The organism is Microbispora oryzae (genome assembly GCF_017896165.1).
GTDB lineage: Bacteria > Actinomycetota > Actinomycetes > Streptosporangiales > Streptosporangiaceae > Microbispora > Microbispora oryzae.
This window is the reverse complement of the sequence record NZ_JAFCNB010000013.1, coordinates 1-203,156: the sequence shown is the minus strand read 5'-3', so window position 1 is coordinate 203,156 and position 203,156 is coordinate 1. Positions and strand designations below refer to the sequence as shown.

Sequence of the window (203,156 nt, the reverse complement as noted above, 5' to 3'; positions counted from 1 at the left end):
TTACATTCCGAACCCGGAAGTTAAGCCTTCCAGCGCCGATGGTACTGCACTGGGGACGGTGTGGGAGAGTAGGACGCCGCCGGACAATTTTTGTGGGGGGCCACCCTGTTTGGGGTGGCCCTTCATGCTTTTCTGGGGTGATTTGCGCGAGGTGGCCCCTCGCGCTTTTTTCGTATGCGCCGGCGATCACGGGGATGGGCGGACGCCGTACCTCGTCGCGGAGCCCGTACGCTGAGGGACGTGGAATACCGAGCCGTCGAACAGGCGATCATGGCGCGTGGGGTCGAATGGGATTTCGACCCCACCCTCGATCGCATCATCGCGTTGATGGAGCTCCTTGGCGATCCCCAGAAGGCCTATCCGGTCGTCCACATCGCGGGGACCAACGGCAAGACGAGCACCGCCCGCATGGCCGAGGCCCTGCTGCGGGAGCGCAACCTCCGGGTGGGCCGATACACGAGCCCCCATCTCACCTCGATGCGGGAACGGATCTGCGTCGACGGTGAGCCTCTCTCCGAGGAACGGTTCGTCGAGGTCTACCAGGACATCGAGCCGTACCTGGAGATGACGGACGGCAAGATGGGCCGGCTCAGCTTCTTCGAGGTCCTCACCGCCATGGCGTACGCGGCCTTCGCCGACGCGCCCGTCGACATCGCGGTCATCGAGACCGGCATGGGGGGCACCTGGGACGCGACGAACGTCGCCGACGGCGCGGTCGCGGTCATCACGCCGATCTCCCTCGACCACACCGAGTACCTGGGCCCGGACGTCGCCACGATCGCAGGGGAGAAGGCCGGCATCATCAAGCCCGGCGCGACTGCCGTCCTCGCCCAGCAGCCGCTGGAGGCGGCCGAGGTGCTGATGCGGCGCGCCGGCGAGGTGGGGGCGGTCGTCGCCCGTGAAGGGCTCGAGTTCGGAGTGCTGCACCGCGAGCTCGCGCTGGGAGGCCAGCTGCTCCAGCTCAAGGGACTCAAGGGTGTCTACCAAGACGTCTTCCTGCCGCTCTACGGCGCCCACCAGGCCGGCAACGCGGCGGGGGCGCTCGCCGCGGTGGAGGCGCTGACGGCAGGGGACGAGCCGCTCGGCGAGGAGGTCGTGCGGCAGGCATTCGGACAGGTGACGAGCCCGGGACGGCTGGAGGTGGTCAGGAGCGGGCCGACGGTCGTGCTCGACGCGGCCCACAACCCCGCCGGCATGGAGGCGACGGCGGACGCGGTGACCGAGGCCTTCGGCTTCACTCGCTTGATCGCCGTCGTCGCGGTGATGGGCGACAAGGACGTCGACGCGATCCTCGAACTTCTGGAGCCGATCGTCGAGGAGATCGTGGTCACCCGCAACTCCTCGCCCCGCTCCATGCGCCCCGAGGAACTGGCCGCCCGTGCCGAGGCCGTCTTCGGCACCGACCGCGTCCACGTGAGCGACCGGCTCGATGACGCGATCGACGTGGCCGTGGGCCTGGCAGACCAGGGAGACGAGTTCGGGTCCGGGGTGCTCATCACCGGGTCGGTCGTGACCGTGGGCGACGCCCGCGTGCTGCTCGGGGCCGCGAAGTGAGCGGGGGCGTCATGTTCGAGGTGACCCCCGGCATGCGCCGGCTCGGCGCCAGCGTCCTGGCCATGGAGGCTGTCGTCGTCGCGCTGATCACTCCGGTCGCGATCCAGATCAACGACGTGGCGCCGGCGCTCGCGGTCACGGTCGGTCTCGGCTTGGCCGTGCTCTGCGTCGTGGTGACCGCGATGTTGAAGCGGCCGTCCGCCTACATAGCGGGCAGCGTGATCCAGTTACTGGCGATCGCGACCGGAGTGCTGGTCCCCGTGATGTACGTCCTTGGAGTGATCTTCGCCGCGCTTTGGGTGACGGCCATCTTCGTCGCTCGCCGTGTCGAAGGGGCGACTAAGCGCTAAAGTCGGCAACCATGGCCGTCCCTCCCGTTCCACAGACACGGGCCGCCGTGGCGTTCCGCGCCGTCCGGGTCCCCTTACTGCTCGATGTCGTCGTCGGGTTGCTCACCGCGGTGGCGCTGCCGCTCGCGGTCGTCGCCATCCCCAACACGATCTCCGTGGTCGCCGCGCTGCTGCCACCCGGAGTCCAGCCGGTGGAGATGATGCGCGCCCACGGGCTGGCGCTGCCCGCCATGCTGCTCACCGTCCCGCTGGCCGCCCTGGCCGTACGGAGGTTCCGGGCGGCGCCGATCCTGGTGGCCGGCCTGACCCTGCTCGCCCTGGCCGACGGGGCGGGCGGCTACGCCGACACGACGACGCTCGTCGGCGTGCTGCGGGTGCTGCACGGGGTCGGGGCGGGCATGCTCGTGCCGGCGACCCTGGTCGCGGTCGCCGAGCGGCCGAGCCGGAAGATCCTGGTGCCGCTGTGGGCCGGGATGCTTTCGGCGGGCCTGCTGGCCGCCCAGGCCCTCGCCCTGTGGCCGCTCGACGAGGCGAGCTCCTGGCGGCTCACCCTCCAGCCGTACCCGCTGCTCACCGGGGTCGCCCTGGCGCTCGCCGCCGTCTACCTCGTCCTGTGGCTGCTCACGGGTGACGGCACGGAGGACGGGGCCGGCGATCTCACCGACGCGGCCGCGCGCCGGGTGTCTCCCGCCGAGAGAGGGCGCCTGGGGCTGGCGGCGATTCCCGCCGCGGGCATCGCGGTTCTCGCCGTCGGCACCACGTTCGACTGGGCCCCGACGCTCGTGGTCGCGGCGGCCGCCGTCGCCGTGATCGCCATGGTCGGGCTCGGCGCGGTGGCCACCGCCGACGGTCCCGGCGGCCGTTCGATCGCCTTCACGAACGTCGCGGTCGGGCTCGTCGTCCTCCCTACGGCGGCGCAGACGACCTACGTGGAGCTCGGCGGGCTCGGCGGGCCGGGACTCAAGGGACTGTGGCTGCCCTTCCTGGTCGCGGCGGTGGTCGCGGTGGCGGCGGCGATCGTGGCGGGACTTGTGCCTGAGGCGCAGTGCCGCCGAATCACGCTCGCGGGCCTGGTGGCCATCGTCGCCGGGTTGTGCGCCATCCGGCTGCTCGTGCCCGAGCCGGACGGCGCGCCCCTGGTCGTGCCGTTCGCGTTGCTCGCGGCGGGCTCGGCGATCGCCCTGACGAGCGCGCTGCGCCTCGCCGGCGTGGGTTCCGCGCTCCTCGGCCTGTCGCTGTGCTTCCCCGCGGTGCTCGCGGGCTTCCTGCTCGGTACGGGTATCCAGGTCAACCGGCTGCAGGAGGCGACCCGCGCGGCGGACGCGGGCCGGCAGGCGGTGGTCGACGGGTTCATGGACGCGCTGCACCTGTGGGCGCTCGTCGGCGGCTTCGTCGTGGTGGGCATCATGGTGATCAGCTCGATCCTCGCCCGGAGGACAGCGGCGACGGCGGACGGGACGGTGCCGGTGGCCGGCCCGGCGCGTGATGGAGCGCACGACGGCCCTGTGGTCCCCGCGCCGACTCCCTCGCCCGAGGAGGAGGACGGCTCACCAGCCGATCACCGCCGCGACGCGTGAACGACGGTTCGGTCTCATCGGACCGGTAAGCTGCCGGTGCGTTGGAGCTCCCGAGTGTGGCCCGATCGACGGCACGGCGAGCACGACGCCATCCGATCAGACCACACCGCCTCACCATTACAAGGAGACGAATCGTGTCCGAGCGTACGCTTGTCCTGATCAAGCCTGACGGTGTCCGTCGTGGCCTCGTGGGGGACGTCATCGGCCGCATCGAGCGCAAGGGCCTCAAGATCGTGGCGATGGACCTGCGCACGCTCGACGCGGAGACCGCCAAGGCGCACTACGCGGAGCACTCCGAGCGGCCGTTCTTCGGCGAGCTGGTGGAGTTCATCACCTCCGGGCCCCTGGTGGCGCTGGTTCTTGAGGGACCCCGCGCCGTCGAGGCGTTCCGCGGCCTGGCCGGTCTCACCGACCCGGTGAAGTCGGCGCCCGGCACCATCCGCGGAGACCACGCCCTGGAGATCGGCGAGAACGTGGTGCACGGCTCGGACTCGCCGGAGTCCGCCGCCCGTGAGATCAAGATCTTTTTCCCGGACCGCTTCTAGCCCCGGCCCGCAACACGACAGACCCCGGTCCAAACCCGGGGTCTGTCGTGTTTTCCGAGGTGGTGACCGACCTCTGTCCGGGGAACCGGGAATTTTCCCGGGGCGTGGGAGCTCGATGTGCCCAGTCATGAGCACATGCCGTTACGATTCGAGTGCGATGCGTTATCCCGCCAACCCGCTCACCACCTGAAGGAAGGCTTCCTTCCGCATGGGCAGCAAGCTGACATTCCTGGGCCGTGACATGGCCGTTGACCTTGGCACGGCGAACACATTGGTCTACGTGCGAGGGCGCGGCATCGTGCTCAACGAGCCGTCCGTCGTCGCCATCAACGTCACGACAGGCAAGATCGTGGCAGTTGGAATAGAAGCGAAGCGGATGATCGGGCGGACGCCCGGCAACATCGTCGCGATCCGTCCCCTGAGGGACGGAGTGATCGCGGATTTCGATGTGACCGAGCGCATGCTGAGGTATTTCATCCAGAAAGTCCATAAGCGCCGGCACTTCGTCCGGCCTCGGATCATCGTGGCGGTGCCCAGCGGCATCACGGGCGTCGAGCAACGCGCGGTGAAGGAGGCGGGCTATCAGGCCGGAGCGCGGCGCGTCTACATCATCGAGGAGCCGATGGCCGCCGCGATCGGCGCCGGGCTTCCCGTCCACGAACCGACCGGCAACATGGTGGTCGACATCGGGGGCGGTACCACTGAGGTTGCGATCATCTCGATGGGCGGCATCGTGACAAGCCAGTCCATCCGAGTCGCCGGGGACGAACTCGACCAGGCGGTGATGGCCTTCGCCAAGAAGGAGTACTCCCTGATGCTCGGGGAGCGCACGGCGGAGGAAGTCAAGATCGCGATCGGTTCCGCGTGCGCCACGGGTGAGGACTTCCACGCGGAGGTCCGGGGCCGCGACCTCGTCAGCGGCCTGCCCAAGACCGTGGTGATCTCCGCCGAGGAGATCCGCAGGTCGATGGCCGAGCCGGTGAACGTCATCGTCGACGCGGTCAAGTCGACGCTGGACAAGTGCCCGCCGGAGTTGTCGGGCGACCTGATGGACCGGGGCATCGCCCTCACCGGCGGAGGGGCCCTGCTGCGCGGCATGGTGGACCGGCTGCGAGAGGAGACCGGCATGCCGGTGCATCTCGCGGACAACGCGCTCGACTCGGTGGCGCTGGGCTCAGGTAGATGCGTGGAGGACTTCGAGGCCCTCCAGCAGGTGCTCGTGCCGGAGCCCCGCAACTAAGGAGCGGTAATGAGAGACACCCGCCGCGCCCGTCTCGCACTCGGTCTCCTGGTAGCCGCCGCGTTGATCCTCATCACCGTGGACCACCGGTCCGCCGCCCTGCCGGTGATCGGCCCGATCCGCAGTGCCGCCGCCTCGTTCTTCGGCAAGGTCGAGAACGTGAGCGCGGGCATCACCGGGCCGATCACCGGGTTCGTCGGCATGGTCAAGGCGGCGCCTGGGGCCGAGCGCGCGGTCGCCGATCTCCGCAAGGAGAACGCGCGGCTGCGGGGCGAGCTGTCCGCGCAGCGCGTCGACCAGGGCCGCATGGGCAAGCTCGACAAGATGCTCGGGCTCGCGGGCCTCGGCCGTTACCGCGTGGTGCCCGCCCAGGTGGTGGCCCGGCGCTCCGTACCCGGCTTCGAGGACGCGGTGGAGATCGACGCGGGCACCGTCGACGGTGTGCGGCAGGACATGAGCGTGCTGACCGGCGAGGGGCTCGTCGGGAGGGTCGTCCAGGCAGGGCCGGACACCTCCACCGTGGCGCTCCTCACCGATCCCGCCCTGTCGGCGGGGGCGCGCCTGGAGGGCAGCAACGAGATCGGTGTGGTGAGCGGCCTCGGCGAGGAGGGCGGCGGCGAGAACCTGGTCAGGTTCCGCCTGCTCGACTCCTCGGCGCCGCTGGCCGTCGGCCGGCGGATCGTCTCCTTCGGCTCCCAGCAGAGCAAGCCGTACGTGCCCGGGGTGCCGATCGGCATCATCGAGCGGGTCGAGAGCGTCCCGGGGGAGCTCATCAAGACCGCCTACGCCCGGCCGTTCACCGACTTCTCGGCCATCGACGTGGTCGGGGTGATCGTGCAGGCGCCCAAGCGCGACCCGCGCGACTCCGTGCTGCCGCCGGTGCCGCGGCCGGCTCCCACGCCCATGCGGGCCAGAGGGCGTGACCAGCGGCAGAACGAGTGGTGGCTGGGCAGCCCGAGGGTCGAGGCCGGTCCGGGCGACCGTCGCGACGCTCGCGAGCGCGGCGACGCGCGCCGCCGGGCGGACGAGCCGCGTGATCAGACCGGTGAACCCGCCACCGAGGGACGGGAGACCGGCGGCGAGGCACGCGTGCGTCCCGGCCGGGCGGCCGGCGGCGCGGAGATGCCCGGTCGTGCCGCGCCGGCGGCTCGCCCGGCGGAGGAGCGTCCCGGCCGCCGGCCGGTAGCGCACGCCGCGGCGCCCGCTCCGGAGACGCGCGGGGCCGCCGCACGCGGCGCCTCCGGCCGGGCGGCAGCCGGTAACGCCGCGACGGGCCATGCCACGGGTCACGCCGCCGCCGGTCACGCTGGGGCCGGCCGTATCGCCCCGGACTCGCGAGCCGTCGCCGCACGGCCCGATGCCCCGCCGGCGCACCGGCCCCGCGAGCGCGACGGAGGGAACTGATCCGCATGCTCCGGAACCTGACCGCCGGGCTCCTGCTGCTGCTCGCGCTGGTGCTGCAGGTGAGTCTGCTGAACCGGTTGCTCGGCTCGTTCGCGCCTGACGTGGTGCTGCTGACGGTGGTCGCCCTCGCGGCGACGAGGGGGCCGGCGGCGGGAGCCGTGATCGGCTTCTGCGGCGGGCTCGCCTACGACATGCTGCCTCCCGCCAATCACACGCTGGGGCAGTACGCGCTGGTCATGTGCGCCCTGGGATATCTCGCGGGGCGGGCCGGCGAGCGGGCGCCCCTGGTCATCGTGGCGGTCTGCGCCGTGATCGCGCCGGGACTGGTCGAGGGAATCGGAGCGCTTCTCGGCAGCCCCGGACTCACCTGGCCTGTCATCAGGACCGTGTGGCTCCGGAGCGCCGTGTGCAATCTCGTGGCCGCCCCGGCGGTGTTCTGGGTGGTGAACGCCCTGAGCCGGCAGCGCAGGCGCGGCGGCGGAAACGAGCTCGTGACGAGCTGGAGACGGGGGACGGCATGACTCGGTTGCGGGCGCGGCTGTTGCTTTTGCAGGTGATGGTCATCGCGATGATCGTGGTGCTGGTGGTCCGGTTGTGGCAGGTGCAGGTGGTGCAGGGGGCCAAGTTCGTCACGGTGGCCACCGAGACGCGCACCCGGGAGGTCAGGGTGCCCGCCCTGCGCGGGATGATCCTCGACGCCACGGGCCGGCCGCTGGTCCGCAACCGCAGCACACTGGTGGTGTCGGTCGACCGGTCCCGGTTCGAGCGAATGCCGGACGGCGGCGACGCGGTGCTGCGGCGGCTCTCCGCGGTGCTGAAGATCCCGGTCGACAAGCTGAAGCAGAAGATCCGGGCCTGCGGTCCCGGCGTCACACGCCCGTGCTGGCCCGGATCGCCGTACACGCCCGTCCCGGTCGCGGACCGGGTGAGCAACCGGGCGGCGCTGCAGATCCTGGAGCGCCAGGAGGACTTCCCCGGCGTGACGGCCGAGTTGCAGGCGGTCCGCGAGTATCCGAACGGCAGGGACGCCGCCCAGGTGCTCGGCTACCTCCAGCCGGTCACGCAGAGTGAGCTGGAGAAGCGCGAGGGCCTCAAGGCCAGCTACTCCGGCGTCGACCTCGTCGGCCGGGACGGCCTGGAGGAGGTGTACGACTCCGCGTTGCGCGGCAGCCCCGGCCTGCGCCGGGTCCAGGTCGACCGGATGGGCAAGGTCGTCGCGGTGCAGCAGCAGACCACGCCGGCGCCCGGCGAGATCCTCGTCACCAGCATCGACGCCCGGGTGCAGGCGGTCGTGGAGAAGTCGCTGGCCCAGGCCATGGCGGAGGCCCCGCAGTCCGACGGCGCCGCCGCAGTGGTCCTCGACGTGAAGACCGGCCGGGTGGTCGCGATGGCCAGCAGGCCGACGTACGACCCCAAGGTCTGGACCGGCGGCATCACGGAGAAGGAATACCAGCGGCTGCTGTCGGAGAAGTCAGGGAAGCCGCTGATCTCGCGGGCGCTGAAGGGCGAATACGCGCCGGGATCCACCTTCAAGATCAGCTCCGCCTCCGCGATGATCGCGGATGGCGAGCCGCTGCACGGCACGTACCAGTGCCCCAGTTCCTACAACGTGGGCGGCCGGGCCTTCGGCAACGCCGGCGGCATGGCCCTGGGTTCGATCTCCCTGCACGAGGCGCTGGTGAAGTCGTGCGACACCGTCTTCTACCGGGCGGGCTACGAGGAGTGGCTGCGCGACGGCGGCAACACCCCGAAGACGAAGACCAAGGAGCCGATGGCCAACATGGCCCGCGCGTACGGATTCGGGCAGCCGACCGGCATCGACCTGCCCGGCGACTCGCCCGGCCGGATCCCCGACCGCACCTGGAAGCGGAACCTGTGGAACTCCACGAAGGACTCCATGTGCCGGCGGGCCAAGACCGGCTACCCCGAGCTGAAGGACGAGGCCCGCGCCGCGTTCTCCAAGCGCCTGGCGCACGAGAACTGCCTGGAGGGCTTCCTGTTCCACGCCTACGAGGCGGCGAACTTCTCCATCGGCCAGGGTGACGTGCTGGTCACGCCGTTGCAGCTGGCCCGGGCGTACGCCGCGCTCGTCGGCGACGGCAACGTGCGCAGCCCGCGTGTCGGATGGGCACTGGTCAAGCCCGACGGCACCCTCGTCAAGGAGATCCCGGTGCCGATCGTGAGCCACCTGCCGGTCAGCGACGAGACCCGCGACTACATCCGCAAGGCCCTCAGCGAGGTGCCGTCGGACGGCACGGCGGCCGGCGCGTTCCGCGGCTTCCCGATGAACGTGGTCAAGATCGGCGGCAAGACCGGTACGGCCGAGGTCTGGGGCAAGGGCGACACCTCCTGGTTCGCCTCGTTCGCGCCCGCGGACAAGCCCCGCCTGGTGACCGTGGTCATGGTGTCGCAGGGCGGCTTCGGCGCCGAGAGCGCGGCCCCCGCCGTACGGCGGATCTGGGAGGGCATCTACGGCATCGGCAAGAGTGAGAACAGCAAGCCGGTCAAGCCCGCGCTCCCGGACGGTCACCCGGCCGACCGGCTGCCGGTGATCCGGCAGGACGGGACTGTCCAGTAAGGGGGATCGGCCGTGTCTGACGCGATGCGGGTGGGGCGGCGGTCGTTCGCCAAGCGGGCGGTCGGCCCGGGAGCCGCCGTCTGGAGGATGGACGGGGTGCTGCTCGCCGCGGTGGTCGCGCTCAGCGTGATCGGGACGCTCCTGGTGTGGTCGTCGACCCGCACCTGGTCGTCGGCGGAACCCACCGGACTGGCGAAGAAGCACGTGCTCAACCTGTGCATCGGGCTCGCCCTCTACAGCGTGGTCGCGGTGTCCGACTACCGGTGGCTGCGGACCTACGCGCCGGTCCTGTACGGCGTCGCGATCCTGGGACTGCTGCTGGTCATCACGCCGATGGGGTCGACGATCAACGGCCACCACTCGTGGATCATGCTCGGCGGCGGCTTCGCCGTGCAGCCCGCCGAGCTGGCCAAGCCGGCGCTCGTGGTGATGATGGCCCGGCTGCTCGCCCGGCCGGCGGAGGGGAAGGACCGGCCGCGGCCCGTCGACATCCTGCTGTGCCTGGCCGTCTCCGGTGTGGCCGCGATCCTGGTCATGATGCAGCCCGACCTCGGCACCACGATGGTGCTCATGGCGATCACGGCCGGGGTCATCGTGTTCGCCGGGATCCGTAAGCGCTGGGTGCTGGCCGGGCTGGTGCTGGCCGCCCTCGCGGCCGCGGCCGTGTGGTCGCTCGGGCTGATGAAGCCCTACCAGGTGGCCCGGTTCACCGCGCTGATCGACCCGTCCAGTGATCCACGAGGGGTGGGTTACAACAGCACCCAGGCCCTGGTCGCGATCGGGTCGGGCGAGGTGTTCGGCAAGGGGCTGTTCCACGGAGGCCAGACGACCGGCCGGTTCGTGCCGGAGCAGCACACCGACTTCATCTTCACCGTGGCCGGCGAGGAGCTCGGTTTCGTGGGCACCGTCACCGTGGTCGCGCTGCTCGGTGTGGTTCTGCTGCGCGGTGTGCGGATCGCCCGGATGTGCGAGGACCGGTTCGCCGCCCTGGTCGCGGGGGGAATCGTCGCCTGGATGGCCTTCCAGACGCTCGTCAACGTCGGCATGACCATCGGCATCATGCCGATCACCGGTGTGCCGCTGCCCTTCGTCTCGTACGGAGGAACGGCGACGTTCGCCAACATGATCGCCGTCGGGGCGTTGCAGGCCATCCACCTGCGGCGGCCGTTCGCCTCCTGAGACTCGCCTCCCGAGACGCCCGCCGGGCGGGGCCGCCGCATGAGCGCGACTCGCATGGTCCCGGATCTTCGCTCTCACTGGCGCCCGCACGCGCAGGAGAACACGATGGGAACAGAATCGGTTCGGGGGCTGAACAGACCCTTACGGAGGAACGGTGACTCCGGACGACGAGACACGCGAGCGTGAGCATGCTCTTGAGCTGCTGAGGACCGCGTTCCCGGACTATCGGATCGTGTACGGCGGCGGCCGCTGGGCCGCCGCGGCGGCGGGCGACCCGCCGAAGGTATGGTTCGCCGAAACGCCGAGCAGCCTGTGTGGCCAGCTCTTCCTGGCTCAGCTCAGGAGCGGGGGAACGATCGTTCCCCTCCGCGGGAAGGAGAGCAACTCGCAGTGCGCGGGGTGACCGGATCGTGACGTTCAGGGCGCTAGCGTGCCGGTGTCACCCCATGGAGAGCCGATGACAATTCCCCCACGCGGCGGCGACCGATCCGCCATCCAGATCGCGGCGACCATCCGCGAGCGGACGCTGGCCGGACTGGGCGAGCCGCCCACGACGAGCGTGCTGCACCAGATCGCCGAGGAGATCCACGTCTGCTGCCCCCGGCTGTCGCGCTTCAAGTGCCTGCGGCTGGCCCAGGGGTGGACGGTCGAGGAGGCGATCGAGCGTTTCCACGCCATGTGCGACCGCGAGCAGATCAAGCGCAGGGGGCTGACGGAGCGGTCCTGGCGTGAGTGGGAGGCGGGGGCCCGGCCCGACCGCGACTACACCGACCTGCTGTGCCGGCTGTTCGAGACGGGTCCGGTGCAGCTCGGGTTCGCCCGCGACTACACGCCCGAGGAGGCGCGCCAGCCCAGGACGGCCACGCCTGACCTGATCACCAGGGCCGCCCGCGAGGCCAGCGAGCACGCCGAGCGGGTGGAGGCCAGCGAGATCGGCGACAGCGCCATCGAACGGCTGCGGACCCAGGTCATGTGGGTGTCGAGGCGGTACGTCTGGGAGGCGCCGCTGCCGTTGTTCGTCGAGATGCGGGCGTTGCAGGAGCAGACCCGCCGGGCGCTCGAACGGCGCATCCACCCGACGCAGGCCGGGGAGCTGTACTTCCTCACCGGCGCCCTGTGCGGGCTGATGGCGAACGCCAGCATGGACATGGGACGGCGGGTGCCCGCCGACACCCTGGCCCGGGCGGCCTGGACATACGGGCGGATCTCCGGGAACCAGCCCCTGATGGGCTGGGCCCGGGGCATGCAGGCGTCGGTCGCCCTGTGGGACAAGCGGTACGAGGACGCGGCCGGATACGCGGAGGACGGCCTGACCCACCTGAGGGCCGGTCAGGGCGCCGCCCGGCTGCACATGCTCCGCGCCCGCGCCGGGGCGATGCTCGGCTGGACCAGGCAGGCCGCGGACGAGATCTCCAAGGCCCTGGACGCGCGGGGATCGGGCTCGGGAGACGAGTTGCACGACGGGTTCGCCGGCGAGTTCGCCTTCCGGCAGGCCAAACAGGCGTACTACACGGCCGTCACCCACCTGCACCTCGGGCAGTCCGCGCAGGCCATCGAACAGGCCCGCGGCGCGCTCGCCCTGTACGCGGGAGAGGACCGGCAGAACCGGTCGTACGGCTGCGAGGCGATGGCCGGGGCGCATCTCGTCGTGGCGCATCTCATGGAGGACGACGTCGACGGCGCGGAGAAGGCCCTGGCCCCGCTGCTCGAACTGCCGCCGGAACGCAGGATCGACAGCCTCGCCGAGACCCTGCAGGCGACCCGTCCGTCGCTCACCGGTCCGATCGCGAACCGGCTCGAAGGCTTCTGCGCCGTCGGGCTGCCCGAGTCCGCGGCGCGGGCGCTGCCCGAAGGAGGCCGAGGATGACGGTGTCGATCGCGGCGGGCGTGCCCGCCGCCCTCGCCGAGGCCTGCCGCCAGGCCGGCCTGAGCAGCACCGGCGCGCGGCTGCTGCGCAGCGTCGCGAACGTGGTCTACCACCTGCCCACCGAGGGGGTCGTCGTGCGCCTCGCCGAGGCCACGACGCCCGGCAAGCTCGACCGTCTCGTCACCTCGCTCAAGGTCACCCGGTGGCTGCACGAGCAGGGCTTCCCGGTCATCCGGCCGCTCGACGTCCGCCAGCCGATCGCGGCCGAGGGCTGCCTGGCGACCTTCTGGTACTACGAGGAGGGCGGGCCGTCCGGCGGCGCCGAGCACGACCCCGCCCCGCTCGGCGTCCTGCTCCGCTGGCTGCACGCGCTGCCGTCCGTGCCCTTCGCGCTCCCGACGTACGACCCGTTCGGCGGGATCCGCCGGGCCGTCCACGCGAGCCTGGTGATCGGCGACGACGAGCGGACCTGGCTGCTGGACCGCTGCGCCGGCCTGGAGGAGACCTACTACGAGCGGCTCGACTTCGCCCTGCCGTACGGGCTGATCCACGGCGACGCGCACCGCGGCAACCTGATCCGCACGCCGGAGCGGCTGCTGCTGTGCGACTGGGACTCGGTCAGCGCGGGTCCGCGCGAGATCGACCTGGTGCCGACGCTGCAGGGGGTCAGGTTCGGGCTGTCGGAGGAGCAGCGGTCGGGGTTCGTCCGCGCCTACGGCGGTGACATCAGGCGGTGGCCGGGATATCCGGTGCTCAGGGACATCCGGGAGCTCCAGACCCTGACCGCCGTGCTGCGCAACGCCCACCGCGACCCGGCCGCCGAGGAGGAGCTGCGGCACCGCCTCGCCTCTCTGCGCGCCGGGGACGACCGGACCTGGCACCCCGTCTAGAGCCGATACCCTGGACCCATGTCTGCCGAGTCGTTGTTTCCCCGCCTGGAGCCGCTGCTGCCGAGGGTGCAGAAGCCGATCCAGTACGTCGGGGGTGAGCTGAACTCGACGGTCAAGGACTGGGACGAGGCGACGGTCCGGTGGGCTCTGATGTACCCGGACGCCTACGAGGTGGGCCTGCCCAACCAGGGCGTGCAGATCCTCTACGAGATCCTCAACGAGCTGCCGGAGACGCTGGCGGAGCGCACGTACGCCGTGTGGCCCGACCTCGAGGCGCTCATGCGGTCCGAGGGCGTCCCGCAGTTCACCGTCGACGCCCACCGGCCGGTGCGCGCCTTCGACGTCCTGGGGGTGTCGTTCGCCACCGAGCTCGGCTACACCAACCTGCTGACCGCGCTCGACCTGGCGGGGATCCCTCTGCCGGCCGCCGAGCGGACCGAGGACGACCCGATCGTGCTGGCCGGCGGCCACGCCGCGTTCAACCCCGAGCCCATCGCGGAGTTCCTCGACGCCGCCGTGCTCGGCGACGGCGAGCAGATCGCGATCGCGATCACCGAGGTCATCCGGGAGTGGAAGGACGAGGGGTCGCCGGGGGGCCGCGACGAGCTGCTCATGCGCCTCGCCGAGAGCGGCGGGGTGTACGTCCCGAAGTTCTACGACGTCGAGTATCACCCGGACGGCCGCATCAGGCGCGTCGTCCCCAACCGCGCGGGCGTGCCCTCGCGGGTGTTCAAGCACACGGTCATGGATCTGGACGAGTGGCCGTACCCGAAGAAGCCTCTGGTCCCGCTCGCGGAGACCGTCCACGAGCGGTTCAGCGTGGAGATCTTCCGGGGCTGCACCCGAGGCTGCCGCTTCTGCCAGGCCGGTATGATCACCCGCCCGGTGCGGGAGCGGTCGATCACCACGATCGGCGACATGGTCGAGGCGGGCATACGGGAGTCCGGCTTCAACGAGGTCGGCCTGCTGTCGCTGTCGAGCGCGGACCACTCCGAGATCGGTGACGTCACCAGGGGGCTGGCCGACCGTTACGAGGGCAGCCAGGTCGGGCTGTCGCTGCCGTCGACCCGGGTCGACGCGTTCAACATCGACCTGGCGAACGAGCTGTCACGCAACGGCCGCCGCTCGGGGCTCACGTTCGCTCCCGAGGGCGGGTCCGAGCGGATGCGCAAGGTGATCAACAAGATGGTCACCGAGGAAGATCTGATCCGCACCGTCACCACGGCCTACGGCCAGGGCTGGCGGCAGGTGAAGCTCTACTTCATGTGCGGGCTGCCCACCGAGGAGGACGTGGACGTCCTCGGCATCGCCGACCTGGCCATGAAGGTCGTCAAGGCGGGCCGCGAGGCGACCGGCTCCAGGGACGTCCGGTGCACGGTCTCGATCGGCGGATTCGTGCCCAAGCCGCACACGCCGTTCCAGTGGGCCGCCCAGTGCGACCACGAGACGGTCGACCGGCGGCTGCGCGAGCTGCGCGACGCCCTGCGCGGGGACAAGGAGTACGGCAGGGCGATCGGCTACCGCTACCACGACGGCAAGCCGTCCATTGTGGAGGGCCTGCTGTCGCGCGGCGACCGCCGCGTGAGCAAGGTCGTCCGGGCGGTGTGGGAGGACGGCGGCCGTTTCGACGGCTGGAGTGAGCACTTCTCCTACGAGCGCTGGATGGCGGCCGCCGAGCGCGCCCTCGCGGGCGAGCCGGTGGACGTCGACTGGTACACCACGCGCGAGCGTGACGAGCACGAGGTGCTCCCCTGGGACCACCTCGACGCCGGCCTCGACCGCGAGTGGCTCTGGCAGGACTGGCAGGACGCGCTGAACTCCGGCGAGGTCGAGGACTGCCGCTGGACGCCCTGCTACGACTGCGGCGTCTGCCCCACCATGGGCACGGAGATCCAGATCGGTCCCACCGGGAAGAAGCTGCTGCCCCTCACCGTCATCTGACCCGGGTACGGCCCGCCAACCTGGCTATCCTGTAAGACGATCGACCGAGATGTGGAAGGACGACGGAACCCTGAAGAAGCCCGTTCCCGAGGGGCCGGCGCCCGAGCCCGTGGCGCAGCGGCTGAGAGTGCGCTACGCCAAACGGGGGAGGCTGCGCTTCACCAGCCACCGCGACATCTCCCGCGCCGTCGAGAGGGCGGTGCGGCGAGCCGGGATCCCGGTGGCCTACAGCGCGGGCTTCAGCCCTCATCCGAAGATCTCCTACGCCGGCGCCGCCCCCACCGGGGTGGCGAGCGAGGCCGAGTACCTGGAGATCGGCGTCACCCGGCACTGTGACCCGAGCGAGGTCCTGGCCGAGCTCGACGCCTCGCTGCCGCCGGGCCTGGACGTTCTCGACGTGGTGGAGGCCAGGGCGGGGGGCCTGGCCGACCGGCTGGAGGGCTCGGTCTGGGAGATCCGGATTCCCGGGGCCGATCCGGCCGTGGCCGAGGCGGCGGTGAAGGAGTTCTGGACCGCCGATCGGGTCGAGGTCGAGCGCCTGACAAAGAAGGGTCTGCGGCGGTTCGACACCCGCCAGGCGGTCGCTTCGCTGTCACTGGTGGACGGTCCGCCAAGAACAGCAGGTCAGGAGCCCGGTCAGCCGTGTGTCATACTTCGTATGGTTGTTCGGCACGAAACACCTGCCGTACGACCCGACGACGTGCTCATGGGTCTGCGTCTCGTAGCCGGCTTCGCGCCGCCGTCACCCCCTGAGGTGACCAGGCTGGCGCAGGGGCCGCTGGACGCTACGACCGGTGAGCCCGCCGACCCGTTCGAACTCGATCGGGCCGGCGGAGACCGATAAGACTTGCCGCCGCGGCGCCGACAGGAGGCCCGGCGGACCGTGAGAGACGAGAGCCTCCGCGCGGCGCGGCGACGTGCCCGGAGGCTGACGGGAGAGCGCCCGCATGCTCGACAACGAGCTGACTGACGGGGCCGTGAGCCTTGGCAGTGATACGACAGACGAAAATCGCGACGACAGCGCCGGCGCGACCGCGTCCGGCCGGGCCGCCACGCAGCCGCGCCGCCGCGCGGCGAGCCGTCCCGCCGGGCCGCCGCCGGAGCCGGACGACTTGCCGCCGCCCGTGACCACGGTGGTGGCCGCCACCGCCGCCCCCCGGGTGACAGAGCCCGCCGAGACCAAGAAGGCGCCCAAGCGGGCCACCCGCCGCCGGGCGTCGGCCGCCGCCGAGGCCCAGCGGACGCCGGAGCCCGGCGCCGAGGCCGCCGCCACAGAAGTCGCCGCCACAGAGGCCGCCGCCCCCGCGCCCACCGCGCCGGAGAGCGTCGCCGGAACCGCCGGAGTCGAGACCGCCGGAGTCGAGACCGCCGCGGCCGAGACCGCCGCGGCCGAGACCGCCGCGCCGGAGGGCGCTGCGGCGGAGGTCCCCGCGGCCGAGCCGGTACGGCGCCGCCGTACCCGCAGGAAGGCCGAGGAGCCGGTCGCCGAGGCGGACCCGCAGCAGGCCCCGCCCCAGACGCAGGCTGAGGAGCAGGTGAGGCGCCGGGGCGGCCGCACCAGGAGAAGTGAGGCGACGCCGGAACGATCCAGGGCCATGAGCGCCGCGGAGGCTCAGGTGGCCGCGGCTCTGCAGCTCAACCGGCCGGGCGAGGAGGACCTCAACGAGCCCTCCGACTTCGAGCCGCTGAAGGAGCACCTCCTCGAGGACGTCGAGCCCTTGGACGAGGTGGAGGCGGAGGAGGCGTTCGAGGCGACCGTCGAGGACGACGACCGGGCGCGGTTGATCGCCGACCCGTTCGCCGCCGCCCGGCGGGCCGACGTCCCGTCCGTGACGTTCCAGGCCCCGGCGCTGTTCCAGCCGCTGTTCCAGGCGCCCGACCCGTTCGCGGTGCCGGCGGCTCGTCCCACCACGCCGGCGACCGGGCCGGTGACGGGGACGGAGGAGCCCGAGGAGGCCGAGGAGCCGGAGGAGATCGCTGAGGCGGCCGAGGAGGAGATCGACGGCGAGGGCGAGACCGGCCCGCGCCGACGGCGCCGCCGCCGGGGCGGTCGCGGTCGCGGTGCCCGGCTCAGGGACGCCGACGAGGCCGAGGGCGCCGAGGATTCCGAGTCCGAGGGCGAGGCCGAGGAGTCGCAGGCCGCGCAGGACGAGGACGAGGACCACGACCAGGACGGCGAGGAGGCCGAGGGCGGGCAGGGCACCTCACGCCGCCGGCGGCGCCGTCGCCGGCGCGGGGGCGAGGAGGTCGAGCCCACCGGAGACGAGCCGCCGAACACGGTGGTCCGCATCCGAGCGCCGCGGGCCACCCGCGCCACCTCGGTCGACGAGGTCCAGGGGGTGCGTGGTTCGACCCGGCTGGAGGCGAAGAAGCAGCGCCGCCGGGAAGGCCGCGAGCTCGGCCGCCGCCGTCCGCCGATCATCACCGAGTCGGAGTTCCTGGCCCGGCGCGAGTCGGTCGAGCGGGTGATGGTCGTCCGCCGCAGGGGCGGCCGCACCCAGATCGCCGTGCTCGAGGACGGGGTGCTGGTCGAGCACTACGTCGACCGCGAGTCCAGCCAGTCGTACGTCGGCAACGTCTACCTCGGCAAGGTGCAGAACGTGCTGCCCTCGATGGAGGCGGCGTTCGTCGACATCGGCAAGGGCCGCAACGCGGTGCTGTACGCCGGCGAGGTCAACTTCGACACCGCGGGCCTTGAGGGCCAGCCCAAGCGGATCGAGGCGGCGCTGAAGTCCGGCCAGTCGGTGCTCGTGCAGGTCACCAAGGACCCGATCGGCCACAAGGGCGCCCGGCTCACCTCGCAGATCAGCCTGCCCGGCCGTTATCTGGTCTACGTGCCGGACGGCTCGATGACGGGCATCTCCCGCAAGCTCCCGGACAAGGAGCGGTCGCGGCTCAAGCAGATTCTCCGCAAGGTCATGCCGGAGAACGCCGGTGTGATCGTGCGTACCGCGGCCGAGGGCGCCTCGGAGGAGGAGCTCGGCCGCGACGTCGCCCGGCTGTCGGCGCAGTGGGAGAACATCCAGCGCAAGGCCAAGTCGGCCAGCCCGCCGGAGCTGCTGTCGGGCGAGCCCGACCTGACCGTCCGGGTGGTCCGCGACGTCTTCAACGAGGACTTCACCTCGCTGGTCGTCGAGGGCGAGGACGTCTGGGTGACGGTGGACGAGTACGTCAGGTACGTCGCCCCGCACCTGGCCGAGCGCCTGTCCAAGTGGGACGACCCGACCGACCTGTTCGCCGCGTACCGGATCGACGAGCAGATCGCCAAGGCGATGGAGCGCAAGGTCTGGCTGCCGTCCGGCGGCTCGCTGGTGATCGACCGGACCGAGGCGATGACCGTCGTCGACGTGAACACCGGCAAGTTCACCGGCCAGGGCGGCAATCTCGAGGAGACCGTCACCCGCAACAACCTGGAGGCGGCCGAGGAGATCGTCCGCCAGCTCCGGCTGCGGGACATCGGCGGCATCATCGTGATCGACTTCATCGACATGGTGCTGGAGAGCAACCGCGACCTGGTGCTCCGGAGGTTGCTGGAGTGCCTGGCCCGCGACCGGACCAAGCACCAGGTGGCGGAGGTCACCTCGCTCGGCCTGGTCCAGATGACCCGCAAGCGGGTCGGCCAGGGCCTGCTGGAGGCGTTCTCCACGCCGTGCGAGTGCTGCCACGGGCGGGGGATCATCGTGTCCACCGAGCCGGTGGAGGGCAAGCCCGAGCCGCGCGGCACGCAGGGCAAGATGGCCATCGAGAAGTCGGTGGCCGATAAGCTCGGGACCGGTGAGACCTCGGTGGCGGCCTCGTCCCGTACGGGACGCGACAGCGTCACCGACGCCTTCGAGCCGGGTGAGGAGGAGGCGGCGCAGAGCGGTTCGCGCGGCCGCCGCCGGTCCCGCAGGAAGGCGGCCGACTAGGACTCGCTTCCGGTGGTCCGCCCGGTTCGACCTCGGTACCGTGAATCCGGTACCCTGGTCATCCGGTGCGCTCGGTGTCGGCGTGCCTGGCTACGCGCGCCTGCCCGGATCGCCGGTTATCTGATCGACAGCAGACTGGATGCGGGGCGCGCATCTCAGCATTGAGCCAGTAGAAGGGTTCCGCGGTGTACGCGATCGTTCGTTGCGGCGGCAGGCAGCAGAAGGTCTCCGTCGGGGACGTCCTCGAGGTGGACAAGGTCGCCGGAGAGGTTGGCTCCTCGGTGTCGCTGCCGGCGGTGCTCGTCGTCAACGACGGCGATGTCACCACCGACGCTGCCACGCTTGCCAAGTTCCAGGTGACCGCCGAGATCCTCGGCGAGACCAAGGGTCCGAAGATCCGGATCCTGAAGTACAAGAACAAGACCGGCTACAAGAAGCGCCAGGGCCACCGTCAGCGGTACACCCAGGTCAAGGTCACCGGCATCAACCCCGGACAGTAATTCCCGGGGGACGACCCCCGCTGACCCCGAAAGGGAGTGAACCATGGCACACAAGAAGGGCGCCTCGTCCACCCGGAACGGCCGTGACTCGAACGCGCAGCGCCTCGGCGTCAAGCGTTTCGGCGGCCAGCTGGTGAACGCCGGTGAGATCATCGTCCGCCAGCGCGGCACGCACTTCCACCCCGGCGACAACGTCGGCCGCGGCGGCGACGACACGCTGTTCGCGCTGACCGCCGGTCACGTGCAGTTCGGCACCAAGCGCGGTCGCCGCGCCGTGAGCATCGTCCCAGCCGCGGAGTAGTCCGCCCGGGACGACGACGTAGCGAGATGAGGCGGATCGAGCATTCGGTCCGCCTCATTCATTTTTGATCAGGAAGGGGGAGCGGCTGATGGCCGACTTCGTGGACCACGTCGTCCTGCACATCAAGGCGGGAGACGGGGGGAACGGCTGCGCCTCCATCCACCGCGAGAAGTTCAAGCCGCTCGGCGGCCCGGACGGCGGCAACGGGGGGCGCGGGGGCGACGTGACCCTGGAGGTCGACCCCAACACCGCGACCCTCCTCGACTACCACCACCGGCCGCACCGCCGGGCGGGCAACGGCAAGCAGGGCATGGGCTCGAACCGGGACGGCGCCAACGGCGAGGACATGGTGCTGCCCGTGCCCAACGGCACGGTGGTCAAGGACGCGGCGACCGGCGAGGTGCTGGTCGACCTGGTCGGCGCGGGCACCCGGTACGTCGCCGCCCAGGGCGGGTTCGGCGGGCTGGGCAACGCGGCCCTCGCCAACGCCAAACGCAAGGCCCCCGGGTTCGCGCTGCTGGGCGAGCCGGGCGACGAGGCCGAGATCGTGCTGGAGCTGAAGACCGTCGCCGACGTGGCGCTGGTCGGCTTCCCCAACGCCGGCAAGTCGTCGCTGATCGCGTCGCTGTCCGCGGCCCGGCCGAAGATCGCCGACTACCCGTTCACCACGTTGATCCCCAACCTGGGCGTCGTGACGGCGGGGGAGACCGTGTTCACCGTCGCCGACGTGCCCGGGCTCATTCCCGGCGCGTCGGAGGGCCGGGGGCTGGGGCACGAGTTCCTCCGGCACGTGGAACGTTGCTCGACGATCGTGCACGTCCTCGACTGCGCGACGATCGAGCCCGGTCGCGACCCGCTGACCGACTTCGAGGTGATCGAGGCCGAGCTCGCGGCGTACGGGTCGCTGCAGGACCGGCCCCGGCTGGTCGCGCTGAACAAGGTCGACGTGCCTGACGGCAGAGACCTGGCGGACATAGTGACGCCGATCCTCGAGGAGCGCGGGCTGCGGGTCTTCGAGATCTCCGCGGCGAGCCACGAGGGCCTGCGGCCCCTGGCGTACGCGATGGGCGAGATGGTGGCGCAGGCCCGCGCGCTGGCGCCGGTCGAGGAGCCGACGCGCCTGGTCATCAGGCCGAAGCAGCTCGGCGAGACCGGGTTCTCCGTCCGGCGGGTCGGCGAGGGCGTCTTCCAGGTGACGGGTGACAAGCCCGAGCGCTGGATCCGGCAGACCGACTTCGCCAACGACGAGGCGGTCGGCTACCTCGCGGACCGCCTGGAACGGCTCGGTGTCGAGGAGGCACTGGTGGAGGCCGGGGCGCAGCCGGGCGCCGAGGTGGTCATCGGGTCCATGGAGGGCGGCTACGTCTTCGACTGGCAGCCGTCGAAGGGCGAGGTCGCGGCGGCGCTGGGGCCCCGGGGCAGCGACAGAAGGCTCGGCTGACCGGCCGCGTACGGCCGGGGGAATCGTAGATCGGACGGGAGCGGCGTGTCAGGCAGGGACCGGATCCGTACGGCCGCGCGGCTGGTCGTCAAGGTGGGCTCGTCCTCCCTGACGACCTCGGCGGGGACGATCGACGTCGACCGGGTCGACGCGCTCGTCGACGTGCTGGCGGCGCGGCGGCGGGAGGGCACGCAGATCGTGCTCGTCTCGTCCGGCGCGATCGCGGCGGGGCTCGGGCCGCTCGGTTTACGGGACCGGCCGAAGGATTTGGCGACGCAGCAGGCCGCGGCCTCCGTCGGGCAGGGAGTGCTGGTCGCCCGCTACACCTCGTCCTTCGCCCGGTACGGCCTGCGGGTGGGCCAGGTGCTGCTCACCGCCGACGACATGATGCGCAGGTCGCACCACCGCAACGCCCGGCGGACCCTGGCCAGGCTCCTTGAGCTCGGCATCGTCCCGGTCGTGAACGAGAACGACACGGTGGCGACCGACGAGATCCGCTTCGGCGACAACGACAGGCTGGCGGCGCTGGTCGCCCACCTGACCCACGCCGACGGCATGGTGCTGCTGTCCGACGTGGACGCGCTGTACGACGGCGATCCGCGCAGGGACGGGGCGAGGCGGATCGCGGAGGTCCGCGGGCCGGAAGACCTGGAGGGCGTCGAGCTGGGCACGTCCGGCCGGGTCGGCACCGGCGGCATGGTCACCAAGGTGCAGGCCGCGCGCATCGCGACCGGCGCCGGCGTGCCCGTCGTGCTCACGGCCGCGGCGCACGCGGCCCAGGCGCTCGCCGGCGGAGACGTGGGCACCTATTTCAGCCCCGGGGGCCGTCACCCCGGCACCCGGCTGCTCTGGCTGGCCCACGCCACCACGGGCCGGGGACGGCTGCATCTCGACCCGGGCGCGGTCGAGGCCGTCGTCGGGCGGCGCAAGTCGCTGCTGCCGGCGGGCGTGGTCAAGGTCGAGGGCGAATTCTCCGCCGGCGACCCGGTCGACCTGGTCGGCCCCGGCGGTGTGCCGGTCGCTCGCGGGCTCGTCGCGTACGACGCCGCCGAGATCCCCGAACTGCTCGGGAGGTCCACCCGGGAGCTGGCGTCCACGCTGGGCCCGGAGTACGAGCGTGAGCTCGTCCACCGTGATGACATGGTCATACTTGAGGCAGGCGACAAGTGAACGGGAGCGCGAGGCAGATGTCCGAGGCTGAGGAGTTCATGCAGGTCGCGAGGGCGGCCAGGGACGCCGCGACGGCCCTGGCACCGCTGCCCCGCGCGCCCAAGGACCACGCGCTGCGCGCCGTGGCGGACGCGCTGGTGGCGGCGGCCGACGAGATCGTCGAGGCCAACGCGGGCGATGTCGAACGGGCGCGCGAGGCCGGCACGCCGGCCGGCATGATCGACCGGCTGCGGCTCGACCGGGAGCGGGTCGAGAAGATCGCCTCAGCGGTCCGCGAGGTCGCCGACCTGCCTGACCCGGTGGGCGAGGTCGTTCGCGGCAGCACCCTGCCGAACGGCCTGGAGCTGCGGCAGGTCCGGGTGCCGCTGGGCGTGGTGGGGATCATCTACGAGGGCCGTCCCAACGTGACCGTGGACGCGGCCGTCCTGTGCCTCAAGAGCGGCAACGCCGTCCTGCTGCGCGGGTCGTCCAGCGCGTACGCGTCGAACACGGCGCTGGTGCGGGTCATGCGGGAGGCGCTGGCCGGCACCGAGGTCCCGGCGGACGCGGTGCGGCTCGTGCCCGGCCGCGACCGCGACTCGGTCAAGCATCTGCTGCGGGCCCGCGGCCTGGTCGACGTGCTGATCCCGCGCGGCGGCGCCGGCCTCATCAACAGCGTGGTCGAGGAGTCGACGGTCCCGGTGATCGAGACGGGCGTCGGCAACTGCCACGTCTACGTGGACGCCGACGCCGACCTCGACATGGCGCTCACGATCCTGATGAACGCCAAGACGCAGCGTCCCTCGGTGTGCAACGCCGCCGAGACGCTCCTCGTGCACGCGGCGGTCGCCGACGAGTTCCTGCCGAGGGCGCTCGCGGCGCTCGCGGGCGCCGGGGTGACGGTGCACGGCGATGAGCGCACCCGGGCCTACAGCGCCGACGTGGTGCCGGCCGGCGAGGACGACTACACGCAGGAGTACGTGTCGCTCGACATCGCCGCCGCCGTGGTCGACTCGCTCGACGAGGCGGTCGCGCACATCAGGAAGTACGGCTCCGCCCACACCGACGCCATCGTCACCCGGTCGCAGCCGGCGGCGCGGAGGTTCACGGCCACCGTCGATTCGGCGGCGGTCGCGGTGAACGCCTCGACCCGGTTCACCGACGGCGGCGAGTTCGGCTTCGGGGCCGAGATCGGCATCTCCACCCAGAAGCTGCACGCCCGCGGGCCCATGGGGCTGCCGGAGCTGACATCCACCAAGTGGATCTACACCGGGGACGGGCACATCCGGCAGTGAGCCCGGCCCGTGGCCGGACGCGGAGGAGCGCGGGGAAACGCCGCCCGGCGCGCCTCCGGGAATTCGTCGGTGCGGCCCGCTAGGGTTGGCGCTCCTATGGCTGGACGTCTCGGGCGGGTCGGCCCCTACGCGCTGGTCGAGCGCCTGGGCCGAGGTGGCATGGGTGAGGTCTACCTCGGCGCCAGCCGCAAGGGGGACCAGGTCGCGGTCAAGATGCTGCGCGACCCGATCGAGGGCGACCCGGACGCGAGGCTCCGTCTGGAGCGGGAGGTCCGGGCGCTCCGCCGGGTGGAGAGCCCGTACGTGGCGGGGGTCCTGGACGCCGACCTCTCCGGAGACCGGCCCTACCTGGTGATGGAGTACATCGAGGGGGAGACACTCCTCGACGTCGTACGGCACGGCGGCCCGCTGCCCCAGGGCCGCCTCATCACGCTGGCGCAGGGACTGGCCGCCGCTCTGGCGATCATCCACGCGGGCGGAGTCGTCCACCGGGACCTCAAGCCGGCCAACGTGCTCGTGCGCGACGGGGAGCCGGTCCTGATCGACTTCGGGATCGCCCAGGTGCTCGACGCCACCCGGGTCACCGCGACCGGGACGTTCCTCGGCACCCCCGGATACTGCGCCCCCGAGCTGTTCGCCGGTGAGACGGTGGGGGAGCCCGCCGACGTTTACGGCTGGGCGGCCACGGTGGCGTTCGCGGCGACCGGACGCCCCACGTTCGGCGGGGGGACCGCGGAGTCGCAGATGTACGCGATCCTGAACGGCAAGGCCGACCTGGTCGGCGTGCCCGCCGCCCTGCTGCCGCTCCTGCGGGCCGCCCTCCACCGCGACCCGGCGCGCCGGCCGACCGCGGCGCTGCTCGCCGACCGGCTGGCGCGGCTCGCCCGTGCGGGGTCTGAGGGGCGCGGGGCCAGGCCGGGACCGGCGGCCCGGCGCGCGGCGCTGACCCGGCCGCGGGCCCGGCTCGCGGCGCCCGGGGCGGACGACCGGGCTCCGGCCGCCGTGGCGCCATCGGCGGTCGTGGCCACCGCCGCGGCCCCCGCTGTGACCCCCGCTGTGGCCTCGGGGGCCGCCGTGGCGATGGAGGCGCCCCCCGCGACCACGCAGGGGGACCGTGCCGCCGGCATACCGACCGGGAACGCGGCCCTGCTCGTGCTGGCGCTGCTGGCCGTGCCGTGCGTGGTCGTCTCCGTGATCTACCCGTTGGTGACGTTCGCCATCACGGCCGCGCTGTGCGTGCTGGCCCGGGCGTTGTGGGCCGGGCACTGGCTGGTGCGGAACCGGAAGTCGACCCGGACCCGCGGCTTACTCCGGCTGACGACCTTCCCGCTGACCCTGGCCGGCTCGCTGCTCACCGCCGCCGCCTGGCCCGGGCTGCCGGCCGCGGCCGCGGCCTTCGTCGCGCTCTGGCTCGCGGCCGGGACCCGCCTGGAGCCCGACTGGTGGTCCCAGGCGGTGCCCGTCACGGTGGCGGGAGTCGCCTTCGGCATCGTCAGCGGCGGCATCCTCGGCCGGGAGGTCGAACGGGCCGGTGCCGCGATGCCGGGCCTCCGCCGTGAGGGGCTGCGTGCTCTGGCCGTGCTGGGTGGGTTCGTCGCCCTGTGCGCCGCCGCCGTCCAGGTCGTCGCGCTGTTCGTCTGACCGCTACGCGGTGCCCGCGCTCGTGACCGCCGCTCGTGACAGCGGATGACGGCGGCGGGTTCGTGACGACGGGTTCGTGACGGCGCGCCGGTCGGCCGGCTAGTTCTCCCGGCGGGCGAACCGGTTGAAGATGCGTTCGCCGGCGTTGACGGCTCCTTCGGCAACGTCGCGGAGCACGCCGATGAACGGGTCCTGCGACTGGGCCCACGACTCCCGGTAGGAGTTGGCCGCCGCCTTGACCTCCTCGCTCACACTCGCGTTCGCGTCGTCCTCGCGCCGCGGGTAGTCGCCGGCCAGGATCGCGTTGTACGTGCCGGAGCGGCGCCACCGGTCCAGTTCGGCCACCCGGGTCACGGCGAAGGGGTGGGTCGTGCCCAGCATGTTGAGGACCTTGAGCAGGCCGTCGCGGACGTCGCCTGCGGTGTCGTACTCGCGGGCCTGGTCGAGGAACGCCTCGATGTTCATCTCATGCAGCCGGGAGCCGCCCGCCAGCTTCATCAGGGCCCGCAGCGCGGCGTCCGGGTCCTGGCCCGCGAGCAGGCCACCCCGGTCGGCGGACATCTCCGCCTTGCGCTGCCACTCCTCCAGAGCGGCGACGATCACTCTCAGGCCGATGTAGCCCAGCGGGATCCAGGCGACCCGGGTCGCGAGGCGGGTCAGGATGGCCAGCATCGTGCCGTACACGGCGTGACCGGACAGGATGTGTGACATCTCGTGGCCGATGACGAAGCGCAGCTCCTCGTCGTCCATGAGATCGAGCAGCCCTGTCGAGACCACGATGAACGGCTCGTCGAAGCCGATCGCCATGGCGTACGCCTTGGGATCCTGCTGCACGTAGATCTCCGGGATCCGGTGCAGGTCGAGGATGTAGGCGCTGTCGCGGCCCATGTCGTAGATCGAGCGGAACTGCGTGTCGGTGGTGCGGACCGCCGAGGCCAGGAACATCAGGCGCAGGCGACGCTCGCCGAACAGCCCAGACATCCGCTTCAGCACCGAGTCGAATCCGGTCAGCGAGCGCATCGCGACCAGCGCGGACCGGTCGGCCGGGTGTTCGTACGCGCGGGAGCTGATGCCTGTCAGCTGCACGCGATTGCGATCGGGAGTGGTCATGCTCCGCATGCTATGTCGCACGGGCAGGAGACGCGCGGCACCCGCGGAGGGGCCGGGCGAGCGGCGCGGTGAGGGCCCGGAGAGGGCCCCAAGGGGGTCAGGAGAGGGTCCGGTGGGGCCCCGCAAGGGGGTGGGCAGGGAGGCCCGAAGGCGACGCGGGACCCCTGTGATCCCCGGTCCGCTATGCAAGCTATGGTCCGTTTCATGAGGAATGGGGCCGCAACCAGGCGGCTGGGAATCATGGGCGGCACGTTCGACCCGATCCACCACGGGCACCTGGTGGCCGCGAGCGAGGTGGCACACCACTTCGATCTCGACGAGGTGGTCTTCGTCCCGACCGGTCAGCCCTGGCAGAAGGCCGACCAGGCGGTCTCGTCCAGCGAGGACCGTTACCTGATGACCGTGATCGCCACCGCGTCCAACCCGCGGTTCGCGGTGAGCCGGGTGGACATCGACCGGCCGGGCCCCACCTACACCATCGACACCCTGCGCGACATCGCGGCCTGCTACGGCCCCGGCACCGAGCTTTACTTCATCACCGGCGCGGACGCGCTGGCGCAGATTCTGAGCTGGCGCGACGTCGACGAGCTGTTCACGATCGCCCACTTCGTCGGCTGCACCAGGCCCGGGCACACCCTGCTGGATCCCGGGCTTCCGGCGGGCAAGGTGAGCCTGGTCGAGATCCCCGCGCTGTCGATCTCCTCGTCCGAGTGCCGGCACCGCGTGGCCGCCGGCGAGCCCATCTGGTATCTCGTCCCCGACGGCATCGTCCAGTACATCAACAAGCGCGGCCTCTACCGCGATCCTTCGGAGTGATCCCGCTTGTCGCCCCCCACCGACCGTGCGTGCTTCCCCGAGAGCCCGCCGGAGGCGGCGCGGCGGCGTCGGCCTCGATCACCTTTTAGCCGTGGCGGGGCGCGCCCGGAGACGCTCATGGCGATTTCTTCAGCCGGAGCCCCGCGCGCCTCTCTTTACCCGGAGTCGGCGTTCTGAGCTGGGAAGACGGGTTGCCCACCGGTGCCGGGCCGTCCTTGTTTCATCTCCGGGTTGTCATGCTTTGCGGCTGTATGGACGACATGTCAGTTTTGTGGTCGTTAGCGTGTCAGTGAGGTTCAGCGCCAGAAAGGCGCTCGTCCCGGAAGTTTGATCCGGCGCTCCGTACGCCCTGCATGGCCAGGGCATGACCATGATACGTACGGAGTGATCATGCTTAAGGTAGCTCTCGCCGCCGGTGCGATGGCGGCTTCGGCGCTGGTCGTCCCCGTGACGCTGGCGGCACAGCCCGCGCACGCGGCCCCGGTGGCCCAGTCCGTAATCGAAATGCCGGCCAAGCACTGCCCGCCCGGCGGATGCCACAAGAAGCACCACAAGCACCACTACAAGCACCACTACAAGCACCACAAGCACTACAAGCAGCGGGCGCAGCAGCAGCAACAGCAGCAGCAACAGGCGGGCCGTGCCCAGCAGCAGCAACAGCAGCAGCAGCAACAGGGCGCCGGAGGCCAGCAGCAGCAACAGCAGCAGCAGCAGGGTTAGGAGGCGTCAGCAACCTCGGCAGCGGTAACGCTGCAGCGCCGGATCAAACCCGGGAACATCGACAGCCCCACAAGGCCCGGCCTTGCGGGGCTTCGTCTGTCCGGCGCCGGTCCGCGGGCCGGATCCGCGAGACCGTGTCGCGGCAGGCGTCGTCCCAGCTCCGGGAGCCCGCGGCCGGTGGAATCACGTCGCCGTCCGCCACGTTGAAAAGAGCGCGCCGGGGCATAACACAGAATTGTCGGGCGTCTCGCTACAGTCGACACCGCGAAAGCCGCTTGTACGGCGCCCGCGAAGTGTGCACCCTGGAATCACCCGACAACGGAGGACAGAACCGAATCGTGACCGCATCCCAGAGATCGATCGAGCTCATCACGGTCGCCGCAGAGGCCGCCGCGGAGAAGCTGGCCGACGACATCATCGCGTACGACGTGAGCGAGCAGCTCGTCATCACCGACGCCTTCCTGCTCTGCTCCGCATCCAACGACCGCCAGGTTCGCGCGGTCGTCGACGAAATCGAGGAACGCCTGCGGGTCGAGGCCGACGCCAAGCCTGTGCGCCGCGAGGGCGAGCGGGAGGGCCGCTGGGTGCTCCTCGACTACCTCGACATCGTCGTCCACGTCCAGCACGAGGACGAACGCGGCTTCTACGCCCTTGAGCGGCTGTGGAAGGACTGCCCCTCGATCCCGCTGCCCGAGAGCGTCAAGCGCGTGGCCGCGCAGCGCGGGCACAAGGCGGATCAGTGACCCACGGCGACCGGGCGGCGCGATGAGCCGCCGCGTGGTCTGCCTGCGGCACGGGCAGACGCAGTGGAACGTGGAGAAGCGGTTCCAGGGTCACAGCGACATCGCGCTCGACGAGACGGGGGTCGCGCAGGCCACGCGGGCCGCGTCCCTGCTGGCCGCCCTGCGGCCGACGCTGATCGTGTCGTCGGACCTGCGCCGGGCCTACGACACCGCCGCCGCCCTCGGCCGGGTCGCCGGCCTCGACGTCTCCGTGGACAAGGACCTGCGTGAACGCGGCGGCGGCGAATGGGAGGGCCTGACCCAGGCGGAGATCAAGGCGGGCTGGCCGGTGCAGTACGACGCGTGGGAGGCCCCGGGCGGTGAGGACGTCACCGACGTCGCCGATCGGGTCCGGGACGCGGTCGTGCGGTGGGCGGGCCGTCTCGGCGACGGCGGACTGCTCGTCGTCGTCTCGCACGGCGCCGCGCTCCGGCTCGGCATCTGCCGGCTCCTCGGGCTGCCCCAGGAGCACTGGTCGGCCCTCGGCGGCCTCGGGAACTGCTCCTGGTCGGTACTGGAGGACGGCCGCCGAGGGTGGCGGCTCCTCGAACACAACGCGGGGACCCTTCCCGAGCCGGTCAGCAGCGACGACAGCCCGATGGTCACCGCCGGCGTCTGAGGCGGCGGCCGGTGGGGCCGGTCACCAGGCAGGTGACGATTAGGTAAACGGATGGGCGTCCTTGTATGCTCTCCGAGCGCCGCGCCGGGAGAACCCGGAGCGGTGGCAAGGGGCTATAGCGCAGCTGGTAGCGCACCTCCATGGCATGGAGGGGGTCTGGGGTTCGAGTCCCCATAGCTCCACCCGCGTCCGGGTCCGCGGCCCGGTCGGACGACATGATCGTCCAATCCTTCGCCGTCACATGATTCCCCCCGAGCTGGGCGTATTCGGCGTCCTCCGGGTAGTGAGGGGCCATGATGAAGACGCGGCCCGTGGGCGTGGAAGAGGAGTTCCTCGTCGTCGACCTGGAGACGCGGCGGTTGACGCCCCTGGCCCAGGCGATGCTGGACCGGCTGCCGGAGGAGGGCTTCGCCGCCGAGCTGCAGCGGTCTGTGGTGGAGACGAACAGCACGCCCAGAGAGGCGCTGGGCGACGTCAGGGACGAACTGGTGCGGCTGCGCCGGGCGCTGGTGTCGGCGGCTGAGCCGATCGGGGCGGGCGCGATCGCATCCGGGACGAGCCCGCTGACCGGAGTCGAGGGGCATGTGATCACCCCCGGCGAACGGTATGAGTACCTCTCGGACAGTTATCGGCTGCTCGCGCAGGAGCAGCTCGTCTGCGGCGCTCAGGTGCACGTCGAGATCGACGACCGCGACGTCGCCGTGCTGGCGGCCCAGCGGGTGGAGGCGTGGCTGCCGCCGCTGCTCGCACTGAGCGCCAGCTCGCCCTACTGGCTGGACGAGGACAGCGGCCACGCGAGCAGCCGGGCCCTCGGCTGGCAGCGCTGGCCGACGGCGGGGCCTATCGGCCCGTTCGTCAGTGCCGCCGACTACGACCGGACGGTCGAGGATCTGGTCGCCTCCGGCGTCATCGAGGACAGGGGCATGGTGTACTTCGACATCCGGCTCAGCGCCCACGTGCCCACTCTGGAACTTCGGGTCTGCGACTCCTGCCCTCTCGTGGACGACGTGGTGCTCCTGGCCGGGCTCTTCCGTGCCCTCATCGCCCGGGAGAGCGAGTCGGTCATGAGGGGTGAGGCGTCCCGCGCGGAGCGGCGGCCCGCACTGCTGCGCGCGGCCGGTTGGCGGGCCGCCCGGTCGGGCCTGGAGGGCGACCTGCTGTCCCCGATCGACAGCAGGCCGGTCCCGGCCCCGCGGCTGATCACCTGGCTGCTCGACGATCTGCGGCCCACTCTCGAGGCGCTGGGCGACTGGAGCGTGGTGTCGGAGCTGGCGGACGCGGCGCTGCGCCGCGGCAGCGCGGCCGCACGGCAGCGCGCGGCCGTCGCCCTCCACGGCAGGGCGGAGGACGCGGTCGACCTGTTGTTGAAGGAGACGCGGGCGGGGTAGCGGCTCGCGACCTGTGTGACAGGGCGACGGGCGGGGCCGATAGCCTACTGGCCATGTTCCCGACACTGGCCGTGTCCCCGCCCCCGCACGCCCGGTGATCGGCGCGTACTCGGGCTGGCTGATCGGAGCCGCCCTGCTGCTCGCGCTGGTCGCGGTGGTGACCGCCGTCCGCGACCGGCCGATGGGCCCGGTGCTGCTGGCCGGGCTCGCGGTTCTTGAGGTCGCGCTGCTGGTCCAGGCCGGCCTGGCCCTCGCGAAGATCGGCCAGGTGGGGGACAAGGCCACCTTCGTCGGCTATCTCCTCGGTGTCGTGGTCATACCACCCGCCGCCGTGTGGTGGGGCCGCGCCGAGCGTACGCGCTGGGGGCCCGGCGTCATCGCGGTCGCCGCGTTCACCGTCGCGGTCATGACCGGCCGGCTCCTGCAGATATGGAACGCGGGCGCGTGAGCGGCGATCCGGCGGTCCGGTCGGGGCCCGGCCGCGTGCTCGTGGCCGTCTACGGTGTGTTCGCGCTGGCCGCCACATCGCGGGCCGCCGTGCAGATCGCGACGAGGTTCGGCGAGGCGCCCCTGGCGTACGCGCTGTCGGCCGTCGCGGCCGTGGTCTACATCGTGCTCACCGTGGCGCTCGCCCGCGGAGCCCGCCGTGTCGCGATCGCCGCGTGCCTGATCGAGCTCGCCGGGGTGCTGATCGTGGGCACTCTCAGCCTCACGGACGCGACGGCCTTCCCTCATGCCACTGTGTGGTCCGGGTACGGGAGCGGCTACGGGTTCGTGCCGCTGGTGCTGCCGCTGCTCGGCCTCTTCTGGCTGCTGCGCCGCCGCCACTAGCCCGCTGCTCCGCCCGGCGATGGGCGGGGATCGTGGAGCCTGCGAACGCCGAGCGAGCTAGCCGGGAACAAAACCCCATCCTTCATCCTTTGCTACGATGCAATTCGTGGGATGACCCAATGAGCGTTTGAGGGGAGCTGTTCCGGCATGAGTGCCGTCGTGACGCACAGGAAGCCGAGCGGAGTGACGGCGTGGTTCATCGCGGCCGGGATCGCCCTGGCGGCGCTGAACCTGCGGACGGCGGTGACCAGCGTCGGCACGGTGCTCGACACGATCAGCGCCGGTCTCGGCATGTCCGGCGCGACCACGGGCTTCCTCACAACGCTGCCGGTGCTGTCCTTCGCGGCCTTCGGCGCGGTCACCCCGGCGCTGTCGAGGCGCCTGGGCGAACGGAGCCTGCTGCTCGCCGCGATCGCGTTGCTCGGCGTCGGCCAGGCGGCCCGCGCCCTCGTGGACGCGGCCGTGCCGTTCCTGCTGGCGAGCACCGTCGCGCTCGCCGGCGGCGCCATCGGCAACGTCGTCATCCCCGCGCTCATCAAGAGGCACTTCCCCCGCCGAGGCGGCGCCATGACGACCGTCTACTCGACCGCTCTGGCGGTCGGGACCATGGTGCCCGCCGCCGCGACCGTCCCCGTGCAGGAGGCCGCCGGAGGCAACTGGCACGTGGCACTGGGTGTCTGGGCGGCCCTCGCCGTCGTCGCCGCCATTCCGTGGCTTGCGCTGTCGCGCAGTGAGCCGGAGCGGCGTGACACCCCGGCCGCGCGAGCCACTCCCAGCCTGCTACGCAGCAGACTGGGCTGGGCCATGGCCGGCTACTTCGGCACGCAGTCGCTCATCGCGTACGTGATGTTCGGCTGGCTCCCGCTCATCCTGCGGGACAACGGCTACTCCGCGGGGCAGGCCGGGCTCGTCCTGGCCGTCTTCACCGGCCTCGGCATCCCGATCTCGATCGCCGTGCCCCCGCTGGCGACCCGCCGCCGGGACCAGCGGCCGCTGGTGATCGTGTTCGTCCTGCTGTACGCCGCCGGTTTCGCCGGCCTGCTCACCGGTCACGCGCTGTGGCCGGCCTCCATCGCCGTGGCCGTCGGGATGGGGTCCTTCCCGCTGGCGCTGTCGATGCTCGCGCTGCGCACCCGGTCGGCCGCGACGACCTCCGCGCTGTCGGCCTTCGGGCAGAGCACCGGATATCTCATCGCGGGCGCGGGCCCGATCACGTTCGGCCTGCTCCACCAGGTGAGCGGCGGCTGGGCGCTGCCGTTCGGCCTGCTGTTCGCCGCCGTCGCCGCGCAGGCGCTGGCCGGTTGGTACGCCGGCGCGGACCGGACGCTGGAAGACGAGGGCCGGCACGGCGAGCGGGCCGCCGAGCACGCGGGCCAGACCGGGAACACTGACGGGCACACTGACGGGCACACGGATACCGATGCGGGCGGCGTGCCTGTTGCGGGCGGCCGGGGCCACGCGTCGCGCGGAGTCCGCGACCTGGTCACCAGGCGGTCCCGGACCCCTGTCGTGGACGCGAGCCGGGAGGGCTCGGGCGACGCACACGCCGCCGCGCGGCCCCGGACGACCCGCCGCGCGGGACGCCACGGGAGCCGGCCGCGGGGCACCGCCCCCAGGAACTGACGCCGTCGCCGGCGGGCGCGACGCTCCCGGGTCAGGCTCCCGGCCGGCGTACGGGCCCGGGTTTAGCCCCTCCTCTGAGGGCAGGCTTCTCAAGACCACGAGAGGAGCCAGGAGAGGAGGAGGCATGAGCTCGATCGAACAGTCCATCGAGGTGAATGTCCCGATCCGTACGGCGTACAACCAGTGGACCCAGTTCGAGACCTTCCCGGAGTTCATGGAGGGCGTGGAGTCGGTCAAACAGCTCGACGACACCCGCACCGAATGGGTGGTGGAGATCGCCGGTGTCCGCCGTGAGTTCGAGGCGGAGATCACCGAGCAGCATCCGGACGAGCGGGTGGCCTGGCGGTCGCTCGACCCGCCCCGGCAGGCCGGGGTCGTCACCTTCCACCGGATCGGCGAGAACACGACCCGGGTCGCCCTCCAGATGGAGTACGACCCCGAGGGGTTCATGGAGAAGGCCGCCGACGCGCTGCGGATCGTGCAGCTGCGCGTCCGCGGCGATCTGGAGCGTTTCCGGGCGTTCATCGAGTCCAGGGGCGGCGAGACCGGAGCCTGGCGCGGTGAGGTCCCCGGGCCGCATCAGCACTCCGGCCGGGACCCGCACGAGTATCCGAGCCCTGATCCGGACGAGGACGCGTATGAGCGGACTCGCCGGCGAGAGGGCGGTTCCGGCACCGGCTACGACGTCGGTGAGCCGATGCCCCCGCGACCGGTGAACCCCGAATATCCGCGTGAGACGCCGCTGCCTCCGCCGGGCCCGGGTCCTGTTCCGCCGGCTCCCGGCACGGCCCCGGCTCCCGGGCCCGGCCCGGTGCCCCCGCGTGACACCCCCGGCCCGGTCATCTGACGCACCGGACGCCCAGCGGGAGTCCGAGCCGGTCTCCGGGCCGGACTCCCCGGAGCCCGTCGTGCTCCGGCGCCCCGTCCGCCGTGGGGCCGGGGCCTGAAATGGTGACAGCCCGAGGCGACCTGACCTCGCCTCGGGCTGTCCCGCTGCAAGACTAAGCCCTGGCGGTCGCGGCCCGCTCCCCGGCTCCCGGATTCGGCGGCGATCCGCCTCTGGCAGGTTCCCGCGCCTCGGGCGCGCCCCGCCGCGATCGGCCTCTGGATCTCCGGTCAAGAGATCAAATTGTTCACGTTATCACGATCATCCCAGGATTGATCGGTCTGCGTCTATACCTATTGACCTGGGAAAACATGAGTGGAATCGGCCGTGATTGAACAGTGATCACCACTCTATTGACACCATCACTTGTTATCGCAAACACTCAGGAAACCTGTCCGAAACACCAACAATCAGAGAACGGGACGACAATGGTCCAGCCGGGCGACAATCCCGCCGAGCGCCCCAAGGCGGCGGTAATGGAGGATGTCGCGGAACTGGCGGGAGTGTCGGCCATGACGGTGTCCCGCGTCTTGAACACCCCGGAGAAGGTGCGGCCTGAGACCAGGGCCCGTGTCCTTGCGGCGGTCCGCGAGCTCGACTACCGGCCCAACTCGGCCGCCCGTGTCCTGGTGACCGGGCGCTCGGGCGCCCTGGGCGTGGTGAGCTTCGACACGATCCTGTTCGGCCCGGCCTCCACCCTCTACGGAATCGAGCGGGCGGCGAGGGAGAACGGCTACCTCGTCAGCATCGCCAGCCTGCCCGCGCTCACCCGCAGGTCCATCGCGGAGGGCGTCGACAGACTGCGGTCGCAGTCGGTCGACGGCGTCATCGTCATCGCCCCGCACGAGTCGGCCGGGGAGGGACTGCGGCACCTGCCCGCCGGCCTTCCCGTCGTGGACGTCGGCGGCGCCAAGGACGTGCCGGTGCCGGTCGCGGCCGTGGACCAGCACGCCGGTGCGGTGCGCGCCACCCGCCACCTGCTGAGCCTGGGACACCGTACGGTCTGGCACCTCGCCGGGCCGCCGAACTGGGTCGAGTCCAGTGGCCGCCTGAAGGGCTGGCGGGAGGCGCTGGAGGCGGAGGGCCGCGAGGTGCCGGTGCCCATGGTGGGCGACTGGACCGCGCACTCCGGCTACGAGATCGGCAAGAGACTGGCGCGTGAGGACGGGATGACCGCCGTCTTCGCGGCCAACGACCACATGGCGATGGGACTGTTGCGCGCTCTGCGGGAGGTGGGGCGCCGGGTTCCCGAGGACGTGAGCGTCGTCGGATTCGACGACGTCCCGGAGGCGGCCTATTTCTGGCCGCCGCTGACGACGGTGCGGCAGAACTTCGGGGAGGTCGGAAGGCTCGCCTTCCAGCTGTTGCTCGACCGGATCGGGGGAGTGGAGGGAGACACCAGGAGACTGGTGGAGCCCGAACTCGTCGTGAGGGAGAGCACCGGCATGAGCTCATGACCGTTCCCGCCAAGCGGGCCGCGGCCCCGCCGGTGCGTTTCCGGCGGAACCGGCGGCCAGGCCGTACGGGGTCCCGCGCGTAACCCTCGCGGGGACCTCCGCCAGGTGCGGACGACCCTCACCGTGGGTGTGTCGTTCCTGGGTTCCCACCGGTGCGTGGTTATGGTTGCCGACGCCGTTCGCGGCTCGGCGTACCCCGGTGCGGACGTCCGGCGACGCGTGCGTCCTGACGGGCATTCTGGCAGGTAGAACGCGTGTGGAGCCGTTGGAGAAGGCTTGTCGGCGTGCCTCGGGAGGGGTTTCCGCGGGACGTTAACAAATGGTTTCGGCGTGATCGGACCGTAACCGGCACCCACCTTGACGGCAAGGTGTGTTAACGCTCACAGTCTTCCCAGGCCGACAGAGAGGAGCAGCCGGTGGGACCGAGCGCCGCGTGCCGTCCGCCCGTCGTGGCGGACCCGGCGAGCGTGACGCGTCCGACGGTCTCACGGATGTTCGACGGACACCGTAACGGAATCGCGGTTCCGGAGGTCCCGGCGGGGGACACCGGCTCCGATTCCGGCGGCCGGACCGGCCGCCGGCCGGCCGGGACGGCGAGCGAGCCCACGGTGGTGTTCGTGACCGACGACCAGATGGCGCCGGGCGTGCTGCGCGCGTTGGCGGAGGAAGGGGTGAGGGCCCCCGGGCAGATCGGCATCCTGGATTTCGACGACATCCCGGAGCTGGAGTTCTTCTCCCCTCTCACGACCATCACGCAGAACTTCGGGGCCGCGGGCACGCGCAGGATCGCCGTGCACCTGGAGCACACCGAGGCGGAGGGACCGCACGAGCGCGAGTGGCACAAGGTCTCCCCGCGACTCGTCGCCAGGGACAGTACGGCACCCCGGCGCTAGGTGTCCGTGGAAGTCATAGAAAGTTGACGCGGCCAGGCCGTGTTAGCGTTAACATCCAGAAAGGAATACCCCCCAGTGTTCAAGAGGATCTCGGCGCTGCTGATCACCGGCGCCACGGTGCTGGCCATGGCCGGGTGCAGCGGTGGCTCGGACGACACGGCCAACTCGGGCGGCGGCTCGGGTGACAAGAAGATCGTCATGGGCTTCGCCCAGGTCGGCGCGGAGAGCGGCTGGCGTACGGCCAACACCAAGTCGATCCAGGAGTCCGCCAAGGAGGCGGGCATCACGCTGAAGTTCTCCGACGCGCAGCAGAAGCAGGAGAACCAGATCAAGGCGATCCGGTCCTACATCCAGCAGAAGGTCGACGTCATCGCCTTCTCGCCGGTCGTCGAGTCGGGCTGGGACACCGTCCTGCAGGAGGCCAAGGCCGCCAAGATCCCGGTCGTGCTGACCGACCGCGCCGTGGACTCCAAGGACACCAGCCTCTACCGCACCTTCCTCGGCTCCGACTTCGTCGAGGAGGGCAAGAAGGCCGGTCAGTGGCTGGTCGACCAGTACAAGGACAGCAAGGACCCGGTCAACATCGTCCAGCTCGAGGGCACGACGGGCTCCGCCCCCGCCAACGACCGCAAGTCGGGCTTCGAGCAGGTCATCTCGGCCGACCCCAAGTTCAAGGTCATCGCCTCCCAGTCCGGCAACTTCACCCGTGCCGAGGGCAAGCAGGTGATGGAGGCCTTCCTCAAGTCCAACCCGAAGATCGACGTCCTCTGGGCGCACAACGACGACATGGGCCTGGGCGCCATCGAGGCGATCGAGGGCGCGGGCAAGGTCCCGGGCAAGGACATCAAGATCATCACTGCCGACGCCACCCATGACGGCATGCAGGCGCTCGCCGACGGAAAGATCAACTTCATCGTCGAGTGCAACCCGCTGATGGGCCCGCAGCTGATGGACCTCGCCAAGAAGGTCGTCGCGGGCGAGACGGTGCCGCAGCGCGTGGTGACCGACGAGACCACCTTCACGCAGGAGCAGGCCAAGGAGGTCCTGCCCAGCCGTAAGTACTGATCCCCGACCCGGGCCGTCCTCCCCAGCGCGGGGAGGGCGGCCCATCGGCTCGACGAGGAGGAGGGGGCGGCACATGGCCGAACCCGCGCCGGTCCTTCGGATGAGGGGGATCGGGAAAGAGTTCCCCGGCGTGAAGGCGCTGGACGGCGTCGACTTCCGGCTGCTGCCGGGAGAGGTCCACGCCCTGATGGGCGAGAACGGCGCCGGAAAATCGACACTGATCAAGGTCCTCACCGGGGTCTACGAGATCGATGCCGGCACGATCGAGCTGGGGGGCCGTCAGGTCGCCTTCGCCAGCCCGCTCGCCGCCCAGCACGCCGGCATCAGCACGGTGTACCAGGAGGTCAACCTCTGCACGAACCTGTCCGTCGCGGAGAACATCTTCATCGGCCGTGAGCCGCGCCGGTTCGGACGCATCCAGTGGGGTGAGATGCGGCGCCGGGCCGACGAACTGCTCGGCCGCCTTGAGATCGACATCGACGTCTCGGCGGCCCTGTCGTCGTACTCGCTCGCCATCCAGCAGATGGTGGCCATCGCCCGCGCCGTCGACATCGACGCGCAGGTCCTCATCCTGGACGAGCCGACCTCCAGCCTCGACGCCAGCGAGGTGGCCCAGCTGTTCCGGGTGATGCGCCAGCTGAAGGAGCAGGGCATCGCGATCCTGTTCGTCTCGCACTTCCTGGACCAGATTTACGAGATCGCCGACCGGATGACGATCCTGCGCAACGGCAAGCTCGTGGGGGAGCACCTCACCAGCGAGCTGAGCCAGGTGGAGCTGGTCGGCAAGATGATCGGCCGGGAGCTGGCCGAGCTGGAGCAGCTGGAGGGCCGCCCGCCCGCCCGCGAGGGCGCTCCGCTGGTCGAGGCGGTGGACCTGGGCCGCACCGGAGCCATCGAGCCGTTCACGCTGACCATCCACGAAGGCGAGGTCGTCGGCCTGGCGGGCCTGCTCGGCTCCGGCCGTACGGAGGCGGCACGGCTGCTGTTCGGCGCCGACCACGCGGGCTCCGGCAGCGTGAAGATCGGCGGCGAGCAGGTCGGTCTCCGCACTCCCCGGGCGGCGATCCGGAACAAGATCGCGTTCTGTTCGGAGAACCGGCGGGCCGAAGGGCTCATCCCCGAGCTCACCGTCCGGGAGAACATCATCCTCGCCCTGCAGGCCGCGCGTGGCTGGACCCGGCCGATCCCGCGCCGCAAGCAGGACGAACTGGTCGACAAGTACATCACCGCGCTGAACATCCGCCCCGCCAACCCCGATCAGCTCATCCGGAACCTGAGCGGTGGCAACCAGCAGAAGGTGATGCTGGCCCGCTGGCTGATCCTGGAGCCCCGCCTGCTCATCCTCGACGAGCCCACCCGTGGCATCGACGTGGGCGCCAAGGCGGAGATCCAGCGGCTCGTGGCGGAGCTGTCCGACGGAGGGATGGCCGTGCTGTTCATCTCCGCCGAACTGGAGGAGGTGCTGCGGCTCAGCCACAAGGTGGGCGTGCTGCGCGACCGCCGGCTCATCGCGGAGATCGACAACGACGAAGGGCTGACGACCGACGCCTTGACGGAGACCATCGCGAGCGGAGCCGCGACATGACCCCCAACCTCACCGCCTTCCTCAGGCATCGCCTGTTCTGGCCAGTCGCGATCCTGGTGGGGCTGCTCCTGCTCAACCTGATTTTCACGGACAACTTCTTCCACATCGAGATCAAGGACGGCCACCTCTACGGCAGCCTGATCGACATCTTCCGGTTCGGCGCGCCGCTGATGCTGGTGGCCATGGGCATGACCCTGGTCATCGCGACCAGCGGCATCGACCTGTCGGTGGGGTCGGTCGTGGCGATCTCCGGAGCGCTCGCCTGCCTGCAGATCAGCGAGCTGGGCGACCAGAACTCCACGGGAGGCGTGCTCCGGGCCGTCGGCGTCGCGCTCGTGCTCTCGCTGATCCTCGGCGCGTGGAACGGCCTGCTCGTCGCGGGCATCGGCATCCAGCCCATCATCGCGACCCTGATCCTCATGGTCGCCGGTCGCGGCCTGGCCCAGCTCATCACCGGCGGCCAGATCATCACGGTCAACAGCACGTCGTACAAGCTGATCGGCGGTGGCTACTGGCTCACGCTGCCGTTCGGCATCATCATCGTTGCCGTGGTCCTGCTGCTGACCGCGCTCCTCACCCGGCGTCTCGCCCTCGGCCTGCTCATCGAGTCGGTCGGCGGCAACGCGGAGGCGAGCCGGCTGGCCGGTATCGGGTCCCGCGCCGTGCTCATGACCGTCTACACGTTCTGCGCGCTGTGCGCGGGCATCGCCGGGCTGATGATCAGCTCGAACGTGTCGAGCGCCGACGGCAACAACGCCGGTCTGTGGATCGAGCTGGACGCGATCCTGGCCGTTGTGATCGGCGGCACGTCCCTGGCGGGCGGGCGGTTCTCGCTCAGCGGCACCATGCTGGGCGCGCTCATCATCCAGACGCTGACCACCACGATCTACTCGATCGGCGTGCCGCCGCAGACGACACTGCTGTTCAAGGCGCTCGTGGTGACCATCGTCTGCCTGCTGCAGTCCCCGGCCTTCCGCGCGAAGGTCTTCCACCGGCGTCGCCGCCCCACGGGCGCGCCTCCGGTGGCGGAAGAGAAGGTGAGCGTCACGGCATGACGACCGCGACCATCCCCGGCGTGGGCCGGGTCCCGCGCAAGTACGTCCCCGTCCTGGTCACGGCGGTACTGTTCCTCGTGATGTTCGCCGCGGGCGGCATCAGGTACGAGGACTTCGCGACCGGGCAGATCATCCTCAACGTCTTCATCGACAACGCGTTCCTGCTGGTCGTGGCCGTCGGCATGACCTTCGTGATCCTCACGGGCGGCATCGACCTGTCGGTCGGCTCCGTGGTGGCGCTGTCCACCATGGTCGCGGCGACGCTCCTGAAACACGGCTGGTCGCCCTGGCTCGTGATCCTGATCGTGCTGCTCATCGGGGCGGTGCTCGGGCTCGGCATGGGCGCGATCATCCACTACTTCGAGATCCAGCCGTTCATCGTGACGCTCGCGGGTATGTTCCTCGCTCGCGGGCTGTGCTTCACGATCGACACCGAGTCGATCTCCATCGACAACTCCACGTTCGTCGGCTTCGCGCAGACACGGATCGACCTCGGCGGGGAGATGTGGGTCTCGCCGAGCGTGCTGATCGCCGTCGCCGTGGTGCTGGTGGCGGCCTACATCCTCCACTACACGCGGTTCGGCCGGAACGTCTACGCGACCGGCGGCAGCGAGCAGTCCGCGCTGCTGATGGGCCTGCCGGTGGGACGGACGAAGATCGCGGTCTACACGATCAGCGGCTTCTGCTCGGCTCTGGGCGGAATGCTGCTGTCGTTCTACATGCTGTCGGGGTACGGCCTGCACGCCGTCGGCATGGAACTGGACGCCATCGCCGCCGTCGTCATCGGCGGCACGCTGCTGACCGGCGGCACCGGCTTCCTGCTCGGCACCGTGCTCGGCGTGCTCGTGCTGGGCCTGATCCAGACGATCATCAGCTTCGAAGGGACGCTCAGCTCTTGGTGGACGCGCATATTCATCGGATTGTTACTGTTCGTCTTCATCCTGCTGCAGCGCCTGTTCTCGGCCAGGTCACGCCAGTGAGGCTCTGACCTGCGACGCAGCGCTACGTTAAAGTTCTTGTGATGTTGTCCTTGACCATTGACATCCCCGTTGTTAGCGATAACATCCACAGGGCGAACTTAATGCGGATTTATTACATATGTAACCTATCAACCCTCAACCGGCAGGCGCATCCAGCTCTGCCGCGGCCCCCATCGCAAGGAGAAGTACATGAGGTTGGCACGAATCGGCGGTGTGGTGTCCGCCATCGCGCTCGCCGCGACCATGACGGCCTGTGGCTCCAGCCAGAAGTCCGTCGACGCCGAGGCCTCCTCCGCCTCCACGGCGGGTGGTAGCGCGGGCGCCCTGATCGGCGTGACCATGCCCACCAAGTCGTCGGAGCGGTGGATCCACGACGGCGACAACCTGAAGCAGCAGCTTGAGAAGCTGGGTTACAAGGTCGACCTCCAGTACGCGGAGAACGACATCCCGACCCAGGCCAACCAGATCGAGAACCAGATCACCAAGGGCGCCAAGCTCCTGATCATCGCCTCGATCGACGGCACGGCGATCACCTCGCAGCTGCAGGAGGCCGCCGACAGCAAGATCCCGGTCATCGCCTACGACCGGCTCATCCGTAACAGCCCTAACGTCGACTACTACGCGACCTTCGACAACGCCAAGGTCGGCGTCCAGCAGGCGACCTCGCTGCTGAAGGGCCTCGGCGTCGACAGCGGCAAGAAGGGCCCGTTCAACATCGAGCTGTTCGGCGGCTCGCCGGACGACAACAACGCGACCTTCTTCTGGAACGGCGCCATGACGGTGCTCCAGCCGAAGATCGACGACGGCACCCTGAAGGTCAAGAGCGGCCAGACCGACTTCAAGCAGGCCGCCATCCTCCGGTGGGACCCCGCCACGGCGCAGAAGCGCATGGAGGACATCATCACCAAGACCTACAGCGGTGGCGACAAGATCGACGGCGTCCTCTCGCCGTACGACGGTCTGTCGATCGGCATCCTGTCGGCGCTCAAGAGCTCCGGCTACGGCACCAAGGGCCAGCCCTACCCGATCGTGACGGGCCAGGACGCCGAGCTCGCGTCGGTCAAGTCGATCATCGCGGGTGAGCAGTACTCCACCATCTTCAAGGACACCCGGAATCTCGCCGAGCAGACCGTGAAGATGGCCGACGCGGTGCTGAAGGGCCAGAAGCCCGAGGTCAACAACGAGAAGGACTACAACAACGGCGTCAAGGTCGTCCCGTCGTACCTCCTCGACCCGGTGATCGTCGACAAGGACAACTACAAGGACGTCCTGATCGGCAGCAACTACTACACCGAGGACCAGCTCAAGTAAGGGATCAGGGCCCGGGGACGCGTCCCCGGGCCCCTCCCTGAGCGAGGGGCACATGACCGAGCACATCTTGCGGATGAGCGGGATCACCAAGACGTTCCCCGGCGTGAAGGCGCTGCAGGACGTCAACCTGTCCGTCCGGCGGGGCGAGATCCACGCGATCTGCGGCGAGAACGGCGCCGGCAAGTCGACGCTGATGAAGGTGCTGTCCGGGGTCTACCCGCACGGTGACTACGAGGGCGAGATCACCTTCGAGGGCCGGCGGTGCGAGTTCGGCGGCATCCGCGACAGCGAGCACGCGGGCATCGTCATCATCCACCAGGAGCTGGCGCTCAGCCCGCAGCTGTCGATCGCCGAGAACATCTTCCTCGGCAACGAGCGGGCCCGCCGCGGCGTGATCGACTGGAACCGGACCAACTACGAGGCCGCCGAGCTGATGAAGCGGGTCGGCCTGCGAGAGAACCCGACGACTCCCATCTCCGACATCGGCGTGGGCAAGCAGCAGCTCGTCGAGATCGCCAAGGCGCTGTCGAAGGAGGTCAAGCTCCTCATCCTCGACGAGCCGACCGCGGCGCTCAACGACGACGACTCCGCCCACCTGCTCGACCTGCTGCGCGGGCTGCGGGACGAGGGCATCACCTGTGTGATCATCTCACACAAGCTCAACGAAGTGATCGCCATCGCCGACGCCGTCACCATCATCCGCGACGGGCGGACGATCGAGACGCTGAACATGGCCACCGACGACGTGACCGAGGATCGCATCATCTCGGGCATGGTCGGCCGCGCGCTCGACAACCGCTTCCCGCCGCACGAGGGGACGATCGGCGAAGAGGCGTTCCGCATCGAGGACTGGACGGTCTACAGCCCCAGCCAGCCGGGCCGGAAGGTGGTCGACGGGGCCGGGCTCACCCTGCGCCGCGGGGAGATCGTGGGCCTCGCCGGGCTGATGGGCGCCGGGCGGACCGAGCTGGCGATGAGCGTCTTCGGCCGGACCTACGGGGTGAACATCTCCGGCAAGCTCTACAAGGACGGCAAGCCGATCGAGATCCGCAACGTGCAGGACGCGATCGGCCACGGCATCGCCTACGCCACCGAGGACCGCAAGAGATACGGCCTCAACCTCATCGAGGACATCAAGCGCAACATCAGCGCGGCCGGGCTCAAGGGCCTGTCCAAGCGGGGCTGGGTCAACGAGAACGAGGAATACCGCGTCGCGGAGCGTTTCCGCGCGGGCATGAACATCAAGGCCCCCGGGGTGACGAGCGTCGTCGGCAAGCTGAGCGGGGGCAACCAGCAGAAGGTCGTGCTCTCCAAGTGGATCCTGACCGAGCCTGACGTGCTCATCCTCGACGAGCCGACCAGAGGCATCGACGTCGGCGCCAAGTACGAGATCTACACGATCATCAACCGCTTGGCCGACCAGGGCAAGGCCGTACTGGTCATCTCTTCTGAGCTGCCCGAGCTGCTGGGCCTGTGCGACCGCATCTATACGCTCTCCGAGGGGCGCATCACAGGCGAGGTGCCCCGCGCGGAGGCCACGCAGGAACGCCTCATGTATCTCATGACCAAGGGACAGGAGTAGCTCGAATGAGCAGCATCACGCCCGCCGACGTCGCCGTCGGCGCCACGGGCGACGGGGGAGCGCCGCGGCAGCCGGGACGGGTGTCGCTCGGTGGACTGTCGGTCAACCTGCGCTCCAGTGGTATCTACATCGCCTTCGCGCTGATCATCGTGCTGTTCTCGGTGCTGACCGACGGCGCGTTGCTCCAGCCGCAGAACATCTCCAACATCATCGTCCAGAACTCGTACGTCCTGATCCTCGCGATCGGGATGATCCTGATCATCATCGCCGGGCACATCGACCTGTCCGTCGGCTCGGTGGTCGCGGTCACCGGAGGCCTCTCCGCCGTGCTCATGGTGAACATGGGCGTGGCCTGGCCGCTGGCTCTGCTGATCACGATCATCGCGGGCGCCCTGATCGGGGCCTGGCAGGGATACTGGATCGCCTACTTCGGGATTCCCGCGTTCATCGTGACGCTGGCCGGCATGCTGCTGTTCCGGGCGCTGACCCTGACGGTGCTGGGCAACCAGGGCATCGGGCCGTTCCCCGACCAGGTCCGCACGCTGGCCAACGGCTTCACCAACGGCTACTTCGGCAACGTGGGCCTCGGCCCGCTCGGCGGCGCCGATCTCTTCAGCCTGCTCATCGGCGTCGTCGCCATCGCCGGCATGGTCCTCGCCCAGTGGCGCGCCCGTGGAGCCCGCAAGGGCTACGGACAGGCGGTCGAGCCGATCGCGCTGTTCGTGCTCAAGATGGCGGCCGGCGCCGCGCTGATCCTCTTCGTCGTCGTGCAGCTCGCCCGGTTCAAGAACCTGCCGTGGGTGCTCGTGCTGCTGGCCGTGCTGGTGCTCGCGTACTCGCTGATGGCCAACCGCACGGTGTTCGGCCGGCAGATCTACGCGATCGGCGGCAACCTGCAGGCGGCCGTGATGTCCGGGGTGAAGGTCAAGTCGGTCGTCTTCTGGATCTTCGTTAACATGGGCGTCCTGTCGGCCATCGCCGGCATCATCTTCGCCGGTCGGCTCAACCAGGCGGGTCCCACCGCGGGCAACAGCTTCGAGCTGGACGCGATCGCGGCGGCCTTCATCGGCGGCGCGGCCGTCCAGGGTGGCGTCGGCAAGGTGGTCGGCGCGATCACCGGCGGTCTGATCATGGCGGTCATCAACAACGGCATGTCCCTGATCGGCTCGCCCAGTGAGCGGGTGATGCTCGTCAAGGGCGCCGTCCTGCTCGCGGCCGTGGCGTTCGACGTGTGGACCAAGCGCAGGACGGGCGCCTCCCGGTGACCGACCCGCTGACCGACTCCCACGTCGGCGGGGAACCGCTTCCCGGCCGCCGCCACCGGCGGCCGGGGGCCCTGCGCCGAAAGAGATGATGCCCATGCCCTCTCGAAATCCCTGGAGTGAAATGTGAGCGCTAACAGCGAGCGTTACGTCGTCGGCGTCGACTACGGCACGCTGTCTGGCCGGGCTGTCGTTGTGCGGGTGAGCGACGGCGCCGAGCTCGGCGCGGCCGTGCACGAGTACTCCCATCGGGTGATCGAGGATGCGCTCCCGGATTCGGGCGTCCGTCTCGGACCCGACTGGGCCCTGCAGTCGCCGCAGGACTGGGTCGACGTGCTCCGGCACGCGGTGCCGAAGGCGCTCGCCGCCGCGCAGGTGCCCGCCGCGCAGGTCATCGGCATCGGAACCGACTTCACGGCCTGTACGATCCTGCCCGCCACGGCTGACGGCACGCCGCTGTCGGAGATTCTGCCCGATCGCCCGCACGCCTGGCCCAAGCTCTGGAAGCACCACGCGGCCCAGCCGCACGCCGACCGCATCAACGCTCTCGCCGAGGAGCGGGGCGAGTCGTGGCTGCCGCGGTACGGCGGCAAGATCTCCTCCGAGTGGGCCTTCGCGAAGGGCCTGCAGGTGCTGGAGGAGGACCCCGACGTCTACGCCAGGGCCGACCGCTGGATCGAGGCGGCCGACTGGATCATCTGGCGGCTCTCCGGCGTGGAGACCAGGAACGTCTGCACCGCCGGTTACAAGGCCATCTACCAGGACGGGGGCTACCCGTCCGAGGACTTCCTGGCCGCGCTCAATCCCGCCTTCGCCGGGTTCACCGGCAAGCTCGGTCAGGAACTCGCCCCGCTCGGCGGCCTCGCCGGTCGGCTGACCGCGGAGGCCGCCGAGTGGACGGGCCTCCCCGAGGGCATCGCCGTCGCGGTCGGCAACGTCGACGCCCACGTGACCGCGGCCGCGGCCGACGCCGTCCGGCCGGGCCAGATGGTCGCCATCATGGGCACCTCCACCTGCCACGTCATGAACTCGGACCGGCTGGCCGAAGTCCCCGGCATGTGCGGGGTGGTGCGCGACGGCATCGTTCCCGGCCTGTGGGGCTACGAGGCCGGCCAGTCGGCCGTCGGCGACATCTTCGGCTGGTTCGTCGACACGTCCGTCCCCGCCTCGTACGCCGAGAAGGCGGCGGAGCGGGGCCTGAGCATCCACGACCTCCTCACCGAACTGGCCGCGGCGCAGAAGGTCGGGCAGCACGGGCTCGTCGCGCTTGACTGGCAGGGCGGCAACCGCTCGGTCCTCGTCGACCACAACCTGTCCGGCGTGATCGTGGGCCAGACGCTCGCCACCCGGCCCGAGGACGTCTACCGCGCCCTGATCGAGGCCACCGCCTTCGGGGCCCGGGTGATCGTGGAGACGTTCGAAGCCGCGGGCGTGCCGGTCGAGGAGTTCGTGGTCGCCGGCGGCCTGCTCAAGAACGCCTTCCTCATGCAGGTCTACGCCGACGTCCTGCGCCGTCCGCTGTCGGTCATCGGCTCGGACCAGGGCCCGGCCCTCGGCTCGGCGATCCACGCCGCCGTGGCCGCCGGCGCGTACTCGGACATCGCCGAGGCGGCCGCGGCCATGGGCAAGCGCGAGGCGGGGGTCTACACCCCGGACCCGGATCGGGCCGACGCGTACGACCGGCTGTACGCCGAGTACCGCCGGCTGCACGACCACTTCGCGGACGGTGCGCTGCTGCACCGGCTGCGGGCGATCAGGAACGAGGCAAGCGCATGATGAAGGAGGAGCGCGTGATCGAGGAGCTGCGGGAGACCGTCTGCCGCCTCCATGCCGAGCTGGTGCGATACAACCTTGTGGCCTGGACCGCGGGGAACGTCTCGGGCCGCGTGCCCGGCCGGGACCTGTTCGTCATCAAGCCCAGCGGGGTCTCGTACGACGATCTGACCCCTGAGTCGATCGTGGTGTGCGACCTGGACGGCGAACTGGTCGAGGGGTCGCTCGCGCCCTCCAGCGACACGGCGGCGCACGCCTACGTGTACCGGAACATGCCGGAGGTGAACGGCGTGGTGCACACGCACTCCACCTACGCCTCGGCATGGGCGGCCCGGGGCGAGGCGATTCCGTGTGTGCTCACCGCCATGGCCGACGAGTTCGGCGGTGAGATCCCCATCGGGCCGTTCGCGCTGATCGGGAACGACGACATCGGCAAGGGCATCGTGGAGACGCTGAACGGCCATCGCTCCCGTGCCGTGCTGATGCAGAACCACGGCGTCTTCACCATCGGGGAGTCGCCGAAGGCGGCGGTCAAGGCCGCCGTGATGTGCGAGGACGTCGCGCGCACCGTGCACGTCTCCCGGCAGCTCGGCGAGCCGCTGCCGATCGCGCAGGACGACATCGACCGCTTGTACGACCGCTACCAGAACGTTTACGGACAGAGGAGTTCCCGGTGAAGCTGTGGTTCCTGACGGGCAGCCAGGGTCTTTACGGCGAGGAGACGCTGCAGCAGGTCGCCGAGCAGTCCCGGGAGATCGCGACGCGGCTGGGCGAGCAGCTGCCGTTCGAGCTCGTCTGGCAGCCGGTGCTGACCGACGCGGCCGCGATCCGGCGGGTGTGCCTGGAGGCGAACGCCGATGACGAGTGCATCGGTGTGATCGCGTGGATGCACACCTTCTCGCCGGCGAAGATGTGGATCGCCGGGCTGGACGCGCTGCGCAAGCCGCTGCTCCACCTGCACACGCAGGCCAACCGGGAGCTGCCGTGGGCCAGCATCGACATGGACTTCATGAACCTGAACCAGGCGGCGCACGGCGACCGTGAGTTCGGGTACATCCAGGCCCGGCTCGGCGTGCCGCGCAAGACGGTCGCGGGGCACGTCAGCGACCCGGCGGTGGCGGCACGGGTGGCCACCTGGGCGCGGGCGGCGGCGGGCCGCGCCGAGGTGGGCTCGCTGCGGCTGGCCCGGTTCGGCGACAACATGCGCGACGTGGCCGTGACCGAGGGCGACAAGGTCGAGGCGCAGCTGCGGTTCGGGGTGTCGGTCAACACCTACGGCGTCAACGACCTGGTCGAGGCCGTGGACGCCGCCTCCGACGCCGACGTGTCGGCGCTCGTGAAGGAGTACGAGGACCTCTACGAGGTGGCCGCCGAGCTGCGGGCAGGCGGGGAGCGGCACGACTCGCTGCGCTACGCCGCCCGGATCGAGCTGGGCCTGCGGGGCTTCCTGGAGGCCGGCGGGTTCAAGGCGTTCACGACGAACTTCGAGGACCTCGGCGGCCTGCGCCAGCTCCCCGGGCTCGCCGTGCAGCGGCTGATGGCCGACGGCTACGGGTTCGGCGGCGAGGGCGACTGGAAGACCTCGGTGCTGCTCCGCACGTTGAAGGTGATGGCGGCGGGGCAGCCGGGCGGCACCTCGTTCATGGAGGACTACACCTATCACCTGACGCCGGGGGAGGAGGTCATCCTCGGCGCGCACATGCTGGAGGTCTGCCCGACCATCGCCGCCGGCGCGGTGTCGTGTGAGATCCACCCTCTGGGGATCGGCGGCCGCGAGGACCCGGTGCGGCTGGTGTTCGACGCGGCGCCCGGCCCGGCGGTCGTGGTGGGCCTGGCCGACATGGGTGAGCGGTTCCGGCTGGTGGCCAACGAGATCGACGTGGTCGCGCCGCTGGAGCCGCTGCCGAGCCTGCCCGTGGCCCGCGCGGTGTGGAAGCCCCGCCCGGACCTGCGGACGTCCGCCGAGTCGTGGCTCACCGCGGGCGCACCGCACCACACGGTGCTGTCGGCCGCCGTCGGGGCCGAGGAGCTCACCGACTTCGCCGACATGCTGGGGGTGGAACTGCTGATGATCGACGCCGACACCACGGCCCGGCAGTTCGCCAAGGAACTGCGCTGGAACCAGGCCTACTACCGGCTGGCCCAGGGCTTCTGATCCGCTACGCCGTGCGGCCCCTCCGTTCCCGTGACGGAGGGGCCGCGCACCGGTGCCGGACGCGCGTCCCGTTACCGCGTGCGCGTGGACTCCGATATGCTGTCTGACGTCGCAAGGGGCTATAGCGCAGCTGGTAGCGCACCTCCATGGCATGGAGGGGGTCTGGGGTTCGAGTCCCCATAGCTCCACTTCGGAATAGGAGACCTGTGGTCGGCGGCCTTGCCGCTTTCCCTGGTCTCCTTCGTCGTTTACACCGGGGGGGCGACCCCCCCGAGCCCCCCCGGTTCGGGAATAGGAGACCTGTGGTCGGCGGCCTTGCCGCTTCCCTGGTCTCCTTCGTCGTTTACACGGGGGCGACCCCCCGAACTCCCGTGTGCGAGGGGGCCGTCGCCCGCCTCGCGCGCGTGCCGGTGCCGCCGCCAGGGCCATCTACGGGGAAGTCGAATGGCCGTCGACGCCGTTTCGCTCACAGGCCACAACGAATGCGGCGGTCCCCTGCCGCTCACCACCCTTCCCGGCAAAAGACCGCCTGGCGACTCAGTATGGGAACCGCTGTGAGACGTGTCAAGGACAGCGTTTGCGAATCGTTTCGATGTAAATGCCGGCCTGGGGCCGGGTGCCGGGCCAGACACAGGACCGGCGCCGCGGGGCCGCTCGTGCGTATTCGCGGTCCTGTCGCCACGCGCACGTCCCGATGAAAGTTTCACCGCCGGGCGCTTCCCCGGAAGGCCGGTGCCGCCCAGCTCGGAGCGGATGAGCGGGTCGTTTCTCTGGTCGGCGTACCGGAACGGAGAGGCGCCGCTTGACAGTGACCTCATATGTCATATGAGCTTCGTCCACACCACGTCACAGGTCTGTCGCCGCGGAAGGAGCCCCTTTTGCCGCCAGAATGTTAGCGCTATCATGTTGTCGTCGTCCGCCCGTACGACACAGGGCCGCGGCATCGTCCGATCGCGTTAAGGCGAATCGGTTCGATGATTCCTGTGCCGTCAGGACGCCGGCGACTCCGCTCTGATTCGGGGGAGTCCTCCGATCCGGTGCCGGGCAGGCGCCGGTCAGACGCGTGGAAATCCCGTTCAGCCTTCCCGAGTCGATCCCTGCCGACAGGGAGACGTCCGTCTCCCGCGACTCCGTCGATGCGGTGTGGTTCGCGGCGGCGACCCGCCGGGCATCGAGCCGAGCCTCTGTTCCTGTTCTTTCACCAGCTGTCATCCACCACATGTGCTCTCACCCCCCAAGGAGTAGTCCCATGCGGCATTCGTCCGTTGCCTTATCGGGTCGTGCCGGCCGTAGGCGGCGTTCACGCTCACACGTCGCGGCATATCTGGTCGCGGCCCTGGCGACCGTGCTGGCCACGGCGCTGACGTGGGCCGCGCCGGCGTCGGCGGCGGCGTCGCCGCTGAAGAGCGCCGCGTCTGGCCGCTGTCTGGACGTGAAGGGCAACGTCGACACGCAGGGCACGGCGTTGCAGATCTGGGACTGCACCGGTCAGGCCAACCAGGCGTTCGAGTTCACCTCGGCCGGTGAGCTGCGGACGTTCAACGGCACCCGCTGCGTGGACGCCTACGGCGCGGGCACCTCGCCCGGCACCACGGTGATCATCTGGGGGTGCAACGGCCAGAACAACCAGAAGTGGCAGCAGAACTCGGACGGCTCGATCAGAGGTGTCCAGTCCGGCCTGTGCCTGGACGTGAACGGGGCGGGCACCGCCAACGGCACCGCGGTCATCCTGTGGACCTGCAACGGGCAGAACAACCAGAAGTGGAGCAGCGGCGGAAGCCAGCCGTCGTCGAGCCCCTCCGCGAGCCCGTCGGCGAGTCCGACGGTCACGCCGCCGCCCGGGTCGGGCCCGTGTGACATCTACGCCGCCGGCGGCACACCCTGCATCGCGGCGCACAGCACGACGCGGGCGCTGTTCAGCTCCTACAGCGGGAACCTCTACCAGGTGCGGCGTTCGTCGGACAACACGACCAGGAACATCGGCGTGCTGACCACGGGCGGCACCGCCAACGCCGCGACCCAGGACTCCTTCTGCGCCGGCACCTCCTGCGTCATCACCGTGCTGTACGACCAGTCCGGACACGGCAACGACCTGTGGTACCAGGGATCGAGCGTCGTTCCCGGCTCGCCGCAGAGCAAGCCCGCCACCGCCACCACCGAATCGCTCACCGTCGGCGGCAACAAGGCCTACTCCCTGTACATCAACCCCAGCAACAGCTACTGGCGCGACGGCCACACCACCGGCGTCCCCACCGGAACCGCGCCCGAGGGCATGTACATGGTCACCAGCGGCACCCACGTCAACAGCGGCTGCTGCTTCGACTACGGCAACAGCGAGACCACCCGCAAGGCCGACGCCGCAGGCGCGATGGACGCCATCAACTTCAGCAAGCAGTGCTGGTTCGGCGGCTGCTCCGGCTCCGGCCCCTGGGTGCAGGCCGACCTCGAATGGGGCCTGTTCCCCGGCGGCAGCCAGTCGTGGAACCCCAACCAGCGGGCGTTCACCAGCAAGTTCGTCACCGCGATGCTGAAGAACAACGGCACCACCCGCTTCGCCCTCAAGGGCGCCGACGCCCAGTCAGGCGGCATGACCACCCTGTGGGACGGCGCACTGCCCAACGGCTACAACCCGATGAAGAAGCAGGGCGCCATCATCTTGGGCAGCGGCGGCGACTGCTGCAAGCCCGACGGCGGCGCCAACCTCAGCGCCGGCACCTTCTACGAGGGCGCCATGGTCGCCGGCTATCCCTCCGACGCGACCGAGAACGCCGTCCAGGCGAACATCACCGCCGCCGGCTACCGCTGAGACCGGCCCGGCCGGACGGCGCCCCGCCGTCCGGCCGGATCCCGATCGGCGCCCGGCCTGTCAGCTGACCCCGGCCGGGCGCCGACCCGCGTCATCAGCCGTCGGGGGCCCCGTCCGGATGCCGACCAGCATGTTCCGGACGATGGAGGTGACGAACTCGTCGGTCAGCGGCGGCCGCCCGGTGACGAGGAGCTGGAAGTAGCAGGCGCCCCACAGCTGGCAGACGATGTCCTCCGAGTTGACGTCGGCCCTGAGCTGCCCCTTGCGCTTGGCCCGCTCAAGTGTGTCGATGAACCGCTGCGCCCGCGGAAGCGCGTAGCGCTCCCGGAGGGCTGTCGAGAGCTCCGGATCGATCTGGGCGTGGCCGATGAGCTCACGCAGGACCAGTCCCGCCCGCGTGTCACGCATCAGATGGACGAACGCTCTGAGCTGCGTCGTGAGGTCGGTGGCGACGTCGCCCGTGTCGGGATCGTCGAGCGTCGACGCCACCACGGTGAAATATCCGTCGAAGGCCAGCGCCCCCTTGGACGGCCACCACTTGTGCACGGTCACCCTGCTCGCGCCGGCGAGGGCGGCGACCTTCTCGACGGTGAAACCGGCCATCCCGGATTCCAGCAGTAGATCTCCGGCGGCCTGGAGGATCTCCTGCCGTACCTGATCCGCGGCACGGCGGCCCCGGCCCCTACGGCCCCTGGCGGATGGAGACGACATGTTCGCCCTCCGTGGCATATGGACACTATGTTCATAAGCTAGTATATATACATTCTGTTCATTTGTTGGCCAGGGGGAGGCCGATCATGAAAACGGAGGTCGCGCGGGTGGCGCCCGTGCGCTCGATCCACATGTGCTTCACGCTCGCGGTGGCGATGCTGTCGCTGCTGGTCCTGGCGATGCTCGGGGTGATCGCCGACCTCGGCGTACGGCACGGTGTCGTCTTCGGCGGCGTTCCCGTCGCCGGGTCCGCCGGGCCCGGGGGAGTGAGCGCGGCGCCCCTGATATCGCTCGTGTGGGTCGCCAACCGGTCGCCGCGCTCCGGCCATTGGGTGGAGTGGATCATCGTCGTCTGCGTCCTCCTGCTGGCGTCCGCGTCCACCTGGCTCGCATGGTGGTGGACGGGGCGGACGCTGCACCGCCTGGAACGGCAGCGGCGGTTCGCCGCCATGGCCTCACACGAGCTGAGAAGGCCTATCGCGGGCCTGCGCCTGTGCCTGGAGGAGGCGCTGCTCTACCCGGACGTCGACCGGCGAGACGCCATCACGGAGGCGCTGTCCCTGACCGGCAGGCTTGAGGCGATCACGAACGACGTGCTCCTGCTCGCCCGCATGGGCCACATCGGCGGCGTGGAATCGCGCGAACCCGTCGACCTGGGCGATCTCGTGACACGGGAGGCGTCCGCCGACGCGGGTGGGGTACCCGTGATGGTGAACGTGGACGCGGACGTGGTAGTACGGGCGTCGCGGATCCAGATGGTCCGGTTGGTGGCCAACCTGCTGAGCAACGCGCGGCGGCACGCCGACGCCGCCGTCACGGTCGGCGTGGGCAGGGACGGCGACCAGGCGGTCGTCACGGTTACCGACGACGGCCCCGGCATAGCGCCCGCCGACAGGGAACGCGTCTTCGAGCGCTTCACACGACTGGCGGACGGACGTCGACGTGATCACGGCGGAACGGGACTCGGCCTCGCCATCTGCCGGGACATCGTCCGTGCTCATGATGGAAGCCTGCGGATCGAGGACTCGCCGCGCGGCGCCCGATTCGTGCTCAGGATTCCGGCCGAGAAGACCCAGGTGATGGGGGCCGCCGAGGCGACCCGTACCGTCACGACTGTCACCACCGCTACGACCGCCACGACCGCCGAGGCCGCTGAGGTGACTGATGGGCTGGGGACCGCCGAAGGGGAGGCGGCTGAGGGCGCGAAGGTTCTTCCCCTGCCGTAGCGCCGCCATATCGGCCCGCTGCCGGGGCGCCCGTCAGCAGCCGCTCTTGGCGCACTGGCCCTCGACGAGGCCCGAAGGGCCGTCGGAGAGTGAGTCGTCGCCCGACTGCTGCCCCCCACCGTTCTGGCCACCGTTCTGGCCACCGGACGAGGTGCCGGATGAGTGCTTCGTACCGCTCGTCCCGGAGCGCCCGGAGTTCCCCGATCCGGTCGACGAGCCGCCGGAGGAGCCGTCCGTGCCGGAGGCGTTCGCGCCGGAGCCCCCGCCGTTCGCGCCGCCGGGATCTGGGTCGCCGCCGCCTGTGCTGCCGGTGCCGCCGGCGGCGCTCTCGCCGTCCTGCGGGCCCGTGCCGGAGGCGTCGCCGTTCTGCGATTCGCCGTCGTCCGTACCGGCGGCACCGGCTGCCGCGCCGGCGCTCTGGCTCGCGGCCGGGACGGTGGTGCCCGGGCCGGCTCCCCCCTGGTTTTTCGCGATCGCGAAGCCGGCGCCGCCGGCTACCACCACCGCCACGGCGGCGGAGGCGGCCAGCACCATGGTCCTGCGGCGGGCGGGGGAGCGGCCTGCGGCCCTCCGGCGGGTGCGAGGTTCGCCCCCGTCGCTGGAGAGGATCTCCTCTCGCGGGTGGTCGGCCCGGCTCGTCAGGGGGTGGAGGTCCCCTTGCATGTGAAACAACTCCCTGCGGTCGTTTTTGGAAAGCTCCTCGGCTTCCGCGGGTGGTTGACCACCTTATCGACAGAAGCAGACAAATCGCACACTGTTTGCCGAAAGGATCACCAATCGCCCAGCTTGAGAGGGTGTGACACCGTCATCGGGACCGGGTCGCCGGCTCGCGGCGGACGGCGTCGGCCCGCGACCTGACATCGTGCGGTACGCGGCGGCCGGGTCGTGCCCTTCCCCGTACGTTTACGGGTGATCGGGCCGTGTGACCAGCCCCGCGGCCGGGGTGCCGTCCGGCCGGTCCGCACGGTTACGCCCGTACTCCTGAGGTCCTGTACACTGGCGTCGCGCCGTTTGAAACGGGTGCACGGGGCTATAGCGCAGCTGGTAGCGCACCTCCATGGCATGGAGGGGGTCTGGGGTTCGAGTCCCCATAGCTCCACCAGTGGTTGATGCGATTCAAAGACCCGCCTGAACGGCGGGTCTTTGGTTTATACGGCACGCCCGGCTTCGGTCGGTTATGGCCGCGCGGTGTAGGAGTAACTCGTCCAGCGCTCTGCCATTCTGCCATTTCTGATCCGCACCATGCTCATGCCCTCGGCGAGCAGCACGTTCTCGCCCTTCACCAGCATCGAGATCTTCTCGCGGAACGCCACCATGTCGCTTTCGGCGATCATGGTGTCGACCTCCATGTGAAAGCCCGGCATCGAGGGAAGGTTTGTCTCCACGCTTGTCTTGATGGCTTCGGGGCCGCGCAGGTCCGGGTGCGCGTGATCCACATAGTCGGCGGCCAAAATCTCCAGGGCAATCCCGCTTTCGCCGGTGTTCCACATTTGCGCATAGCGTTCTACGAGTTGCTTGTTGTCCTTTGTGTTCATATAAGGCAACCGTAGTGGAGGCGGCTTTTGTCCGTCAATGAATCACGGTACGGGGATACGGGGGGTTCAGGCGCGGAGCCCTCGACTCCCCTTGGCCCGTGCTCCGGAACCCACGATATGGCGTCACAGGCCGAGCAGGGCCGTCAGATGGAGCAAGGGCAGCCTGTGCGCGACGGCGGGTGGCGCGGCCTGCGGCGGGGCCGCGGTGGGAGAAGGGGTGGCCTGCGGCGGCGTCGCGGCCGGCTGTGGGGTGGGCGCGACGATGACGACGTTCTGCGTGATGTTGCAGACGCGGCTTCCGCGGCACAGCGCGTTCTGGATGCTCGTCGCCCCCTCGGCCGTGTTGGTCGAGGTGTGCTGGTAGCCCCGGTTCCGCGTCGGGCTCCGCAGCGAGAGCACGTTGTGGTTGCGCCTGCCGTTGCCGGTGGTGCTGTTCTCCTCGCCCACCGGCGGATCGGTCCGCAGCCGGGCGGCGGCCCGTTCGGGCCGGCTCCGTTCGGTGCTGGCACCCGCCGGGGCCGGAGCCGCTCCCGCGAGGAGCATCGCCGACGCGGAGACCCCGATGAGGCAGAGAACGGCCGGACTCCACCCACCGGCCATGCTCCCGCTTATCCGAAATGTCATTCTTTGTGGCCCCCCGCCGAATCATGCGATTCCGGGCGGCGACTCTCCACCCGAATCACTGATCAGGATAATCGGGGCCGGGCCGCGACCCGCGCCACCGACGGCCGGGGCGCGGGTTATTGCCGGAGTATTGCCATTCCTGGCGGATAAGCCCGACGCTATGTGTCTTTTCCGGCAACCAGGGCAGATCAGTTCCTGCTATAGGTCCGCTGGTTCTGGTGGATCTGGCAGGAGCGCGGCCACTTGTGGCAGTGGGCGTTCTGGGTGTTCGTGCTTCCGTTGTTACCGGTGGAGACTTCCTGGATGCCGTCGATGAGGGTGGGGGTGTCGATGGCGAAGTTGTTCTGGTTGTGCCGGCCGTTCCCCGCGTAGAGGTTGACCGTGCCCGTGTTGCTGGAGAAGGCGCTCTTGCCGCCGCGGTGGCGGCTCTTCGGGTCGGCGTACGCCGGTGCCGACACCGCGGCCACCGAGATCAGCGTCACGAGCACAACCGGCGCGAGACGCCATGCCGCGGTCCCGATGCTGGCGAGTCGATTCTCCGCACGGCGACGGCACATTCCGGGTACACCTGCCTTGATATCTACAGCTTCCGCTGACTCCCCCTCAGGGGACATAACGACGTTGGTCTGAATACCCCGCATCCGGCTCGCCGCCCCGTCCGGAGCCATCAACAGCGCAGATGATTACCTGTCCTTTGTCCTGGTCCACGAGGTTCCCTGCCCCTTCTCCCGTCCACCCGCGTACGGTCGTGGCACATGAGCGGGGGCGCCGAGGGTAGAGCGCGAGGCATGAAACGGATACTGCAGCTCTTCGCCACCCGGTGGCTGTCCCGGACGCCGCTGGGCCTGGTCGTCCTGGGGATCGGATGGCTGATCATCCGGAAGAGGCGCGGCCGCCGTCCCGAACGCAGCCAGGATCTGCGCGTGCCCGGCCGCAGGTCGGACAATCCCTACGTCTGGAAGGGGCCGTCCCCACATGGACGCCCCTGAGGGGGCCTGACCTGGGGGTGGCGGCCCGGTCTACCCTCTCGTGACCATGCGGCGCCCGGCCCGCTCCGGCGAGGTGCGGAAGGTCTGCCGGTAGGCGAGCGGGGAGACGCCGACCGTCGCGTTGAGGTGCTGGCGGAGCGACACGGCGGAGCCGAAGCCCGCCTTGCGCGCGATCAGGTCGACGGGCTGGTCGGTCGTCTCCAGCAGCTGACGGGCGCGCTCCACACGCTGGCGGATCAGCCACCTGGCCGGGCTGAGGCCGGTCTCCTCCCTGAATTTGCGGGTGAAGGTCCGCACGCTCATCCTCGCGTGCGCGGCCAGCGCGTTCAGATCGACCGGCTCCTGCAGGTGCTCCTGCATCCAGGCGCGCGTGGGACCGGTCGTCGTGCCGGCCGGCTCCGGCAGGGGCCGTTCGATGTACTGGGCCTGGCCGCCGTCCCGGAAGGGCGGGGTCACGCAGCGCCGCGCGGTGGCGTTGGCCACCTCGCTGCCGTGGTCGCGCCGGATGACGTGCAGGCACAGGTCGATTCCCGCGGCCACCCCGGCCGAGGTGAGCACGTCGCCGTCGTCGACGAACAGCACGTCGGGGTCGAGCAGCACCCGGGGGAAGAGCGATCGGAAGGTTTCCGCGTTACGCCAGTGGGTGGTGGCCGGCCTGCCGTCGAGCAGCCCCGCCGCGGCGAGCACGAACGCGCCCGTGCAGATGGAGATCAGGCGGGACCGCCCGGCCGCGGCGCGTAGGGCGTCGCGCACGTCGGGGTCGAGCGTCCCGTCCCGGAAGGCCGATCCGCTGTGGATGCCCGTGACCACCACGCTGTCCGCGGTCGCGAGGACGCCGAGGTCGTGATCGGGCACGACCTGAAACCCGGCGCGGCCGCGTACCGGCCGCCCGCCGGGCGTGCAGGTCACCACCTCGTAGAGGGGCTCGCCGGTGCCGGTGGCCCAGAACACCTGACCCGGAATGCCGAGATCCATTGTGGAGAAGTCGTCCAGGACGAGTACGGCGACGCGATGCATGGCCGGATTCTTTCACATATTGGCTTTCCGGCCACTGTCGTTCTCGGCGATCAACCAGGACCATGAGGGCATGAAGATCGTGCATCGCGCCTGGATCGTGGCCGCCGTCGCCTTCGTGGCCATCATCGGAGCAGCCGGATTCCGCGCCACACCGGGCGTGCTCATCACTCCGCTGCAGGACGAGTTCGGCTGGTCGAGGGGCGCCATCTCCCTGGCCGTGTCGGTGAACCTTTTGTTCTACGGACTGTTCTCGCCGTTCGCCGCGGCGCTCATGGACCGCTTCGGCATGCGCAGGGTCGTGTCGTGCGCGCTGGTGCTGGTCGCGGTGGGCAGCGGGCTCACCGTTCTCATGACGGCCACGTGGCAGCTGGTCGCGCTGTGGGGGGTGCTCGTCGGGATCGGCACGGGCTCCATGGCGCTGGTGTTCGCCGCGACCCTGACCGACCGCTGGTTCGCCCGGCACCGGGGTCTGGTCACCGGGATCCTCACCGCGGGCGGGGCGACCGGGCAGCTCGTGTTCCTGCCGGTGCTCGCCCATCTGGCCGAGATGCAGGGCTGGCGCTACGCGGCGATCACCGTGTCGGCGGCGGCGCTGGTCGTGGTGCCGCTCGTGTGGTTCCTGCTGCGCGACACGCCGGAGGAGCTCGGCCTGACGGCGCTGGGCGCGACCGGCCCCGTCGTCCGCGCCCCCGCGTCCGGTGCGGCCGCGCGGGCGCTGCGGGTGCTGCGCCAGGCCGCCGGACGCCGGCCGTTCTGGTTCCTGGTCGCCGGGTTCGCCGTCTGCGGAGCGAGCACGAACGGCCTGGTCGGCACCCATTTCATCCCCGCCGCGCACGATCACGGCATGGGGGAGACCACGGCGGCCTCGCTCCTGGCCGTCATCGGCGTCTTCGACATCGCCGGGACGATCGCCTCCGGCTGGCTCAGCGACCGGGTCGACTCGCGCGTCCTGCTGACCGTCTACTACGCGCTGCGCGGCCTGTCGCTGCTGGTCCTGCCGCAGCTCTTCGCGGCCACCGCCCATCCGAGCATGCTCGTCTTCATCATCTTCTACGGGCTGGACTGGGTGGCCACCGTGCCGCCGACCGTCGCCCTGTGCCGCAAGATCTTCGGCGCGGACGGCGCCGTCGTCTTCGGGTGGGTGTTCGCCTCCCACCAGATCGGGGCCGCCATCGCGGCGACGGCGGCCGGCGTGATCCGCGACCGGCTGGGCAACTACGACGCCGCCTGGTACGGCGCCGGCGCGCTGTGCCTGGTCGCGGCGGTCCTGTCGTTCCGGGTGGTCGACCGTGCGGTCCGCACCCGGAAGGCTGCCATCCTGGTCGGGTGACCGAACGCGTGCTTCCCCTGGTCGTCCGCATCGAGCGCGCCTCGCCCCCCGGGCGCACCGACGCGCTGGAGGCGGCGGCGACGGCCGTCCTGCGCCTGCTGGATCAGCCCGAATGGGAGCGAGAGATCGCCGAGTGGCAGGACGGCCGGATCCGGAAGGTGGTCAGGCGGGCCCGGGGGGCCGAGTGGCGCCGGGTGCTCCAGTTGCCCGGCGTCACGGTAGCCGTGGGGACGGCCGAGGTGCGCGTGCACCCGCCGGTGCCGCTCGACGACTGGCCGAAGGACCTGTCGCGGCTCCAGGTGTCCGGCACCGAACTGTCGGATCCCGCGCCGCCTCCGGATCCCGTCCCGCCGGGCGTGGTGCTGTGGATCAACCCGCACCTGACCATGACGGCCGGCAAGGCGATGGCGCAGGCGGGACACGGCGCCCAGTTCGCGTGGTGGGGCGCGGGCGACGCGGACCGCGCCGCCTGGCGGGAAGGCGGCCTGCTCACGAGCGTGCGGACGGCCGACCCGGGCCGGTGGGCCGCGCTGGCCGCCTCAGGTCTCCCGGTGGTGCGGGACGCCGGATTCACCGAGATCGAACCGGGTTCTCCGACGGTGGTGGCCGACGCCCCCTGGCTGCGGAAGGGCGTTCCCGAAGTGTGATGGGGATCGCGCCCGAAATTCCGGGATATGCCGTACGCTCCCGATCGTGTCACCTGGGGACTATGGGACGAAAGCCGTTCCCACTTACATAGCGGCCGAGGCGGAGACGACACCGTTACCGAAGATCACGGTCCCCGCACCACCGCCACCGAGCTCCAACAAGGGTCTTGGCGATCTGCCCATGCGGGTGGTCTACCGCGCGGTCGTCGCCGGGGTCGCGGTGCTCGCCGTGGGCGGTGGCGCGGCCTTCGTCCTGCTCGGCCGGAGCGAGCCGGCCTCCCGCGCGGCGGTCGTCGCCTCCCCGCCCGGCGTGGCCGCGCAGGTGCCCGTCACCTCGGTCGTCCCGACCGGTGACGCGACGGTCTCGGCTCTCGCGGGGGCCGGCGCCACGGCCGCCGGAACCGCGGTCCCCACCGCCGGGTCATCGACGGACTCCTCGGCGGGAGCCCCCACCGCGGGGGCCTCCCCGGACGGAGTGACGGCGAGCCCGGAGATCTCGCCGTCCGCGGACGCCGACACGGCGATGGACGCGGCCCTGACCGACCCCCGGGTGCCCGCTCTCCCGGCGAACGACCGCAGGCTGCGGCTCTTCCACGGCAAGCCGTCGGCCTCACGGAGTCTGGTCAAGGACAAGCGGTCCGGGGTGGCCTTCCCGCGCTTCGCCAAGAGCTGGCAGCTGGCCAAGGCCAGCCCGTTCGCCTCCCGGCAGGTGCTGCCCAAGGTCAAGGGCTCGGCGTACCGGGGACTGCTGGTGTCGTGCCCCGTGCCGATCCCGGTGCAGGGCACCCTGCGCGACACGGCGTTCCTCGCGGCGCGGTGGACCCTCAATCACCACCCGTCCGGCGCGACCCTGACCTGGACGGCCTCGCAGCCGATCAAGGTCGGCAAGCGGAAGGGATGGGTGCTCGGCTACACCGTCCACTACACGCTCAAGGGCAGGAAGCACACGTCGGCGGCGGCGGTGGCGCTGGTCGAAGTGCCGGACAGGAAGCCGGCGCTGGTGTTTGTCACGATCCCCGACGGGCAGCGCAAGCAGTGGCGTGACATCAACAAGGTGATGTCGTCCCTCCACGTCCTCTGAGCCTCCCCGAGTTCGCCGGACGGCGGGCCCGGCGCTGAACAGCGCGCGGGCCGAGCAGTGATCAACGGATCAGGCGGCTGCTGCTAGCGTGCGGGCGGGGCCGGCGACGGCCGCGAGGGAAGGAGAGGGGACGGCGGTGAACGACTTCCACACGGCCTTCTGGACGGCGAAGAGGGCGATGTTCCAGGCCGCGGAGGCGGCCTACAACCGCCACGGGGTGCGTGCGGGCCAGCAGTTCATCCTGCGTTGTCTGTGGGACGAGGACGGCCTCACCCCCGGGGAGATCGCTCGCCGCCTGGAGCTGACGACCCCCACCGTCACCCGGGCCGCGACCCGGATGGAGGCCTCCGGGCTGCTGCGCCGCGAACCCCATCCCACCGACGCCCGGCTCGTCCTGCTGCGGCTGACCGAACGCGGCCAGGAGCTGGAGGAGGTGATCGCGCGAGAGGTGGAACGCCTCGGCGAGCGCGCGCTGCGCACCCTCGACGAGGCGGAGCGCGAGCAGCTCGTCCGCTTCCTCGGTGAGATCCGCCGCAACCTCACCTGATCTCACCGTTCCGCCCTGGAAGCCCCCGCCCGCCCCACGGGCCGCGGGGCCGGGGTCAGCGTTCGGCGAGGACGATCACGGAGTCGCCGGTGCCGAACGTGAGCGGGCGCGACCGGTCCGGGTTGAGGACCACGCCGAAGTTGGGCGCGCGGTCGATCTGGTCGGCGAGGCGGTACCCGACGGCCGTCTCACCCCGCCGCCTGGCCGACTCGACGACGGTCGAGAACGTGACCGGGGCGCCGGTGACGACATAGTCGGCGGCGCGCCTGGGATAGATCTCCGAGCCCCTGGAGTCGAAGAGATAGCCGAACACGTCGGCGAGGTGCGGGCTCTCGGCGAGCTGGGCGAGCAGCAGTCCGATGACCGTGTCGCTGATGACGATGTCGTCGGCCTCGGTGACCTCGGCGAGGGCCCGGTTGTTCTCGTCGTGCATCTCGCTCACGATCGAGTAGCGCTCGCCGAGCGTGTTCTGCATGTCGCGGAGCTGGAGCAGCGTCATCAGCGTGCGCGTGTCCGCGTGGCGGGGCTCGTACCTGTCGTCCGACAGCACGATGACGTGCTGGTAGACGCCGGCGCCCAGCGACTCCAGGGCGTACCTGTCCGTTGAGTCGCACTCCTTGACGTTGACCGTCAGGTTGAGGAGACCGCCGAGACCGGCGCCCGCGGCCGGGTGGTCGCTCGCGACGTCGAGCACGGAACCGGACGTCACGTAGCCGTCGAGGTAGCGGATGACCTGGGGGGCCCGGCCGTTCCAGCCGAGCAGCAGGGTGCGCGCGGGGGTGGGCGGCTGGTGCGCGGCCCGCACGATGTGGCGCTCGTCAACCTGGTCTCCGCCGGCGGCCAGGCGGATCAGGGAGTCGTCCTGCGCGATCACGATGATCTGGTCGGACGTTCCGATCACGGTGTCCGCGGACGGGTTGAGCACCACGCCTCCGGCCGTGCGCAGCCCGATGACGGTGGCCGTCGCGTACGCGCTGAGCGCCTGGCCGTACGTCAGGCCCGCGAGCGCGGGGTCGCGGCGCAGATAGATCTCGCCGCGGTCGAAGTCGAGCAGGTCCATGCAGACGACCGACATGCCGGACTGGCGGGACGACTGGACGATGAGCCGGGACGCGACGTCGTCGCTGTCGACCAGGTGGACGTCCGCGCCGCCGGCCAGCCGGGCGGCGGCCATGTTGCGGGAGGAGGAGAGGGCGGCCACGACCGGCGGATGGCTCCCGGCCCGCTTCGCCAGCGCGAGCAGGGTCTTGATGACGTGGGCGTCCGGGTCGTCCTCCTGGGGCGACAGCACGACGACGCCCCGCGCGGTGTCCAGGCTCATCAGGTCGAGGTCGGCCGGCTCCGTGGGGCGGCCGGTGCGGCAGACCAGCCGGGTCCTGCCGGTGTCGCCGACCCGGGCACGGATCGCCTCCTCCATGGCGGGCTTGTCCTTGTCCGCCATGATCGCGATCACGGACCTGGGCTGGCTGGCGTGCGCCTTGACGAGCTCGGAGACGATCGTGAAGATCTGCTCCGACCAGCCGAGGATCACGGTGTGGCCGCTCTCGATGATGCGGGAACGGCCCTTGCGGAGCTCCTCGATCTTGCCGCGCAACCCGGCGGACAGGACGCCGACGAGCGTGCTGACGATGAAGATGCCGCCGAGTGACGCGATCAGCATCAGGGTCAGGAACGGCGCGGTCCCGGTGTCGCTGGCGATCTTGCCGGGGCTGAGCGTGCGCATGAGCGTCATCCACAGCACGCCCGGCCATCCGTCGTGGCCGAAGACCTCGTCGGGGGTGAGCCACAGCGTGAGGCCGCTGACCACGAGGATCAGCGCCAGGGACACCACGGCCAGCCAACCGATGAGGGCGGTCGTGCCCTTGGCCATCGTGTTGTCAAACCAGTACCTCAGGTGCTGTTTGACCGTGGGTCTCGACACAGCGGTCCTCCGGGAGACAAAGTGATCAATGAGGAGACATATTAGGAGCCGTTAGGCTTCCGGATGTGACAGATCTGGTGCTCGCTTCCGCCTCGCCCGCCCGTCTCGGGGTGCTCCGGGCGGCCGGCCTCGATCCGAAGGTGATCGTCAGCGGCGTCGACGAGGACGCGATCTCGGCCGGCTCGCCGGAGGAGCTCTGCCTCGCGCTCGCCGAGGCCAAGGCGGCGGCCGTCTCCGCGAAGCTCGCGGACGCCCTCGTCATCGGCTGCGACTCCGTCCTGGAGCTCGACGGCGTCGCGTACGGCAAGCCGTCGTCGCCCGAGACGGCCGTAACCCGCTGGCGTTCGATGCGGGGAAGGACCGGGCGGCTGCTCACCGGGCACTGCGTGGTCGACGTGGCAGCCGGGCGCCAGGTGTCGCGGACCGCGGCGACCGTGGTCAGGTTCGGCACGCCGTCCGACGATGAGCTCGACGCGTACGTGGCCAGCGGGGAGCCGCTGCGGGTCGCCGGCGCCTTCACCCTGGACGGCCTGGGCGGCTGGTTCGTCGAGGGCATCGACGGCGACCACGGCAACGTGCTCGGCATCTCGCTGCCCCTGCTCCGCCGGTTGTTCGCCGATCTGGGCGTGTCCGTCACCGCGTTGTGGCGCTAATCTGCCCGCCATGAGCGGCATCGGACGGCGTGGCGTGGGCGGGCTCGCCGAGGGAATCGGCTTCTGTTTCAGGGGGTTCGGCTGGGTCGCGCGGCACCCCCGGTGGTGGTTGTTCGGGCTGCTCCCGGCGCTGGTGGCGACCGTGCTGTACGCGGTGGCGCTGGTGTGGCTGGGCACGCACGCCACGGACCTCGCCGCCCGGGTCACGCCGTTCGCGGACGGGTGGGGGTGGCGCGACGCGTTCCGCACCCTGGTCGGCATCATGATCTTCGTGATGGGCCTCGGCCTGGCGGTGCTGACGTTCACCGCCGTCACCCTGGCCATCGGCGAACCCTTCTACGAGAAGCTCTCCGAGAAGGTCGAGGAGGACCTCGGGGGCATTCCCGCCGGTGACGAGACGCCGTTCTGGCGGTCGTTCCTCCGGTCGCTGCGCGACAGCGTGGTGACGCTCCTCTACGTCCTGATGTTCGCGATCCCGCTGTTCGCGCTCGGGTTCGTCCCGGTGATCGGCCAGACGGTCGTGCCTGTCGTGGGGGCGCTGGTGTCCGGGTTCTTCCTCGCCGCCGAGCTCACCGCGCTCGCCCTGGAACGCCGGGCCCTGCGGCGCAGGCAGCGGTTCGCGCTGCTGCGTTCGAACATGGCCCTGACGCTCGGGTTCGGCGTCCCGTTCTTCCTGGCGTTCATGGTGCCGCTGCTCAGCGTGGTGGTCATGCCCGCGGCCGTTGCGGGCGCGGCGATGCTGGTGCGCGGGCGGCTGGCCCCGCCCGCCACGCAGCCGGCGTAGGCGATCCGTAGGCGCGATCCACAGAAGGCCGTTCATCCACAGCGGCGGCCGGACGGGGAAGCGGGTCCCGCGACTCGGGCGATGCTCTCCGCATGACGACACCCCGGCTCGCGCTCTCCTCCCCGGCGGACATCCTCGCCGCCGTTCCCTATCTCCTCGGCTTCCACCCCGACGACAGCCTGGTGGTGACCGGCTTCACGGGGTCCGCGCTGCGGCTCAGCTCCCGCTGCGATCTCCCTGTCGCCTCCGCCGACCTCCGCCGCCTGATCCCGGTGCTGCGGCGCTCAGGAGTGACACTGGTCATGCTCGTCGGATACGGACCGGGGCCGCTGGTGACGCCCGCCGTCGACGAGGCGACCCGGCTGCTGCGAGAGGCGGGATTCGACGTGGCCGAGGCCCTGCGTGCCGAGGGCGGCCGCTACTGGTCCTACTCCTGCTCGAACGCGGCCTGCTGCCCGGCCGAGGGCACGCCCTTCGACCCGGCCGTCAGCCAGGTGGCGGCGATCGCCGTGACCCACGGGCTGGTCGCGCTGCCCGACCGGCGCAGCCTGGCCCGGTCGGTCGAGCCGTCGGGCGGGGCGGCCATGCGGCTGGCGACCCGGGCGGTGGCGGGCGGCCTGCGGGCCCGGCTCGCGCGGGCGCGCCAGGCAGGTCCCGACGGTCCCGACGGTCCCGGCGGGCACGACCCGCTGGCCGCCGACCTCGTGGCGGAGGGGCTGGCCCGCGTCAGGGAGGCCGTGATCCGCTACGACTCGGGCGGGCGGCTGGCGGACGAGGAGGCGGCCCGGCTCGGCTTCGACCTCGCGCTGATCCGGATCCGCGACGAGGCCTGGACGCTCCTCGACGACCGGGACGTCCACGTCGCCCTCTGGCGCGACATGACCCGCCGGCTGGAGCCGCGATACGCCGCGCCGGCCGCGTCGCTGCTCGCCGCGGCGTCCTGGCAGCAGGGTGACTGCGCCCTGGCGGGGCTGGCGGTCGAACGGGCGCTCGCCGCCGATCCCGGCTACACGATGGCCCTCCTGCTCCGTCAGGCGCTGACCCACATGGTGCCGCCGGAGACGCTCCGCGACCGGATGCCGACGACCTGCGAACTCGACGATGAGATGGGCCCGCCGCGGGCCGCCTGGCTCGCGCCGCTGCGCGCGTGGCTGATCGAGGACCCCGTCGCGCGCACCGGCTGAGGGCCTCGGGAAAGGACGTGCGAGAAGTGACGGGAGAAGCGAGCGGGATTCTCGCCTGCTTTCGGGCCGCGCGGCCTCGAAGGATTTGGCTTTCCACATGCCGCGTCCACGTGGCTTGTGTCGGCATTTGGCGGTCTATGAGGGCGCGTCCTAAGAGGACATGTCTATGGGCGTGCGTTCTATGAGCCCGTGTCCAATGAGCCCGTGTTCTATGAGGCCGGATGGAATTGGCCGAGGAGACCTGTCGCGGGGGCGACCGGTCGCCCCCGCGCCTTCTCAGGAGTGCCCGCCGCTCTCGGCCCGGCGGCGCTCGTTGTAGGCGCGCATCCGCTGCGGGTAACCGGTCAACTGGACGTCGTAGACGGGAAGCGCGAGGTTTCTGGCCACTCTGCCGATCACCGCAGGAGATCCCACGCGGCGGCGGGTCCACTCTCCGTCGTGCGCGACCGCGACCGCCGTCGTGTCCGTGGCGAAGGTCTCCGGCTCCACATAGAACTCGACACCCCGCCGGGAACGGGCGAACTCGATGAGCGCCTCGATATCGGCGTCGGTCGCCTCGCGGTCGAACTTGGCCACACGGGACCCTCGGAGTCGTCTGATTCCATAGCGATCGCGCCATCTCATAGTGGTTATATACAGCCTCCGGCATCACGAATGTGTTAAGACCGAAGTCAGCGCATTTTTGGCCCTTTCCGAAGACCTCGTCCAGTCCCGCCCGGCGGGATGAGGCAGTCCTGTTGGGGGGGGGGGCCATCTCGGGGATCGGTCCGGGATGTCCCCTATGGATCGTGGCGCGTGTCAGGCTCAGGATGGAGGCAGACTCGAAGAAGCCGAGACGGCCGACGGAAGGCGATGCTCTGATGCCCGCGGCAGCGACACCTGCGTGGCAGGGGAGGACCCCCATGCCACATCCGCACCTGCGCGTGACCGACAAGGACCGCGAGCAGGTGGTCGAGCACGTCAAGGGGGCCTTCTCCGAGGGCAGGCTCGACAAGGCGGAGATGGACGAGCGGCTACACCTCGCCATGACCGCCCGCACCCACGCGGATCTCGTACCGATCATGAACGACCTGTACGGGTACCGCCCCGCCTACATTCCCCGTCCGCCGGCCTCCGGAGCCCGGACTCAGGGTTACGCCGCCCAGCCCTCGGAGAGCGGTGAGCGGCTCCTCGGGGCCGCCGCGCACCTGCTGCCGCTGTTGGGGTTTTTCCTGATCGGACCGTTGATCGTCCTGCTGACGGCCGGGCGCACCTCGCCCTCCGTGCGGGGGCAGGCCGTCGAGGCGCTCAACTTCCAGCTGACGATGCTGGGCGCCACGATCGTGTTGCCGTTCACCGTCATCGGCCTCGTGCTCGTGCCGTTCATCTGGATCGTGGGGTTCGTGCTGTGGGTCGTGGCGGGTGTGTCGGCCCTGGCCGGCAACGAGTTCCGCTATCCGCTGACGCTGCGCCCCGTGAAGTGAGCCTCCCGGCGCCGGGATCGCCGTCTCAGGGCATGAGCGCGCGTACGGCGCTCACGGTGTCGGCCTCCTCGGCGCGCTTGTCCGGCCGGTAGCGCAGGACCCGGGCGAACCGCAGCGCCATCCCGCCGGGATAGCGGCTCGACCGCTGCACGCCGTCGAAGGCGATCTCCACGACCAGTTCCGGCTTGAGGTGCACCACCCAGTCGTCCGCGGGCCCCTGGGCCAGGCGGAGGAACTGCTCGGTCTGCCAGGTCAGCAGTTCGTCGGTGAGGCCCTTGAACGTCTTGCCCAGCATCACGAAGGTGCCGGTCTCCGGATCGAGGGCGCCCAGGTGGAGGTTCGACAGCCAGCCGCGACGGCGGCCGCTTCCCCATTCGGCGGCCAGCACGACCAGGTCGAGGGTGTGCCGGGGCTTGACCTTGATCCAGCCCGCCCCCCGCCGGCCCGCCGCGTACGGCGTCAGCGGCGACTTCACCACCACGCCCTCGTGGCCCCGCCGTACGGCGTCGGCGAAGAACTCCTCGCCCTCCTCCGGCTCGGCCGTGACGATGCGCGGAGCCACCAGCCCGGCGGGCAGGGCGGTCCGCAGCGCGACGTGACGTTCGGCCGCCGGCAGGTCGAGCAGGTCGGCCCCGCCGACCCGCAGGGCGTCGAAGAAGAAGACGCTCAGCGGCACGCTCGCGCGCAGCGACGAGACGTCGGTCTTGCTCGCCACGCGTCCCGAGGTCACCTGGAACGGCTCAGGGCGGCCGTCCGGGCGCAGCGCGAGCACCTCGCCGTCGAGCACGAGGTCGTTCTCCGGCAACGCGAGAACGGCCTCGACCAGTTCGGGCACCTGGGCGGTGATGTCGTCGAGCGTGCGGGTGAAGACGGAGACGTCCTCGCCCTTGCGGTGCGCCTGCACCCGGACGCCGTCGAACTTCCACTCGACCGCGGCCGGGCCGCCGATCTTCTCCAGCGCGGCGGTGACGCTTGGGGCGCTCTGCGCGAGCATCGGCGCGACCGGGCGCCCCACCTCCAGATGGAAGTCCCGCAGCTCCCCGACGCCGCCCCGCAATGCGGCGGCGCCCACCGCGGGCAGCCAGCCGCGCAACGTGAGGGCCCGCCTGACCTCGGCGGACGGCACCTCGGCCGCCTTGGCGAGCGCCTCGATCATGACGCCGTCGAGGGCGCCCTGCCGCAGTTCGCCGGTCAGCAGCCGCACCAGGAACGACTGCTCCTGGCGGGTGACCGCGCCGAACAGCTCGGCGAGCAGATCTCTGCGGGCGGCCTGGGAGCCGGCGCCCGACTGACTCTTGATCCGGTCGAGCAGCGCGTCGATCTGGGTGAGGGTCGCGGTGGCGACCTGGCGCGGCTCCGGCAGGTCGCGGAGGCTGCGGAAGCCGACCCCGATCTGCCGCTGCGGAAGCTCGCCGGACAGGTAGGCGATGGCGATCTCGGCCTCGTCCGGCCCCACCCTGCCCAGCAGCTCGGCCAGGTGCCGAATCTTGGCGAGCCGCGCCGAGTCGGCGGCGACCGCCGCCGACGTGCGGGCAAGGTCGATCAGCAACACACCGTAATACTGCCTCACCGGAGCGGTGTTCGCCCACGCCGGGGGTGGGATGCCTTTCGTCAGTCGTAGTGGCGCATCCGCGGCCACAGCTCCGGCCAGGACAGGCGGGGGTCCCGGCAGACGATGACCGACCGGCCCTCCTCCTCGCCGATCACCCCCTGAACGGTCGCGGCGTGCGCGCACTGGCCGAAGACCCGGGACATGCCGGTAAGCGGGAACCCGACGGCCACGACCACGCGCGTCCCCTCCGGAGGCGGGCCCCACCACCACAGCTCGTTCTGGCTGCTGTAGATCCGCGGCAGCCCGAACTCGCCCGACCAGCGGTCGAGCGCTCCGGCTTCGCCGTAGTTGTCCGCCAGCACCACGGCGCCGGCGCGGTCCTGCGCGGGGAGAGCCCGGACGACGTTCGCGACCTGCTGCGCGATCCCCCGCATGCCGACGGCCTCGCGGGCGGTCTCGTTCACCGCCGGAACGGGCGTGCTCGCCAGCGACGACTCCGGGATCACGGGCAGAGCCAGCACGATGTTGATCACGGCGTTGAGGCCGAGCGCGCCGGCGAGCAGCGGGCGGCGGCGCCAGGCCGCCGCCGACACGCAGCCCGCGGCGAACAGGTAGAGCAGGAACGCCCCGGTGTAGTCGGGCCGGCCGCCGGAGAACAGGGTCGCGGCGCAGGCCACCGGGTAGGCGACGGCGAGTGGCCGCAGCCGCCGGTCGCGCCACAGCCGCCGCCAGCCCACCACGCCCACGACGGCCTGCGGAATGCCGATCAGCACCACCTGGAGGGGCACGAACGTGAGCCGGTTGCCGGTGCCGTCGTTCTCCCGCAGCGCGGTGGCCATCTGGAACTGCGGCCATCCGTGCGTCGCCTGGTAGTAGAGATTGGGGGAGGCGATCAGCAGGGCGAGGGCGGCGCCGATCCACAACCGCCGGTCGCGCAGCACCTCGCGCGGCCCGCAGAGCACGACGCCGACGCCGATGCCGCCCAGCAGCATCACGATGAGATCGCGATTGTAGGTGGCGACGCCGGCGAGCAGACCGACCCAGATCCACTGCCGTCCGTCGCCCTTGAGCGCGCGGATCACGAGCAGCGTGACCCCCGTCCACAGGACGAGGTCGGTCGTCAGGGTCAGCAGCGTGTGGCCGGCGACCAGGGTCAGCATGCCGGTGGCGGTGCCCGCCGCCGCGAGGATCTCCGCCCTGCGGTTCCCACCCAGCTCGCGGGTGATGATGGCGATCAGCAGGACGAGTACGCCGGCCGCCAGGGCGGGCACGACTCTGAGCGCGACGAGTGTGTCGCCGAAGACCGCCGTCGAGACCCGCGCGATCATCGGGGTCAGCGGCGGGGTGTCGAAGTATCCGAGCCGGGGATGCTCGCCCAGCAGGCGGAAGTAGAGCTCGTCGCGGTGGTAGCCGTACCAGGGGCTGTTGACGAGGAGCACGACCGTCGTGGCGAGGGCGATGGCGAGGACGGGAGTGCGCGAGATACGCGCGTCCGGACGGACCGCTGTCAGGGTGGTCACCGGGCAATGATGCTGTGCCGGCCCGCCCGGAGGGAAGGCGCGTGTCGAGATGCTTGTCAGGCGACGCCGAGAAGGTCGACCACGAAGATGAGCGTCTCGCCGGGCTTGATCGCGTTGCCCGCGCCCCGGTTGCCGTATCCGAGGTGCGGCGGAATGGTCAGGCGCCGGCGCCCGCCGACCTTCATGCCGGCGACGCCGCGGTCCCATCCGGCGATCACCCGGCCCCCGCCGAGCGGGAACTGGAAGGGCTGGCCGCGGTTCCATGACGCGTCGAACTCCTCGCCCGTCGAGAACGCGACGCCGACATAGTGGACGGTGACGTTCTGTCCCGGCTTGGCCTCGGGTCCGTCCCCCTCGACGAGGTCGACGATCTCCAGGTCCGCGGGTGCCGCGCCCTCTGGGAAGTCGATCTCGGGCTTCTCGAGTGCCACGTGGGTCTCCTCAATCGTGTGGTGCCGGAGGTTCCGGCAGTCGCCTGACTTTACCGGCGCGGCCCCCGCCGGAACGCCCTTCCCCGGAGTTCCGCGCGTTCCCGGGCGAGGGGACGGGGGCTCGCTGTGGTGTGCGGCGGTGTGCGCGCGGTCACCAGCTCTGGTGGAGCGGCATGCCCTCCGTGTATCCGGAGGAACTCTGCACCCCGACGACGGCCCGCTCGTGGAACTCCTCCAGGTCGTCGGCTCCCGCGTAGGTGCAGGAGGAGCGGAGCCCGGCCACGATGGCGTCGATCTGGTCCTCCACGCTGGGCCGCAGGGCGTCGAGATACATCCGCGAGGTCGAGATGCCCTCCTCGAACAGCGCCTTGCGCGCCCGCTCGAACGGGCTGTCCTCGGCGGTCCGCAGCCGCACGGCCCGCGCCGACGCCATGCCGAAGTTCTCCTTGTACTTCCGGCCGTCCGCCGCCGTGCGCGTGTCGCCCGGAGACTCGTACGTGCCCGCGAACCAGGAGCCGATCATCACATTGGAGGCGCCGGCGGCGAGCGCGAGCGCGACGTCGCGGGGATGGCGCACCCCGCCGTCCGCCCAGACGTGCCGGCCCAGACGGCGGGCCTCGGCGGCGCACTCGAGCACGGCGGAGAACTGCGGCCGGCCGACGCCGGTCATCATCCGGGTGGTGCACATCGCCCCCGGTCCGACGCCCACCTTCACGATGTCGGCGCCCGCCTCGACCAGGTCGCGCACCCCCTCGGCGGTGACCACGTTGCCCGCGGCCACGGGTACGGAGGGCCCGAGCGCCCGCACCGCCCGCAGGGCGCCGATCATCTTCTCCTGGTGGCCGTGGGCCGTGTCCACCACCAGCACGTCGGCCCCGGCGTCGAGCAGTTCCTTGGCCTTGGCCGACACGTCGCCGTTCACTCCGACCGCGGCGGCGATCCGCAGCCGGTTCCCGGCGTCGACCGCGGGCCGGTAGAGCGTCGAGCGCAGCGCGCCGGTCCTGGTCAGGATGCCCACGAGCCGGCCGTCCCCGTCGACGACGGGGGCGAGCCGGTGGCGCCCCTCGTGCAGCGCCTCGAACGCCGCCTGCGGGTCGATCCCCCGGGGCAGCGTCTGCGGGGAGGCCGTCATGACCTGGGAGAGCTGGGTGAACATGTCGACGCCCTGGCAGTCGGCCTCGGTGACGACGCCGACGGGGTGGTTCTCCCAGTCGACGACGATGACCGCGCCGTGCGCCCGCTTGGGCAGGAGGTTGAGCGCCTCGCCGACCGTGTCGTGCGGCGTCAGCGCGATCGCGGTGTCGTGGACCAGGTCGCGGCTCTTCACCCACTCGATGACGTCGGCGACCACGTCGATGGGGATGTCCTGGGGGATGACGGCGATGCCGCCCCGGCGGGCGACGGTCTCCGCCATGCGGCGGCCGGCCACCGCCGTCATGTTGGCGACCACGATGGGAATGGTCGTCCCGGTTCCGTCCCTGGAGGACAGGTCGACGGCCAGGCGCGATCCCACCGAGGAGCGGGACGGCACCATGAAGACGTCGCTGTACGTGAGATCGTAGGGCGGCGGCACATCGTTGAGGAATCGCACGTTTGTCCAGCCTACGCTGTGAGCGGTCATCGACGGCATTCCCGGCCGGGGGCGGGCCGAGACACGCCGGCGGATAGATTGAGCTTGCCCGGAAGGAGAACCCGTGATCATCGTTGACCGGCCCGAGGTGCTCGTCGTCGGTTATGCCGTACGGACCTCGGCCGCGGCCGAGGCGGACCCGGCCCTCGCCCGGTCGCCCGGTCTGTGGGCGCGTGCTGGAGCACCGGGCGCGTTCGCGCACGTTCCCGGCCGGGTCGACGAGAACCTCTACGCGGTGCTGACCGACTACGAGAGCGCCGGCCGGGGCGCGTACACCCAGATCGTGGGCACCGCTGTGCACACGGCCGCGCGGCTGCCCGAGGGCATGGTGGCGGTCCGGGTGCCGGGCGTCCCGGCGATGCTGTTCGAGGCGCGGGGGCCCATGCCGGACGCGTTGCGCGACGCCTGGCAGCAGGTGGGCAAGCACGTCGAGTCGGGGGCCGCCCCGGCCAGGGCGTTCACGACCGACCTGGAGATCCACCACCTCGGCGGCGTCGATCTCTACGTGGCCACGCTGCCGTCGTTCGGGGATCCGACCGGGCCGATCCCTGTGGTTCCGCCCATTCCGCCGGCTCAGCCCGCCTGATCGTTCTCCCGCGATGTGATCACGCCAGCAGTCCGGCCGCCCGCAGGGCCTCCGCCTCGTCGCCGGGCAGACCCCACGACGTGAGGTCGCGCAACCGCGTGGCGGGGGCGAGGTCGCCGCGCCCCGCGCCGACCAGACGCGGCGCGGGCGCCGGCTGGGTCATCCCGCCGACGTCGGCGAACGTCCCGCGCGCGCGGTTGTGCGGGTGGGCGGCCGCCTCGCGCGGCGACAGCACGGGGAACACGCAGGCGTCCGATCCCTCGAAGACCCGCTCCCACTCCGCCCGCGTCCGGGACCCGAACGCGGCGGCCAGCCGCTGCCGGATCGCCGGCCAGTTGGCGCGGTCGCCGCGGTCGGGCAGGCCGTCCAGGCCCATCAGGGAGACCATCTCGTCCCAGAAGCGGGGCTCCAGCGGCCCCACGGCGAGGAAGCCGCCGTCGGCGGTCTCGTACGTGTCGTACATCGGGGCCCCGGTGTCGAGCAGGTTCGTGCCGCGCGGACCCCAGGCTCCGCTCGCCGCCCCCGCGTAGAACATGGAGAACAGCAGCGCCGCGCCGTCGACCATGGCCGCGTCGACCACCCGGCCCCGGCCGGTCCGCTCCCGCTCCAGCAGCGCGAGCAGCACGCCGTACGCCAGCATCAGGCCGCCGCCCGCGAAGTCGCCGATGACGTTGATCGGGGGAGTGGGCTTCTCCCCGGCGCGGCCGAGCATCGACAGGACACCGGCGATCGCGATGTAGTCGATGTCGTGCCCCGCCGCGGCGGCGAGCGGGCCATCCTGCCCCCAGCCGGTCATCCGGCCGTAGACGAGCCGTTCGTTGACCGCGTGGAGGTCGGCGGGGCCGATGCCGAGCCGTTCCGCGACGCCTGGCCGGAACACCTCGATCACCACGTCGGCGCGCTCGGCGAGCCGCCTGAACGCGGCGGCGCCGTCGGGCGACTTGAGGTCGAGCCCGATCGTGCGCTTGCCCCGGTCCATGACGTCGTGGCGCGGTTCGTCCCGCACCGCGCCGACGCGGTCGACGCGGAGCACCTCGGCCCCGTGGTCGGCCAGCATCATCCCGGCGAACGGCCCCGGCGCGAGCCCCGCGAGCTCCAGCACCCGGAATCCCGTCAGCGGGCCCTTCGAGGACTCTTCCATCCGACCCTCCTCGGAGCGTCCTCCGTCGTACCGGGCCAGTAGAACATGCTTCGGTCGCGTGGCAGACTTCGCCCGTGACCGTCTCGGATCCCCCCTCCGCCACCTGGAAGGTCCTCGCCCTCCCCCCGCTCCCGGAAAGCGTCCTGCGCGGCCTGCTGGCCGGGCTCGGCGACCGGGTGGAGCTCTCGGTCCCGGCCCGGCACGATCGGCCGGCCCTGCTGGAGGCGCTGCCCGACGCGGAGATCGTCATCGGCGACTGGAGCGGCGCGCTGGCGCTCGACGCCGAGGCCGTACGGCACGCGCCGCGCCTGGCTTTCGTCCAGCAGCCGGGCGTGGGGGTGGAGGGACACGACCTGGAGGCGCTGAGGGCCGCGGGCGTGCCTCTCGCCAACGCGGCCGGGGTCAACACCCTCGCCGTGGCGGAGTGGTGCGTGGCCGCCGCGCTGGCCGTGCTGCGGCGTCTCGCTGAGGGCGACCGAGGGATGCGGGCGGGGGAGTGGCCGCAGCTCACCCTGTCCAGGAGGGAACTGGCCGGCGCGAGGGTGGGAATCGCCGGCTTCGGGCCGATCGGCGCGGCCTGCGCCCGGCTGTTCGGCGCGCTGGGGTGCCAGGTGTCCTACTGGTCGCGCTCCGCCAGGTCCGAGTCGTACGGCGCCGCCTACCTGGGCCTCGACGACCTGGTGGCGTCGAGCGACGTGCTGGTCCTGGTCGTGCCCCTGACGGCCGAGACCCGGGGCATGCTGGACGAGCGTCGCCTGGCCGCGATGCCGACCGGCTCGATCGTGGTGAACGCCGCGCGCGGCGGCCTCGTCGACCACGCCGCGCTGCTGACCGCCGTCGAGTCGGGCCACCTGGCTGGGGCGGCGCTCGACGTCTACGACCCCGAGCCGCCGGCGGCCGGCGACCCGATCCGCGCCTGTGACCGGATCCTGCTGTCCCCTCACGCCGCCGGGGCGACCTCGCAGGCCACGGGCAGGCTGATCGAGTGCGTGATCGGGAACCTCGGCGCGGCCGTCGCGGGGCGCCCGGTCGTGAACGTGGTCAACGGGGTGGACCCCCTCGTGATCCGAAGGTAAAACGGCAGGATACGATCGTCGCTGCCGATCCGGTTTCCCGAGATGTCACGCGTGAACTCGATAGTTTTCCCCCGTGTAACGTGTCTGGTCTGGTCAGCGATGTTCTCGAGGGTTAGCGTGCCTAGAGGCGATCTCTATGGTCCATGGGGGTGGTGTCATGCCAGAGCGCACGGCCAGTATGACCGCCCATAAAAAGGCTGTCGAGCAGATCAGGGAGTCGTACGCCGCCATCCCGGGGGACGCGACCCCCCGGCTGGGCAAGGCGACGACGAACCTGTTCCGTTTCCGCGCGCCGGCCAAGACGGCCACGCTGTCGGCCCGCGACCTCGACCAGGTGATCGAGGTCGACCCCGACACGATGACCGCAGAGGTCCAGGGCATGACCACGTATGAGAACCTGGTCGACGCCACGCTGCCGCACGGTCTGATGCCGTACGTGGTGCCCCAGCTGAAGACCATCACGCTGGGCGGCGCGGTCACCGGGCTCGGCATCGAGTCGAGCAGCTTCCGGGACGGCCTGCCGCACGAGTCGGTGGAGGAGCTGGAGATCCTCACGGGGGACGGCCGCGTCGTGGTGGCCCGCGCCGACAACGAGCACGCGGACCTGTTCCGGTCCTTCCCCAACTCCTACGGCACCCTCGGCTACGCCCTGCGCATCCGGATCAAGCTGGCCCGGGTCAAGCCGTTCGTCCGCCTGACGCACATCCGCTTCGCCGACGCCGACAAGTGCATGCTGGCGATGCAGGAGATCTGCGAGAGCCGCGAGCACGAGGGGGAGAAGGTCGACTTCGTCGACGGCGTGTTCTTCACGCCGGACGAGCTCTACATCACGGTCGGCACGTTCTGCGACCGGGCTCCCTACACCTCCGACTACACGGGCATGCGGATCTACTACCAGTCGATCCGCACCCGCGCGCGCGACTGGCTGACCATCCGCGACTACCTGTGGCGCTGGGACACCGACTGGTTCTGGTGCTCCCGCGCGTTCGGGGTGCAGCAGCCGCTGGTCCGTTCGCTCGTGCCGCGCCGCTACCTGCGCTCGGACGTCTATCGCAAGCTCGTCGGCCTCGACCAGAGGTACGGCGTGACCGCCCGCCTGGACCGCTGGCGCGGCAATCCCGCGCAGGAGTCGGTCATCCAGGACGTGGAGGTCCCCGTCGAGCGGGGGGCCGAGTTCCTCGACGTCTTCCACCGCGAGATCGGCATGGCGCCGGTCTGGATGTGCCCGCTGCGGGCGTCGGGACAGTGGCCGCTCTATCCCCTCGAGCCGGGGCGCCTGTACGTGAACTTCGGCTTCTGGGGCATGGTCCCCCTGCCCAGAGGGCAGCAGGACGGGTATCACAACCGGCTGATCGAGCAGGCGGTGCACGCCCTCGACGGCCACAAGTCGCTCTACTCGAGCTCGTTCTACGAACGCGACGAGTTCTGGCGGCTCTACAACGGGGATGCCTACTGGCCGGTCAAACGGTCGTACGACCCGGGCGGGCGCATGCTCGACCTGTACGACAAGTGCGTCCGCGGCAGGTAGGCGTCGCAGGTCGGAGAGGTACACATGACTCTTGCGCAGATCTTCGAAAAGATCGTCGGCCCTGACGCGGGCGTGGAGTTCGCCGCATACGACGGCAGCAAGGCCGGCTCGCTCGGGGCGGACATCCGGATCGAGGTGAAGTCGCCCGTCGCCGTGGCCTATCTGGCCCAGGCGCCCGGGGAGCTCGGCCTCGCCCGTGCCTACGTCTCCGGTCACCTCGACGTCCACGGCGACATGTACACCCTGCTCGACCGCATGTGGTCGCTGACGCTCAACGACCTGCCGCTGGGCGAGAAGGTCGCCGCGATCCGGTCGCTCGGCGCCAAGCCGCTGCTGATGCGGGTGCCGCTGCCGCCCCAGGAGATGCGGCGCAGCGCGCTGGCCCGGCTCGGCAGCCGCCATGCCAAGCAGCGCGACGCCGAGGCGATCCACCACCACTACGACGTCTCCAACAGGTTCTACGAGTGGGTGCTCGGCCCGTCCATGGCGTACACCTGCGCCGTGTTCCCGTCGGCGGACGCCAGTCTTGAGGACGCCCAGTTCACCAAGTTCGACCTGGTCGCCAGGAAGCTGGGTCTCGAGCCCGGCATGCGGCTGCTCGATGTCGGCTGCGGCTGGGGCGGCATGGTCATGCACGCCGCCAAGCACTACGGCGTCAAGGGCCTCGGCGTGACGCTCTCCCGGCAGCAGGCCGAGTGGGCGCAGAAGGCGATCGCCGAGGCGGGCCTGTCCGAGCTCGCCGAGGTCCGCTACACGGACTACCGCGACGTCGCCGAGACCGGGTTCGACCGGGTGAGCTCCATCGGCCTCACCGAGCACATCGGCAAGGACAACCTCCCGTCGTACTTCTCCTTCCTGTACGACAAGCTCAAGCCGGGCGGCCGCCTGCTCAACCACTGCATCACCCGTCCGACCGGCACGGAGAAGACGTTCAACAAGGGCGGCTTCATCAACCGGTACGTCTTCCCCGACGGGGAGCTGGAGTCGGTCGGCTACCTCGTCCGCCAGATGGAGGACATCGGCTACGAGATCCGCCACGAGGAGAACCTGCGCGAGCACTACGCGCTGACGCTGCGCGAATGGTGCGCGAACCTCGACGCCCACTGGGACGAGGCGGTCGCGGAGGTCGGCCAGGGCACCGCCCGCGTCTGGCGTCTCTACATGGCGGGCTGCGTCGTCGGCTTCGAGCGCAACAAGGTGCAGCTCCACCAGGTGCTCGGGGTCAAGCTCGACGAGGACTCCTCGGCGCGGGTCCCGCTGCGCCCCTCCCTCGACTGGCCCTGATCCCAGACCGGCCCTGACCCCAGGCCGACACCGGTCCGGCGCGTGAGCCGCCGGACCGGGTGGCCTGGGCCCCGGCGCGGGGCCCAGGGGAGAATGATTCAGCGCAGCTCGCGCTTGAGGATCTTGCCGGTGGCGGTCATCGGCAGGGTGTCGCGGAACTCGACGATCCGCGGGTACTTGAAGGCCGCCATCGCCTCCCTGCACCAGCCCACCAGCTCGTCCTCGGTGAGTGCGGCGCCGGGCTGCCGGATGACGTACGCCTTGATCTCCTCGCCGTGCGACTCGTGCGCCACCCCGACCACCGCCGCCAGGGAGACCGCCGGGTGGGTCATCAGGACCTCCTCGATCTCCCGCGGGTACACGTTGAAGCCCCCTCGGATGATCATGTCCTTGGCGCGGTCGACGATGAAGTAGTAGCCGTCCTCGTCGCGCCTGGCCAGGTCGCCCGTACGGAACCAGCCGTCCCTGACGACCTCGGCGGTGGCCTCGGGCCGGTTGTGGTAGCCCTTCATGATGTTGTGGCCGCGGACGGCGATCTCGCCGACCTCGCCCGCCGTGCCGACGGTGTTCCAGCCGGGGTCGACGAGGCGCATCTCCACCCCCCAGACGGGAGTGCCGATCGAACCCGGCTTGGCGGGCCGGCCGAGCTGGTTGAACGACGCAACCGGTGAGGTCTCCGACAGGCCGTAGCCCTCCAGGATGTCCACCCCGAACGCGGCGGAGAAGCCCTTCAGCACCTCGACGGGCAGGGCCGAGCCGCCGGACAGGGCCGTGGTGAGCGAGGAGGGCGGCTGGGCCGTCCCCGCGTTCACGGCGGAGAGCATCGCCCAGTACATGGTGGGCACCCCGGCGAACAGTGTGACCTCCTCCCGCCCCATCAGCCGCAGCGCCTCGACCGGCTCGAACCGCGGGGTGAGGACGAGGGTGGCCCGCCGGCGGAACCCGGCGTTCATCACCACGGTCTGCCCGAACGAGTGGAAGAGCGGCAGCGCGGCCAGGTAGACGTCGCGGTCCCGCCGGGGATGCATCTCGTCGGTGACCATGGCGTTCATCACCATGTTGGCGTGGCTGAGCTCCGCGCCCTTGGGCCGGCCGGTGGTGCCGCTCGTGTAGAGGATCACGGCGGTGTCGTCCGGCGCCGCCTGCACGGTCTCGAACGTGCCGGGCATGCCGTCGATCGCCGCCCAGAGGGTCTCGCCGAGCTCCGACTCCGTGGCGAGGGGGGTGGCGGGCAGCACGATGAAGTGCTCGGCCGCGGCGGCCTCCGCGAAGCCCGCCCGGCCGCGCTCGCCGAGCGGCAGCTCCGGCGTGCCCTCGAAGCAGAACAGCGCCTTCGCGCCGGAGTCGTCGAGATGGTAGGCGATCTCCCGGCCCATCAGCAGCACGTTGAGCGGCACGACCGTCGCGCCCGCCTTGAGGATGCCGAAGTAGACGAAGGGGAAGTACGGCAGGTTGGGGCAGGCGAGGGCCACCTTGTCCCCCCTGCCGATGCCGCGGGCGGCCAGGAGGTTGGCGACCTGGCTGGCGATCGTGTCCACGAACGCGTAGGACAGGCGGAGGTCGCCGAAGACGAGCGCCGTGCGGTCGGGATCCTCCCGCACGGTGTCCTCGAGCAGGACGGACAGGTTGAGCATTCGCGGCTCCAGGCGATTCGCATACCGACCGGTAGGTAGCACATTAACGGCTGTCGGCGCGGGCGCAATGGGCATGCTCGGCGAAGTGGTCGACGAAGATCTGATGCAGGAACCGGTACGAGTTCTCGCCGTCCGGCACCAGAAGACCGGCCGACGCCGCATAGCGGTAGAAATCAGTCATCCGGATGGGCAGCAGTCCTGCCGCGACCAGCACGAGAGGCGGCAGCCACCATCCCGTCAGCAGCATCCCGAAAATGACCCCCGAACCGGCGGCGACAAACGTGCCCAGGAGGACGCCGCCCACCGCGTCCGTGAACGGGCCCGTCCAACCCACGACGCCCAGCACCGCCGGCGGGAGGGACACGGCGGACATGAGGGCCGCCGCCGCCAGGACACCGCGGGCCGTCAACGTCATCGACCTGTCCGTCCGCGCCTCGTCCGCGTCCTCGTCGAAGTACGGCACCAGGACGGCGAGGACGCCCCCGGCCGCCGACGCGACGAAGGTCACGCTCCCCGACGCGGCGGCGGCGGTCCCGAAAGCTCCCGGGCTTGTCAGCAGCATGTCCCGGAGCTCGAACTCGCCGAACGCGACCGGGATCGCCGCGGCGAGGCCGGTCACCCAGACGCCGGCGCTCCTGGGCGGTTTCATGTATCCGGCGGCGACGGCCTCCGCCGACAGCGTGATCGACATGCTGGCCGGCAGCCAGCCCAGCGCCATCGCGGTGAGCGCGCCCGCTCCCCTGGAGAGGGAGACCGCCGTGACCAGCGCCGACGCGACGAACAGTGCGATGCTCAGTGGCGGGAGGACCGGAGAGAGCAGCCGGGGCGGGACCGTCCGCGCGTACCGGGACATCAGGTCGAAGGGGGAGGCGATCACCGTGGATCCCGACATCCTGGCCACCGTGGACAGCTGACCGAGCCATCGCACGACCCTCTCGGGGGCGTACCGCCCCATCTCCTGCCTCGGCCGCCGCAGAGCCTGCGCGACGAAGAGGTCCAGGATCCGTCTCCTGCGCGCGGCGGGGCCGGCGGGCTCCCGCGGATCCCCCAGGGCGGGATCGCCGGCCACGGACGCCAGGACGTGGAGCCAGAACGGGGAGTCGATGACGTCCCACAGAGAGTCGTCGGCGTCGAGGGCGCGGCGCAGGTCCGCGAAGCGGCTCCCCGACGCGGACAGATATGCGGTGACGTCCTCCCGGCCGAGTGGCAGGATCACGACCGCGCCGTTGAGGGCGAGGGCGGGCGCGGCCTCGTACTCCGCGCTCCGGCAGCTCACGGCGATCGTCAGGTCCCGGTGCAGGCCGTGCAGCTCGCCGATGAGGCGGGCCAGGTGACCCCGGGCCTCCTCCGGCACCTCGTCCAGCCCGTCGAGGAGGAGCGCGAGGTCGCCGGCGTCCAGCCATTCGCGGCCCACCCGGGCACCGAGGCCGTACCGCTCCTGCGCCTGGGCGAGCAGCCACTCGCGCAGGTCGTGGACGGTCTTCCGGCGGTCGAGGAACGGCAGCGGACCCCGCCTCCGCCCCCAGCCGCCGAGGTCGAGAAGCACGGGGATGGGCCCGTCCTTCTCGTCGAGCAGGGAGAGGGCGAGTTCGAGCAGCTGCGTCGTCTTGCCGGCCCCCGGCCGGCCCAGCAGCACCATGGAGCGGTCGAGGTCGTCGAACGACTTCCGGACGCTCGTGGTCACCGGGGCTGACGTGTCCAGACGCCTGACCCGGTTGCTCAGGATCGGCTCGACCGCCTCGGGGTGGTCCTCGAGGCGGACGTCCACCCGGAGGACGTCGCCCAGCTTGAGGTCCAGCCGCCGCGTGAGCTGCGCCCGCACGTTATCCGCCGCGCGCCGGCGTGTCTCGGGCCGGGTCCTGCCGTACGGCCGGTCGCGGGCCTGCCCGGCGGCGGGCTTCACGGCGTCGATCGCGAACCAGACGACGGCGAGGCCGAGAACGGCGACGCCAGGCCACGCCCAGCTCCGGTACGGCTCCAGTTCGGCGGGCAGCGTCCCGCCGGTGGCGACGTTGACGGCGACCGGCAGGAGGATCGCGCCGACGGCGGCGGTCAGCGCGGCCATCAGCCGCCCCTTGTGCATGTCACCACCCCTCGGCCGGCACCTGATCCGATTATCGGCTCTTGGTCCGTCCCTGACCGGCGTCTTGAAAGAACCGGTCATGTGCTGGACAGTGGGCGGCATGACCGTGGACGTGGATCTCGATCTGTCCCGGATCGCGTTCTGGGCGCTGCCCCCGGCGGAGCGGGACGAGGCGTTCCGGCGGCTGCGGCGGCTGGACCGCCCGGTCTTCGTTCCCGAGAACAAGGTCCCCTTCATCAGGCAGGGCGCCGGCTACTACGCGCTCGTCCGGCACGCGGACGTCACCGAGGCCAGCCGGAACGCGGCCGTCTTCAGCAGCGAGCCGACGGCCAACAGCATCTTCGACATGCCACGCTGGCTGGCCGTCTACTTCGGCTCGATGATCAACATGGACGACCCCAGGCACGCGCGGCTGCGGCGGATCGTGTCACGCGCATTCACCCCGCGCATCCTCGCCAAGATGGAGGAGGACCTCCAGCGGGCCGCCGAGGAGATCGTCACGCGGGTGATCGAGGAGGGGCCGGGCGACTTCGTCCCGCAGATCGCGGCACGGCTCCCCATTCGGGTCATCTGCGACATGATGGGCATTCCCCCGAAATTCCATGACGCGGTGCTCCGGCGTACGAACACCATCCTCGCCAACGCGGACAGCGAATACTCAGGGATCGAGGTCGACCTGTCCCGCCCCGAGGCGCCGATGAGCCGCTGGGCCACGGCCCGGGGCCTGGCCGCGCTGCTGCGGGCCGGGCGTGAGCTGAGCACTCTCGCCCGCCGGCTCGCGCGGGAACGCCGCCGCCGCCCGACGGGCGACCTGACCAGCCTGCTGATGAACGGCGACGAGCGGCTCACGTCCCAGGAGCTGGGCTCCTTCTTCATCCTGCTCGTCGTGGCCGGGAGCGAGACCACCCGCAACGCGATCTCCCACGGGCTGAAGCTGCTCACCGACAATCCCGGGCAGCGCGACCTGCTCACGGCCGACTTCGAGGGGAGGATCGCCGGGGCGGTGGAGGAGATCGTCCGCTTCTCCACTCCGGTGATCCAGTTCCGCCGGACCGTCACCCGCGACCACACGATGAACGGTCAGGACTACCGGGCCGGTGACAAGGTCCTGCTGTTCTACAACTCGGCCAACCGCGACGAGGCCGTCTTCCCCGACCCCGACGTCTTCGACATCACCCGCAGCCCCAACCCCCATGTCGGATTCGGGGGCCCGGGGCCGCACTACTGTCTCGGCGCCCACCTGGCCCGCCGTGAGATCACGGTCATGTTCCGCGAGCTCTTCACCCGGATGCCGGAGATCCGGGCGGAGGGGGAGCCGTCGTACCTGCTGTCGAACTTCATCAACGGCGTCAAGCACCTGCGCTACCGCTACTGAGGGGGGCGGGGCGGCCGTCCGGTTACCCGGCCGGGGACCGGCCCGCTGTGGCAGACTGAAAACCGAATGCCGTTCTGTAGAAACCGTCGAAGGGCCGGCCCATGACGCAGCCAGCGGGGCGCGCGCCCATCCGGTCCGCTGCCGACGTCGACCTGTCCGACTGGGACTTCTGGAGCCGCCCGCCGGACGACCGGGAACTGGCCTTCCGGCTGCTGCGCGATCTCGAGACCCCGGCGTTCTTCGCGGAGCCGGAGGTCCCCTTCGCGGCGAAGGGCCCCGGATATCACGCGCTCGTCCGGCACGCCGACATCCTGGAGGCCAGCCGTAACCCCGACGTCTTCTCCTCCGGCGACGGCGGGGCCACCAACATCCTGGACATGCCCGCGGAGTTCGCCGAGTACTTCGGCTCGATGATCAACATGGACGATCCCCGGCACGCGCGCCTGCGCCGGATCGTCTCCCGGGCCTTCACCCCGCGGATGATCAAGCAGTTCGAGGAGGACGTCGCGGTGGCCGCCGCGGCGATCGTCGACGACCTGCTGGCAGCGGGGCCCGGCTGCGACTTCGTCACCGAGGTGGCGGCCCGGCTGCCGCTCAAGGTGATCTGCGACATGATGGGCATCCCGGAGAGCGCCTACGGCTTCGTCTACGACAGGTCGAACGTCATCCTCGGCTCGTCCGACCCGGAGTACGTCAGCGACCGCGAGGACATCGCGCACACCGTGCTGACGGCGGGGATGGAACTCCAGGGGCTCGTCCGGGACCTCGCCGCCCTGCGCCTGGACCGTCCCACCGACGATCTCATCTCGTCGCTGGTCAACGCCAACATCGACGGCGAGCGGCTGACGACGCGGGAGCTCGGCTCGTTCTTCATCCTGCTCGTCGTCGCCGGCAACGAGACGACCCGCAACGCCATCTCGTACGGCCTGCGCCTGCTCACGCTCAACCCCGGTCAGAAGCGGCTGTGGCTGGAGGACGTCGACGGCCGGGCGGCGGGGGCGGTCGAGGAGATCGTCCGGCTCGCCTCGCCGGTCAACTACATGCGGCGCACGACGACCCGCGACCACGTCATGAACGGCCACCGGTTCAGGAAGGGCGAGAAGGTCGTCCTCTATTACTGGTCCGCCAACCGGGACGAGCGCGTCTTCGCCGACTCGCTCCGGTTCGACATCACCCGGGCTCCCAACCCTCACGTCGGATTCGGCGGTCCGGGCCCGCACTTCTGTCTCGGGGCACACCTGGCCCGCCGGGAGATCACCGTGATGTTCCGGGAACTGCTGCGGCGGGTGCCGCGGATCGAGGCGGGCGAGCCTGAGCCGCTGTTCTCCAGCTTCATCAACGGCACCAAGCGGATGACGTGCGCGTTCTGACCGCCGTTCAGCTCGCCTTCTTGATCGAGCGGAAGACCGCGGTGATGTCCGGGAGCAGGTCCTCCTTGAGGGCGGGCACGGCCATGTAGACGACGGAGGGCCGCTCGCCGCCCGCGTTCACCGCGGCGACCGCCACCGTGGTCTCCTCGTGGTCCGCCTCGACCTTGTAGGCGACCAGCAGCCCGGTGAGACCGCCCCGCGAGAGGCGCTGCTGCCCGATCTTGGTGGCCTTGTTGCCCTTGGGGAACAGCGACTGCCGCGCCTTGTACATGACGGCGCTGACGACCGGGCTGAGCTTGTCGGGAGCGGTGTAGGTGGAGGCCAGCGACTGCGGCAGCACTCCGGTCATGACCTGGGCGAACTCCCGCTTGCCGCGCGTGGTCATGCCCGCGGGGACGTACTGGCGGGTGGTGAAGCCGTAGGTCGGGGAGAACGCCTGGGGGTTCCGGTCGAGCTGCCAGGGACCCCCCAGGCGCGGCACCGAGACGTGGGCCGTCGGGTCCGCCAGGGCGCCGGTCACGGGGGAGGGGGTGCCCTTGAAGGCGGGCAGGCCCGCCGTCTGCGACTGGGGCTTGGCGGGCGCGGCCGACGAGGGGGGCTTGGCGACGGGCTGGGTGTCGTCGGCGGCGGCGTCGTCGGAGGCCAGCGGCCCGGCGACGAACGCCCACACCAGCGCGCCGACGAGGGCCAGGACGACGGTGCCCACGAGGGCGAAGAGCCAGATCGGGCGGCCCGGCTCGTCCTCGTACTCGTCGATGGCGCGGTAGTTCTCCCCGAAGACGGTGTTCCACAGCTCCTGCTGCCGGTGCGCGGGGGGCGTCTTCGGCCCGCTGATCTGCCCCGCCGTCACGAACGGCTTGTACGGGTCCTCGGCCTGGGACTGCGGGAACTGATGCGGCGCCTGCCCGGCCTGGGGCCCGTGGGCCTGGGTGTGTTCGGGCGCCGGTCCGCCGTGCTGCGGATACTGCTGAGCGGACTGCGGGGTGGACTGCTGCGCGAACTGCTGTGGGAACTGCTGGGTGGACTCCTGCGGGAACTGCTGTGGCGGCTGGGATTCCTCGGCGCGCGGAGCCTGGAACTGCTGGAACCGCTGGAACGGATCGTCCGCGGAAGGCGCGGGCTGGAACGCGTCCGGCTGGTGGGACTGCGACGCGTACGAGTGCGGAGGGAACGGGGCCCGCTGCGACGCCGCCTGCTCGGACGGGCCCGGCTGGAACGACTCCGGGGTGGTCCGCTGTGCCGGGGCCTGCTGTGCCGGGCTCTGCTGGTGGGCCGTCCGCTGGTGCGCGTTCTCCTGTGGCGGCGTCGCCTCGACGAAGGAGCGCACAGTCGGGGTGAAGGAGGCGGAAGGAGTGGCCGGCGTGAAGGCGGAGGGAGCGGGCGGGGGAGGAGGAGCCGGAGGGGGGCTTGGCGGGATTTCGGGCCACGCCGGGGGAACCTCCGGCCAGCCGGTGGCTCGCTGGGGCTCGCTGCGCTCCGAGGGCATGGTACCTCCCGAGATCATGCCCGGATTGGGGGTGCCTGGCATGCTCTCATGCGGCGTGGGGGGCGCCGCAGCGAAACCGGAGAATGCCCCGCGAAACTGCTCGCCCGTAGGATCGGTGGGTGGGTCCTGCATCGGCAGGTCCGCGGGCGGGAAACTGTTGGCCACGTGACGACAGTAATGTAATGGACATTATTGGTCACAACGGATCTGTCACCATCGCGTATCGTCACCTGACAAGTGTCCGTCAGCCAGGCGATATCACCCGCCGGGGCGTGCCGCGTCTGCGCTACGCTTGACTCGCGCGCCGCCATCCCGCTCCGTGGGCAGCCGTCTCGGGACCTGGGACCCGCTGGGATCTCGGTTCCGGCGACCTCGGGATTCCGGCGCCGAGAACGCGTGAGCGCGGGCTGTCCCCTTTCCGGAGCGGGGGCTTCGTCGTGGGCGGGCGCATCCGTTTGCCGTGTGAAAAGCCGCCGGGCGAGGAGTGGAAGTGGACGAGCCGGTTTACGACCCGCAGGCGCTGCAGGCCAAGTGGCTGCCGCGCTGGGAGGAGCTGAACAGCTTCGCGGCCGTCGAGGACCCCGCGGACACCAGGCCGCGCAAGTACATGCTCGACATGTTCCCCTACCCCTCCGGCGACCTCCACATGGGCCACGGCGAGGTCTTCGCGATCGGCGACGTGATCGCCCGGTACTGGTTCCAGAAGGGCGACAACGTCCTGCACCCCATCGGGTGGGACTCCTTCGGCCTGCCCGCGGAGAACGCCGCGATCAAGCGCAACGCCCACCCCGCCGAGTGGACCTACGCCAACATCGAGACCCAGGCCACCTCGTTCAAGCGGTACGGCGTGTCCTTCGACTGGTCGCGTCGTCTGCACACCAGCGACCCGGAGTACTACCGCTGGAACCAGTGGCTGTTCAACCGCTTCTTCGAGCGCGGCCTGGCCTACCGCAAGGGCGGCCTGGTCAACTGGTGCCCGCAGGACCAGACGGTGCTCGCCAACGAGCAGGTCGTCGACGGTCGGTGCGAGCGCTGCGGGGCCGAGATCGTGCGCCGCGAGCTGACCCAGTGGTACCTGAAGATCACCGACTACGCCGACCGGCTGATCGACGACATGGCCCAGCTCGAGGGCGGCTGGCCCGACCGCGTCCTCACCATGCAGCGCAACTGGATCGGCCGCTCGGCCGGCGCCGACGTCCAGTTCCGCATCGAGGGCCGTGACGAGCCCGTCACCGTCTACACCACCCGGCCCGACACCCTGTACGGCGCGACGTTCTTCGTGGTGGCCGCCGACGCGGATCTGGCCGAGGAGATCGTCTCGCCCGAGCAGCGGGAGGCCCTGGAGGTCTACCGGGCCGAGGTGGCCAAGCTCTCGGACATCGAGCGGCTGTCCACGGAGAAGGAGAAGACGGGCGTCTTCCTGGGCATCCACGCGATCAACCCGGTCAACGGGGAGCGCATCCCGGTCTGGGCGGCCGACTACGTGCTGTCCGACTACGGCCACGGCGCGATCATGGCGGTGCCCGCCCACGACCAGCGTGACCTCGACTTCGCCCGGAGGTTCGGGCTGCCGGTCAAGGTCGTCGTGGAGACCGGACTGGACGACCCGGCGGAGACCGGCGTCGCGACCACCGGCGAGGGGCGGATGGTCAACTCCGGCCCGCTGGACGGCCTGTCCAAGGCCGAGGCGATCGCCGCGATCATCGGGATCCTGGCGGAGCGCGGCACCGGCAGGCCCGCGGTCAACTTCCGGCTGCGCGACTGGCTGATCTCGCGCCAGCGGTTCTGGGGCACGCCGATTCCGATCATCCACTGTCCCGACTGCGGCGAGGTGCCGGTGCCGGACGAGCAGCTGCCGGTGACGCTGCCCGACCTGCGCGGCGCCGCCCTGCAGCCCCGGGGCGTGTCGCCGCTGGCGGGCGCGACCGAGTGGGTCAACGTGGCCTGCCCGAAGTGCGGCGGCCCGGCGCAGCGGGACACCGACACGATGGACACCTTCGTCGACTCGTCGTGGTACTTCCTGCGCTACTGCGACCCGCACTACACCGACGGGCCGTTCGACGTCGAGAAGGTCCGCAAGTGGGGGCCGATCGACCAGTACATCGGCGGATCCGAGCACGCCGTGCTCCACCTGCTCTACACCCGGTTCTTCACCAAGGTGCTCCACGACATGGGCATGGTGGACTTCACCGAACCGTTCGCGCGCCTGCTCAACCAGGGCCAGGTGATCAACCAGGGCAAGGCGATGTCCAAGACGCTGGGCAACGGCGTCGACCTCGGCCAGCAGATCGACGCGTACGGCGTGGACGCGGTGCGGCTGACGATGCTGTTCGCCGGGCCGCCGGAGGACGACATCGACTGGGCCGACATGTCGCCCGCCGCCTCGCAGAAGTTCCTCGCCCGCGCCTTCCGGGTCATGACCGAGGCCGGGGCGGCCTCGGCCCCAGGAGCGGACGTCTCGGCGGGAGACCAGGAGCTGCGCCGGGTCACCCATCGGACGATCGACGAGGTGACGAAGCTCGTCGAGGGCTACCGTTTCAACGTCGCGATCGCCCGGATGATGGAGCTCACCTCGGCCGCCCGCAAGGCGATCGACGGCGGCCCCGGCGCCGCCGACCCCGCCGTGCGCGAGGCCGCGGAGATCCTGGCGGTCATGCTGTCGCTGGTCACGCCGTACGTGGCGGAGGAGGGCTGGGAGCGGCTCGGCCACGCGCCGTCCGTCGCGAAGGCCGGTTGGCCGCAGGCCGACCCCGCGCTGCTGGTCCAGGAGTCGGTCACGGCCGTCGTCCAGGTGGCCGGTAAGGTCCGCGACCGGCTGGAGGTGGCCCCGGACATCTCCGAGGCCGACCTGCGGGCACTGGCCATCGCGTCGGACAAGGTCAGGCCCTATCTGGACGGTGAGCCCCGCAAGGTGATCGTGCGCGCGCCGAAGCTGGTCAACATCGTCCCCTGACGGGACGTTGACGCTTGGCGGGGCGGCCCGACAAAATTGCGCCGGAGCCACAAACCATCCATAGCGAAAGGCGTGCGGTCAGGGCATGCCGCGACCACCACCGCCCAGGCGGTGGCACTGAGGTGCGCGCCCGATCGCCTGGCTCACCGTCGGCGTGCCCTCGGCGTGGGAGGGACGTCTTGTCCAGACGCATTTTCGGCGGGCTCGCGACCGTCGCCGCCCTCGCGGCGACGGCGCTCGTCGTCACCGTGTCCCCGGCGCAGGCCGCCGGGACCGGAACGGGCTACCTGCACACCAGCGGCAACAAGATCGTGGACAGCACCGGCGCGACCGTGCGGCTGACCGGCATCAACTGGTTCGGGATGGAAACCGACAACAAGACCTTCCACGGGTTGTGGGCGAACAACCCGTGGAAGAGCCAGCTCGACCTCATGGCGAGCCTGGGCTACAACACCATCCGGGTGCCGTTCTCCGACGACGCACTGAAGCCGGGCGCGCAGGCGACGAGCATCAACACCTACTCCAACCCCGACCTGATCGGCCTGTCCCCGCTGCAGGTCCTCGACAAGGTCGTGGACTACGCGGGCCAGAAGGGCATGCGGATCATCCTGGACCGGCACCGCCCGACCAGTGCGGGGCAGACGGCCCTGTGGTACACCTCCGGCGTGCCGGAGTCGACGTGGCTGGCCAACTGGAGGTCGCTGGCCCAGCACTACGCCGGTAACGCCACCGTGATCGGCGCCGACCTGCACAACGAGCCGCACGCCGACGGCACCAACCCGCAGGCGACCGGCTCCTGCTGGGGCTGCGGCGATCAGGCCCGCGACTGGCGGCTGGCGGCCGAGCGGGCGGGCAACGCCATTCTCGCCGTCCAGCCGAACTGGCTGATCTTCGTCGAGGGCGTCAGCTGCCCGAGCGGCGGGCTGTCGAACGTCTGGGACAACGACACCAGCAACGACGAGGACTGCGGCTGGTGGGGCGGCAACCTCACCAAGGCCGGGCAGTACCCGGTGCGGCTCAACGTGGCCAACCGGCTCGTCTACTCGCCCCACGAGTACGCCACCTCGGTCTACCACCAGGCGTGGTTCGACGACCCGTCGTACCCGGCCAACATGCCGGCCATCTGGGACAAGTACTGGGGCTACCTGTACAAGCAGAACATCGCGCCGATCATGGTGGGCGAGTTCGGCACGACGCTGGCCAGCAACATCGACAAGGTCTGGCTCCAGGAGCTCATGAAGTACATGGGCAGCGGGGTGAACGGCATGTCGTTCACCTACTGGTCGTGGAACCCCAACTCGGGTGACACGGGCGGCATCCTGAAGGACGACTGGGCGACGGTCGACCAGGCCAAGCAGAGCATCCTCCAGCCCTACCTGATCCCGCCGTCCGGCGGCGGCTCCTCCCCGTCGGCGTCTCCGTCGGCGTCCCCCTCGGTTTCACCGTCGGCGTCTCCGTCGGCCTCGCCCTCGGCGTCTCCGTCGCCCTCGGTGTCGCCGTCGTCCGGCGGCGGCAGGTCCTGCACCGCCACCTACAAGATCGTCAGCTCGTATCCGGGTGGCTTCCAGGGTGAGGTGACGGTGGCCAACACCGGCGCCTCGGCGACGACAGGCTGGACGGTGAAGTGGGCCTTCACCGGAGGCCAGACCATCACCCAGCTCTGGAGCGGCACGCTGTCGGCCAGTGGCGCCAACGTCACGGTCACGAACGCCGGCTACAACGGCGCGCTCGGGGCCGGGGCCTCGACGACGTTCGGTTTCATGGGGAACTGGTCGGGCTCGAACGCGGTTCCCTCGCCGGTGACCTGCACGGCGAGCTGACCGGCTCCTCAGGCCCTGTTGATGGCGGCGCCGATCCTGGCCAGGATCTCCTCCAGGATCGGCGCCGACGTCGCGAAGTTGAGGCGGGCGAAGGTGCCGGCCCCGCCGTAGCGGGGGCCCGGGCTCAGCAAGACCCGGGCCTCCCGCAACAGGAACCCCGCGGCGTCGGGCACGCCGAAGTCGATCCAGGCGAGATAGGTGGCGTCGGGCGTGCGGTGCCCGGCGCCGGAGGGGAGACGTCCGGCGACGAGCCGCCGGTTGCGGTCGAGGACCCGCATCACCTCCGCCAGCCAGGGGTCGCCGTGCCGCCAGGCGGCGATCGTCGCGTCCACCGCGAGCACGCCCGGGGCGCCGTAGATGTGGGCGGGGCGCGCCGCCAGTGCCTCCCTGACGGGCCGCGCGCCGAGGTGGGCCACCGCGCAGCGCAGACCGCCCAGATTGAACGCCTTGCTCGCCGAGGTGAGGGTGACCGTGCGCTCCGGCAGGATCGTGGCGAAGGGGATGTGCCGGGCCGGGGCGTAGGTGAGGTCGGCGTGGATCTCGTCGGCGATCACGAGGCTGCCGTGCCGCTCCGCGTAATGGGCCAGCGACTCCAGCTCGGCCCGGGTGTAGGAACGGCCGGTCGGGTTGTGCGGGTTGACCAGGAGCAGCACCGCGGCCGGCTCAGCCGGGAGCGCGAAGGAGCCGTCGGCGGCGACGGGGATGGGCAGCAGGCGGCGGCCCATGCCGGCGATCGTCGCGAGGAACGGGTCGTACGCCGGCACATGCGTCGCCACGGCGTCGCCCGCGGACGTCGTGACGTCCAGCAGCACCTGCAGCGCCTGGTTGACGTCGGTGAACGCCCGGACATGAGCGGGGTCGGCCGGCCAGCCGTACCGCGCCTCCATGCGTGCGGCGAACGCCTCCGCGAGCGGAGGGCAGGTGGCGTCGTCGTCCCACGCGGGGTAGCCGAGGTCGGTGGCGACGCGCCGGGCCACGGCCTCCACGACCGCCTCCGGGAGGGGGAAGTCCATGTCGGCGACCCACGCCGGAATCACGCCGGGCCCGGCCTGGGCCCATTTGATTCCGTCACGAGACCGGGCGGCGTCGAGGGTGAGCGAGTCGAAATCCACCCAACTCACCCTATTGGGATTCTTTGTGCGGATCTTCGCCGCTCCGTGGTGCCGGGGCCGGCCACCACGGAGCGACACCGCTAAAGCTTGCGCAGAACGGCCGTGACCTTGCCGAGCACGGTCGCCTCGTCGCCCGGGATCGGCTCGTAGTTCGGGTTGTGCGGCACCAGCCACACGTGCCCGTCCTTGCGCTTGAAGGTCTTCACGGTGGCCTCGCCGTCGATCATCGCCGCCACGATGTCGCCGTTGTCGGCCACCGGCTGCTGACGCACCACGACCCAGTCGCCGTCCGCGATGGCGGCCTCGATCATGGAATCGCCGGACACCTGGAGCAGGAACAGGGTGCCCTCGCCCACGAGTTGTTTCGGCAGGGCGAACACGTCCTCGATGCTCTGCTCCGCGAGGATCGGGCCACCGGCGGCGATGCGGCCCACCAGCGGCACGTACGCCGCGGTCGGCCGGTTGAAGCCGGTCTCCTCCTCGGCGGCGTCGGGATCAACCCACAGCACCGGCTCGCCCGGCAGCCGGACCTCAAGCGCCCGCGGACGGTGCGGGTCCCTGCGCAGGTAGCCCTTGCGCTGCAAGGCCGTGAGCTGATGCGACACGCTCGATGTGCTGGTCAGCTGGACCGCTTCACCGATCTCCCGCATCGACGGCGGATAGCCGCGCTGCTGGACGGAGTCGCGGATGACTTCCAGGATCTTGCGCTGCCTGGGGGTGAGGCCAAGCGAGTCACGCCGGCGAACAGCAAGGTCGCCGGCGCCGTTCGCCTGCTCACTTCGGTCGCTCACGATGCCACCTCTCAATCCGTGTTCCAGATGTCGCTCAGAGCGACCGTACCTCGATCCAAGATCATCATCAAACAATTGTTCGATATTCTCGAAAATCGTCCGAGTCGAAGCCGACCTCATCGTACGGGAGTTCGATCGACATCGTGTTCGATTTTACGGATCTTCTTTGCGGGCGTGTAGTCCCAGCTCACAAGTGACGGAAATTGTCGGCGTACCGCAATTGAGATGCCCGTGCCGGGCGCGTATTCGCGCGCCGCGGGCTCTGTGTGTCCGACGGCGTGTCCGATGGTGTGTCCGGCGGTGTGTCCGGCGGCGCCCCCGATCCCACCCGGTCCGGCCCGATTCGGCATCGCGGTCCTGGGGCCGCCGAGGCCGGAGACACGCCGGGGCAACCAGCGACTTCGGCGGGCACGTGGGGTTCGACTTGCGTTCAAGGACCGGCCCTCCTACGGTTAGACCACAACATCTAGTAGTCACATCGGTGTAAGTTCCCTACACCTTGTGTTCCCGCTGTGCGTTTCCGGGAGGCGATGGCATGCACTGTCCGTTCTGTCGCCACCTTGACACGCGGGTCGTGGACAGCCGGTCGACCGAGGACGGCGCGGCCATCCGCCGCCGCCGCACCTGCCCCGCCTGCGGGCGCAGGTTCACCACGCAGGAGACCGTACTGCTCATGGTGAGCAAGCGCAGCGGGGTCACCGAGCCGTTCTCCCGGGAGAAGGTCATCGCCGGAGTACGACGCGCCTGCCAGGGACGCCCGGTCGGCGAAGACTCGCTGGCGCAGCTCGGCCAGAGGGTGGAGGAGACCATCCGGGCCACCGGCACCGCGGAGATCCCCGCGCACGAGGTGGGCGTGGCCGTGCTCGGCCCGCTGCGCGACCTCGACGAGGTGGCCTACCTGCGGTTCGCGTCCGTCTACCGCGGCTTCGAGACGCTGGCCGACTTCGAGGCGGAGATCGAGCAGCTCAGAGCCGCTCGGACCGTACCGGACGAGGGGTAGGACGCGCTCGCGCGGCGGCGCGGCACGATGTGGTTATGGGAGAGCGTGGTCCGATACAAGGGGCTCCACCGGGCCCTGGGAGGGGGAAGTCATGACGGAGACCGTGAGCGGCACCGTGCCGGGCGCCGGGGGGCGTGGCGGCAAGCGACCGCGCAGGGGCCTGAAGATCAAGCGGATCTTCACCACTCCCGGCGTCCATCCGTACGACGCGGTCCGCTGGGAGCGGCGCGACGTCGTGATGACGAACTGGCGGGACGGCTCGGTCAACTTCGAGCAGCACGGCGTGGAGTTCCCGGAGTCCTGGTCGGTCAACGCCGCCAACATCGTGACGACGAAGTATTTCCGGGGCGCCGTCGGCACGCCCCAGCGTGAGTCGAGTCTGCGGCAGCTCGTCGACCGTGTGGTGGGGGTCTACACGAAGACGGGTGTCGAGAACGGCTACTTCGCCTCCGACGAGGACGCCGAGATCTTCGACCACGAGCTCAAGCACGCCCTGATCCACCAGATCTTCAGCTTCAACTCCCCGGTGTGGTTCAACGTCGGCACGCTCTCCCCGCAGCAGGTGTCGGCCTGCTTCATCCTGGCCGTTGACGACACCATGGAGTCGATCCTCGACTGGTACAAGGAAGAGGGTGTGATCTTCAAGGGCGGCTCCGGCTCCGGCGTCAACCTCTCCCGCATCCGCTCCTCCAAGGAGCTGCTGTCCAGCGGTGGCACGGCCAGCGGCCCGGTTTCCTTCATGCGTGGCGCCGACGCGTCGGCGGGCACGATCAAGTCCGGCGGCGCGACCAGGCGCGCGGCCAAGATGGTCGTCCTCGACGTCGATCACCCCGACATCGAGGAGTTCATCGACGCGAAGGCGCGCGAGGAGGACAAGATCCGCGCTCTCCGCGACGCCGGGTTCGACATGGACCTCGGCGGCAAGGACATCGTGTCCGTGCAGTACCAGAACGCCAACAACTCGGTGCGCGTCTCGGACGAGTTCATGCGCGCGGTCGAGGCCGGCGAGAGGTTCGGGCTGCGGGCCCGGCTCAGCGGCGAGGTGATCGAGGAGGTCGACTCCCGCGCCCTGTTCCGCAAGATGGCCCAGGCCGCCTGGGAGTGCGCCGACCCCGGCCTGCAGTACGACGACACGATCAACGACTGGCACACCTGCCCGGAGACCGGGCGGATCACGGCGAGCAACCCGTGCTCGGAGTATCTCCACCTGGACAACTCCTCCTGCAACCTCGCCTCGATCAACCTGCTCAAGTTCCTGCGCGACGACGACACGTTCGACGTCGCCGACTTCGTGAAGCTGACCGAGCTGATCATCACCGCGATGGACATCTCGATCACCTTCGCCGACTTCCCGACCGAGAAGATCGCCGAGACGACCCGGGCGTACCGGCAGCTCGGCATCGGCTACGCCAACCTGGGCGCCCTGCTCATGGCGACCGGCCACGCGTACGACTCGGACGGCGGCCGGGCCATCGCCGCGGGCATCACGTCGCTGATGACGGCCGTCTCCTACCGCCGCTCGGCCGAGCTGGCCGGCATCGTCGGCCCCTACGACGGCTACCAGCGCAACGCCGAGCCGCACAAGCGGGTCATGCGCAAGCACGCCGCCGCCAACGACGACCTGCGCACGCTGGAGGAGATGGACCGCGCCCTCCACGCGGAGGCGACCCGGCAGTGGCAGGAGTGCCTGCGGCTGGGCGAGAAGAACGGCTACCGCAACGCCCAGGCCTCGCTGCTCGCCCCGACCGGCACCATCGGCCTGATGATGGACTGCGACACCACCGGCATCGAGCCCGACCTGGCGCTGGTCAAGTTCAAGAAGCTCGTCGGCGGTGGCTCCATGCAGATCGTCAACCAGACCATCCCGCGCGCCCTGCGCCGCCTCGGCTACGTCGAGGAGCAGGTCGAGGCGATCGTCGAGTACATCGCCGCGCACGGCCACATCGTCGACGCGCCGGGCCTGCGCCCCGAGCACTACGAGGTGTTCGACTGCGCCATGGGCGAGCGGGCGATCGCCCCGATGGGCCACGTCAGGATGATGGCGGCCGTGCAGCAGTTCCTGTCCGGCGCGATCTCCAAGACCGTGAACCTGCCCGAGACGGCCACGGTCGACGACATCGAGCAGGTCTACCTGGAGGGCTGGAAGCTCGGCCTCAAGGCGCTGGCCGTCTACCGCGACAACTGCAAGGTCGGCCAGCCCCTCTCGGTGGCCAAGAAGACCCCCGCCGAGGAGGAGCAGGCCGAGCCCGCCGTCAAGGTCGTCGAGGTGGCCCGGCCCACCCGCCGCCGGATGCCGGCCCAGCGGCCCAGCATCACCACTCGCTTCTCCGTCGGCGGGGCGAAGGGCTACATGACGGCCTCGTCCTACCCCGACGACGGCCTCGGCGAGGTCTTCCTGAAGATGTCCAAGCAGGGCTCCACCCTGGCGGGCGTCATGGACGCATTCTCCGTGGCCATCTCGATCGGCCTGCAGTACGGCGTGCCGCTGGACACCTACGTCCAGAAGTTCGTGAACATGCGGTTCGAGCCGGCCGGGATGACCGACGACCCGGACGTCCGGATGGCACAGTCCGTGATGGACTACATCTTCCGGCGCCTCGCGCTCGACTACCTGCCGTACGAGGAGCGGGCCGCGCTGGGCATCTTCTCCGCCCCCGAGCGGGCGGCCCAGCAGCGCGGCGAGGACCCGGCCGCCGTCCACGAGGTCGACACCGCGGCGCTCGCCCAGTCGGCTCCGATTGAGGAGAAGATCGGGGAGAAGGTCGAGGAGAGGCCGGAGCCGAAGCCGGTCCAGGTGCCGGAGCCGCGCCGGGTGGGCACGTCGCTGGAGAGCCACCAGGGTCGTACGGCCGACGCGCCGCTCTGCCTGACCTGCGGCACCAAGATGCGGCCCGCCGGCAGCTGCTACGTCTGCGAGGGCTGCGGCAGCACCAGCGGCTGCAGCTGATCCGGGCGGCGGAAGGCCCCGGGCGGAAGGCACGGGGCGGCCCCGCAAGGAGTCGTGTCCGAAACCCGCCAGGCCGGTGTCACCGCCAGCTGATGGAATAACGGACATGACGAGTCACAACGCAGATGCCACCTTCACGACGCGCCAGGCCGGGCGGGCCCGGGAGTTCCGCGATCTCCACGTCGCGGGCCGCCCGTTGCTCCTGCCCAACGCCTGGGACGCGGTGAGCGCCCGCATCGTGGAGGAGGCCGGCGCCCCGGCGGTCGCGACGACGAGCGCCGGGGTCGCCTGGAGCCTGGGCGTCCCCGACGGCGACCGTCTCGGCCGCGGCCCCGCCGTCGAGCTGATCGCCCGGGTCGCCGCCACCGTGGGCGTGCCCGTCACGGCGGACGTCGAGAGCGGCTTCGCCGACACGGCGGACGGCGTCGAGGAGACCATCGGGGCGGTCCTCGCCGCGGGGGCGGTGGGCGTGAACATCGAGGACGCCCACCACGGCGGCCCGGAGCCGCTGCGTCCCGTCCGCGACCAGGCGGACCGGATCGCCGCCGCCCGGCGGGCCGCTGACGCCGTCGGGATCCCGCTGTTCGTCAACGCGAGGACCGACACCTACCTGTTGTCCGTCGGCGACCCGGCCGGCCGGGTCGCGGAGACCCTGCGCCGCGCGGCCGCCTACCTGGCCGCCGGGGCCGACGGGATCTTCGTGCCCGGCCTGACCGATCTCGCCGTCCTGTCGTCCCTGGTCGAGGAACTGCAGGCGCCGCTGAACGTGCTGGCGGGGCCGGGGGCGCCCGGCGTCGCGGCGCTGGCCGGGGTGGGCGTGGCCCGGATCAGCCTCGGTTCGAGTGTGGCCGCGGCCGCCTACGCCGTCGCCCAGCGGGCCGCGCGCGAACTGTTCGCGGACGGCACCTACACGACGCTCGACGGAGCCCTCGGTTACGGCGAGATCAACGCCCTGTTCACCGGCCGCGACTGAGGCTCTTCCTCAGCCGGTCGGGCCCTCAGTCGGACTCGAAGGCGAGCCGGTCGGCCAGCCAGCGGTGAAACTTGATCGAGAAGCGCACCCAGTGGGCGATGATCGTCGTCAGGTGTTCCCTGGTCACGCCGGCGCCGATGTAGAGCTGGGCGTCGCCGATCAGCCGGATGACGCCGTTGTCCGGGGTGAACGCGTACACCTTGGGCCACATGGTGTCGGCGTTCCACTCGTTGAGCGCGGTCAGCAGCGTCGGCTTGTCGTCGACCGAGTAGTTCCGGTCGTAGAAGGTCCGCACGGTGAACAGGTCGCCCTCGGACCCGAACAGGAAGAAGATGGTGAGCTCGGCGGTGGAGATCGCCAGATCGCCCTCGGTGTCGAACGTGTGGTCGAGGCTCAGCTCGTCGAGGATCTCCACGATGAGTTCCTGGTCGGGCTGGACGACCGCAGGGGATGGCGTCACGCCTCCCATCCTGCACCATCGGGCTTCCCTTGAGGCGGCACTCGCGGCAGGGGAATTCCGCTGCCGCGGGGTCCTCGGGCCGGGCCTCAGGTGATCCGGGCGACCAGGCGGGTGATCTCCCCGGCGAGGGCGGCGTCGACTGGGGCGTGCCGGTTGAGCAGGCGGTACCACATCGCACCGAAGATCATGTCGACGAGTGTGCCGGGATCCACGCCGGCGGGCACGCCGCCGCCGCGCTCCAGCATCTCTTGCAGCGCCTCGCGCCGCGGCCCGATGAGTCCGGCGCGGAGCCGGGTCGCGAGGCCGGGATCGGACTGCGCCTCGGCCATCAGGCCCACGATCACCTGGCCCACCACGCCGTTCGTGAGGACGAAGGCGTCGGCGAGGAACTCCTCCAGGGTCTCCGGCGAGGGGTCGAGCTCGCGCGCCGCCAGGTCGGTCACCGCCTCCAGGAACACCTCGCCCTTCGTCTGCCACCAGCGATAGAGGGTCTGCCGTCCGGTGCCCGCCTCCTCGGCGATGCCCTTCAGTGTCACGTTGGCGTAGCCGTCGCGCTCGCACAGCCGCAGGGCGGCCTCGAGGATCGAACGCCGGGCCGTCTCACTGCGGGGTCTGCCAATCACGCCGTCACTTTACAGGACATCGTGTCTCGTATATATTTCGAGGCATGATGTCTCGTTATGAGGGGGATGCTCGATGAGCGAGCGTGTGGTAATCGTCGGCGGCACCTCGGGGATCGGCCTGGCGGCGGCCGGACTGCTGGCCAGGACCGGCCGGGAGGTGGTGATCGCCGGTCGTACCGCGGAGCGGATGGAGGCCGCGCTCAAGGAGATCGGCGAGGAGGCCACCGGAGCGGTGGTGGACGCCAGGGACGCCGCCGCGATGCGGGAGTTTCTCGCGCAGGCCGGGCCGGTCGACCACATGGTGATCACAGTGACCGGCCGGGGGCAGGCCGCCGGGCCGCTGGCCGGGCTGACGGCGCAGGCGTTGCGCCAGGCGGTGGAGGACAAGCTGATCGCCCAGCTGATGACAGCCCAGGCCGCGGCGGAGGTGCTGCGTCCGGGCGGTTCGATCACGTTCGTGACCGCGGCCTCGGCTGGGGCCGCCTTCCCCGGCGTCTCCGGGCTCGCCGCCGTGAACGGCGCGCTGGAGGCCGCCGTGCCCGGCCTCGCGGTCGAGCTGGCTCCCATCCGGGTCAACGCGGTCTCGCCGGGCGTCGTGGACACCGAGTGGTGGGAGTGGCTGGGCGACCAGCGGCGGGCGGCGCTCGACGGCCTGGCCTCCGCCGCGGCCGTCGGCCGTGTGGGCACCCCCGGCGACGTGGCCCAGGCCATCGGCTACGTGGTCGGCAACACCTTCGTCACGGGCACGGTCGTCCGTGTGGACGGGGGAGGGATCCTCAAGCCGGCACCGGCCGCCTAGCCTCGCCCGGCGGGACCAGCGGCTTCACGGCCGCTCGCCGCCGGCGACCTCGTCGGCCACTTCGCCGGCGAGGTCGCCGGAGGACCGGGCGTTGCCGGGGCGGCAGGGGATCCGCGCCGTCAACGTGAACCCGCCGTCCGAGGTCGCTCCCCTCTCCAGCCTTCCGTGCAGCAGCGTGATCCGTTCCTCGAGCCCCGCCAGGCCGTAACCCGAGGTGGGGAGCAGACGCTGGAGCGACAGCCGCGCCCGGCCCGTGTCCCTGCCGTTCACCACCGAGACGGTCACGACGCCGTCCTCGGTCTCGCAGACGACGTGCACCCGCGACCCGGGGGCGTGCTTCCTGACATTGCTCAGGCCCTCCTGCACCACCCGGTAGCACGCGTGGCCGACCTGGGTGGGAAGGCCGATGTCGGGCAGGTCGTAGCGGAGGCTGACCTGGGTGCCGGTGGCGGCCGCCTCCTCCACGAGGCGGGGGATCGCCCTCGCGCCCGCGGCCGCCCGGGGCTCGTCCTCGCGCCGGAGCACCGTGAGCAGGTCGCGCAGCTCGCCGAGGGCCTCCACGCCCTTGTCCTCGATGGTGGTGGCGAGCCTGTCCACTTCGGGATCCGCGTTGTCGTGGATGATCCCCGCGTTGAGGACCATCACGGTGACCGCGTGTGTCACGGTGTCGTGCAGCTCTCTCGCGATCTTCCGGCGCTCCCGGCAGGCGGCCAGTCGCTCCCGTTCCCGCATCCCCGCCCGCAACTCGAAGATCATCCCACGGTAGCCGCGCACCCACGTGCCGATCAGCGCGGGCAGGTAGATGAGCGTCAGCGCGCGAACCAGGCAGAGGTAGAGGAAGTTGTCCGTTCCGGGATCCACGTAGTCGACCGCTGTGGCGGCCGCGATCAGCGGGATGGACACCGCCTGCCAGTGCCGCACCTTGTTCTCCGCCGTCATCGAGTACGCGGCGAAGGCCATGGGCACGATCTGCCCGGTGACGACGGCGCAGACGACCGAGGCGATGATCATTGGTAGGGCGGTGCGCCGGCGGATCAGCAGAGTGCCGACGGTGATCACCTCGACGAGGACCTCGATCCAGTCCGGTATCGGCCCCCACAGCGAGAAGGACAGCTGCAGGAGCGTCGCCGGGACGGTGAAACTGAGGATCGCGATCGCCAGCAGCGCGTCGGCGATCGCCCGGCGGTGCGTCGCGGCGAATTCTGCCAGAGACGAAGGGACACCGGCGAGATGAAGAGTTGTCCGCACGAGAGGGCTCCTTCAGCGAGGTGACCCGATCGGCGCGGGTGAAGCGACTCTTGGGCCGCTCCTCCCAGTCCTCCCAAGAAGGTCACCCGCTGTCGGTTGAGCTACCCCGCCATCATCTACACGCGGAGCCCCCGGAGGGTAAGGCCCTGGTCTTCCTACGAGGATCCGTCCTGGGCGTGAAAGGGCCAGCCTCAGAACGGCTCGCCGGTCCGGCGGAGCACGTGTTCGGGGACCGGACGGGTCGTGTACGGGTCGGCGACGGGCGGCCCCCAGGCCCGCGTCAGGGGGAGGACCCCCGCCCACACGTCGTGCGGATCGGCCTGGTCACCCGGGTCGCCCCGCCGTATCTTGACCGAGGCCTCGTCGAGGGAGATCGCGAGGACCGTCGTGGCGGCCAGTTCCTTGCGGTTCGGCGGCCGGGCGTGCTCCCAGCGCCCCGGCGCGATGTGCTCGGTCAGCACGCGCAGGGCGGCCAGCTTCTCGTCGCCCTCCAGCGCCCGGGGCACGCCGTAGATCATCGCGCTGCGGTAGTTGACGCCGTGTTCGAAGACCGAACGGGCGAGCACCAGGCCGTCCACGTGGGTGACGGTGACGCAGGCGGTGGCGTCCCGGGTGAGGCTGCGGCCGGCCACCGAGCCGTGCAGGTAGACATGGCCGGAGTCGAAGCCGTAAACGGTGGGCACCACCATCGGGTCGCCGTCCACGACGACACCGAGGTGACAGACGAAGCCGGCGCGGAGCACCTCGAACAGCGCCTCGCGATCGGTGCGCCCCTGCTCGCGCAGCCGCCGGTGGCGGGTCCGGTCCGTCGCGGACAGCCCCGCGGGGCCGGCCGCGACGGCTTCGGCCGCCGATTCGGCGGAGGCTTCCGGCAGGTCGGTCACGGAGCGCCCTTCAACCAGCCGGAATCAGGCCGCGGAGGTCGGGCCGGAGGGACGGGGCCGGAAGCGGATGACGTTCCCGCCCGTGTACGCGCTCAGGTCCACGATCTTCCGGTCGCGCGCGGGACGCCGGCGCAGGGCCGTCCGGATATCCCTGACCTTGGCGAGTGACGGCACCACCTTGAGCATGTTCGTCCCCCCGGTCGTGATATTCCCGTTATCTATCGCTCGATAGATACACACAGAGTCATAAAACCACTGTAAAGGGGTCAGTACGGCAGGCGGCGGCCGGACGGGGTACGCAGGTCGAGGCCGTCGGAGCCGGACCGGCCGGTCGGGCGCGGTCTCGCGATCTTGATGCGTCTCATGGCCCTTCCTCCTTCCGCGATGTGCAGCAGACTATGCGCCGCGTCGCCTGCCGTCCTGTGGTTTTCCGTTTGCGGTCCGTTGACCCGGGGGCCGGGGTCAGACGCGGGTGCCGGGCCGTGAGTGGGTGGTGACCGCGATGCGGTTCCAGGCGTTGATCGTCGCGATCGCCACCACGAGCGCCGCCAGCTCCGCCTCGTCGTAGTGCTTGGCCGCCTCGTTCCAGATCTCGTCGGGAACCGGGTCCGGCCGGTCGGCCAGGCGGGTGGCGGCCTCGGTCAGCGCCAGCGCGGCGCGTTCGGCGTCGGTGTAGAAGGGGGCCTCCCGCCAGGCCGCGACCGACCACAGCCGCTCGTCGGTCTCGCCCGCCTTCTTCGCGTCGGCGCTGTGCATGTTGACGCAGTAGGCGCACCCGTTGATCTGGCTCGCCCGGAGCTTGACCAGATGGAGGGTGGGCTGCGGAAGGCCGCTGCCGTGCAGGAACCGCTCCAGCCCGGACATCGCCCGGTACGCCTCCGGAGCCACCTCGGAGACCGTCATCCTTGTCATCGCCGTACCTTTCTCGTATCGCTCCCCGCGACGCCGATGAGCCGGCGGACGCGGGTGAGCTTGTCGGGGTTCAAGACCATGTCGACGGCGGTGATCCGGCCGTCCGCGACGGTGAGCGCGATCACGCCCGCGAGGCGGCCGTCGCGGAAGCGCAGCAGCCCCGGCCCGCCGTTGACGGCGGCGGGCACCATCTCGAACGGGCCGAACCTGTGCCGGACGCCGAGCAACAGCCGGGCCACCCTGGCCGCCCCGAGGATGGGCCGCCGGCCGGCGGTGACCACCCCGCCCCCGTCGCTGCGCAGCACGACATCGGGGTCGAGCAGCGCGAGCAGGGCGCCGATGTCGTCGCCCAGGCAGGCGCGGGCGAAGGCGGTCACCACCCGGTGGTGCTCCGTCTCGTCCACGTCGAAGCGCGGCGCCCGGGCCGCGACGTGCGCCCTTGCCCTGGTGGCGAGCTGCCGGCAGGCCGCCGGGCTCCGCCCGACCGCCTCGCCGACCTCGGCGAACGTCAGCCCGAACACGTCGTGCAGCACGAACGCGGTCCGCTCGGCCGGGCTGAGGGTCTCAAGCACGACGAGCATGGCCATGCTCATCGACTCGTCCAGCGTGACGCGGTCGGCCGGGTCGGGCGTCGCGGTCGCGGCGTCCGTGAGGACCGGCTCGGGAAGCCACGGCCCCACGTACTCCTCCCGCCGGTGACGGGCCGAGCGGAGCACGTCGAGCGCCAGCCGCGAGACGGCGACCACCAGCCAGCCGGCCACGTCCCTGATCTCGGTGCCGGCCGACCTCGCCGCCTGGAGCCTCAGCCAGGCGTCCTGCACGACGTCCTCGGCCTCGTCCACGCTCCCGAGCAGCCCGTAGGCCACCCCCACGAGGCGTGGCCGCAGGGCGTGGAAACGCGCGGCCAGGCCGCTCGCGTCGTCGTCATGGTCGTTCACATGGAGAGGACGGGACACGGCTCCAGTCTGTGACATCGCGCGTGCCGGGTCTCCTGCCGGGTGGTGCGCCGGAGCCGCTTCGCCCGTATTCTCGATCACGGCGACGGGGTCGTCACCGTGCCCGGCACCGCCCGCACGCACACACGCCGTACGGCGTGGCATGGCGTGGAGGAGCCGGCACGACGCCCCGGCGGAGCGCGCGCAGGGCGTCCCGGCATGGCCGGGACGCGATTCGAGGGTGTCCGCACGACTCCGTCTCTGAGCGAGGACGCATGAAGAAGACCCTGGCTGTGCTCCTGCTGTGCGCCGCCGCGACACTCGCCGGCCCACCGGCCGGCGCGGCCGCGACCGTCGTGAACGGCGGTTTCGAGAGTGACCCCGGGACGGCCGCGCCCACGGGCTGGACCACCACCGGCGACGCGTCGGCCGACTTCACCGAGGCAGGCGGCCATTCCGGCGCCTATCGCCTGTCCCACTGGTCGACGCGGGCGTACCGCGTGGAGACCGGTCAGCGCCTCACCGGCCTGGCGAACGGCGCTTACACGCTGCGGGTCTGGGTCCGCGCAGGCGCGGCGAGCCAGAGCTGGGCCGCCCTGCGCGGCTGCGGGTCGCCGGACAAGGTGACCTACGCCCCCGTCTCGTCGTCGGGGTGGCTCAGGATCGCCGTCAGCACGACGGTGACGGGCGGAGCGTGCACCGTCGCGCTCGGCACGAACGCCGCCGCGGGCGGCTGGGCCAATTTCGACGACGTCACGTTCACGAGGGGGGCGGCCGGGCTCGCCGTCCGGGGCGCCGACACCTCCAGCCTGGCCAAGTCGGAGGCGTACGGGGGCAGGTATCGCACCTCCTCCGGCGTCGCCGGCGACGCCCTGGCCATCCTGAGCGCCGGCGGGGTCGACTACGTGCGGCTGAAGGTGTGGGTCAACCCGGCCGACGGCTTCAACACCAAGGCCCGCGTCCTCGACATGGCGAGGAGGGTCAAGGCCCTCGGCATGGGCCTGCTGATCGACTTCCACTACTCCGACACCTGGGCCGATCCCGGCAAGCAGACCAAGCCCGCGGCTTGGGCGGGCTACTCCTACGACGCCCTGAAGACGGCGGTCTACGACCACACCTACGACGTGCTCGCCGCGCTCAGAGCGCAGGGCACCACGGCCGACATGGTCCAGGTGGGCAACGAGATCAACGACGGCATGCTGTGGGAGGACGGCCGCAGTTCCAACTTCGCCAAGCTCGCCGGACTGCTCAAGGCGGGATACGCGGCGGTGAAGGCGGTGTCGCCGTCGACGAGGGTCGTGCTCCACCTGGCCGAGGGCGGGAACAACGCGCTGTTCCGCTGGTGGTTCGACAGCGCGGCGGCCAACGGGGTGCAGTACGACGTGATCGGGGTGTCCTACTACCCCTACTGGCACGGCGGCTTCGCGGCGTTCCAGGCGAATCTGGACGACATCGCGGCCCGATACGGCAAGCCCGTGCTCGTGGCGGAGACCGCCTATCCCTTCACCACCGGCAACGAGGACGGGCAACCGAACAACATCGGCTCGGCCGAGCCGGTCACCGGATATCCGGCGTCACCCGCGGGCCAGGCGGCGATGGTGCGCGACGTGATGAGCCTCGTCCAGGCGGTGCCGGACGGCCGCGGGCTCGGCGTCGTCTACTGGGAGCCGACCTGGACGGCCGTCTCCGGGAACGGCTGGGACCCGGCCGATCCGTCCTCCGGCGACGGTTGGGAGAACCAGGCGCTGTTCGACTTCGGGGACCGAGCTCTGCCCGCGCTGTCCGAATTCGGCCCGCGGTAACCAGCTCCGGCTGAGCCCGAATCCAGATATCCAACTATCCGGGGTGAACGGCTCCCGCGCGGGAGCCGTTCAGGGCTCGGCGACGGCCTGCCAATCCAGGCACGGGATCAGCGCGTGGTGATGGTAGATCACGCCGACGGCGGGCCGCGCCCAGCCGGGGCCGGGGCTGTCCGGATCGCCCGCCGTCACCGGTTCACCGAGGTCGCCGGCGGTCACGGGCTCGCCGCCCGGGCCGCAGACGCAGCCGGGGGAGCCCTCGTGGCCGATCACGTCGTCCAGCGGCATCACATGTACGAACCTGTCCATGCCACCTCTACCCATGGGGAGTACGAGGCCGTCACATTACCCGAAAGGGACACAAATCGGAATAACCGCCACAAAGGTGATCAATGTCCTGCAGTGTGGCGGCCATTTGCGGCCATTGACGTTTGTTGGGATGGACGGCAAACTAACTCCACACGTCTCGGATGAGCCAGGAGTCACGCAATGCCCTACCGCCCACCATTGGTCGCCCGCGAGTTCTTCGTCGCGGACCCTCCCGAGCTTCCCGTTCGGGCGGACGGGGAGCACGGCCTGTCCGCCGTCACCGGGGCGCAGGTGGTGGCCGCCGACGCCCAGAGCGTGACGCTCAAGGGCTCGACCTCGGCCGAGGAGACCCTCGTGGTCCAGCTCTCCGTCGCGGGGGAGGGCGTGATCAGGGTGCGGCTGTCCCATGACGCCGACGCGCGCACCCGCTCCGCGCGGGCGATCGGCATGGTGACCCCCGGCAGGTACGCGGGGGCGGTGGTCGAGGCCGGGCACAGCCGGGTGATCGTCGATGCCGGGTCGCTGCGCGCCGAGGTCCGGCTGAACCCGTGGAACCTGCGCTTCACCGACCGGGCCGGCCGGACCCTCGTGGAGCAGGACCCGGGCCGCGCCGACATCAGCGGACGCCTCCGCACGCTGCCGTTCGGACGGTCGTCGGTGGACGGTGTCCCGGTGGCGTACCACGAGACCTTCGTCGCCCCGGCCGACGAGTCGTTCGGCGGGTTCGGCGAGTCGTTCACCCCGGTGGACAAGCGCGGGCAGCGCCCGCTCATGTGGAACTTCGACGCGTTCGGCGCCGAGTCGCAGCGCGCGTACAAGAACGTGCCGTTCTATCTGTCCAGCCGCGGGTACGGCCTGCTGGTCGACAGCGGCGCGCCGGTCGAGTTCGACATGTGCCAGTCGACGCACAGCGCCGTGCAGATCGTCGTGCCGGACGACCTCATGGACTACTACGTCCTGGCCGGGCCGGCGCCCGCCGACGTCCTCGCCCGGTTCGACGGGCTGACCTGCCGCCCGGAGCTGCCGCCCAAGTGGGCGTTCGGCGCGTGGATCTCCTCGGGCTTCTTCCGCGACAGCCAGGAGCGCGTCCTGGAGCGCGCCCGGACGATCCGCGAGCGGGGCATCCCCTGCGACGTGCTCCACCTCGACACCTACTGGCAGACCGACGGACACTGGTCCGACATGCGGTGGGACGCCGAGAGCTTCCCCGACCCGGTGGGCATGCTGGCCACGCTGAAGGAGCAGGGCTTCCGCGTCTGCCTCTGGATGAACCCGTACATCTCGCACCGCAGCCCCGTCTTCGCCGAGGCGACCGAGCGCGGCTACTTCCTGAAGCGGCCCGACGGCGGGGTCTACGTGGCCGACTGCTGGCACGGCTCCCAGCCGAGCTGCGGCATCGTCGATTTCACCAACCCGGACGCCACGGCGTGGTTCCAGGGCCTGCTGCGCGAGCGGCTGCGCGAGGGCGCCGACCTCTTCAAGACCGACTTCGCCGAGGGCGTGCCCGCCGACGCGGTGGCCTCCAACGGCATGAGCGGGACAGACCTGCACAACGTGTACGCGTTGCTGTTCAACGACGCGGTCTCGGCGGTGACCCGCGAGGTCAACGGGCACGGCATGGTGTGGGCCCGCTCGTCCTACCTGGGCGGGCAGCGGCACGCGGCGCAGTGGAGCGGCGACTCGGACGCCGTCTTCCCCGCGATGGGCAGCACGATCCGGGGCGGGCTCTCACACGGCCTGTCCGGCATCCCGTTCTGGAGCCACGACGCGGGCGGGTTCTGCGGCACGCCGACTCCCGACCTCTTCGCCCGGTGGGCGCAGTTCGGCGCGTTGTCGCCGCTCGTCCGCTTCCACGGCACGACCAGCCGGGAGCCCTGGCGCTTCCCGCCGCACGCCGAGCAGGCCGCGAAGGCGGCGCTCCGGCTGCGCTACCGGCTCATGCCGTACATCTACTCCGCCGCGGTCACCGCGGCAGAGACAGGGGCGCCGATGATGCGCGCCCTGTGCGTCGACTTCCCGGACGACCCGGTTGCCTGGCGGGCGGACCTGCAGTACATGCTCGGCACCGACCTGCTCGTCGCGCCCGTGACCTCGGCCGACGGCACCCAGAAGGTCTACCTGCCCTCGGGGGTGTGGGTCGACTTCTGGACCGGGGAGGAACTGGGCGGCGGCCGGTACATCACGGTCTCGCCGCCCCTCGACCAGATCCCCCTGTTCGTACGGCACGGCGCGCTCATCCCGGTGACCGAACCGGGCGATACGGTGGCCGACGACCCCCGGATCACGCTGCTCGCCTTCGGTGTGCCCGAGGGCGAGAGCCGTACGACCATCAGGGATCTGGACGGGGACACCACGGTCACGGCGACGCGGGACGGCGACCGGCTGGTCGTCGCGTCCGAGGGTCCCAAGCGGATCGAGGGCGTCGACTTCACCGGCCCCGGCGTCCCGGTCGTCATCAACTAGGACCCACGTAACCCCCTGGAGAAAGACCATGTTCAGACCAGGCAGGAGCGCGGCGGCGGCGGTTCTGGCCGCGTCCGCGCTGGCCCTGTCCGCGTGCGGCGGCGGCTCGGCGGAGTCGTCCGGCGGCAGCGGCGGCGGCTCCGCGCAGGCCAAGACCCTCACGCTGTGGCACTACGAGGCTGCGAACGGCGCGATGGGCAAGGCGTGGGACCAGGCCATCAAGGAGTTCGAGGCGAGCCACCCGGGCGTCAAGGTGAAGTTCGAGGCGAAGGGCTTCGAGCAGATCCAGAAGACCGCGGGCATGGTCCTCAACTCCGACGAGGCGCCCGACGTCATGGAGTACAACAAGGGCAACGCGACGGCCGGCCTGCTGTCCAAGCAGGGCCTGCTGACCGACCTGAGCGCCGAGGCGACCAAGCGCGGCTGGGACAAGCTGCTCAGCACCTCGCTGCAGACCACCGCCAAGTATGACGAGCGGGGCATCATGGGCTCCGGCAAGTGGTACGGCGTGCCCAACTACGGCGAGTACGTGATGGTGTACTACAACAAGGACGCCTTCAAGAAGCAGGGCATCGAGGTGCCCACGACGTTCGACGAGTTCACCGCGGCGCTCGACAAGTTCGCCAAGAAGGGCATCACGCCGATCGCCACCGCGGGCGCGGAGTATCCGGCGCAGCAGATCTTCTACCAGCTCGCGCTGAGCAAGGCCAACCGTGCCTGGGTGGACAACTTCGAGCTCTACAAGGGCAAGGTCGACTTCCACGGACCTGAGTTCACCTACGCGGCGCAGACGCTCGCCGACTGGGTGAAGAAGGGCTACATCGGCAAGGACTCGGCCGGGCTCAAGGCCGAGGACATGGGGACGTCGTTCATCGCCGGCAAGTTCCCCATCATGATCTCCGGTAGCTGGTGGTACGGCCGGTTCCAGTCGGAGATCAAGGACTTCGACTGGGGATCGTTCCTCTTCCCCGGCAGCCAGCTGACCCCCGGGTCGAGCGGCAACATCTGGGTCGTCCCCGAGAAGGCCAAGAACAAGGATCTCGCCTACGACTTCATCGACATCACGATGAAGCAGGACATCCAGAACACGCTCGGCAACTCGGGCGGCGTCCCGGTCGCGGCCGACCCGGCGTCGATCCAGGACCCGAAGAGCAAGGAACTGATCGAGAACTTCAACAAGCTCACCACCTCGGACGGCCTGGCGTTCTACCCCGACTGGCCGGCCCCCGGCTACTACGACGTGCTCGTCGCCGGCGTCCAGGAACTGATCAACGGAACCAAGCAGCCGGCGCAGGTCCTCGACGAGATCGCCCAGCCGTACAACGACAACCTGGCCGACATCGGCAACTGACGTAGCCTCGGCGAACGTCGCGCGAATCCCGGCGGCGGGGGCGGCTCCGGCCTGCCCCCGCCGCGGGCAAAATCCGAAAGGTCTGTACTCATGGCGCCAATCCCGGCGCGGCCGGCCCGTTCCCGCGGCCGGGGCGGCTACTGGCTCTATCTGATTCCCAGCGGGCTGCTGTTCCTCGCGGTCATCGTCGTGCCGTTCCTCATGAACGTGGCGACCAGCTTCACCCGCTGGTCCGGGGTCGGCACCCCCACCTGGATCGGGTTCGCGAACTACACCAAGCTCTTCGGGGACGAGCGGTTCTGGACGTCCTTCGAGCACAACGTCGCGCTGATCGTCGCGATGGCCGTCGTGCCGACGATCGTCGGGCTCGTCCTCGCGGCCGCGCTGTTCGACTACATCGGCAAACGGTTCGGACCGCGCACGGCGTCGGCGCTGCGCGCCGCCTACTACCTGCCGCAGGTCCTGCCGATCGCGGTCGCGGGCGTGGTGTGGGGCTGGATGCTGCACCCCTCGTACGGCGCCGTCAACGAGATCTTCGGGCTGAAGGTCAACTGGCTGGGCGACCCCGACTACGCCCTGGCCACGGTCATGGCCGTCATGGTGTGGTTCCAGCTCGGCTACCCGGTTGTGATCTTCATGGCCGGGCTCCAGCGGGTCGACCCCGCGCTCTACGAGGCCGCCGAGATCGACGGCGCCAGCTGGTGGCGGCGGTTCTGGCACATCACCATCTCGCAGATCCGCCCCGAGATCTACGTCGTGCTGCTGACCTGCACCATCGCCGCCCTGAAGGTCTTCGGGCCGATCTTCGTGCTGACCCGTGGCGGCCCCGGCAGCGCCACGATGGTGCCGTCGTACTTCTCCTACCTGAACTTCTTCGAGAAGGTCAACGTCGGGTACGGCTCGGCCATCGCCACCGTGCTCGCCCTCATCATCGTCGTGGTGACCTTCCTCTTCCTCCGCGTCCAGGAGCGTGACTCGTGACCGCCGGCCGTGTCGTCAGCGCTCCCGCCGCCCGCGTGGGAGCCGCCCGGCCCCCGGCTCCCCGCTCTCCCGGCCGATGGGCCGTGCTGACCGCTCTCGTCGTGCTCGCGGTCGTCATGCTGTTCCCCTTCGTGATCGTCACGCTCAACGCGTTCAAGTCGCCCGCCGACTACTCCGCCGGCAGCCCGCTGAGCCTGCCGGCGCACCTCTACGTCCAGGGGATCGTCGACTTCTGGAACCGGGTCGACTTCGGGCAGAAGCTCTGGAACAGCTTCCTCATCAGCGGCTCGGTGGCCGTCGCCGCGGTCGTGCTGTCGGTGCTCAACGCGTACGCGCTGGGGATCGGCAAGGTGCGGGGCCGGCTGTGGGTCCTCGTGGTCTTCCTCGTGGGCAACACGCTGCCGCAGGAGGCGCTCGCCTATCCGCTCTACTACCTGTCCAAGCAGGCCGGCCTCTACGACACCAAGCTCTCCGTGATCCTGATCTTCACGGTCATCCAGGCCGCCTTCGGGACCTACCTGCTGTCGTCGGTGCTGGGGCAGTTCCCCCACGAGATCCTGGAGGCCGCCGCGCTCGACGGGGCCGGCAAATGGCGGGCGCTGTGGCGCATCGTCGTGCCGATCAGCCGGCCGACCCTGTCGGTGCTCCTCATCTTCTTCTTCATCTGGACCTGGAACGAGTTCTTCCTGCCGCTGATCTTCCTGATCTCGAACGACAACCAGACCGTGCCGGTCGCCATCGGCGTCCTGCAGGGGGAGAAGATGATGGACGCGACCATGTCCAGCGCCTCCGCGCTGCTCGGCATCGTGCCGGCCGTCGCCTTCTTCCTGATCTTCCAGCGCACGCTCACCCGTGGAGTCACGGTGGGCGCTGTGAAGTAACCGCATTTCTCCCCGCGCGTCACTACCTGACCTGGAGGCGCCATGTCCCCACGCCTGCCCATCGCGGCGGCGGCCGTCCTCGCCCTGGCCCTCGGCCTCGGCGTCGCGCCCGCCGCCGCGGCGGACGACCCACCGTTCCGCGACCCCTCGCTGCCACTGGCGCAGCGGGTCGACGACCTGCTCGGACGGCTCACGCTCGACGAGAAGGTCTCGATGCTGCACCAGTACTCGCCGGCCATCGACCGGCTCGGCATCAAGATGTTCAAGTCGGGCACCGAGGCGCTGCACGGCGTCGCGTGGTCGACGGACTACACCCAGAACGGCGCCGTGATCACGGCCAACGGCACCGTCTTCCCCCAGGCCGTCGGCCTGGCGAGCACCTGGGACACCGCCCTGATCAAGCGGGTCGGCTCCGCCGTCGGCGACGAGGCCCGCGGCTTCCACGCGCAGAACCCGACGGTGTGGGGCCTCAACCTGTGGGCCCCCGTGGTCAACCTGCTGCGCGACCCGCGCTGGGGACGCAACGAGGAGGGCTACTCCGAAGACCCGACGCTGACCGGCGCCATCTCCACGGCGTACGGCTCGGGCATCGAGGGCGGCGACCCCGACCACCTCAAGGCGGCCCCGACGCTCAAGCACTACCTCGCCAACAACAACGAGGTGCACCGCGACACCACGTCGTCGGAGCTGCCCCCTCGGGTGAAGCACGAGTACGACGAGGCGGCCTTCAAGCCGGCGATCTCCGCCGACGCGGCCACCGGCGTGATGGCGTCGTACAACCTCGTCAACGGCCGGCCCAACACCGTCAGCCCGGACCTGAACGAGGTGGTCCGCTCGTGGACCGCCCGTTCGCTGTTCAACGTCTCCGACGCCTGGGCGCCGAACAACCTGACCGCGTCCGAGGGCTACTACGCGACGCAGCCCGAGGCCGACGCCGCCCTGATCAAGGCGGGCATCGACAGCCTCACCGTGGACGACACCAACGGCGCGCCGACCGTCACCGCGGTCAAGGACGCCCTGGCCAAGGGCCTGCTCCAGGAGTCGGACGTGGACAACGCGGTCCGGCACCAGCTCGACCTGCGGTTCAGGCTCGGCGAGTTCGACCCCGACGGCGGGCCGTACGGGAAGATCACCAAGGATGTGATCAACAGCCCGGCCAACCAGAAGCTGGCCCGCGAGACCGCCGCCAAGGCGGTGGTCATGCTGAAGAACTCCGGTGGCGCGCTGCCGCTGAAGCCCGGCAAGAAGGTCGCCGTGGTCGGCCCGCTGGCCGACGTCCTCTACACCGACTGGTACTCGGGCAGCCTGCCGTACAAGGTGACCCCGCTCGACGGCATCCAGGAGCGGGCGGCCTCGGTGACCTCGTCCGAGGGCGTCGACCGCATCGCGCTGAAGGACGTCGCGACCGGCAGGTACATCAGCGCGCCCGCGGCCGGGGGAGACCTCAAGGAGAGCGCCACCGCGCTCGGCGACACCGAGAAGTTCGACGCGTTCGACTGGGGCCAGGGAGTCCTGGCGCTGCGCAGCGTGGCGAACGGCAAGTACGTCAGCCGGGCCAACTGGGCGACGCTCACCAACACCGCCGACCAGCCGTCCGGCTGGTTCGTGCAGGAGCAGTTCAAGCTGGAGCAGCAGGCCGACGGCACGTACCTGATCCACTACGCGGGCTACGAGACGGCCTACGACTGGTTCGGGCCCAACGCGTACGTCAAGGCGGCGGCCGACGGCACGCTCAGCCTGACGACGGCCGACGACGCCACCCACTACGCCAAGGAGGTCGTCAGCAGCGGCCTCGACGACGCCGTGGCGAAGGCCAAGAGCGCCGACGTCGCGGTCGTCGTGGTCGGCAGCATGCCGTTCATCAACGGCCGCGAGGACCACGACCGGACCGACATGAACCTCGCCGCCGGACAGGAGGCACTGGTCAAGGCCGTGCGGAAGGCCAACCCCAACACGGTCGTCGTGCTGGAGAACAGTTACCCGACGACGATCAACTGGGAGCAGGACAACGTCCCGGCCATCCTGTGGACCACCCACGCCGGCGCCGAGACCGGGCACGCCCTGGCCGACGTCCTCTACGGCGACGTCAACCCGGCGGGGCGGCTCACCCAGACCTGGTACCGGTCGGCCGCCGACGTGCCCGACATCCTCGACTACGACATCGTCAAGAAGGACCGGACGTACCTGTACTACAAGGGCTCCCCGCTCTACCCGTTCGGGTACGGCCTGTCGTACACGACGTTCGGCTACCAGGGCCTCAAGGCCACCCCGAAGGGCGACGGCTACGACGTGTCGGTGAAGGTGACCAACACCGGTTCCCGGGCCGGCGACGAGGTCGTCCAGCTCTACACCCACCAGCACAGCTCGCGGGTGAAGCAGCCGGTCAAGCAGCTGCGCGCCTTCCAGCGGGTGTCGCTCGCCCCCGGCCGGACGACGACCGTCACGTTCCACCTGAAGACCGCCGACCTGGCCCTCTGGGACGTCACCCGGAACAAGTGGACGGTCGAGACGGCCACCCACGACGTCATGGTGGGATCCTCCTCGGCCGCCATCCGGCAGCGGACCACGATCAACGTCAAGGGGGAGCGGATCCCGCACCGCGACCTGTCCGCCCCGACCCGCGCCGTCGACTTCGACGACTACTCCGGCGTCCACCTGGTGGACGAGACCAAGGTCCGGGGCGACGCCGTGGCCGGCACCGACGGAACCTGGATCGCGTTCAAGGACGTGGCCCTCGGCCACCCGGCCGGCGTCACGGCCGGGGTCGCCTCGACCGGCGGCGGGTCGATCCAGCTGCGGCTCGGCTCACCCACCGGCAGGCTGGTCTCCACGGTGCGGGTCCCGGCCACCGGAGGCGTCTACTCCTGGGCCACCGCGACCGGCGCGGTGGCCGGCGCGAACGGCGTCGGAGACCTGTACGTGGTCTTCAAGGGCGATCTGCGGCTGAAGGACCTGAAGCTGACGTCCTGACCTCGGCTCGCGGGGGGCGGAGGCCGGAGCCGGGCCTCCGCCCCCCGCGTCACGTCCGGATGGCGGGCGATTATGCCGAGCCTTCGATCACTATTTCGCTATTCTGCCCGACATGGCGGAATCGCTGGGGGAGCCGCTGGCCGCGCGTTACCATCTGCTGCGCCCACTCGGTTCGGGCGGCATGGGCACGGTGTGGCTCGCCAGAGACGCCCTGCTGGACCGGGACGTCGCCGTGAAGGAGCTGCGCGTTCCCGAGGGACTCGGGCCGCGCGAGAGCGCGGAGCCGGTCGCCCGGGTCATGCGCGAGGCCGAGGTGATGGCGCGGATCCGGCACCCGGGCATCGTCGCGATCCACGACGTGCTGTCCGTGGGCGGCAAGCCGTGGATCGTCATGGAGCTCCTGCACGGCCGCGACCTGGCCGCCGAGGTCGCCGCCCGCGGCCCGCTGCCGCCGCCCGTCGCCGCCCGTGTGGGCGCGGCGGTGCTTGAGGCGCTCACCGCGACGCACGGCAGGGGCGTGCAGCACCGGGACGTGAAACCGGGCAACGTGTTCCTGACCGTCGACGGCCGCGCCGTGCTGACCGACTTCGGCATCGCCCGCCCGGCCGACCGGACCGCGCTGACCGAGGCCGGGTTCCTCGTCGGCTCGCCCGGATATGTCGCTCCCGAACGGCTGGCCGGGGAGCCGGGCGGGCCCGCGGCCGACCTGTGGTCACTCGCCGCCACCCTCTACACCGCCGTCGAGGGCGTCCCGCCGTACCAGGGGACGCAGGCGGAGGTGATCAGGGCCACCCTGACGCAGGACGTCCGCCCCCCGCGGCTGGCCGGGCCGCTCGGCCCGCCGCTGCTGTGGATGCTGGCGCGCGACCCGGGCGAACGGCCGGACGCCGCGACGGCGCTCGGGCTCCTGCGCGAGGTCGCCGCCGGCGGCGCGCCCCTGGTCAGGCCGCCGTCGTCCGCCCCCGTCCGCCGGGCGCGGTGGCCGATCGCCGTCGCGGCCGTCGCGGTCGTGGCGGCGGCCGCCACGCTGTTCGTCGCCTTACGTCCCTCGGGGCAGGCTCCGCCGTCCCGCGCCGCGGCCGCCTCGCCCACCTTCACCCGCGCGGTGGACCTGTGCCGCGCCCTGTCGCCTGCCGAGGCCGGCCGGCTCCTCGGCCTGGCCGCGCCGCCTCGGGTGCGTCCGGGCCGGTGGCGGTGCCAGTGGACGGCCAAGGGCGCCGGGATCGACCTGACCGCGGAGACCGACTCCGACACCCCCGACCCCTGGTCGATGTCGGTCGCGTCCGCCCGCACGCTCTTCGACGGCTTGCGCAGGGAGTACGGCACCGCGCCGCGCGACACCGACTGGATCTGGTACGAGATCGGCGTCGACAGCCACAAACCGATCATCAAGTCGGGCGCCAGGGCGGCCGGCGGCGTGGCGGACGCGGCGTTCACCTCCGACGTGACCACCCCGGACGGGCGGGCCCAGGCGACCACGGTCTGCTTCCGGCTCGGCGATCTCATCGTCCGCGTCGACTTCGGAGACCTGGACGCCTCCTCGCCGGCGGAGCTGCGCGGACGCGCCGTGCGGGCGGCGGCCGCGGCCGCCGAGGGTCTGAGAGGACTGGCATAGCCGTGGAACCGCTGGCCGGCCGTTACCGGCTCGCCGAGCCGCTGGGAGAGGGCGGCGGCGGCACCGTCTGGCGAGCCGTCGACGAGCTCCTTCACCGGGAGGTGGCGGTCAAGCAGGTCAGGATCCCGGACGGGCTCGGCCCCGCGGAGATCGCGGAGTTCACCGGGCGGGCCGTCCACGAGGCCAGGACCGCCGGCCGGCTCAGCCATCCGTCGATCGTCATGGTCCACGACGTGGTCGACCACGGCGGCCGGCCGTGGATCGTGATGGACCTCGTGCCGGGCCGATCGCTGGACAAGGTGATCGCCGAGGACGGGCCGCTGCCCCCGCGGCGGGTCGCCGAGATCGGCCTGGTCGTCCTGGACGCTCTTGAGGCGGCGCACGCGCGCGGCATCCTGCATCGCGACGTCAAGCCGGCCAACGTGCTGATCGGCACCGACGGCCGCGCCATGCTGACCGACTTCGGCATCGCGGCGCCGCTCGGCCCGGCGGGCGCGGCCGGGCCGTACAGCTCGGCCGGATCTCCCGCCTACATGGCCCCGGAACGGTTCAGGGAGGAGCCCGACGGCCCGCCGTCCGACCTGTGGTCGCTCGGCGCGACCCTGTACACGGCGGTCGAGGGACGGCCGCCCTTCCAGCGGCCGATGGCGGCGGCACTGGTCGCGGCGGTGCTCATGCAGCCGCCCCCGCCCATGGCCAGGGCCACACCCGAGCTGGCCTGGCTCGTTCTCGCCCTGCTGGAGAAGGAGCCGCCGCGGCGGCCGCCCGCCCACGTCGTCCGCCGGGCCCTCATGGCGATGGCCGGCCCGGACGCGCCGTCCGTGTCGTCCACGCGTCCGGCTAGGCGCCGCCGGACCGGCCGGCTGGCGCTCGCCGCGGCCGCGGTCCTGGTCGTGGGCGTCGGAGCGGGCCTGGGAGCGTGGCGGCTCACCTCGGGAGGCGGCGGCCCCGGAGCCTTCGCCGCCGCGCCCGATCCCTGCCAGAGCCTCACCGACGCCCAGGTGCGCGGCCTGCTCGGCTCCGACGCGGAGGCGCGGCCGGTCGCGTCCGCCTGCACCTGGACGGAGCGGTCGAGCGGCAGCGACAGGACCCTCTCCGTGCGTTACCAGGTCTCCTCGGGTGGGGCGGGCGTCCGGACGGCGACGCTCGACTTCGCCGGGCGCCGTGCCGCGCGCGCGGCGGGCCCGGGACTCCGCGACGAGCAGGCCCTGGCCGACGAGGCGTTCGGGTGCGACCTGCCCGGCTCCTCTGAGGGAACCGCTGACGGGAGCACTGACGGGACCACTGACGGCGTCGGGGCGGCCGTGTGGTTCCGGCTCAGCAACCTCGTGGTGGAGATCACCTACCGCCACAGCGGTGCCGGCCCCGTCACCGAGGACGACCGGCGGACCGCCGACCGGGCGGCCCGGCTCGTCGGCGTCGGGCTCGGCTGATCCGTTTCCCCTTCCCAACCTCAGGAGATTGCCATGACCAGCGGTGACGACGGATCCACCGGGCCCGACGCCGAGACGGGGCGGCCCGAGGACCAAGGGGGAGCGGTGCCGCCCGGAACGCCCGCCGCGCAGCCGCAGCCATACCCGCAGCCGCCGTCACAGCCGGGGCCCTACCCGCAGCCCGGACCGGAGCCGGGGCAGTACCCACAGCCACAGCCGGGGCAGTACCCACAGCCACAGCCGGGGCAGTACCCACAGCCACAGCCGGGGCAGTACCCACAGCCACAGCCCGGGCAGTACCCACAGCCACAGCCCGGGCAGTACCCACAGCCACAGCCCGGGCAGTACCCGCAACCGGAGCAGGGGCCGCATCCGGTACACGGGACCCGGCCCTACCCGTCCCCGTATCCTGCGCCGTACCCGGGTCCGCACTCGGCGCCCTCCCAAGCGCCCTCCCAAGCGCCCTCCCAAGCGCCTTCTCCGGCGCCCTCTCCCGGGCAGCAGCCGGCTCCGTATCCCACGCCGCAGACCACCCCATATCCCGCACCGCAGCCGCCCGGTCCCCCGGGTGCTCCGAACACACCGGGCGTTCCGAACGCACCGGGCGCTTCCAGCCAACCGGGTGGTCCCAATCCACCGGGTTCCGGTCCGTATCCGCCGCCCTGGGGGCCACCGCCGACTGCGCCGTACGCGCAGTGGCCCCCCCACGGTCAGAGCGGCGGCTGGCCGGGCGCAGGCCCGTGGAGCGGCGAGGCGCCGGGTCTTACGCCGCCCGGTGCGACCCCTCCCGGTGTGACCCCGCGTGCCCCGGAGCTGTGGCAGATGCCGACCCAGCCCTCGCCGCGCCGCCGGGCCTGGGTGGCGCCGGTGGCGATCGTGGCGGCCGTCCTCCTGGTGGCCGCCGGGACCTTCACGTTCATGATGGTCCGCAGTGGCGGCACGAGCCCCCTGCCCACCCCGTCCGGCGCGGCCCGGGCGTCGGCCGCCGCCGCTGCGTCCGCCGCCACCCCCACGGCGGACGTCTGCGCCATGCTCGACCCGGTCCAGGCGGAGCGGCTGGTGCCGGGCGCGAAGATCAGTTCGTCCACGGACGACAACCGGAACGACTCGTTCGTCAGCTACATCAGGTGGGGCTGCGACTGGGTCAACCGGAGCATCTCCTACAAGGACGTCAACCGGAACCGGGAGATCACGGTCGACGTGTCGCGCTACTGGGCCCTGGGCACGACGACGGCGGAGGAGGCGGCGCGCATCCAGTTCAAGGGGGAGCTCAGTCAGTACAAATACACCGAGAAGGTCTCTAACAAGCAGCAGTACTACTCCAAGGCGAACGTCTTCACCGGCATCGGAGACGAGGCCGCGGCGCGGTACCAGTGGAAGCACGACGACCAGAACTGGTACTCGTTCGGCGAGGGCGTCGGCCGTGTGGGCGACGTGGTGTTCAAGGTGAAATACCAGGCAGGCCAGCAGAACAAGGAGGCCGACGTCTTCTCCACCGACACGACGCAGTCGATCACCGAGCAGAACGCGATCCGCGAGGTGAAGGGCCTGCTGGCACAGCTGGCGAAGTCGGTGGAGGCGTGGCGGGCCGGTCGTCCCCTGCCCTATCACGCCCGCCCCAAGCCGAGCCCGACGCCGTCGCCCTCGCTGACCAGGATCGCGCTACCGCAGGCGTGTGTGACTCTCAAGGCCCTCGCGGCGAAGCTGGTGCCCTCCACGGAGGGCGCTGCGGCGGCCAGCGTGGAGGGCGGGGCGAACGTCAAGCAGTGCCAGTGGTGGAACGACGCGTTGCCCCTGGGGCAGGGCAAGGTGAGGTTCCGCAACCTGAGAATCGCGATCCACACCTTCCGTGACGCGGACTCCGCCCGCTACTACCTGATCGACGAGCGCGCGAAGGCGAAGTCCACCCAGAAGAGCGGGATCGGCGGCCTCACCTGGGGGGCCGTGACGAAGCTGCCGGGGTACGGGCAGGACGCGTTCGGCCAGGCGATCAAGCAGAAGACGGACACGGCGCAGTCCAACCGGTACGAGATCTACGCACTCGACGGCACGACTGTGGTGTGGGTGCTGTACGCGGGGAGCGACCGTCCCGCCGGAACGGAGATCAACGACCCCGCTTCCGTGCTGATGAGCCCGGCGGAGGCGCTCCAGGGCGCGAAGTCGGTGACGCGGTCCCTGCTCCAGGCCCTGTGACCGCGTTCCCCGAACGGGCCCGCCGAGCGTGTCCCGCTGGTCCCTCTCAGCGCCCCTCTCAGCGGGTCCTCTCGGCGGCACTGCCGGGGGTCCCCCGACGCGCCCTCTGACCGGGGTGTCCGCGGCGGAAGCGCCGGGTATTTCCCCCCTCGACCACCAGTCGACGGGGGGAAACCATGGCCACCTGCGAGGTTTGCGGCAATGACTATGACATGAGCTTCGAGGTGCACAGCCAGGGGGCCGTGCACGTCTTCGACAGCTTCGAATGCGCGATCACCAAGATGGCGCCGGTGTGCGAACACTGCGGGTGCCGCATCGTGGGTCACGGCGCCGAGTACAACGGCCGGTGGTACTGCTGCGCCCACTGCGCGCGGGAGTCCGGGGCGAAGTCCATTGTCGACAGAGAGGTCTCGGCCGTCGGCGGGCGGTAGCCCAACGGCCGGTTCTCGGCTGCCAGGACTTCTCAGGGGTTCTCGGGCTCGAAGGCGACGAGGCGGATGACCAGATAGCCGTCGCCCTCCCGGACCGGAGGCAACGTGGTGCCCGGCACGGCGTGGAAAAGTTCGGGACGCTCGTGCCGGGTGACCACGTCGAACATCTCGCCGGGCAGGGCCATGCCGCGTTCCTCCGCCCGCTTGGCGGCGGTGTAGAAGCTCACACCCGTCCTCAGGTCGGCGGCGACCGTCTCGGCGGCCCAGGCGTCGGTCAGCCGGAGGACGGCCACCCTCGCCCGGGTGGGCGGCTCCGCCTGGGCCACCAGATAGTCCTCGATCTCCCAGATGAGTAGCTCGCTCAGGTAGCGCGAGGTGTCTTTCCACATGCCGACAAGAGTCTCTTGCCTGACTTGTGCGGGTATTGCAGGTGAATTGCCGCGAAGATTGGCGTTCACCGCGCTCATTGACCGGAGGTGAAGGGAACGAGGTCTTTTCGGGGTAACTTCGGCCCCCCACACTGACGACGTGACCGATTTTGAGGTTCTTGTCCTGGGCTCCGGTCCGGGCGGCCAGAAGGCCGCGATCGCGGCGGCCAAGCTTGAGCGGCGAGTGGCGATCGTCGAACGCCGCGACATGATCGGCGGAGTCTGCATCAACACGGGAACGATCCCCTCCAAGACCCTCCGCGAGGCCGTTCTCTACCTGACCGGGCTCAACCAGCGCGAGATGTACGGCCAGAGCTATCGGGTGAAGGACGACATCACCGTCGCCGACCTGGGCGTGCGGACGAGGCACGTGGTCGGCCGGGAGATCGACGTCATCCGCAGCCAGCTCGCCCGCAACAGGGTGACGGTGCTGACCGGCTCCGGCCGCTTCGTCGACCCGCACACCGTGGCGGTGGTGGACGAGCGGGGCGGGGAGACCAAGGTCACCGCCGACAAGATCATCATCGCCACCGGGACCCGGCCCGCGCGGCCGGAGAGCGTCGACTTCGACGGCCGGACGGTCATCGACTCCGACGGGATCCTGGAGATCGACCGCGTGCCGGACTCGATGGTGGTGGTCGGCGCCGGAGTGATCGGCATCGAGTACGCGTCGATGTTCGCCGCGCTGGGGACCAAGGTCACCGTCGTGGAGCGGCGCGACCGGATGCTGGACTTCTGCGATCTGGAAGTGGTCGAGGCGTTGAAGTACCAGTTGCGCGACCTGGCCGTGACCTTCCGCTTCGGGGAGACGGTCGCGGCCGTGGAACGGCACCCGCGGGGCGCCCTCACGATCCTGGAGAGCGGGAAGCGGATCCCGGCCGCGATGGTGATGTACTCCGCCGGCCGTCAGGGGATGACGGAGGAGCTGGCGCTCCCGGCGGCCGGGCTCGGCGCCGACGGCCGCGGCAGGATCGCCGTCGACGAGCACTTCCGCACGACGGTGCCGCACATCTACGCGGTGGGCGACGTCATCGGCTTCCCCTCGCTCGCCGCGACCTCGATGGAGCAGGGCAGACTGGCCGCCTATCACGCCTGCGACGAACCGGTCAGCGGCATGCACGGCCTGCAGCCGATCGGGATCTACACGATCCCGGAGATCAGCTTCATCGGGCGCACGGAGGACGAGCTCACCGAGGCACTCGTCCCGTTCGAGGTGGGCGTCTCCCGCTACCGCGAGCTGGCCCGCGGCCAGATCATCGGCGACACGTACGGCATGCTGAAGCTGCTGGTCTCGCCCGAGGACAGGTCGCTGCTCGGAGTCCACGTCTTCGGCACCGGGGCCACCGAGCTGATCCACATCGGTCAGGCCGTGATGGGCTGCGGCGGCACGGTCGACTACCTCGTCGACGCGGTCTTCAACTACCCCACCCTGGCCGAGTCGTACAAGGTGGCCGCGCTCGACGCGGTCAACAAACTCCGCCGCGTCGAGAGATTCAGCGACTGACGGCCGCGGCCGAGACGCTCTCCGCTCCGGCTTTGAGACAGCCTTCCCCTTAGTTAGTCTTGTAGCCAAACAAAGAAGGGATATACCGTCGCCGTGCGGCATGACGGGCCGGAGCGGAACGGGGCGGACACAATGTTCACATCGCACAACGAGCCGCAGCCGGCCGACTTCGCCGACGTGCGAGCGACCAACCTGGCTGTGGCGCTGCGCTTCGTCCGGGAGAACGCCCCGTGCTCCCGGGCCGACATCGCCGCCTCCACCGGGCTGAACAAGGCTACCGTCTCCAGTCTGGTCGCCGATCTCATCGAGCGGAGGCTGCTCCGTGAGACGGGTCTCACAGAGCACCGGGTGGGCCGCCCGGCCACCATGCTCGTCCTGGACGGCTCGCCGTTCGCGGCGGTCGGCATCGAGGTGAACGCCGACTACATCACCGCGGTGGCGATCGACCTCAAGGGCGAGGAACTGCTGAACTGGCGGCGCTCCTTCCCCGGCGGAGACTCCACCACGGGTCAGGCCGTCGCCGCGATCGCGGCCGTCGCCCGCCGCGCGGTGAGCCGGATGGCGAAGGAGGCCAGGCAGGTCCTCGGGCTCACCGTGGCCGTGCCGGGGCTGGTCGAGGTGGACGGTTCGGTCCGGCAGGCGGCCGATCTGGGCTGGCGCGACGCCGATCTGGGCGGCGACCTGACCAAGGCGCTGCGCGACCCCGGGTTCCCCGTGGTGGTCGACAACGACGCCAACCTCGCCGCGCTGGCCGAGCACCGGTTCGGTCCGCATCGCAACACCGCGAACCTCGTCTACGTGACCGGGGAGGCCCGCGTCGCGGCCGGGATCGTGCTGGACGGCCGGGTCAGGCGCGGCGCGCTCGGGTTCAGCGGGGAGATCGGCCATATCCCCGTCGACCCGGCGGGACCGCTCTGCCGCTGCGGGCGGCGCGGCTGCCTGGAGGCCGTCGCGGGGGTCGGCGCGATACTGCGGCGCACCGCGCCGGACGCCGCGTCGTCGGAGCTCGAGCTGGAGATCGACGAGGTGGTGCGCCGGGCGGGCGCCGGCGACCCGGAGATCCTCGCGCTGCTCGACCAGGCCGGGCGCGACCTCGGCCGCGGCCTGGCGGTGGTCGCCAACCTGCTCGACCCCGAGGTGATCATCCTGGGCGGCTACTACATCCCGCTCGCGCCGTGGCTGATCAGCCGGGCCGAGGAGGAGATGCGCCGCGGGATCGTCGCGCCCGGCGGCGGCGCCTGCCGGCTTGAGGCGTCGGCCCTGGGATACGGCGCCGCCGCGCTCGGAGCCGCGGCCACCGTGCTCGACCGGGTCGACTCCGGCCGGCTGCCCGCCCAGCCCTCCTGAGACCGAACTGGGTCTTGACCCGCCGGGGGAGAAAAGGCACTCTTCGGATTAGCCCGGATTAACACTCCGGAAACACCCCGTACGTCTGTCGAAGCGCTTCACCAACGATCCGGCGCTTCCCCGCAGCACCACTGGTCCCCTGAAGCGCCTCCTCGCCCGATCGGTGTCGTCGAAGCGCTTCGATGCGAAGGATGGGTCTCCCGATGAACGAACCGGCCGCCGGCCCGGAATTCCGGAACCCCGAGCTGCCCGTCGCCCGCCGGGTCGCCGACCTGCTGGGACGGCTGACGCAGGAGGAGAAGATCGGCCTGCTGCACCAGTACCAGGCGCCGGTCGAGCGGCTCGGGCTGCGGGCCTTCCGCACCGGCACCGAGGCCCTGCACGGCGTGGCGTGGCACGGCCCCGCGACCGTGTTCCCCCAGGCGCTGGGCCTGGCCACCACGTGGGATCCCGACCTGGTCCGGCGGGTGGGGGAGGCGGTGGGCGACGAGGTGACGGCCTTCCACCACAAGGACCCGGAGGCCGTCGGGCTCAACGTCTGGGCGCCGGTGGTCAATCCGCTGCGCGACCCGCGCTGGGGACGCAACGAGGAGGGGTATTCCGAGGATCCCTGGCTGACCGGGGTGATGGGCGCCGCCTACGCCCGGGGCCTGGCCGGCGACCACGACGTGCTCAGGACGGCCCCCACCCTGAAGCACTTCCTCGCCTACAACAACGAGACCGACCGGTGTGTCAGCTCGAGCAACGTGCCGCCCAGAGTGCTCCACGAGTACGAGCTCGCCCCCTTCCGCCCGGCGATCGAGTCGGGCGCCGCGGTGGCGGTCATGCCGTCGTACAACCTGGTGAACGGGCGGCCGGCGCACCTGTCGCCGCTGATCCGGTCGTGGCTGCGGCGCCTGAACGAGGACGTCCTCGTGGTGAGCGACGCCTACGCCCCCGGCAACCTGGTAGACCCGCAGGGATACCACGACGACCTGCCCGCCGCGTACGCGCACGCGATCAGGGCCGGGCTCGACAGCTTCACGCAGGACGACGACGACCCGAAGGCCACCCTCGCCCACATCAGGACGGCGCTCGACCGCGGGCTGCTCAGCGAGGCCGACGTCGACGCGGCCGTCCGGCACGTGCTCACCGTCCGGGTCCGGCTGGGCGAGTTCGACCCCGGCCGGCCCTACGACGGGATCACCCACGACGTCGTGAACAGCCCCGAGCACCGGTCGCTGGCCCGGGAGGCCGCCAGGCGGTCGATCACCCTGCTCAAGAACGACGGAATCCTGCCGCTGCGCGAGCCGGAGACGGTCGCGGTGATCGGCCCGCTGGCCGATGTCCTGTTCGAGGACTGGTACAGCGGCACGCTGCCGTACGCGGTCACGGCCCGCGCCGGGCTCGCCGAGCGTTGCGCGACGGTGTACTGCGAGGGCGTGGACCGGGTGGCGCTGCGCGTCGACGGCGGCTACCTGTCCGCGTCCGGCGACCCCGCGGGCGGTCCGCTGTGGATCGGTCAGGACCGGCACGGGTTCGACCTGCTCGACTGGGGCGGCGGCGCGTTCGCGCTCCGCGCCGCCGCGAACGGGCGGCACCTCGCGGTGGACGGCGACGGGCTCGTGGTGAACGATCAGCCGGGGCCGGCCGGCTGGGAGGTGCGCCAGACGTTCCGGATCGAGGAGCGGCCGAGGGGAGTGGCCCTGCGCAACATCTCCACGGGTCACTACGTCGCGCTGCGGGAGGGCGCCGTCCGCACGGCGGAGGACGCCGACGCGGCCGCCGTCTTCACGATCGAGGTGATCGAGCACGGCGCGGCGCGGGCCGCCGAGGTCGCCGCGGGAGCGGACGTCGCGATCGTCGTCGTGGGCGATCACCCGCTCGTGAACGGCCGGGAGACCGAGGACCGGACCGACCTGCGCCTCCCGGGCCGCCAGGAGGCACTGGTCCGCGCCGTCCACGAGGCCAACCCGTCGACCGTCCTCGTCGTCTCCAGCGGGTATCCGTACGCGGTGACCTGGGCGGACGAGCACCTGCCCGCCATCGTCTGGTCGGCGCACGGCGGTCAGGAGTACGGCAACGCGCTCGCCGCCGTGCTGTTCGGCGACGCCGATCCGGGCGGGCGCCTCACCCAGACCTGGTACCGCTCGGCCGCCCACCTGCCCGATCTCTTCGACTACGACATCATCGCGGCGGACGCCACCTACCTCTACTACCGCGGCAGGCCCCTCTACCCGTTCGGCCACGGCCTGAGCTACACCGGCTTCGCCTACCGCGATCTGTCGCTGTCCCACGACTCCCTCGACCCGGGCGAGGCCCTCACCGTCTCGGTGACCGTGACCAACACCGGCGGACGCGAGGGGGAGGAGGTGGTGCAGTTCTACACCCATCAGCGCAACTCCCGGGTCAAGCAGCCGCTGCGCCGCCTGCGGGCGTTCCGCAAGGTACGGCTGGCGCCCGGCGAGAGCCGTACGGTGTCGGCGACGGTGGTCGTGGCGGACCTGGCGTTCTGGGACGTCACGCGGGGCCGGTTCGTCATAGAGGAGGCCGCGCACACCCTCATGGCGGGCCGGTCGGCCGGCGACATCCGGCTGACCGCGCGGTTCCACGTGCGGGGGGAGCGGATCCCGCCGCGCGACCTGCTGGGCCGCCCGCTGGACGCCGCCGCCTTCGACGAGTACGACGGGGTGGTGCCGTGCGAGGCCGGAGCCGAGACCGGTGACGCGGTCCGGTCCGTCCAGCCGGGGGCCTGGATCGCGTTCCGCGACGCCGATCTCGGAGCGGATGACGCGGGTCCGGCGTCGTGCGCGCTCGCGGTGTCCAGCACCGAGGGTGGGGTGATCACGCTCCGGGCCGGCGATCCGCTGGCCGGAGAGGTGATCGGCACGGTGACCGTGCCGCCCACCCCGTCGAGGCACGTGTTCGTCGAGACCCGCGCCCGTGTAACGCCGGCACGCGGATCGCGGGATCTTTATGTGGTGTTCGAGAGTGAGGGGATCGCCGTGAGCACGCTGGAGTTCCGCCGGTGAGAACGGTGACGATCGCCGACGTGGCGAAACACGCCGGGGTCGCCGTCAGCACGGTCTCCTACGTCCTGAGCGGCAAGCGGGCGATCTCGGCGACCACCCGGCAACGGGTGCTGGAGAGCGTCAGGACCCTCGGCTACCACCCCAACGCGGGAGCCCGGGCCCTGGCCAGCAAGCGCGCCAACGTGATCGCGCTGGTGCTCCCGCTGCGGGCCGGGATGAATCTCCCCGTGCTCATGCAGTTCGCCACGTCGGTGGTGACGACCGCGCGGCAGTACGACCACGACGTCCTGCTCATGACGGCCGACGAGGGACCCGACGGGCTGCGCAGGGTGGCGGCGAGCGCCCTGGTCGACGGGCTTCTGCTGATGGACGTGGAGATCCACGACCCACGCGTGCCGCTGCTGCGCGAGCTGACCGAGCCGAGCGTCCTGATCGGCTTCCCCGCCGACCCTGAGGGGCTGACCTGCGTCGACCTCGACTTCGCCCGCGCCGGAGCGCTGTGCGTCGACCACCTGGTGGATCTGGGGCACCGGGAGATCGCGCTGCTCGGCGCCCCCCGCGTGGTCTACGAGCGCGGCACCGGCTTCGCCGAGCGCACCATGGCCGGCTTCGCCGACGAGATGCGGCGGCGCGGTCTCGTTCCCGACGCCCGGCCCTGCGAGGAGTCGTTCGACGAGGTCTACGAGGCGGTGAAACTGCTGCTCGAGGAGCGTCCCGGGGTGTCCGGGATCGTCGTGCACAACGAGAGCGCCGCCGGTCACGTGCTCGGCGCCCTGCGCATGCTGGGCAGGCGGGTGCCCGAGGACGTCTCCGTGGTGGCGATCTGCCCGGACGACGTCGCCGAGCGGGCCGGCCCGGCGCTGACGTCCGTGCTCATCCCGGCCGGTGACGTGGGAGACCAGGCCGTGCGGCTGCTCATGGCGAAGCTGGACGGCCAGCAGGTGCCACAGTCGACACTTCTCCAGCCGCGGCTGACGGTACGGGAGAGCACGCGGTGATCCGCCGGCCCGGGCCCTGACAAGCGTCCGACGAGTGTCCCGGCGGGCGCCCGGATCGGGTGGCCGGACGGGCCCTGGGCGCCCGCCCGGCTCATGCCGCTTTACCCGCGTCCTGCACGTTCATGTCGGAGGAACGGGATGCCGTGCCGTGATATGCAGTTTTGCTTCAACAGGGATTACCGGGGGCAGGAACGGCCGCAGGTAAGTTGGACACCGGGTCAATCGTAAAATTTCGAGGATTGGGCCCGATATGATCATTGCCCACCAATGGCCAGTGAGAACTCGCCTGGCACTGTTCACCGGCACGGCGGTCGCCGTGGTCTGCCTCCTGTTCTCGGCCGTCCTCATGCTCGCGATCCACCGGCTCACCATGCAGAGCCTGGTGCGGGAGGCGAGGGTGGCCGGGGAGTTCGTCGCGTCCGCGGTGGTCCGGGGTGAGGTGTCCAACCCGCTGCCCGCCGTGTCCGACGACCTCGTCCGTCCCGTCCAGGTGGTGAACGCGCAGGGCAAGGTCGTCGCGGCCAGCGGCGAGCTGCAGGGCCGGCCACCCATGGCCCGGTTCCTCCCCCAGGCCCCCAAGACACACGCCGACGGTGTGGTGTGCGACGACATGTTCGGGCACAACCGGTGCGCGGTCGTCGTCGCCCGGCAGGTCCCCAGGGCGGGCGGCGACTGGACGGTCTACAGCGCCGCGCCGGCCCTGCCCTTCTACGTCTACCCCGCCGTGCTCGCCCTCCTGGGCGGCGGGACGATCATCGCCACCGCCGCCGTCTCCCGGGGCGTGTACGGCAGTGTGCACTGCTCACTGCGGCCCGTCCGCGCCATCCGAGCGGAGCTGGACGAGATCCACAGCACCGACCTCGGCCGTCGCGTGCCGCTCCCCGAGGCCAGGGACGAACTCCGTGAGCTGGCTCTGAGTGTGAACTACACGCTCGACCGGCTGGAGGAGGCACTGGAGCAGCAGCGCCGGTTCACCTCGGACGCCTCTCATGAGCTCCGAAGTCCCATCACGGCCATCCGGGTGCAGATGGAGGCCGCGCTGCTGGCGCCCCAGGACGTCGACGTCGGCGGGCTCGCCCGGGAGGTGCTCGCGAGCATCAACAGGCTCCAGCGGATCGCCTCCGACCTGCAGACGCTCACCCGCCTGGACGCCGGGGCACCAGGGGTCCGCGAGCCGGTGGACGTGGCCGAGATCGTGGCGACCGAGCTGAAGGGCCGGCATCACACCCGGAAGATCGTCCAGTTCATGGAGCCGGGAGTGATCGTGCGGGGCGACCGGGCCCAGCTCGGCCGGCTGGTGGCCAACCTGCTCGACAACGCCGAACGGCACGCGTCCTCCACCGTGACCGTACGGGTCCGTTCGGTTCCGGTGGACCCGGGGTCCGCGGACCGGTTCGCCCGCGGCGCCGCGTGGGTGGAGATCCTCGACGACGGCGCCGGGATCTCCGCCCAGGACCGCGAGTTCGTGTTCGAGCGGTTCGCCCGGCTCGACACGGCGCGCAGCCGCGGCGCCGGGGGAGCGGGGCTGGGCCTGCCGATCGCCCGTCTCATCGCCGAGAGCCACGGGGGCACACTCACCGCCGCCGACCAAGCCGGGGGCGCCTGCTTCGTGCTGTGCCTGCCGCTCACGGCTTCGCCGTCGGGCCTGTCCGTGAACGGCCGGCAGCCGGCCCTCGCGGCGCGCCGTCAGTCCCGCTGAGCTCGGCGTCGCCGGGCCCTGTCTTCGGCCCTGTCGTCTTGGGCGCTTTCTTCCCGGGTGCTTTCGTTTCGGGGGCTGTGCCTTCCGGCGCTGTGGCTTCGGGTGCTGTGGTTTCCGGTGCTGTGGTCACGGCGCCCGTGCCCGGGGACCCGGCGGTGGCGGCGTCGGCGGACGGCCGCAGCGCGGCGATCACCGCGTCGGCCTCGCTCTCGGCGGCGAAGTCGTCGGCGGCCTCGGCCTCGCGCCGTTTGATGACCACCATGTGGTCGATGGAGACCCGTCCGGCGCCGACCACGGCGAGCAGCGCCGAGGCGGCCCCCAGCGCCACGATCAGCCGGATGTCGCCGCCGGTGAGGGGGAGACCGGTGTCGCCCGCGGTGAGGACGAACACCGCCAGCGCCTCGGCGAACAGCACCAGCCCGATCGCCGGTACGGCCAGGCCGGCGATGAGCATGACACCGCCGAGGAGTTCGATCAGCATGGTGACGGCGGCCCACAGATCCGGCAACGGAGCGTGGAGATCCGCGAACTGGGTGGCGGTCGCGGTGAGGCCAGCTTCGAGCTTGTGCCAGCCGTTGGCGAAGAAGATCCCGCCGACTCCCATACGGGCGGCCAGCGAGGCTAAATCGTGCAGGGCTCTCTTCACGGGTTCTCATTCTGCGTAGCGGGGGGGGCGCTTGCCCAGACACTCTCCCCGGAACCGGGGTCTTCATGCGCGGGGCCCGTCAGGCGGGCATCCGTTCGGGCTCCTCCATCGGGGGCGGCGCGGGACGGCGGGGGATCAGTACGGCCACCGCGAGCGCGGTGAGGGACAGCAGCACGACGCTGACCACGATGGCGGAGTGGAGCGCGGAGACGAAGGCGGCGCGGGCGGCGTCCATGAGCGCGGTCCCGGCCGTCCCGCCGGTCTCGCCGGCCACGTGGGCGGCCGACGCCAGCGACTGTCTCGCCTCGCCCATGAGGCGGTGGGGCACGCCGGCCACGGGTGCCAGCGCGGGCGCGTAGACCAGCGTCGTGATCGTGCCGAGCACGGCGATGCCCAGACCCGCGCCCAGCTCGTACGCCGTCTCCTCGATGGCGGCGGCGCCGCCGGCCTGCGACTCGGGGACGGACGCCATGATCGCGTCCGAGGCCGCGAGCAGCGCGACCTCGACGCCGAACCCGATGCCCACGAAGCAGGCGGTGAGCATGGCCCCGTGCCGCTCCACCCCCCAGGAGAGCACGGGGGTGAGGGACACCGCGGTCAGGGCGAGACCTCCGGCGACGCTGGCCCGCAGCCCGACCCGTCGCAGCAGGTGGGCGGCGGCGAGACCTCCGGCGACGGCGGCGACCATCAACGGAAGCATGCGGACGGCGGCCTGCAACGGCGTTAGCCCGAGCACGAGCTGGAGGTACTGCGCCAGCATCAGCTCGAGCCCGACCAGCGCGAAGATCGCCGTCAGGACGCAGCCGACGCCGGTGGCGAAACACCGCTGCCGGAACAGGCCGATGTCGAGCAGCGGGAACGCCAGCCGCCGCTGCCGCCGGACGAACCAGGCGAGCAGGGCGAGGCCGCCCGCGAAGACCGCCAGCGACAACCCACGGGCCGTCGAGTGGCCGTAGCCCGCCTCTTTCAGCCCGAAGGCCAGGGCGAGGATGCCGAAGGTCGACAGCGCGGCGCTGGGCGCGTCCCAGGGGCGGCCGGTGCGGCGCGGCGACGGGGGAAGGATCCGTACGGCGAGGGGGAGGGCGACCAGCAGCAGCGGCACGTTGATGAGGAAGACGGAGCCCCACCACAGGTGCTCGACGAGGACGCCGCCGATGAGGGGGCCGACGGCCGCCCCGGCCGCGGCGACCGCGCTCCACACGCCGAGCGCGATGGCCCGCTCCCGCCGGTCGGTGAACACCTGGCGGATGATCGAGAGCGTGGCCGGCATGATCATGGCTCCGCCCACGCCGAGGATGGCCCGTGCGGCGATCAGCACACCTGGGGACCAGGCGAACGCGGCCGCCAGCGACGCCAGCCCGAACACCACATAACCGGCGAGCACGAACGGCCGCCTGCCGTACCGGTCGCCCAGGGTGCCGAACGTCACCAGCAGGGGCGCCACGACCAGCGAGTAGACGTCGATGATCCACAGCAGCTGGACGGCGGAGGGTTCGAGCGCGGCGGTGAGTGCGGGGACGGCGATGTGCAGCACGGTCGCGTCGACCGCGATCAGCAGCAGACTGAAACAGAGCAGCACGAGAACAGACCACCGGTTCGCCCGGTGTTCGATCACGACGCCTCCAGCGCGGACGGCGCCGGACTCGGTCTCGACCCCTGTGACGATCATAGGCCGTTCACCGCTTCGGGGCCCGCTGGGACATGCGTGGCAGCTTAGGCCATGGGAAGCGGATCTCTCAGGACTTCCGGCGATGCGCGGAACATATCGCCAGAAGCGCCCCCGGCCGCCCCTCCCTCGGCCCGGCTCCGGGCCCGGGCGCGCGGGTCCACCCATTCGGCCATTCGGTGCGGTATAACCGGGGGCGAAGCGGGGAGGCGTCTGATGCGGGACTCCGACAGGGCACGGGCTGCGGGCCTTTTACGTCGGACGGCGGCACGTGATCTGTTCGAACAGGTCCGTTTCCGCTATTTCCGCCTTCCTCCATTCGCGCGACGTGCGATATTCGCCGTCCTGCTCGTCGCCACAATGGGAATGGCCGCCGCGCTCAACTGGCCGCTGGCGGCCACATTCGTCTACGTGGTCGTCGTCCTGGCGTTCGCGGCGCTCGCGCTGAGCTACCCCAGGGCCGCGGCGACGGTGCTGGTGCTCGCCGGATGGGCGGTCCTGCTGCCGGTCTTCCGGTGGGCGTTCGGCGGCGAGTCCGCCGCGCCGAGCCTGCTCATGGCCCTCGGCGTCCTGGTCGCCGGCGCGGCGCACCTGATCCGCTGGGTGCCCCCGTGGCTGACCACGCTGACGGCCCTCGTCCCGGCCGGGGTGGTTGCCGTGGCGCTGTCGTGGGCGTCGGAGCCGGCCTCCGTCTGGACCGCGTACGGCGTCGCCGCCGCGGTGCTCGCGTTCCGCTTCGTGCTGGCCCGGCGCGTCCGGCTGGAGGCGGCCGGGAGGGAGCCGGCCGCCGCGGAGACGCAGGTCCAGGAGCGGGCGAGAGCGGGCGGCCACCGGCAGCCCGGCGGCGAGGCGGGCACGCCCGCGCCCATCACCGTCGAAGAGGCGCTCGGCGAGCTGGAGTCGATGATCGGTCTGGAGCCGGTCAAGGAGCAGGTGCGGGCCATCGCGGCCTCCATCGAGGCGGCCCGGCTGCGTAAGGAGGCCGGCTTCGCCAACGAGCCGCCCATGCGGCATTTCGTCTTCGTCGGCCCGCCCGGCACCGGCAAGACGAGCGTCGCGCGGAGCCTGGCCAAGATCTTCTACGCGTTCGGGCTGCTGGAGACGCCGTTCGTGGTGGAGGCGCAGCGGGCCGACCTCGTGGGCGAATATCTGGGGGCCACGGCGATCAAGACGAACGAGCTGATCGACCGGGCGCTCGGCGGCGTGCTGTTCGTCGACGAGGCGTACGGTCTGATCAACTCCGGTGAGGGCCAGCCCGACCGGTTCGGCGCCGAGGCGGTGCAGACGCTGCTGAAGCGGGCCGAGGACGACCGCGACCGGCTGATCATCATCCTCGCCGGATACGAGCGCGAGATGGGCGTCTTCCTGTCGTCCAACCCCGGTCTGTCGAGCCGGTTCGCCAGCAGGGTCCGCTTCCCGAGTTACAGCGCGGCCGAGCTGCTGGAGATCACCGAGGCCCTGCAGGAGCGGCGGGGAGACCGGCTCGCCGCCGACGCACGTCCCGTGCTGCGCGGCCTGTACGAGGACGTCCGGCGCCGCGGGCTCGTCGACGAGCTGGGCAACGCGCGGTTCGCCCGCAGCCTCGCCGAGGCGGCGGCGCAGGCCAGGGACGTCCGGGTGGTCAGCGCGGGCGGCGCGCCGACAGGCGCCGACCTGGTGACGGTCACCCCGGAGGACGTGCTCAAGGCGTTCAACGAGATCACCGCGAGGTTCCGCGGCTACCAGGAGACGCCGACGCTCGACGAGGCGCTGGCCGATCTCGACCGCATGGCGGGCCTCGAACCGGTCAAGCGGCAGGTCCACGCGATCGCGGCCCAGCTCAAGGTCGCCCGGATGCGGCAGGAGCAGGGGCTCCCCGTGCAGTCCCAGATGCGGCACTTCGTGTTCGTCGGCCCGCCCGGCACCGGCAAGACGACGGTCGCCCGGATCCTCGGCCGGATCTTCTCCGCGCTCGGGCTGCTGGCGCGCCCCGACGTCGTCGAGGCGTCCCGCGCCGACCTCGTCGGCCAGCATCTCGGCGCCACCGCGATCAAGACGAACGAACTGGTCGACCGGGCGCTCGGCGGCGTGCTCTTCGTCGACGAGGCCTACAGCCTGGTCAACTCCGGCTACTCCGGCGGCGACGCGTTCGGCGCCGAGGCGGTGCAGACGCTGCTCAAGCGGGCCGAGGACGACCGCGACCGCCTGGTGATCATCCTGGCCGGCTACGAGGGCGAGATGGACGCGTTCCTGGCCACCAACCCGGGGCTGGCCTCGCGCTTCAACCAGAGGGTGGCCTTCCCCTCGTACACGCCGGTCGAGCTGGCCGGCATCGCCCGCCTGCTCGCGGCGGGCGGCGGCGACCGGTTCGACGCCTCCGCGTCGCGCGACCTGGCCGACGTGTTCGACTGGGTCTGCCGGGAGGGCCTGATCGACGGGCTGGGCAACGGCCGCTTCGCCCGCTCCCTGTACGAAAGGGCGGCGCTGCGCCGCGACGTCCGTCTCGCCGCCCAGGGCACGGCGAACGCCGTCGAACTGACCACGATCACCAGTGAGGACGTCCGCACAGCAGTGGACGAATTGTCCTGACGTTGACCTGATACCACCATCTCCGCGAGCGTGTCCCGATGGCCGCTCCGATCACGTCATGCTACTAATCGAACGCGAAGAGTAGTCGCGCCGGATCGGAGAAGCACGTGAGAGCACGATGGCCGATTGCCCTGGCCGCCCTGATCGCCGTGTGGGCCGCGGGCGGCTGCGGTCTCTCCTCGGCCCCGGGCGGCCGCGACGACGCCGCGGCCGCGTCGCCCGTCCGCCCGTACGACATCAACCCGGTCCCCAGGGACAAGGTGCGGGACGGCGGCACGCTGCACTGGGGTCTCGGCGACTTCCCCACGCAGTGGAACCAGAACCACATCGACGGTGACGTCGCCGACGTGAAGACGGTCATGGACGCCCTCATGCCGCACCCCTTCCGGTCCGACGAGCGGGGACGGGTCTCCATCGACACCGACTACGTCACCAACGCCCGCGTGACCGCCACCTCTCCGCACCAGGTGATCACCTACTCCATCAACCCCCGGGCCCGCTGGTCCGACGGCAAGCCCATCACGTGGATGGACTTCGCCGCCCAGTGGAAGGCCCTGAGCGGCCACGACCGGGCCTACCGGGTCGACGCGACGATCGCGTACGAGAACATCATGAGCGTCGGCCGTGGGGCGACCGACCATGAGGCGGTCGTCACCCTCGCCCAGCCGTACAACGAGTGGCAGGGGCTGTTCAGCCCCCTTTATCCCGCCTCCACGAACGGCACGCCCGACGCGTTCAACGCGAACTGGGTCAACAAGATCCCGGTGACCGCGGGGCCGTTCCGGCTGGAGAAGCTGGACGGGAAGACGAAGAGCGTCACCGTGACCCGCAACGACTCCTGGTGGGGCAACCGCCCCAAGCTGGACCGGATCGTCTTCCGGGCCGTGCCGCCCGACGGCATGGTCCGTGCCTTCACCAAGGGCGAGGTGGACGTCTTCGACGTGGGGCCGTCCGCCGACGACTACAACCGCGTGCGCGACGCGTGGGACGCCGTCGTCCGCCAGGCCGCGGGCACCGAATACCGCCAGATTACCCTGAACGGCGAGAGCGGCGCCCTCGCCGACCCGCGCGTCAGGCAGGCGGTCGCGATGGCGCTCGACCGGCAGGCGCTGATCCGGCTGGACCTCAAGGGCCTCGGCTGGCCGGTCGTCCCGCTCGACAACCACTTCCTGATGAACAGCCAGCACGGCTACCGCTCCAACGCCGGCGCCCTCGGGACCTACAACCCCGCCCGCGCCGGGCAGTTGCTCGACCAGGCCGGCTGGAAGACGGCGGGCAAGACCCGGGAGAAGGGCGGCAAGCCCCTGGCGCTGCGTTTCGTCATCCCGTCCGGGATGGCGGCGAGCGACACGGAGGCCGGCGTCGCCCGGCTGATGCTGCAGAAGATAGGCATCCGCGTCGACGTCAAGGCCGTGCCGTTCGACGACTTCTTCAGCAAGTACCTCCTCGCCGGCGACTTCGACATGACCGCCTTCGCCTACCCGAGCGGGCCCTACCCGGTGTCGAACGCCTTCGACGTCTACGTCAACGGGGAGAACACCAAGGGCGACGACATGCGGTGGTATTCCAACCTCGGACGCCTCGGCAGCAAGCAGATCGACCAGGCCATGTACCGGGCGGGCAGTTCGCTCGACCTCGCGCAGGTCTCCGACCTCGTCAACGCCGCCGACCGGTTGCTGTGGGAGAAGACCGGCGTGCTGCCGCTCTACCAGTGCCCGCAGACCGTCGCCGTGCGCTCCACGCTCGCCAACGTCGGCGCCAACGGCTTCTACGACCTGAAGTACGAGGACATCGGGTTCGCCGCCTGAACCAGCCGGAATCCGAGCAGGTCGCCCGGCCGCGTCTGGGCCACGACGGGAACGTCGGCCGCGGCGACCACCGCGATCACCGGGTAGCCGCCCGTGGGCGGGTGGTCGGCCAGGAACACGATCGGCTGGCCCTCGGGCGGCACCTGCACCGCGCCGAGCGGCATGCCCTCGCTCGGCAGTTCGCCGCCGACACGCCGCGCCAGCGGCGCCCCGCGCAGCCGCGCGCCGATCCGGTTGCTCGCCGGGGTGACCTCGTACGGCCCGGCGCAGAGGATCTCCAGCGCCTCCCGCACGAACCAGTCGTCGCGCGGGCCGGGCAGGACGCGCACCACGGGCGGCCGGGGCGGCCGCCGCCGCGGGACGTGGTCCACCCGGATGGCGGCGGGCGCGGCCGTTCCCACCGGCAGCACGGTGCCGGCCTCCAGCCGGGGCGGGCCGAGCCCCGACAGCGAGTCGGTCGACCTGCTGCCCAGCACCCGTTCCACCCGGACACCGCCGCGGACCGCCACGTAGGTGCGCAGGCCCTCGCGTGGCGTCCCCACCCGGAGCACCGCCTCCGGCGGAACCCACACGGGGGCGTCCATCCCGGCGGGCCGCCCGCTCACCTCGACCGGGCACGGCGCGCCCGTCAGCGCCACCCAGCCGCCCCCGCGGAAGCGCAGCGCCGCGCCGCCGAACGTGAGCTCCACGCCCGCCGCGTCGTCGCGATTGCCCACCAGGCGGTTGGCCAGCCGGAGGCTGGGGGCGTCCGCCGCGCCGGAACGCGGCACCCCGAGATGGGCGAACCCCGGCCGCCCGAGGTCCTGGATCGTGGCGTACGGCCCCGGCGCCAGCACCTCGATCACGCCCGGAACCTGACCCTCGTCCCTGGCGGCAGCAGCGCCGGGGGATCGGCGGCGGCGTCCCACACCCGCGTGTCCGTACGGCCGAGCAACCGCCACCCGCCCGGCGACGCGGACGGGTAGATCGCCGAGTACGGGCCCGCGACGGCCACCGACCCCGGCGGCAACGAGGTGCGCGGGACGTCGAGCCGGGGCACGTGCAGCGCCGGATCCAGCCCGACGAGGTAGGCGAACCCCGGGGCGAAGCCCAGCCACCCCACGACGAGGTCGGAGCCGGTGTGCCGGGCGACCACCTCGTCGACCGACAGGCCGGTCAGCTCCGCCACCGCCGCCAGGTCGTCGCCGTCGTAAGTGACGGGGATCTCCACGACGCCGTCCGCCCCCGCCGGGGGCCGGGTCGTCGCCGCCGCCTCCAGCAGGGCGGCCAGGCGCGCCGACAGACGCGACCGGTCCACGCCCGGCGCGACCACCAGGACCGTCCGCGGGCCGGGGACGACGTCCTCCACTCCGTCCGGCCGGTCGGCCAGCAGCAGCGCGTGCAGCCGGTGAGAGGCGTCCAGGGAGCCGGTCTCCACCAGCAGCGCGTGCTCTCCCGCGTTCAGGACGGAGGGCCGCCGCGCCGTCATACGGCCCTCTCCCCGTCCGTCTCCCGGTCCCTCTCACCGGCCGTCACGCGAACGCCTCCACGGCGACGCCGGCGTCGATCAGCGCCTTGCGTACCGCCGCCGCGATCCGCACGGCGTCCGGGGTGTCCCCGTGGACGCACACCGACCGGGCCCCCACCGGTACCTCGGAGCCGTCCAAGGCGATCACGACGCCGTCCCGCGCCATCCGCACCGCGCGCTCCGCCACCACGTCGGGATCGTGGAGCACCGCCCCCGGCTGCCGCCGCGACACCAGCGCCCCCGCCGGCGTGTACGCGCGGTCGGCGAAGCACTCGGCCACCACCGGAACGCCGTGCCGCGCCGCGGCGTCCCGCAGGGCCGACCCGGGCAGCGTGAGCACCGGCAGGGGCGTCCCGCCGCCCGACACCGGCGCGTAGTCGGCCACGGCCGCGGCCACCGCCTCCGCCTGGGCCGCGTCGCGGCACACCCGGTTGTAGAGCGCTCCGTGCGGCTTCACGTACGCGACCCGTCCGCCCATCGCCCGCGCCACGCCGTCCACGGCCGCGATCTGGTAGAGGATGTCGGAGCAGAGCTCCTCCGCGTCGATCTCCATCTCGCGCCGGCCGAACCCGGCCAGGTCGAGATAGGACACCTGGGCGCCGATCACCACGCCGCGGTCGACCGCCGCCGCGCACGTGCGCCGGATGATGAGCGGGTCGCCCGCGTGGAAGCCGCAGGCCACGTTGGCGCTGGTCACCAGGTCGAGCAGCGCGGTGTCGTCGCCGAGCCGCCAGATCCCGAAGCCCTCACCCAGATCCGCGTTCAGATCGATGACCAAGGTCTCTCCTCTGCGGTCGCCTCGCTCGCGCGGCCGCGGTCACCTCAATACTGCCGCACGTTCAGCCGGCGGGCTCATCGGGAATGTCGGCGATGTCGTCGAGCGCGGCGGCCAGTTCGTCGGGATGGTCGCCGATCCGCTCGGCGATCTCGATCAGCACGTGCAGCACGTCGTGCCGGTCGTGGCCGAGATCGATCAGCCGTTCGGCCGCCTCCCACAGCTGCGGGGGGTCGCCGGCCCACAGGCGGCCGGCGATCTCCTCGTGCCAGGCCAGATGTTCCTCCAGGTCCGGCCGGCCCAGCTCGTCCGCGTGGTCGATCTCCAGCAGGATCCGCCGGTCGGCGTCGTCGGCGGGGTTCAGCAGGTCGAGGTTGGTCGCGCCGGCCATGCCCTGCAGGAAGGGGAAGGCGAACGCCCGCCGGGCCAGCGCGGACAGGTCGCCGTCGGGGAGCAGCCGCCGCACGAGGGAGCGGTCCAGGCCGAACGTCGCCGGATCCCGGTAGGCCTTGGTGAAGCCGGCCGTCGCCTCCCACACCGCGTCGAGGGTCGCCCGGACGCCCTCCTCGGGCAGCCCGATCCGGGGCCCCGCGAACCGTACCCACGCCGACAGCACGTGGGGCATGGCGTCCTGATCGGCGGGCGACAGCAGGACCTTGCGGGGCAGCCAGTCGAGCAGGAAGGTCTCGCACTTCGTCGGGCTGACCCGCATCGGCCGCCCGAAGTCCTGGTCGCAGCCGTAGTCGATGATGTGGTCGGCGCAGCGCGAGGCCGCGGACGGATCGGACAGGTTCTCCGCCGCGTCCGAGGCCAGGAACTCGGCGGCCAGCATCGCCCGGCGGTCCCGGCTGTAGGGCGCCTCGGTGTGCGCGGGCGCGGGGCGCATCCGCCCGGGCGGGAGCGCCTTGAGCCTCGCGCGGGCGAAGGCGTGATAGGCGCTGTAGCCGTCGCTCACGAGCCGGGGACCCTTGCGGCGGCGCGTGGCGGCCTGGGTCACCTTCATCGCGAACTCGAGCAGCGCCCTCGCCTGCTGCGGCTCGATCTCCTCGAAGCGCAGCAGGCGGTTGCCCGCGGCCTCCAGCCTCGCCTGGTCGAGCAGCTTGTCCACCTGGGACGACACCCAGGCGTCCCGCGCCATGCCGCCCATGTTGTAGTCGACGACGACCACCAGGGCGTGGGTGTCCTCACCGTTGTAGGCGAACGTGCAGAGGACCGTGTCCTGGTCGCCGTACACGTCACGGGAGACGTAGCAGCCGGCGGGCTTCACCGCGCCGACGCGGTCGGCCCACCCGGGCCTGGCCACGTCGGACTCCATGAGCGCCAGCGCGGCGCCCTCGGCCTTGGCGGCCTGCCGGGCCGTGCCGAGGTAGGCGATCGAGATCAGCAGGGTCAGCGCGGCCGGGGTGCCCGCCTTGGCCGCGTAGTCGACCAGCCCCTCGCCGAGGATCTGCTCGACGTCTCCGCCGTGCGGGCGCCTGCCCCACCAGGCGCCGAGCATGTCCGACACCATGAGCTCGGCGTCGAGCGGACTGCGTACGGCCAGCAGCTCACGGGCCGCCAGCAGCATCTCCGCGAACACGTCGTCGGGCGGCCTGGTGCCCCTGGGCGCTCGCCGGTGCCGACGGCTCACGTGATCTCGCTTCGCTCGCTCACAGTCACCACCTTCTCGCATTCCCGACGCGAACAACATCGGGAACGCGGGCCGGTGACTTCCCCGTTATGTGCGGGACCGACGATCTCACACGCGGGACGGCGGCGCCGAGTTGACCACGCCGAGCAGACGTTCGCGGGCGAGCCGCTCGGCGATCTCAGGTGTGACGGTGAGCCCGAGGTGCGCCCCGCACACCCAGGCGTCCGACACACAGCGGTCGACGACGATGAGGGGGACGGACAGGAACTCCGCGGCCAGCCGGGCCGTCACGAGTTCCACCAGTTCACGTAGCTCCGGCTCCGGTGAGGGGCCGCCACTGATGCGCGGTGCGAGTACGGGCATGGACGCATTCCTCGCTGAATGGGGACCTGCCGCCCCTTATTCCACATCTTTCCGCCGGACTGTCAACCCTCCAGGGGCCCGCATGCCAAGCTGGTGCACATGCACATCCAGCTCGCCCAGCGACCGGAGGCCGACGAACTGCTCGGCCGCAGTCCGCTCGCCCTGATGATGGGCATGCTGCTCGACCAGCAGATTCCGCTGGAACGGGCCTTCGCGGGGCCGTTCACCATCGCGGCCAGGCTCGGCCACGACCTGGACGCGCACGAGATCGCCTCCTATGATCCTGCCGAGTTCGCGGCCCTTCTGTCGGCGAAGCCCGCCGTGCACAGGTTCCCGGGAGCGATGGCGGCCCGCATCCAGCGGCTCGCGGCCTACCTCGTCGAACATTACGGCGGCTCGGCGGAGAAGGTGTGGGAAGATGTCGGCGACGGTGCCGAGCTGCTGCGCCGGCTGGTGGGGTTGCCCGGCTTCGGCACGCAGAAGGCGCAGATCTTCCTCGCTCTGCTCGGCAAGCAGGCCGGCGTCCGACCGCAGGGATGGCGCGAGGCGGCGGGGCCGTACGGCGAGGAGGGAGTGCACCGGTCGGTGGCCGACGTCGTGGACTCCGCCAGCCTGGAGCTGGTCCGCGCGACCAAGCAGGAGGCGAAGCGGGCGGCCAAGAAGTAGGCCGGATCTTCCTGCGCGAGGCGCCGGTCTTTTGACAGGATGCGTTGACCGCATGCCGGGCGGGGCTTCCGTCCGCGCATGCCGATCACCCATGATGTAGGGCAGATCTGCGCTACCAATCACAGTTATGGAGATGTGCCTCGTGGGAGACCCTGGCACGCGACGGAGGTGCCGACCATGAGCGCCGAAACCTCCGTGCCCCGGCCCCGGGAGTCCGGTTTGGACATCTCAGACTCCGACCTCTTCAGAGGCTTGATGTCGGAGGCTCCTTTCGCCTTCGCATTTTTCGATCCGGACGGCCGGTTCGTCCGGGTCAACTCCACGTTCACCGAGCTGACGGGCCATCCCGTCGAGCGCCACATCGAGCGGCTGCCCGCCCAGATCCTGTCCGCCGACCTGACCACGATCATCGATTCGGCGCTGCGGCGCGTCACCGACGAGGGGCTGCCGGTCACCGACCAGCGGGTCCGGATCCGCGCCGAGAACGGCGACACGCGCCACTGGGTCGTGTCGTTCTTCCCGATCCACGGCCAGGAAGGCCCGCTCGGGGCCGCGATGTTCGGCGTCGACCTGACCGAGCGTCAGAACGGCGAGGACGACCTCCAGCGCAGCGAGGAGCGCTACCGCTCACTCGTCGAGTCGCAGCAGCAGCTCGTCTGGATCACCTCGCCCACGGGCACCGTGCTGGAGGACGCCCCGCAGTGGCGTGCGATCACCGGTCAGGGGCTGGAGGAGTACCTCGCCCACGGCTGGCTCGACGCCGTCCACCCCGACGACCGTCCCGGGGCGGAGGAGGCGTGGCGTGAGGCGCTGCGCGGGCGGACCATGTTCGAGTGGAGCTACCGGGTGCGCACCCGGGCCAGCGGCTACCGGCACTTCGAGGTGCGGGCCGTCCCGATCATCCGGCACGGCCGCGTGGTGGAGTGGGTCGGCGCCAACACCGACGTCACCCCGCAGCGCGAGGCCGAGGAGATGCGCGGCCGGCTGACCGACCAGCTCGGCGCCGCCGCCCTGCGCACGGCGCGTCTCCAGGGCGCGACGGCGATACTGGCCGAGGCGCTCACGGTCGAGCAGGTGGTGCAGGTCATCATCGACGTCGGCCGCACCGCCCTGGCGGCCGACCACTCCGCGGTGGCCCTGCTCGACCCCGACCGGGGCAACCTGAAGGTCATCAACAGCGGCGGCATCCCCGACGCGCCCGGCGACGACATCGAGCTGACCCACTCCAACGTGATGACCCTCGCGGTGAACAGCCGGCGACCGGTCTTCGCGGGCTCGACCGACGTCCTGCGCAACCAGCTCATGGACGCCGGGGCCGAAGAGGAGCAGATCAACGAGTTCCTCGCGCGCACCGACGAGCGGGCCTGGGTCGGGCTGCCGCTCCTCGCGGCCGGCCGCGCCCTCGGCGCGCTCAGGTTCTCCTTCACCCGCCCGCAGAAGATCTCCCAGGAGGACGGCGTCTTCCTGGAGGCCCTGGCCGGCCAGTGCGCGCTCGCTGTGGAGCGGGCCACCCTGTTCGAGCGCGAGCACCGCACCGCCGAGACCCTGCAGCGCAGCCTGCTGCCCGACCGGCTCCCGGTGGTCCGCGGACTGGTGCTGGCCCAGCGGTTCCGCTCGGGCTCACGCCACGTCCAGGTCGGCGGCGACTGGTACGACGCGTTCGTGCTGCAGGACGGCCGGGTCGCGGCCGTGGTCGGCGACGTCATGGGCAAGGGCGTCAAGGCGGCGGCGGGGATGGGCCGCATCCGCAACGCGATGCGCGCTCTCGCGCTGACCAACCCGCCGCCCGCGGCGGTCCTGACCGGCCTCGACCGGGTGTTCGAGGCGACCGAGGAGGAAGAGCAGGTCACGACCCTGGCGTACATGGTCGTCGAGCCCGCGACCGGCGAGGGGACGCTCGCGCTGGCCGGGCACCCGCCACCGCTGCTGGTCTCCCCGCAGGGAGTCGGCCTGCTCCACGAGACGGAGCCGGGCACGCCGCTCGGCTGGGCGACCAGCCGCAAGCAGTTCCGGTTCTGCGTGCCGCCGGGGCACACCGCGGTGCTCTACTCGGACGGCCTGGTGGAGAACCGGAAGCGGGGCCTGGACGCCGGGCTTCGGGAGCTTTCGTCCGTTGTGGCCGAGGCTCCCCCGGAAGTTGTAAGCAGCCCGCATATGCTGCTTGATTTCCTGGTGGAGCGGATGTTGTCTGGGTATGAGCAGGATGATGACGTAACGGTCCTGGCGGTGCACGTGCCACCCACCACGAAGAGTGACTGAATGAAACAGTCATAACGGTTGCTTTCGGGTATCGGTGACCCTCTTCCGTACGCACTAGTGTCTCGGTCGGCCTAGGGTGGAGGAACAACCGGCGGGACGCGGCCGAATCACGTGCCGTGGCGTGCCACAATGGCATGTCGCGGTCCGCGCGACCTCACCACCGGAAAAGAAGAAGCACACCTGGGTCCATTCTCGCCATGCGTTCGTTCGAGAGGTGTTCGTGTCGCCTGCAAGTTCGACTCGCTCGAAGCCGTCGGAGCTGAACGAGCCAGTGATCCAGCAGCTCCTCGAGCGCGGGCGCTCGCAGGGTTTCCTCGAGTCCGAGGATGTCCGCAAAGCCTTCGAGGAAGCGGACATCCCGTTGTCGCACGCCGCTGGATTCCTGCGCAGCCTCAGCAAGGAGGGCGTGACCGTCGTGGTCACCGCGGCGGACTCCGCGGCGCCCAAGCGGTCACGAGGTCAAGCCAAGCGCCGCACCACCGCGCCCGTCAAGAAGTCAACCAAATCCGCCGCGGCCAAGGAGACTCAGCCGGAGACCGTCACCGCAGTGGTGACGGACTCGGCGCCTCCTGCCAAACCCGCGGCGAAGAAGGCCCCGGCCAAGCCCGCAGCGGCGAAGCCGGGTCCGGCCTCCAAGCCGGCGGCCAAGCCCGCCCCGGCGAAGAAGGCCGTGCCCGCCGGAGACAAGCCGGCCGCTCCGGCGAACGGTCCGGAGCTCAAGGCCCCCAAGGCCGACCCGAAGCCCAAGTCCGACGTCGTCGACGACGAGGAGGACATCGACCTCGACGGTGAGGTCGACATCGAGGACTTCGACATCGAGGTCGAGGACGTCGAGATCGAGGCCGAGGCGGAGACCGAGACCGAGGCCGACGCGGAGACCGAGGGCGAAGCCGAGGGCGAGGAGCCCAAGGGTGAGGCCGTCGTCCAGTCCGAGGACGAGGTGCTGATCCTCACCGACGACGATGACGACGCTCCCGTGGCCCAGGTCGCGGCGGCCGGCGCCACCGCCGACCCGGTCAAGGACTACCTCAAGCAGATCGGCAAGGTCCCCCTGCTCAACGCCGAGCAGGAGGTCGAGCTGGCCAAGCGGATCGAGGCCGGGCTGTTCGCCGAGGAGCAACTCGCCAGCGACGGCGAGAGCCTCCCGGTCGACGTCCGCGCCGAGCTGGAGTGGATCGCCGAGGACGGCCGCCGCGCCAAGAACCACCTGCTTGAGGCCAACCTCCGGCTGGTCGTGTCGCTGGCCAAGCGTTACACCGGCCGCGGGATGCTGTTCCTGGACCTGATCCAGGAGGGCAACCTGGGTCTCATCCGGGCGGTGGAGAAGTTCGACTACACCAAGGGCTACAAGTTCTCCACGTACGCCACCTGGTGGATCCGGCAGGCGATCACCCGGGCCATGGCCGACCAGGCGCGGACCATCCGCATCCCGGTCCACATGGTCGAAGTGATCAACAAGCTGGCCCGGGTCCAGCGGCAGATGCTGCAGGATCTCGGCCGGGAGCCCACGCCGGAGGAGCTGGCCCGCGAGCTGGACATGACGCCTGAGAAGGTGATCGAGGTCCAGAAGTACGGCCGCGAGCCGATCTCCCTCCACACTCCGCTCGGCGAGGAGGGTGACAGCGAGTTCGGTGACCTCATCGAGGACTCCGAGGCCATCGTCCCGGCCGACGCCGTCAGCTTCACGCTGCTGCAGGAGCAGCTGCACTCCGTGCTCGACACCCTGTCGGAGCGGGAGGCGGGCGTGGTGTCGATGCGCTTCGGCCTGACCGACGGCCAGCCGAAGACGCTCGACGAGATCGGCAAGGTCTACGGCGTGACCCGGGAACGGATCCGCCAGATCGAGTCGAAGACCATGTCGAAGCTCCGTCACCCGTCTCGTTCGCAGGTGCTGCGCGACTACCTCGACTGAGGCGGAACGGACGCCGCGGGGGGCGGGAAGGGCCCCACGCGGCGTGATCTAGGGCGCACACTTAACAAGGCTGTAACTTCGTGGTAGCGCGCCACGAACCTCGACACTCCTAGGCTCCCGCCTCATGGGAGTGATCGAAGTGGATCGGGCGCGCGCTCGGGGGCCACGAATGATCCCAGACCGCCCTTGGGCGGACGTCATCCTCGACCAGGCGGTCGACGCCGCCTGCCGGGGTGACCTGGTCGCGGGAGCGACCGCGCTGGCGGCGAGCAGGAGCGATCCGGAACGCCGGTCGCTGCGGGTGGAGGCGCTGGCACGCGCCGTCCTCGGAGACAGTCGCTCCGTGGAGGCCCTCGTCGTCGCCGACCAGCACAATCCAGACCTGTGGCTGTGGCTGGGCCGGGCCCGGCTGGAGGAGGCCTGGCAGTTGAAGCCCGACATCCGGGCGAGGGCGGTCCAGGCCGACCGATTACAGATCTTCCACGCCGCCATGGACCGCGCCCGGCAGCCGCTGCTGACCGCCGCGGCCCTCGCGCCGGGCGACCCGGTGCCGTGGGAGTGCATGATGTGGCTGGCTCTCGGGCTCGACCGGCCCAGGGCCGACAAGGACTCCGTCTGGTATGAATGCACCCGCCGCTGGCCCTCGCTCTATCCGGCGGCCCACGCCCGCATGGTCACGCTGTCGCCCGACTGGGGTGGCACCGCGCACGAGATGCTCGCCTTCGTCCGAGCCCTCGCCTCCCGCGCCCCCGAGGGCAGCCCGATCCCCGCGCTGGTGCCGCTCGCTCACTTCGAGCACACCGCGGCCGGCCGGACGCCGATGTCCCGCAGCGGCTGGTTCAGCTTCGACGCGCAGCGGGAGATCGTCGCCGCCGCCGGGAGGTGGTCCGACCGAGGAGCGGGCGCGGCCCATCCCCGGTCGATCGAGGCGCACAACGCGTTCGGCGCGGCCTTCTACCTGGCCGACCTCCGCCGGCCGGCGCGCGGCCATCTGGCCAGGACGGAGGGCCGTTTCAGCCGGCTGCCCTGGTCGCATCTGGGCGATCCCGGCCAGCACTACCGGCGGGCCTGTTCCCGTCTCAAGCTCGCCGCGGGCTGAGGCGGCCGATCTGGCTGTGGCGGTCCTTCAGGGTTTGTGCCTTCGTCTCCGTCTTCCGGATCTCCGCGGGTCAGGCGGTCACGATCACGTCGAGTGTCCACGGACGGCCTCGCCGGCCGGTCAGCTCCACCCGGTGCCCCAGATCGGTCAGCACGGCCGCGAGATCCCGCGGTGTCTCCGGTCTTTCCGGGCTCTCGACGAGAGAGCGGGCCACCGCGCCCCGGGTCGCCTTCGCCATGTGGCTGACCACGGTCCGGGTCCCGCCGGACTCGCGCAGCACCCGTACGCTCACGGACCGCTCGCCCGGCTGCCACGCGGCGGCGTAGGTGGCCGAGCGCAGATCCACCACCAGCCCCTTCGACTGATCGAGGACGGCGGCGATCGAGGGGCGCCAGAACGCGGCCAGGCCGCCCATGGGCGGCAGCCGTACGCCCATCGAGAGCCGGTACGGCGGCACGCGGTCGGCGGGCCGCAGCAGCCCCCACAGTCCCGAGAAGATCACCAGCCGACGGTCGGCTCTCCGCCGGGCCTCGGGGGCCAAGGTGCCCAGGCCAAGGTTGTCGTACAGGACGCCGGTATAGAGCCGCGCAGCAGGCAGCGTGCGCGCGGTGAGCAGGCCGCGGTTGCGCTCGATCTCCTCGGCCTGGCCCTCCGTCAGCCCGAGCACGCCCCGGGCTTCGGAGGTGTGGCAGAGCGCCACGAGCGCGTCGAGGACCTTGTCCCGGTTGGAGTTCAGCTCCGGAAAGCTGAGCCGGCGGACCCGGGAGGTTCCCCGTTCGGCCTTCCCCTCGGACGGCGGCAGCAGGATGAGCACGTCAGAGAGCGTAGCGGGGCATCAGACCGGGCCGCCGGGACGGGGCGCGACATCGCGTCCCGCCCGCACCGCCCAGAGTGGCCGTCGCGCGGGGGACGTGAGGTATGACGACGGCGCGCCGAGGTGATCGCTCACCCGGCACGCCGTCCTATGGTCAGCGTTCGTCCTCAGGGGCGGACGCGGGGGATTCACTGAGTCGGGCCGACTCGTCCTGGATCTCAGCACCTTTGTCGCGCAGCACAGTCACGTGCTGACGCCCGTGGTGGGCGCAGAACAGCAACTCCCCACCCACGGGCAGGGTCGCGCGGATGTAGGCCTGAGCACCGCACCGGTCGCACCGGTCCAGGGCCGTCAGCGGCTTGATGGGGGCGAGAGCTCCAGTCACGTATCGCCTTTCGGGTCGCCCCACGGATTGTGGGGACGTTGGCGCAGTCACTTGGGACAACATCTAACCGGATGGCGACCTTCCCAACCATGGCGGGAGTACGCCGAGAGCGGAATGACCCGGGGGGTGACGCGGATCACGGGGCTTTGACCATTCACACAGCTGCGCCTGGCAAGCTTGTACGCGTACAAACGGGAGTAGCGATAAGCTGCGTACGCGTGTTCGATTGATAAGTGGGAGTTCGGTGTGACGGCGGTTCGCGCGGAGACGGGATACACGGCCCGCCATCTCTCGGTGCTGGAAGGCCTTGAAGCCGTCCGTAAGCGCCCAGGGATGTACATCGGCTCCACCGACACCCGCGGGCTCATGCACTGCCTGTGGGAGATCGTGGACAACGCGGTCGACGAGGCCCTCGCCGGTTACTGCTCCCGCATCGAGGTCGAACTGCACGCCGACGGATCGATCGAGGTCCGTGACGACGGCCGCGGCATCCCGGTGGACGTCGAGCCCAAGAGCGGCCTCGCCGGCGTCGAGCTCGTGTACACGAAGCTGCACGCGGGCGGCAAGTTCGGCGGCGGCTCCTACGGCGCCTCAGGCGGCCTCCACGGCGTCGGCGCGTCCGTGGTCAACGCGCTCTCCGCCCGGGTGGACGTCGAGGTCGACCGGGACGGCCGGGTCCACCAGATCAGCTTCAGACGCGGTGTCCCCGGGGCCTTCGACGGCGACGGGCCCACCGCCAAGTTCCGCAAGAGATCGGGCCTGCGCGACGGCGGCGCGGCCGCCCCGGGGGTGACCGGCACCCGGGTCCGCTTCTGGGCGGACCGGCAGATCTTCCTGCCGGAGGCCGAGGTCTCCCTCGACGAGATCCACGTGCGGCTGCGTCAGACGGCGTTCCTGGTGCCCGGCCTCACGCTGGTCGTCCGCGACAGCCGGGTTGAGGAGCCGATCGAGGAGACGTTCCGGTTCGACGGCGGCATCAGCGAGTTCACCGAGTTCCTGGCCAGGGACGAGGCCGTCTGCGACGTGCTCAGGCTCCAGGGCGAGGGGCACTTCCACGAGACCGTCCCGGTGCTCGACGACCTGGGGCACATGACCCCCACGGAGATCGAGCGCGAGCTGACGGCCGACATCGCCGTGCGGTGGGGCAAGGGCTACGAGACGACGGTCCGCTCGTTCGTCAACGTCATCGCCACCCCCAAGGGCGGCACCCACGTCGCGGGTTTCGAGCGGGCGCTGGTGCGCGTGCTGAACGAGCTGCTCAGGGAGACCCGGCTGCTCAAGAACGGCGACGAGCCGGTCACCAAGGAGGACATCCTCGAGGGGCTGACGGCCGTGGTCACCGTGCGGGTGCCCGAGCCGCAGTTCGAGGGCCAGACCAAGGAGGTCCTCGGCACCTCGGCGGCGAGCCGCATCGTCGCCCACGTCGTGACGCGGGAGCTCAAGGCGCTGTTCGCCACCCCCAAGCGGGGCCAGAAGCAGCAGCTCCGAGCCGTCCTGGAGAAGATCGCGGCGGCGGCCAAGGCCCGCATCGCCGCCCGCGAGCACCGCGACAACCAGCGGCGCAAGTCGGCCCTGGAGAGCTCGGCGCTCCCCGCCAAGCTGGTCGACTGCCGTAGTGACGGAGTGGACCGCAGCGAGCTGTTCATCGTGGAGGGAGACTCCGCGCTCGGCACCGCGAAGCTGGCCCGCGATTCGGAGTTCCAGGCCCTGCTGCCGATCCGGGGCAAGATCCTCAACGTGCAGAAGGCGTCCGTCGCGGACATGCTCAAGAACACCGAGTGCGCCGCGATCATCCAGGTGGTCGGCGCGGGCTCCGGCCGCTCGTTCGACATCGAGGCCGCCCGCTACGGCAAGATCATCTTGATGGCCGACGCCGACGTCGACGGCGCCCACATCCGTTGTCTGCTGCTCACCCTGTTCCACCGGTACATGAAGCCGATGGTCGAAGCCGGCCGGGTGTTCGCCGCGGTGCCCCCGCTGCACCGGATAGAGGTCACCAACCCGGGCCGGGGACAGGACAAGTACGTCTACACCTACTCCGACGCCGAGCTCCACAAAGTCCTCGGCAACCTGGAGCGCCGCGGCAAGCGCTGGAAGGAGCCGGTGCAGCGCTACAAGGGTCTCGGCGAGATGGACGCCGACCAGCTCGCGGAGACGACGATGGACCCCCGCCACCGCGTGCTGCGCCGGGTCAGGATCGAGGACGTCGAGTCGGCCGAGCGGATCTTCGATCTCCTGATGGGCAGTGAGGTCGGCCCCCGGCGGGAGTTCATCGTGGGCAGCGCCGCCGAGGTCGACCGCGACGCCATCGACGCCTGAGACGCTCTGAGAGGGCTGAGGCCCTGAGGAGCCTGAGACGCCTGACGACTGAGCCGTCACCCCGGGCGGGCGCCTCAGTCCTCAGGCGTCGGCGTGTGCGCGCCGGGAATGAGCAGCCGGCGCGGGCCCGGCCCTTCGGCGCCCAGCCGGTCGTAGCCGTTCGCGAGGGCGCACCGGTCGAGCGACAGGCAGCCGCAGCCGATGCAGTCCGTCAGATGGTCGCGCAGCCGCTCCAGCTGCCTGATGCGGTCGTCGAGGTCCTCGCGCCACCCCTGGGAGACCCTGGCCCAGTCGTCCCGGGTGGGGGTCCGCCCCTCGGGCAGCAGGGCGAGCGCGTCCCTGATGCGCGCCAGCGGGATGCCCACCCGCTGCGACACCCGGATGAAGGCCACCCGCCGCAGCACGTCCCGGCCGTACCTGCGCTGGTTGCCCGCCGTACGCCGGCTGGCGATCAGGCCCTGCTGCTCGTAGAAGCGGAGGGCGGAGTGCGGCACGCCGCTGCGCCGGGCCAGCTCGCCGACCGTGAGCTCGCGCGCCGCACGAGACGGCGCGGTGCGGGGCTCCTCGGTTTGGGCCTGTTCGGTGCGGGCCTGTTCGGTTCGGTGTTGCTCGGTGAGAGAGGGTTCGGCCCGGGACGGCTCGGTCACGCCTTCAGGCTAGCCGACCTCAACCAATGTCGAGGTTTCGCCGCCGGTCGCGTCGGCGACCTCGCGGAGGCGCCCGGTGCCGCCGGGCCGGTGGTCAGCCGGACTCCAGCTCGAGCGTGCTCACCCGGGAGCGGGCCTCGGCTATCGCCTGGCGGTAGCGCTCGTCCCAGTTCGGGTCGTCGTCCGGGATCGCCCGGACCGTCTGCTTGGTGAGCTCGACGGGACCGCCGCGGCCGGGGAGCACCCTGCGCACCACGACCAGCGTCCAGCCGTTCTCCATGACCGTGTCGACCTCCCACCGGGGCGGGGCGGCCGGAGTCCGGCCGCCCCCGCGGGCTCCGCGGAGGAGCACGACGAGCAGGTAGACGAGCGCACCGACCACGATCAGGGTCGCGGGCAGGATGAGCACGCGCATCTGTGCCGCTCCCTCACTTGGTGGGCAGGGCGACGCCTCCGGTGTTGCCCGGGGCGTAGACGGTGATGCCCTGCGGCAGCGCCTTGAGCTTCTCGATCTCGGCGCAGGTGGGGCACCGGTTGTAGCCGTCCTGGCGGGCCTTGTTGGCGTCGGCCTCGGCCCGCGCCTGGGCCACCTTCGCCTGCGCCTCGGTCACCTGGGCGAACGCCGCCTGCGCCCGGTCGACGGCCTTCTGCACGTCGGTCGGCAGGGTCACCCGCGACAGGTTGAAGTGGATGCCGGTCAGGAACTCCGCGCCGAGCGTCGACTTGAGATCCTCCGCGAGGCTGACGTTGACCGCGTTCTGGATCTTGGCGATGTTCGCGTTGTTGCCCTGCTGCTGGAGCCCGGCCTGCTGGTTTGACGAGTTCTGCACCAGGGCGCAGGAGGAGACCAGTTCCGCGCAGCGGAAGCTGTTGACCTGGGACCGCAGGTCGTTGTCGATGACCGGGCGGATGATCTGGTCGAGGAAGGCGGACCAGCCCTCGTCCCCGTCCCAGGGGTAGTAGCTGCCGCCGGCCGCGCTGCGGAACTTGCGGGTGCCGAACTTGTCGTCGAACGACCGGAGCGTCGTGGGGTCGAGGTTGAGACCGAAGTAGAGGGTGCCCTCGATGCCCATGTTGACGCCGTCGCTGCTCGGGACCGTGACCACGTCGACGCCCGACCGCTCGCCGCCACCCGCCTGAGACGTGATCGTGTAGAACCGCTGCTGGGCGGGATAGCGGTGGACCTGCGACCACCAGCCGATCCAGGTGACGCTGGAGCCCGGGTCGATGATCTGGCGGATGCGGTTGTCGTCCAGGAGGCCGCCGTTCCTGATCACGGCCACCTCGCCGCCCCCGGTCCGCTCGAATCCGTTCAGCAGCCCTTTGACGGTCGGGAAGGCGGCGAGGATGAGCACGATCACCACGAGGACGGAGACCGTCCGGAACACGCGGGGTCCGCCGGAGGCGGTGTTCGGGGTACGGGTCGGCATATGGAGGCTCCTCGGGGGGCGGGCCGGGCCGGCGCGGGGTGGCCGGAAACTCGGTGGATCTTCGGCAGGAGAACGTATCGGCACCGGCCCGCGGTTCCGCGGATGCGCCGCTTGCCGGCCGCCTGTCCGGCGGCCGGCGCGGCCGTCACATCTCGACGGGATTGAGCTTTCCGGTCCGGACGTCGTAGATCGCGCCACCCACGTTGAGGCCCGCCGGGAGATAGGGGCTCGCCTTGATCCGGGTCAGGTCGTGCCTGAGGGCCTCCCGCTGGTCCGGGACGGTCTTGAAGTCGAGGCTCCGGGTGTCCACCCCGTAGTCGGACTGGATGAGGTCGTGGACCTCCGTGTCGGTGGACTTGGACATCCGGCAGTCGGTGTGCGGCATGACCAGCACCCGGTCCACGCCGAGCAGATAGACGGCGAGGACCAGGGTGCGCAGCACGTCGTCGGTCACCCGGGCACCCGCGTTGCGCAGGATCTTGGCGTCGCCGGCGGTCAGCCCCAGCAGCCCCAGAGGATCCACGCGGGAGTCCATGCAGGTCACCACCGCGAGCCCTTTCAGTGCGCGGCCGGTGAGGTCGGAGTGGGAGAAGTCGCTCGCGTACTTCTCGTTCGCGGCCAGCAGATCATCGAATGCACCTGACATGACATAGATGCTGCCCTATGCCAGATTCCACGCCCAGCCCGGGTGCCCCATGCGGTGAATAGGAGGCGCCGGATGGGCAGTACGGGAAACCTGTGGACCCGACGTCGACACCTGTATAGGGTTTTCGCCGGTGTCGCCATTTGACAGAGGAGGACGCATGGCCGGGATCGCGCGGATGCATTCGGTGGTGCTGGACTGCCCGGACCCCCGGGCGCTCAGCGAGTTCTACGCCGCCCTGGTCGGCTGGGAGACCGTCGAGGCGGACGACGAGTGGGTCGCGATCGCGGACGAGCGCGGGATCGAGCTCGCCTTCCAGCGTGTGGAGGACTTCCGGCCGCCCGTCTGGCCCGGCCAGGCCCACCCGCAGCAGTTCCACATCGACGTCCAGGTCGACGACTTCGCCAAGGCGGAGGCCGCGGTGACAGAGCTGGGCGCGGTGAAGCACGAGCACCAGCCCGGCGAGGAGAGCGGCTTCATCGTGTTCCTCGACCCCGTCGGCCACCCCTTCTGCCTGTGCCTGAGCGGCGGCGAGTGACCGACCGGCGCGCGGCCGTCGTGCATGGCGCGCACGCCTGATCGCGGGGGCGCCGCAGGTGGGACGCCCCCGCGGACGGCTCAGGAGGCCGGTTCGCCGCCTCCCGCGTCGTCGGCGAGACCCGCCGCTCCGGCCTCCTCGTCTGAAGGTCCGGAAGCACCGGAAGAACCGAGATCTGTCCCGAGGGCGCCGCCGATCGCCGCGACCGCGTGGACGAGCCGCACGCCCGATCCGTCGCGGCGGCCGAGCTCGTCGGGGAGCGGCACCGGCTTGCCGATCGCGGATACGGCCTTCGCCGGGGCGGGGCCCGCCCAGGCCAGCAGCAGGACGTCCTCGCCCTTCAGGAACCGCTGCGCCCGCACGCCCGCGGTCGCCCGGCCCTTCGGCGGGAAGTCGGCGTAGTCGGAGATCTTGCCGGCGCCCATCTGGGTGCCGGGGAGCGCGGTCGAGGAGCCCGCGACGGTGACGACCCGCGCCTCCCGCTCGGGGTCCACCGCGCCGAACCAGACGACCCGGGCGTCCGGTTCCAGGCGGATCCCGGCCATGCCGCCCGCGGGACGGCCCTGGGGCCGGACGGACGAGGCGGAGAACCGCAGCAGCTGGGCGTCCGTGGTGATGAAGACCAGGTCGTGATCGGCGGAGGACAGCTCGACGGCGCCCACGACGACGTCGCCGTCGCGCAGGCCGATGACTTCGAACTCGTCCCGGTTCACCGGGTATTCGGGGACGACCCGCTTGACGACGCCCGCGGCGGTGCCGAGGGCGAGCCCGGGCCCGTCGGGGTCGAGTGAGCCGAGCCCGACGACCTTCTCGTCCGTCTCCAGCGAGACGTACTCGGAGACGGGATGGCCCCCGGCGAGCGACGGCGGGTTGGCGGAGGGCGGCAGGGCGGGCAGGTCGAGCACGGAGACCCGGATCATGCGGCCCTTCGAAGTCACCACCCCGACCTCGCCCCGCACGGTTGAGCGGACCACCGACACCAGGACGTCGTGGACGGCCCGGTCGCCCTCTCCGGAGATCGGCGCGGCGTCCGTCGTGCGCGCCAGCAGCCCGGTGGACGACAGCAGCACCAGGCAGGGGTCGTCCGCCACCTCCAGCGGCACGACCGCCGCCCTGGCGGCGTCCGACGACTCCAGCAGCACGGTGCGGCGCGGCGTGCCATACGTCTTCGCGATCTCGGCCAGCTCGGCGGAGACCACCTTCCGCACCCGCTCGTCCGACGCGAGGATGGCGGTCAGCTCGGCGATGTCGGCCTGCAGCGACTCCTTCTCGCGGTCGAGCTCCAGCTTGTCGTAGCGGGTGAGGCGGCGCAGGGGCGTGTCGAGGATGTAGACGGCCTGGGTCTCGCTGAGCGCGAAGACCTCCATCAGGCGGGCGCGGGCCGCGGCCGAGTCGTCCGAGGAACGGATGACCTGGATGACCTCGTCGATGTTGAGCAGCGCGACGATGAGGCCGTCCACGAGGTGGAGCCGCTCCTCGCGTCTGCGCAGCCGGTACGCCGACCGCCTCCGCACGACGTCGAGCCGGTGGTCGACGTAGACGGACAGCAGCTCGCGCAGGCCCAGAGTGCGCGGCTGGCCGTCGACCAGCGCCACGTTGTTGATGCCGAAGGTCTCCTCCATCGGCGTCAGCCGGTAGAGCTCCTCCAGCACGGCCTCCGGGTTGAAGCCGTTCTTGATCTCGATGACCAGGCGCAGGCCCTTGTGGCGGTCGGTCAGGTCCTTCAGGTCGGAGATGCCGGTGAGCTTCTTGGCGGTCACCATCTCTCTGATCTTGGTGACGACGCGCTCCGGGCCGACGTTGAAGGGCAGCTCGGTGACGACGATGCCCTTGCGCCGGGGCGTGACGTCCTCGATCGTCGCCCTGGCCCGCATCTTGAAGGTGCCCCGGCCGGTCTCGTACGCGTCCCTGACGCCGGCCAGGCCGATGATCGTGCCGCCGGTGGGCAGGTCGGGGCCGGGGATGAAGCGCATCAGCTCGTCGAGAGTGGCGTCGGGCCTCTTGATCAGGTGCCGGGCCGCCGCGACGACCTCGCCGAGGTTGTGCGGGGCCATGTTGGTGGCCATGCCGACCGCGATGCCCGAGGCGCCGTTCACCAGCAGGTTGGGGAACGCCGACGGCATGACCGAGGGCTCGGTCTCCTGGCCGTCGTAGTTGGGCTTGAAGTCGACCGTCTCCTCGTCGATCGACTGGACCATGAGCATGGCGGCCGGGGCGAGGCGGGCCTCGGTGTACCGCATGGCCGCCGGGGAGTCGTCCGGGGACCCGAAGTTGCCGTGCCCGTCGACCAGCGGGAGCCGCATGGAGAACGGCTGGGCGAGCCGCACCAGCGCGTCGTAGATCGCGGTGTCGCCGTGGGGGTGCAGCTTGCCCATCACCTCCCCGACGACCCGCGAGGACTTGACGTGACCGCGGTCGGGGCGCAGGCCCATCTCGCTCATGGAGTAGAGGATGCGGCGCTGGACGGGCTTGAGACCGTCGCGGGCGTCCGGCAGCGCCCGCTGGTAGATCACCGAATAGGCGTACTCGAGGTAGCTCGCCCTCATCTCCGCGGAGACGTCGATGTCGACGATCCGTTCCTCGAAATCCTCCGGCGGTGGTGTCGTCGTGCGTCGGGCCATCTGAATTTCCTGCGTCTCGAGGAGTCGGGTCCCGGCCGCCCGGCCGGGGAGGGGGTGGACATCGAACATTCTGCCGAGAGCCGCCCCCAAAGGCGACTCACCACCCTACTGCCGGGGCCGCCCGCCCGGTCCCGGCTTCCCCGGTCCAGGCGGGCCCGGAGATGGCCGGCCGGGGCCGGAGGTGGCTCAGCCGCGAGGGCCGGCTCCCGGCCAGGGGCCCGGCGTCGAGCCCTCGTCGGCGTCTCCCGGCACGTTCAGCCGCTCGTCGTAGACGCGGAAGCCCCTGGCACGATAGTTCGGCAGCGCGGCCGGGCCGTCCAGCGAGCAGGTGTGCACCCAGACCCGCCGGGTGGGGGCGAGCCCGGGCACGCGCCGGGCGATGTCCCAGGCGCGCGACGCGGCCGTCTCCAGCAGGTGACCGCCCAGCCCCCGGCCGATCGCGTAGGGCAGCAGCCCGAAGCTCGCGATCTCCACCTGGCCGTCCCCGTCGGCCACGAGCTCGGCGTACCCGGCGGGAGTGCCGCGGAGCCAGGCCACCCAGGTCTCCGTGCCGGGCCGGTCGAGCCAGTCCATCCATCGCCGCCACGTCCAGGGCAGCCGTTCCGTCCACTGCCAGTCGCCGCCCACGGCGGTGTAGAGGAACCGGCCGAACTCCGGGCTCGGCACCTCCGCCCGAGAGATCTCCACGGGCTCCTGCGGGGGCCGGGCGGGCCGCAGATCGGCGGGGTCGGTCTGTTCGAGATACCACGTGGTGACGTCCATAGCGGGACATATCCAACCATCTCCCTTGGCTCGCCCTCCGCTCCGTGGGACGTCGTACGGGAGGGCGGACCCGGGAGACGGGCGGAAACGGTCGCCAGGACCTGGTACGAATGACCGCGTGAGCGAAGAACAGACGCTGCGGGACGAGGCCGAGGCGCGCCTGCGGGCGCTCGCGGGGGAGGGGGCGCGCCTCAGGGACGACCAGTGGACCGCGATCAAAGCCCTGGTCATGGACCGGAGGCGCGCACTCGTGGTGCAGCGCACCGGCTGGGGCAAGTCCGCCGTCTACTTCGTCGCCACCGCGCTGCTGCGCGAGCTGGGCGAGGGGCCGACGGTCATCGTGTCGCCGCTGCTCGCGCTCATGCGCAACCAGATCGCCGCGGCCGAGCGGGCCGGGATCCACGCCCAGACGATCAACTCGGCCAACCCGGAGGAGTGGGAGAAGGTCTACGGGCAGGTCGCCGAGGGCACGGTCGACGTGCTGCTGGTGAGCCCGGAGCGGCTGAACAACCCGGAGTTCCGCGACCAGGTTCTGCCCGAGCTGGCCGAGAGCGCCGGCCTCCTGGTGATCGACGAGGCCCACTGCATCTCCGACTGGGGCCACGACTTCCGGCCCGACTACCGCCGGCTGCGGACGCTGCTCGCCGAGCTGCCTTCCGGCATCCCGGTGCTGGCCACGACCGCGACCGCCAACGCCCGGGTCACCAGGGACGTGGCCGAGCAGCTCGCCACCGTGCAGGAGTGGGACGAGCTCGCGGGCGGCGAGGTCCTGGTCCTGCGGGGGCCGCTGGAGCGCGCGAGCCTCCACCTGTCCGTCGTGCGGCACACCTCAGCCGGGCAGCGGCTCGCCTGGCTGGCCGCCGCGCTGCACGACCTGCCGGGATCGGGCATCGTCTACACCCTGACCGTGGCCGCGGCCCAGGAGGTCGCCGCCTACCTGCGGGAGCAGGGCCACGCCGTCGCCGCCTACACCGGGCAGACCGAGCCGGCCGAGCGGCTCGCAGCCGAGGACGACCTGCTCGCCAACCGGATCAAGGCCCTCGTGGCCACCTCCGCCCTCGGCATGGGGTTCGACAAGCCCGACCTGGGCTTCGTCGTCCACATCGGGGCGCCCGCCTCGCCCGTGGCGTACTACCAGCAGGTCGGCCGCGCCGGGCGCGGCGTCGAGCGGGCCGAGGTGATCCTCCTGCCCGGCGCCGAGGACCGGGAGATCTGGGCCTACTTCGCCTCGCTGGCCTTCCCGCCCGAGCCGGTGGTCCGGGCGACGCTTGAGGCGCTGTCGCAGGAGGGCACGCTGTCCACCGCGGCCCTGGAGACGCGGGTCGACCTGAGCCGCGGCCGCCTGGAGATGATGCTCAAGGTCCTCGACGTGGACGGGGCCGTCCGGCGGGTGAAGGGCGGCTGGGAGGCGACGGGAGAGCCGTGGGCGTACGACGCCGAGCGTTACGCCCGGGTGATCGCCGAGCGCCGGGCCGAGCAGGAGGCCATGCTTGGCTATATCGCCACCACCGGCTGCCGTGAGGAGTTCATCCGCCGCCACCTCGACGACGACGGGGCCGGGCCGTGCGGCCGCTGCGACAACTGCACCGGATCCCACCGCGCCGCCGACGTCCCCGACGAGGCCGCGGAGGCCGCGCGTGAGCGGCTGGCGCGGCCGGGAGTGGACATCGACCCCCGCCGCCAGTGGCCGACCGGCCTGCCCGACCTCAAGGGCCGGATCAAGCCCGAGCTGTGCGCGGAGACCGGCCGCGCGCTCGGCCGGCTGACCGACATCGGCTGGGGTACCCGGCTGCGCGAGCTGCTGGCCGCGCCCGACGCCCCGGTGCCGGACGACGTGTTCGCCGCCGTGGTCGAGGTGCTGAGGTCGTGGCGGTGGGACAGCCGCCCGGTCGCCGTGGTGAGCGTGCCGTCGGCCACTCATCCGATCCTCGTCGGCTCACTCACCGAGCGTCTCGCGCGGGTGGGCCGTCTCCAGCACCTGGGCGAGCTGGGTTACCGGAGCGGCGCGCCCGCCCGCCGGCACAACAGCGCCCAGCGGGTTACGGCGGTGCGGGCCACGCTCGCCATGCCGAAGGAGCTGGCCGCCGCGGTCGCCGCGGCGGGCGGCCCGATTCTGCTGGTCGACGACCGGGTGGAGACGGGCTGGACGCTGACTCTCGCCGCAGCCCAGATCCGGCACGCCGGGGCCCCCGCCGTCCTTCCGCTGGCGCTGGCCACCACCTCATGACGTGCTACGGCGGTACCGGAAGCCGGTAGGAAAGGGACAGGGCCCGGGATCAGAGGCGGGGCCGCGCCCCGAGGTTGGCGATGCACCTGGCGGCGAGGGCGTTGCCCGCGGCCAGAGACTCGGCCGGCGGCTTGCCCGCCAGCCAGGGCGGCAGGAAGCCCGCGGTGAAGGCGTCGCCGGCGCCGGTGCCGTCGACCACCCGGTCCACGATCTCGCCCGGGGCCCGGACGGGCTCGGGGCGGTTGTTCGTGTACCAGAGCGCGCCCTCGGCGTTGAGCTTGATCACGACCTGCGGGAACCAGGCGGTCAGCACCTTGGCCGCGGCGGCCGGGTCGTCGCGGCCGGTCAGCACCTTGGCCTGGTCGGCGTTGGCGAAAAGCAGCTTGGCTCCGTGGGTCCACTCCAGGAACGGCTCGGCCCCGGTCCGGTCCAGCGGCGCGGAGGAGGCGCAGTCGACCGAGATCGACATGCCGGCCCTGCGGGCGAGGTCGAGCGCGGCGAGCCCCGCGTCCCGCGATCCCTCGTTGATCAGGGTGTAGCCCGACATGTGCAGATGGCTGCCCGACGCGAACAGGTCGCGCGGCAGGTCTTCGGGCGAGAGCGCCGCGTTGGCGCCGGGGTCGGAGAGCATGGTCCGCTCGCCCTTGTGGGTGACGAGGACGACGCAGGTGCCGGTGGGCCGCTCCGGGTCCATCACGAGCCGGGCGTCGACGCCGTAGCCCATGAGTTCCATGTCGCGGTTGCGGCCAGTGATGTCGGCGCCGCGGCGCCCGATGAAGGCGACCTCGGAGCCCTCGACCGCCAGCCATGAGGCGATGTTGGCGCCGGAGCCACCGCCGTGCATGGTCACCACGGCCGGCGTGTCGCTCGCCCTCGCCAGAGGGAACCGGGCGCGGGCGACCGCGTCTGTCATGAGATCGCCCACCACGACGACCCGCGTCATGATGTCACCACCTTGCCAACTGCTCGTGGAGACGAGCCGGACCCTGGGGCGGCGTCGTCTCCCTGCCGTGAGGCTGACGCCCAGAAACCTAACAGCTTCCGGCCTTGTCGTGGGGCGGAGAGCGGACACCGGGGCATGTCGATGCACAAGCGTTGTTCAAAACCCCGCTCCGAACTGGCCGATCCGTTATGGCCGCCGCCCGCCGCGATCCGACCGGAATCGGTCAGGAGTGGCTCTTGGCGTTGTCGAGATCACCTCGCATATCTCCCAATGCGCTCCAAGCCGGGCATTAGTCTCGGGACCGTGCAGCCTCGGTACCCCGCTCACTGGGAGGCGGACGTCGTGCTGTCGGACGGGGGCACGGCCCACCTGCGCCCGATCAGGCCGGACGACGCCGATCTCCTCCAGTCCTTCTACTCCCGCCTGTCCGAGGAGTCGATCTACTTCCGGTTCTTCGGCCCGCACCCGCGCCTGAGTGACCGCGAGATCACCTGGTTCACCAACGTCGACTACGTCGACCGGGTGGCGTTCATCGCCACGATCGCGGCGAAGATGGTGGCCGTCGTCCGCTACGACCGGATCGCGGCCGGAGACCAGGCCGAGGTGGCGTTTCTGGTGGAGGACGCCCACCAGGGCAGGGGGATGGCCTCGGTCCTGCTCGAACACCTGCGGGCCGCCGCCAGGGAGCGGGGCATCAGGACCTTCATCGCCGACGTGCTCCCCGGAAACCACCGGATGACCGGGGTGCTGCGGCAGGCCGGTTACACGGCGCAGAGCCAGTTCGAGGACGGCGTGGTCCGGATGACCCTCGACCTGTCCACCACCGACACGGCCCAGGAGGTCCGGCTCGCGCGCGAACACCGGGCGGAGGCCCGCTCCATCGCGCGGCTGCTGACGCCGGAGTCGGTCGCGGTGATCGGCGCCAGCCGCGAGCCGGGCGGCATCGGGCAGACCGTGCTGCGCAACCTGCTCGCGGCCGACTTCACCGGCCCCGTCTACCCCGTCCACCGGCACGTACGGGCGGTGGCGGGGGTGCGGGCCTACCGCAGCGTCTCGGCGATCGACGGCGTGGTCGACCTGGCGGTGCTGGCGGTGCCGGCCGAGGGTGTGCTCGAACTGGTCGAGGAGTGCGCCCAGAAGGGCGTGAAGGGCCTCGTCGTCGTGTCGTCAGGTTTCGGGGAGACGGGACCCGAGGGCCGGGCCCGTCAGGACGAGCTCGTCCGCATCGCCCGCGCGTACGGTATGCGCGTGGTGGGCCCCAACTGCCTCGGCATCGCCAACACCGACCCCGCCGTACGGCTGAACGCGACTCTGGCCGCGACCCTGCCGGGCCGGGGCAGGGTCGGCTTCTTCAGCCAGTCGGGCGCGCTGGGCACGGCCCTGATGCAGCGGGTGGCGCAGCGGGGGATGGGCATCTCGACCTTCGTCTCGGCCGGCAACCGGGCCGACGTGTCCGGCAACGACCTGCTGCAGTACTGGGAGGAGGACCCGGCGACCGACGTGATCCTTCTCTACCTGGAGTCGCTGGGAAACCCGAGGAAGTTCGCCCGGCTGGCCCGGCGCATCTCGCGCGGCAAGCCGATCGTCGTGGTCAAGAGCCGCGGGATGCCCGGCGGGCACGCGGCCCCCGTGCTCGGCCTGTCCGACGCCGCGCTGGGCTCGCTGTTCGCCCAGGCCGGGGTGATCAGGGTGGACGACCTGACCCAGCTGTTCGACGTCGCGCAACTCCTCGCCCATCAGCCGCTGCCCGCGGGACCGCGGGTGGGCGTGGTCGGCAACTCGGACGCCCTCGCGCTGCTGGCCGTCGAGGCGTGCGTGGGAGCGGGCCTCGACCCCGTCCCGCCCGTCAACCTCGGTGCACGGGCCGGGGCCGCAGAGTTCGGGGCGGCACTCGCGGGCGTCCTGCCCGAGGTGGACGCGGCGGTCGTCGTCTACATGCCGCCGATCCCCGGCGGGTCGGAGGAGGTGGCCGCCGAACTGCTGCGGGTGGCACGCGACTCCGGTAAACCGGTGCTCGCCACCTTCCAGGGCGAGCTCGGCATGCCGTCCTCCCTCCGGGTCGACGGCGGGGAGGGCTCCCCCGGCCGGGGGTCGATCCCGTCGTACCCCGCCGCGGAGGAGGCGGTGCGGGCGCTCGCCCACGTCGTCAGGTACGCGCGATGGCGGGCCGAGCCGGCCGGCGTGGTGCCGCACGTCGGCGGCGTCGACGTCAAGGCGGCGGGCCGGATCGTCGCCGAGGCCCTCGCCGGGCCGGGCGAGGCCGAGCACGAGGCCGGTCGGGAAGCCGGTCGGGAGGACGGGCAGGAGGGCTGGCGGGAGGCCGACGCCGCGCGGCTGCTGGCCTGCTTCGGGGTGGACGTGTGGGCCGCAGAGACCGTGGGGTCGCCCGAGGAGGCCGTCGGCGCCGCCGAGCGGCTGGGCTGGCCGGTCGCGATCAAGTCGGCCGACCCCGCCGACGTCCGCCGCGCCGGGACCGTACGGCTCGGCCTCACCGAGCCGGCCGGGCTCCGGCGGGCGTTCGGCGACCTGGCCGCGCTCCTCGGGCCGGACGCGCGGCTGGCGGTGCAGCGGATGGCGCCGCAGCCGTCGGTGCCGGTCGTCGTCACGGCCGTCCAGGACAGGCACGCGGGCGGGGTGGTGTCGTTCGGGCTGGGTGAGGTCACCGCCCGGCTGCTCGGCGACCGGGCCTACCGCATCGCGCCGCTGACCGCGGAGGACGCGGCGAGCCAGGTGCGCTCCGTCCGCGCCGCCCCGCTGCTCTTCGGCGAGTACGGCTATCGCCCCGTGGACGTCGAGGCGCTGGAGGACCTCCTGGTGCGGATCGGGCTGCTGGCCGACGCGCTGCCCGAGGTCGTACGGCTGGAGCTCGACCCGGTGCTGGCGGGCCGTGACGGGGTGATCGTGCTGGGCGCCCGGGCCTTCGTCCGCCCGGCGGAGGGGCTCCGGCCCGACGCCGGCCCCCGGCGCCTGGGTTGACCTCACGTCGGGAAGCCGGAAAACCCGTACACGTTGGGGTGTGAAACCGGTGTCCCTTACAGGGCAGGATGGACCTATGAGGGATACCCGAGTGTCCGCGGCGGGTCTGCGCGAAGCGATCGACCGCAGCGGCTACTACCCGGACCTGGTCGCCGACGCCGTCGACTCCGCGCTCGGCAGCGAGCAGGTCGGCGCGTACGTCGTGCACCACGAGGCAACGTTCGACCCGGCGATGGAGGTGCGCAGGCACGTCACGGTCCTGGTGCTGTCACCCACCCGGCTGCTGGTGTGCCACACCGACGAGCACCCTCCGGCGGAGGGGATGCCGGCGTCGCACGCCTCCACCACCACGGAGGCCGTGCGCCTCAGCCGCATTCAGTCCGTCGCCGTCACCCGCGTCGTCCCCGATCCCGCGTCGTACGTCCCGGGCGTTCCCCCGACCGAGGTCACGCTCACGATCGGCTGGGGCGCGATCTCTCATGTCGATCTCGAACCCGCGACCTGCGGCGACGACAACTGCGACGCCGACCACGGCTACACCGGCGCGATCACCGCCGACGACCTGTCCCTGCGGGTGAGCGAGGCCGCCGACGGACCGGAGGCGGTCGGCCACGTCCTCGCCTTCGCCAAGGCGCTCTCCGAGGCCACCGCGCGCGCCGCCGCGCGCTGAGGCGGACCCCCGGCCCGGCATCCGAAGGGAGGCGACGTGCCCGAGCCCGACGTCGCGGCTCCGGAGGGCGCGGCGGTCACGCCGTACGTGCCCGCGTACGGCACCGCCTCCCTCGCGGAGCTGCCGGGGTCGCTGCTCGCCGCCCTCGGACTGCCGGGCACCGGCACCCTGGGGCTGGAGCCCGTCCGGAAAGTGTGTTTGTTCCTCGTCGACGGCCTCGGGGCCGAGCTGCTGGCCGCGCATCCCGAGGCCGCGCCCTTCCTGTCGTCGCGGCCACGCCGCACGCTCACGGCCGGCTTTCCGTCGTCGACCCCGACGAGCCTCGCCACGCTCGGCACCGGCAGCCCGCCGGGGGAGCACGGCATGGTGGGCATCCAGATGGCCGTTCCCGGGGAGGGGCGGCTGCTCAACTGTCTGCGCTGGACGGCACCGGGACCGGCCGTCGACCCGGAGACGTGGCAGCCGGCCCCGACCGTCTTCCAGCGCCTGGCGGCCCTCGGCGCCGATCCGGTGTACGTCGCGCCCGCGATGTTCGACGGCACCGGGCTGACCCGCGCCGTCTACCGGGGAGTGCGCTACCGGGCGGCCGAGACGCCCGCCGAGCGGGTGGAGGCCGTCCGGCGCTCGATGCGCGAGAGCGCCTACGTGACCGTCTACTACGGTGACGTCGACCGGATGGGCCACCTGAAGGGCTGGGGCTCCCCCGAGTGGCTCGACCAGGTGGCCGTGGCCGACCGCATGGCCGAGCGGATCGCCGAGGCGCTGCCGCCCGGTTCGGCCCTCTACGTGACGGCCGACCACGGCATGATCAACGTGGGTGACAGGGTCGACGTCGACCACCGGCCCGACCTGCGGGAGGGCGTGCTCATGATCGGCGGCGACGCCCGCGCGCGGCACCTCTACACCCGGCCGGGGGCGGCGCCCGACGTCGCCGCCGTCTGGCGGGAGGCCCTCGCGGGACGCGCCTGGGTGGTGACCCGCGAGGAGGCGGCCGGCGCCGGCTGGTTCGGCCCCCGGGTCCGCCCCGAGTGGCTCGCCCGGATCGGCGACGTCATGGCCGTGCCGTACGGCGACTGCGCGATCGTGGCGTCGGAGACCGAGCCGGTGGAGGCGTCCCTGGTCGGCAACCACGGGTCACTCACGCCGGCCGAGCAGAACGTCCCCCTCGTGGAGATCAGGAGCTGACGCGCGGATCCGGCTCCGGACGCGGCGTCCGTGGCGGCCGCCCGGCACAATGGGCGGGTGTCCAGCACCGGAGGTGGAGCCCGATGAGCCCGTTGATCACGCCGGAGAGCCTCGCCGAGCTCGGCGACGTCACGATCCTCGACGTGCGGTGGCGGCTGGCCGGTCCGCCCGGCGTCGAGTCGTACCGTGAGGGACACATCCCGGGCGCGGTCTTCTGCGACCTCGACACCGATCTGGCCGCCCCGCCCGGCCCCGCGGGGCGGCACCCGCTGCCCTCCCCGGAGAGCTTCCAGGAGGCGATGCGCCGCCTGGGCGTGTCGGGGTCGCGGCCGGTGGTCGTCTACGACGACGCCGACTCCACCGCCGCCGCCCGCGCCTGGTGGACGCTGCGTTACTTCGGGCACCCCGGCGTACGAGTGCTCGACGGCGGCCTGCGCGCGTGGCTGCGGGCAGGGCTGCCCGTGTCGGAGGAGACGGAGGCCGTGCCGCCGGGTGACTTCACGGCCGAGCCCGGCGGCATGCCGGTCCTCGACGCCGACCAGGCCGCCGAGCTGGCCGTCTCCGGCGTGCTGCTCGACGCGCGGGCCGCCGAGCGATACCGGGGGGAGACGGAGCCGGTCGATCCGGTCGCCGGTCACATCCCGGGTGCCGTGAGCGCGCCCACCGGGCAGAACGTGGAGCCCGGCGGACGGTTCCACCGCGGCGAGTTCCTCCGGGAGCGGTTCAACACGCTGGGCGTCGTCGAGGGCGTCCCGGTCGGGGCCTACTGCGGCTCGGGCGTGACCGCGGCCCACGAGGTGCTCGCGCTGGCGGTCGCCGGCTTCCCCGCCGCCCTGTACGTCGGATCGTGGTCCAACTGGGTCGCCGACCCCGCCCGGCCGGTGGCGACCGGCTGACCGCCGCGCAGCCGCACCCCGCCGTCCCCGAAGCAGACCAGACCGGACGCCCCGGGCGCGCCGGCGGCCGCGTCGGCGAGGGCCCGGGCCGCGGGAATCCCGGCGGCCAGCAGGCCGTGCAGGGCGGTCATGAGGGCGAGGGCCTCGTCGTCGCGCAGCGGGGCCACGCCCGCGATCACGCAGGCCGCGCCGCGGTCGAGGAAGGCCCCGGCCAGCCCGAGCGCGATCCCGTCGGCGGGCGCGTGCGCCATCCCGGCGTCGCAGGCGGACAGCACGACCAGCCGGGGGACGCGGGCCGCGCGCAGCAGCTCGTAGGCCATCAGCGGGCCGTCGTCGAGCGCGATCTGCGAGAGCATCGGGCTGCGCGGGGAGAACATCCCGTGCGCGGCCACGTGCAGCACGCCGGCCCACTCAAGCGCCGCGAGCACCTCGTCGCGGGTGGCGGGGACGCGCCGGGCGCCGGGATGGGCCGCCACGACCCGATCCGCCTCGGCCGCCGCGTGCGCCGGCCCAGGACCGGCGACGGCCGCGACCGCCTCCCGCGCGCCGCCCGGAGGGGTCGGCGAGGCCCACGCGGCGCCGGGCGCGACCGACACCGGCCGTCCGGCGAGCGAGGGGAGGAGCGGCCAGGGCAGCGTGCACAGGGCGCCCGTGGGCACGATCGTGACGGGGCCGGGCAGCGGGCCGAGAGGGCTGAGAAGCCGCCGGTCCAGCTCGGTCAGCTCGCTCGCCAGTTCGCCGGGTGCCCCGGCCCCGGCGGGCCGGGCCTCGCGCAGGTTCCGCCGCCGCAGGCCATATCTGACGCGTACGGTCGCCTCGGCCGCCGCCGCGTACGACCCCAGCCGCCGCAGGACGCACTCACCCCGCCCGGCGACGACCGCGTACAGGTCGTCACCGCGGCGGATCAGCTCGACGAGCGTGCCCGCGTGCGCGCGGGCGACGGCCGGGCCCGGCGGTGGCGTGCCGCGGACCGCCGACCGCCACCTTCCCGCCCAGTCGAGCACCGCCGGTGCGTCGCCGGTCTCCAGCGCCACCTCCAGGCCGAAGGCCGCCAGCTCCTCGGCAGGGCGGGCCGTCGCGGCCGGAGCCGGCCCCGCTTCCGCCGGTTTGGCGCCGATTCCCGCTCCGGGCTGCGGGCCGATTCCCGCGCGTGCCGCCGCCAGGGCCCCGGCGAGGTCGCCGTCGAGCCGCAGGCGCATCGCCCGGGCGTGCCACCGGACCGCCCGGGCATCGTCATCGGCGGACGGCCCGGCGCCGTCGTGGCACGGGACATTGTGGCTGGGGACATTGTGGCTGGGGACATTGTGGCTGGGGACATTGTGGCTGGGGACATTGTGGCTGGGGACGCTGTGGCCGGGGACGTCACCGCTCGGCTCGTCGTGATCCGCGGACAGCGCGTCGAGCCAGGCCCGGGCCCGGTCGAGGTGCCCGAGCCGTACGGCGGTCTCGGCGGCCGTGCGGAGCAGCGCGGCCCGCTCGACCTGACGGCCGTGCGCGTGGAGCTCGGCGGCGCAGGCCAGCAGCCCGGCGAGCGTGTCGTCGCCTGGGGGTGACCCGGCGCGATCGGCGGCGGCGAGACGCGCCCGGAGGATCACCTCGGTCGCCAGAGCGGCGTCCTCGGGCCTGCCCTGGGCGGTGAGCTCGGCCCGCGCGGTCTCCGCGGACGGCAGCGCCGCGGCGGCGTCGCCGGCCAGCAGCCGGGCGCGGGAGAGCAGGAGCCGCGCGCCCGGCACGGCCGCCAGGGCGCCCGCGGCGACCAGATCGCCGACGGCCTGTTCGAGCAGGGTCCTGGCCTCGCCGGGCAGACGTGCCGCCAGCAGCGCCTCAGCGAAGTCGGTGCGCATCGCGGCCAGTCGTTCCGGGTAGCCGAACAGGGCGCGTTCGGCCGCCAGGTAGCGGCCGAAGGCGGCGGCGACGTCCCCGCGCCGGGCGGCGACGAACGGCAGGTTGCCCTCGGCGAGCATGGCGAGGTGATCGAGACGCGCCGACCGGGCGATCGACGCGCAGGCCGCGAGGTCGGCCTCCGCCGCGCCGAACTCCTCCAGGTAGGTGTGGGCCACGCCGCGGTTCAGCAGGCCGCCCGCGTGGAACGCGGGGTCCTCGCCGAGGGCCGCGACGGCCCGGTCGCAGCATGTCACGGCGTCCCGGAACCGGCCCAGCAGGATGAGCGCGACCGACCGCTGGATGTCGAGGCGGGCCAGGTCGGCCCCGGCCAGATCGCGTTCGGCGAGGTCGGCCAGCCGCAGCCCGCCCGCGGGGTCGCCGAGCTGTGCCCGTACCGAGACGAGCGACATCCACGCCTGCGCCGCGCGGCCGGGGAGCCGCGCGGCCGTGGCGGCCGACTCCGTCAGCCGTCGCGCGGCGAGATCGAGGTCGCCGAGCTCACGGGCGGCGAGCGCCGACGCCCGCAGCGCGACCGACACGGCCTCCGCGCCGCCGGGCACGCCGCGCGTCCGGGCCAGGACCTCGCGCGCCTCGTCGAGCGCACGCCCGGGGTCCACGCTGGCCAGCGGTACGGCCGACTCGGCTCGGGCGACCAGTGCGCCGAGCCGGGGATCCGTCCGGGAGTGTCGGCGCGGACCGGTCGGGGTCATGCCCCGACGTGCGCCCAGCGGGTGAACACCGGCGGCTCGCCCGGGCGATGGCACACCACGCTGACCCATCCGGCGGGCAGACCGGCGACGGCGAAGTGGCCGCCCCCGGTGAGGGCGCGGACCTTCGCGATGTGGGGAGTGCGGACCTCCACCCGGGCGTCCGGCCCCGGGGGCGGGGACACCTGCCCGGCCACCTCCAGCCGTCCGCCGGTGACGGTGATCTCGACGTCGATGGTCAGGCCCGCCGCCGTGAAGCGGCGGAGCCGGAGCTCGTCCGGCCCGCCGCCGTCCCGATCGCCGCCCTCGTCGCGGCCCTCGTCGGGACCGGTGTCGGTGCCGGGCGCCCCCGAGCGGGCGCCGGAGGGCGCGGGGACCTCCACAGGCGGGGCGGCGATCCCGCCGGGCAGGTGGAGCGCGAAGGCGGCCCGTGCCGCCGCCGACACCCGGGCTGGCACCGGGTCGGATCCGGCTCCCAGGCGCAGCGCCGCCAGCAGGTACTCGTCCCTCATGACGCCTCCTCGGCGCCGGTGTCCTCGGCGAGGAGGGCGCGCAGCCGCGACACGCAGCGCGCGCGGGTGGGGCCGACGCTGCCCACCGGCAGGTCCAGCCGGACGGCGATCTGGGCGTACCTGGCGTCGGGATGGAGCGCCCAGAGGCGCAGCAGCGATCGGCAGGGCTCGCCGAGCAGGTCGACCCGCCGCCACACGTGCCTGCCGAAGTCGGCGTCCACCACGGCCGCCGCGGGGTCGGGCACGGCCGTCTCGGGGACCTCCCCGGACGGGGAGACGACCTCACCGCGGGCCCGGCGGGCCAGGCGGACGGCCTCGTGCCTGGTGGTCGTGACCAGCCACGCGCCGATCCGGTCGGGATCACGGATGGAGTCGAGGCTCTCGACAAGCCGGAGCCAGGCGCCCTGGACGGCGTCGGCCGCGTCGGACGAGCTCAGCCCGAGGGCGCGGGCGACCGCCCACATCCGCCCCTCGAACCGGGCGACGAGATCCTCCCAGGCGTCCTGGTCGAGGTGGTGCGGCGAGATGTCAGGCGAGATGTCGTCAGTCATGTGACCGTTTGCGATCGATGGGAGACAGCCGGTCATCCGAAACCTTAGCCGTCCACGCCGACGACCACGCCGAGATCCGGAATTTGCCTCCCCTCGTGCAGCAGCCGAGCCACCGCGGCGCCGGGTGGCATGCCGCGGCAGAGGCGGGCGAGGGCGCCGGACACCGCGGCGGCGGCGAACGAGGTGCCGCTCCACGTCGCGTAGCCGTGGAAACCGCCCCGATCGAGGAAGCAGCTCGTGAGATCGACGCTCTGCGCGCAGGCGTCCACCCACGGCCCGTACGCCGAGAACGGCGCCCGGACCTGGCCGTCCAGCCCGGCGACGGCGACGACGCCCGCCAGCGCCGCGGGCCAGAACGGGCGGGACGAGGCGGTGTTGCCCGCGCAGGCGACCACGGCGGGGAAGGCCGCCAGCGCCTCGGCGAGCCCGATCGGGGGCAGGTCGTCGAACGTGAACCCGCCGAAACTGAGGTTGAGGATGCCGACCCGCTCGGACCTGAGCCGCGCGAGGGCGCGCAGCAGCGCGGCCTCGTCGCCCACGCCGTGGCTGTCGAGGAACCGCACCGGCCGCAGCCGGACGCCGGGGGCGGCCCGCACGATCAGCCCGGCCACGAACGTGCCGTGCCCGGCCTGCTCGTCGAGCCGGCCGTCCCCGTCCGCGTCGGCGACCTCCGCCGTCTCCCCGGCGTACCAGCGGCGGAGCCAGGGGTGCGGGGCGAGTCCCGTGTCGAGCACGGCGACCGTCACGTCGCCCGGCTCACCCGGCTCGTACGGCACCGCCTCGGCGGGCGCGGGGACGCCGCCCGGCCCGCCCCACAGCAGGGGCTGACCCACGAACACGTGGTTGGGAGAGGCGGCGTGCCCCTGGGCGCGCAGATCGGCCGTGAGGTCGAGAACGTCCACGCCGGGCGACAGCCGGACGAGGTGGAGATCTTCGATCGGATCGGCGGACAGCGCCCACCGGGCAACGGCCCCGGGGGCCGAGGTGAGCAACTCGCCCGGCCGGATGAGGGCGGGCCGTCCCGGAACGGGTTCGACCACTCGGCTGCGCATGGGCATCCCTCCGTCGACTTCTCGCGGACGGTTTCTTTCCCAATCCGGAGGGTTACCAAGCCCTAATCGGTATGACCCCCCTCTGGTGCCGGGCCGCGACGGACGGTAGTCTCTCCTACAGTCATCCAATCGTGATCATCCCAAGTATGAGGTCGTTGGGGAAGGCGCACCTCATGCGAATTGGGAGGTCCGGTGGCTGCTGCTCGTGGCGTCCTGTACGTCCACTCGGCTCAGCCTGCGCTGTGCCCGCATATCGAGTGGGCCGTCGCAGGCGTTCTTGGCGTACCCGTCGATCTGACGTGGACCGCCCAGCCCGCCGCGCCCGGGACCCTGCGGGCCCAGGCGGAGTGGGAGGGCCGTCCGGGAACGGCGGCGGCGGTCGCGTCCTCACTCATGGGCTGGCAGCGCATCCGCTTCGAGATAACCGAGGACGCGTCGCCCGGCGTGGACGGCTCGCGGCACGCCTACACTCCGACCCTGGGGGCGTTCACCGCCGTCGCCGGGGCGAACGGGGACATCATGATCCCCGAGGATCGGCTACGGAACGTGATGCTGATGGCCGCGCAGGGCCGGGTCGTCCTGGAGGACGAGCTCGACCGCCTGCTCGGCAAGCAGTGGGACGAGGAGCTGGACTCGTTCCGGTACGCCGGGGAGGGCGCACCGGTCCGCTGGCTGCACGCCGCCGTCTGAGCCGTCCCCGCCCGGCCCGGCCGCCGGCGCGCTGACAGACCGAAGCGCCGGCCCTCCGCTGGAGGACCGGCGCTTCGTGGTGCCTGCGCCCGTGATTATGGGGCCCGTGGTTACGGGGGCCGGCGACGTCAGAGGGGGATGTTGCCGTGCGCGCCCCGCGCGGGGGTGGCGTGGGCGAGCACCCGGGCGATGGCGCCCCGCGTCTTGGCGGGCTCGATGATCTCGTCGATGACGCCGATGTCCATGGCGCGGGCCAGGCCGCCCGTCGCCTTCTCATGCTCGGCGGCGAGCCGCGCCTCGAGCGCCGGCCGCTCCTCGTCGGAGGCGGCCGCGAGGTCGCGCCGCTTGAGCACCCGCACCGCGGCGACCGGCCCCATGACGCCGATCTCGGCCGTCGGCCAGGCGAACACGCGGGTCGCGCCGAGCGCGCGGGAGTTCATCGCGACGTAGGCGCCGCCGTACGCCTTGCGGGTGACCAGGGTGACGCGCGGCACCGACGCCTCGGCGAAGGCGTGCAGCAGCTTGGCGCCCCGGCGCACCACGCCGTCGTGCTCCTGGCCCACGCCGGGCAGGTAGCCGGGGACGTCGACCAGCACGATCAACGGAACCCCGAAGGCATCACACATGCGGACGAAGCGGGCGGCCTTCTCGGCCGAGGTGGAGTCGAGGCATCCGCCCAGCCGCAGCGGGTTGTTCGCGATCACTCCCACGGTACGGCCACCGAGGCGGCCGAGAGTGGTGACGATGTTCGGGGCCCACTTGGGGTGGAGCTCCAGGCCGGGCTCGTCGAGCAGCCCGTTCACCAGAGGATGGACGTCGTACGCGCGGCGGACGTTGTCGGGCAGCAGGCCGCTGAAGTCGGCGTCGTCGACCTCGCGCATCCGGCCCTGGTGGCCGAGCAGCACCGCCATCTGGCGGGCCTTGACCAGGGCCTCGCTCTCGCTCTTGGCCACCACGTGGACGACGCCGCTGCGCTTGCTGTGCGGTTCCGGGCCGCCCAGCGAGGCCATGTCGATCTGCTCGCCGGTGACGCTGCGGACGACGTCGGGCCCGGTGACGAAGATGCGCCCCTCGTCGGAGAGGATCACCAGGTCGGTCAGCGCCGGCCCGTACGCGGCCCCGCCGGCGGCAGCGCCGACCACCACGGAGATCTGCGGGACCACCCCGGACGCCTTGGTCATGGCGGCGAACACCCGGCCCACCGCGTGCAGCGACTCCACGCCCTCGGAGATGCGGGCGCCCCCGGAGTGCCAGACACCGATGATCGGGACGCGCTCGCGCACCGCGACGTCGTACGCGTGCACGATGTGCTCGCAGCCCGCGCTGCCCATCGCGCCGCCCTGCACCCGGGCGTCGCTGCAGAAGGCCACCACGGGCACGCCCTCGATCCGGCCGGTGACGGCGAGCACGCCGCTGCGGTCGTCGGGGGAGGAGACGGGCCGGACCGATCCCTCGTCGAGCAGGTCGCTCAGCCGACGCACGGGATCACGAGGGTCCGCGGCGTGTTCCGCGGCCGCGGCCACCCCGTTGTCCGGCACGGTCATCCGAGGCTCCCTTGTCAAACAGTGGTGAAGGCCACGGCCACGTTGTGGCCGCCGAACCCAAACGAGTTGTTGACCGCGGCGAGCTGACCCTCGGGCAGCGGCCGGGGGGAGTCGCGAACGATCTCCACCTCGATGCCGTCGTCGAGGTCGTCCAGATTGATCGTGGGCGGGATGATCCGGTGGGCGAGAGCCTTGATCGTGAACACGCTCTCGACGCCTCCCGCCCCGCCCAGGAGGTGGCCCGTCATCGATTTGGTGGCGGTGACCAGCGGATGCGACCCGATCACCTTGCTGATCGCGATCGTCTCCAGCACGTCGCCCGCCGGGGTGGACGTGGCGTGGGCGTTGACGTGGCGGATGTCGTCGCCGGTCAGGCTCGCGTCCTCCAGGGCGTCGCGCATGGCGGCCATGACGCCCGCCCCGCTCTGCTCCGGGAGCGTGATGTGGTGCGCGTCGGCCGAGTAGCCGACGCCGCCCGCCACGGCGTAGATCCGCGCGCCACGGGCCCGCGCGTGCTCCTCCGACTCCAGCACGATGACGCCCGAGCCCTCGCCGAGCACGAAGCCGTCCCGGCCGCGGTCGAAGGGGCGCGAGGCCCGCTCCGGCTCGTCGTTGCGGGTCGACATCGCGCGCGAGGCCGCGAACGAGGCGATGTTGAGCGGGTGGATGGCGGCCTCGGTGCCGCCGGCGACGACCACGTCGGCCCGGCCGGAGCGGATCATCTCGATCGCGTAGCCGACCGCCTCGGCGCCGGTGGCACACGCGCTCGCCACGGCGTGCGCGCCCGCCCGGGCGCCGAGCTCGATGCTGATCCAGCCGGCCGCTCCGTTCGGCATGAGCATGGGCACGGTGAACGGCGACAGCCGTGTCCAGCCCTTCTCCTTGAACGTGTCGTACGCGTTGAGGATCGTGGTGATGCCGCCGATGCCGCTGCCGACGACGACGCCGAGCCGCTCCGGCTCCACCTCGGGGGAACCGGCGTCCCGCCAGGCCTCCCGCGCCGCGATCAGCGCGAACTGCTCGGCGCGGTCGAGCCGCCTCGCCTCGGGCTTGGGGAGCACCTCGTTCGGGTCGACGGCCGCGAGTCCGGCGAACTTCACCGGAACGGAGTCGACCCAGTCCCCGGTGAGCGTCCGGATGCCCGACCGCCCGTCGAGGAGCGCCGACCAGGTCGAGGCGACGTCTCCACCGAGAGGCGTCGTCGCGCCGAGCCCGGTGACGACGACACGTACCCGGTCCTTACTCACTTGTCTCGCACTCCTCTTGATCGCCGGGAGCGCTCCCGCCCCCGGACGTGGGCCGCGTCGGGCGGCCGCCGCCGTCTCTCGTCGTGGCGCCGGGCCCGGATGGGGCCTAGGCCTGGATGAAGTTGATGACGTCCTTGACGGTCTTCAGGTGCTTGAGCTGGTCGTCGGGGATCTCGACGCCGAACTCGTCCTGGGCCGCGACAGCGATCTCGACCATGGACAGGGAGTCGATGTCGAGGTCGTCGACGAAGCTCTTCTCAGGGGAGACCTCCGCGGCCGGAATGCCGGTGATCTCGTTGATGATCTTGCCGAGGCCCGCGAGGATCTCCTGCTCGGTCAGTGCCATGTCGCGACTACTCCTTGATTACGTGTTTCCGGTGTTCTGCGTTTCCTGCCATGTACGGCGGGCCGTACAAGTCTCAGGGGATCTCGATGACCTGGGAGGCGTAGGTCAGCCCGGCGCCGAAGCCCAGCAGCAGGGCGAGATCGCCGGAGGCCACCTCGCCACGCTCGATCATGCGGGAGAGCGCGAGCGGGATCGACGCGGCCGAGGTGTTCCCCGAGAGCACGATGTCCCTGGCGATCACCGCCTGATCCGCACCGAGCTTACGCGCTATGGCCTCCACGATACGCAGGTTCGCCTGGTGGGGGACGAAGGCGCCGAGCTCGGCCGGGTCGACGCCCGCGCGCTCGCACGCCAGGAGGGCCACGGGGTGGAGCGCGGTGGTGGCCCAGCGGAAGACGGTCTGCCCCTCCTGCTGGAGGAACGACCTGCGGTCCTTGATGGTGATGGCCTCCGCCTTGTCGCCGGCGCTGCCCCAGGCGACCGGTCCGACGCGGGGGACCTCGGAGGGGCCGACGACGGCCGCGCCGGCGCCGTCCGCGAAGATGACGGCGGTCGCGCGGTCGTCCCAGTCGACCCACTGGCTCAGCTTCTCGCTGCCGACGACCAGCACGTTCGTGGCCGAACCGGCGCGGATGGCGTCGCTGGCGGCCGACAGGCCGTAGCAGAACCCGGCGCACGCGGCGTTCACGTCGAAGGCGCCGGGCGCCTCGATGCCGAGCCGGTGGGCGACCCGTCCGGCCGCGTTGGGGATCTGCGCCTCAAGGGTGCAGGTGGCCACGATGACCAGGTCGATGTCGTCCGCGGACAGGCCGCTCGCGGCCAGCGCCTTGCCGCCGGCCTGGACGGCGAGGTCGATCTCGGACTCCTGCGGCCCGGCGACGCGCCGCTCCTTGATGCCGACCCGGCTCTGGATCCATTCGTCGTTGGTGTCGATCCGGGCGGCGAGATCGTGGTTGGTCACGACCTCGGCGGGCTGGTAGCCGCCGAACGCGAGCACCCTCGCGCCGGGGGCGCCTTGACTGAGCCTCACTTGACTACCTCTCGGGCCGCGTCCAGGTTTTCGGGAGTCTTCATGGCCACGGTCGTCACACCGGGCAGGGTCCGCTTGGCCAGGCCGGTCAGCGTACCGCCGGGGAGAAGCTCGATCATGGCGGTCACGCGGCGCTCGGCCATCGTGGCCATGCAGGCGTCCCAACGCACGGGGTTGGCGACCTGGCCGACCAGCCGGGTCAGGAACTCGGCGCCGGTCGCGACCGCCGCTCCGTCCGCGTTGGACAACAAAGTGATCTTGGGGTCGGCCGGGACCAGGGCCGCGGCCTCCCGGCCCAGGTGATCCACCGCTGGCGCCATGTGCACCGTGTGGAAGGCGCCGGCGACCGACAGAGGACGAAGCCGCGCCTTCGCGGGCGGCTCGGCGGTGAACGCCGCCAGCCGGTCGAGCATGCCGCCCGCCACGATCTGGCCCGCGCCGTTGATGTTGGCCGGAGTCAGCCCGTGCTTGTCGATGGCGTCGAGCACCTCGTTCTCGTCGCCGCCGAGGACGGCGACCATCCCGGTCTCCGCCATGCCCGCGGCGGCGGCCATGGCCCGCCCGCGTTCGCGGACGAGCGCGAGGGACTGCTCGGGGGTGAGGACTCCGGCGACGACCGCGGCGACCAGCTCGCCGACGCTGTGTCCCGCCACGATGTCCGGACGGACGTCCAGCACCTCGTACGACGCGAGGGCGGCGGCCACCAGCAGCGGCTGGGCGACCGCGGTGTCCCTGATCGCCTCGGCGTCGGCCTCGGTGCCGTACTCGATCAGGTCCAGCTCGACGATCTCCGACCAGGCCGCCATGCGGTCCCGGAACACCGGGATGTCGAGCCACGGAGTGAGGAAGCCTGGAGCCTGGGCACCTTGGCCAGGAGCGACGATGACGAGCACGTATCAACCCTGCCCTGTAGAGGTTCACCACACTGATGGAGATCCGAACGAAGTTTGTGGTCCGTCCTTTGTGGGGCTCCTACAGTTTCGATATCCGGGCGATTAAGCGCCCCGCTCACGCCCCGGCCGGCGTCCCGGCAGGTGGGCCGTGGGCGGGCCGTCTACGGGGAGGACAGACGGCCCAGGATGAGGCCCACCTGGAGGGTGAAGGCCGACCGTCCCTCGGTCGGCTGGTACCCGGTCAGCTCGGTGATCTTCTTCAGGCGGTATCGCACGGTGTTGGGGTGCACGAACAGCAGGCGGGCGGTGGCCTCCAGCGACGTCCCCTGCTCCAGGTAGGTCGCCAGGGTGTCGAGGAGAGGCGTGCCGGCGATCGGGCGGTAGACGTTCTCCACGAGCTGGGCGCGGGCGTCCTCGTCGCCGTCGAGGGCGCGTTCGGCCAGCAGTTCCTCGGCCAGGACGGGCCGGGGGGCGTCGGGCCAGCCCGCGGCGGCGCGCAGCCCGGCGATGGCGGCCCGGGCCGAGCTGGCCGCCGCGTGCAGATCGGGCACCTCGGGTCCGATCACGATGGGGCCGGGCCCGAAGCGTGGCACCACGATCCGGGCCGCGTCCTTCACGCTGCCCGCCCCGCCCACGATGACGATGAGCCGGTCGCCCTGCACACCGGCGAGCAGTTCGTGTCCCACGCGCCGGCCCTTGTCGCGCAGGCCGTCGATGATGCTCTGCGGGTCGTCGTCGGGCGTGTGGCCGGCGAAGACCACGACGGGCGCCGACGTCCATCCGAGCGCCGCCGCCCATGAGTGCAGCCCGTCGTCGACCTGCCCTCTGACCAGCGCGTCGACGATGAGCGCCTCCAGCCGGGCGTCCCAGGATCCGCGCGCCTCCGCCTCCCGCGCGTACACCTGGGCGGCGGCGAAGGCGACGTCGCGGGTGTAGCGCAGCATGGCGTGGCGCAGCGGCTCCGCGCCGCCCGGTGCGGCCAGCTCGTCGACCTGTGCCTCCACGACCTCGACCACGATGCGCACCAGGTCGACGGTCTGCTGGAGGGAGACGCTGCGCTTGAGCTCACGCGGGGCCGTTCCGAAGAACTCGATGCTCGGCGTCGGCCGGCCCTCGCCGGCGTGGCCGAACCACTCCACGAACGCGGCGATGCCGGCCTGCGCCACCAGCCCGACCCAGGACCGGTCCTCCGCCGACAGCGCGCGATACCAGGAGAGCTGCTCCTCCATGCGGGACATGGCCGCCGTGCCGAGGCTGCCCATTGCCCGGTCCAGCCGTCGTGCCGTGTCCTCCCGGATCCTGTCGCTCATCGGCTCTCCCTGGTCGGCCGTACGAACGACGTCCGCGCCGTGCCCGTTCGCCTCGATCTGCTCGCCCCGTGCGCTCACGCCCTCTAGAGTGCCAGGTCATCGAGCCGGACGCGCCACGCGCGCGCGTCAGGAGCCGATGCGGTGCAGGACGATGATGTCCTCCTGGTCGAACTTCAGCTCGTAGCCCTCGGTGAGGTAGCTGTCGACGACCCCGCGGAGGTCGCCGTTGACGGAGGCCACGATCCACGGCGTGCCGCGCTTCTGGTAGTCCCACCACAGCACGGTGTCGTGTCCGGACAGCCTCGCCCCGAAGTCGTCGGTCGCCTCCACCACGGTGCCGGCCGGCACCATGCTGAGGGCGAGGGCCCGCGTCGCCGCGCGCTGGTCGGGATGGTAGAAGTCGGGCGTCATGAGCTGGTCGAACGGCCGGTACGGCACCGTGGTGATCGCGACGGCGGCGACGGCTCCGGCGTAGGCGAGCTTCAGCCCGTGGCCGCGCCGCAGCAGCCCGCGCCGCTCCAGGAAGCGGATCAGGCGGGCGGCGCCGTCCACCCCCGCGAGCAGCAGGATCACCACGACGAAGGCGTCGTAGTGCCACCCGGTCGACCACCAGTTGTCGGAGTCGGCGAGCAGCCTCTCCATGATCAGGGGAAGCGCGGCCAGCACCAGCGGCGACAGCAGGCAGAGGAACAGGGCCGGCCACAGCAGCAGCCCCCACGTGTTCCACTTCGAGTGGTCGTCGAAGAGCATGACGACCGCCTGCTGCGGGTGCGTGACCAGCTTCCACAGGATCTGCGGCAGGTCGGGGCCGAGCTTGGAGTAGCGCATGTAGTACTCGGGCTTGCCGCCGGCCAGCGGGATCACCAGCTTGCGGACCACCTCCAGCACGGTCAGCCCGGCGAGTGCCAGGCCCGCGCCGAGCTCGCGCCGGCCGGTGAAGAAGAGCCAGGCGCCCAGGCCCGCCACCATGAGGCCCATGTCCTCCTTGGTGAGCAGCAGGCCCGCCACCGCGAGCACACCGGGGAGCCGCCGCCCGGCGTGCAGCCGTTCGATCGCGATCGCGCTGAGCAGCGGCACGAACGCCACCTCGTGGAACTCCACGTTGGTCGCCTGCGCGATCGGCCAGGAGATGGCGTACGCGAGGGCGACGAGGTAGGCGTGAGGGGTCCCGAGCACGCGGCGGGTGAAGTTCCACACGAACGGGATGGCCAGGGCGAACAGCACGGCCTGCGCCACGAGCAGGGTCTGCGGCCCGTCGTGCAGCCAGTAGAACGGGGCGAGCGTCGCCAGGATCGGCGAGAAGTGGTCGGCCAGCTGGTTGTAGTCCATCCCGAAGCCGCCCGTTACGCCGCGCAGCGGCACGAGAGGCAGGGAGAACCGGGACCATCCGCGCACCGCCTGGTCGAAGATGACCAGGTCGTAACTGCTGAACTGGTAGTGGGCGAAGCGCAGCAGGGAGACCGCGCAGTAGAGGACCGTGGCCAGCGCGCACATCACGCCGAGCGCCAGCGCGTGCGGGCCCGGCAGCCGCCGTCGCGGTGTGGTGCCGGGCGGGACCGGGTCGCTCCCGGTGACCGCCGTGCGCGTCGTGTCGTGCGTCTCCGTCTCCGGCGGGGGAGCCTGCGCGCCGGCGGCGGGCGTCTCCGCCTCGGCCTCCGGCGACTCGGTTTCTGCGGCGGACGTCCCGGCGTGCGGAACGGTCTCGGCGGCTCCCCTCGCGGGCCCCTCGGGCGTCGCGGTCCCCCTGATCACATCCATGAGGGTACGTCGTGATGTCGGAAACGTTCTACGCCGCCACGCCGTGTGCCGGAGGCCGCCGCGAGAAGGCGCTGGTCGGCCCCGAATCGGTCGTGCGGGGTGATGAAACTTCCATCCCGCGGGTGGGCCGCCGTCACAGGACCGCGACCGCGGTGATGAGGCCGATCACGAAGTGGGTCACGGCGAGCAGGATGGCCGCGGGCTGCAGTGAGGGCTCGTGGGCCAGGTCGCGTACCGAGATTCCGGCGATCTTGTCGAAGGCGACCATGCCGAGCGTCTGCACGGCGATGCCGACCAGGCCGAAGACCAGCGTCGCGAGCAGCCCTTCGGCCAGCGCGCCGCCCGACGACCAGATGGAGGCCGCGACGACGAGGCCCACTCCGGCGAGGCTGGAGGCGGCGAGCACGGTCGCGTTGGGGTTGCGGTCCGTGCGGATGACGGCGCTGAGCCGCCCGGGCGTGGCGAGGTCGACGACGTAGAACCCGGCGACCAGGAGCAGCACGCCGAGGATCGCGTACGCCAGGATCGCGAGGGCGCCGTGCCCGAGCACATCGGGGAGCGATGCGGATGCGGTGTTCATGGGGGGATTCGCTTTCAGCCGTGGATGCGATGGGGGACGAAGGACGAGGTGTCGTCGGTGATGAGGCCCGAGGTCTCCCGGATGCCGAGCCCGGCGGCCTCGTCCGCGACCATCCAGGCGCCGAGCACGGGCCGCCAGCCGTCGAAGTCGGGCAGCGGCTCGAAGCGCTGGAACACGAAGCCCTCCGCGCCGTAGCCGCCCTCGGTCTCGACCTCGACCCCGGGCGCGACGACGCGCATGGACGCGCCCTCCCTGCCGAGCAGCGGCTTGCGCACATAGCCGGTGGTGCCCGCGAGCTCGCGGGGGCCGTCGAGGTAGGCGGGCAGCAGGTTGGGGTGCCCCGGGTACAGCTCCCACAGGATCGCCAGCAGGGCCTTGTTCGACAGCAGCATCTTCCACGGCGGCTCGATCCAGGTCATCGAGGCCCGCTGGGCCAGGGCGTGCGGCGCGAACGGCTCGGCGGCGATCCACTCCCATGGGTAGAGCTTGCACACGGTCCGCATCACGCGGTGCTCGATGTCGACGAACCGGCGGTTGAGCGCGTCCCAGCCGATGTCCTCCATCGCCACCGCGACCGTCTTCAGCCCGGCCTGTTCCGCGGTCTCCTGGAGGTATCCGACGGTCATCGCCTCCTCGCCCGTCTCGTCAGCGTTGGTCCAGGCGAAGTGCACCGGGCCGGTCTGCAGCGTCAGCGACCTCCACCGGTCGATGAGCCGCTCGTGCACCGAGTTCCACTGGTCGTCGTCCGGGAAGACGTCGCGCAGCCAGAACCACTGCACGATCGAGCTCTCGACCAGGCTCGTGGGGGTGTCGGCGTTGTACTCCAGCAGCTTGGCCGGGCCCGTGCCGTCGTACCGCAGGTCGAAGCGGCCGAACAGGTGCGGGTCGCGCCGCCGCCACGACTCCGCGACGGCCGCGTGCCACTGCGGAGGGATGGCGAGGTCGGCGAAGCGATTGCGCGTCACGATGTGGTCGGCCGCCGCCAGGCACATCCGGTGGAGCTCCTCCACCTGATCCTCCAGGCCGAGGACCTCGTCGAGCGTGAAGACGTAGTGGACGCCCTCGTCCCAGTACGGCCGGTCGAGGCCCTCGGGATGGGCGGAACGGTGGTACGCGAGCCCCTGCGACTCGACGATGCCGGCCCAGCCGTCCCTGGGCGGCGAGGTCTCCCTCCGCACTGTCAGCCGCCCCCGCCGGAGTGGAAGCCGAACCCGCCGCGCTGCACGACGCGGCCCGACCTCGTCGTGATCTCGGCGTCCGGCGGCCGCACGGTGGTGCCGCCCCCCACCCGGAGGCCGGTGCGGGTGCCGCCGTAGTACCAGCGGTACGCGCCGTGCGAGCCGTGGTAGACGTGGCTGTCGTCGTCGCAGTAGTCGTCGTCGACCACGGGGTAGGTCCCGTCGGGCTGCGGGGTGGACATGTCCACGCAGTCGGCGCCGACCTCTTCGTAGTCGCCGTACCTGTCCTGGGCCGCGCAGAAGGCCACGACCAGCGCCGACAGCACGCCGATCGTGCCCAGCTTGATCGCGGTGGAGGACTTGATCCCGGGCGGAGGGGCCGGGGACGGCGGCCGCTGTATGGGCGGCAGGCGCCGTACCGGGTGCGGTCCCGGAGGGGCCGGGGGCGGGGGGAGCGGGGCGTCGTCCGGTGCCGGGCGAGGGCGTGGCGGCGGTCCCGCGGCGGCGGGTGACCGCATCGGCCGGGTCCGATCCGGGTCGACGGCCCCGTCCGCGTCCTGCCCCGTCCCGCCCGGTTCTGCCTGGCCCGGCTCGGTCTCACCTGATTCGGCCTCGCCTGGTTCGGTCTGGCCCGATTCGGCCGGTGCGGGTCCGGGGGTGGCCGGTTCGCGCGGTGCCGGTACAGACTGTGCCGGTACAGACTGTGCCGGTTCGGACGAGGCCGGTTCGGGCGGTTGCGAGCCGGTCGGCGGTGGAGGTTCGGTCGGAGGCTCGGGGCGCTCCTCGGAGTGTGCCAATCGGGCTCCTGCTGTCGAGTCGGGACACGATACCGCCGGTTGGTGTCAACGGGACAGATGCGGGCGAGGTTCCCGGAAAAGGGCCGCCCGGCGGCGCGACTCTCCAGGCGACGTGCGGGGTAACGTGCGGATGTGGATCCGGTCGAGGCACTCAAGAGGATCGCCTTCCTGCTGGAGCGGGCCGGTGAGCCCACCTATCGCGTGCGCGCGTTCCGCGGGGCCGCGGCCACCGTCGCCGACCTGCCTCACGACGAGCTCGTACGGCTCGCGCGCACCGGCGGCCTGACCGACCTGAAGGGGATCGGGAAGGTGACGGCCCTGGCCGTGACCGAGGCGCTGAACGGCGAGGTGCCGACCTACCTCAGGAGGCTGGAGGACACCAAGGACGTCGACCTCGGCGACGCGGCGGGCGCGCTGCGCGCGGCGCTCCGGGGCGACCTGCACAGCCACTCGGACTGGTCGGACGGCGGCTCGCCCATCGAGGAGATGGCCGAGGCGGCGCGGGGGCTCGGGCACGAGTACCTCGCGCTCACCGACCACTCGCCGCGGCTGACCGTCGCGGGCGGCCTGTCCGCCGACCGGCTGCGCCGCCAGCTCGACGTGGTCGCCGAGCTCAACGAATCGTACGGCGGCTCCTTCCGGATCCTGACCGGGATCGAGGTGGACATCAACGCGGACGGCTCCCTCGACCAGGAGCCCGAGCTGCTCGAACGGCTCGACGTGGTGGTCGCGAGCGTCCACTCCCAGCTCCGGATGGACCCCGAGGACATGACGCGGCGGATGGTGACGGCCGTCGCCGACCCGCACGTCGACGTGCTCGGCCACTGCACGGGCCGGATCGTCAGATCGGGCGGGCGCCGGGGCGGGCTGCGGCCGGAGTCGCGTTTCGACCCGGAGATCGTCTTCGAGGCGTGCCGCCGGTTCGGCGTGGCCGTGGAGATCAACTCGCGGCCCGACCGGCTGGATCCGCCGAAGCGGCTGCTGCGGCTGGCGTACGAGATGGGGTGCCGGTTCGCCGTCGACTCCGACGCCCACGCCCCGGGCCAGCTCGACTGGCAGCGTTTCGGCTGCGAGCGTGCGGCGCTGTGCGGCATCGGGCCGGACCGGATCCTCAACACCCTGCCCTGGGGGGCTTGGGGTGATGGTCCTGTGGCGTCCGAGTGAGGTGTGTTACACCGGTTTCGCGGGGGTTGTCGGCGTAGTTTCGAATCATGGAACGCCGAGACGTGCTCGTGCAGGAGCTCAGGTCCGGCGGAAGTCTGTCCGCGCGCGAGCTCGCGTCGCGGCTCGGAGTCAGCAGGAGCACCGTCGTCCGCGACGTCGCGAAGCTGAGGGAGGCCGGAGTCCCCATCCGGATCGCCCCTGGCGGCTACTCCATCCCCGGTCCGGAGGCGGTGCGGCAGGCCGTCGACCGGGCGCTGCTGCGCCGTGAGGTGCTCAGGATCGAATATGTCAACGGCAAGGGCGTGCCGACGTCCAGGGAGGTCGAGCCGAGCATCTGCCTCGGCGGCCGGGGCGGCCACTGGTATCTGGTGGCCTGGTGCCGGCTGCGGGAGGACGTGCGGGTCTTCCGGCTCGACCGGATCTCGTCGGCGGTGCCGACCGGCGAACGGTTCCCCGAGCCCGGCCGTGACCGCCTCTCCCGGCTCGCCGAGGCCGTCGGCTGACCTCGGTAATCGAACGCTTCAGCGAAAATGTCGGAGGCGTGGCCTACCGTCTCGCCTGTGAACCGAACCGACCGGCTCTACGCGATCGTCGAAGACCTGCGCGCGATCTCCCCGCGGTGCAGGTCCGCCCGCGAGCTCGCCCAGCGTTTCGAGGTGAGCCCGCGGACCATCGAGCGGGACATCTGCGCGCTCCAGGAGGCGGGCGTGCCGATCTACGCCGAGATCGGCCGCAGGGGCGGCTACGCACTCGATCGGAGCATGTCGCTGCCCCCGCTCAACTTCACCCCGGCGGAGGCCGTGGCCGTCGCGATCGCGCTCAGCCGCGGAGACCAGCCGTTCGCCGCCGACGCGCGCAGCGCGCTGCGCAAGCTGGTCGCCGCGATGCCCAGGTCCGAGCTGGAACGGGCGCGGGAGCTCGCCGGCCGGGTCCAGATCCTCGGCGTGGACGAGCCGGAGCAGAAGCGTCCCGGCCCGGTCGACCGGGTCATCGAGGAGGCGCTGCTCAAGGGCGTCGCCCTGCGGATCGGGTACGTCGACGCGCAGGGCACGGCGACGAGCCGGCAGGTCGAGCCTGGCGCGTTCGTGGGCGGCCGGACCGGCTCGTGGTATCTCGTCGGGTGGTGCCGGCTCCGGGACGCCACCCGGGTCTTCCGGCTCGACCGGATCACGGACGCGGTGCTGACCGGGGAGCGGGTGCCGAGGCGCCCGATGGAGACGTTCGACCCCGACATGCCCGACGTAATCGCGCGTACGCCCGTGCTGGGCTGACCGCGGCGGAACCGCCGGAGTCCCCGGGCCGCTGGGATCACCGGGCCGCTGGGATCACCGGGCCGCTGGGATCACCAGGGGGATCACCAGAGGGAGGCGGCGGTAACGCAGGGGAAACGCTGAAACGCGGGAAACACCGACACAGGGGTGTCGCCGGGGACCGGGAGGCTGAACGTGGGAGGAGGCCGAGACGTCGCTGATGTCACGAGACCCAACGAGACCTCAGGTGACATCACGAGACGTCACGGCATCTTCTTCGCGGTCGTCGCGACGGCGGGAGAGGCCGATCCCGCCGGAGCGTTCTCAGGTCGTCCGGCGCCCACCGGGAGCCCGTCTCCCGTGCTTCCCCTCCGGCGCCTTCCTCCGGGCTCTTCCCCCTCGGGCCGTGAGGGCGCCGGACGGCCCTTCCCCACACCGTGGACGGCCCTTCCCCGCTCCCGGGGCCGCGGCGGCCGTGGGAGCGGGGCCTGGCCGGGCCCGGTGCGGTGCGGGCCCGGCCAGGGTCACCCGGTCAGGCGACCGTGCACGACGAGCCGTTGAGCGTGAAGGCCGCCGGCTTTCCGTTGGTGCCGTTCCAGTTGGCGAGGAAGCCGAAGTCCGCGCTTCCGCCGTTCGCCGCGATGGTGTCGTTCCACGACGCGTTGGTCACCGTGACGGACGAGCCGCTCTGGCTTGGGGTGCCGTTCCAGAGTTGGGTGACGGTCTGGCCGTTGGGGAACGTCCAGCCGAGTGTCCAGCCCTTGACCGCCGTGGTGCCGTTGTTGACGATCCTCACGCTGCCCTGGAAGCCGCCCGGCCACTGGCCGGTGACCGAGTACGTCACCGTGCAGGCGCCGCCGGGGTTCGGCGGGCCGGACGGCGACACGCTGGGCGACGGCGACGCGCTCGGGGAGACGCTGGGCGACGCGCTGGGAGAGACGCTCGGGGACGCGCTGGGCGACGCGCTCGGGGAGACGCTCGGAGACGGGCTCACCGAGGGGGACGGCGAGGTGGTCGGGCCGGTGCGCTTCGGGATCACGATCGTGGTGATCGAGTTGGCCGGGAAGGTGCCGGTGAAGCCGTAGGGCCCCACCGACAGGCCGGTGACCTGCTGGATCGCGCCCAGGTTCGCGGCGCTGTACCGGTAGACCTGAGGCGCCGGGCCGCCGCCGGGATTGCTGCTGATCGCGACGTCGCTCGTGAGGTCGTCGCCGGTCTTGTTGACCACGACGAGCGTGAGCGCCTCGTCGGAGCTCCGCTGGGCGCCGTAGACCGCCAGCTTGCTCTGGTCGGCGCTGGCGCTGCTGACGGCGACGTCCCCGAACTTCCCGCCCTGCCCGTCGTAGTTCAGGAACATGCGGAAGGCGTACGCCCCGGGGTCGGCCGGCTTCGGCGGACTCCAGAGGGTGGCCAGGTCGAGCCCCTCGCGGCCGAAGATGCCGAGCACGTCGGCCTGCGCGAGCGCGCCGTTCATGCTGTCGAGCGCGCCGTAGTTGTACTCGGTGATCGCGGTCTTGGTGCCGGGGTAGTTCGCGTTGACCAGGTTCTTCATGCGGGGGATCTGCATGACGACCTGGTTGATCCAGCTCTCGTCCGTGTACGTCGGGTCCCAGAGCTGCCGGGTCGAGCGCAGACGGAGGGCCTGGAGGTTCGCGTCACCGGCGGAGCCGAAGGGGACGCCCGTCTGAGCCGGGTAGGCGTGGTTGTCGAAGTAGTCGAGGAGGCGCACCCCGTGGCTGTCCTCGTACGCCTTCATCTCCTTGAGATACCAGGCGGCGAAGTCCATGCCACCGTGGGCCGCCTTGTCCGGCGGGTTGCTCCAGCATCCCGTCTTGTTGCAGGTCTGCTCGTCGAGGCCGGAGTAGATGAGCGAGTTGAAGCCCCAGCCGGTCGGGCCGAGGGTCTTGGCGCCGGGGTCGACCTGCTTGAGGGCGGAGGCGATGGCGTACGACTTGTCGCGCATCTCGTCGTAGCCCGGGCCCTCCGGATGCACGTCCCGGTGGGTCGAATACCAGATGTCCGCCTCGTTGTCGAGGTTGTAGTACTTCACGCCGCCGTTGGCGGCCTTGCCGTACTTGCCGGTCAGGTAGGTGACCCAGTCCTTCACGTAGTCGGCCCCGGCCGCGATGCTCGTGTCCTTGGGGTCGACGCCGGTGATCTCGGTCCCGTCCGCCTTCTTGCCGTTGCCGCAGTCGGGCCGCCACTGGTCGGTCTGCTGCTGCGCGCCGTACTTGGTGACGCTGTAACCGCACGCCGCGCTGTCCTTGGCGATCCAGCCGATCATCGGAAGCGTCATGATCGTCTGGGCGCCGATGCGCTTGTTCTGCTCGATGAACAGGTCGGCCGAGGAGCCGTCGGGCAGTTGCGCGCCGGTGGCGGACTTCTGCGCGAGATTCTCGAAGAACCAGTCGGCGCCCGCGTTGCTGGTGTCGTTGCGGAAGTTGTAGCGGCTCGTGGCGTTGCCGCCCCAGCGGCGCAACGGAATGCCCAGCTCCTTGAGCAGGGGCTCGCCGACGTCCTCCAGGCCGTAGTAGTTCATCCCGTAGATGTCGGGGCTGATGGCATGGCGTCCGGCGGCGACGTCGATCGTCAGCGCGGGGCCGGCGGTGGCCGCCTGGGCGGGCAGGTGGACCAGGCCCGTCCCGGCGACCACCACCCCGGCCGCGACCGCCAGCAGTGTCCTCGTGTGGCGCACGTGGCTTCCCTCCGATGCGTGGTCATCCACATGTGTGGATGGACTCCCGCAATCTGGACGCCACGGATGTAGCAGGTCAAAGCGATCACGGTTTGGCCACGGAAACACCACGTCGCCGGTGAAGTTTTCAGACCGGCGCGGTTCGTGGCCGGAGGGGCATATGACGACGCCGGCCGGCCGGGATGACCCCGGCCGGCCGGCGGACGAAACGACGGGACGACCCCTAGACACCCATCGACTGGGTGTCGTTGGTCTCCGGGGTCGGCTGGGCCGACACCTCGGTGACGCCGTTCTTGAGGTGGTAGCGGGCCACGGCCTCCTGCAGCACCTCGGACTTGAGCTCCCCGCGCTTCACGAGCTGGGTGAGCACCGCCAGGGTGATCGAGGCCGCGTCCACGTGGAAGTGGCGGCGCAGCGCCGAACGGGTGTCCGACAGGCCGAACCCGTCGGTGCCGAGCGACGCCCAGTCGCCGGGCACCCACTGCGCGATCTGGTCGGGAACCGCCCGCATGTAGTCGCTGACGCCCACGAACGGCCCGGGCACGCCGGTCAGTTTCGTGGTGACGTACGGCACGCGCTGCTCGGCGTCGGGGTTGAGCAGGTTGTGCTCCTCGGCGGCCAGGGCGTCCCGGCGCAGCTCCGACCAGGAGGTGGCCGACCAGACGGCGGCCGACACGCCCCAGTCCTCACTGAGCATCCGCTGCGCCTCCAGCGCCCACGGGGCGGCGACGCCGGATACCAGGACGTTGGCCTTCGGCCCCGTGCCGGTCGCGGGCGCGTACAGGTAGAGGCCCTTGAGGATGCCCTGGACGTCGACGTCCGCGGGCTCCGCGGGCTGGGCGTACGGCTCGTTGTAGACGGTCAGGTAGTAGAAGACGTCCTCGGGCTGCTCCCCGAACATCCTCCGCAGGCCGTCCTTGACGATGTGGGCGATCTCGAACGCCCAGGCGGGGTCGTACGAGACGGCCGCCGGGTTGGTCGAGGCGATCAGCGGGGTGTGGCCGTCCTCGTGCTGGAGGCCCTCGCCGTTCAGCGTGGTGCGGCCGGCCGTCGCGCCGAGCAGGAAGCCCCGGCCCATCTGGTCGCCCAGCTGCCACATCTGGTCGGCGGTCCGCTGGAACCCGAACATCGAGTAGAAGATGTAGACCGGGATCATGTGCTCGCCGTGGGTGGCGTACGAGCTGCCCGCGGCGATGACCGAGCCCATCGAACCGGACTCGCTGATGCCCTCGTGCAGGATCTGACCCTCGGTCGACTCCTTGTACGACAGCAGCAGGTCGCGGTCGACGGCCTCGTACGTCTGGCCGTGCGGCGAGTAGATCTTCGCCGTCGGGAACATGGCGTCGACGCCGAAGGTGCGCGCCTCGTCCGGGATGATCGGCACGAACCGGGCGCCGATCTCCTTGTCGCGGACGAGGTCCTTGAGCAGGCGGACGAAGGCCATGGTCGTGGCCACGTTCTGCTTGCCCGAGCCCTTGCGCAGGCCGGCGTACACGGGGTCACCGGGGAGCTTGAGCGGCTTGGCGCGGACCACCCGCTTGGGCAGGTAGCCGCCGAGCGCCGCCCGGCGCTCCTTCATGTAGTTGACCTCGTCGTTGTCCTCGCCGGGGTGGAAGTACGGCGGGAGGTCGGCTTCGAGATCCTTGTCCGGGATGGGAAGGTAGAGCCGGTCGCGGAACTCCTTGAGCTCGGCCTTGCTCATCTTCTTCATCTGGTGGGTCGCGTTGCGGGCCTCGAAGTCCTTGCCCAGCGTCCAGCCCTTGATGGTCTGCGCGAGGATCACGGTCGGCTGGCCGACGTGCTCACGCGCCGCCTTGAACGCGGCGTACACCTTGCGGTAGTCGTGACCGCCGCGCGACAGCTTGCGGATGTCGTCGTCGGTCATGTGCTCGACCATCTTCCGCAGGCGGGGATCGCCGCCGAAGAAGTTCTCGCGGATGTAGCCACCGGACTCGACCGAGTAGGTCTGGAACTGGCCGTCGGGCGTCGTGTTCATCTGGTTGACCAGCACGCCGTCCACGTCGGCGGCGAGCAGCGGGTCCCAGTCGCGGCCCCAGACCACCTTGATGACGTTCCACCCGGCGCCGCGGAAGTACGACTCCAGCTCCTGGATGATCTTGCCGTTGCCGCGCACCGGGCCGTCGAGCCGCTGCAGGTTGCAGTTGATGACGAAGGTGAGGTTGTCGAGCTCCTCACGGGCGGCCACGCCGATGGCGCCGAGCGACTCGGGCTCGTCCATCTCGCCGTCGCCCAGGAAGCACCACACGTGGCTGCGGCTGGTGTCCTTGATCTTGCGGCTCAGCAGGTAGCGGTTGAACCGCGCCTGGTAGATCGCGCCGATCGGGCCCAGGCCCATCGAGACGGTGGGGAACTCCCAGAAGTCCGGCATGAGCCGGGGGTGGGGATAGGAGGGCAGACCCTTGATCCCGTGGGACAGCTCCTGCCGGAACGCGTCCAGCTGGGGGGCCGACAGGCGGCCCTCGAGGAACGCGCGGGCGTAGATGCCGGGGGCGGCGTGTCCCTGGATGAAGATCTGGTCGCCCGACTCCCCGTGGTCCTTGCCGCGGAAGAAATGGTTGAAGCCGACCTCGTACAGGGAGGCCGCGGACGCGTAGGTGGCGATGTGCCCGCCCACGTTGGTGCGCGCGTTGGCCCTGGTGACCATCACGGCCGCGTTCCAGCGGATGTACGCCCGGATGCGGCGCTCGACGTACTCGTCGCCGGGGAACCACGGCTCCCGCTCCGGCGGGATGGTGTTGATGTAGTCGGTGCTGCGCAGGCCGGGCACACCCACCTGGTGCTCGCGAGCACGTTCGAGCAGCCGGAGCATCAGGTAGCGGGCGCGGGTGCGGCCCTCGGTCTTGATGACGTTGTCGAGCGATTCGAGCCACTCACGGGTCTCGCTCGGATCGACATCAGGCAACTGGCTGGGTAGGCCATCGCTGATGATCGAAAAACGCTGGCGTCCGGAAGCCACTGGGTCTCGCCTTCCGAGATTGGACTGGGTCACGTCTGGTCTGTACGTCTGTCGGCTGCTGGGATGCGTCCCGAGGGGATCGCGGCGGCTTGGTCGGTTTCCATCCTGTCTCGTCCCTCTGGAATCTGCATCTCTACTGTCCGGTAACCGTGGCGTCCCTGCTGGCAGCAGGGTGCACATGGCCTAGACCACCGATGGTAGGACGATTTTTCCTCATCGCCCACTCCCGGTGGATTTTGGGGGGTCGCGCGTCCCCCGGATTCGGGCTCGCGCGCGTTCGGAACGTCTTTACCCGGACCCAACGCGACCTACGCGAGAGGCCACGACCCTATCCCCCTGAAGAGGGATCTCACACCCCGCCCCCGCGCGATGCGGGCGGGGCCGTCCGGCACGAGGCTGAGGCCGCGGCCGAAGAGCCGCCATCCGGCATCGATCCCAGGAGGCTCGTCATGAGACGCAGCGTCATCCTGGCCGTCGTCTGCCTCCTCGTCTCCGGCGAGGGGTGCACCGCGGCCTCCCCCGAGGCGCCGGGAGGGGTGGTCTCACGGCCGCCGACGGCCGCCGCTGCGGCGTCCGGTGCCGGGGAGGTGATGGCGGTCATGCGGGACATCGCCCGCTGTGTCCGCTCGCACGGCGCCCCCGGCTTCCCCGACCCGATCATGGATCCGCGCAGCAATTACCCGGCCTTCCCCGACGACGCGCCACGGATCCCGGACGGGGCGCGGACCGCCTGCGCGCCCGTGGCCCGCCGCCTCCCCCCGGAGGCCACGGTCACGCATCCGCCGTCGCCCGGCCACATGGCCGGGCTGCGCGCGTTCGCCCGGTGCATGCGCGACCACGGCGTGGGCGACTTCCCCGATCCCGACGCGGCCGGGGCGTTCCCGATGCCCAGAAGGATCCTCGCCCTCGGCAAGGGCGGCCTGGAGCCGCTCGTGCGGCCGTGCCGCGAGCTGTTCCCGGAAGGCGGCCTGGACGTCGCCCCGCCTGAGGGCGGGTCGTGACCGGCGCCGGCTCCACCCGGGCGGCTGTGGCGGGCGTGGTCGTGCTCGCGCTCGCGGGCGGCGGCTGGTTCGCGGCCGTGCGATCCGGGGTCGTGGGATCCGGGAGCGTGCGATCTGGGACTCCCGATGCGCCCGCGGCCGCCGCGGCGGCGATCCCGACCGGCGTCGCCGTGGTCGAGCGCGTGGACGTCACCCAGAGTGAGCAGGTCAACGGCACGCTGACGTATCGGGGAGCGTTCACCGTGCAGGGCGGGAGCGGGCGGCTGACCCGCCTGCCGCCGGTCGGGTCGGTGGTCCGCAGGGGCGCAGCGGTGTACGAGGCCGACGGCAGGAAGGCCATCCTCCTGTACGGCTCCCGCCCGGCCTGGCGGCCGCTGACCCTCGGCATGACGAACGGCCCGGACGTCCGCCAGCTCGAACGCAATCTGAGGGCGCTCGGCTACACCGGCTTCACCGTCGACGCGCACTTCGACCTCGGGACCTACTACGCCGTCCGCCGCTGGCAGCGCCGCCTGCGGGTTCCGGCGACGGGCGCGATCACACCGGAGCAGGTGGTCTTCCTGCCCGGTCCGCTGCGGGTGACCGGCTACGACCGCGATCTGGGGGCCGCGCTCGGCGGGCCGGTCCTGCACGGCACCGGTGTGGTCCCGGTCGTGTCCGTCCAGCTCGACCCCACCATGGTCCCCACGCTGCGTAAGGGCGGCCGGGTCACGGTGACGCTCCCCGACGGGCGCGCGCGCCGGGGCCGGGTGACAGAGGTGAGCGACGTCGCCGTGCCCGTGGAGCAGCCGGACCAGCAGCGGCAGTCGTACGTCCCGGTCACGATCGGCCTCTCGGGCCGGCCGCCGCGGGTGCTCGACCAGGCCCTGGTCCAGGTGACGATCACCACAGGCCGCCGCAGGGGCGTGCTCGCGGTGCCCATCGTCGCGCTCCTGGCCCGGCCGGGCGGCGCGTTCGCGGTCGAGACGATCGCGGAGGACGGCCGAAGGGCCGTCGTACCGGTCGAGACCGGCATGTTCGACGAGATCGCCGGCGTGGTCGAGGTGACCGGCGTCGCCGAGGGCACCCGCGTGGAGGTGCCGCAGCAATGAGCACGCCGGAAGGGGTCCTCGTGCTCGACGAGGTCCGCAGGACCTACCCGGGAGACCCGCCCGTCGAGCCGGTGCGCGGGGTCTCCCTGGTGGTGAGGGAGGGCGAGATGCTGGCGGTCCTCGGGCCGTCCGGTTCGGGCAAGTCGACCCTTCTCCATCTGATGGCCGCGCTCGACCGGCCCACCTCCGGGTCGGTCCGGCTCGCCGGGCACGCCGTCGAACGGGTGCCCGACCGCCGCCTCGCCGGGCTGCGCGCCCATCACGTGGGGGTGGTTTTCCAGCAGTTCTTCCTGCTCGACGCCGTCACCGCGCTGGAGAACGTCGCGACGGGCCTGCTCTACCGAGGGGTGCCCGCACGCAGGCGGCGTCTGCTCGCGGGGGAGGCGCTCGAGCGGGTCGGGCTCGCCCACCGGACCGGCCACCGGGCCGCCAGGCTCTCGGGCGGCGAACGGCAGCGGGTCGCCATCGCACGGGCGCTGGTGGGCCGGCCGTCGATCCTTTTCGCCGACGAGCCCACCGGCAACCTCGACTCGGCCACCGGCGCCGAGATCGTCGCGCTGCTGCGCGAGCTCAACGGCCAGGGGACGACGCTCGTCGTCGTGACGCACGACGCCGGGGTGGCCGCCGCGTGCGGCCGCGGGATCGAGCTCCGCGACGGAGTGGTGATCGGCCGCCCGCGGCCCGGCGTGCCGTACGGAACGGAGAGGGGAGAGGCCACATGAGATCCGAAGGACCCGCCGGGGCGCCGCTGCCGCGGATGCGAGCCGCCGACCTGCTGACGACCGGCACACTCGGCGTCCGGCGCCGCCGTGCTCGCGCCGTGCTGTCGGCCCTCGGCATCTCGATCGGCATCGCCGCGATCGTGGCCGTGCTCGGCGTGACGAGCTCGAGCCAGTCGGCGCTCCTCGCCCAGATCGACCGTCTCGGCACCAACCTCCTCACCGTCGTCAACGGACGGGACCTCGGCGGCGGGGAGGCCAGGCTGCCCGTGGAGGCCACCGCGATGATCCGCCGGATGGCGGGAGTGCTCCACGTCGCCCCGACCACCCAGCTGGCGGACCGGTCCGTCTACCGCAACGTGCTCGTTCCCGTGGGCCAGACGGGCGGCCTCGCCGTCCGGGCCTGCGACCCGGCCCTGCTCGCCACCCTCGACGGGCGGGTGCGCCGGGGGAGGTTCCTCGACACCGCGACCGCCCGCTATCCGGTCACTGTGCTCGGTTATGAGGCGGCCCGGACGCTCGGGATCACCGGGACCGGGCCCGACGTCCGCGTCTGGCTCGGCCGTCACTGGTTCACGGTCGCCGGGATCCTCGACCCGTTCCCGCTGGCTCCCGAGATCGACCGTTCGGCGCTGGTCGGATTCCCTGTGGCCGCCCGGCTGCTCGGGTACGACGGACACCCGAGCCGGCTGTACGTCAGAGCCGACCAGGACCGGGTCGGCCAGGTGTCCGGACTGCTCGCGATGACCACGAACCCGGCCCATCCCGAGGAGGCCGACGTGCACCGGCCGTCCGACGCGCTGACGGCACGCCTCGCCGTGTCGCGGTCGGGCGCCGCCCTGTTCCTGGGACTGGGCGCCGTGGCCCTGCTGGTCGGCGGGATCGGCGTCGGCAACATCATGGTGATCTCGGTGCTGGAACGGCGTGGGGAGATCGGCCTGCGCCGGGCGCTCGGCGCTGCGCGGCGACACGTCGCCGCGCAGTTCCTGACCGAGTCGCTCGTGCTGGCCGCGATCGGGGGAACGGCAGGGCTGGCAGCCGGATGCCTGGTCACCACGGTGGTCTCCCGGGCCAGGGGGTGGGAGGTGCTGATCCCCGCCGAGGCCGTGTGGGGCGGCCCGGTCACGGCGCTGGCGGTCGGGGCGGTCGCCGGCCTCTACCCCGCGCTCCGGGCCGCCGCGCTCGCCCCCACCGACGCGCTCCGGACGGCCTGACGGCGGCCGGATCCGGCCCGCTCAGCCGTCGAGAGCCTCGTCGAGGGGGACGAGCCCCTGCTGCAGGCCGAAGATGGCCGCCTGGGTCCGGTCGGACAGGCCGAGCTTGGCGAGGATGCTCGACACGTGGGTCTTGACCGTCTCCCGCCCCATCCGGAGCGCCCGGGAGATCTCGGAGTTCGACCGCCCCCTGGCCAGCTCGGCCAGCACCTCCCGCTCGCGCGGAGTGAGCAGGTCGAGCGGTCTGCGGGGGTCACCCCGGCGGACCCGTTCGACCAGCAGGGCGGCGACGCCCGGCTCCAGCACGCTCCCGCCCACGGCCGCCGCCCGCACCGCCTCCACCACACGGTCGACCGCCGTCGTCTTCGGCAGGTAGGACAGCGCCCCCAGCCGCACCGCCCGCACGACCCGGTCGTCGTCGAGGAACGAGGTCAGCACGATCACGGCGGGGCGGCCGGCCTCCGGCGCGTCGTTCAGCCTCCGCAGCACGGCCAGCCCGTCGAGGCCGGGCATGACCATGTCGAGAAGCACGACGTCGGGCCGCAGCACGGGGATCACGGCCAGCGCCCGTTCCCCGCTCGCGCAGTCGCCGACCACCTCGACGCCGTCCTCCTGATCGAGCACGAAACGCAGGCCGTGCCGTACGACCTCGTGATCGTCGACGATCAGCACGCGGATCACGACGCCTCCCCGGCCGGCTCGCGCACGGGGATGCGCGCCGACACGCAGGTGCCCCTGCCGGGCTCGCTGACCAGCTCGAACACCCCGCCGAGCTCTCCGACCCGCTCGCGCATCAGCGCCAGCCCCATGCCGTGCCTCGCCGCCGCCGACTCCGGGCCGAACCCCCTGCCGTCGTCGCGGATCTCCACCGCCACCGTGTCTCCTGTGTCTCCCGTGTCTCCGGTTTCGCCCGTGTCTCCCGTCGTACGGCGCAGCACGACCTTCACCCGGCTCGGCTCGGCGTGCTTGACGGCATTGGCCAGGGCCTCCTGCACCAGCCGGAGCACGGCGTGTTCGATCGCCGCGGGCAGGGCCATCTCCTCCAGCGACGCCTCCACCCGGATGCCGAGCCTGATCTCGTAGGCGTGGCACAGCTCGTCGAGCGCGGGCACCAGCCCGGCGTCCTCCAGAGCGACCGGGCGCAGCTCAAGGAGGAGCGCCTGCATCTCGCGCATCGCCCGGGCGGCCGTACGCTCCATCGCCTCGGCGTCCGAACGCAGGACAGCGGGGGCGGCCCGGCGCATGCCCGCGGCGAGCAGGCGGAGGGAGAACAGATCCTGCGAGATCGAGTCGTGCAGCTCCCTGGCGATCCGCGCCCGCTCGGCGTGCCGGGCCTCCGCCTCGGCCGACAGGCGCTCGGCGGCCACCGCGTCACTCAGGCGCTCCGTCATGAGATTGAACGACTCCTCCAGACGGCCCACCTCGTCACCGTTCGTCACCGGCACCCTCGGCCGGAAGTCGCCCTGGGAGACGGCACCGGCCGCCACGGCCAGCCGCTGCACCCTGCCGATCAGCCGGCGCGTGCTCAGCAGGCCGAACAGCAGCCCGACCGGCAGGACCAGGCTGAGCGCGAGCGCTCCCGGCACGACCATGGGCAGGACGGCGCCGGGGGAGAAGGCGTCGCCGAAGTCCGGCGGGGCCTGGACGTAGAGGTAGCCCGCCGTGGACAGGGACGCCTTGTCGTCGCTCCCCTGGCCGCCGTCGTCAGGAACGCCGGTCGGAACGCCGGTGGAGCGCTGCGCGAGCACCGGGCTGGTCCACCAGACGGCCTTTCCGGCGGCCGTGACGCCCGTCCCGCCGCCGGTCGGCGGGGAGGGCCGGATCGTCGAACCCCGCGGATAGGTCCCCGCCGAGCTCACCACGACCTCGCCCTCGCCGTCGGTCAGGACCTCGATGGGCTGATCGGTCACCACGCCGTTCGCATGGGTGATGGCGACGCCGCCGGCATAGCCGGGAGGAGTGCTGGCCAGCGCGATCTCACGGCGCGCCGCGCCGGCGGCGGCGACCAGCAACTCGCGGCCGGACGAACCCGGGGAGGCCTCGCCGATCTTGGTGAGCGTCAGGCTGAGGACCTTCGCGTCCCTGCTCGCCTGATCCTGCAGCCGGGTCTGGAGATCGGAGCCGCTCAGCAGCGACGGCACGTACACGCCGAGGAGGACGCCCTCGACCACCAATACGGCTCCCGCGGTGACGATCGCGTACGAGCCCGCCATGCGCCTTCGAAGCCCCATTCGCGCAGCGTAACGTTCTGGTATGGATTGTCCCTCCCTCTGTGGAGGGAGGGGTTTCCCCCCTTTCCAGCGGGCGATAGGCGTACCAGGCTCTGGAGAGAGGGGAGGGACCGAGATGCGTGCAGCGGTGGGCGACCGGCTGGTGGTGCACGGCGCCATCGTCGGAGAGCACGACAGGTGCGGCGAGATCATCGAAGTGCGCGGGCCCGAGGGCGAGCCGCCGTTCATGGTCCGCTTCGAAGACGGGCACGAGGGACTGGTCTTCCCGGGGCCGGACGCGGTGGTCATCCCAGCCCGCAGCGGATCGGCGTCGGCCAGCGGCTCGTAATATCACTGTGTGAAATCGACGGAGATCAGAGTGCGTACCGGCTCCAGCGAGCGGGTCTACGACATCACCGGGGAATGCGCCGACTTCGCCCGTGAATGCGGCGGTGACGGGCTGTTGCACGTGTTCGTGCCGCACGCCACGGCCGGCATAGCACTGATGGAACTCGGCTCCGGTAGTGACGACGATCTGCTGGCGGCCCTGGGCGACCTGCTCCCGGCGGACGACAGGTGGGCGCATGCGCACGGCTCCCGAGGGCATGGCAGGTCACATGTCATGCCCGCGTTCGTGCCGCCGTACGCCACCGTCCCCGTCCTTGGCGGGAGACTCGCTCTCGGAACCTGGCAGTCGGTCGCCTTGATCGATCTCAACGTGGACAACCCCGATAGGCGTGTCCGTCTGTCGTTTTTGTCCGACTAGTAGATAACGGTGCGGGTCACGCTCCGTGGCGACCGTTGACGACGATGGGTCACAGCGTGTGGACTGTGCCGAAGCATGGCTCTCAGGAGCCGGACAACCGCAGACATGGGCGGGGTCACCCCAACCAGGAGGGATGAACGTGAGCGCGACCGCGGGTCAGGCGCAAGGTGAGCGCGGCCTGGCCGAAAGACTCGGCCTCAAAACCGGTCAGGTGGTGCAGGAGGTCGGCTGGGACGAGGACTGCGACGAGAGCCTGCGTCAGTCCATCGAGCAGCTGACCGGCAACGAGATGGTGGACGAGGACTACGACGACGTCGTCGACGTGGTGCTCCTCTGGTGGCGCGACGGGGACGGGGACCTGTTCGACGCTCTCAGCGACGCGATGACCGCTCTTGCCGACGGTGGTCAGATCTGGCTGCTGACGCCGAAGGCCGGTCGTGACGGCCACGTCGAGCCGAGCGACATCGGCGAGGACGCGACGACCGCCGGGCTCTCCCAGACGAGCAGCGTGAGCGCCGCCAGAGACTGGTCGGGCACCAGGCTCGTCGCTCCCAAGGCCCGACGCTGACTGTTCGCCCTGCCGTACGGTTCGGGCCGTACGGCAGGATGGTGAGCGGGACCACGGGGGAGGGCTGCGCATGGCGGTAGAGGTCGGCGGGCGCGCACCGGACTTCGAGCTCCGCGACCAGCACGGAGTCCCGGTCAGGCTGTCCGGGCACCGCGGGGACAAGGTTGTGCTCGTCTTCTATCCGCTGGCGTTCAGCCCCGTGTGTCACGGCGAGCTCGCGGCGCTCCGCGACGAGCTCGCGCCGTCCCTGCCGCCGGACGTGCGGCTGCTCACGGTGTCGGTGGATTCGATGTTCGTGCAGCGGGCCTGGGCCGAGCAGGAGAGGTTCGGCTTCCCGATGCTGGCGGACTTCTGGCCCCATGGTGAGGTCGCCAGGGCGTACGGTGTGTTCGACGAGCGGATGGGCCAGGCCCACAGGGGGACGTTCGTCATAGACCCGGAGGGCGTCGTCCGCTGGAAGGTCGTCAATCCCGTCGGCTCCGCGCGGGACGTGGGCGAGTACCGTAAGGCGTTGGCGGACCTCTGACCGTTTGATTGCCCGTTTCCGGGCATGGTGATATTCAGCCGTTCCCGTCCCGCTCTGCCTTTTTGGAGGCCACATGCCCTGCTACCGGTGCGGGGCCCGGCAGACCGACCCCGTACGCGGGGCGAGCCCCTGGAAGCGTGCCGTGCGCCACGAGGCGCAGGTGCTGGTCTGCCCGGACTGTCAGCGCGAGCACGATCTCGACCTCGACACATGCGCCACGTGCGGTTCGATCGCGCTCATCTGCCGTCTCGGGGAGGTCGAGTGCCGCTCCTGCGGTCACGTCCACTCGGCCGGGTCCGGGCCGGACGAGACACCGGTCGCGGCGGGCTCGCTCATCGCCGCCGGCCCGCCGGGTTCGTCCGCTGCGTCGGCCCGATCCACTTCATCGAGCCAGTCCAGCTCGTCCGCTCCGTCGGCCGCGTCGGCTCCGTCGGCTCCGTCGGCCTCGTCCGGCCTCGCGGCTGAGGTGGAGGCCGCCCTCTCCCGCGTCCTCGGTCGCCCGTGACGGCGCACTCCGGCTACGTCGTCGGCCTGGACGTGGGCGGGACCTCCATGAAGGGCGGCCTGGTCACCCGGACGGGCCGGGCCGTCTCCCTGGAGGGGCGGCCCACCGGCCGCGAACACGGGCCTGACGCGGTCGTGGCCGCCGTCCGGGCGTACGTCGACGAGCTCGCCGCACTGGGAGCCGAACGCTTCGGCGCCGCGCCCGCCGGGGTGGGCCTCGCCGTGCCGGGGATCGTGACCGCCACCACGGCTACCTACTCGGCCAACATCGGCTGGCGTGACGTGCCGGCCGAGGAGTTCGTCCCGCCCGGCGTCCCGGCCCGGCTCGGGCATGACGTCCGCACCGGCGGGCTAGCCGAGAGCGTCCTCGGCGCGGGGCGGGACGCCGGTGACTTCCTCTTCCTCTCCATCGGCACCGGCATCGCGGGCGCCGTGGTCATCGCCCGCGAGCCGTACGGCGGGTCCGGCGGCTGGGGCGGGGAGATCGGCCACGCCGCCGTCTGGCCGTCGGGGGAGCCGTGCGCCTGCGGGCAGATCGGCTGCCTGGAGACCTACGCCTCGGCATCGTCGATAGCCCGGCGCTATGAGGCGAGGTCGGGACGTGCCGCGACGGCGAAGGACGTCGTGTCACTCGCCGGCGCGGGCGACCAGGTGGCGGCAGCGGTCTACGACGAGGCGATCGAGGCCCTGGCGGTGGCCCTCGCGTCGTACACACTGATCATGGACCCGTCGCTGATCGTGCTGGGTGGCGGCCTGTCGGAGGCGGGACCGGCCCTGTTCGACCCACTCGGCAAGCGCCTGGCCGCCCGGCTGGCCTTCCGGGAGGCGCCGCCGCTGCGCGCCGCGGCCCTGGGCGTCCAGGCCGGTATGCTTGGCGCGGCACTGCTCGGATGGCAGGCGGCAGGCGTGTACGACGCGGGACGCGACTGGTCGCTCGATGTGCTCAGAGGCGGTGCCGTGTCATAGGGTGTAGTCCCGTCCGGGCGGTTAGCTCAGCGGTAGAGCACTCGCCTTACAAGCGAGGGGTCACTGGTTCGAACCCAGTACCGCCCACCAGGTGAAACGGCGTGTTGTCGATCTTGTTTTCGCGGACCGAGTGACTATCTGAGTGACTACGCCTCGAAGAGGCTGTCCATCTTCTCAGCGCCCTGCATGAGCACAGGGCGGATCTGCTTGCGATAGACGGTCTCGGTGACCACGGTGTTCCGATGGCCGACGAGACGGGAGATGTCCTCGATCGGAACGCCGGAGTCCGACAGCAGCGAGACGAAGCTGTGCCGCATCTCGCGTGGAGACCAGTCCTTGCCAGGGAGATCGGCGTCATCGAGGATCTTGCGGAAGTCGCGTCGTACGTTGTGCGCGGTGAGTGCTGTGCCGTTCTTGGTGCGGAAGACGAGATCGAACTCGGTTGAGGCCTGCTTGTCGGCCAGGGCGTGAAGAGCGTCGACGCAGAGCCGGGGCAGCTTGAGGAATCGGCGGGACTTGACGGTCTTGGTGTCGCCCTTCTGCCGGACCGAGCGCCAGACGTGGATGGCGAACTCCTCGTGGCCCCAGCCGGCCTCGGCGACAGGCAACCACGCCTGCCGCTTCTCGTCGTAGGCGACGACGTGTGACCAGGTGAGCGCGCGAAGCTCCTCGGTCCGAGCGCCGATCAGCAGCGAGAGCACGATGTACGCACGCATGCGCGGTGTGGCCTTGGCCGTCTCGTCGAGGATGGCCTGAGCCTGCGCCAGGGTGAGCGCCTTGGAGGGACGACCGGCGCGCCCTTCGGGGATCTCGCAGAGATCGACGACGTTCCGTTTCACCTTGTCGCGGCGCATGGCGCTCTTGACGGCGCGGTTCAGGATGCCGTGAATCAGCTTGAGCGAGCGTGTGCTGAGTTCTCCTTCTTGCCGGCCAGCCAGGAGTCCACGTCCTCCACGGACAGGTCACGCAGCTTGCGCGCGCCGAGTGCCGGGAGGACGTGGGTCTCCGCGAACGTGGTGTACATCCGGACCGTGCTGAGGGACCGTCCACCCAGGCCGTGAGCGAGCCAGTAGGTGACAGCGTCGCTCACGGTGTAGTTGGTCGGGGCGATGGCCAGCCCGTCTTCATGGTCACGGATGATCTCTTTGAGCTTGGCCTTGGCTTCGGTCTTGGTCTTGCCGCTGGCCTTCTTCACGATGCGCTTCCCCGCAGGGGAGTAGCCCAGGGTCACCGAGGCGATCCAGCGTTGCCGCTGTTCGTCCCAGTGCAGGCCGCCGTCTCCTTTGCTGCGTCGGACGGTCATGATGCCTTCCTTGCCTCCTTTTCGAGCAGACGGATGTAGTCGTCGATGGCCGAGGCCGGGATGAGCCGGGTACGGCCCTGGCGGACGGAGCGGAGCCGCCCCGAGCGGATGAGTTCGTAGATGACGCTGCGGCTGAGACTGAGCAGGCGCATCGCGTCGGGGATGCGGTAGAGCCGCCGATCGGCGGATGGGGGTGGGGTCATCCGCCCTCGCGCTCTGCCCTGATGGCGCGGGCGGTCTGGACACTCTGACGGATGTGCTCGGCCATGATCGCCTCACCGGGCGTGTGGCCGATCCCGGCCAGGCGCCAGTGGCCGAGGACGAGCGTGGTCGCGTCGCCGAGGGCGGGCAGCCCGTGGCGTTCGCGTGCTTCGGCGGCTCGGTGCTGGGCGCGAGCGCCGCGCAGGTCGCCGAGCTTGAGGGAGTAGGCGCGGCTCTTGCTGGAGAAGTGACCCCGGAAGCCGAGCATGTGCGCCCATGGCCGCAGGCGCAGGGCGGCGAACTCCGGGCGTCCGCCGAGGTCCCAGCAGGTGCGGATCATGCGCCGGGCGTGGTCTGTGACCGGCAGTGCGTCCAGGTGGAGCCCGGGTTTGAGGCCGGTTCCGTGGCAGCGCCCGCAGGTAGCGGTCAGGGCGAGCCGCCCACGACCGCCGCAGGCCGGGCACGACACGCGGTGATCGACGGTGCCGGAGGCTTCCGCACCCTTGGTGGCGTACTTGGCGATGTAGCCGGCCACCGCTCGTTCGCTGACTCCTTCCGCTTTCTCGTCGAGGAGGATGGGCCGGATGTCGAGCTGGTCGCCCCAGGTCAGCTCCCACTGTCCGAGGTCGCTTTCGGGTGAGGAGAGACGGACACGGGCGACCGCAGGTGGGACCGCCCGTACGAGCAGGTCGTGATCGGCCCATGCGGGAGGGGGTTCAAGGGCTCCTGCTGGGCCGTCGAGACGAATGACCGCGTGGAAGTGGACCAGGCCGCGCCGCTGATACTCGGCAACCTTGGCGAACGAGACGCGCACCTCCTTGCCGAAGGCACGGCGGCTCATTCCCATCTGTGCGGCCAGCTCTAGCCGCATGGCCAGGGTGAAGCGGTGCCACAACGCGCCCGCGTGTGCCTGCCAGAGGACGGCCCCGATGTAGTCGTAGCAGTCCGGGCAGATGGGCTGTCCGAGCCGGTCATCTCGTGGTTCGTGCCGGGCATGACAGCCGACCGGCCGCCCGTGCTCGCACACCTTGTCACGCCTCCGGGGACGGCAGGCACGTCCGTCCCGGTGGGAGTGGACCGGGCCGAAGGACGGCGCGGTCAGCGTGACGAAGGCCCGCGGATGGGAGTTGACCGTCTCCGGGACGCCCTTGCCGCCCGATAGGCCAGCGCGGATCAGGTGGAAGGTGTCGGCCCGGTAGACCTCCGAGCAGGCCGGGCACACCGAGGCGCGCCGGTTGCCGCAGGCGATGAGCAGGCGACCGCCCGGCTCGTCGGCTGTGGTGTAGCTGTGCAGGACCTCGCCGGTGCCCGCGTCCACGATGGCCGACTCGCCGGCCAGGTGGATCGGGTGAGAACAGCCGCCTGTCGCGGCCACCATCGAGCGCCACCGGTCATAGCCGGGTTGCGTTGATGACCCGAACGAGGTCGGTCATCCAATCGTGTTCGTCGTTCGCGCTCATGATCGGTACCTCCCTCCTGTGGTAGGACTACTTGTAGTACATGTTGACGTGCGTTGCTGGTGCTCGTCAACCTGTAGTACAAGTTGTGTTGGAAGAAGTGGGAGGGAACGCATGGAGACCGAGGACAAGGACCCGCGCTGGCGCGTCATCGCCACCGACCTACGCGCCGCCATCCTCGATGGCCGTTATCCGCCCGGCGGTGCGCTGCCAAGCGAGCCGGAGCTGGTCGGGAAGTACGAGGTCTCCCGCCCCACGGTCCGCAAAGCCATCGACACTCTCGTCTCCGAGGGCCTGGCCTACGTCATGCGCGGACGAGGCTCGTTCGTGCGCCCCATGCCCGAGCGGCGCACCATCGTCATCACGGACCGGAGCCGACCGGACCTGGCCGCGCCCGGCAACCATCCCGACGTTCAGGAGTTCGGCTGGGACCTAGCCATGAAGGACGTCGAGCCCGAGGCCCCGCTGTTCACCGACGAGAAGATCAGCGCCAACCGAGACATCGCCATCATGCTCGGCGTCCGGCCCGGACACCCGGTAATCCATCGCCGCAGCATGTGGCACCGCGGCCATACCGCCCGCATTCACGGCGCGTCAGCCCGGCTGGAGATCAACTCCTACACGAACGCCGACATGCTTCCCGAGTGGGACGACCCGAAGCGCTACCACCAGTACCGCAAGCGCCCGGGCTTCTTCTACCAGTCGCTCATCCGTGAGCATGGCCCGGTCAGGTGGATGACCCTGACGACGGCGCGCATTGCGTACGAGGATGAACGGGCGCTGCTGGGGCTGGACTACGCCGAGGCGCTGCTGATCATCCGGCGTACGATGGCCCACGCAAACGGCCGCCCTATCGAGGTCACCGAGGTCAAAGCCCCTGCCAACCGCTACGAGATCGGCTATCACACCGAGCTCGCCGACGACCCCGATGCCGACCTCACGCCGCAGGAACTCAGCGATAACGGCATCGACCTCGTGATCTAGAAGCTGCCGTCTGGGTGGCTCAGAGTTTCTTTACTGGTTTAAAGGCGGCCCGCTCCGCGGCCGAGCAATGATCGAAACCTGTGGATCTGCCGGGAAGGGTGTACCTTCCCGAATCATCTGATCATGGTTTCGAGATAAGGCCGACGCGCCAACGTCGGTCGGGAAGGCACACCCGTGCCGCTTACCGTA

At 71.3% G+C, this 203,156-nt stretch carries 174 protein-coding genes, 4 tRNA genes, 1 rRNA gene and 1 pseudogene; 113 read left to right on the top strand and 67 right to left on the bottom strand.

Annotated features, from left to right (window positions below; all coding sequences use genetic code 11):
• From rrf to JOL79_RS23090, 22 genes are all read left to right on the top strand, one after another.
• Nucleotides 1–85, top strand: a 5S ribosomal RNA gene (gene rrf, locus JOL79_RS23195); the annotation flags it as partial.
• Between the two features lie 185 nt (nucleotides 86–270).
• Nucleotides 271–1,554 (top strand): bifunctional folylpolyglutamate synthase/dihydrofolate synthase, encoded by a 1,284-nt coding sequence (locus JOL79_RS23190; RefSeq protein WP_210158004.1) that lies wholly within the window; start codon nucleotides 271–273, stop codon nucleotides 1,552–1,554.
• Nucleotides 1,555–1,565: 11 nt separating this feature from the next.
• Nucleotides 1,566–1,904: a DUF4233 domain-containing protein gene (locus JOL79_RS23185; protein WP_210157986.1), complete on the top strand. Its 339-nt coding sequence runs from the start codon at nucleotides 1,566–1,568 to the stop codon at nucleotides 1,902–1,904.
• A gap of 11 nt (nucleotides 1,905–1,915) precedes the next feature.
• Nucleotides 1,916–3,481, top strand: coding sequence for a hypothetical protein (locus tag JOL79_RS23180; RefSeq protein WP_210157985.1), 1,566 nt, complete (start codon nucleotides 1,916–1,918; stop codon nucleotides 3,479–3,481).
• A 134-nt stretch (nucleotides 3,482–3,615) separates the two neighbouring features.
• Nucleotides 3,616–4,026 (top strand): nucleoside-diphosphate kinase, encoded by a 411-nt coding sequence (ndk, locus tag JOL79_RS23175; RefSeq protein ID WP_210157984.1) that lies wholly within the window; start codon nucleotides 3,616–3,618, stop codon nucleotides 4,024–4,026.
• A gap of 208 nt (nucleotides 4,027–4,234) precedes the next feature.
• Nucleotides 4,235–5,266 (top strand): rod shape-determining protein, encoded by a 1,032-nt coding sequence (locus tag JOL79_RS23170; RefSeq protein WP_210157983.1) that lies wholly within the window; start codon nucleotides 4,235–4,237, stop codon nucleotides 5,264–5,266.
• A gap of 9 nt (nucleotides 5,267–5,275) precedes the next feature.
• The gene (gene mreC, locus JOL79_RS23165) at nucleotides 5,276–6,670 is read left to right on the top strand and encodes a rod shape-determining protein MreC (protein WP_210157982.1); all 1,395 of its coding nucleotides are present in this window, start codon (nucleotides 5,276–5,278) and stop codon (nucleotides 6,668–6,670) included.
• Nucleotides 6,671–6,675: 5 nt separating this feature from the next.
• Nucleotides 6,676–7,191: a rod shape-determining protein MreD gene (gene mreD, locus JOL79_RS23160; RefSeq protein ID WP_210157981.1), complete on the top strand. Its 516-nt coding sequence runs from the start codon at nucleotides 6,676–6,678 to the stop codon at nucleotides 7,189–7,191.
• The gene (gene mrdA / locus JOL79_RS23155; protein ID WP_210157980.1) at nucleotides 7,188–9,248 is read left to right on the top strand and encodes a penicillin-binding protein 2; all 2,061 of its coding nucleotides are present in this window, start codon (nucleotides 7,188–7,190) and stop codon (nucleotides 9,246–9,248) included. Before mreD ends, mrdA begins: the two co-directional genes overlap by 4 nt.
• Before the next feature lie 12 nt (nucleotides 9,249–9,260).
• The gene (gene rodA, locus JOL79_RS23150) at nucleotides 9,261–10,427 is read left to right on the top strand and encodes a rod shape-determining protein RodA (protein WP_307848680.1); all 1,167 of its coding nucleotides are present in this window, start codon (nucleotides 9,261–9,263) and stop codon (nucleotides 10,425–10,427) included.
• Between the two features lie 154 nt (nucleotides 10,428–10,581).
• Nucleotides 10,582–10,830, top strand: coding sequence for a hypothetical protein (locus tag JOL79_RS23145; RefSeq protein ID WP_210157979.1), 249 nt, complete (start codon nucleotides 10,582–10,584; stop codon nucleotides 10,828–10,830).
• Between the two features lie 54 nt (nucleotides 10,831–10,884).
• On the top strand, nucleotides 10,885–12,294 hold the full coding sequence (locus tag JOL79_RS23140; RefSeq protein ID WP_210157978.1) for an NsdA family TPR-like regulatory protein: 1,410 nt from the start codon (nucleotides 10,885–10,887) through the stop codon (nucleotides 12,292–12,294).
• The gene (locus JOL79_RS23135; RefSeq protein WP_210157977.1) at nucleotides 12,291–13,184 is read left to right on the top strand and encodes a phosphotransferase family protein; all 894 of its coding nucleotides are present in this window, start codon (nucleotides 12,291–12,293) and stop codon (nucleotides 13,182–13,184) included. Before JOL79_RS23140 ends, JOL79_RS23135 begins: the two co-directional genes overlap by 4 nt.
• Before the next feature lie 18 nt (nucleotides 13,185–13,202).
• On the top strand, nucleotides 13,203–15,125 hold the full coding sequence (locus JOL79_RS23130) for a TIGR03960 family B12-binding radical SAM protein (protein WP_210157976.1): 1,923 nt from the start codon (nucleotides 13,203–13,205) through the stop codon (nucleotides 15,123–15,125).
• A gap of 49 nt (nucleotides 15,126–15,174) precedes the next feature.
• A complete protein-coding gene (locus JOL79_RS23125) occupies nucleotides 15,175–15,969 on the top strand; it encodes a TIGR03936 family radical SAM-associated protein (RefSeq protein ID WP_210157975.1) in 795 nt (264 codons plus the stop codon).
• Nucleotides 15,970–16,072: 103 nt separating this feature from the next.
• Nucleotides 16,073–19,033: an Rne/Rng family ribonuclease gene (locus JOL79_RS23120; protein ID WP_210157974.1), complete on the top strand. Its 2,961-nt coding sequence runs from the start codon at nucleotides 16,073–16,075 to the stop codon at nucleotides 19,031–19,033.
• A 185-nt stretch (nucleotides 19,034–19,218) separates the two neighbouring features.
• Nucleotides 19,219–19,533 carry a 50S ribosomal protein L21 gene (gene rplU, locus JOL79_RS23115; RefSeq protein WP_210157973.1) on the top strand — a complete coding sequence of 105 codons (315 nt, stop codon included), beginning with the start codon at nucleotides 19,219–19,221 and terminating at the stop codon, nucleotides 19,531–19,533.
• Between the two features lie 43 nt (nucleotides 19,534–19,576).
• Complete coding sequence (gene rpmA, locus JOL79_RS23110; protein ID WP_210157972.1) at nucleotides 19,577–19,834, top strand: 50S ribosomal protein L27; 258 nt, start codon at nucleotides 19,577–19,579, stop codon at nucleotides 19,832–19,834.
• Nucleotides 19,835–19,922: 88 nt separating this feature from the next.
• Nucleotides 19,923–21,275 carry a GTPase ObgE gene (gene obgE, locus JOL79_RS23105; RefSeq protein ID WP_210157971.1) on the top strand — a complete coding sequence of 451 codons (1,353 nt, stop codon included), beginning with the start codon at nucleotides 19,923–19,925 and terminating at the stop codon, nucleotides 21,273–21,275.
• Nucleotides 21,276–21,320: 45 nt separating this feature from the next.
• Entirely contained in the window at nucleotides 21,321–22,445 is a 1,125-nt protein-coding gene (gene proB, locus JOL79_RS23100; RefSeq protein ID WP_210157970.1) for a glutamate 5-kinase, read from the top strand.
• A 17-nt stretch (nucleotides 22,446–22,462) separates the two neighbouring features.
• Complete coding sequence (locus JOL79_RS23095) at nucleotides 22,463–23,719, top strand: glutamate-5-semialdehyde dehydrogenase (protein WP_210157969.1); 1,257 nt, start codon at nucleotides 22,463–22,465, stop codon at nucleotides 23,717–23,719.
• A gap of 96 nt (nucleotides 23,720–23,815) precedes the next feature.
• Entirely contained in the window at nucleotides 23,816–25,360 is a 1,545-nt protein-coding gene (locus JOL79_RS23090) for a serine/threonine-protein kinase (protein ID WP_210157968.1), read from the top strand.
• Nucleotides 25,361–25,459: 99 nt separating this feature from the next.
• Here the strand turns inward: JOL79_RS23090 and JOL79_RS23085 are convergent, their stop codons facing one another.
• Nucleotides 25,460–26,470 (bottom strand): M48 family metallopeptidase, encoded by a 1,011-nt coding sequence (locus JOL79_RS23085; protein ID WP_210157967.1) that lies wholly within the window; start codon nucleotides 26,468–26,470, stop codon nucleotides 25,460–25,462.
• Between the two features lie 204 nt (nucleotides 26,471–26,674).
• On the opposite strand from JOL79_RS23085, the gene nadD reads away from it, so the two are divergent.
• The 24 genes from nadD to JOL79_RS22965 all read left to right on the top strand — a co-directional run bounded on the left by nadD (nucleotide 26,675) and on the right by JOL79_RS22965 (nucleotide 52,059).
• The gene (gene nadD / locus JOL79_RS23080; RefSeq protein WP_230985285.1) at nucleotides 26,675–27,286 is read left to right on the top strand and encodes a nicotinate-nucleotide adenylyltransferase; all 612 of its coding nucleotides are present in this window, start codon (nucleotides 26,675–26,677) and stop codon (nucleotides 27,284–27,286) included.
• Between the two features lie 390 nt (nucleotides 27,287–27,676).
• Nucleotides 27,677–28,006 carry a hypothetical protein gene (locus JOL79_RS23075; RefSeq protein WP_210157965.1) on the top strand — a complete coding sequence of 110 codons (330 nt, stop codon included), beginning with the start codon at nucleotides 27,677–27,679 and terminating at the stop codon, nucleotides 28,004–28,006.
• Nucleotides 28,007–28,344: 338 nt separating this feature from the next.
• Nucleotides 28,345–28,749, top strand: coding sequence for a ribosome silencing factor (gene rsfS, locus JOL79_RS23070; protein WP_210157964.1), 405 nt, complete (start codon nucleotides 28,345–28,347; stop codon nucleotides 28,747–28,749).
• 22 nt (nucleotides 28,750–28,771) lie between these two features.
• Complete coding sequence (locus JOL79_RS23065) at nucleotides 28,772–29,407, top strand: histidine phosphatase family protein (RefSeq protein ID WP_210157963.1); 636 nt, start codon at nucleotides 28,772–28,774, stop codon at nucleotides 29,405–29,407.
• A gap of 109 nt (nucleotides 29,408–29,516) precedes the next feature.
• Nucleotides 29,517–29,589 (top strand) — tRNA-Ala (locus tag JOL79_RS23060).
• A gap of 111 nt (nucleotides 29,590–29,700) precedes the next feature.
• Nucleotides 29,701–30,795 (top strand): carboxylate-amine ligase, encoded by a 1,095-nt coding sequence (locus tag JOL79_RS23055; protein WP_230985284.1) that lies wholly within the window; start codon nucleotides 29,701–29,703, stop codon nucleotides 30,793–30,795.
• A 94-nt stretch (nucleotides 30,796–30,889) separates the two neighbouring features.
• Complete coding sequence (locus JOL79_RS23050; RefSeq protein WP_210157962.1) at nucleotides 30,890–31,243, top strand: hypothetical protein; 354 nt, start codon at nucleotides 30,890–30,892, stop codon at nucleotides 31,241–31,243.
• A complete protein-coding gene (locus JOL79_RS23045) occupies nucleotides 31,225–31,626 on the top strand; it encodes a hypothetical protein (protein ID WP_210157961.1) in 402 nt (133 codons plus the stop codon). Before JOL79_RS23050 ends, JOL79_RS23045 begins: the two co-directional genes overlap by 19 nt.
• Before the next feature lie 147 nt (nucleotides 31,627–31,773).
• Entirely contained in the window at nucleotides 31,774–33,249 is a 1,476-nt protein-coding gene (locus tag JOL79_RS23040; protein WP_210157960.1) for a CynX/NimT family MFS transporter, read from the top strand.
• A gap of 124 nt (nucleotides 33,250–33,373) precedes the next feature.
• Nucleotides 33,374–34,096 carry an SRPBCC family protein gene (locus JOL79_RS23035; RefSeq protein WP_210157959.1) on the top strand — a complete coding sequence of 241 codons (723 nt, stop codon included), beginning with the start codon at nucleotides 33,374–33,376 and terminating at the stop codon, nucleotides 34,094–34,096.
• A 515-nt stretch (nucleotides 34,097–34,611) separates the two neighbouring features.
• Entirely contained in the window at nucleotides 34,612–35,592 is a 981-nt protein-coding gene (locus tag JOL79_RS23030) for a LacI family DNA-binding transcriptional regulator (RefSeq protein WP_230985283.1), read from the top strand.
• Nucleotides 35,593–36,083: 491 nt separating this feature from the next.
• The gene (locus JOL79_RS23025; RefSeq protein ID WP_210157957.1) at nucleotides 36,084–36,485 is read left to right on the top strand and encodes a substrate-binding domain-containing protein; all 402 of its coding nucleotides are present in this window, start codon (nucleotides 36,084–36,086) and stop codon (nucleotides 36,483–36,485) included.
• 75 nt (nucleotides 36,486–36,560) lie between these two features.
• Complete coding sequence (locus JOL79_RS23020) at nucleotides 36,561–37,550, top strand: ABC transporter substrate-binding protein (protein ID WP_210157956.1); 990 nt, start codon at nucleotides 36,561–36,563, stop codon at nucleotides 37,548–37,550.
• A gap of 73 nt (nucleotides 37,551–37,623) precedes the next feature.
• Nucleotides 37,624–39,135, top strand: coding sequence for a sugar ABC transporter ATP-binding protein (locus tag JOL79_RS23015; RefSeq protein WP_210157955.1), 1,512 nt, complete (start codon nucleotides 37,624–37,626; stop codon nucleotides 39,133–39,135).
• Nucleotides 39,132–40,190 (top strand): ABC transporter permease, encoded by a 1,059-nt coding sequence (locus tag JOL79_RS23010; RefSeq protein WP_210157954.1) that lies wholly within the window; start codon nucleotides 39,132–39,134, stop codon nucleotides 40,188–40,190. The genes JOL79_RS23015 and JOL79_RS23010 overlap by 4 nt, the downstream gene beginning before the upstream one ends.
• Complete coding sequence (gene yjfF, locus JOL79_RS23005) at nucleotides 40,187–41,170, top strand: galactofuranose ABC transporter, permease protein YjfF (RefSeq protein WP_210157953.1); 984 nt, start codon at nucleotides 40,187–40,189, stop codon at nucleotides 41,168–41,170. Before JOL79_RS23010 ends, yjfF begins: the two co-directional genes overlap by 4 nt.
• Before the next feature lie 189 nt (nucleotides 41,171–41,359).
• Nucleotides 41,360–42,481: a multiple monosaccharide ABC transporter substrate-binding protein gene (gene chvE, locus JOL79_RS23000; RefSeq protein WP_230985282.1), complete on the top strand. Its 1,122-nt coding sequence runs from the start codon at nucleotides 41,360–41,362 to the stop codon at nucleotides 42,479–42,481.
• Nucleotides 42,482–42,533: 52 nt separating this feature from the next.
• Nucleotides 42,534–44,063, top strand: coding sequence for a multiple monosaccharide ABC transporter ATP-binding protein (gene mmsA, locus JOL79_RS22995; protein ID WP_210157952.1), 1,530 nt, complete (start codon nucleotides 42,534–42,536; stop codon nucleotides 44,061–44,063).
• A gap of 5 nt (nucleotides 44,064–44,068) precedes the next feature.
• On the top strand, nucleotides 44,069–45,328 hold the full coding sequence (mmsB, locus tag JOL79_RS22990) for a multiple monosaccharide ABC transporter permease (RefSeq protein ID WP_210157951.1): 1,260 nt from the start codon (nucleotides 44,069–44,071) through the stop codon (nucleotides 45,326–45,328).
• Nucleotides 45,329–45,451: 123 nt separating this feature from the next.
• Nucleotides 45,452–47,101: a ribulokinase gene (gene araB, locus JOL79_RS22985; protein ID WP_210157950.1), complete on the top strand. Its 1,650-nt coding sequence runs from the start codon at nucleotides 45,452–45,454 to the stop codon at nucleotides 47,099–47,101.
• On the top strand, nucleotides 47,098–47,775 hold the full coding sequence (locus JOL79_RS22980; RefSeq protein ID WP_210157949.1) for an L-ribulose-5-phosphate 4-epimerase: 678 nt from the start codon (nucleotides 47,098–47,100) through the stop codon (nucleotides 47,773–47,775). The genes araB and JOL79_RS22980 overlap by 4 nt, the downstream gene beginning before the upstream one ends.
• Nucleotides 47,772–49,253: an L-arabinose isomerase gene (gene araA, locus JOL79_RS22975; protein ID WP_210157948.1), complete on the top strand. Its 1,482-nt coding sequence runs from the start codon at nucleotides 47,772–47,774 to the stop codon at nucleotides 49,251–49,253. Before JOL79_RS22980 ends, araA begins: the two co-directional genes overlap by 4 nt.
• 115 nt (nucleotides 49,254–49,368) lie before the next feature.
• Nucleotides 49,369–49,441 (top strand) — tRNA-Ala (locus tag JOL79_RS22970).
• A 1,061-nt stretch (nucleotides 49,442–50,502) separates the two neighbouring features.
• Entirely contained in the window at nucleotides 50,503–52,059 is a 1,557-nt protein-coding gene (locus JOL79_RS22965) for an arabinofuranosidase catalytic domain-containing protein (RefSeq protein WP_210157947.1), read from the top strand.
• A gap of 60 nt (nucleotides 52,060–52,119) precedes the next feature.
• Here the strand turns inward: JOL79_RS22965 and JOL79_RS22960 are convergent, their stop codons facing one another.
• Complete coding sequence (locus tag JOL79_RS22960) at nucleotides 52,120–52,770, bottom strand: TetR/AcrR family transcriptional regulator (protein ID WP_210157946.1); 651 nt, start codon at nucleotides 52,768–52,770, stop codon at nucleotides 52,120–52,122.
• 86 nt (nucleotides 52,771–52,856) lie between these two features.
• On the opposite strand from JOL79_RS22960, the gene JOL79_RS22955 reads away from it, so the two are divergent.
• Entirely contained in the window at nucleotides 52,857–53,996 is a 1,140-nt protein-coding gene (locus JOL79_RS22955; protein WP_210157945.1) for a sensor histidine kinase, read from the top strand.
• A 33-nt stretch (nucleotides 53,997–54,029) separates the two neighbouring features.
• On the opposite strand, the gene JOL79_RS22950 is transcribed toward JOL79_RS22955, so the two are convergent.
• Nucleotides 54,030–54,659, bottom strand: a complete 630-nt coding sequence (locus JOL79_RS22950) for a hypothetical protein (protein ID WP_210157944.1) — start codon at nucleotides 54,657–54,659, stop codon at nucleotides 54,030–54,032.
• 363 nt (nucleotides 54,660–55,022) lie between these two features.
• Between JOL79_RS22950 and JOL79_RS22945 the strand changes: the two genes are divergently transcribed.
• Nucleotides 55,023–55,098, top strand: a tRNA-Ala gene (locus JOL79_RS22945).
• A gap of 73 nt (nucleotides 55,099–55,171) precedes the next feature.
• Here the strand turns inward: JOL79_RS22945 and JOL79_RS22940 are convergent.
• From JOL79_RS22940 to JOL79_RS22930, 3 genes are all read right to left on the bottom strand, one after another.
• Nucleotides 55,172–55,531 carry an ester cyclase gene (locus tag JOL79_RS22940; protein WP_210157943.1) on the bottom strand — a complete coding sequence of 120 codons (360 nt, stop codon included), beginning with the start codon at nucleotides 55,529–55,531 and terminating at the stop codon, nucleotides 55,172–55,174.
• A gap of 123 nt (nucleotides 55,532–55,654) precedes the next feature.
• Entirely contained in the window at nucleotides 55,655–56,131 is a 477-nt protein-coding gene (locus JOL79_RS22935) for a hypothetical protein (protein WP_210157942.1), read from the bottom strand.
• A gap of 212 nt (nucleotides 56,132–56,343) precedes the next feature.
• The gene (locus tag JOL79_RS22930) at nucleotides 56,344–56,637 is read right to left on the bottom strand and encodes a hypothetical protein (RefSeq protein WP_210157941.1); all 294 of its coding nucleotides are present in this window, start codon (nucleotides 56,635–56,637) and stop codon (nucleotides 56,344–56,346) included.
• A gap of 306 nt (nucleotides 56,638–56,943) precedes the next feature.
• On the opposite strand from JOL79_RS22930, the gene JOL79_RS22925 reads away from it, so the two are divergent.
• Entirely contained in the window at nucleotides 56,944–57,144 is a 201-nt protein-coding gene (locus JOL79_RS22925; RefSeq protein WP_210157940.1) for a DUF6203 family protein, read from the top strand.
• Nucleotides 57,145–57,174: 30 nt separating this feature from the next.
• Here the strand turns inward: JOL79_RS22925 and JOL79_RS22920 are convergent, their stop codons facing one another.
• Nucleotides 57,175–58,161, bottom strand: a complete 987-nt coding sequence (locus JOL79_RS22920) for a GlxA family transcriptional regulator (protein ID WP_210157939.1) — start codon at nucleotides 58,159–58,161, stop codon at nucleotides 57,175–57,177.
• A gap of 70 nt (nucleotides 58,162–58,231) precedes the next feature.
• Between JOL79_RS22920 and JOL79_RS22915 the strand changes: the two genes are divergently transcribed.
• The 4 genes from JOL79_RS22915 (at nucleotide 58,232) to JOL79_RS22900 (ending at nucleotide 61,766) form a co-directional block, all read left to right on the top strand.
• Complete coding sequence (locus tag JOL79_RS22915) at nucleotides 58,232–59,491, top strand: MFS transporter (RefSeq protein WP_210157938.1); 1,260 nt, start codon at nucleotides 58,232–58,234, stop codon at nucleotides 59,489–59,491.
• Nucleotides 59,488–60,138, top strand: a complete 651-nt coding sequence (locus tag JOL79_RS22910; protein ID WP_210157937.1) for a peptidyl-tRNA hydrolase — start codon at nucleotides 59,488–59,490, stop codon at nucleotides 60,136–60,138. Before JOL79_RS22915 ends, JOL79_RS22910 begins: the two co-directional genes overlap by 4 nt.
• A 181-nt stretch (nucleotides 60,139–60,319) precedes the next feature.
• Complete coding sequence (locus tag JOL79_RS22905) at nucleotides 60,320–61,219, top strand: hypothetical protein (RefSeq protein WP_210157936.1); 900 nt, start codon at nucleotides 60,320–60,322, stop codon at nucleotides 61,217–61,219.
• Nucleotides 61,220–61,355: 136 nt separating this feature from the next.
• Nucleotides 61,356–61,766 carry a MarR family winged helix-turn-helix transcriptional regulator gene (locus JOL79_RS22900; RefSeq protein ID WP_307848679.1) on the top strand — a complete coding sequence of 137 codons (411 nt, stop codon included), beginning with the start codon at nucleotides 61,356–61,358 and terminating at the stop codon, nucleotides 61,764–61,766.
• A 55-nt stretch (nucleotides 61,767–61,821) separates the two neighbouring features.
• Here the strand turns inward: JOL79_RS22900 and JOL79_RS22895 are convergent, their stop codons facing one another.
• The gene (locus tag JOL79_RS22895) at nucleotides 61,822–63,636 is read right to left on the bottom strand and encodes a CASTOR/POLLUX-related putative ion channel (protein WP_230985322.1); all 1,815 of its coding nucleotides are present in this window, start codon (nucleotides 63,634–63,636) and stop codon (nucleotides 61,822–61,824) included.
• Nucleotides 63,637–63,752: 116 nt separating this feature from the next.
• On the opposite strand from JOL79_RS22895, the gene JOL79_RS22890 reads away from it, so the two are divergent.
• From JOL79_RS22890 to JOL79_RS22880, 3 genes are all read left to right on the top strand, one after another.
• A complete protein-coding gene (locus JOL79_RS22890; RefSeq protein ID WP_210157934.1) occupies nucleotides 63,753–64,340 on the top strand; it encodes a Maf family protein in 588 nt (195 codons plus the stop codon).
• Nucleotides 64,341–64,350: 10 nt separating this feature from the next.
• Nucleotides 64,351–65,124, top strand: a complete 774-nt coding sequence (locus JOL79_RS22885; protein ID WP_210157933.1) for an EI24 domain-containing protein — start codon at nucleotides 64,351–64,353, stop codon at nucleotides 65,122–65,124.
• Between the two features lie 92 nt (nucleotides 65,125–65,216).
• Nucleotides 65,217–66,308 carry a DUF4192 domain-containing protein gene (locus tag JOL79_RS22880; RefSeq protein WP_210157932.1) on the top strand — a complete coding sequence of 364 codons (1,092 nt, stop codon included), beginning with the start codon at nucleotides 65,217–65,219 and terminating at the stop codon, nucleotides 66,306–66,308.
• 276 nt (nucleotides 66,309–66,584) lie between these two features.
• Here JOL79_RS22880 and JOL79_RS22875 read toward each other — a convergent pair whose 3' ends face one another.
• Entirely contained in the window at nucleotides 66,585–66,932 is a 348-nt protein-coding gene (locus JOL79_RS22875; RefSeq protein WP_210157931.1) for a hypothetical protein, read from the bottom strand.
• Nucleotides 66,933–67,210: 278 nt separating this feature from the next.
• On the opposite strand from JOL79_RS22875, the gene JOL79_RS22870 reads away from it, so the two are divergent.
• A complete protein-coding gene (locus tag JOL79_RS22870; protein WP_210157930.1) occupies nucleotides 67,211–67,771 on the top strand; it encodes a DUF1707 and DUF4870 domain-containing protein in 561 nt (186 codons plus the stop codon).
• Nucleotides 67,772–67,796: 25 nt separating this feature from the next.
• Here the strand turns inward: JOL79_RS22870 and JOL79_RS22865 are convergent, their stop codons facing one another.
• From JOL79_RS22865 to JOL79_RS22850, 4 genes are all read right to left on the bottom strand, one after another.
• Complete coding sequence (locus JOL79_RS22865; protein WP_210157929.1) at nucleotides 67,797–69,323, bottom strand: ATP-dependent DNA ligase; 1,527 nt, start codon at nucleotides 69,321–69,323, stop codon at nucleotides 67,797–67,799.
• 59 nt (nucleotides 69,324–69,382) lie between these two features.
• Nucleotides 69,383–70,843 (bottom strand): glycosyltransferase family 39 protein, encoded by a 1,461-nt coding sequence (locus JOL79_RS22860; RefSeq protein WP_210157928.1) that lies wholly within the window; start codon nucleotides 70,841–70,843, stop codon nucleotides 69,383–69,385.
• A 56-nt stretch (nucleotides 70,844–70,899) separates the two neighbouring features.
• Complete coding sequence (locus tag JOL79_RS22855) at nucleotides 70,900–71,274, bottom strand: FKBP-type peptidyl-prolyl cis-trans isomerase (RefSeq protein WP_210157927.1); 375 nt, start codon at nucleotides 71,272–71,274, stop codon at nucleotides 70,900–70,902.
• A gap of 151 nt (nucleotides 71,275–71,425) precedes the next feature.
• Nucleotides 71,426–72,865, bottom strand: a complete 1,440-nt coding sequence (locus JOL79_RS22850; protein ID WP_210157926.1) for a GuaB1 family IMP dehydrogenase-related protein — start codon at nucleotides 72,863–72,865, stop codon at nucleotides 71,426–71,428.
• Between the two features lie 103 nt (nucleotides 72,866–72,968).
• Between JOL79_RS22850 and JOL79_RS22845 the strand changes: the two genes are divergently transcribed.
• Nucleotides 72,969–73,490: a GyrI-like domain-containing protein gene (locus JOL79_RS22845; protein ID WP_210157925.1), complete on the top strand. Its 522-nt coding sequence runs from the start codon at nucleotides 72,969–72,971 to the stop codon at nucleotides 73,488–73,490.
• Between the two features lie 19 nt (nucleotides 73,491–73,509).
• Here JOL79_RS22845 and JOL79_RS22840 read toward each other — a convergent pair whose 3' ends face one another.
• The gene (locus tag JOL79_RS22840; protein WP_210157924.1) at nucleotides 73,510–74,631 is read right to left on the bottom strand and encodes a CaiB/BaiF CoA transferase family protein; all 1,122 of its coding nucleotides are present in this window, start codon (nucleotides 74,629–74,631) and stop codon (nucleotides 73,510–73,512) included.
• A gap of 74 nt (nucleotides 74,632–74,705) precedes the next feature.
• On the opposite strand from JOL79_RS22840, the gene JOL79_RS22835 reads away from it, so the two are divergent.
• From JOL79_RS22835 to JOL79_RS22825, 3 genes are all read left to right on the top strand, one after another.
• Nucleotides 74,706–75,707 (top strand): 2-hydroxyacid dehydrogenase, encoded by a 1,002-nt coding sequence (locus tag JOL79_RS22835; RefSeq protein WP_210157923.1) that lies wholly within the window; start codon nucleotides 74,706–74,708, stop codon nucleotides 75,705–75,707.
• Nucleotides 75,708–75,864: 157 nt separating this feature from the next.
• Entirely contained in the window at nucleotides 75,865–77,235 is a 1,371-nt protein-coding gene (locus JOL79_RS22830; RefSeq protein ID WP_230985280.1) for an FAD-binding oxidoreductase, read from the top strand.
• Between the two features lie 24 nt (nucleotides 77,236–77,259).
• Nucleotides 77,260–78,519, top strand: coding sequence for an SAM-dependent methyltransferase (locus JOL79_RS22825; protein WP_210157922.1), 1,260 nt, complete (start codon nucleotides 77,260–77,262; stop codon nucleotides 78,517–78,519).
• A 98-nt stretch (nucleotides 78,520–78,617) separates the two neighbouring features.
• Here the strand turns inward: JOL79_RS22825 and JOL79_RS22820 are convergent, their stop codons facing one another.
• Together JOL79_RS22820 and JOL79_RS22815 are read right to left on the bottom strand one after the other, a co-directional pair.
• Nucleotides 78,618–80,153 carry a long-chain-fatty-acid--CoA ligase gene (locus JOL79_RS22820; protein WP_210157921.1) on the bottom strand — a complete coding sequence of 512 codons (1,536 nt, stop codon included), beginning with the start codon at nucleotides 80,151–80,153 and terminating at the stop codon, nucleotides 78,618–78,620.
• Nucleotides 80,154–80,196: 43 nt separating this feature from the next.
• Entirely contained in the window at nucleotides 80,197–82,236 is a 2,040-nt protein-coding gene (locus JOL79_RS22815) for an NACHT domain-containing protein (protein ID WP_210157920.1), read from the bottom strand.
• Nucleotides 82,237–82,336: 100 nt separating this feature from the next.
• On the opposite strand from JOL79_RS22815, the gene JOL79_RS22810 reads away from it, so the two are divergent.
• The gene (locus JOL79_RS22810) at nucleotides 82,337–83,611 is read left to right on the top strand and encodes a cytochrome P450 (RefSeq protein ID WP_210157919.1); all 1,275 of its coding nucleotides are present in this window, start codon (nucleotides 82,337–82,339) and stop codon (nucleotides 83,609–83,611) included.
• A gap of 101 nt (nucleotides 83,612–83,712) precedes the next feature.
• On the top strand, nucleotides 83,713–84,981 hold the full coding sequence (locus JOL79_RS22805; protein ID WP_210157918.1) for a cytochrome P450: 1,269 nt from the start codon (nucleotides 83,713–83,715) through the stop codon (nucleotides 84,979–84,981).
• Nucleotides 84,982–84,988: 7 nt separating this feature from the next.
• On the opposite strand, the gene JOL79_RS22800 is transcribed toward JOL79_RS22805, so the two are convergent.
• Nucleotides 84,989–86,308, bottom strand: coding sequence for a hypothetical protein (locus JOL79_RS22800; protein ID WP_210157917.1), 1,320 nt, complete (start codon nucleotides 86,306–86,308; stop codon nucleotides 84,989–84,991).
• Nucleotides 86,309–86,957: 649 nt separating this feature from the next.
• Here JOL79_RS22800 and leuS point away from each other — a divergent pair.
• Together leuS and JOL79_RS34285 are read left to right on the top strand one after the other, a co-directional pair.
• Entirely contained in the window at nucleotides 86,958–89,420 is a 2,463-nt protein-coding gene (leuS, locus tag JOL79_RS22795) for a leucine--tRNA ligase (RefSeq protein WP_210157916.1), read from the top strand.
• A 179-nt stretch (nucleotides 89,421–89,599) separates the two neighbouring features.
• Nucleotides 89,600–91,240, top strand: a complete 1,641-nt coding sequence (locus JOL79_RS34285; protein ID WP_230985279.1) for a cellulase family glycosylhydrolase — start codon at nucleotides 89,600–89,602, stop codon at nucleotides 91,238–91,240.
• Between the two features lie 8 nt (nucleotides 91,241–91,248).
• On the opposite strand, the gene JOL79_RS22785 is transcribed toward JOL79_RS34285, so the two are convergent.
• Entirely contained in the window at nucleotides 91,249–92,352 is a 1,104-nt protein-coding gene (locus JOL79_RS22785) for a MalY/PatB family protein (RefSeq protein WP_307848678.1), read from the bottom strand.
• A gap of 80 nt (nucleotides 92,353–92,432) precedes the next feature.
• Nucleotides 92,433–93,146, bottom strand: coding sequence for a transcriptional repressor LexA (gene lexA, locus JOL79_RS22780; protein WP_372446806.1), 714 nt, complete (start codon nucleotides 93,144–93,146; stop codon nucleotides 92,433–92,435).
• Between the two features lie 532 nt (nucleotides 93,147–93,678).
• On the opposite strand from lexA, the gene nrdR reads away from it, so the two are divergent.
• From nrdR to JOL79_RS22765, 3 genes are all read left to right on the top strand, one after another.
• The gene (gene nrdR, locus JOL79_RS22775) at nucleotides 93,679–94,143 is read left to right on the top strand and encodes a transcriptional regulator NrdR (RefSeq protein WP_210157914.1); all 465 of its coding nucleotides are present in this window, start codon (nucleotides 93,679–93,681) and stop codon (nucleotides 94,141–94,143) included.
• 91 nt (nucleotides 94,144–94,234) lie between these two features.
• Nucleotides 94,235–97,090, top strand: a complete 2,856-nt coding sequence (locus JOL79_RS22770; RefSeq protein WP_210157913.1) for a vitamin B12-dependent ribonucleotide reductase — start codon at nucleotides 94,235–94,237, stop codon at nucleotides 97,088–97,090.
• 106 nt (nucleotides 97,091–97,196) lie between these two features.
• Nucleotides 97,197–98,063: an isocitrate lyase/PEP mutase family protein gene (locus JOL79_RS22765; RefSeq protein WP_210157912.1), complete on the top strand. Its 867-nt coding sequence runs from the start codon at nucleotides 97,197–97,199 to the stop codon at nucleotides 98,061–98,063.
• Between the two features lie 25 nt (nucleotides 98,064–98,088).
• Here JOL79_RS22765 and JOL79_RS22760 read toward each other — a convergent pair whose 3' ends face one another.
• Nucleotides 98,089–98,523, bottom strand: a complete 435-nt coding sequence (locus JOL79_RS22760) for a YbjN domain-containing protein (RefSeq protein WP_210157911.1) — start codon at nucleotides 98,521–98,523, stop codon at nucleotides 98,089–98,091.
• 86 nt (nucleotides 98,524–98,609) lie between these two features.
• The gene (locus JOL79_RS35540; RefSeq protein ID WP_210157910.1) at nucleotides 98,610–99,146 is read right to left on the bottom strand and encodes a TetR/AcrR family transcriptional regulator; all 537 of its coding nucleotides are present in this window, start codon (nucleotides 99,144–99,146) and stop codon (nucleotides 98,610–98,612) included.
• A gap of 73 nt (nucleotides 99,147–99,219) precedes the next feature.
• On the opposite strand from JOL79_RS35540, the gene JOL79_RS22750 reads away from it, so the two are divergent.
• A complete protein-coding gene (locus tag JOL79_RS22750; protein WP_210157909.1) occupies nucleotides 99,220–99,945 on the top strand; it encodes an SDR family oxidoreductase in 726 nt (241 codons plus the stop codon).
• Between the two features lie 24 nt (nucleotides 99,946–99,969).
• On the opposite strand, the gene JOL79_RS35535 is transcribed toward JOL79_RS22750, so the two are convergent.
• From JOL79_RS35535 to sigJ, 5 genes are all read right to left on the bottom strand, one after another.
• Nucleotides 99,970–101,193 (bottom strand): sensor histidine kinase, encoded by a 1,224-nt coding sequence (locus JOL79_RS35535; protein WP_210157908.1) that lies wholly within the window; start codon nucleotides 101,191–101,193, stop codon nucleotides 99,970–99,972.
• Nucleotides 101,194–101,384: 191 nt separating this feature from the next.
• Nucleotides 101,385–102,077 carry a pyridoxamine 5'-phosphate oxidase family protein gene (locus tag JOL79_RS22740; protein ID WP_307848677.1) on the bottom strand — a complete coding sequence of 231 codons (693 nt, stop codon included), beginning with the start codon at nucleotides 102,075–102,077 and terminating at the stop codon, nucleotides 101,385–101,387.
• Between the two features lie 24 nt (nucleotides 102,078–102,101).
• Complete coding sequence (locus tag JOL79_RS22735; RefSeq protein WP_210157907.1) at nucleotides 102,102–102,263, bottom strand: hypothetical protein; 162 nt, start codon at nucleotides 102,261–102,263, stop codon at nucleotides 102,102–102,104.
• A gap of 276 nt (nucleotides 102,264–102,539) precedes the next feature.
• Entirely contained in the window at nucleotides 102,540–102,989 is a 450-nt protein-coding gene (locus JOL79_RS22730) for a carboxymuconolactone decarboxylase family protein (RefSeq protein WP_210157906.1), read from the bottom strand.
• Complete coding sequence (sigJ, locus tag JOL79_RS22725; RefSeq protein WP_307848676.1) at nucleotides 102,986–103,945, bottom strand: RNA polymerase sigma factor SigJ; 960 nt, start codon at nucleotides 103,943–103,945, stop codon at nucleotides 102,986–102,988. Before sigJ ends, JOL79_RS22730 begins: the two co-directional genes overlap by 4 nt.
• Nucleotides 103,946–104,199: 254 nt before the next feature.
• Between sigJ and JOL79_RS22720 the strand changes: the two genes are divergently transcribed.
• On the top strand, nucleotides 104,200–105,726 hold the full coding sequence (locus JOL79_RS22720; protein WP_210157904.1) for a glycosyl hydrolase 53 family protein: 1,527 nt from the start codon (nucleotides 104,200–104,202) through the stop codon (nucleotides 105,724–105,726).
• Between the two features lie 69 nt (nucleotides 105,727–105,795).
• Here JOL79_RS22720 and JOL79_RS22715 read toward each other — a convergent pair whose 3' ends face one another.
• Entirely contained in the window at nucleotides 105,796–106,032 is a 237-nt protein-coding gene (locus JOL79_RS22715; RefSeq protein WP_210157903.1) for a hypothetical protein, read from the bottom strand.
• Nucleotides 106,033–106,212: 180 nt separating this feature from the next.
• On the opposite strand from JOL79_RS22715, the gene yicI reads away from it, so the two are divergent.
• The 7 genes from yicI to JOL79_RS22680 all read left to right on the top strand — a co-directional run bounded on the left by yicI (nucleotide 106,213) and on the right by JOL79_RS22680 (nucleotide 117,726).
• Nucleotides 106,213–108,495 (top strand): alpha-xylosidase, encoded by a 2,283-nt coding sequence (yicI, locus tag JOL79_RS22710; protein ID WP_210157902.1) that lies wholly within the window; start codon nucleotides 106,213–106,215, stop codon nucleotides 108,493–108,495.
• Between the two features lie 28 nt (nucleotides 108,496–108,523).
• Nucleotides 108,524–109,846, top strand: coding sequence for an ABC transporter substrate-binding protein (locus JOL79_RS22705; RefSeq protein WP_210157901.1), 1,323 nt, complete (start codon nucleotides 108,524–108,526; stop codon nucleotides 109,844–109,846).
• A 90-nt stretch (nucleotides 109,847–109,936) separates the two neighbouring features.
• Nucleotides 109,937–110,827 (top strand): carbohydrate ABC transporter permease, encoded by an 891-nt coding sequence (locus JOL79_RS22700; RefSeq protein ID WP_210157900.1) that lies wholly within the window; start codon nucleotides 109,937–109,939, stop codon nucleotides 110,825–110,827.
• Nucleotides 110,824–111,708, top strand: a complete 885-nt coding sequence (locus JOL79_RS22695) for a carbohydrate ABC transporter permease (protein WP_307848675.1) — start codon at nucleotides 110,824–110,826, stop codon at nucleotides 111,706–111,708. The genes JOL79_RS22700 and JOL79_RS22695 overlap by 4 nt, the downstream gene beginning before the upstream one ends.
• 42 nt (nucleotides 111,709–111,750) lie before the next feature.
• Entirely contained in the window at nucleotides 111,751–114,678 is a 2,928-nt protein-coding gene (locus JOL79_RS22690; RefSeq protein ID WP_210157899.1) for a glycoside hydrolase family 3 protein, read from the top strand.
• Between the two features lie 112 nt (nucleotides 114,679–114,790).
• Nucleotides 114,791–116,293: a serine/threonine-protein kinase gene (locus JOL79_RS22685; RefSeq protein WP_210157898.1), complete on the top strand. Its 1,503-nt coding sequence runs from the start codon at nucleotides 114,791–114,793 to the stop codon at nucleotides 116,291–116,293.
• Between the two features lie 2 nt (nucleotides 116,294–116,295).
• Entirely contained in the window at nucleotides 116,296–117,726 is a 1,431-nt protein-coding gene (locus tag JOL79_RS22680; protein WP_210157897.1) for a serine/threonine-protein kinase, read from the top strand.
• Nucleotides 117,727–117,882: 156 nt separating this feature from the next.
• Here the strand turns inward: JOL79_RS22680 and JOL79_RS22675 are convergent, their stop codons facing one another.
• Entirely contained in the window at nucleotides 117,883–118,098 is a 216-nt protein-coding gene (locus tag JOL79_RS22675; protein ID WP_210157896.1) for a hypothetical protein, read from the bottom strand.
• 420 nt (nucleotides 118,099–118,518) lie between these two features.
• On the opposite strand from JOL79_RS22675, the gene JOL79_RS22670 reads away from it, so the two are divergent.
• Complete coding sequence (locus tag JOL79_RS22670; RefSeq protein ID WP_210157895.1) at nucleotides 118,519–119,919, top strand: hypothetical protein; 1,401 nt, start codon at nucleotides 118,519–118,521, stop codon at nucleotides 119,917–119,919.
• A 176-nt stretch (nucleotides 119,920–120,095) separates the two neighbouring features.
• Complete coding sequence (locus tag JOL79_RS22665; protein WP_210157894.1) at nucleotides 120,096–120,350, top strand: metallothionein; 255 nt, start codon at nucleotides 120,096–120,098, stop codon at nucleotides 120,348–120,350.
• 32 nt (nucleotides 120,351–120,382) lie between these two features.
• Here JOL79_RS22665 and JOL79_RS22660 read toward each other — a convergent pair whose 3' ends face one another.
• Entirely contained in the window at nucleotides 120,383–120,739 is a 357-nt protein-coding gene (locus JOL79_RS22660; protein ID WP_210157893.1) for a peptidylprolyl isomerase, read from the bottom strand.
• 139 nt (nucleotides 120,740–120,878) lie between these two features.
• Here JOL79_RS22660 and sthA point away from each other — a divergent pair, with 139 nt between their 5' ends.
• From sthA to JOL79_RS22635, 5 genes are all read left to right on the top strand, one after another.
• Nucleotides 120,879–122,282 carry a Si-specific NAD(P)(+) transhydrogenase gene (gene sthA, locus JOL79_RS22655; RefSeq protein WP_210157892.1) on the top strand — a complete coding sequence of 468 codons (1,404 nt, stop codon included), beginning with the start codon at nucleotides 120,879–120,881 and terminating at the stop codon, nucleotides 122,280–122,282.
• Between the two features lie 132 nt (nucleotides 122,283–122,414).
• Complete coding sequence (locus JOL79_RS22650) at nucleotides 122,415–123,629, top strand: ROK family transcriptional regulator (protein WP_210157891.1); 1,215 nt, start codon at nucleotides 122,415–122,417, stop codon at nucleotides 123,627–123,629.
• A 203-nt stretch (nucleotides 123,630–123,832) separates the two neighbouring features.
• Nucleotides 123,833–126,640, top strand: a complete 2,808-nt coding sequence (locus tag JOL79_RS22645) for a glycoside hydrolase family 3 protein (protein ID WP_210157890.1) — start codon at nucleotides 123,833–123,835, stop codon at nucleotides 126,638–126,640.
• Complete coding sequence (locus tag JOL79_RS22640; protein ID WP_372446805.1) at nucleotides 126,637–127,638, top strand: LacI family DNA-binding transcriptional regulator; 1,002 nt, start codon at nucleotides 126,637–126,639, stop codon at nucleotides 127,636–127,638. Before JOL79_RS22645 ends, JOL79_RS22640 begins: the two co-directional genes overlap by 4 nt.
• Before the next feature lie 274 nt (nucleotides 127,639–127,912).
• The gene (locus JOL79_RS22635; RefSeq protein WP_210157889.1) at nucleotides 127,913–129,337 is read left to right on the top strand and encodes a sensor histidine kinase; all 1,425 of its coding nucleotides are present in this window, start codon (nucleotides 127,913–127,915) and stop codon (nucleotides 129,335–129,337) included.
• Here the strand turns inward: JOL79_RS22635 and JOL79_RS22630 are convergent.
• Both JOL79_RS22630 and JOL79_RS22625 read right to left on the bottom strand, forming a co-directional pair.
• Nucleotides 129,264–129,983, bottom strand: coding sequence for a DoxX family protein (locus JOL79_RS22630; RefSeq protein ID WP_210157888.1), 720 nt, complete (start codon nucleotides 129,981–129,983; stop codon nucleotides 129,264–129,266). The genes JOL79_RS22635 and JOL79_RS22630 overlap by 74 nt on opposite strands.
• Nucleotides 129,984–130,062: 79 nt before the next feature.
• Nucleotides 130,063–131,652 (bottom strand): MFS transporter, encoded by a 1,590-nt coding sequence (locus JOL79_RS22625; protein WP_210157887.1) that lies wholly within the window; start codon nucleotides 131,650–131,652, stop codon nucleotides 130,063–130,065.
• Nucleotides 131,653–131,865: 213 nt separating this feature from the next.
• Here JOL79_RS22625 and JOL79_RS22620 point away from each other — a divergent pair, with 213 nt between their 5' ends.
• Nucleotides 131,866–134,217 carry an AAA family ATPase gene (locus tag JOL79_RS22620; protein WP_210157886.1) on the top strand — a complete coding sequence of 784 codons (2,352 nt, stop codon included), beginning with the start codon at nucleotides 131,866–131,868 and terminating at the stop codon, nucleotides 134,215–134,217.
• 107 nt (nucleotides 134,218–134,324) lie between these two features.
• Entirely contained in the window at nucleotides 134,325–136,025 is a 1,701-nt protein-coding gene (locus tag JOL79_RS22615) for an ABC transporter family substrate-binding protein (protein WP_210157885.1), read from the top strand.
• Here the strand turns inward: JOL79_RS22615 and JOL79_RS22610 are convergent.
• From JOL79_RS22610 to JOL79_RS22590, 5 genes are all read right to left on the bottom strand, one after another.
• On the bottom strand, nucleotides 135,986–136,870 hold the full coding sequence (locus JOL79_RS22610) for a 5-oxoprolinase subunit C family protein (protein WP_210157884.1): 885 nt from the start codon (nucleotides 136,868–136,870) through the stop codon (nucleotides 135,986–135,988). The two genes, JOL79_RS22615 and JOL79_RS22610, sit on opposite strands and share 40 nt — an antisense overlap.
• Complete coding sequence (locus JOL79_RS22605) at nucleotides 136,867–137,493, bottom strand: 5-oxoprolinase subunit B family protein (RefSeq protein ID WP_210157883.1); 627 nt, start codon at nucleotides 137,491–137,493, stop codon at nucleotides 136,867–136,869. The genes JOL79_RS22610 and JOL79_RS22605 overlap by 4 nt, the downstream gene beginning before the upstream one ends.
• 43 nt (nucleotides 137,494–137,536) lie before the next feature.
• Entirely contained in the window at nucleotides 137,537–138,310 is a 774-nt protein-coding gene (locus JOL79_RS22600) for a LamB/YcsF family protein (RefSeq protein WP_210157882.1), read from the bottom strand.
• A gap of 61 nt (nucleotides 138,311–138,371) precedes the next feature.
• On the bottom strand, nucleotides 138,372–139,874 hold the full coding sequence (locus JOL79_RS22595; protein ID WP_210157993.1) for a hypothetical protein: 1,503 nt from the start codon (nucleotides 139,872–139,874) through the stop codon (nucleotides 138,372–138,374).
• A 171-nt stretch (nucleotides 139,875–140,045) separates the two neighbouring features.
• Nucleotides 140,046–140,300: a hypothetical protein gene (locus JOL79_RS22590; protein ID WP_210157881.1), complete on the bottom strand. Its 255-nt coding sequence runs from the start codon at nucleotides 140,298–140,300 to the stop codon at nucleotides 140,046–140,048.
• A gap of 99 nt (nucleotides 140,301–140,399) precedes the next feature.
• Between JOL79_RS22590 and JOL79_RS22585 the strand changes: the two genes are divergently transcribed.
• From JOL79_RS22585 to JOL79_RS22570, 4 genes are all read left to right on the top strand, one after another.
• Complete coding sequence (locus JOL79_RS22585) at nucleotides 140,400–140,966, top strand: HhH-GPD-type base excision DNA repair protein (protein WP_210157880.1); 567 nt, start codon at nucleotides 140,400–140,402, stop codon at nucleotides 140,964–140,966.
• Nucleotides 140,967–141,143: 177 nt separating this feature from the next.
• Nucleotides 141,144–143,225: a SpoIIE family protein phosphatase gene (locus JOL79_RS22580; protein WP_210157879.1), complete on the top strand. Its 2,082-nt coding sequence runs from the start codon at nucleotides 141,144–141,146 to the stop codon at nucleotides 143,223–143,225.
• A 220-nt stretch (nucleotides 143,226–143,445) separates the two neighbouring features.
• Nucleotides 143,446–145,137 carry an RNA polymerase sigma factor gene (locus JOL79_RS22575; RefSeq protein ID WP_210157878.1) on the top strand — a complete coding sequence of 564 codons (1,692 nt, stop codon included), beginning with the start codon at nucleotides 143,446–143,448 and terminating at the stop codon, nucleotides 145,135–145,137.
• A 169-nt stretch (nucleotides 145,138–145,306) separates the two neighbouring features.
• Nucleotides 145,307–146,236 carry a hypothetical protein gene (locus tag JOL79_RS22570; RefSeq protein ID WP_230985276.1) on the top strand — a complete coding sequence of 310 codons (930 nt, stop codon included), beginning with the start codon at nucleotides 145,307–145,309 and terminating at the stop codon, nucleotides 146,234–146,236.
• A gap of 70 nt (nucleotides 146,237–146,306) precedes the next feature.
• Here the strand turns inward: JOL79_RS22570 and JOL79_RS22565 are convergent, their stop codons facing one another.
• Together JOL79_RS22565 and JOL79_RS22560 are read right to left on the bottom strand one after the other, a co-directional pair.
• A complete protein-coding gene (locus tag JOL79_RS22565) occupies nucleotides 146,307–147,050 on the bottom strand; it encodes a YaaA family protein (RefSeq protein ID WP_210157876.1) in 744 nt (247 codons plus the stop codon).
• 154 nt (nucleotides 147,051–147,204) lie between these two features.
• Complete coding sequence (locus JOL79_RS22560; RefSeq protein ID WP_210157875.1) at nucleotides 147,205–147,435, bottom strand: DUF7455 domain-containing protein; 231 nt, start codon at nucleotides 147,433–147,435, stop codon at nucleotides 147,205–147,207.
• Nucleotides 147,436–147,681: 246 nt separating this feature from the next.
• Between JOL79_RS22560 and JOL79_RS22555 the strand changes: the two genes are divergently transcribed.
• On the top strand, nucleotides 147,682–149,754 hold the full coding sequence (locus JOL79_RS22555) for a DNA gyrase/topoisomerase IV subunit B (RefSeq protein ID WP_210157874.1): 2,073 nt from the start codon (nucleotides 147,682–147,684) through the stop codon (nucleotides 149,752–149,754).
• A gap of 74 nt (nucleotides 149,755–149,828) precedes the next feature.
• On the opposite strand, the gene soxR is transcribed toward JOL79_RS22555, so the two are convergent.
• From soxR to JOL79_RS22535, 4 genes are all read right to left on the bottom strand, one after another.
• Nucleotides 149,829–150,401 carry a redox-sensitive transcriptional activator SoxR gene (gene soxR / locus JOL79_RS22550; protein ID WP_210157873.1) on the bottom strand — a complete coding sequence of 191 codons (573 nt, stop codon included), beginning with the start codon at nucleotides 150,399–150,401 and terminating at the stop codon, nucleotides 149,829–149,831.
• 94 nt (nucleotides 150,402–150,495) lie between these two features.
• Nucleotides 150,496–150,816 (bottom strand): hypothetical protein, encoded by a 321-nt coding sequence (locus JOL79_RS22545; protein WP_210157872.1) that lies wholly within the window; start codon nucleotides 150,814–150,816, stop codon nucleotides 150,496–150,498.
• A 13-nt stretch (nucleotides 150,817–150,829) separates the two neighbouring features.
• Nucleotides 150,830–151,831, bottom strand: a complete 1,002-nt coding sequence (locus JOL79_RS22540) for an SPFH domain-containing protein (RefSeq protein WP_210157871.1) — start codon at nucleotides 151,829–151,831, stop codon at nucleotides 150,830–150,832.
• A gap of 145 nt (nucleotides 151,832–151,976) precedes the next feature.
• Nucleotides 151,977–152,477 carry a beta-class carbonic anhydrase gene (locus JOL79_RS22535; protein WP_210157870.1) on the bottom strand — a complete coding sequence of 167 codons (501 nt, stop codon included), beginning with the start codon at nucleotides 152,475–152,477 and terminating at the stop codon, nucleotides 151,977–151,979.
• 157 nt (nucleotides 152,478–152,634) lie between these two features.
• Here JOL79_RS22535 and JOL79_RS22530 point away from each other — a divergent pair, with 157 nt between their 5' ends.
• A complete protein-coding gene (locus tag JOL79_RS22530) occupies nucleotides 152,635–153,012 on the top strand; it encodes a VOC family protein (protein WP_210157869.1) in 378 nt (125 codons plus the stop codon).
• A gap of 80 nt (nucleotides 153,013–153,092) precedes the next feature.
• Here the strand turns inward: JOL79_RS22530 and JOL79_RS22525 are convergent, their stop codons facing one another.
• Together JOL79_RS22525 and JOL79_RS22520 are read right to left on the bottom strand one after the other, a co-directional pair.
• A complete protein-coding gene (locus JOL79_RS22525) occupies nucleotides 153,093–155,633 on the bottom strand; it encodes a DNA gyrase/topoisomerase IV subunit A (protein WP_210157868.1) in 2,541 nt (846 codons plus the stop codon).
• 186 nt (nucleotides 155,634–155,819) lie between these two features.
• Entirely contained in the window at nucleotides 155,820–156,395 is a 576-nt protein-coding gene (locus JOL79_RS22520; protein ID WP_210157867.1) for a GNAT family N-acetyltransferase, read from the bottom strand.
• A gap of 118 nt (nucleotides 156,396–156,513) precedes the next feature.
• Here JOL79_RS22520 and JOL79_RS22515 point away from each other — a divergent pair, with 118 nt between their 5' ends.
• A complete protein-coding gene (locus JOL79_RS22515; RefSeq protein WP_210157866.1) occupies nucleotides 156,514–158,622 on the top strand; it encodes a RecQ family ATP-dependent DNA helicase in 2,109 nt (702 codons plus the stop codon).
• A 49-nt stretch (nucleotides 158,623–158,671) separates the two neighbouring features.
• On the opposite strand, the gene JOL79_RS22510 is transcribed toward JOL79_RS22515, so the two are convergent.
• Nucleotides 158,672–159,565 carry a carbohydrate kinase family protein gene (locus JOL79_RS22510; RefSeq protein WP_210157865.1) on the bottom strand — a complete coding sequence of 298 codons (894 nt, stop codon included), beginning with the start codon at nucleotides 159,563–159,565 and terminating at the stop codon, nucleotides 158,672–158,674.
• A gap of 270 nt (nucleotides 159,566–159,835) precedes the next feature.
• On the opposite strand from JOL79_RS22510, the gene JOL79_RS22505 reads away from it, so the two are divergent.
• From JOL79_RS22505 to JOL79_RS22490, 4 genes are all read left to right on the top strand, one after another.
• The gene (locus JOL79_RS22505; RefSeq protein ID WP_210157864.1) at nucleotides 159,836–162,541 is read left to right on the top strand and encodes a bifunctional acetate--CoA ligase family protein/GNAT family N-acetyltransferase; all 2,706 of its coding nucleotides are present in this window, start codon (nucleotides 159,836–159,838) and stop codon (nucleotides 162,539–162,541) included.
• A gap of 76 nt (nucleotides 162,542–162,617) precedes the next feature.
• Nucleotides 162,618–163,211 carry a DUF5998 family protein gene (locus JOL79_RS22500; RefSeq protein WP_210157863.1) on the top strand — a complete coding sequence of 198 codons (594 nt, stop codon included), beginning with the start codon at nucleotides 162,618–162,620 and terminating at the stop codon, nucleotides 163,209–163,211.
• A gap of 36 nt (nucleotides 163,212–163,247) precedes the next feature.
• Nucleotides 163,248–164,396: an alkaline phosphatase family protein gene (locus JOL79_RS22495; protein ID WP_210157862.1), complete on the top strand. Its 1,149-nt coding sequence runs from the start codon at nucleotides 163,248–163,250 to the stop codon at nucleotides 164,394–164,396.
• A gap of 83 nt (nucleotides 164,397–164,479) precedes the next feature.
• On the top strand, nucleotides 164,480–165,292 hold the full coding sequence (locus tag JOL79_RS22490; RefSeq protein ID WP_210157861.1) for a sulfurtransferase: 813 nt from the start codon (nucleotides 164,480–164,482) through the stop codon (nucleotides 165,290–165,292).
• Between the two features lie 80 nt (nucleotides 165,293–165,372).
• On the opposite strand, the pseudogene JOL79_RS34275 reads toward JOL79_RS22490, so the two are convergent.
• The 4 genes and pseudogenes from JOL79_RS34275 to JOL79_RS22475 all read right to left on the bottom strand — a co-directional run.
• Nucleotides 165,373–166,491, bottom strand: a pseudogene (locus tag JOL79_RS34275) (CHAT domain-containing protein); the annotation flags it as partial.
• A gap of 1,391 nt (nucleotides 166,492–167,882) precedes the next feature.
• The gene (locus JOL79_RS22485; protein WP_210157860.1) at nucleotides 167,883–168,395 is read right to left on the bottom strand and encodes a hypothetical protein; all 513 of its coding nucleotides are present in this window, start codon (nucleotides 168,393–168,395) and stop codon (nucleotides 167,883–167,885) included.
• Nucleotides 168,392–168,946: an RNA polymerase sigma factor gene (locus tag JOL79_RS22480; protein ID WP_210157859.1), complete on the bottom strand. Its 555-nt coding sequence runs from the start codon at nucleotides 168,944–168,946 to the stop codon at nucleotides 168,392–168,394. Before JOL79_RS22480 ends, JOL79_RS22485 begins: the two co-directional genes overlap by 4 nt.
• 44 nt (nucleotides 168,947–168,990) lie before the next feature.
• Nucleotides 168,991–169,998: a S8 family peptidase gene (locus JOL79_RS22475; RefSeq protein ID WP_210157858.1), complete on the bottom strand. Its 1,008-nt coding sequence runs from the start codon at nucleotides 169,996–169,998 to the stop codon at nucleotides 168,991–168,993.
• 192 nt (nucleotides 169,999–170,190) lie between these two features.
• Between JOL79_RS22475 and JOL79_RS22470 the strand changes: the two genes are divergently transcribed.
• Nucleotides 170,191–170,688 (top strand): DUF3145 domain-containing protein, encoded by a 498-nt coding sequence (locus JOL79_RS22470; RefSeq protein WP_210157857.1) that lies wholly within the window; start codon nucleotides 170,191–170,193, stop codon nucleotides 170,686–170,688.
• Between the two features lie 128 nt (nucleotides 170,689–170,816).
• On the opposite strand, the gene JOL79_RS22465 is transcribed toward JOL79_RS22470, so the two are convergent.
• From JOL79_RS22465 to JOL79_RS22420, 10 genes are all read right to left on the bottom strand, one after another.
• The gene (locus tag JOL79_RS22465; protein ID WP_210157856.1) at nucleotides 170,817–172,232 is read right to left on the bottom strand and encodes an acyl-CoA carboxylase subunit beta; all 1,416 of its coding nucleotides are present in this window, start codon (nucleotides 172,230–172,232) and stop codon (nucleotides 170,817–170,819) included.
• 14 nt (nucleotides 172,233–172,246) lie between these two features.
• Nucleotides 172,247–173,479 carry a beta-ketoacyl-ACP synthase II gene (fabF, locus tag JOL79_RS22460; RefSeq protein ID WP_210157855.1) on the bottom strand — a complete coding sequence of 411 codons (1,233 nt, stop codon included), beginning with the start codon at nucleotides 173,477–173,479 and terminating at the stop codon, nucleotides 172,247–172,249.
• A 106-nt stretch (nucleotides 173,480–173,585) separates the two neighbouring features.
• Nucleotides 173,586–173,825 carry an acyl carrier protein gene (locus JOL79_RS22455; RefSeq protein ID WP_210157854.1) on the bottom strand — a complete coding sequence of 80 codons (240 nt, stop codon included), beginning with the start codon at nucleotides 173,823–173,825 and terminating at the stop codon, nucleotides 173,586–173,588.
• Between the two features lie 73 nt (nucleotides 173,826–173,898).
• A complete protein-coding gene (locus JOL79_RS22450; protein ID WP_210157853.1) occupies nucleotides 173,899–174,855 on the bottom strand; it encodes a beta-ketoacyl-ACP synthase III in 957 nt (318 codons plus the stop codon).
• Nucleotides 174,852–175,748 carry an ACP S-malonyltransferase gene (locus JOL79_RS22445; RefSeq protein ID WP_210157852.1) on the bottom strand — a complete coding sequence of 299 codons (897 nt, stop codon included), beginning with the start codon at nucleotides 175,746–175,748 and terminating at the stop codon, nucleotides 174,852–174,854. The genes JOL79_RS22450 and JOL79_RS22445 overlap by 4 nt, the downstream gene beginning before the upstream one ends.
• 161 nt (nucleotides 175,749–175,909) lie before the next feature.
• Nucleotides 175,910–177,058 carry a PucR family transcriptional regulator gene (locus tag JOL79_RS22440; protein ID WP_230985294.1) on the bottom strand — a complete coding sequence of 383 codons (1,149 nt, stop codon included), beginning with the start codon at nucleotides 177,056–177,058 and terminating at the stop codon, nucleotides 175,910–175,912.
• Between the two features lie 126 nt (nucleotides 177,059–177,184).
• Nucleotides 177,185–178,810, bottom strand: a complete 1,626-nt coding sequence (locus JOL79_RS22435) for a DUF2079 domain-containing protein (RefSeq protein WP_210157851.1) — start codon at nucleotides 178,808–178,810, stop codon at nucleotides 177,185–177,187.
• A gap of 139 nt (nucleotides 178,811–178,949) precedes the next feature.
• A complete protein-coding gene (locus tag JOL79_RS22430; protein ID WP_210157850.1) occupies nucleotides 178,950–179,396 on the bottom strand; it encodes a DUF350 domain-containing protein in 447 nt (148 codons plus the stop codon).
• A 14-nt stretch (nucleotides 179,397–179,410) separates the two neighbouring features.
• Nucleotides 179,411–180,574: a glutathionylspermidine synthase family protein gene (locus JOL79_RS22425; protein ID WP_210157849.1), complete on the bottom strand. Its 1,164-nt coding sequence runs from the start codon at nucleotides 180,572–180,574 to the stop codon at nucleotides 179,411–179,413.
• 2 nt (nucleotides 180,575–180,576) lie between these two features.
• Nucleotides 180,577–181,092 (bottom strand): hypothetical protein, encoded by a 516-nt coding sequence (locus tag JOL79_RS22420; protein WP_230985273.1) that lies wholly within the window; start codon nucleotides 181,090–181,092, stop codon nucleotides 180,577–180,579.
• A 411-nt stretch (nucleotides 181,093–181,503) separates the two neighbouring features.
• Between JOL79_RS22420 and JOL79_RS22415 the strand changes: the two genes are divergently transcribed.
• From JOL79_RS22415 to JOL79_RS22405, 3 genes are read left to right on the top strand one after another with little or no spacing between them, the layout of a single operon-like run.
• Nucleotides 181,504–182,535, top strand: coding sequence for a PHP domain-containing protein (locus JOL79_RS22415; RefSeq protein ID WP_210157848.1), 1,032 nt, complete (start codon nucleotides 181,504–181,506; stop codon nucleotides 182,533–182,535).
• A gap of 47 nt (nucleotides 182,536–182,582) precedes the next feature.
• Nucleotides 182,583–183,038 carry a helix-turn-helix transcriptional regulator gene (locus JOL79_RS22410; protein ID WP_210157847.1) on the top strand — a complete coding sequence of 152 codons (456 nt, stop codon included), beginning with the start codon at nucleotides 182,583–182,585 and terminating at the stop codon, nucleotides 183,036–183,038.
• Between the two features lie 57 nt (nucleotides 183,039–183,095).
• The gene (locus tag JOL79_RS22405) at nucleotides 183,096–183,806 is read left to right on the top strand and encodes a helix-turn-helix transcriptional regulator (protein ID WP_210157846.1); all 711 of its coding nucleotides are present in this window, start codon (nucleotides 183,096–183,098) and stop codon (nucleotides 183,804–183,806) included.
• A 511-nt stretch (nucleotides 183,807–184,317) separates the two neighbouring features.
• Here JOL79_RS22405 and JOL79_RS22400 read toward each other — a convergent pair.
• Together JOL79_RS22400 and aceE are read right to left on the bottom strand one after the other, a co-directional pair.
• Nucleotides 184,318–186,480, bottom strand: a complete 2,163-nt coding sequence (locus JOL79_RS22400; RefSeq protein ID WP_210157845.1) for a glycoside hydrolase family 44 protein — start codon at nucleotides 186,478–186,480, stop codon at nucleotides 184,318–184,320.
• Between the two features lie 223 nt (nucleotides 186,481–186,703).
• On the bottom strand, nucleotides 186,704–189,403 hold the full coding sequence (gene aceE / locus JOL79_RS22395; RefSeq protein WP_230985271.1) for a pyruvate dehydrogenase (acetyl-transferring), homodimeric type: 2,700 nt from the start codon (nucleotides 189,401–189,403) through the stop codon (nucleotides 186,704–186,706).
• Between the two features lie 503 nt (nucleotides 189,404–189,906).
• On the opposite strand from aceE, the gene JOL79_RS22390 reads away from it, so the two are divergent.
• Genes JOL79_RS22390 through JOL79_RS22375 form a run of 4 tightly spaced genes read left to right on the top strand, consistent with a single transcriptional unit; the run spans nucleotide 189,907 to nucleotide 193,482 of the window.
• Nucleotides 189,907–190,458, top strand: coding sequence for a hypothetical protein (locus JOL79_RS22390; protein ID WP_210157844.1), 552 nt, complete (start codon nucleotides 189,907–189,909; stop codon nucleotides 190,456–190,458).
• Entirely contained in the window at nucleotides 190,455–191,549 is a 1,095-nt protein-coding gene (locus tag JOL79_RS35530; protein WP_210157843.1) for a peptidoglycan-binding protein, read from the top strand. Before JOL79_RS22390 ends, JOL79_RS35530 begins: the two co-directional genes overlap by 4 nt.
• Complete coding sequence (locus JOL79_RS22380; RefSeq protein WP_210157842.1) at nucleotides 191,546–192,271, top strand: ABC transporter ATP-binding protein; 726 nt, start codon at nucleotides 191,546–191,548, stop codon at nucleotides 192,269–192,271. The genes JOL79_RS35530 and JOL79_RS22380 overlap by 4 nt, the downstream gene beginning before the upstream one ends.
• On the top strand, nucleotides 192,268–193,482 hold the full coding sequence (locus JOL79_RS22375; RefSeq protein ID WP_230985270.1) for an ABC transporter permease: 1,215 nt from the start codon (nucleotides 192,268–192,270) through the stop codon (nucleotides 193,480–193,482). Before JOL79_RS22380 ends, JOL79_RS22375 begins: the two co-directional genes overlap by 4 nt.
• Before the next feature lie 21 nt (nucleotides 193,483–193,503).
• Here the strand turns inward: JOL79_RS22375 and JOL79_RS22370 are convergent, their stop codons facing one another.
• Both JOL79_RS22370 and JOL79_RS22365 read right to left on the bottom strand, forming a co-directional pair.
• Nucleotides 193,504–194,163, bottom strand: a complete 660-nt coding sequence (locus tag JOL79_RS22370; RefSeq protein ID WP_307848674.1) for a response regulator — start codon at nucleotides 194,161–194,163, stop codon at nucleotides 193,504–193,506.
• Nucleotides 194,160–195,713, bottom strand: coding sequence for a HAMP domain-containing sensor histidine kinase (locus JOL79_RS22365; RefSeq protein WP_210157841.1), 1,554 nt, complete (start codon nucleotides 195,711–195,713; stop codon nucleotides 194,160–194,162). Before JOL79_RS22365 ends, JOL79_RS22370 begins: the two co-directional genes overlap by 4 nt.
• A 115-nt stretch (nucleotides 195,714–195,828) precedes the next feature.
• Between JOL79_RS22365 and JOL79_RS22360 the strand changes: the two genes are divergently transcribed.
• The 7 genes from JOL79_RS22360 to JOL79_RS22330 all read left to right on the top strand — a co-directional run bounded on the left by JOL79_RS22360 (nucleotide 195,829) and on the right by JOL79_RS22330 (nucleotide 199,112).
• A complete protein-coding gene (locus JOL79_RS22360; protein WP_210157840.1) occupies nucleotides 195,829–196,041 on the top strand; it encodes a DUF1918 domain-containing protein in 213 nt (70 codons plus the stop codon).
• Nucleotides 196,042–196,050: 9 nt separating this feature from the next.
• Complete coding sequence (locus JOL79_RS22355) at nucleotides 196,051–196,458, top strand: YjbQ family protein (RefSeq protein WP_210157839.1); 408 nt, start codon at nucleotides 196,051–196,053, stop codon at nucleotides 196,456–196,458.
• Nucleotides 196,459–196,597: 139 nt separating this feature from the next.
• Nucleotides 196,598–197,026 carry a DUF3052 domain-containing protein gene (locus JOL79_RS22350; protein ID WP_210157838.1) on the top strand — a complete coding sequence of 143 codons (429 nt, stop codon included), beginning with the start codon at nucleotides 196,598–196,600 and terminating at the stop codon, nucleotides 197,024–197,026.
• A gap of 70 nt (nucleotides 197,027–197,096) precedes the next feature.
• A complete protein-coding gene (locus JOL79_RS22345; protein WP_210157837.1) occupies nucleotides 197,097–197,552 on the top strand; it encodes a peroxiredoxin in 456 nt (151 codons plus the stop codon).
• Between the two features lie 73 nt (nucleotides 197,553–197,625).
• Nucleotides 197,626–198,057, top strand: coding sequence for a hypothetical protein (locus tag JOL79_RS34265; protein WP_230985268.1), 432 nt, complete (start codon nucleotides 197,626–197,628; stop codon nucleotides 198,055–198,057).
• Entirely contained in the window at nucleotides 198,054–199,022 is a 969-nt protein-coding gene (locus tag JOL79_RS22335; protein WP_307848673.1) for an ROK family protein, read from the top strand. The genes JOL79_RS34265 and JOL79_RS22335 overlap by 4 nt, the downstream gene beginning before the upstream one ends.
• Before the next feature lie 15 nt (nucleotides 199,023–199,037).
• Nucleotides 199,038–199,112 (top strand) — tRNA-Val (locus JOL79_RS22330).
• A gap of 56 nt (nucleotides 199,113–199,168) precedes the next feature.
• Here the strand turns inward: JOL79_RS22330 and JOL79_RS34260 are convergent.
• From JOL79_RS34260 to JOL79_RS22315, 4 genes are read right to left on the bottom strand one after another with little or no spacing between them, the layout of a single operon-like run.
• Nucleotides 199,169–199,876, bottom strand: coding sequence for a tyrosine-type recombinase/integrase (locus JOL79_RS34260; RefSeq protein ID WP_230985267.1), 708 nt, complete (start codon nucleotides 199,874–199,876; stop codon nucleotides 199,169–199,171).
• 35 nt (nucleotides 199,877–199,911) lie between these two features.
• Entirely contained in the window at nucleotides 199,912–200,325 is a 414-nt protein-coding gene (locus JOL79_RS34255; RefSeq protein ID WP_230985265.1) for an Arm DNA-binding domain-containing protein, read from the bottom strand.
• Nucleotides 200,322–200,528: a helix-turn-helix domain-containing protein gene (locus JOL79_RS22320; RefSeq protein ID WP_147942865.1), complete on the bottom strand. Its 207-nt coding sequence runs from the start codon at nucleotides 200,526–200,528 to the stop codon at nucleotides 200,322–200,324. Before JOL79_RS22320 ends, JOL79_RS34255 begins: the two co-directional genes overlap by 4 nt.
• Complete coding sequence (locus JOL79_RS22315) at nucleotides 200,525–201,904, bottom strand: replication initiator (protein ID WP_210157836.1); 1,380 nt, start codon at nucleotides 201,902–201,904, stop codon at nucleotides 200,525–200,527. Before JOL79_RS22315 ends, JOL79_RS22320 begins: the two co-directional genes overlap by 4 nt.
• A 193-nt stretch (nucleotides 201,905–202,097) precedes the next feature.
• On the opposite strand from JOL79_RS22315, the gene JOL79_RS22310 reads away from it, so the two are divergent.
• Nucleotides 202,098–202,967: a GntR family transcriptional regulator gene (locus JOL79_RS22310; RefSeq protein ID WP_210157835.1), complete on the top strand. Its 870-nt coding sequence runs from the start codon at nucleotides 202,098–202,100 to the stop codon at nucleotides 202,965–202,967.
• The last annotated feature ends 189 nt before the right edge of the window (nucleotides 202,968–203,156 follow it).

Coding starts and splice junctions, on each gene's coding strand:
- JOL79_RS23190 (WP_210158004.1), top strand. CDS start 271: ATGGCGCGTGGGGTCGAATGGGATTTCGACCCCACCCTCGATCGCATC.
- JOL79_RS23185 (WP_210157986.1), top strand. CDS start 1,566: ATGTTCGAGGTGACCCCCGGCATGCGCCGGCTCGGCGCCAGCGTCCTG.
- JOL79_RS23180 (WP_210157985.1), top strand. CDS start 1,916: ATGGCCGTCCCTCCCGTTCCACAGACACGGGCCGCCGTGGCGTTCCGC.
- JOL79_RS23170 (WP_210157983.1), top strand. CDS start 4,235: ATGGGCAGCAAGCTGACATTCCTGGGCCGTGACATGGCCGTTGACCTT.
- mreC (WP_210157982.1), top strand. CDS start 5,276: ATGAGAGACACCCGCCGCGCCCGTCTCGCACTCGGTCTCCTGGTAGCC.
- mreD (WP_210157981.1), top strand. CDS start 6,676: ATGCTCCGGAACCTGACCGCCGGGCTCCTGCTGCTGCTCGCGCTGGTG.
- mrdA (WP_210157980.1), top strand. CDS start 7,188: ATGACTCGGTTGCGGGCGCGGCTGTTGCTTTTGCAGGTGATGGTCATC.
- JOL79_RS23140 (WP_210157978.1), top strand. CDS start 10,885: ATGACAATTCCCCCACGCGGCGGCGACCGATCCGCCATCCAGATCGCG.
- JOL79_RS23135 (WP_210157977.1), top strand. CDS start 12,291: ATGACGGTGTCGATCGCGGCGGGCGTGCCCGCCGCCCTCGCCGAGGCC.
- JOL79_RS23130 (WP_210157976.1), top strand. CDS start 13,203: ATGTCTGCCGAGTCGTTGTTTCCCCGCCTGGAGCCGCTGCTGCCGAGG.
- JOL79_RS23125 (WP_210157975.1), top strand. CDS start 15,175: ATGTGGAAGGACGACGGAACCCTGAAGAAGCCCGTTCCCGAGGGGCCG.
- JOL79_RS23120 (WP_210157974.1), top strand. CDS start 16,073: ATGCTCGACAACGAGCTGACTGACGGGGCCGTGAGCCTTGGCAGTGAT.
- rpmA (WP_210157972.1), top strand. CDS start 19,577: ATGGCACACAAGAAGGGCGCCTCGTCCACCCGGAACGGCCGTGACTCG.
- obgE (WP_210157971.1), top strand. CDS start 19,923: ATGGCCGACTTCGTGGACCACGTCGTCCTGCACATCAAGGCGGGAGAC.
- JOL79_RS23095 (WP_210157969.1), top strand. CDS start 22,463: ATGTCCGAGGCTGAGGAGTTCATGCAGGTCGCGAGGGCGGCCAGGGAC.
- JOL79_RS23090 (WP_210157968.1), top strand. CDS start 23,816: ATGGCTGGACGTCTCGGGCGGGTCGGCCCCTACGCGCTGGTCGAGCGC.
- JOL79_RS23085 (WP_210157967.1), bottom strand. CDS start 26,470: ATGACCACTCCCGATCGCAATCGCGTGCAGCTGACAGGCATCAGCTCC.
- nadD (WP_230985285.1), top strand. CDS start 26,675: ATGAGGAATGGGGCCGCAACCAGGCGGCTGGGAATCATGGGCGGCACG.
- JOL79_RS23075 (WP_210157965.1), top strand. CDS start 27,677: ATGCTTAAGGTAGCTCTCGCCGCCGGTGCGATGGCGGCTTCGGCGCTG.
- JOL79_RS23065 (WP_210157963.1), top strand. CDS start 28,772: ATGAGCCGCCGCGTGGTCTGCCTGCGGCACGGGCAGACGCAGTGGAAC.
- JOL79_RS23055 (WP_230985284.1), top strand. CDS start 29,701: ATGATGAAGACGCGGCCCGTGGGCGTGGAAGAGGAGTTCCTCGTCGTC.
- JOL79_RS23045 (WP_210157961.1), top strand. CDS start 31,225: ATGGAACGCGGGCGCGTGAGCGGCGATCCGGCGGTCCGGTCGGGGCCC.
- JOL79_RS23040 (WP_210157960.1), top strand. CDS start 31,774: ATGAGTGCCGTCGTGACGCACAGGAAGCCGAGCGGAGTGACGGCGTGG.
- JOL79_RS23035 (WP_210157959.1), top strand. CDS start 33,374: ATGAGCTCGATCGAACAGTCCATCGAGGTGAATGTCCCGATCCGTACG.
- JOL79_RS23030 (WP_230985283.1), top strand. CDS start 34,612: ATGGAGGATGTCGCGGAACTGGCGGGAGTGTCGGCCATGACGGTGTCC.
- JOL79_RS23025 (WP_210157957.1), top strand. CDS start 36,084: ATGTTCGACGGACACCGTAACGGAATCGCGGTTCCGGAGGTCCCGGCG.
- JOL79_RS23015 (WP_210157955.1), top strand. CDS start 37,624: ATGGCCGAACCCGCGCCGGTCCTTCGGATGAGGGGGATCGGGAAAGAG.
- JOL79_RS23010 (WP_210157954.1), top strand. CDS start 39,132: ATGACCCCCAACCTCACCGCCTTCCTCAGGCATCGCCTGTTCTGGCCA.
- yjfF (WP_210157953.1), top strand. CDS start 40,187: ATGACGACCGCGACCATCCCCGGCGTGGGCCGGGTCCCGCGCAAGTAC.
- chvE (WP_230985282.1), top strand. CDS start 41,360: ATGAGGTTGGCACGAATCGGCGGTGTGGTGTCCGCCATCGCGCTCGCC.
- mmsA (WP_210157952.1), top strand. CDS start 42,534: ATGACCGAGCACATCTTGCGGATGAGCGGGATCACCAAGACGTTCCCC.
- mmsB (WP_210157951.1), top strand. CDS start 44,069: ATGAGCAGCATCACGCCCGCCGACGTCGCCGTCGGCGCCACGGGCGAC.
- JOL79_RS22980 (WP_210157949.1), top strand. CDS start 47,098: ATGATGAAGGAGGAGCGCGTGATCGAGGAGCTGCGGGAGACCGTCTGC.
- JOL79_RS22965 (WP_210157947.1), top strand. CDS start 50,503: ATGCGGCATTCGTCCGTTGCCTTATCGGGTCGTGCCGGCCGTAGGCGG.
- JOL79_RS22960 (WP_210157946.1), bottom strand. CDS start 52,770: ATGTCGTCTCCATCCGCCAGGGGCCGTAGGGGCCGGGGCCGCCGTGCC.
- JOL79_RS22955 (WP_210157945.1), top strand. CDS start 52,857: ATGAAAACGGAGGTCGCGCGGGTGGCGCCCGTGCGCTCGATCCACATG.
- JOL79_RS22950 (WP_210157944.1), bottom strand. CDS start 54,659: ATGCAAGGGGACCTCCACCCCCTGACGAGCCGGGCCGACCACCCGCGA.
- JOL79_RS22940 (WP_210157943.1), bottom strand. CDS start 55,531: ATGAACACAAAGGACAACAAGCAACTCGTAGAACGCTATGCGCAAATG.
- JOL79_RS22935 (WP_210157942.1), bottom strand. CDS start 56,131: ATGGCCGGTGGGTGGAGTCCGGCCGTTCTCTGCCTCATCGGGGTCTCC.
- JOL79_RS22925 (WP_210157940.1), top strand. CDS start 56,944: ATGAAACGGATACTGCAGCTCTTCGCCACCCGGTGGCTGTCCCGGACG.
- JOL79_RS22920 (WP_210157939.1), bottom strand. CDS start 58,161: ATGCATCGCGTCGCCGTACTCGTCCTGGACGACTTCTCCACAATGGAT.
- JOL79_RS22915 (WP_210157938.1), top strand. CDS start 58,232: ATGAAGATCGTGCATCGCGCCTGGATCGTGGCCGCCGTCGCCTTCGTG.
- JOL79_RS22905 (WP_210157936.1), top strand. CDS start 60,320: ATGCGGGTGGTCTACCGCGCGGTCGTCGCCGGGGTCGCGGTGCTCGCC.
- JOL79_RS22895 (WP_230985322.1), bottom strand. CDS start 63,636: ATGGCCAAGGGCACGACCGCCCTCATCGGTTGGCTGGCCGTGGTGTCC.
- JOL79_RS22885 (WP_210157933.1), top strand. CDS start 64,351: ATGAGCGGCATCGGACGGCGTGGCGTGGGCGGGCTCGCCGAGGGAATC.
- JOL79_RS22880 (WP_210157932.1), top strand. CDS start 65,217: ATGACGACACCCCGGCTCGCGCTCTCCTCCCCGGCGGACATCCTCGCC.
- JOL79_RS22875 (WP_210157931.1), bottom strand. CDS start 66,932: ATGAGATGGCGCGATCGCTATGGAATCAGACGACTCCGAGGGTCCCGT.
- JOL79_RS22870 (WP_210157930.1), top strand. CDS start 67,211: ATGCCACATCCGCACCTGCGCGTGACCGACAAGGACCGCGAGCAGGTG.
- JOL79_RS22840 (WP_210157924.1), bottom strand. CDS start 74,631: ATGGAAGAGTCCTCGAAGGGCCCGCTGACGGGATTCCGGGTGCTGGAG.
- JOL79_RS22830 (WP_230985280.1), top strand. CDS start 75,865: ATGCCAGAGCGCACGGCCAGTATGACCGCCCATAAAAAGGCTGTCGAG.
- JOL79_RS22825 (WP_210157922.1), top strand. CDS start 77,260: ATGACTCTTGCGCAGATCTTCGAAAAGATCGTCGGCCCTGACGCGGGC.
- JOL79_RS22820 (WP_210157921.1), bottom strand. CDS start 80,153: ATGCTCAACCTGTCCGTCCTGCTCGAGGACACCGTGCGGGAGGATCCC.
- JOL79_RS22815 (WP_210157920.1), bottom strand. CDS start 82,236: ATGCACAAGGGGCGGCTGATGGCCGCGCTGACCGCCGCCGTCGGCGCG.
- JOL79_RS22810 (WP_210157919.1), top strand. CDS start 82,337: ATGACCGTGGACGTGGATCTCGATCTGTCCCGGATCGCGTTCTGGGCG.
- JOL79_RS22805 (WP_210157918.1), top strand. CDS start 83,713: ATGACGCAGCCAGCGGGGCGCGCGCCCATCCGGTCCGCTGCCGACGTC.
- nrdR (WP_210157914.1), top strand. CDS start 93,679: ATGCACTGTCCGTTCTGTCGCCACCTTGACACGCGGGTCGTGGACAGC.
- JOL79_RS22770 (WP_210157913.1), top strand. CDS start 94,235: ATGACGGAGACCGTGAGCGGCACCGTGCCGGGCGCCGGGGGGCGTGGC.
- JOL79_RS22765 (WP_210157912.1), top strand. CDS start 97,197: ATGACGAGTCACAACGCAGATGCCACCTTCACGACGCGCCAGGCCGGG.
- JOL79_RS22750 (WP_210157909.1), top strand. CDS start 99,220: ATGAGCGAGCGTGTGGTAATCGTCGGCGGCACCTCGGGGATCGGCCTG.
- JOL79_RS22735 (WP_210157907.1), bottom strand. CDS start 102,263: ATGCTCAAGGTGGTGCCGTCACTCGCCAAGGTCAGGGATATCCGGACG.
- JOL79_RS22730 (WP_210157906.1), bottom strand. CDS start 102,989: ATGACAAGGATGACGGTCTCCGAGGTGGCTCCGGAGGCGTACCGGGCG.
- JOL79_RS22720 (WP_210157904.1), top strand. CDS start 104,200: ATGAAGAAGACCCTGGCTGTGCTCCTGCTGTGCGCCGCCGCGACACTC.
- JOL79_RS22715 (WP_210157903.1), bottom strand. CDS start 106,032: ATGGACAGGTTCGTACATGTGATGCCGCTGGACGACGTGATCGGCCAC.
- yicI (WP_210157902.1), top strand. CDS start 106,213: ATGCCCTACCGCCCACCATTGGTCGCCCGCGAGTTCTTCGTCGCGGAC.
- JOL79_RS22705 (WP_210157901.1), top strand. CDS start 108,524: ATGTTCAGACCAGGCAGGAGCGCGGCGGCGGCGGTTCTGGCCGCGTCC.
- JOL79_RS22700 (WP_210157900.1), top strand. CDS start 109,937: ATGGCGCCAATCCCGGCGCGGCCGGCCCGTTCCCGCGGCCGGGGCGGC.
- JOL79_RS22690 (WP_210157899.1), top strand. CDS start 111,751: ATGTCCCCACGCCTGCCCATCGCGGCGGCGGCCGTCCTCGCCCTGGCC.
- JOL79_RS22685 (WP_210157898.1), top strand. CDS start 114,791: ATGGCGGAATCGCTGGGGGAGCCGCTGGCCGCGCGTTACCATCTGCTG.
- JOL79_RS22675 (WP_210157896.1), bottom strand. CDS start 118,098: ATGCGGCCCCTGCTCCGGTTGCGGGTACTGCCCGGGCTGTGGCTGTGG.
- JOL79_RS22665 (WP_210157894.1), top strand. CDS start 120,096: ATGGCCACCTGCGAGGTTTGCGGCAATGACTATGACATGAGCTTCGAG.
- JOL79_RS22660 (WP_210157893.1), bottom strand. CDS start 120,739: ATGTGGAAAGACACCTCGCGCTACCTGAGCGAGCTACTCATCTGGGAG.
- JOL79_RS22650 (WP_210157891.1), top strand. CDS start 122,415: ATGTTCACATCGCACAACGAGCCGCAGCCGGCCGACTTCGCCGACGTG.
- JOL79_RS22645 (WP_210157890.1), top strand. CDS start 123,833: ATGAACGAACCGGCCGCCGGCCCGGAATTCCGGAACCCCGAGCTGCCC.
- JOL79_RS22625 (WP_210157887.1), bottom strand. CDS start 131,652: ATGATCGTCACAGGGGTCGAGACCGAGTCCGGCGCCGTCCGCGCTGGA.
- JOL79_RS22620 (WP_210157886.1), top strand. CDS start 131,866: ATGCGGGACTCCGACAGGGCACGGGCTGCGGGCCTTTTACGTCGGACG.
- JOL79_RS22605 (WP_210157883.1), bottom strand. CDS start 137,493: ATGACGGCGCGGCGGCCCTCCGTCCTGAACGCGGGAGAGCACGCGCTG.
- JOL79_RS22595 (WP_210157993.1), bottom strand. CDS start 139,874: ATGCTGCTGGCGGCCCGTGAGCTGCTGGCCGTACGCAGTCCGCTCGAC.
- JOL79_RS22590 (WP_210157881.1), bottom strand. CDS start 140,300: ATGCCCGTACTCGCACCGCGCATCAGTGGCGGCCCCTCACCGGAGCCG.
- JOL79_RS22585 (WP_210157880.1), top strand. CDS start 140,400: ATGCACATCCAGCTCGCCCAGCGACCGGAGGCCGACGAACTGCTCGGC.
- JOL79_RS22580 (WP_210157879.1), top strand. CDS start 141,144: ATGAGCGCCGAAACCTCCGTGCCCCGGCCCCGGGAGTCCGGTTTGGAC.
- JOL79_RS22570 (WP_230985276.1), top strand. CDS start 145,307: ATGATCCCAGACCGCCCTTGGGCGGACGTCATCCTCGACCAGGCGGTC.
- JOL79_RS22545 (WP_210157872.1), bottom strand. CDS start 150,816: ATGCGCGTGCTCATCCTGCCCGCGACCCTGATCGTGGTCGGTGCGCTC.
- JOL79_RS22540 (WP_210157871.1), bottom strand. CDS start 151,831: ATGCCGACCCGTACCCCGAACACCGCCTCCGGCGGACCCCGCGTGTTC.
- JOL79_RS22535 (WP_210157870.1), bottom strand. CDS start 152,477: ATGTCAGGTGCATTCGATGATCTGCTGGCCGCGAACGAGAAGTACGCG.
- JOL79_RS22530 (WP_210157869.1), top strand. CDS start 152,635: ATGGCCGGGATCGCGCGGATGCATTCGGTGGTGCTGGACTGCCCGGAC.
- JOL79_RS22525 (WP_210157868.1), bottom strand. CDS start 155,633: ATGGCCCGACGCACGACGACACCACCGCCGGAGGATTTCGAGGAACGG.
- JOL79_RS22520 (WP_210157867.1), bottom strand. CDS start 156,395: ATGGACGTCACCACGTGGTATCTCGAACAGACCGACCCCGCCGATCTG.
- JOL79_RS22510 (WP_210157865.1), bottom strand. CDS start 159,565: ATGACGCGGGTCGTCGTGGTGGGCGATCTCATGACAGACGCGGTCGCC.
- JOL79_RS22505 (WP_210157864.1), top strand. CDS start 159,836: ATGCGCTCCAAGCCGGGCATTAGTCTCGGGACCGTGCAGCCTCGGTAC.
- JOL79_RS22500 (WP_210157863.1), top strand. CDS start 162,618: ATGAGGGATACCCGAGTGTCCGCGGCGGGTCTGCGCGAAGCGATCGAC.
- JOL79_RS22490 (WP_210157861.1), top strand. CDS start 164,480: ATGAGCCCGTTGATCACGCCGGAGAGCCTCGCCGAGCTCGGCGACGTC.
- JOL79_RS22485 (WP_210157860.1), bottom strand. CDS start 168,395: ATGAGGGACGAGTACCTGCTGGCGGCGCTGCGCCTGGGAGCCGGATCC.
- JOL79_RS22480 (WP_210157859.1), bottom strand. CDS start 168,946: ATGACTGACGACATCTCGCCTGACATCTCGCCGCACCACCTCGACCAG.
- JOL79_RS22475 (WP_210157858.1), bottom strand. CDS start 169,998: ATGCGCAGCCGAGTGGTCGAACCCGTTCCGGGACGGCCCGCCCTCATC.
- JOL79_RS22465 (WP_210157856.1), bottom strand. CDS start 172,232: ATGACCGTGCCGGACAACGGGGTGGCCGCGGCCGCGGAACACGCCGCG.
- JOL79_RS22455 (WP_210157854.1), bottom strand. CDS start 173,825: ATGGCACTGACCGAGCAGGAGATCCTCGCGGGCCTCGGCAAGATCATC.
- JOL79_RS22440 (WP_230985294.1), bottom strand. CDS start 177,058: ATGAGCGACAGGATCCGGGAGGACACGGCACGACGGCTGGACCGGGCA.
- JOL79_RS22430 (WP_210157850.1), bottom strand. CDS start 179,396: ATGAACACCGCATCCGCATCGCTCCCCGATGTGCTCGGGCACGGCGCC.
- JOL79_RS22420 (WP_230985273.1), bottom strand. CDS start 181,092: ATGCGGTCACCCGCCGCCGCGGGACCGCCGCCACGCCCTCGCCCGGCA.
- JOL79_RS22410 (WP_210157847.1), top strand. CDS start 182,583: ATGGAACGCCGAGACGTGCTCGTGCAGGAGCTCAGGTCCGGCGGAAGT.
- JOL79_RS22390 (WP_210157844.1), top strand. CDS start 189,907: ATGAGACGCAGCGTCATCCTGGCCGTCGTCTGCCTCCTCGTCTCCGGC.
- JOL79_RS22380 (WP_210157842.1), top strand. CDS start 191,546: ATGAGCACGCCGGAAGGGGTCCTCGTGCTCGACGAGGTCCGCAGGACC.
- JOL79_RS22375 (WP_230985270.1), top strand. CDS start 192,268: ATGAGATCCGAAGGACCCGCCGGGGCGCCGCTGCCGCGGATGCGAGCC.
- JOL79_RS22365 (WP_210157841.1), bottom strand. CDS start 195,713: ATGGGGCTTCGAAGGCGCATGGCGGGCTCGTACGCGATCGTCACCGCG.
- JOL79_RS22360 (WP_210157840.1), top strand. CDS start 195,829: ATGCGTGCAGCGGTGGGCGACCGGCTGGTGGTGCACGGCGCCATCGTC.
- JOL79_RS22345 (WP_210157837.1), top strand. CDS start 197,097: ATGGCGGTAGAGGTCGGCGGGCGCGCACCGGACTTCGAGCTCCGCGAC.
- JOL79_RS34265 (WP_230985268.1), top strand. CDS start 197,626: ATGCCCTGCTACCGGTGCGGGGCCCGGCAGACCGACCCCGTACGCGGG.
- JOL79_RS34260 (WP_230985267.1), bottom strand. CDS start 199,876: ATGCGCCGCGACAAGGTGAAACGGAACGTCGTCGATCTCTGCGAGATC.
- JOL79_RS34255 (WP_230985265.1), bottom strand. CDS start 200,325: ATGACCGTCCGACGCAGCAAAGGAGACGGCGGCCTGCACTGGGACGAA.
- JOL79_RS22320 (WP_147942865.1), bottom strand. CDS start 200,528: ATGACCCCACCCCCATCCGCCGATCGGCGGCTCTACCGCATCCCCGAC.
- JOL79_RS22315 (WP_210157836.1), bottom strand. CDS start 201,904: ATGGTGGCCGCGACAGGCGGCTGTTCTCACCCGATCCACCTGGCCGGC.
- JOL79_RS22310 (WP_210157835.1), top strand. CDS start 202,098: ATGGAGACCGAGGACAAGGACCCGCGCTGGCGCGTCATCGCCACCGAC.